The sequence below is a fragment of the Exiguobacterium alkaliphilum genome (genome assembly GCF_018138125.1).
In the GTDB taxonomy this organism is placed as follows: Bacteria; Bacillota; Bacilli; order Exiguobacteriales; family Exiguobacteriaceae; genus Exiguobacterium; species Exiguobacterium alkaliphilum.
Map to the genome: position 1 here is coordinate 475001 of NZ_CP073101.1, position 225353 is coordinate 700353.

Below are 225353 nucleotides of genomic sequence, written 5' to 3' on the forward strand. Positions count from 1 at the left end.
CTATAACGGTCCTAAGGTAGCGAAATTCCTTGTCGGGTAAGTTCCGACCCGCACGAAAGGCGTAACGATTTGGGCACTGTCTCAACGAGAGACCCGGTGAAATCATAGTACCTGTGAAGATGCAGGTTACCCGCGACAGGACGGAAAGACCCCATGGAGCTTTACTACAGCCTGATATTGAGGCTTTGTACGCGATGTACAGGATAGGTGGGAGTTTGTGAAGCCGGAGCGCCAGCTTCGGTGGAGACACCCTTGGGATACCACCCTTTGCGTATAGAGTCTCTAACTCGCAGCCGTGATCCGGCTGGAGGACCGTGTCAGGTGGGTAGTTTGACTGGGGCGGTCGCCTCCTAAACAGTAACGGAGGCGCCCAAAGGTTCCCTCAGAATGGTTGGAAATCATTCGAAGAGTGCAAAGGCAGAAGGGAGCTTGACTGCGAGACCTACAAGTCGAGCAGGGACGAAAGTCGGGCTTAGTGATCCGGTGGTTCCGCATGGAAGGGCCATCGCTCAACGGATAAAAGCTACCCTGGGGATAACAGGCTGATCTCCCCCAAGAGTCCACATCGACGGGGAGGTTTGGCACCTCGATGTCGGCTCATCGCATCCTGGGGCTGGAGTAGGTCCCAAGGGTTGGGCTGTTCGCCCATTAAAGCGGTACGCGAGCTGGGTTCAGAACGTCGTGAGACAGTTCGGTCCCTATCCGTCGTGGGCGCAGGAAATTTGAGGAGAGCTGTCCTTAGTACGAGAGGACCGGGATGGACGCACCGCTGGTGTACCAGTTGTTCCGCCAGGAGCATCGCTGGGTAGCTACGTGCGGACGGGATAAGTGCTGAAAGCATCTAAGCATGAAGCCCCCTCCGAGATGAGATTTCCCTTTGAGCAATCAAGAAAGACCCCTCAGAGACGATGAGGTAGATAGGTCATGGGTGGAAGCGTGGTGACACGTGGAGCTGAATGATACTAATCGGTCGAGGCTTTGATCTAGTCTATGGTTTGTATTGATGAACTTCAGTTTTCAGGGAACAAACCCTGAAGGTGATTGACACGTCCGATGGACGATGTTAATATTTTCTTTGTCTGGTGGCGATAGCGAAGCGGCCACACCCGTTCCCATGCCGAACACGGAAGTTAAGCGCTTCAGCGCCGAAAGTAGTTGGGGGTCTCCCCCTGTGAGGATAGGACGTTGCCAGGCAAGATCGTTCCGCAATAGCTCAGTGGTAGAGCAACCGGCTGTTAACCGGTAGGTCGTAGGTTCAAATCCTACTTGCGGAGCCAATTTAGGCCCGTTGGTCAAGCGGTTAAGACACCGCCCTTTCACGGCGGTAACACGGGTTCGAATCCCGTACGGGTCACCATTATGGAGGATTAGCTCAGCTGGGAGAGCACCTGCCTTACAAGCAGGGGGTCGGCGGTTCGATCCCGTCATCCTCCACCATCTTTTATAATCAATCAAACCATATATGCCGGTGTAGCTCAGTTGGTAGAGCATCTGACTTGTAATCAGAGGGTCGAGGGTTCGAATCCTTTCGCCGGCACTCCTTGGGGGGGTAGCGAAGTGGCTAAACGCGGCGGACTGTAAATCCGCTCCCTCGGGTTCGGCGGTTCGAATCCGCCCCCCCCCACCAGGTTTGAGCCATTAGCTCAGTTGGTAGAGCATCTGACTTTTAATCAGAGGGTCGCAGGTTCGAGCCCTGCATGGCTCATTTTTTGCGGAAGTAGTTCAGTGGTAGAATACGACCTTGCCAAGGTCGGGGTCGCGGGTTCGAATCCCGTCTTCCGCTCCATATCATTCCCGGGGCCTTAGCTCAGCTGGGAGAGCGCCTGCCTTGCACGCAGGAGGTCAGCGGTTCGATCCCGCTAGGCTCCACCATTTGTTTGTTTCTTAAGTTATTGATGACTTAAGTTTTTTTTTGCCTAAAACCATGAACCATTCACTTGAGAGTACAGAGAAAGGCAGCCTGCCACCATTCAGGCTGCCTTTTTGTATGTTTATACACGACCGTGCGAAGTTGAACCACTTGATTGATAGCGTTTACAATAAAGGTATTAATCGGTCAAGGGGGAATGGCTATGCAATGGTCATATATTGAAGTACCACTCCGTTATGGACAGGGGAAAGACGGAGTCGATCAAGGTCCGAGTAAACTTCGGGAACTCGGGTTAGAGGCGTTATTGCCTGAGGGAACGGCAAAGCGAACAATCCGCGTGTTGCCTGAATCCGAAATCCGTGAGAATGAAGAGCACTTGAAACGGGTAGATGGCGTGTTATACACGGTCAATGGGCTCGCGGAAGCCGTCCATGAGGAAGTTCAGGCGAATCGTTTCCCATTGATTGTCGGAGGCGACCATAGCATGGCCATCGGAACGCTCGCAGGTCTTGCTAAAACTGGTCCATATGGCGTCATTTGGGTGGATGCCCATGCGGATTTGAATACAGGTGAGACGTCACCTTCGGGGAACATTCACGGCATGCCGCTTGCAGCCGCCATGGGGATGGGGGATGTCCGTTTGACGGAGGTCGGAGGAAGAGAGCGTAAGCTTCTGCCGGAGCACCTGGTCTATATTGGACTTCGCGATATCGATGAAGGGGAGATTCGTGAAATCAATCGACTCGGGATTAAAGTCATCACGGTCGAAGAAGTTCGAACGCGCGGTGCGGACGTGATTATGCAAGAGGCGATTGCCTATTTACGTGAACGCGTCGGTCGCTTTTACGTCAGCTTTGACATGGATAGCTTTGATGCGAGCCTCGTCGCAGGGACAGGGACGCCGGTCGATGGGGGATTGACCGCTGCAGAAGGGAAAGCGATTGTCGCTGAAGCGATGACCGCAGACGAGTTGATTGCCATCGAACTCGTTGAACTGAACCCATCCCTTGATGTCGAAGACAAGACGGCCCAGTTGGCGTTCGCGCTCTGCGAGACGATTGTGAAATCCAAAGAAAACCTGTTATTGGAAAGTTGAATTAGTTTCCATCCCTTACAGTTTCCAAATCCTTTTGTTACAATGGGTTTGGAAACTTTTTTTTGATGGAGTTGAAACTTATTCGAGGGACGGAACGTATAGAGGGATGACCGCATCGCTGCGGAGAGGGAGAGTGGATTGATGGAACGGCTGACCACCCGTTTGGTCGACGAATTGAGGTCGGGGAATCACGATTCGTTTGCTGAATTGGTAGAACTGTACAAGGATGGTGTCTTTGCTGTCGCCTATAAGATATTATATGACCGTGGCGAAGCCGAGGACGCTGCCCAAGAGACGTTCATTCGAGCCTACACACGGATTGAGACGTACGACCCACAATATAAGTTCAAAACATGGTTGTACCGAATCGCGACGAACGTTTCCATCGATCGACTCCGCAAGCGTAAGCCGGAGTATTCAATGGATGCGGAAATCGCGGGTACCGAGGGTCTTACGTATCAAGACCACTTAGCTGATGAAGCGCCCCAACCCGATGCGCAAGTCGTTCATCGCGAGATTCGAGGCGAGATGCATGACGCGATCAAGCAACTCCCTGACAAATATCGCATCCCGCTCCTTCTAAAGTACGTGGATGATTTGTCTTTAAAAGAGATTAGCGTGATGATCGATCTGCCGGTCGCAACGGTTAAAACAAGGATTTTCCGGGGAAGAGAAATGTTGAAAACAATCTTTCAAAACAGGGAGGGGTTCAATTGACTCCTGAAGAGAAACTGCAACAATATTTGGAAGATGGCATCCTGCCCGAAGAATCAGACGAATTCCGTCAATTACTCGAGGACGACGCCTTATATGAGGCTTACCTTCAATACGAACGAATCGATGCCGAACTGAAAGCTTTGCCAAGACCGAGATTGTCTGAGGACTTCACGGCTCGGGTCATGGCGGCTTTACCTGACGCCACAGCACGTCCGACTCATGTTCCGACAGCTGTGCCAGAACCGATTCAAACGCGGAAAGTGCGACGGACGCATTCGAGACAGATGGTTTGGTTCCGGAAACATCCTGGCCTGATTGCGGCTGTCCTCTTCTTCAGTTTGATGTCGAGCGCGACGCTCGGGCTATGGAACGGTTCAACGGAGACGATGACGTATACGAAAGTACCAGGAATCGTCGTCACGTCCAATGAAGTCGTCGTACCGGAAGGTGTCACTGTCGAGCGAGATATCACGGTTCAAGGAGGCGACCTCCGCATCGAAGGCAAGGTCGAAGGCAATGCGACGGCCGTCCACGGTCGTGCATATTTGGCAAGCGCCGGTGAAGTGACCGGTGAGCTCGAGCAAATTGATCGGATTTTCGAGTGGATTTGGTATTCCATCAAACAGTTGTTCTAAAGACGCCCGCGGGCGTCTTTTTTGTTCGTTTCAATCTGGTTTCGTTTTATCGCCAAGCGATGCTTCGTTTTGGAAATGTGATATAATAAAATTTGCACAATTGGCTAGGTAGTTGAGGAGGGGAGCATTTGCCGCTACTGGAACAGGTTTCATTCTTATCATTTTTTAGTCTTTCAGAGAACGTACATTGGTACGATTATTTGAACGACGTTTTAGATATCGTCGTCGTCACGTACGTCATCTATAAGTTGATGATGATCGTCCGTGGCACAAAAGCGGTTCAACTGATTAAAGGGATTTCAATCATCCTCGTCAGTTGGTTCCTCAGTGGATTCTTTGGATTGAAAACTTTGCAGTTTCTATTGAATCAAGTCATCACATATGGACTGCTCGGAATCATCATCATCTTCCAACCAGAGTTACGACGTGGGCTAGAACACTTAGGCCGGACGAGCAACCTGTTCGGTCGGACGAGTACGAGCGATGAGGACAAACAGCGTCAAATGATTGAGGCGATTGTCAGTTCAGCTCAATATATGTCAAAACGTCGAATCGGCGCATTGATTGCAATTGAGCGGGACACGGGCTTAAATGAGTACGTCGAGACGGGGATTCGGATGGATTCGCATATTACATCGCAATTGATCATCAACTTATTCATCCCGAACACGCCACTCCACGACGGGGCGATGATTATTCAAGATGGGAAAATCGCCGCTGCCGCTTGTTATTTGCCGCTATCGGAGAGTCCTCACATCGACAAGGCACTCGGGACACGGCACCGTGCAGCGATTGGCGTCAGTGAAGTGACAGATAGCGTGACGCTCACCGTGTCCGAGGAGACGGGAGCTGTATCGCTCGCGATTGCTGGGCGTCTGTATCGTGAGTTAGACGAGGAGGCGCTTCGCAACAAGTTGATTCAAGAACTCGTCATCGAAGAGAAAGAGACGACGCTCTCGTTCTTCGGCAAAAAAGGAGGGGACAAGTAAGTGATTGATCAGTGGTTACAACACAAATGGTTTCTCCGCATCATCGCACTTGCTTTAGCTATCCTTTTATACCTTATGGTCGCCGAGACGAGTTCGTCGACGAGCTCATCGAGTGCCTTGCCGATTGTCGGTCAAAGCTCGATGGTGCTCGATGTGCCGGTGGAAGTCTTTTTCGATGAGGTCCAGTACGTCGCCTATAACGTGCCGGAAGAGCTAAACGTCGAGCTCCAAGGACCATCGAGCAGTTTGACGATGACTCGATTGGTGAAAGATTATCAAGTATTCGTCGACTTGACGAATCTCGGTACCGGATTTCATCGCGTCCCGGTCGAGGCCCGTGGTTTCGGGGGGGATGTGAACGTCAAACTCGAACGGGATACGGTCGAGATTTACATCGATCGTAAACAGACGGTGGAAGTACCGGTCTCCGTTAACGTGTTAAATAAAGACCAGTTGCCAGAAGGGTACGTCGTCGGCGACGCTGAAATCGAACCGACGACCGTGAAGGTGTCGGGTGGGGCGAGTCGGATTCAAAACGTGAAAGAAATCACCTTGAACATCGATGTCGCCAACCAGAACCAGACGTTCACCCGAGAGTTACCGCCGACCATTTTAGATGCGAACGGGAACCCGCTCAACGTCACGGTAGAACCAAACATCATTCGTGTGACGGTCCCGGTATATGAACAGAGTGCGGTCGTCCCGATTGAGGTCGTAACGACCGGTGACGTCGCGGATGAATATCGTCTCGTCGATACACTTCTCGCCGACACGGAAGTACGGGTGTTCGCACCGACTGACGTGCTCGCCAACCTCGATGTAATCGAGACAACCCCAATCGATTTAGACGGCTTAGACGGAAATAATAAAGTCACAGCGACGCTCCAGTTGCCGGATGGTGCAACGGCACTCGGCAAGAAAGAAGTCGAGGTGCAATTGCTCGTTCGCGGGATTGATGATACACGTGACGATTCAGGCGAATTGACCGAGCGGGTGCGTCTGACAGTGCCGGTAAGCGTTCGTGGTTTTGATCGGACGAACTATACGCTCCGGTCGCCTGACGTCGTCAGTGTGACGCTGTCGGGGAAACGAGCGCTCCTCGAGAACGTCACGTCGAATAGTGTAGGCGTTACGCTCGACTTGACCGGTCTGCCGAGCGGGTTACATGGCGTGGATGTCGATTATGAAGTACCAAAAGGCGTGACGGTCGTCTCGCCAAAAACAATTGACGTCGAATTGACGAGCGTCGATGACGAAACAGAGACGTCTTCGCTTCAATAAGGCGTTCAATCATACAAAAGTGAGGAAATGATCATATGGGTAAATATTTTGGAACAGATGGGGTTCGCGGTGTCGCGAACTCAGAGTTAACAGCAGAATTGGCATATCGTCTAGGCCGTGCTGGCGGTTATGTGTTATCGAAACACTTGCCGGCCGGTGAACAGCCGAAAGTCTTGATCGGTCGCGATACACGCATTTCAGGTCACATGCTTGAAGGTGCACTCATCGCGGGTCTTCTCTCAATCGGGGCAGAAGTGATGCGTCTCGGCGTCATCTCGACACCAGGTGTCGCGTATTTGACAAAGTCACTCGATGCGACGGCAGGTGTCATGATCTCTGCGTCGCACAACCCGGTCGCCGATAATGGCATCAAATTCTTCGGTAGCGACGGATTCAAACTCGACGATGCCACGGAAGCAGAAATCGAAGACATTTTAGACGCGTCAGAAGACACGTTGCCACGTCCGGTCGGAAAAGACCTCGGCTTCGTCTCGGATTACTATGAAGGCGCCCAGAAGTACCTTCAGCTGTTAAAACAGACGGTCGATGAGGACTTAGACGGTCTTCATATCGCCCTCGACTGCGCCCATGGCGCGACGAGCGGACTTGCGGCGCGTCTGTTCGCAGACCTCGAAGCGAACGTCTCGACAATCGGGAACTCGCCGAACGGTTTGAACATCAATGAAGGCGTCGGTTCGACCCACCCAGAGCATTTGGCTGAATTCGTGCGTGAAAAGGGTGCGGATATGGGTCTTGCGTTTGACGGCGACGGCGACCGTTTGATTGCGATCGACGAGAACGGTGACGTGGTCGATGGCGACAAGATCATGTACATCTGTGGGAAGTATTTGAGCGAGCAAGGCCGCTTGAAAGACAATACGATTGTCGCAACGGTCATGAGTAACCTCGGCTTCCACAAGGCGGTTGAAGAAGCGGGCATGACGGCGCTTCAAACGGCAGTCGGTGACCGTTATGTCGTCGAAGAGATGAAGAAACACAATTACACACTCGGTGGCGAGCAGTCGGGTCACTTGATCTTCCTCGATCACTCGACGACAGGAGACGGGATGCTCTCTGGCGTTCAGCTCGCCCAAATCGTCAAATCGACAGGGCGCAAGCTGTCTGAACTCGCAGCGGAGATGCCAGTGTACCCGCAAAAACTCGTCAACATCCGTGTAACGGATAAGAACGAGGCGATGAACGGTGAACGCGTCCTCGCGACGATTCAAGAGGCAGAGGCGGAAATGAACGGGAACGGGCGCATCCTCGTCCGCGCGTCGGGCACGGAACCGCTCGTCCGTGTCATGGCGGAAGCGCCGACAGCGGAAGAATGTGACCGTTACGTCGAAAAAATCGCCCAAGTCGTACGTGAAGATTACGGTGTGGAAGGATAATTTTATCCCAACAGGGAATAACACAAGGGAATCCAACTGTGGATTCCCTTTTTGTTTCCGTTTTGTCACTGTGAAATCTAGTGATTTTCTTGACGAATGGGGGTGTGATTTGTACTATTAAGAGCGTGACCTTAGAAACGGAGGGGCACAGAGTACGAGAAAGCGCCAGAACTCTACGGAGTTGACGAGGACGAAGGTGATCGAGATTTTCGGCGGATGCCTTCTAGTCGCCTGTCACGACTAAGAGTCTTTCAGTAAAACGCCCGGGTGACCGGACGGACAAAGTGAAAGACGATGACAGCTCTTAGAAAAAGCCCGTTTCCTTTTTCGAGAAATCGAATATAGAGGAGAATTGTTTATGTGTGGAATTGTAGGAATGATTGGGAATACCGGAGCGAAGGAAATCCTTCTCAAAGGTCTTGAGAAACTCGAGTACCGTGGCTATGACTCGGCTGGCCTTGCGTTGATGCAAGACGGTGTCAACGTTCACAAGGAAGTCGGACGCATCGCCGCGCTACGCGAAATCGTCCCAGCAGAAGTAGACGGCACGATTGGGATCGGCCACACACGTTGGGCGACGCACGGGGTGCCGAGCGTCCCGAACGCCCACCCGCACCAGAGCACGACGGCGCGCTTCACGCTCGTCCACAACGGCGTCATCGAGAACGACGAGCAGCTCAAGGCGACGCTCGACGTGCCGTTCAAGTCAGAGACGGACACGGAAGTCATCGTCCAGTTGATGGAGAAGAACTTCGTCGCGCTCGGCGACGTCGAGGCGGCGTTCCGCAAGACGCTCGCTGAGCTCCACGGCTCGTACGCGATCGCGATGATCGACTCAGAGGACGAAGAGCGCCTCTACATCGGTAAGAACAAGTCGCCGCTCCTCGTCGGTCTCGGCGACGGCACGTTCAACGTCGTGGCGTCTGACGCGATGGCGATGCTCCAGGTGACGGACCAGTACCTCGAGCTCCACGACGGCGAGATCGTCATCTTGACGCGCGAGTCGGCGACGATCAAGACGCTCGACGGCGAGGTGTTGGAGCGCGCGCCGTATACGGCCGAGATCGATGCGTCGGACATCGAGAAGGGCACGTACGCGCATTACATGTTGAAGGAGATGGACGAGCAACCGGCCGTCATCCGCAACATCATCCAGCACTACCAGAACGACGCCGGTGACATCGAGCTCACGGAAGGCGTGCGTTCGCTCGTCTCGGAGGCGGACCGTATCTACATCATCGCTTGCGGTACGAGTTACCACGCTGGTCTCGTCGGCAAACAGTTAATCGAGCGCGTCGCGGGTGTACCGACTGAAGTACACGTCGCGTCAGAGTTCGGCTACAACATGCCACTCCTCACGGAGAAGCCGTTGTTCCTCTTCATCTCACAATCAGGTGAGACAGCGGACAGCCGCGCCGTCCTCGTCGAAGTGAAGAAGCGTGGTTACAAAGCGCTCACACTCACGAACGTTGCCGGTTCGACGCTCTCGCGTGAGGCGAACGAGACGATGCTCCTCCACGCCGGCCCGGAGATCGCGGTCGCATCGACGAAAGCGTACACGGCCCAAATCGCCGTGCTCGCCATCCTCGCCTACGACATTGCCCGTGCGAACGGGAAGAAAGTACCGTTTGATCTCATGACAGAGCTCGCGCGCATCGCGACGATCATGGACTCAGTTATGGCTCAAAAAGAAATCTTCGAGCAGTTGGCAGACAAGTTCTTGAAAGAGTCACGCAACGCGTTCTTCCTCGGTCGCGGCATGGATTCATACGTCGGTCTCGAAGGGGCCCTCAAGCTCAAAGAGATCTCGTATATCCAAGCGGAAGGCTATCCAGGTGGAGAGCTCAAGCACGGACCGATCGCGTTGATCGAGGACGGGACGCCGGTCATCACACTCGTCTCGCAACCGAACACGCACCTCAACATCCGCGGAAACATCAAGGAAGTTGTCGCGCGTGGCGCCGTTGCCTGCACGATCTCGATGGAAGGGATGGAACACGAGAGCGATTCATTCGTCTTGCCACGTGTCGAGCCACTCCTCACACCACTCGTGACGGTATTACCGCTTCAACTCATCTCATATTACGCGGCACTCGCGCGTGACTGTGACGTCGACAAGCCACGTAACTTGGCGAAATCGGTAACAGTTGAATAAATCATTGGACCAAGATCTTTCGGGATCTTGGTCTTTTTCATGGGATTGTTTCAAGAAACGTCTGATTCCGTTTCATGTAGGGTACAGTCTTATAAAGATAGAAAAGGAGCGATTTGATGAAACAAAAAAAATGGGCAACGACACTTGGTGCCATGCTACTTGCGACGTCACTTGCCGCATGCGGTGACGCGGGTGATACGACAGAAGAAGATCAAGCAATCGATGTGACCGAGGAGCACAACGCAGAACAAGAAGAGGCGCATGGCACGATGGACCACTCGGGTTCCGGTGAAGTGCCGGACGGCCTACAGGAAGCATCGAATCCGACATACCCGGTCGACTCGACAGTCGTCATGACTGCAGACCATATGCTCGAGATGGAAGGTGCCGAGGCAAAAATCGTTGGCGCCTATGATACGACAGCGTATGCGGTGACGTACACCCCGACCGATGGCGGCGAACCGGTCGAGAATCACAAATGGGTGATACATGAAGAACTCGACACGACCGAGGACGCGCCGCTCGCCGATGGGACCGAAGTGACGCTTCGAGCCGACCACATGGAAGGCATGGACGGAGCGAACGCGACCATCGACTCGAGTGAAGAGACGACCGTCTATATGGTCAACTTCATGCTCCAGGACGGGGAAGAAGTGACGAACCACAAATGGGTGACGGAAGATGAGTTAGAACCGAAAGAATGACCTTCGATGTGAAGGTCTTTTTTTATGAAATACAATATTTTTTTATTGATTAACAATAAAATCACTTATATGCTAGAGACACCAAATGAAGTGAGGTGTCGACAACATGAAGCGAGAGACATGGTTTTTAAAGTTAGCTGTCATCGTCCTGACCCTTCCGGTCATCGGAGGCTGTGCTTTGGCATTACCGCATATATGGCGGGAAGCGACAGAGAGCGGGGGATGGATTCAAAGCTCGATCCAGCCGATTGTGATTGGAATGTATGTGGCGGCCGTACCGTTTTTCTACGCGTTGTATCAGACGTTCAAACTGCTTGGATACATCGATCGAGACGAGGTGTTTTCACTCGAGACGGTCCGTGCGCTCCGTCACATCAAGTATAGTGCCGTCATCATCACCGCCGTTTACGCGATGACGTTACCGTTCTTCTACTGGTTCGCCGAACGCGATGACGCGCCGGGATTCCTCCTGATCGGTCTCGTCTTTGTCTTTGCCTCGTTCGTCGTTGCCGTCTTTGCCGAGTTGTTACAAAAACTGTTGAGACGAGCAATCGACATGAAACAAGAAAACGATTTGACGGTGTGAGGTGAGACGATGGCGATTATCGTAAATGTGGATGTCATGTTGGCGAAACGAAAGATGAGTTTGACCGAGTTGTCGGAAAAAGTCGGCGTGACGATGGCGAACCTATCGATTTTAAAAACCGGGAAAGCGAAAGCAATCCGTTTCTCGACGCTCGAAGCAATCTGTCAAGCGCTCGACTGTCAGCCGGGCGACATTTTGGAATATCGGGAAGACTGATCGACAGGGCGAGTGCCCTGTTTTTTTGTGGAGGTTGAAACATTTTTCATCACGTTGCGTATAAGACAGGAAAGACGAACGAAATGGGGAAACAAGATGGTCCAGACATGGAATGAACGGGCGCACAAAGCGTTAAAAGGAAAGGCAGGGCTATTACTCATCTGGTCGTTCGCCTGCTCTGTGATGTTAGAATTGGGGTTGATGGCAGACCCGACTTATTACGGTTTGACGGTGGAGTCACTGCCGCTGACCGTGCTCAGTTTAGGTGGCATCTTAGTTTATATCGCCCTTTATCCGGTTAACGTCGGATACAACTGGCTTATCTTAAAGACGGTACGAGATCAGCCGATTCGCTGGAGTGATGTGTTCGACCCGTTTCGTCACCGCTATGGAAAACATTTGCTTGCAACAATTCTCGTCATATTGTTCCAAGTACTATGGACATTGTTGCTAGTCGTACCAGGAATCATAAAGTATTTCTCGTATGTGTTCACATACTTCATCTTACGCGACGAACCAGAACTGTCTGCTACAGAGGCAATCACAAAATCGAGAACGATGATGCGCGGACGAAAGTGGGATGCGTTCAAACTCATTTTGCCATTCGTTCCGATGTATCTAGTCGGTTTGACTTTTTATATACAACTTGATTTAGTCATCCTCGGGTCATGGATTTTCCTCGTCGCACTAGCACTCATCCGCCCGTTCATCGTCAGCCGTTTCGCCGTCATGTATGAAGACGCGCGTATCGAGTATGACGAGCAGTGGAATCGCTCGGCGTGAAGCGCATCGGTTCCGGCGTATGAGTCCTCGGCCATGATACAATTTTCCTGACAGAAGGAGGAATGAACATGAACATCGGTATTATCGGAGCCGGCCTGAGCGGGATTGTCGCAGCACGCGACCTCACCCGCCACGGTCATACAGTGGAACTGATTGAAAAGAGCCGGAGTGTCGGGGGACGTTTGGCGACAAGACGAATTGGGGAAGGGAAAGCCGATCACGGGGCGGTCTATTTCACCGTACGCGGGGAAGAACTCAAACAAGATGTCGCTGACTGGCAGATGAAAGGTTGGGTGAACGTCTGGTACGCCGATCCGTATCCACGCTACGTCGCCGTCGACGGGATGAACGCCTTGGCCAAACGTTTGGCCGACGGGTTGACCGTCCATTTGAACGAGCGAGTCGAGACGGTCACGACCCGAGATGGTCAGGTCAGTGTCAAGACGGATGTGACGACGCGACAGTATGACCGTCTCCTCATCACGTCGCCGCTCCCGCAGACGCTCGACTTGCTCGCAGATTTTCCGGTCGATGCGGCGTTACGTGAATTGACGTACGCCCCGACGTTTGTCGGTTTGTTCGAATTGGCAAGCGATACTCGCATCGGTCCGGACGGGATTCTCGATACAGACTTGGCGCCGGGTATCTTGAAAGTCATCAACAACCGCCAAAAAGGCATCTCGGTGACCGAACTCGTCAGCGTCTATATGGACGAGTCGTGGAGCGAGGAGTGGTATGAACGAGCGGACGAAGACACGCTTCGTGAGATTGAGCGCCTGTTGCAAACGGTGACGGAGTCGACGGTGATTCAATCGAGACAGTTGAAACGGTGGCGCTATGCGCAGGCGACCGACGTCTGGAACGGGCCCTACTATCGATTGCGTGACGAGTCGATTTTCTTGGCCGGTGACGTCTTTCTCGAGCCGGACGACGTATCAGGTCGAACGCGATTTGAGAGTGCATACGTCTCAGGACTCCGCGTCGCGGAAGCGATGCGTTAAACCTTCTTCGGAAGGTTTTTTTTCATGGCCGTACCGAATAGTCCGACATACGAATGGGAGAGGGGAAATCAGACATGGGGATGGTTGGTGCATCCATGCGGGTATCGGATGAAGAGTTGACCGGACTGCTTCAAGAGCCGGAGCGCTTCGAGTAACTGTTGGAAGATGAGGAACGGCAGACGGATATCGATCAGGCGTGGCATGGCCTTTACTTTTTATTGACCGGAGCGACCGATTTGGATGAGATTGACCGCCATTCGCTCGGCAAGGCCGTATTCGGTAGCGACGTTACCGACGAGGAGATGGGCATCGCTTATTTGACGCCGGGGGAAGTGGAAGACTTGTCCGCGCGGCTTCAATATATCGAGCAAGATGCGCTGAAAGCGCGCGATGACGTCGCGATGATGAACGAGCATGAACTGTACCCGTTTGAACGTGAGTGGGGACTCGAAGAAAAACAGTACTTACTGGACCGGTTCGATGAGTTGAAGCGTGTCTTCGCACGGGCGTCGCGAGAGCGGGAGGCGCTCGTCACGTGAATTAGGTGAATCCGATGTAGGGTCGACTAGACGAACGTCTGGGCGACTTTTAAATTTGACGTCATCTAGTTTAGGGCATAAACTATCTTTATCTAGTTTAGGGGGTAAACCAAAATGAAAGAATTGATGCGGGAAGCCGTCCAGTTGTTCGAAGAGGTCATGTTCCAAGGTGCGGAGCATGTCATCGAGGCAATGGACGGGGACGTCTGGCATGACTATTCGCGGGAACAACTGCAGCTACTCAAGCTGCTCGAACAGTTCGGTCCGATTCAAGCCGGCCAGTTGGCTGAGAAACAAGGAGTTCATAAGAGCGCCGTCTCCAACCGTTTAAAAAAGCTCGTCGACAAAGAGCTCGTCGTCAGTCGACGCGGGCATGACCAGCGCGAGCGGTTGATCGAGTTGACCGAATCCGGTCGTCGGGTCGTCGAAGAGGCGGATGCGGCCGTCTACCGTTATGTCGAATCGTTACTCGACGGCAACATCGAAGAGACAGAAATCGAACAGTTCGTCCGGACGTTCCGGAAAATCATACAGCTGCTTCGAATTAGGGAGGAATAACACGTGCATAAAATCATCCAATGGCGCTGGGGGATCTTGATCGGTCTCATCGTCTTAACAGCCGGCTTGTTTATTGCGGCACCTAACTTAACAAAGCAGGCCGAAGAGGCCGGAAGCTTCCAACTCGCTGAAGACATGGACTCGCAACGGGCCCAAGACATCTTGACCGCTGCCGGGAAGAGTGACAAAACGATTTCACTCGTCTACGAATTTGACTCGCTTGGGGAGGCCGAACGGGCTGATATTTCCCGGGTCATCCGTGACATCGAAACGCGCGACGATGTCGTCAAGGACGTCCTCGACCCGTTCGAGAATGAAGAGACCAAAGCACAGCTCGTTTCAGAAGATGCGCGCATCGTGCTCGTCCCAATCACGGTCGAAGGTTCGATGGAGGCCATCAACGCCTTCGCAGATGATGTACGAATGAACGTCTTACCCAAAGATGAGACGGTGTACATCACTGGAGAAGAGATTATCAATAACGATGTGAACTTGAGTGCGCAGGAAGGCTTGAAGAAAACGGAAATCATCACCGTCGTCTTGATTTTCAGCTTGCTCCTCGTCGTTTTCCGCTCCATCGTGACACCGTTCATCCCGCTCATCGCGGTCGGCTTCACGTACCTTCTCAGCCAATCGTTCGTCGCGTTCTTCGTCGATTGGTTCGGCTTCCCGGTCTCGAACTACACGCAGATTTTCCTCGTGGCGATTCTGTTCGGGATTGGCACGGACTACTGCATCTTGCTCCTCAGTCGGTATAAAGAAGAGCTCGGGGCCGGTCACACGATTGAAGACGCAATCGTCAACACGTATAAGACGGCCGGTCGGACGGTTCTCATTAGCGGGCTCGCCGTGTTCGTCGGTTTCGCCTCGATCGGTTTTGCCGATTTCCCGATTTTTAAATCGGCCGTCGCGGTCGCCGTCGGGATTGCGGTCTTACTTCTTGTTTTGTTCACCGTCGTCCCGTTCTTTATGGCAACGCTCAAACATCGCTTGTTTTGGCCATCGAAGAAAGCGGGCGAACATCACGACAGTCGTCTTTGGGCCACCTTTAGTCGGCTATCGGTCAACCGTCCGTTCATCTCGATTCTCGTCGTCGCCGCAATTACCGTGCCTGTCTTGTTCACGTACGATGACGCTCGGTCATTCAATACAGTCGATGAGATTGGAGATGACTATGACTCGGTCAAAGGGCTCAATTTAATTTCAGAAGGGTTCGGGAAAGGCGAGTCACTCCCGGTTCAAGTCATTTTGAAACAAGATGGCGCGCTCTCTGAAGCGGAGATTCCGTATATCGAGAAGTTCTCGAGTGAACTTGAAAAAATCGATGGGGTGAGCGGCGTCCGTTCGGTGACACGTCCGACCGGTGACGTCATCGATGACTTCTACGTCGATACTCAGCTTGAACAAGTAAGTGAAGGGCTGGCGGAAGCGGAGACAGGCCTCGGTGACGTCCAAGATGGCCTCGCGCAAGTACAAACCGGTCTTGACGCCGTTGTCGCTCAGCTGCCAGCTGGAGCCTCGAACGCGGGGGCGCCACTTGCGGAAGCAGCGGCAGGGCTGGGTCAATTGAACGCCCAGCTTGGTCTCATCGGACAAGGCTTGACGGTCACACAAAACATTCCAGCGACGGTAGCCGGTCTCGGCCAAGTCTCCGTCGGACTCGGACAAATCGAGGCCGGGATCAATGAAGCTGCCTCGGCTTTAACGGCACAAGGTGCGCAAGTTGGAGAACTTGGGGTCGGCCTGTCTCAGCTCGCCACCGGAGTCGGTGAAGCCAACGCTGGCTTGTCCCAAATTGAAGCGGGATTAGGCGAGGCCGTGTCTTTCTTATCGGCACTTAGTGAGGCGGATAGTTTACGTGACACAGGCGTCTATTTACCGGAAGGGACATTGACGTCCGATACGTTCGCACCGGCCATCGACCGTTACGTGTTCGATGATGGGACCGCGACGCAACTCGAAGTCGTACTCGACATGGATCCGTACTCACCAGAAGCAATCGATACGGTCGAAACGGTGAAAGAGACGATGGACCGCCTCGTCATAGATACCCCGTTTGAAGCGGCTACGATTGGTTATGCCGGCATTTCGAGTATCAATAGTGACTTGAACACGACGTCGACGAACGACTTCAACCGAACGGTCGCCATCATGCTCGTGACGCTCTTTGTCGTCATGGCGATGCTGTTCCGTTCGATGATTATGCCGCTCTATATGATTGGCTCGCTCTTGTTGACGTATTACACGTCAGCGGCCATCACAGAGCTCATCTTCGTCGAAGGACTTGGCTATGACGGGATCAGTTGGGCCGTTCCGTTCTTCGGATTCGTCATGTTGATTGCACTCGGCATCGACTACTCGATTTTCCTTCTCGATCGATTCCGGGAAGAAACGATTAGCGGCATGACGGTACGTGACGCACTCGTCCACTCGATGACGAAGATGGGGACAGTCATCATGACCGCCGCCGTCATCCTCGCGGGTACGTTCGGGGCGATGATTCCGTCGGGCGTGCTCAGTCTCGTTCAAATCGCGACGATCGTCATCACCGGACTGTTACTATACGGATTGATCGTGTTGCCGCTCCTTATCCCTGCGATCACCGTATCGTTCGGGGACGGGGTATGGTGGCCATTCAAATCGAAAGATGAAAATAAATAAGTACCATTCGTCATGTATTTCTAGGACAACAAACGCAGCGGTTGCTGGTATTTGTTGTCCTATTTTTATTTGTTGAGTCAATATGAAGAAAATTGCGAAAAATGGACTAAACATGTTCACATCACGCACCGAAATATATATAGACTCTTACTTTTCTTGAAAGAAGGCAACAATCATGGTGAATCATTTTGAAAAAATGAGTTCGTTACTCGTATCGCGGATGTTAATCATTTTATTTTTCCTCTCTTATCCGATCATGGGAATTTTGTATTGGCTGGGTGAGCTTGCTGGACAGGATGCCATTAGTTTTATTATGACAGGGACAATTATTCAGATTGGAACGTGGCTCGGTTATCGCTTTTACGTAGAAAAGCCTTGGTTGAAGTACGGTCTGGTCACACTCATGTATATCGCTGCTTCAGCGATTATTTATACCTTGCCCGGTGCGGCGATTCAAAACATCGTCTTTTTATATATTATATTGATGTTGATGTATTTGAATCGTCATCTTGTGTTGTACGGTAGTGTTCTCAGTTTACTCATATCAATTGCAGCTGTCGGGATAGGCCGTTTTTCATTTACCACGCCAGTTGACCTCGTGATTTGGTTCACTGTGCTCACGATGGCGTTATCTGGCGCCTACTTTGTCTCCTTCTTCGGTGCAAAATTATTACATGAGACGTTCGCCCAACAACAACAAGCAGAACAGCATGCGAGTGAGGTGGAACTCACCATGGCGAAGACGACAGCGAGTGCGACAACGCTTCATGGTGCGGTATTTACAATGAATGATTCCGTCGATTCTGTCACGAATGCGTCGGAACAAGTCACGGCACAAATTGATTCGATGACGAAACAAACGTCTGAACAAGCAGGTTTGATTCAAAACGTCGCCTCGCAAATTCAGTCAACCGTACAGGCATTTGAGCGAATGCAACAACAGCTTCAAGACACAACATCACAAGTGAACGGTGTCCTACAAGATGCCCAAATGTCACATGAAAATATGGACTCGACAGAACGGTCGCTTGCTGAACTGAACTTAAGTATCGGCGAAGTGAATCAGGCGTTTAAAGGATTGACCGAGCGATTCCAAGAGGTCCGGACTATCACGGGCACGATCCAGCAGATTTCGTCTCAGACGAACCTACTGTCGCTCAACGCTTCAATTGAGGCAGCGCGAGCGGGGGAACACGGAAAAGGATTTGCCGTCGTCGCGACTGAGATTCGAAATTTATCGGCACAAACGGCCCAAGCCTCATCTCAAATCAATGACATTATCCAACTCGTCATGCAGGAGGTACAAGTGACGGAACGTGCCATCGATGGCAGCACAGAACGTTTGTCGACGCAGGAAGAACAAGTCCGTAAGAGCGGGACATCGATTCTTTCTATGATTCAAACGACAGATACGGTCGCTAGGACAGTCGATGAGACATCACTCCAGCTCCAAGTTGTCGTTTCAGAATTGAACAAAGTTCATCAAGTGACGGGTGACATGACGGCATTGATGACGGCGCTCGAAGTGAGCAGTCAAGACGTTCATGTGCTGACGATGTCACAGCAAGAAGCGTTAGCTTCGTTGAAAGATCAAATTGAAGAACTGAACGAGATTGCGAACGAACTCGTCTAAACGATGGACACGCCTTTACAAATAGGCGTGTCCATTTGCGTATACATCTCTTCCAAAACGGGAACAGTTTTGCGTCAGTCCTAAAATGAGGAGGAATCGCGTATGGCTATTACGATCACCGCTATTTTGAAGGCACATCCAGGAAAAGAAGAGGCGCTACGGCAAGCGCTCAACGAGGTCATCCCCCCGTCGAGACAAGAAGAAGGATGTTTGACGTATGTGCTCCATGAGTCAATCGATGAACCGGGCACGTTCGTGTTCTATGAGACGTACCGGGACGAGGCGGCACTCGACGCACATATCAACTCCGACCATTATCAAGCGTACCGAAAACAAGCCGAGACGCTGCTCGCTGTCCGTGACGTGTATCGTCTGCGTGAAATCTGAAAGGAGTCCATCCGATGATTACCCAATCGATAATCCCGTGCATTTGGTTTGAAGGCGACGTCGAGGCAATTGCGGAATGGTACGTGTCGAAGTTTCCCGATTCATTCGTCGACTATACGACGAAACTGACGGACACGCCATCAGGCGAGACGACGGTTGTGACCGTCTCGCTGGCGGGACAGTTCTGTCAACTGCTCGGGGCCGGTCCGTTGAAGGAGCGAAATCCGTCCATCTCGTATATGGTCACGTTCCCGACGTCGGAAGAGGTGGAGACACTGTGGAGCGAGCTTATAGATGGAGCAGAGGTGCTTATGCCGCTCGACACGTATGACTTCAGCGAGCGCTACGGCTGGTTGAAGGACAAGCACGGTGTCTCCTGGCAAATTATGCATAGCGGCGGGATGGATATTCAGACCGTGACCCCGTGCCTGTTGTTCGTCGGGGACGTGTTCGGCCGCGCTGAGGTGGCCATGAACGACTGGATTTCAATCTTCCCGGATTCGTACGTGCTCGAAGACCATCTGATCCGTTACGAGGCGACAGACGGTCCGGAGTTGGAAGGGAAGCTCAATTACGCCCGCTTCGTCTTGTCCGGCCGCGAGTTTGTCGCCATGGACAGTGCGGAGGACCATCAGTTCGCGTTCAATGAGATGCAGTCGCTGATCGCGTTTTGTGAGTCGCAAGCCGAGATTGATGACTATTGGGAGAAGCTGTCGGCCGTCCCGGAAGCGGAACAGTGCGGCTGGCTTAAGGACCGCTATGGCGTCTCCTGGCAAATCGTGCCGTGGGAGATGGAAGAGATGTTGATGACCGGAACAAAGGAGCAGTTGGCGCGCGTGACCGAGGCGTTTTTGCCGATGAAAAAGATCGATGTGGCGACGCTCCGGAAAGTCTACTAAAAACAAGCCGTCCCGATTAGTCCGGGGCGGCTTGTTTGTCGGTTTGTGTAAGGGCGGATAAGGCGTCTTTTTCGACGATGATGTCGGAAAGGCGTAACTGGTCGGCCGCTTCGTCAATATACGGCGCGCAGGCGTCGAACGGGAGCGGGTCTCCTGAATCGATTGCATAACACGTGCCGGCCCCGAACGGCTTCGTCAAATCCGGGTCGAAGTAGACATCGTCGTAACGGAACGAGCCGTTTCGGAACACGGTCAAGTTGGGCTCGTCATCGAGAAGCGAACTTCCGAGCATATAGCCGGGCGTCATCCCGAGCAACTCGAGGATGGTCGGGGCGAAGTCGAGTTGACCGCCGCTCGCTTGCATCACCTCGCCACGCGCGAGCCCGGCCGGTTTGATATAGAGCGGTACTGCCCGGTCGAGCGTAAAGACCTCGGTGACGGACATGGCCCCTTCTTTCTCGGCCATCTCGTCGCCGGGGGCGGTCAACCCGTTGTCGTGGTCGCCGTAAAACACGACGAGCGTGTCGTCCCACATGCCGTTCGTCTTCAACGTGTCGACCATCAACCCGACGGCCGTATCGACATAGTGGACGGTGTGATAATAGTTTTGGAGGAGCGGGTCGTCATAGCCGGACAAGTCGAGCCGTTTCTCACGGTCCGGGATGTCATACGGCGTATGGCTCGTCAAGGCGACGACGAACGAATAGAATGGCTGCTCGAGCGTCTCCATGAAACGGACGGACTCCGTCAAGAAGTCTTGGTCGTTGAGCGCCATGCCGATCACCTCACCGTCTGGGTAGTCCTCTGCGGAGAAGAAGTGATTGAAGCCGATATTGTCGTAAAAGTTATCCCGATTCCAGAACGTCTTATCAAACGCATGCATCGCCGCCGTGTCGTAACCGGCTGCTTTCAATCGTTTAGGCAAGGCGTCGAACGTGTGGTCGGCGTACTGGGTGTAGACAGATCCCGACTTGACCGGGTAGAGCGACGTGTTGACGGTGAACTCCGCATCCGACGTCCGGCCCTCATGTGTCTGGTGATAGACGTTCGGGAAATAAAGCATCTCGTCGCGGAGCGCGTTCAAACTCGGTGTCACGTCTTGACCGTTGATGACTTGGCCAATCACAGACGCTTGAAACGACTCGAGTTGGACGACGATGACGTTCGTGTCGGACGAGGCGCTCACGGTCGCGGAAGACAAGGCGGCGACGTTGGATTGGTCGACGTCGGTCACCGCCGTCCCGAGTCCAGCCCCGTCACGGAGGCCACGCGCGGCGTCTAAGCCGTGATAACCCCAAAATCCGTATTTATAGTACTCACGCATGTTCGAGATGGCCGTCCGGTCGTCCGGTGGATAATTGACAATAAGCGGAACGCTATACAGCATAAGTCCGGCTAACAAACCGAGACCAGCCGCACGAAGTCCTCTCGTCTCTCGAACGGGGTGCCGTTTTCGATACATCACGATTGCCCCAAAAACGAGTAAGTCGGCGAAAAAGAGGAAATCGGTCGCCTGAATCAACGTCAAGAATCCACCGCCGACGTCACCCATCTGGCCGGCATCTGACAAGAGCGCGACCGACAAGACGTTTCCGAAATAGCGGTAATACCAAGCGTCCGAGATGAGCAAGGTGCTATGTAAAAATAGCGAGGCGAGGAGGATCCATCTGCGAACGTTCGGTCGAACGAGTAATGCCCAGCTCGTCATCATGAGGATCATGCCGACGTTGACGAGGAAGAAGTGGAATGTGAATGCACTCGTCGTCAGCACGCTGAATAAATAGAGCTTGAGGAGCGAGAGAATCAAGTAAGTCCAATAATCGAGATATTTCATGCGTTGCCTCCAAGAAAACCAAGTTGGTTAAGTGTTCCTGTTTTCAAGTGGCCAAAAACATCACGGTGTACAAAAAAAGTGAGGCGCGTCGCCTCACTTGATTAAAAACGAGTCCCGAAGTTCGATGATCGTGCCTTCCGGGGCTTTTAATTTGCTTAAATAGCCGTCGACGACGAAGTAGATGTTGCCGCCCTGTTTCGGTAAGAACGGTACATCGAGCGCCTCGAGCCGTCGCACTTCTGTTTCGAGGTCGTCTACGTACAGAGCGAAATGGACAGGGCCGGCCACGTGTTTCGAATAGGGGGTCAACGTCTCGTCGACTTTTGCCGTCTGGAGCTCGATATAAAAGTCGCTGAGCTTGAGCCAGCTATTGAACGCCCGTGTATGAAAGTCAGGCGATTCCTGAACGAGTTCGAATCCAAGCGCTTCATAGAATCGTTTGGACGCCTCATAGTCGGGCGTTTGGATGCAGAGATGGTGGATTTGTTTCATCGTATCACTCCTTTCTTTTAGTTTAGCGAATCCATATTGGAAACGGAACTTTTCATGGGCAAAGGGCGTATAGGATACCGGGGAGGCGAAAGGATGGATACGGAAGTGTTAACGATTCAACCGGTTGATAACACGAACCGGGACGCCGTCATCGGCTTGACCGTCGCTGCGGAGCAGTCCCGCTTCATCGAAACGAATGCGGAATCGCTTCGCGAGATGGAAGTCGACGTCAAATACGCGTGGCAGTGCTATGCGCTTTGTCTCGACGAACGACCGGTTGGCTTCATGATGATTGGGGCGGAGAACAAAATCGACCGCTACGTGTGGCTCGACCGTTTTATGATGGATGCGCGTGAACAGGGAAAGGGGCTCGGAGCTTGCTTTCTACAGTTGGCACTCATCTTCATTCAAGACCGATTCGACGTGGATGACATTGTCCTCAGTTTACACGCGGCAAATGAACCGGCGAAGCGGTTTTATCAGCGAGGTGGATTCGTCGATAGCGGCCGCATCGACGAATGGAACGGAGAAGCGATTTGGGTGTATCACGTCAAACAGGGACAACCGTCATGAGGCGGTCGTCCCTGTTTTCGTTGTGGTCGCTTTAACCGAATTCCCGGCCATGAAGAAACAGATGATGGCGATGAAGCCGAAGAGCGGGATGAACCAATTTTGCGCCAACAGATCCATGACGGTCGGTTCCTCAGGCCAAACGCCTGTAGCGACCAAGGCGTGCCAACGCGTATACGCCGCGATACGCTCTAACGTAAATAAAAGGGCGGTGATCACAAGAGCAGTCGCTCCAATCAGCCCTAACTGTAATCGAGTCAATCCAGGCACTCCTTCCGAATGATATACCCTTATTTTACCATTGTTTTGAATGGAAAGGAGAGGCCAAACGACTCAATTATTGTTTGAGAGCAGGACGCAATTGCTTAACGCGAGCGAGCACAATCCAGCCGAGTAAGGCGCCGGTCACGCTCGAAGCGAGAAAGGCCGGGAAAAAGAAGAACGCGCCGAACTCAGACCCCATCAAGATTTTCGCGTAAGGCACGGCGATGAGCGAGGCGATGACCCCTGTGCCAATCACTTCACCGATTGCGGCGAAGGCGACGCGGTTCGTCTTCATATAGAAGATTCCGGCGAGAAGTGCACCAATCATGCCGCCAGGGAACGCGAGTAGGGAGCCGGTACCGGTCATGACCCGTACGAGTCCGGTCACAAAGGCGACGAGGACGGCACCGAGCGGGCCGACGGTAACAGCCGCGATGACGTTCACCATATGTTGGATGGGGAAAGCCCGGGCGACTCCGGTCGGAATTGAGATGAACAGTGAGCCGATGATGGCGATGGCGACGAGCATTGCCATCCAAGTGAGTTGTTGAATACGCATGGATCAGTCTCCTTTCAAAATGAAAACGCCACTTCTCCAAAAGGAAAAGTGGCGTGGAACAGACGAATCCCATGCCACTTCCCTACGCTGGTATGAGCCAGATCAGGTTCAAAGGGTCCGGCGTTTGCCGTCTCAGCCCGAAGGCTCCCCTAGTGGTCGTTTATTATATGGAGTATACCATATCGTTACAGCAACAGTTCCTTCAATCGTGGCCGGATTACGAAATAGACGATGCCACTGAAAAGAACGTATAAAAGAAACGAGAAGCCGATGTTTAGAAGCCATGGGATTGTGCCCATGAACACAGTGGCAGCCGCCGACAGGAACCAATTGAGTGAAAGCATGAGCCCGACAAAACTGAGCGACATCGTTGTAGCGTAGGCGCCGATGCGACTTCGGAAGACGCGCTTGACGAGTAGGCCGATACAAAGGCTGACGACGGCAGTCGCTCCTAGCAACATATACAGAATAGTATCAACCGAATATGGATATAAGGAATAGGCGAAAGCCATGGGATGTCCTCCTTTAGAAGATGGGATGAACCCCGAAGTCACCGGGTATGAATGTTCTCAAGCAGATGGTTGTAATCCGTTTCGTTCCAAAACAGCGGAGCGATCGATTCCGGTCCTTTGAAGATTTCACCGTCTCGGTCATAGACGATGGCGTAACCATCCTCGACTTCAAAGACGATTAAATCCGCGGTAACTTCGGTCACGCCGTCCCCGGCGATAATGACATCCTCAAGCGGCTCGCGGGCGATTGATACGCCCCATTCGTCGAGCTCGACGATGAGCGCAGACGTATAGGCATGCCGATTATAGATTGATTGAAACACATCTTGTGTCAACGTGACGTCTTCCGGTGGGGCGCTCGTCCCATATTTCCGTTTCTCGATTTCCTCGACGAACTGTAAGAACGACGTTTCTTGCCAAAAGAGCGGCGCAATCGCTTCCGTCCCGTTCGCAATCCACCCGTCCTCGTCTTCATACACCGTGGCGTACGTTCCATCGTCGAGTTGGAACGGATAGACGTCTGCATAAGTGTGGTGGATGCCGTTACCAGTAATGACGACCCGTTCGAACGTCTCACGAAATGGCGTGAGTCCGTTCGCCTCGAGGGTTTCAAGTAATTTTTCGGCGACTTCGTGTTGGTCGAAGACGTCCTTGAAGTCCTCCCGTGTCCATTCGCTCATGATTTCTGGCCCAGGTTCGTTCGAATCCGCTGGAATGACCGGCTTTTCGATTGGATCGGTACAGCCTGCGAGTAACAGTAGGCCCAACCCGAATATAAATAAACGTGTAATGCTGCTCACCCTTTAATCATACAAATTTTACCTATTATGAAGAAGCGTAGCATGGATGGAAACGGATGAGAACCTATACACGTTTTCGTTGGGGGTGTAGTAAGGCGTGAGGCGGTCAGGTTCACTGAACAGAATCTGTACGACTGAACAGGGAACTGTCGGATTTTGGCGAACTGTTAAAGCAAACGAGCTATGAAGGAGCGATTACGATGCCAAAACGAAAATTTGCCAATCGACGGGACTGGGAGCGGATTCTTGAGCACCGCTATGCCCAGATGGACGTCCATGACGAACATTTCTCAGGGACGGTCGCCTTGTTTCAAATCGATGCGGTCCGGGCCCCGCAGTATAAGCAACATAACGGAGAGGAATTCATCGTGGCCGACGTCGGCTATGCGTGGCTCCAATATTTCCCGGACAATGAACCGTTCGGAGTGACGGTCATGTTTAATGACACGGGCCACATCGTCCAGTGGTACATCGATATCGTCGAGGCGATTGGCTATGAGGACGGAATTCCCTATATGGACGACTTGTTGCTCGACATCTTGGTCTTCCCGAACGGGGATGTCGTCCGGAAAGACGAGGACGAGTTTGAAGAAGCGAGGCTGACTGGCGAGTTGACGCCGGAGCTCGTTGCGAAAGGATGGCACGATTTTGAAGAGACGCTCAAGCGGATCGAACGAAACGACTTCGTCTACTTTGACCTTGCACAAGGGCATTACGAGACATTGAAGCAAATGCTTTGAACGCGCGGCTTCCTTTGATACAGTGAAAGAAAACCGCAGGGGGATCAATTATGAGACAGATTGACATCGATACGTGGCCACGAAAGAAGCATTACGAGTTTTTCAAGGCGTTCGCCGCCCCGCACTTTAACGTGACGGCGACGCTCGACGTCACAAAATTACATACGCATGCGAAGACAACCGGACAATCGTTTTTCAAGCTGTTCTTGTACGGCGTGGTCAAGACGGCGAACACGATTCCAGAGTTTCGATACCGGATGCGCGGAGAGACCGTCGTCGAGCATGACGTCGTCCATCCGTCGTTCACCGTCATGATGGACGGGGACGTGTTCAACTTTTGTACCGTCTCGTTCAAAGAGTCGTTCCCCGCGTTTATGGAAACTGTTGCGGCACGAATGGAGGAGGCGAAGCGAAACGTCTACGTCGGAGACGAGGAGTCGGATGATTTGCTCTTCATCACGAGTGTGCCGTGGGTGTCGTTCACGAGTATCAGCCATCCGATCAACGACGAGAAGCACGATAGCGTCCCACGCATCGCCTGGGGAAAGTTCACGGCAACGGGTGACCGAATGATGATCCCACTCTCCGTCCAAGCTCACCATGCCCTCGTCGACGGGGTGCACGTCGGCCGGTTTTACGAAGCACTGCAGACGTGGCTCGATGAGTTGAGCGACTTGCAAGTGCCGGTCCGTACGGAAGAGAAAGGACTCGACGAGGCGATTCGCCTCCGGGAGAACGGGGAGCTCGAACGTGCCAAACAACTGCTCCTCGTGTTGCTGCGTCAAGACGAGAAGAATCCGCGCCTGCACGCCCATTGCGCCTGGTGTTATGACGCACTTGGGGAAGAGCGACAAGCTGTCCCACACTACGAACGGGCGATTCGCCTCGGCCTCGCCGGAGACGAGTTACGGGAGACATACATCGGGCTCGGCAGCACGTACCGGGCGCTCGGCCGCTACGAGGATGCCGAAGCGTTGTTCACGAAAGCGATTGAACAGTTTCCGGACATCGGGGCGCTCAAAGCGTTCCAAGCGATGACCCGTTACAACCTCGGACGTCACAGTGAAGCGACCGGCACGTTGCTCGAACTGCTCGCAAACCCGAATCCGGATGACAGCATCAAACGGTATCGTCGCGCCATCGCGTTTTACGCGCGTAACTTGGACGAGACGTATGACTAAGGAGAACCGAATGATCACACTGCAACCAATCACAGACCAAAACTGCTATACGTGTTGTCAGCTCACGTTGAGTGACGCGTAACAGACGTACATGGAACCGAACGCGATTTCCTTGCTATAACCGACGGGGGACGACTCGGCACCGAACCGATCGTCGTCGGCTATCATCCTGATAACATGGGCGTGCATCGAGTATATGAACGCTTGGGCTTTGTCGATGAAGGCAATCGCTTCGGGCAGGAGAGGGCGGTCGTTCGCCGTATGTGAACAGATGACATTCCGTCATCTGTTTTTTTTTTGCAGGCAAATGGATTGACCGACGCTTTTCCTCGTGTTATATTTATCTCGAATTAAAGATATTTAAATTTAAAGTATTGTTTTCTCTCAGCAAAGGAGGGGAACACATGGAAGAACGGAAAACCTTAAAAGCCATCACAGTGTTGCTTCGAGCCTCGCAATCGATTCAAGACGTGGTCAAGCACGAAGTCGCCGATTACGGACTGAATCCGACCGAGTTCTCGGTGCTTGAACTGCTGTACCATAAAGGTGACCAACCGATTCAAATGATCGGTAAAAAGGTATTATTGACGAGCGGGAGCATGACGTACATCGTCGACCGGCTCGAAGCGAAAGGATACTTGATTCGCAAAGCATGTCCGAGCGACCGGCGCGTTACGTATGCGGCGCTAACTGATGAAGGTGACGCCCTCATGTCGCGCATCTTTCCAGCTCATGAACAACGGATGGAAGATCTGTTCGACGGACTCGATTTAGCAGACACGATTACTCAATTGAAGACGATTGGCAAACGCGCCGAAGCGTCAAAAAATTTTAATTAATTATCTCGAAATCAAGATTTTGAAGGAGCGATTACGATGAATCATGTAAAAGGAATTCACCACGTGACGGCGATTACGAGCAGCGCCGAAAAGAACTACGATTTCTTCACGAACGTCCTTGGAATGCGTCTCGTCAAAAAGACGGTCAACCAAGACGACATTCAGACGTACCACTTATTTTTCGCCGATGACAAAGGCAGCGCCGGGACAGATATGACGTTCTTTGATTTCCCTGGCATCCCAAAAGGCGTGCATGGGACGAACGAGATAGCCAAGACGTCGTTCCGTGTCCCGACCGATGAGGCGCTCACGTATTGGGAACGTCGCTTCGACCGCCTCGGCGTGAAGCATGAAGGCATCGCCGAGCAGTTCGGCAAGAAGACGCTTTCGTTCGTTGACTTCGACGAACAGGCGTACCAGCTCATCTCAGATGAGTTTAACGTCGGCGTCGCGTCAGGCGAACCGTGGAAAAATGGCCCGGTGCCACTTGAGTACGCCATCACGGGCCTCGGTCCAATCTTTATCCGCATCGCGGACTTTACGTATTTCAAACAAGTGATGGAGCAAGTCATGTTGTTCGAACAAATCGGACAAGAAGGCGATGCGCATCTCTTTGAAGGAGGTGAGGGTGGAAACGGGGCGCAAGTCGTCGTCATTCATGACGAGACGTCACCAGTCGCGCGCCAAGGGTTCGGAACGGTGCACCACGTCGCTTTCCGTGTCGATGACCGCAGTGTCCTCGATGAATGGACGGCACGATTGCAACAGTTCGGGTTACCGACGTCAGGTTACGTCGACCGCTTCTTCTTCGAATCGTCTTACGCACGGGTCGCGCCGCAAATCCTGTTCGAATGGGCAACCGACGGACCAGGGTTCATGGGTGATGAGCCGTATGAGACGGTCGGTGAGAAATTGTCACTCCCGCCGTTCTTAGAACCGAAGCGGGAACAGATTGAAGCGATGGTTCGACCGATCGATACGGTCAGAAGTACAAAAACGTTTGAGAAAGAATATGAGGGAATGAAATGAGCTTATTCAATCGTTTGTTCGGTAAACAAGAAGAACCAGCCAACTCACAAGGAGGAACTAACATGTTGAAAATTGGAATCGTACTCGGATCGACTCGTGAAGGACGCGTCAGCCCGCAAGTCGGAGCATGGGTGAAAGAAATCGCGAACAAACGCGGTGACGCGAACTATGAAATCATCGATATCGCAGACTACAGCCTCCCGCTTCTCGGCGAACCAGGCGGCGACGTAACAGGTGCCGCGGCATGGTCTGAGAAAATCGCAGAGATGGACGGTTTCGTTTTCATCGTCCAAGAATACAACCACTCGATCACAGGCGCGCTCAAAAACGCTCTCGATTACTTACGCGACGAATGGCATAACAAAGCAGCCGGAATCGTCTCATACGGTTCGGTCGGCGGCGCGCGTGCGACGGAACATTTACGCGGCGTGTTGAGCGAACTCTTAATCGCCCACGTCCGTGTCCACCCGGCGCTCTCGCTCTTCACAGACTTCGAGAACGGGACGCACTTCGCACCGAAAGACGTTCAAGTTCAATCAGTGAACGATATGCTCGACCAGCTCGTCCCATGGACAGAAGCTATGCAGTCGGTCCGTGCCAAAGCGGCAGAAGCCATCGAAGCTGCAAACAACTAATAGATCGATCGACCAGCCTTTTCATGGGGCTGGTTTCTTTGTGTTCTTTTCAATTGGATTGCTGTCGTGTATCGTCTGTGAAAGAAGGGAAGAAGAGAAGATACATAATTATTGAAGGAGGAACAACGATGAAATGGATGATTTATGGCGCGAACGGTTATACGGGCGAACTGATTGCTCGTCAAGCGGTGAAGGAAGGATTGACACCGGTGCTCGCCGGAAGACGCGCCGAAGAGATCGAACGGCTCGGTCAAGAACTCGGGTGTGAGACACGCATCTTTAGTCTATCCGTCGACAAGGCGACGGAGACGTTAAAAGATATCGACCTCGTGCTCCATTGTGCCGGTCCGTTCACCGATACGAGTCAGCCGATGGTCGAGGCGTGTCTCGCTTCACATACACATTACCTCGATATTACCGGGGAAATCGAGGTGTTCGAATACATCCACTCGAAAAAACGGGCCAAACTTGCACAAGAAGCAGGCGTGTTGCTCTGTTCTGGTGTCGGGTTCGACGTCATCCCGACCGACTGCGTGGCGCGAAAATTAAAAGAACTCATGCCCGACGCGACGAACCTCGCCCTTGGCTTCTCGGCGGCGTCCGGCATCTCGCGCGGGACGCTGAAAACAGCCATCCGCGGTCTCGGGTCGAGCAGTGCCGAGCGGAAAGATGGAGAATTGACGCCATTCCTGCTTGGGGCGAAACGGCGTCACATCGACTTCGGACGAGGGAAAAAGACGGCCATCGCCATACCGTGGGGCGACGTCTCGACAGCTTTCTACACGACAGGCATCCCGAACATCACGACGTGGGTGCCGGTTCCGCCTGTCTATGCCTATGGCGCGCGGCTTTTGGCGTGGTTCGGCCCGATTCTCGGCAGCGACGTGGTACAAGGGAAACTGCTCCGCTACGTCGATGAACATGTGACGGGACCGGACGAGTCGGAGCGAGCGCGGTCCTCGACGCACGTCTGGGGTGAGGCGACGAACGCCTCGGGTCGAAAAGTGATCGTCCGGATCAAGACGGCGAGCACGTATGCCTTCACCGTGAACGGGGCGCTCGCCGTCGTCAAGCGTCTCGTTCATTCGGGGCATATCATCCCGGGCAGTTTCACGCCGGCGATGCTGTTCGGGTCACATTTCATCGAAGAGATTGAAGGGTCTTCTTCATTCGTTGTCGACGAGGTTCGGTTATAGTCCTGGACCTGTAACGGAATCACAATCTGTTCCGAGATGAAATGTGCTACACTCGAGACAGAGTAAAGGGAGGGATTGAGATGAAACGCTTAGAATTGGCCAGACGAATCGAACGCATCAAAGCGGAAGGGACGTCTGCTTATATTCGGCACCGTAAACAAACCCCTCCCTATGAAGGTTCAGAATTGATCGTTGAAAACAAAGGACACGTCTTCCGGATGGGCAATATGAGTTTTGCTGTTGGCTTCGGCTTGAATCGTCCGACGAGTTTTTATGATTTGCATCAGATGGAGAAGTGGGTGCGCGGAAAAAATGTGTCCCGGCTCCACGTCGAGGTGTGTCCGCTCGCGGATATGTCGCTCATCCGGTTGCTCCAGGAACGGAACTACACGCTCGATCATTTTCTCGACGTCTGGCTGTTGGACGTAACGGAGATGGAGGCGGCCCCGGCCCAAGAAGTCGAACGGGTCGATGCCGACAACGTCAATGAATGGGCGCGTGCCGTCGCGGCTGGCTTCGCCGAGACGGGGACGATTTTGCAAGAGACGGTCGATACGGCGAAAGGGTTTTATGCGTTACCAGAAAATCAGGCGTTTCTCGTCCGTGAAGGCGGCAATGCGGTGGCGGGCGGCATCCTTGCCGTTCAGGACGGCATGGGTGAGCTGTTCCTGACGAGCACGATTCCGGCTTATCGCGGGAAAGGCTATCAGACGCAATTGATTCTCGAACGCATCGCCCAGGCGAAAGCGTCCGGTTGTCAGTACGTGACGGTGACGACGAAAGTCGACTCGACTTCGGGTCGCAACATGGAGCGGCTCGGCTTCCAACCGTTTTATCAAAAAGCTGTCATGAAAAGCCCGATCCTCAAATAAAGGTCGCCCCGCGGGGCGACCTTTATCGTTATAGTAAAGATTCCGCGCCGTCGACGTACACTTCAGAACCGGTGACGTGGCTCGACATACTGCTCGCGAAGAACAAGACGACGTCCGCGACTTGTTTGGCGGAACCGGACTTTCCGGCGAGCGGTTGGTTGCCTTCCGGATATTCAATCGGGATGACGACTTCTGCGAGCAACGCGTCATCCCGGTTCGTCGAGTCATCGATGTTCGTATCGATGGCACCTGGACAAATCGAGTTGACCCGAATCCCGAACTGGGCGAGCTCGGCGGCCGCCATTTTGGCAAACCCGGTCTGACCCGCTTTCGTCGTCGCATAGCCGCTAAAACCAAAGTTTTTAAAGTAACGGTTCCCGTTGATGGACGAGGTGAGGATGACGCTACCGCCCTGGTCCTTCAAATGCGGGATGGCATGTTTCACTGTCAAGAACGTGCCCGTCAAGTTCGTCTCGACGACGCCGTTCCAATCTTCAAGCGACAAATGTTCAATCGGTGTGATCGTCCCGTTGCGCCCGGCGTTCGCGAAGACGATGTCGAGTCGTCCGAAGCGATCGATCGTCTGTTCGTAGGCACGTTTCATTTCTTCCTCGTTCGCCACGTCGGCGCTGATGCCGATCGCTCGCTCTTCTCCAATCAAGCTTGCGAGTTGCTCGGCGTCTTCTAACTTCAAATCGACGATGGCGACTTTTGCGCCGGCCTGAACGAACCGGATGACCGCGGCCCGACCGATTCCGGATGCCGCTCCGGTGACGAAGGCGACTTTTCCTGACAATAATGTATTTGAGATCATTCAATTCGCTCCTTTCTGCTACCTTCTGTCATATTCCACCGTTTACACAAAACTATGCTCGTTTTCAAAAAATGGTCGTGTTTCACTCGGATGTGACGTGAATCGAGACGGCGATATTTAAATTGCCGTCCGGGACGAGTTCAATCGTGACGCGTTGACCGGTCCGCAGTTGTTGCACGTCGTTCGCTAATCCCGTGACGACGGTCTCTTCATTAATCCAGACTGTCCTCATTTTTAGCTCGCTGCCCGAGTCGTCATCATGCCCGATTATAAGTTGAGGAGTGTTGATCTGTTCGATTCGGCCTTCGATGCGACGGTCGTCAAGTGTACCAATCCAGAAAAAGACTGCTAAACACAGCCCGATAAAGGTGAGGGCAAAGATGAGTCGCGTGCTCATGGGGTGCCTCCTCTATGAAAGCCCGTTCCGATGGTGTCTAATCCTTATTTACCCGGAAACGGTGAATCTAATTGGAGAAGGTTTACAGGAATTTGGTTCACTCGTACGGAATGTATAATTCAACTTATGATGAAGCGGAGGCAGAGCGATGGTGCTATTCGGGATAGTCGGAGGAGTTGTATTGGGATTGATGGCGTTCGGCTGGTGGACGATTGGGTTTCCGAGGCGAAAGCTTCTAGGAGGACTTGCGATGCTACTGACAGCGTTCTTGTTCTCTCCGCTCGCTCTCGTCTACAGTGGAGAACGGTATGGTTTTAACGGCGTGGTCATCGGTCTCTTCACGATTTCGCTCGTCGTCGGTGGCGGTTTTTTCTTTACGGCACTCGGTTGGGCGAGCCGCGTGCGCAAAGCCCGAAAAGTTCGGACGCTGTCCGAAGACCCGGATTTGTTTTGAGATAGGTTGTCAGCCTCCACGTCAAACCTCTACAGTGAGGAGAGAGAGGTGTGAGTGAGATGACAACATACAGAAACTGAACGTACTGCAACCGGGGGACACGGTAGGGGTTATGACACCGTCCTTTCCGGCTCCGGTCCGTTTTCCAGAGCGCTATGAACGTGGCCTTCAGCAATTGCGACAAATGGAATTCCGTGTAATCGAAGGCGCGTGTGCACAAACGACGGAAGGATATCGTTCGGCGTCGATTCAAGCGCGTGCAGACGAAATCAACGCGATGATTCGAGATCCTGAAATAAAGGCAATCATCAGCACGATCGTTGGAAAACATGAACACCTCGATACGGGCGGGGCGACGTTTTCGTTTGAATCATTGTTACTCGAGGTGCTGGGAGACATAACATTTCCAATCATGACGAACGTGGACATCGGGCACACGTTTCCGTCACATGTTTTCCCAATCGGGGTGGACGTCGAGCTCGACGCGACGAACGGTACCATCACACTGTTAGAGAATGGGGTGACACGATGATTGAATTTCTCACCGTCGTCGATGAACGACGCAAGAAAATCGGCTTAAAGCAACGGGCTGACGTCCATCGCGACGGCGATTGGCATGAGACGTTCCACTGTTGGATTATCGAAGGGGACCAACTCTTCCTCCAACTGCGGAGCGCGACGAAACAGGATTTCCCGAGTCGATTCGACATTACAGCGGCCGGCCATTTGGAGGCCGGTGAGACGGTACGCGATGGGGTACGGGAGATTCATGAGGAGCTCGGACTCGAACTGACACTTGATCAATTGACCGCACTCGGCGTATACGAGGATGTGATCGAGACGGAGTCGTTCCTTGACCGTGAATTTGCCCACACGTACGTCTACGCATACGCCGGAGAACCGTTCACGCTCGAATCGGATGAAGTGGCAGACATCGTCACGGTCCATCGTGAACGCTTCTTTGCCCTCGTCGCAGGAGAAGTGGCGTCACTCGACGCGTCGTCGCTCGTGAGCGAGGCCCGGTACACGTTGACGAAACAACAACTCGTCCCGCATCCGGACCGATACTTTCAACAGGTGAGAATCGGGATTGATGGGGGACGCCATGATTGATGTCGTCTGGCAACTATTGAACGTCATCCTTATCCTCGGGATTGGCGGCTTGTTCATCTGGTGCTTTCGCCGTTGAGGCATGAAGCGGCAACGACATGATCCGTTGTAGACCGACGGGGCCGTCGATGCGACGCCCGGTATCGGTGAAGCCAACTTGTTCGTATAAAGCGAACGCTGCTTCATTCTTCAAATTGACCGAGAGCACGACTTCCCGAATCGTCGGAAAGCGTGAACGGACATAGTCTGGCAGTAGGGTTAGCGCGGTCTTGGCGTAACCGTTGCGCTGTGATCTATAATCGATGGAAAAAGCGGAAAGTAACAAGGCGTCCGTGCTGTCCGTGTACGATGTCACCCGTTCCGTATCGTGCAGTAAAAAGAACCCGACCGGATTATCCGCTGTGATCACGACCGGGTAGACGCCTTCCGGGAGCGGATCGTCGAGGTCACGTGGAAGTGTCGTGTACTTCTCTTGTTCGAGCGGAAGTGAGAACGTTTCAAGAGCAGGCCAATGCATAGCATGGAGCGGTTCTAATCGAATCATTGCCATCGTTCCTCCTTATGCAGTATCTTTTTTTATTATATCGAACAACCGGGAAAGGAATAAACAGATGACAGCTCATCACATCACCTATCGACAAAACCCACCGTTACATGATCTTTATACAGCGTTCATGGACGGATTTTCAGACTATATGATTCGCTTTGAAATGGATGAAGCCACGTTTGAGTCGGTCTTTCTCGTCCGCGATCAAAATCAACCGTCACGCTCGATCGTGGCCTACGCTGACGATCGACCCGTCGGCGTCTTATTGAGTGGAATCGCGCGACTTGAGACCGGCTGGGTGACGCGATGTGGCGGCTTAGCCGTGGCACCAGGTTATCGTCAGCTCGGGATCGCGCAGGAGTTGATGCGCCGTTTTGACGAACAGGCACAAGGGACACGGTTGCTCGAAGTCATTCAAGGCAATGACGCAGCGCTCGGTCTCTACGAACGTCTCGGGTACGAGGTCGTTCGGGAAATCGTCTACTACCAAGCTGCGGTGACCGCTTCGTCGGCGACGATTGAAGAGGTTTCGATCAGCGAACTGTTTGACCACCATTATCCGAGCGGGGCCCATCGTCCGATTTGGCAACGCGACGTACGCACGACCCAGCAACAGGCGACGTTCTTCCGTGTCACCGAAGGAGAGCGTGAAGGGGCGCTCTTGTTCCGGGACGCGGTCCTACTCGATGTGTTCGGCCGGGACGAGGACGCTGTCTGGTTGTTGCAGGCGGCCGCATCCAAACAGCCGGTCCATTTGACGCTCACGTCGGACCGGGCGGCATTCGTAAGCGCCGCGGAAACGCTCGGCTTCGTCAAAGATGCGATCGCCCAATATGAAATGATGAAACAAGGAGGCGAACGTGGATGATCCGTTACTTGCCGGTGCTCATGATTGCCTTGATTGTTAGCAATCTGTTGACAATCCTCGGTTTGACGACCAACTTGTCCCCATTGACGACACGTCTTTTTCTTATCGGCGGCCCGTCGATGACTGTCATTACGGCAATCGCCATCGTCGTCATCGTACTGAGGGCGAAAAAATAAAGTTTTGAAGTTTTGATGAAGATTATGAAACCATCGTTTCGTGCTGTGATAAAAGCGACATATAAATGAAATAGTTCATATATTGAACTTTTTAGGTGGGATTGGTATATTCGAGCATGTAGCTTTTTATAGCTAATGAATGATCCCATTTGGAGGTTTTCTTTATATATGTTGAAACAATTCATGATTACGGCAGGCGTCGGTGTGTTCATCTTGAGCGGTGCGCAGACGGCGTCGGCAAACGACATCACTCCGGCAACACTTCTCAATACGACGAAATCGATTGAAAAAACCGAGCAAGAAGTAAAGCAATCGAAGCAAGCCGTAGCCAAAGCCGAGCAACAAATCGAACAGATTGAAGCGAAAGCGCAAACGCTCCAAGCGGAAATCGATGACGTGACGAAGCAGATTGACGCGTATCGTGACGAGCTCGCCCCGGCAGACGCCTCGCTATTCCAGCAAGTATTATCTTCGGTGTTACCGAGCGCGAAAGCCGAAGCGGCAGAATCTGAGAAAAAGCAACAAGATCTCTTAGACCAAAAGGCGACGGCAAAAGAGACGCTCGATGACTTGACGGCACAGCAAGAAGAAGTCATAGCGTCAAAGGAAAAGACGCAATCGTCTTATGCAGCCGCTACGGAACAGATGAAGACGCAAACAAACAAATTGAACGATTTGAAGAAACAGCATGCGGCGATGGCGCCTGACAAGTTCATGATGCCGGCGAACGGTCGACTCTCCCAAGGCTTCGGTCCTGCGAGCGGACAGTTCGGCTATACGTTCCATAACGGAATCGATATCGCGGCGAAAGTCGGGACACCGATTTACGCGGCAGCAGATGGTAAAGTCATTGAAGTGAGCGGGCGTGGGCCATACGGCAAACACGTCAAAATCGAACACAATCTTGACGGTCAAAAATGGACGACAGTGTACGCGCATATGCACAAAATCGATGTGAAGAAAGGGCAGACAGTACGCCAAGCCGAAGGCATCGGCCAAATCGGTAACACCGGCAACTCGTCAGGTCCACATTTACACTTTGAAGTGCATAAAGGTAGTTACTCGTTCTCTCCGAGTTCGGCCGGTAACACGGTCGATCCGATGAAAGTCGCCCAATTGCTAGGCGGCGCTTCGGCCGTTAAAGCCACGTATTGACGCAACGAAACCGTTGCGTCTTTTTTCATGCGAAAAGGCCGCGATTCGCGGCCTTTCGTCATTCGCGTGTCGGGTCGTGATTGCCTTCACTGTCCGCGATCGTGTCCGAACTGCCGAAGTCTTCGACTTGGCTGAATGCGTCCGTGCTTTGATTGATATCGTCACTGCCGTCGAGCTGTTTATGGCGTGCCGTCTCGGACGGGTTTAGGACATCTTCTTCGACCGGGCGGGCTTGATTCGTTTGATGTTCTTCCGCCTCTTGTGCCCGTGCATGTTCGATACAAAGCGTCGTCTCCGGAATGATTTCGAGTCGATCTAACTCGATTTCTTTTCCGCATACTTCACATGTCCCGTACGTACCGTTCTCGATGGCGATCAACGCCTTGTCGACGTCCGTTAAAAATTCTTCGTCGAGTTCATTCAGTGCCTGGTCCCGTTCGCGAAGAAACAGTTCTTCGCCTCCGTCGGCTGGATGGTTGTCATAATGCGACAACTCGCCTTCATCGTATACCTCTTCTCGATTCTCCATATAGCCTTCTGTCTTTGCCTTCTCTTTAAGCAACCGTTCTTTGAACGTGTTGATCTGTTCTTGTGTCAACATCCGTCTCACTCTCCAGTTCTGATTTCATTACTATATGCCTTTCCCATTTCGGAAACGAACAAACCATGTTAGCCCGTAAACGGCGGTCAAAACGGGTATGATAATAAAGGAGAGTAGGAAACGTGAACGAGAGGAGGGAGAACATGAGACAAGTGAAAGTTGTACCCTATGACCCGGCATGGATCACGCGATTCGAAGAGGAAGCGGAAAAGTTGACCCATCTGTTTGGCGATCGCATCGTCGAGATTCATCATATCGGAAGCACATCGGTGCCAGGACTCGACGCAAAACCGACGATCGACATCATGCCGGTCGTTCGAATGATTGAGCAAGTCGATGAACTGACGGGGCACATGGAAGCGCTCGGGTATCGAAGCTTTGGGGAACACGGAATCCCGAGACGACGCTTTTTTGCGAAAGGGGACGATGTACGGACTGTGCACGTCCATGTGTTTGAGTCCGGTGACGAAGGGGTGACCCGTCATTTGGCGTTTCGGGAATATTTAAAAGCGTTCCCGGAAGTGCGAGACACGTATGGTTCGTTAAAACGGACGCTCGCCAATCATCATCCCACGGATATCGAGAGTTACATTCAAGGGAAACAAGAATGGGTGTCGGAAACGGAACGCGTCGCCACGATTTGGTATATGGCGGAACAAACAAATTGAAACCTGTTGAATCGATTTTACGTATAGAGAAGCAACAACGAAAGGAAGTGAATCGATGAAACGATTTCTTGGGAAATGCATCGAGTATGCGTTCGTAGGCGTGTTGTTTGTCGGCTTTTATTTTGGGATTAGCTTTTTAATCGAGACGTTCGAGTTCGCGAATAAAGGGGCGCTCGTGTTCCTTGGAATGGCGTTCATCGCATTCCCGCTTTCTTTGATCGGTGGCTACATGCTTGCCCGCCCGATTCAACACCGGCTTCATGGCAAACCGCGAAATGGAAAAGGACATGAGCTTCGTGGCAATGAGAAGCCGCATGGCGTGACGGAAGACCGTAGCCAGTTCTATAACGGCCAATGAGGTTGCTTGAGACGAATGATGCAGACTTGATTGCGACGTTGAACCGACCGATTCATGAGCAACACGTGACGCTCATGCCACATTTCTTCGCCCCGTACAATCACAAGCATATGCGTGATGCTTTCGCGGTGACGATGGCACAGGCGGGGCACCATTTCCTCGTCGCCGAAGTGGAAGGGGAACCGGTTGGCTACGTCTGGATGCAAGAAGTGACGAGTGATGCCAACGCCTTCCGAAACGCGAAGCGGACGCTCTATGTCAGACAAATCAGCATACACCCTGGGCACCAGCGGCTCGGCTATGGCCGTCAGATGATGGGTTACGTGGAGAAGTGGGCCCGTGCCCACGATTTTCCTACCATCGAACTCGACTATTGGGTCGCCAATGAAGACGCCGCCCGCTTTTACGATGAGCTCGGGTTTATCGCCAAGCGTCAAGTCGTTGTGAAATCTGTAGAAACGAAGGAGAACGAGAAATGGAGACCGTAATTTTTATATTAGGTGTACTTGGAGTAATCTCCTTGATGCTATTCATGTCGAACCAGTGGATGGGGTACGAGAAAGGCAATATCGTCATGACGCTCGACGAGCATTATACGAACTTGAATGAGTATGTCCCGGCGATTTTGACAAAGTTATATGAGAATGGGAAGTCCGCGCACTATTTGGGTGACCGAAAGTTTGAAGTGGACGGGAAACGTTACGTCTTGTTCGAGCGGACCGTCCCAATCGGACACGTCCCGACACAGCAGACGGTGTTAAAGCCGGATAAAGAGTGAGCCACGCATCGTGCGTGGCTCACTCTTTATTTCACAGCAGGTGGGCCGAAGACACCGGCATGATAGTCACGAAACGCTTGGCGAATCTCGTCTTCCGTGTTCATGACGAACGGGCCGTGGGCGATATAGTCTTCACGGAGCGGGACGCCCGAATAGACGAGTAGCTTTGCCCGGGACGTCGCGGTGATGGAGAGGGTGCTCTCACCCTCGTTCGCTTCGTCGAACGTCAGCATCGCGACATCCGTCTTCTCGAGCGGCGTCGCGCTCGAACCGAGATTGACGGATCCGGCGAGCACGTAGGCGAAGGCGTTATGGTTCGTCGGTAAGACGTGGTCATACGTCGCTCCTTCGCGCAGTTGAATCTCGGTCATCGTGATCGGCACGAGGCTCTGCATCGGTCCGGTGACGCCCGCGACATCGCCCGAATAGACACGCACGTGTCCGCCATCGATTGGGACGACCGGCGCGTCCTCCAAGTAGACGTTTTGATAAGACGTCGTCGTCGTTTTAAGTGTTTTCGGCAAATTGAGCCAAAGTTGTAACGTATGGATCAAGTCGTCGGCGACGGCCTCCTCGGCGTGACGAGCGGCCCATCCGGCGTTCATATACTGTACGTCGCCCGCATCAAGAATCGAATGCCCGCCATGGTTGTCGATGTGTTCGAGCCGGCCATCGATGACGTACGTAATCGTCTGAAAGCCGCGGTGCGGATGGTCGGAGAACGTCCCGCGCTTGAACCAATCTTCGGCCATCAAAATGAACGGGTCGAACTCGGCTTTACGCTCCGGTGGTAACACCCACCCTTGTTGAACGTGCGGATAGCCGTTTTGTTTATAGGAGACGCGCCAACTGTCGGCGACGTCGCGAACGAATCGGGTCGTCATCGAATCCACTCCTTCATGTCATTTGTTTCATTGTCGCACAGTCTCGGTTTGTGCTTGGACGATGGTGCTTACAGAACGTGTAAAAGACAGACGGAAAGACCGTCTGTCAGTAAGGGGCGAGCGACAGCCACGTGGCGCTGTCCTCGGAGTTCAGTTTGTAATGTTTGCCTTCGGTCGTGAGGAAGACGTCCGTTTTTTTCGAGCGCTTATGAAGCGTCACCTCGAACGTTTGGGACGTCACACCCTCGATTAACGTGAACAACGGATAGTCGGACGGATCGCCGCTCCGTTTGACCGGTTCAGCCCGTGCCACGATCTGTTTTAACGTCGCACCGTCCGTCGTCAACGTCTGGACCGCGTCTAAGGCGTGGAGCTCGGTCTTTCCGGACAACGGCGTCTTGTGGAAGTAACCGATTGTCACTTCCTCATCGGCTGTCATCGTTGCGGCGTCGACCTCGGCTTGCGTCATCGTGACGGGTGGCTCATAGCGGAGCGAGATGGTCTGCTCGACGACTTCTCCTTCGACATCATAGGAAAGTTGCCAGAGCGGGTACGTCTTCCCGAACTCGAGCGTCTCAGGTAACGGATACGTGTCTGACAATGTCGGGACGCCGCCGTCAGGCACAGGGTCGAGCGGCCACTGCGATGTGTTCACTTCAGAAGATTCAAAGAGCGCCGGTTGGACGAACCCATTCATCTCAATGATATGAAGCGAGAGTGTCACATGTTGCAGACCAAGGCTTGGTTCGTAAGGTCGAGAGAATGTCGTCGATGCGTCCTGCGTGTTTACCTCGATCGAAAGCGTCGTGAGCAGGGGGGCCTGTAACGCCACAAACGGCACGTTGAACGGTTTGAACTCGAAATATGGAGCGTCATCCTCGAGTTGTTCAAGAAGCGTCTGTTGCGTATCGGCGGACACACGTGCTGAACGCGGTCGAAGCGGCTCAGGGGCTGCTTCACGATAGGCAATCGGCATGAGTTCCGGGTCGATCTGTTTCACATACCGGCTGTGGCCGGTCTCGCAGTAGGCGTATGCCGCTTCGTCGTCATGGAAGACGGTGAGGCCTGTCAGGGGCGAGACCATCTCGGGTGAGAACCGCGAGAAGCTACGATATGACGCATCGAAGACGAACGGGCGGTCCGGTAACGACGTGACGTCCGTCTCGTCGCAAATCGTATGGACGGCTGTATGCTCCGTCTCGTCCATCTGTGTCAACGTCTTTCCGACCTCGAAGCGATAGCCGTCAAACAAGAGGGGGCGAACGTTGAGCTCGAGCGCCGTCTCCTCTTCCGTGCAACCGCTCAAGGCCAAGACGGAAAGTAGAGACGCGACTATGCTGATTTTGCGCACAAGATTCCTCCTTTAGTCGTCAAAGCGGTCGTGCCATTTGTTCGCATCGTCCCGTAATAGCTTAAAGTGGGACCCGGTCTTTGTATTCGTCAACACGACGTCGTCACCTCGATAACCGACGTCGAACGTTTGGGCGCAGATGCCTTCGAATACGGTCAAGTAAGGCATCGAGGCCGGCTCACCCGGTTCGGTCGTCGCTTTCGAACGTTCGATCGCCTTGAATATGAAGCGCGTATCGTCGGCCGATACATGCGTCAAGAACGAGGCATCTCGCGATTCGGTGCCGATTAAAGCGAGTTCATGAAATACGGCATGCTGCCTGTTCGAGAATTCGGCTCGCATCTCACGCTTCAACGCCTCGCCTCGCAACAGGATCGGTTCGTGATACGTGATGGAGACAATTTCTTTATGCGGGACGTTGTCACGCATGAACGAGAAGCTAAACAGTGGATACCGTTCGCCTGAGACGAGCGTCGTCGGGAGCGTCTCGGTTTGACGGACACCGAGCAAGCGGTCGAACGAGGCGTCTTCCGGTCGTCGCACCTCGTCATACCCCTCCTGATTCGGGGAGGTGTAAACCCCGTACGCGTTCATCTTCTCGGTTGATTCCAATCCGAATCCGATCGAACGAAACGGCTGACGTGAGGCGGCGTCGATTGGAATTGTGACACGCTCATTGCCTTCTGACGATTCGAACGTCAAATCGAACGACCCGTTGAACGGCATCGTGACATGGACGAGCGTTTGCTCGAAAGCGGTCCGTGTCGGATAAGGCTCGTTGCCGAACGGTTTATCCATTTCCTTTAAAAACTGTAACCGCTCGTGGGGCTGGGCGTTGCGCAGTTTGGCGACGGCTGGATAGGTGACGGCTTGATCGCGGAACGCGGCAAGACTATCGGGGACGGCATCGATTTGCTTCATATAGGTGATTGTATCGACCTGACATTCGACGAACGTCTGATTCTCCGCCTCAAAGAACGTGGCGGTCGGGAAGACTTGGGTCGAACTGTTGGTCGTCAGCGGTTGTGACAGCGTGACCGTGCCAATCCAATGGCGCTCTCCTCTTGGTGCGAGGGCGAGGGCGTCTTCCGGGTAGCAGGCGTCCAAGACCATCGTCCGATCGGCCTCGGTCATCTCAATCAATTGACCCGAAGGCAGCATCGCCCGTCCTTGATAGTACTCTGGGGCTGTATGTAAGCGAAACGCTTGCTCTTCTTCACATCCGAACAAAAACGTCAATATGGCAAGTGCACAGAAAATCAGGTACTTTTTCACATCGGTGCTCTCCTTCAATGAATAACTTTCATCATTTTAGCACCAATTTTTTGTGACGTTAGACTTAGGAAAATTAAAGTGATTTTGATAAAAAAAGTCGAAAAACCCGCTCGACTTGAAATGAGCGGGCTCTTTTTACACTTATGGATATAAAATGGGATTTATCGTTTCTGAACGTGTCGATTTTTGACGAATAACGAAGGATTATCAATCGTTAAGCGAATCGCATTTATATTGACTTGTTTTTCAAAAACGTCCTTAAAGGAATAAATTGTCTATCTAATCCTTTAATCTACATCTCGACCGCGTGCGGCCTTCAAAATTTCGAACCATTCTTCTCGAGTCAGTTCGATTTCGAGTGCCTCGACGCCACGCTCGACTCGGTCAATTTTCCCAGAACCGATAATCGGCATGATGCGCGCCGGATGTTTTAATAACCAGGCGTAAACGACTACATCGATTCCATGCGCACCGTGCCGCTCAGCGATTTCTTTCAATTTGTCGCGAAGTGGTGCATACGAATCGTCTGAGAAGAGTCGTCCGCCAGCGAGCGGGCTCCATGCCATGAGCGGCATCCGTTCTTCATGACACAGGTCGACCGTCCCGTCCTCGAAGTGCTTCAGTTGCATCGGCGAAAGTTCGAGTTGGTTCGTCACCAGCTTGTAAGGCAGGCGCGATTGAAGCAGGCGCTGCTGTGACGGCAGATGGTTCGATACGCCAAACGTCCGGACTTTGCCACTGTCGTGCAACGCGTTGAACGCCTCGGCGATGTCGTCCGGGTCCATGAGCGGGTCCGGGCGGTGAATCAACAACGTGTCAATGTGATCGATGCCGAGTTCTGAGAGCGACCGTTCGGCTTGGGCGATGATATGTGCCTTTGTCGTGTCATAATGGTTGATGGTCTGGCCCGGATTGAAGTCGCCTGTCAGCTTAATGCCCGTCTTCGTGACGATCTCGATTTGGTCACGGAGCTCCGGCTTCAAGCGAAGCGCTTCTCCAAACAGCCCTTCACACGTGTAGCCACCGTAAATGTCGGCATGGTCGAACGTCGTGATGCCGAGCTCGATGCACGACTCGATGAACGTGAGCCGCTCTTGGGCGCTCATGTTCCATTCGGCGAGACGCCACATGCCATGGACGATGCGTGAGAATGATAAGTCTTCAGTAAGCGTGATGCGTTGCATAATCATTCCTCCTCTTTGTCAATCGCTTTCATTATACGGATAAATCGACGAAGCGTCACTTTGTCGATTCGAGGATGCAGTCAAATCGACTAAAATCCGCTATGATAAAAACACAATCTAGAAGAGGAGCCCCTCATGAGACGCTATCACGACTACGCCGACGTGGTGTTCGACCAATCCGGTCACGAGACCCACGTTATCAGGCATCACGATCAACTCGAGTTACATGGAATCGGGCGAAGCGCCGCGGTGTTTCGAATCAACGGGACCGCCCGCGTCATCAAAGTGTTTTTCCCCGGTTTCACTCACATCGCGGCCGAAGAGCACGTCATTTATGACACGCTGCAAGGGGTGCCGCACTTCCCACGGCTCTATGAGGCCGGGCCGAATTATATCGTCATCGACTACATCGCGGGGAAGACGCTATTTGAATGTTTGACCGAAGGGATTTGGATTGACGCGTCTTATATCAATCAAGTCGATGAAGCGCTCCTTGCGGCACGGGCGCTCGGGCTGACACCGTCCGACGTCCATTTGCGAAACATCATCCTCAGTCCGGACGGGCGCATCTATTTAATCGATTTGGCCCGATTCCGTCAAGGCCAGCACGTCGACCATCAATGGGAAGATTTGAAGCGGATGTATCGGCTCTACCGTCTCCCGTTCATGCCGAAGCGTTATTCGAAACGGCTGTTGAATGCGGTCGCTTACCTATATCGGACGTTCGTCAACGACCCGAGACAGTGAGCGGGCCGTTTTTTTTTTTGGCGATTAGGGAACAACAGTAACGTATTGGACTTGTCACCTCAGTTAAAAAAAAGGAGGATCCATTTATGCATCGGATTTATGCGAACGAATTGGAGACGCTACATGACTGTGTCGAGACGTGTAACTACTGTTTGGAATCGTGTCTAGAAGAGAAAGACGTGAAGATGATGGTCGATTGCATCCGACTCGACCGTGAATGCGCCGCCCTCTGTACATTTCTCGCCGAGGCGATGACGCGGGATTCGGCGTTCGTGCCGGAACTTGCCCGGGCTTGTGCCGTCGTCTGTAAGGCGTGCGCCCAGGAGTGTGAGAAACACAAGCATGAGCATTGTCAGGAATGCGCACGCGTCTGTTTCGAGTGCGCGTCGATGTGCGATCGGTTGGCCGCATAATGTAAAAAAGTCAGTCGGTCGACTGACTTTTTTATGTGGGAGCAAATCGCCACGTGTATTTTGAAATCGAGATAAGTATAATGAAGAAAACGCTAAGAAAGTGGTGCCTCATGATTCGAACTTGTCGACGCGACGACCTTCAGGCCGTCCTACATATTTACAACGATGCTATCGTCAACAGTACCGCCGTCTATCACTATGAACCGGTGACGCTTCAAAACCGAATCGCCTGGTATGAAGAGAAGAAGGCATCCGGTCTTCCGGTAATCGTCTGGGAAGAAGCGGACGTCGTCATGGGATTCGCCACGTTCGGTCCGTTCCGACCTTGGCCAGCCTATAAATACACGGTGGAGCACTCGATTTACGTCCATCCCGGTTACCGCAGCAAAGGGATTGGCAACAAGTTGCTCCGTGAGATTATCCGTCTCGCAGAAGAGCGTGAGTATAAGACCGTCATCGGTGGTATCGACGCTTCGAACGTGACGAGTATCCGGGCTCACGAAAAAGTCGGATTCGTTCATTCCGGTACGGTGAAACGGGCCGGCTACAAGTTTGGAAAATGGCTTGATTTATCATTCTATCAACTCGATTTGAACGGTCCGGAGACGCCGGAAGAGGGCTGAGCGGTAGCTGTCGGACGTTCCGAAATTACGATATACTGGCTACAGGGAATCGAATGGAGGAATCAGCATGACAGAACTACCGAATTGTCCGAAGTGTCAATCCACGTACGTGTATGAGGATGGGAGCTTGCTCGTCTGTCCGGAATGCGCCTACGAGTGGTCGCCGAGCGAGGTAGCCGAAGCGGAAGCGGACGCGCAAATCAAAGACGCGAACGGCAACGTGCTCCAAGACGGGGACACAGTCACGGTCATCAAAGATTTGAAGGTGAAAGGGACGTCGCTCGTCGTCAAACAAGGCACGAAAGTGAAAGGCATCCGTCTCGTCGATGGCGATCATGATATCGACTGCAAAATCGATGGGCTCGGTGCGATGAAACTCAAATCGGAATTTGTGAAGAAAATCTAAAAAAGCGTGTCGGTCCGCAAACGGATCAACACGCTTTTTGCTGCTTACGAGAAGAAGGGTTTGTATTCTCGGCGTTCGTGCATGACGGAGACCCATTGGAGCGTCGTGAACTCCTCGAGCACCCATTCGCCGTTGAAACGGCCAAGACCAGAATCTTTCTCTCCGCCGAACGGCAAGTGCGGCTCGTCGTTCACCGATTGGTCGTTGACGTGAATCATCCCCGTCTCGACTTGGCGTGCGAACTCGGTTGCACGGTAAATCGAACCGTGGACGGCACCGCTCAGTCCGTATGGCAACTCGTTCGAGAGTTTCAGCGCCTCGGCGTCGTCCTTGAACGACAGAATGACGGCGACCGGTCCGAAAATCTCATTTTTCGCGAGCGGCATGTCGTTCGTGACACCGCTCACGACAGTCGGCTCGAGCACGTTCCCGTTAGCGTTGCCGCCGACCTGGAGCGTCGCACCAGCGTCGACCGTCTGCTTGATTTGATCAAGAATGCGGTCGACTTGGTCGTGGTCGATGAGTGGACCGACTTGTGTGTCTGATTCGTTCGGGTTGCCGAACTTCAAGGCACGGACCCGATCAACGAATTTTTTGAGGAATTCATCGTGAATCGACTCGGCGACGAGGATTCGGTTCGTCGACATACAGATTTGCCCTTGGTGATAGAATTTCGAATAGACGGCCGATTCCACGGCACGGTCGATGTCGGCGTCGTCTAAGACGACGAAGACGTTATTCCCACCGAGTTCGAGCGCTGTCTTTTTCAACAGGCGTCCGGCCTTCTCGGCGATCCCTTTGCCGACCTCGGTCGAACCGGTGAACGAGATGAGTTTTGGCACCGGGTGCTCGACGATGGCGTCCCCAATCTCAGAACCGCGACCGACGACGATGTTCAAAACGCCTTTCGGAAGACCCGCCTCTTCAAATAACGAAGCGAACAAGAGACCGCCGGTGACCGGTGTCGCCGTCGCCGGTTTGACGACGACCGTATTGCCCGTAGCGAGCGCGGAGACGATGGAGCGGACCGCGAGGTGGAAGGGGAAGTTCCATGGGCTGATGACGCCGATGACGCCGAGCGGTTTCCGATAGACCCGGTTCTCTTTGTTCGGGACGATTGACGGCTTGATGAGCCCGTCCATGCGGAACGGGAACGTCGCTGCTTCCTTGATGATCGCCATCGAGGCTAAAAATTCACCTTCTGCTTTAATGCGCGTGCTGCCCGACTCTTTGACGAGCCAGTCGATGATGTCATCTTTATGCTCGAGCGTCACTTCGGCGAACTTCTCAATCAAGGCGCGTCGGTTTTGAGGGAGCATCGTTGCCCATTCGGTTTGTGCTTCCTTTGCAACCGCGTAGGCTTTGTCGAGATCGGATTCGTCGGCCGAGCGGATGGAGAACAACGTCTCGTCCGTGAACGGATTGGTGTTATCAATCGATTTGTCGCTCGATCCTTCGACCCACTGGCCATCGATGTACATCTTCGTAAAATCGGTATGCATACTCAAACACTCCTTTATGTTTTTGCTTCACCTTAAGAAGTATTCACCTGATTTGAAAAATTAAACCTATCGATGCGCAACTAGCTTGTTTTACAAAATAGTTGCGCTTGGTAGTACCTTCCATTACTATTATGTATAACAAGTTAGTTTGATGAAAGCGAGGTCACGCCATGGCGATGAGTCAGATGTTGAAAGGATTGCTCGAAGGGTGCCTGTTGGCCATCATCGATAAAGGAGAGACGTACGGCTACGAGATGTCGGAGAAGTTGCAGGCGTACGGATTCACGATGGTGAGTGAGGGCAGCATCTATCCGGTGTTATTGCGGATGAAGAAAGACGGCTGGGTCGAGACGATTCAAAAGACACTGCCGTCCGGAGGGCCGAAGCGAAAGTATTACATCTTGACGGAGGCGGGGCAACAAGAATTGCTCGCCTTCAAACAACGTTGGGCGGAAGTGTCAAGCGGCGTCGACCGCGTACTCGGAGAGGGGAATGAAGATGGAGCTTTCAAAAAAGAGTCGTGATTTTTTGGATGATTTAGCAGTCTATCTTATGTCGAGTGGGAAAGCGGAAGAGGAAGTGCACGACGTCGTCGCCGAGCTCAAAGACCACCTCGAGGAAGCGGAACGGGCAGGAAAAAGTGTGGACGATGTCGTCGGCCAAAGTCCGAAAGCCTATATGCAGCATCTCGGGCATGAGATGGCGTTTGATGGGAAAGGCTTTTTCAAAATCATCGCGATGTTGGTTCCGAACGTGTTCGCCTACATCATCATCGGTAACTTCATTCAAGGCGAGATGACGTTCTCGACGGTTCAGCTGATCGGGTTCCCGCTCGTAGCCGTCCTGTTCTTGCTGGCCGCCTCGCAAGCGTTCCGCAATCTGTCCGTCCGTTCGAAAGCAAGTCCATTCAAAAACGGGGCGACGTACATCGCGCTTGCCGTGTTGCCGATGACGCTGTTCCTCGGTCTGATGGTGCTCGACATCTTCGTCGAGACCCCGACGATCGTGTTCGGTTCGACCGGCCAACTCGTCTTGCTCGGAATGGCCGTCGTTACGTTACAGATTATACGAGCAGGAAAGCCCATACCGGGCATAGCCCGCCTTTAGGCATGGGATGAACGTGAGTTCGGATGTGAAAAACATCCGACATTCGGGTATATATATCCCATAGACAAGTACAAGTCTCTAAAACGCCCGTGTCCATCGCTCCTTGAGAATCGTATCCGGTTCGGTCACGAAACCATGTGACCGGTAAAACGATGCCTGTCGTCATGCAAAAGACGCTAAAACATCAGGTGGACACACCTGTAACGACCTGTGGTTGATGGTAACAGTCAATCAGCCTGAGAACCTATATGGTCTGTCTCAGGAGGGGTGATGGCACACCCTCATCTGAAGGCTTGAGCAAAACAGAAATGGACTGCGCTCGCACAAGCACTTCAGAATCCCACTGCTTTAGCTGTGGGAGTGTCAAGCATACGTCCCGGAAGCGAGACGAGCCGTTAAAGAAGCGGCAAGGGCGCTTCGACATGCATTCTATACGCAAAAAACTCGCCCGTAAGGCGAGTTTTTTCATGCTTGCGACAAATAAGGGAAGCGACAACCTTCAGGGAAAAACTTCCCTTCGTTCATGCGAATCATCCATGGACCGTCGCTGGACGGACGTTGCTCGACACCATCCAAATCGGGCGTAAATTTAAAGACGATTTCGGTGATGCCTTCAAAAGAGAGGCGTGCGACGACGTCACGCATATCGACAGGACGCGGCGACAGCACGGCGTACAGAATTAAACGCGAGCGTTCGATTATATAAATGACATGGACGTCATCGAAACGATACACATCCTCGTCCATCCCTTGATAGTAATGAAACATCCAAATGTGCATATCGTCTGTCGTATAGAGGCGCGGTGAAAACGGGAGTGATTCCAGTTTGAAACGCCGCCACTGTTCGGCATCGACGTCGACGTGTTCGAGTGGAGAAGCCGATCCCGAGACGCGGACGAAAAACTCCGGTTCCGATTGTGCGGAGAAGCCTTGCTTCTCGTAAAACGGTTCAACGCTTTCGTTGCAAGCTAGAAAATAAGGCAACCCATCCGTGTCATGTTGCTTGAACAAGTGTTTAAAGATGCGGGTGGCGAGTCCTTGTCCTTGTCGGATCTCGTCTGTCATGACCGTTCCGATTTGATACGCTTCTCGCGCGGTTCCGTCCATCATCACTGTCATCCGGCTCATCCCGACGCTCGAGATGACATTCCGATAGAACGTCAATGAATAGCAGCGATAACGGTCAGTCCATTCGCCAGCTTTGTACCACTCGCGAAAATCGATGCCGAATGTCTCGTCGGCTAAGTAAAAAAACGAGTCGAGTTCTTTTTCCGAATATTCGAGGTTGGTGATTGGCTTTTTTGGCATACAGTTTGCTCCTTTTTTGAACTTCAATGTCTGTTCCTGTACATTAGAGGCAGAGAGGGGTAATACAGATTATGAAACGATATGAAGCGATTTTATTCGATGTCGACGATACGTTGCTCGACTTTAAACAGAGCGAGCACGTCGCTTTGCAGCAGTTGCTCGCTGCGTACAACGTTCACATGACCGATGAACTGAAACAACAGTATGTGACGATTAATAACGGATTATGGCGCGCCTTCGAGCGCGGCGAGGTCGGACGGGAAGACGTCTTGATGGGACGCCACACGCAACTGTTCGACACGCTTGGTATCACAATCGATGCACATGAAGTTGAACAGCGCTATCGCGACCATCTTCACTCGGGTGTGCACATCATCGATGGGGCGCTCGAGCTCGTCCAAACGCTCAGCGAACAATATCCGCTCTACATCGTCACGAACGGCGTCACGGAGACGCAGTTCAAACGGCTCGAAGCCTCGGGACTGCTCCCTTATTTCCAAGACGTGTTCGTCTCGGACGCGACCGGGTCACAGAAGCCGATGAAACCGTTCTTCGACTACGTGTTCGACCGTGTGCCGCACGTCGCACCGGAACGCGGGCTCATCGTCGGCGACTCGGTCACGGCCGATATCGCCGGTGGACGCATGTACGGGCTCGATACGTGCTGGTACAATCCGCATGAGATTGCGGCGACGGTCGAAACGACGTATGAGATTCAAGACTTGAACGAGCTGACATCGATTCTGTCCGGCTCAGCGGTCGATAAAGTGGGGCGGCAGTGATTGGGGCAACGCGTAAAGCGTCTCCGGGAACAGTTTTAACTCACGGAGCGTCTCGAGCGGCTGCCAACGATAGATGAGGTGATCCCCTTCCGGACCGTGGAAATCTCCATGTTGGAGCGGGAGGTCACCCGATACATAAAAGTACATCCCGATTTCATGCACGGTCCGCTCGAGGTACGTGAAGAAATTTTCGGACACGAATGCGAACGTCGTTCCGGTCACTGCGGCTTCGAGTTCTTCCTGTAACTCTCGTGTCAAGGCGAGCTCGGCTTCTTCGCCGATGCCGACGCGTCCGCCCGGTAACGCCCAAAAGTCATCGTTCACGTTCCGATGGACGAGCAAATGACCGTCTTGGACCCAAATGCCGGCGACCCGGTAATTGAACGTGCCTTGTTCGGTCGGAAATACGATATCCATGTTTCATCACTCCATTCCTATAGCTATAACGAGTATACGCCAAGGAGGCCGATTATGTTTCAATCACATGCCACATACGTTGGAGACGATTTTCGGGACGAGACGCTCCGTGACGTTCAACTCACGCAGACGACGTTCGAGAACTGTCGTTTTACCTATATCGATGCGACCGAGTTCGAGACCGAGCAGTGCCGCTTCATCAACTGTGACTTCACCGATTCAAAATGGAACGCCTCACGTCATAACGAGAGTTCGTTCTTGAACTGTCAGTTCATTGGGGCAAACCTGTTCTTGTCGGAGTTCGACGAGTGCAAGATGACAGGTTCGTCATTCGAGTCATGCATATTTGAAGGGGTCGTCGTGCGTGAAGGGGATTGGTCGTTCGTCAATCTTCGGCATGCCTCGCTCCGGAAGATGGACTGGTCCGGTGTCCGGTTGACCGAGGCCGATTTATACGGGGCGGATTTGACCGAGTCACGCTGGACGAACGCCGTCTTGTCCCGTGCCGTCTTGCAACACGCCGACTGCACCGGTGCGGATTTTGTAGGCGCCGAGATGGACGGAGTCGATTTTTCAGACGTCAATATAAAACAAGCGACGATTGACGTGATGCAGGCCGTACAAGTCGCCCGCTCGCTCGGGGCGAACGTCGTATGATGAATGAACGTATGCTCGAACGGTTACGTGAGTTCGTGAGCCGAGACGACAACGTTCGGGTCCTTGTTTTGAACGGGTCGCTCGCCAACCCGGACGTGCAACAGGATTGCTATCAAGACGTCGATGTCACTTGTTTCGTCGAAGACGTTAACGCGTTCATCGAAGACCGCTCGTGGATGGGGCCGCTCGGGGACGTGTTGATTATGCAGACGCCGGATGAGGTGCCGGGCCACGCCGACTATGAACGCTTCGCCTTTCTCGTTCAGTTCGCCGCCGGCCATCGTGTCGATTTGACCGTCCGTCCGCTTGAGGCGGTCGCGGCCACGCTCGCCGCTGATTCGCTCAGTCTCGTCCTGATTGATAAAGACGACATCGCCGGTCAACCAGTCCCGTCTGATGACACGTACCGCATCAAACGACCGACGCGGTTCGATTATGAACAGTGTTGGAACGAATTTTGGTGGGTGTCGCTTTACGTCGTTAAAGGCATCAACCGGAAACAGTTGTTGTACGCGTATGACCATTTGACCATCATGCGGACGATGCTCCGGCAGATGCTCTCGTTCGAGGTCGGGTTTCAAACGGGCTTTACTGTGAACGTCGGGAAGTCTGGAGACGGCCTCAGCCAACACGTCTCCCGGGAGTGTTGGGAGGCGTATCTCGACACATATCCTGTCATCGAGACGACTTCGCTCGAGTCAGCCCATCGTCAGCTGATCGATTTGTTCGAACAGGTCAGTCGACGAGTGGCCGACCAGTCAGGGATTCCGTTTCAGGAAGCAGAAGCACGACGCATACGTGACGCCTATTCGACACTTTGGTGTCAGCGCGATTAACTTTTTACCGAGTCGGGAAACCCCCTTGTATAGAAGGGGGAATGACGCTTGAATCCGTATACGACGTTCATCGCGCTCCTAGTGGGGAGTTTACTTTTCTTTGTCGGCATCCGGACGAAAAAATGGCCCATCATCGTCGTGGCCTTGTTTCCGCTCGGACTCGTCGCGTTCAACATGTATTTGCTCATTACCGGACGCTAGAAGACTGCCTGTCAGTCTTCTTTTTTGTAGATGGATTTCACAAAAAACACTGTCGGCAATAAGATGCCGATGGCGGCTTCGATGAGCGCAAACCAGCGGGCCGGACCGACCGGTAGGATGTCCCCAAAGCCGATGGAAAGGAGAGTGACCCCGCTGAAGTAGAGGAGGTTCTGCCAATTCGGATCGACCGGGGTCATCGACTCGAGCGACGTGACGAGGATGACACCGTTTTGTGACAAGGCGTAATAGATGACGGCAAACCCGGCTAGGACACCGCACAGACTGACGAATAAGTGACTGAAGAAGCGTCCGTCAAAACCGGTCTGCCGATACGTCTTGTGCCGAAAGAAGGTATATACGTTCATGCCGACGAATAATACGGCAATCGTAAAGAGAATGGTATTCATGTTCGTCTCTCCTTTTTTAGAAGGTCTATAACTGTTGTACCCTGCCCAGACACTAGGAAACGGACTAATTTGACATCATGACGTAAAGAGAATGGTATTCATGTTCGTCTCTCCTTTTTTAGAAGGTCTATAACTGTTGTACCCTGCCCAGACACTAGGAAACGGACTAATTTGACATCATGAACGAGACAACGACAAGGAGGTGTCCGTGTGCGGCGTTACTTATGGATCGTATTGTGTTCAACGATAATTTTAGGGGGTTGCGTGACAAAAACGCCATTCGATTTCGATGAGATTGAAACGTATAAAATCTTTTACAACGTGCCGACAGACGAGATTGTCGCCGATATGTCCAGGTATGACCTCGTGATTATCGAACCGATTTGGTACACGACCGAACAAATCGAGGCGATTCAATCGAAGGGGACGAAAGTACTCGGCTATATCAACGTGATGGAGGCAGATACGTGGAACCGGGCGTTAATTGGACAAATGGAAGAGGACGATTTCTTTTATCGGGACGGGGAACGTATCTATTTTCAGAGATGGGACTCGTATTTGACGAATATCGCATCTGCCAACTTTCGAAAAATCTTGATTCGTGAAATCCAAAAACAAATCATCAATAAGCATATCGATGGCATCTTCTTGGATACGGTCGGTGACATCGATGACGTTCATCTCGACTATCCTACCGACTTAGCCGAACAGCTCGACGGTTTAGAAACGTTTCTAAAATCAATCCAAGGCACGTATCCGGGTGTCCCGATCGTTCAGAATTGGGGAATCGAGACGTTGGAGCGGACGAGTGCCCCTTACGTCGACGGATTCATGTGGGAAGGGTTTAACTATACGGCCATCACATCAGATTCATGGTCGATGGAAAAAATTGAGCGATTAAACGCGTTGCGCGAAACGTACGACATTGCCGTATTGACCGTATCGGATACGGAAGAAAGTACGAGTCGTAACTTGGCCGAAGCGAACGGTTACATCCATTATCATGAGCCAACCTATTATGATACATGGGATTTTTAGGGATTATTTAAGGTTATAGGAAGGAAGTGTGCGGGTATTTAATGTAAGGAACTAATATTTTTACCATAAAACAACATAAAACTCGAAGAGGAGGGGATTCTTATTTTTTACGCTCAAGACCGTCCATGGATCAAGTGGACCGAAATCCTTGTCGTGTTCGCCGTATTGATCGGCATCGACCTCGTGTTTAGCTTAGGGTCGATTCAAAACGATTTAAACTTGTTTTACGTTGCGGCGATTTTATTCGCCTTACGGTACGGGACAATCTTTGGTCTCATCAGTTTCGCTCTGTTGCTTGTCTATAAGGTCGTCTATACGGGTTTCGTCGGTGGCGACATCTTCCTATTGTTCTACGATACAAATTCACTTCTCACGTTATTCTATTACTTCGCCCTCACTGTCATCGTCGGATTGTTCAGCACGTCATTTCGTGAACGGTACGAGATCAGTCAGTTCCGCAACGAGGAACTGAAAGATGAAAACACGTACTTGAAAGAGACAGTCGACTTACTCAACACTTCTCAGACGATACTTCGTCAAAAGTTACTCCAATCGGAATATAGCCTCAACCAACTGTATGAATTGGCCGTCTCGCTCGATTTACCACATCCTGAATTGATTCGAAGCGAAACGATTCGCCTCTTGAAAAAATATTTTCTCGCAAGTGACGTTGCCATCTATCACGTTGACCGGTCGCAGAAGTCGATGCGTCTCCTTATTCGCCAAGCGGAGAAAAAAGAGTTCCCGCAAACGATTTTCCTCGACGAGGCATCGGGCATGTTTAAACGTTTTTTCCAAGTCCAAGAGACGACGCTACGCCAACTCGATGATGAAGACTCGGACCCGATGTTGCTCGCGCCGATCACGATTGATGGACAGACGCGTGAAGTCGTCGTCATCAAACGTTTACCGCTCCGTAAGTTGACGACCGATGATTTGCACGTCTTGAACATCCTCTTCTCCTGGATCGGGACGCGTATTGAGAACGCGCAGACGCTCATTCGAAAAGAACAGCATGCTTTGCTCTATCCGGGGACGTCGTTCTATAAAAAAGATGCGTTCACTGAGCTCGTTGCGTTGCAAGAGCAAAAGAAACTGCATCACGGCCAACCTTACATCGTACTCGAATATGCGCTTGGCTATGAGCCGGTGTCCCTCGAAAGCATCGAGGCTATCGTCCATTCGTACTTGCGGGAAATCGATGTCGTCGGCTACGACAAAGATGACAACAAGCTGATGCTCTTACTGCCGGGGACGAGCGAAGAACACCGGCAACGGATTTATGACCGGATTGAAGGCATCTTGATTCAGAAAGGGGTGTGAGTATGGCAACGATTAGTAGCACCGTTTGGATTTTCCTCTATGTCATTCATGCCATCCTCGCCCTCGCCTTGCTCATTGTGTTGAAGCGGAGAATGAAAGCCCCAGATTACGGGGTCGCAGTGACAGCCCTTTGCTTCGGGCTGTTTTTACCTTTCATCGCCGAGCTTGCCGTCTATGCTGTCTATCGACTCGCCGAACGGTTCGGTCGCAGTGGCTTGATTGAAGACTACGATGAATATATCGACTTCAAGGTCGTCAACTATGAAAAGATTCGTCACGAGGCGAAATCGAGTGCGAGCTTGCTCCCGTTGACCGATGCCATCAACTCAAAAGACCCGGCGATTCGGAAACATTCGATTTTGACGCACGTGAATAACTCGATTGACCAACAAGGGAAGTACTTGCAGATGGGTCTGCAGAGTAAGGACAGTGAAACGGTCCATTATGCAGCGGCAACGATGAACATTTTGGTTGATCAATACGAACAAGAATTGAAGCAGGCGAAACGTGACTACGACCTTGGGAATCCGGCATCGATTCGCCGGCTCGCCACCATCTATAAACGGATGATCCACAGTGAACTGATTACGACGGTCATGTTGACCGACAAGCGGGAAGCCTGGTTGAAGGAGTTGTTGATTGCCAAAACGCTCTTTCCGCCAACGGCTTGGATATATGAAGATTTGAATGAAATTTATCGTGATGCGAAACGACCGAAAGAGCAACTCGCTATCTTGAAAGAGTATGTGCATCACTTCCCGGAACGCATCGAGGCCCATCTCATGCTCATCGATTTCTATTATGCGCGGGAACGTTGGGCCGAGGTGAAAGCGGTCATGTTTATGATGCAAACCCAATTCTCGCTCGAGGACGTGCCGTACGAGTATCGGCTGTTATTTGAAGAATGGAGTGACACGACATCATGGAAAAACGAACTGTAATCTCATTCTCGCTCTTCATCGTCTTATTTCTCGTCATCGTCGGCGCGATTCAATACTTACGGATCCACTCGTTGCACACGCTGTTGCCGGGTATCGCAGAGCAGCGAATCGAGATTGACCAGATTCAAGGCGGAGAAACGGCTCAGACCGGCCAACATCGCCTTCAAGTCTATCTTGTCCGTGACGAAGAAGAATTGGCCGTTCAGACGGCTGAAAATATCCTATATGGGCTTCGCTATGCGAAAATCGACGTCCAAGAAATCACACCGGAACAAGTCGGGACGGTGACGCCCTCGCCATATACGATTCTCATCTTCACGGGAGAACGGACGACACGTTGGCCGCTCATCGAGATGAAACAATTTGTAAAGCAAGGCGGCAACCTCATCTTTAGCAACCGGTTTAAAGATGCTGCCTTCAATGAGCTGACAGGGATTGAAGAGATTGGGGAGTTTGTGCCGGACGTGTACGGCTTGAATTTCGAGGAAGTGATTTTCCCAGGCTACGTCGACTTGAATCCACCGGAAGATTTGTTCGTCCACAGTGTCATCGATTTTGCCATCGCAGACGACGCAAACGTCTTACTGTCGGCAGAAGGGTTTCCTATCCTTTGGGAATATGCGGTCGGCGATGGGAACGTGCTCTATTGGAACACGACCATCACTAATCAAAAGATGACGCGTGGCCTGTTCGTCCAAACGCTCGGCACGTTGCCACCGGCGTTCGTCTCCGCACAGGCTGCCATCAAGCTCATGTATATCGATGACTTTCCGGCTCCGATTATGAGCGGGAAGATGAAAGACGTCTCGACGACGCCGCTCGACAAATCGGTCAAAGACTTCTTTGCTGAAGATTGGTGGGAAGACATGCTCCGAATGGGCGAAGAAGACGACTTGATTTACACCGGTGCGATGATTGGCACGTACGAGGAAGAAATGGAACTCGTCGATGAAGAGTTGATTAGACGAGGCGAATTCCCGATGCTGTTTTTCGGTCGTAAGTTATTGGCAAGCGGTGGAGAAATCGGTTTACATGGCTATAACCATCAATCCCTCGTCACGGCTGATGAGCCGATTGACCCGACGTATGGCTATATCCCGTGGAAAGATAAAGACGAGATGAAGCGGTCGCTTCTTCAAGCCGAGTCCGTGTTCGCGAACTATTTCCCGGCTGAGACGCTCAAATCGTACGTCCCACCGTCGAACGCCTTGAATCGGACCGGCGTCGATGCGATCGCTGAAGCGTTACCTGAACTGCGCACAATCGCGTCGCTTTATACCGGGGAACCAGAGAACGGGGATTTCGTGCAAGAGTTCGAGTTCGATGAGACACACCCTCACGTCTACCACTTTCCACGTGTATCGAGCGATTACGGGGAAGAGCGCGGTTCGATTTTCCAGATGGTCGACGCGATTGCCAATTTTGGCGTCTTCTCGCACTTCATTCACCCAGATGACGTTATCGACCCCGACCGGGCACTTGGACGTGACTGGGACACGATGTTCGCCAGTCTGAAAAAAATCAATGACGACGTGAATACAAACTATCCGCACCTGCAGTCGTATACCCAGCATTACGCGACGGAAAAACTCATCACCTACCAAGCGGCGGACGTGAACGTCTCGTTTGATGACGGGACTGTCTACTTGTCAGGCGAGGGGCTCGTCAATCCGTCGCATTTCACGGTCCGGCTCAAGTCCGGACAATCGCTTGAGACAGGTACGTTCGACTTTGGGACGGTCGAACAAATGGAAGCGGATCGCCCGCTCTACTTGGTCACATTGACGGCGGCGAACGCTCAGATTGCCATCGAAGGAGGCACACCATGAAGATTGGACTCGTGTTAGAAGGGAGTTATCCGTACGTGAGCGGAGGGGTGTCGAGTTGGACCCAGACGCTGATTGAAGAGATGCCGGATGTGGAGTTTCAAATCATCTCCATCCAACCGACCGTGAAGCGTCCCGAGGACATGAAGTATGTGTTGCCGGAAAATGTGTCTGGAATCACGCATCTCTATTTGAACGAGTCCGGTGTGAAGGGGAAAGGACGGATGAAACTCGCGCCTGAGGAAGAGCGGAAGCTGTCGGATTGGCTGATGTTGAAGAGTCCGAATCGACAAGCGCTCGGGATTATCGGGACGCGAGTCCCCTCGAGTGAGGCGTTTTTCGCCAGTGAGTTTTTCTGGCACAACGTCAAGACCGCCTATTCTGAAGAGATGAACGGTGGATCTTTCATCGACTACTTTTGGATGTGGCAAAGCATGTACATGCCGGTACTTCGCGTGTTGCATCAGCCGCTCCCCGACGTCGATCTCGTCCATTCCGTGTCGACCGGTTACGCCGGGATGGTCGCTTCCTATATGAAAGAGACACAAGGCATCCCGTTCATATTAACCGAGCATGGCATTTATTCCCGTGAGCGGGAAGAAGAGATTCTTCAGTCCTACTGGATTCCGGCTCCGTACAAGCCGCGCTGGGTCCGTTTCTTCCACCACTTGTCACGCGAGGCTTACAATGCGGCCGATGAGATTATTACGCTGTTTGAACGGAATCGTGAATATCAGGAATGGATTGGGGCACCGAGCGAAAAGACGAAGATTATCGCCAACGGCATCGCCGATCGCCACATCCGTCCGGTCATCGAGCCGGTCGAGCACGACGTGTTTCAAATCGGGGCCATCGTCCGTGTCGTACCGATTAAAGATTTAAAGACGATGATTTATGGGGCGAAGATTTTACAAGAACGGCGCCGTCTCTTTAAACTGACGATTATGGGCCCGCTCGATGAGGACGAAGAATATGCCGAGGAATGTCGGTTGTTGATTGAACAGAGCGGTCTGACGGATTATGTCGAACTTGTCGGGAAAGTGAATGTGCAGGAATGGTTACCGACGTTCGATTTGTTGCTACTGACGAGCATCTCGGAAGGGCAGCCGCTAGCCGTCCTAGAAGGGATGGCTGCCGGTATCCCATGGGTGGCGACAGACGTCGGTGCCTGTTCGGAACTTTTATACGGACGCTCGGACGACCCGTTCGGTCCAGCCGGGTTCATCGTGCCGCCTGTCCACCCGGAAGCACTCGCCGATAAAATCGAGTGGATGATAGATTATCCGCTTGAACGGATGCGCTTCGGCAAGAACGGCCGCGAACGCGTCCGTCAATATTACCGGTTGCAACAGTTCGTCGACCGGTACAAAGCAATCTATGAAGCGAGGAGGGAACAGTATGGCGGGCATCGGGTTTAAGTTACAGAAGTTGTTTCAAGAAGACTACTATTCATCCCGACTGAAGGCGTACACGTTCTCCGGTCTCGTCACCTCAGGACCTTGGCTCATCGTCATTTTGGTCGTCGGGACGATTCAATGGCTGGCGTTTCAAATGCCGATGCTCTCGCTCGAGGAACGGACGCTGTTTATGTTGTCGGTATCTTATGCGTTCATCTTCTCGCAAATCTTGTTCAGTTTCCAACAGCTCGTCGTCACGCGCTACGTCGCCGATTTGTTTTACGAGAAGAAAGCACACGATATTTTTCCCGTCTTTACCGGAATGCTGAAAGTGACGATGCTCGCAGCAATCATCATGTACAGCATCTTTTGGATGATTTCACCGCTCGATTTTTTGTATAAGCTCGTCTTGTTCGTCTTGTTCATGACGATTAACGTCATTTGGGTCATGTTCTTATTTTTGAGCGCGGCCAAGTTTTATCAGGCGATCGCGTACAGCTTTTTACTCGGCGGTTTTATCGCGATTGGCGGTGTGTTCTTGATTAGCCGCATCCTAGTGGACCCGACGAGCTTGGAGCTGTTGCTCGGCTTCACGGTCGGGATGCTCGTCACGCTGTTCGGCTTATTCTTTGCGATGCTACGGACGTTCCCGCTCCGCTATGCGACGAACGAGTTTTCTTATTTCCGCTATTTTGATCTCTACCCCGATTTGTTCGCCATCGGCGTCTTGTACGTTCTTGGCATTTGGGTGACGAACTTCATCATTTGGTTCGGGGAGGGGCGGACCGTCGTCGCGGAATCGTTCGTGTTCAACCCGTACTATGACACGGCCGTATTCTGGTCTTACTTGACGATTGTCCCGACCCAGCTCTTGTTCGTCGTCGCCGTCGAGACACGCTTTTATGAACGGTATCGCACGTTCTACGGCCTCATCAACTACGGGGGCGCTTTGCATCAAATCGATAAGGCGAAACAGACGATGACGACCGTCCTGAAGAACGAATTGATTCGTCTCGGACGAAGCCAAGGGGTCGTCACGTTGTTCGCCATTCTCATGGCGGGTGTGTTCGTCGGCTGGATTGGCGTACCGGAAGAAGTCGGTCAAATCTTTCGGATGACGACGCTCGCCGCTTTCGCGAACGCGATGATTCTCGTCTTGACGCTACTCCTTCTCTATTTTGAGGACCGGCGCGGGGCACTATTCGTTAACTTGTCGTTTTTCACAGGCAACGCACTCTTCACCCTGGCGCTGCTACCGCTCGGCATCGATTGGTACGGCGTCGGGTTTGCCGTCAGTACGACCATCACGTTCTTTATCGCCGGTTTGCGCTTGATGTATTTCATGGGAAAAGTCGACTATTACGTGTTCGCGTCCTCGAATCGACGCAAGCTCGGAATCGAGCGCTTCTCACAGATGGGAACGGCATTGAATCGTCGCTTCTCGCGTTGAAGGGTTCCTATTTCAGCGAAAGATTGATATGATGTGTCTGAAGACGACCGAATTTCATAATGTTTGCCACTAGGGGAGTCGCATGACGCGGCTGAGATGGACGAGGTCCAGACCCTTTGAACCTGATCTAGTTCACGCTAGCGGAGGGAAGTGGGCGAAACGACTTTTCTCACGCTGTATGTCCGACGCCGCTTCCGTTATGGGAGGCGGCGTTTTTCCATACAAAAGGAGGAGTTCATCATGACGTTCATCCAACACATCCGACAAGAAGCGGATACTTTGTTCCAAGCGAGTTTTGACCACCCGTTCGTCCGATCACTCGGCGAAGGGACGCTCGACGAGGCGAAGTTTCGCCACTATGTTCTGCAAGACTCATACTATCTGAACCAATTTTCGAAAGTGCAGGCGAGAGGGGCAATCGTGGCGCAAGATATGGAACTGTCGAGCCGTTTTTTGACACACGCGCTCCACACGATCGAGGCGGAACACGCGTTACATCGTGAGTTCTTCACGATGCTTGATGTGACCGAGGAAGAGCGACGTACGTTCGAGCCGGCGCCGACCGCATATGCGTACGCGATGCACATGCAACAAGCCGGACCGACGCTCGGGGACGTACTTGCAGCGATTTTACCGTGCTACTGGGTATACTACGAGATTGGCGAACGATTGAAAGATGCAAAGCCGGAGCATCCGATCTATACGGCTTGGATTGCGACGTATGGGTCGGAATGGTTCCGCGAACTCGTCGAAGAACAGATTGAACGGCTCGACTTGTTGGCCGAGCAAGCGACAGAAGCCGAACGCAAACGTTACCGTCAGTTGTTCTTGAAGAGCTGTTATTACGAAGTGGCGTTTTGGCAGATGGCCTGGACGCTCGAGACGTGGGACGTACCGGTGGAGGTGAGCCGATGAAGCGTGATTTGTGGGATAAAGTACGGGCCGAGCGGCCGCTCATCCATAACGTTACGAACATCGTCGTCGCCAACTTCTCGGCGAACGGATTGCTCGCGATCGGTGCGTCACCGGTCATGGCGTCCGCTGTCGAGGAAGTAGCGGAAATGGCGACGGTGAGCGATGCGCTCGTGTTGAATATCGGCACGCTCGATGCGACGACGGAAAGGACGATGATTCGAGCGGGACAAGCGGCGAACGCTGCAGGACGTCCTATCGTCTTCGATCCGGTCGGTGTCGGTGCGACGGCGTTTCGACGTCAAGTGGCGACTGCGATCCTCGAGCAGGTGCAGGTGACGGTCATCCGGGGGAACGCCGGTGAGATGGCGACATTGATTGACCGGACGGCGCACGCGCGCGGGGTCGATACGGGAGAAGCGTTGCAAGACGTGACAGACGTCGCGCGCGAGGCGGCCAAACGGTATCGCTGTGTCGTCGCGATGACCGGAGAGACGGATGTCGTCAGCGACGGGGACGTGACGATTGAAATCAAAGGAGGAACCGAAACGATGACGCGGACGACCGGGACCGGCTGTCTGCTCAGCGCGGTCGTCGGCGCGTTTCTTGCGGTTGAGGCTGACGCGATGACCGCGACATCGACGGCGCTCGCCGGATACGCCCGTTGCGGGGAACTCGCGACCGCACGTGCCGAGGGATCGGGCGATTTCCCAATTCATTTCTTGAACGAGCTTGGGAAGATGACCGCGGTCGAACTGCCGAGCGACCGGATTGAGGTGGTGTCATGAAGCGCGCACAAGTGTTGACGATTGCCGGATCTGATTCGGGCGGCGGCGCCGGCATTCAAGCCGATTTGAAGACGTTTCAAGAGCTCGGTGTATTCGGGACGAGCGTCTTGACGGCAGTCACGGCGCAAAACACACGTGGTGTGCATGGCGTCGAAGCGGTATCGGCTGAATTGCTCGCGCAACAACTCGATGCGATCGGCTCCGATTTTTCAATCGAGGCGTGCAAGACCGGGATGTTGTTCGATGCGAGTCGAATCGAGACCGTCGCTTCCGGCGTGAAGCGGCATGCGTTCAAACAGCTCGTCGTCGACCCGGTCATGATCGCAAAAGGGGGGGCGTCTTTGCTTCAAGACACGGCTGTCGAGGCGCTCAAGACGGCGTTGTTGCCGCTCGCGACCGTCGTCACGCCGAACGTGCCGGAAGCAGAAGTGTTGACGGGTTTGACGATTCGCTCATTCCAAGACCGTCTTGAAGCGGCGGAACGAATCTTGGCGCTCGGTGCGAAGGCCGTCGTCTTAAAAGGCGGTCATCTCGAGGGTGAACGTGCCGAAGATCTCGTCTTGACGGCGTCAGAGGCCTTCCTCGTCTCGGCACCGCGTATCGACACGCTTGACACGCACGGCACTGGCTGTACATTCTCGGCGGCGCTCACGGCCGAGCTCGCCAAAGGCCGTCCGATGATTGAGGCAACCGTGACGGCAAAGCGGTTCATCCAAAGCGCCATCACGTATGGACTCGAGATCGGAGCCGGACACGGACCGACGAACCATTGGGCGTACGGGATGCACGGAGAGGAGGGTGTCACGCTTGAAACGATCACGACGAGCCGAGCTCGCTGAACAGCTAGAGCTGTACTTCATCTGTGGAACGACGAACACAAAAGACATCTTCCGGACGGTCGAGACGGCACTTCAATGTGGCGTCACATGTTTTCAATTTCGTGAAAAAGGAAATGAGGCACTGTATGGAGATCAAAAAGAAGCGGTGGCCCGGACGTTGCTTCGACTTTGTCGCGCGTACGGCGTCCCGTTTATCGTGAACGATGATGTCGAGCTGGCGATGAAGCTCGACGCGGACGGGGTCCATGTCGGGCAAGAAGATGCGTCGGCCCGTCGCGTCAGACAGATGATTGGGGCGGACAAATGGCTCGGTGTCTCCGTCCATTCGCTCGAAGAAGCGGCGACGGCGATGGTGCATGCGGACTATGTCGGCATCGGCCCCATCTTTCCGACGGACTCAAAAGCGGACGCCGGGGAAGTGAACGGGACGACGCTCATCCGTCAAGTGCGGGCGGCGTACCGAGAGCTCCCGATTGTGGGGATTGGGGGCATTCGGCCTGAACATGTCGAGTTGATTCGACGTGACGGGGCCGACGGGGTCGCCATCATCTCGGCCATCGCTTCGGCGCCGGACGTGGCAGCAGCCACACGACGTTTCAAGTGTCTCTGAATTCGATTCGAGGAGGAAGACAGATGAACGTATTTGTAATTGGTGCGAACGGACAGATTGGAAAACAGCTCGTCGAACGCTTACAGGAGGAAGGCAAGCATGAGGTGACGGCGATGGTACGGAAAGACGAACAACTCGAAGATTTTAAAAACAAAGGCTATCAAGCCGTACTCGGTGACCTTGAAGGCAACGTCGCGAACTTGGCAGACGCCATCGACGGTGCCGACGTCGTCGTATTCGCAGCAGGTTCTGGCGGACATACGGGTGCCGATAAGACGCTCTTGATCGATTTAGACGGGGCAGCGAAAAGTATCGAAGCTTCAAAACAACAAGGTGTGAAACAGTTCGTCATGGTGAGCGCGTTGAAGGCGGAAGACCGCTCGGCATGGCCGGATGAAATGAAACCGTATTACGTGGCGAAACATCATGCGGATCGTCTGCTCGAGGAGAGCGGATTGACATACACGATCGTTCGTCCAGGGGCGCTCACGGATGACGCCGGGACTGGGAAAGTGAAGACCGGGGACGTGTCGACCGGTGAAGTTCCACGCGCCGACGTGGCGGCTTTCCTCGCCCATGTGATTGGCCACGAAGCGGCCTATAACAAGTCAATCGACCTCGTCAAAGGCGATACGGCGATTGAAGAGACGTTATAACGAGATGACGAAAACGAGCGGACCTCAGTCCCGCTCGTTTTTTGTATGTGCGCATCGACTCGACAAAGGGAACGATGCATCCGATAGAGAAAGTAGAGACGTACCTGTCTTGAGAAAGGGGTCCATCCATGACCGCACTGTTTACGTATATGGTCGTTTATCTCTTACCGGCCTTCCTGCTCAGCCATCTCGCACTGGATGTGTTGCTTCGAAATCCGCGACAAGTCGAACATCGGCTGCTCAGTCTGTTCGTCTTCGGCTATGCGATGTTGTTCCTGGCAGAGTTCGGCCGTCATTTGTCACCGATTGAACTCAGTCCGGCCTTCGTGACGTACTGGTTCGGGAACGCCGGGATTTTAATTTTTGTGTGCTCGGTCCATTTTATCTTCAAAGTGACGGGTGTCGGAGCCAAGTTGCCGAAATGGCTCTACCCATATGTCCTTTATTTACCGCTCATCCCGGTCGCCTTGACGTTCATCCGTCAAGAGAACATCATCAACAGCCAACGATTCGACCAAGTCGGAATTTGGATTTATCCTGAGTTCAACGCCTCGTATTTGATCACGATGACGATTGGGAACGTGTTCCATTTTCTCATCGTCCTTTTGCTCGTCTATGCGCTCAAACGGGCAGAGCGAACCGAGCACCAGCGCGTACTACGCATGCTCATTTGGACGGCGCTCGCCGTCCTCGTCTGGGACGTCGTGTTCGGTTATTTCCAATTCCGCGGTGTCATGCCGCCGTACGGTTATATGTATGGAGGTCTCGTCTGGGCCGTCGCGCTCGTCGTGGCGATGAACCGCCTCGACTTCTTGGCCTCGTACGCGAAACGATATGGGACGCTCTACAATTTGAACCCGTCCGCGATTCTGCTCGTCGACGACAACGGGCGCATCGAGAGCGCCAACCCGGCCGCCCGGATGTTGTTCCATACGGTCCGGGTCGTCAACGAACGTTTCGTCGACTTGTTGCCGGAGAAAAAGCGGGAAGAGTGGTGTCATCATTACCGCCAGCACTTCCAAGCACAAAAGAAATTCCTCGAGTTCGAGACGAAGATTCAAACGAAGACGGGGCAAGAGCGTTATGTCGTCATCGATGGCGACTTCATCTATATCGACCAAAAAGTTCACGGGATGATCCTCATCCGGGACGTGCACTCGTTCAAAGAGGCCGAACAGACGATTCGCTTTTTCGCGTATCACGACCCGCTCACGAAACTCGCCAACCGCCGCGCGTTTTATGAACAGGCCGACCAAGCGCTGCTTCAAGCGGACACACTTGCCCTCATCATCCTCGACCTTGATGGGTTTAAAGGGATCAACGACACGTACGGTCACCAAGTCGGTGACGAGTTTCTCATCCATCTCGGGACGTTGCTCGAATCGGTCACGCCGGAAAACGGTCTAGCTTCCCGGGTCGGCGGCGACGAGTTCTACATCTTCTTGACAGATGTGACAGAGCCTCGTCTCATCGATTTTGTCAGACGGCTGCAACGGACGCTCAGCGAGGAGTCGTTCTTGCTCGGACGGCAATCGATTCCGATTCGGGCGAGCATCGGCGTGAGCCTCTCTCCTAGGCAAGGGGTCGACCTCGATACGCTCATCCATAAAGCCGATCAGGCGATGTACCAAATCAAGCAAGACGGCAAGAACGACTACGCGATTTACGACGACGTGTTACACGGTCCGAAATAACGGGAACAGATTCACGATAACCCGTTTCAAGGAGGAGATGGCATGTCAGAGAAACCGTTCGTGACGATGCGTGCTGAAGGAGAATCGACCGGCGTGAAGACGACGGTACATGTCCGTGATTTGGCTCCGTTCGTCGTCGATGAGCAGGAACGGCTCGGCGGCACCGACGCCGGACCGAACCCGCTCGAATATTTACTTGGTGCGTTGTCGTCGTGCACGACGATTATGATCGCCTACGTCGCGCAGGACCAAAACTTCGATTATGATGGCGTGACGTTCGTGACCGAAGGGACGCTCGACCCGCGCGGCTTCCAAGGTGTCGAAGGAATACGGACATATTTTGAGAACGTACATGTCCACATCGTGCTCGAGACGGTCGAATCGGATGAACGGATTGCGGAGCTTCAAAAAGGTGTCGAGGCCCGTTGCCCGATTCACAATTTGATGCACGCGGCCGATGTCGACATCACGGCGACGTGGACACGAAAGTAAAGACGGGGCCAGCCCGTCTTTTTTGTGGATGATAAAGGAATCCCCGACCCCGACCACGAACAGCATAGAGACGCAGGGAGGGGGAGCGGATGAACGTCCAACCGATGACAGAACAAGACGCCCGCGCGATTCAAGCGTGGACGTACGAAGCACCGTATGATTTTTATAACCAGACTCCTTCTGAGGCAGGCATCAAGGAACTGATGGCTTATCAAGCTGTTCATGAAACAGGTGAACTGATCGGCTTTTATTGCCTCGGGCACTACGCCCAAGTCCCGAACGATACATATACGTATGACGATACATACATCGATTTCGGTCTCGGTATGCGTCCGGATTTGACCGGACAAGGCCATGGACGGCGTTTCCTTGAGACTGTGCTTGTCGAAGCGAAACGAACCGGGAAGCCCGTCCGGCTCACCGTCGCGGCGTTCAACGGACGAGCCGTTCGACTGTATGAGGGCGTCGGCTTCCGGAAAATCGCATCGTTTGAGAAAGACACGACCCGCTTCCTCATCATGGTGAACTGATCAACCGTATTGACGTTGATGGGCCTTTTTTCGTTTCAAATAGTCCTCGTCGGCCCGGATTTGATCCCAGCGCTCTTTGAAGATGCGGGCCGACTCGGCTTTTTCTTCATCAATCTCACGCTCGTGGATATCGCCGTCGTCTTTGTATTTGCGTCCGCCTTTGTAGTTGGCGTAGCGACGGGCCCGCGTATAGCCCATCTGAATGAACTTGCGGGCCATGTCCATGCCGACGAAATCATCGTTCTTCCGGTAAGCTTCAAACAGCTCCATAATCTCGTCCGCCGATTGTGTCGCGATGTCCGGTGTCTTGAAGCGCCAGTGGGGCAGAATCTCGCTTTTGTAAGGTTCGACGAGGAGCACCCCTTGTTCACCGCGGCCGACACGATATAGTTCGGGCTGTTTCCGAAAGTCGATCGTATCAAAATCTAAATCATAATCAAATGGCATCGTCATCCCTCCTCTGTTCAATCCATTCCCTGAACGAGTAAGAGAAAAACGATGAGAAGGAGTCCAAGATGATTCAACTAGAGACAAAACGTTTGCGGCTTCGCGCGTTTCACCTCGATGACGCGGAGGCGATGTATCCGTACGCGAAAGACGACCGGGTCGGTCCGAACGCGGGATGGGCGCCCCACCAATCGATCGAGGAGACACGCGATGTCATTCGAATGTTTCAAGCCGAGCAAGACGTATGGGCCATCACGCTGAAAGAGACGGATGAGGTCATCGGGACGATCGGTTTACACGACCGGCGACCGGACCCAAATATTCAGCACGAGGCGCAGCGTGAGATCGGTTACGTATTGAATCCGACATGTTGGGGACAAGGCTACATCCCGGAAGCGGTGCGCGCGATGTTGCGCCACGGGTTTGAAGATCTTGGACTCGAGCGCATCTGGTGCGGTCATTTTGACTTCAATGACCAGTCCCGGCGCGTTGTCGAGAAATGTGGATTCGTCTATTCGTTCACGACGTCGCAACAACTGACACGGCTCGACGGCCGGACGGTGGCAAGTCTCGTTTACGTCATCACAAAGAAAGACTATATGAACCGCTTGGCTCTGTGATGAGTCACGCGGTTTTTTTTTTCGGAAAATATTGCTTGATATGTAACCGGTTACACATTACGATGTGATTGTAAGCGTTACCAAAAAAGGGGTATGGAGATGGCGACAATCAAACAAGTGGCGAAACAGGCGAACGTCTCGGTCGCGACGGTATCCCGTGTCATGAACAATAACGGCTACGTGAGCGCGGAAGCACGGGCCGCCGTCGAGCAGGCCATCGCCGATCTCGATTACGCACCGAACCGTGTCGCACGGTCCTTATTTACAAAGACGTCCGGATTAATCGGGTTGATCATGCCTGACATCACGAACCCGTTCTTTCCCCAGTTGGCACGTGCGATTGAGGATGCGGCCAACCGGCACGGGTATCAAGTCGTCCTGTGCAATACGGACGAGCAGTTAGAAAAAGAACAGTCGTATCTCATCGCCTTGCACACGATGCATGTGGACGGCTTGATTATTACGACGAATCATTCGGATAACCCGAACTATGAGAAGCTCGACTTGCCGATGGTCGCCCTTGACCGAATCGTGAAATCGGGCATTGATGCCGTCATCTCAGACGGGTATGAAGGGGGGCGCCTCGCGGCCGACACACTCATCGCCTCTGGCGCGACGCGTCTCGTCCATATCGCCGGACCCGAGCAATTGCAGACCGTGAAGCGGCGCACCGAGGGCTTTCTTGACGTCGCTGGGGATCGCCTCATCGGGATGACCCATTCGAACTTCACGTTCAAAGAAGCGCTCACGGCCGCACAAACGTTATTTGATACACACTGGCCGTTCGATGGCCTGTTCGCAGCAAACGATGTCATCGCCGCAGCGGTGCTTCAAGAAGTGGTCCGGCGAAACGTCCGCGTGCCAGAAGAGTTACAAGTAATCGGATACGACGGCATCGAGCTCGGCGAGATGACGTCCCCGCCGCTCACGACGATTTCGCAACCAATCTATGAGATGGGTCGACTCGCGACAGAGCGGCTGCTCGATTTGATTGAGAAGAAAGACACTGCGACAAAAGAAATTTTATTGCCGGTTACGTTAACGGAACGGCAGACGACGAAACGGAAGGGGCAAGACAGATGAACCGAATTGTAGTGATCGGAAGCATCTCGATGGATTTGGTCGTCACGACGGACAAGCGTCCACAGGCCGGAGAGACGGTCATCGGGAACACGTTTCAAACGGTCCCGGGCGGAAAAGGCGCCAATCAGGCGGTCGCCGCCGCACGACTAGGCGGTACGGTCGAAATGGTCGGATGTGTCGGCGACGATGCGTTCGGCACGAGCATCCGCCAAAACTTTGAGACGCATCGTGTCGGCACACGTCACTTGCAGACGGTTGGGGAAGACGTGACCGGGACGGCGCATATCGTCCTCGCTGAACGTGACAACGCCATCGTCGTCGTCCAATCGGCGAACAAACAGGTGCGTTTCACTGACGGTGAACTCGACGCACTGCTCGACGAGGACACACTCGTTCTGCTCCAGCTCGAAATTCCACTCGAGACGGTCGAACACGTGAGTGCCTACTGCCGAAAGCGAAACATTCCGGTCTTATTGAACCCGGCCCCGTCTCAACCGCTCACGGCAACATTGCTCGACAACGTGACGTACGTGACGCCGAACGAACACGAGTGCCGTGACTTGTTCGGCGATGTGCCGATTGAGGACGTGTTGCGCCGTTTCCCGAACAAGCTCATCGTCACAGAAGGGGTGCGGGGTGTCCGTTTTTACGACGGAGAAAAGATTCAACACATCCCGGCCATTCGTGCGAACGTCGTCGATACGACGGGCGCCGGCGACACGTTCAACGGTGCGCTCGCGGTCGGGCTCGTCGAAGGTCGTCCTTTGCTTGAAGCGGTTCGATTCGCTGTCGTCGCGTCTGGCATGAGCGTCGAAGGGTTCGGCGCGCAAGGCGGGATGCCGACACGTGACGAAGTTTTCATGCGATTGGGGCGGGTTCAATGAAGAAGCTAGGTATTTTGAACAGTCACTTGACGAAAGTGTTCGCCGATCTCGGCCATACAGATAAAGTCGTTATCGCCGACTGCGGTCTGCCCATCCCAAACGGAGTCGAACGCGTCGATTTGTCACTAAGACTTGGAGAGCCGTCGTTTCTCGACGTGTTACATGCGGTCGAGGCGGATGTGGTCATCGAACAGATCACGGTCACCGAGGAGGTGTTCACGGAAAACGAGACAATCGCCAAGGCGTTGACCGAACGGTTCGACACGGTAAAGACGTGTTCACATGAGGACTTCAAACGGGAAGTCGCCACGGCGAAAGTCGTCATTCGGACGGGTGAGGCGACTCCTTACGCGAACGTCATCTTGCACGCGGGCGTCATATTTTAAGGAGGGATTCGATGCAGATCGAATTGAAACAAATCCATAAGGCATTCGGACCGGTCAGTGTCTTGAAAGGTGTCGACTTCGAACTCCTTCCTGGCGAGATTCATGCGTTGATGGGGGAGAACGGGGCCGGGAAATCCACGCTCATGAAAGTGATGACCGGGCTCCATGCGCAAGACGACGGCGAAGTCGTCATCGACGGTGCGGTCCGCCAGTTCAAACATCCGAAAGAGGCGAAGCGTGAAGGCATCGCCTTTATCCATCAAGAGCTGAATATCTTGCCGGAATTGACGGTGACGGAGAACTTGTTTCTCGGCCGCGAGTTGACGGGTGCGTTCGGTGTCATCAAGCAACAAGAGATGAAGCGCCGGGCCCGCGAATATTTGGCCGAGCTCAACGTGTTCATGGAAGTCGATGAACTTGCGAAAAACTTATCGGTCGGGCAGCAGCAGATGATTGAGATCGCCAAGGCACTCATGACAGATGCGAAAGTCATTGTCATGGACGAGCCGACGGCAGCGCTCACTGACCGCGAGATTCGTGCCCTGTTCGCGGTATCACGGGCACTTCGTGACCAAGGTGTCTCCATCATTTATATCTCGCACCGGATGGAAGAGATCTTTGAACTATGCGACCGGATCACCGTGCTCCGTGACGGGCTTTCGATCGGGACACACCGCATCGCGGACACGTCGTTCGAAGCAATCGTTAAAGAGATGGTCGGTCGAGAAATCGGCGAACGTTATCCGGACCGGAACGCGACAATCGGGGACGTTGTGCTCGAAGTGGACGGATTGATAGGTAACCGGTTCCACAACGTCTCGTTTGACGTCCGTGCCGGTGAAATCGTCGGATTCTCCGGGCTCATGGGGGCCGGGCGCACGGAAGTGATGCGCGCCTTGTTCGGGGCGGACCGGGCGAAAGCCGGCGTCGTCAAACTGAACGGAAAAGAAGTGCGCATCAAGAAACCTGCTGACGCCATTGCTCACGGCATCGCTTTCTTGACGGAAGATTGCAAAGGCGAAGGGTTGTTGCTCGACTTCTCGCTCCGCGAAAACCTCTCGCTCCCGACGCTCGACCGGCGAGCGAAAGGAATGATTATCTCACGGCAAGAGGAAGAAGCGTTCGCGGACGGCTATTTGAAAAAGCTACGTGTCAAACACCATTCGATGGAGCAAAAAGTGAAGTCGCTCTCGGGAGGGAATCAACAGAAAGTCGTGCTCGGGAAATGGCTCGGTGTGGAAGCTGCCGTCAACCACTTGAAAGGGGAGACGGTCGAAGAAAACATCCCGGTCGACCTCGAGTTAATCAAATAATGTAAACAGCCGACGCATTGATAAAAATGCGTCGGCTTTTATTATACATGGGCGATTGGGTGGAGCGAACGGACGACATCGTCTTTAATCGTCACACCGCTTGCTTCGAGCTCGGCAATCTTCTCGGCGAATTGAGGCAAGTGGTCTTTGTGCGCAATTAGGAGTTCATCGAGAACCCGCTTCGCAGTTTCACCGCTTGGAATGAGCGGATTCAGGATGAACGCTTGGAGGGCGAGGCCATAGTCACCGGTCACAGCCGCTTCTTCGACGCATAGCTCCATATTTTTCATGCCTTGGAGCCATCCTTTCTCGGCCGGTGCGAGCGCGCCGAATGCGATCGGTTTCGTACCGGTCGCCCCGATATAGGCGGATACTTCGACCACATCGTCCGGGGCAAGGTCCGGGACGGCCCCGTTATTTTTTGTCGAGACGACGATATGCGTGTTCTTATTCGCATAAATCGAGGCGATCGTCTCACACGCCGCGTCCGAATAGTGGGCGCCGCCACGTTTGGACAGTTGTTCTGGCTTATGGTCGAGGTGTGGGTCTTTATACAGTTCGAACAGCTCCGCTTCCGTCTGCTTCACTTGTTCGGCCCGTGTCCCGACAGCTAGGTCCTGGTACTCCTCGAGCATATGGGAGAGCATCTCCTCGGCGCGGTAATAGTAACGATGGTAACCGCATGGGATCATGTTCATCTGCTGCAACTGCTCTTTGAAGAACGGCATGTCGTGAATGTTCGCCGGGATGCCTGAATCCCCGTCAACCATCTTGTCGATGATGTCACGCGTGACGTCTGTCCCGTTCGAGTCATGGACGCGATGCCAGTGGAAGTGGTTCAATCCGGCGAACGAATACGTCAATTCTTCCGGTTTCTTGCCGATCAGTTCCGGCTCGGCCATCATCGCGTTGACCGGGACGTTGCAAAGTCCGATGACTTTGTCCCATTTCCCGTAGCGGATAATCGCATCGGTCACCATGCCGCTCGGATTCGTGAAGTTGACGAGCCACGCGTCCGGACAGAGTTGTTTCATGTCTTCGACGATGTCGAGGATGATGGGAATCGTCCGGAACGCTTTTAAGATGCCGCCGGCCCCGTTCGTCTCTTGCCCGACCATACCGTACGAGAGCGGGATGCGTTCATCTTTGATGCGGGCGTCGAGCAAGCCGACACGGAACTGGGTCGTGACGAAGTCGGCGTCTTTCAAGGCTTCTTTCCGGTCGAGCGTGAGATGTACGGTGACGTCATAAGGTGAGGCGTCCCACATCCGTTGGGCCATCTGCCCGACGATCTCGAGCTTCTCTTTCCCAGCTTCGATATCGACGAGCCAAATCTCTCGGATCGGCAACTCTTCGTAGCGTTTGATGAATCCTTCCATCAATTCTGGTGTGTAACTGCTGCCGCCTCCGATTGTGACGAGCTTGATTCCGGTTGTCATGTCAATTTCCTCCTTTTTGATTCACAAAAAATAAATCAGAAGTGTAAATGAAATAGGTGTAACTAAGCTTCTCATTCAGTATAAAATAAAGAAAAATAGAGACAATACGATTGGGGATAAATCCGAAAGCGTTTACAAACAAATGCAATTGTATATTTATTTTTGTGAATTTCATTTACAGGAGGCGTCGTCATGTTGTTGACCGAGAAATTAAAACAAGATCTATTCTCGCCGTCTGAGCGAAGCGTCATCGATTATTTATTTGAACAGCGGGAACACCTCTCCACGAAAACGATGAAGCAAATCGCAGAGGCGACGTATACGCATCCATCGATCCTTAGCCGAATCGCCGAGAAGCTCGAGTTCTCGGGTTGGCTCGAGTTGAAGACTGTGTTTTTAGAGGAGATCGACTATTTGAATCGTCATTTCTCAGACGTGGATGCCAACTACCCGTTCGCGCCCGAGGACGGATTGATGGCGGTGGCGAACAAAATGGCGGCGTTGAAGCGGATGACGATTGAGGACACGTTGTCGCTCCTCGACCATGAGGCGTTCGAGCAAGCCGTGACGATGCTTCATGAGGCACGTCACATCAAAATTTTCTCAATCGTTCATAACTTGTTGCTCTGTCACGACTTTAAAGCGAAGATGAACCGAATCGGAAAACACGTCTCGATCTGTGAGGTTGACCCTGAATTCGAAGCGGCCAACTCGGACGAGACGACGTGCGCGCTACTCATCTCCTATACAGGGGAAAGTGACACGACGCTCCGGCTCATCCCGTATTTGAAACAGCGTCACGTCCCGGTTCTCGCTTTGACGAGCGTTGGCGAGAACGCCATCTCGAACGAGGCGGATTGTACGCTCCGGTTGACGACGCGGGAACGTCTCTACTCAAAGATCGGTAGCTTTACATCGAACGACTCGACGCAGTATCTGCTCGATTTGCTATACGCCGGTGTGTTCTCGAAAGATTACGAAGCGAACCTCGCCTATAAAATCAACATGTCGAAACGACTCGATCACCGCAAGAGTTCGAGTGAAATCATGCAAGAAGAAGAGGCTGGGACATAACTAGCCAGTTCTAAAGTATTTCAATCAAAAAGAGGGGTCCGGTCACCGATTTTCGGTGACCGGACCCCTTCTTTGTACTTCGGGCGACAACGGTGGCGATGAACTTCCGCAGGTTCACCGCCATGAGCGCGAAGCCGAGCTCGCGTCTCACGCGCTGTTTTCCCCTGACGGAGAAGCGGGTGAAACCCAAATTGGCCTTCAGATATCCAAAAACTGGTTCCACGTCCGTCTTGCGTCTGGCGTAGAGGGCACCCGTTTTCTCATCCGAAAGCAGCGTTCTCGTCATATGCTTTTGTTCTTCCCAGGCCACGTTCACACCGACCTGGCGGTGGCTCCCTTCCTCGGCCTTTGTGCACAGGTCGCGGAACGGACACCCGCCGCAGTCCTCGCTCAGATACATGCGGGACTCGCGGACGAACCCGTCCCTGTCGGTCTTACGGGATTCGTGGCTGAACGGAAGCCGTCTCCCGTCCGGGCAGGTGAACGCATCGGACTCCCTGTCGTACGCCCAGTTCGAGATGTTGAACGGGTTCTCGCGCCACTTCTTCTTCTGTTCCTTCCGGTACATCGTGTACGGGATCAAGGGAACGCGCCCCCGGCGCTCGAGGATGTCCGTGTAGTTCGGCTGGCTCCCATATCCCGCATCGGCGACGATGTAGGCGGGTAACTCGAGGAACGTTTCGACCTCGTCGAGGAACGGGGCCAACGTCCTCATGTCGGTCGGGTTCGGAAAGACGTCATACGCCAGCGTGTACTGGCCCGAGGTCGCGATCTGGACGTTGTAGCCGGGCTTCAATTGTCCGTTCTTCATGTGATCATCCTTCATCCGCATGAATGTCGCATCCCTGTCGGTCTTCGAGTAACTGTTCCGCGTGCCAAAGGCGGCCATGTGTTCCTCGTATCGGCGTTTCCGGGCAGCGAAGTCGGAGGCCTGCTTGCCGAGGCGGCGGGGTTCCTTGCGTCTCGCGCGCAGTCGTTTGCGTTCCTCGACGTCGGTCGTCGAACCGATTTCCTCATCGATCGCGTCGACCTTTTCCCCGAGTCGCGCCGCGACCTCCTCGAGTTCTTCGACCGAGAGCGCCTCCGGGCTCTCGCGCTCAATCTCTGGGATGACCTGCTCGGCCATCAGCTCCTCGTATAGCCGATTCGACTTCTCGACGAGTGCGGCGCTGTATTTCTCGATGGCCTTCCTCCAGACGAAGGTGTATCGGTTCGCGTTCGCCTCGAGCTTCGTGCCATCGATGAAGATCGCCTCCTGATCGATCTCACCCGCCTCGACGAGGTGGCAACGGAACGTGACGAAGGCGGACTTCAGGATCGGGGCGACGGCCGGATGGACTCGGAACCGATTGATCGTCCGATAGCTCGGCTCGTGTCCCTGGGCGAGCCACATCATGCGCAGGCTGTCCTTGAGAAGGCCCTCGATCTTCCGACCCGAGAACACGGACTGCGTGTACGCGCAGAGGACGATCTTCATCATCATCCGCGGGTGATAGGCCGGGCAGCCCGTCGTTCGCCAGAACGTCTCGAACGCCTCGTCCGGGATCTGTTCGACGAGGTCGTGGACGGCGAAGGCGATGTCGTTCTCCGGGAGCCGAACTTCTAAATCTAGGGGCAAAACCAACTGGTTCATGGTATACTCTTTGTACATAGGGGCACCTCCAAAGTTATGGTTTGGTCACTTTAACTTTATCAGAGGTCGCCCCTATCTGTTTATATCGAAATGTGCGTAAGAACCCATAAAAAGGAGAAGAGGCCACCTGGCGCGAACGAGTCGCGCCAGGTGGCCTCTTTCTTATAAATCTACTGAGTTATGTCCCGACCTCTTTGCGGCGCAGATAGAAGAGATAGCCGACGAACAGGCCGAGACCAAGCACACTGAGCGCGGTCGTGACGGTGAAGAACGGCGGACGATACGTCAATTCGACGTCGTTTCGTCCTTCATCGAGAGGAATCGCGCTGAACGCATAGTTCGCCTGTAAGACGTCGCGCTTTTCTCCGTTAACACGGGCACTCCATCCTCGCTCAAACGGAACCGGGAGGACGGCATACGCTCCCGATGCGGCGTCCTCGACCTTGAAGTCGAGGTCGGGGCCGTCCCACGTGACCGGGATGTCCGGACGAGCATCCGCCTCGTCGAGCGCGGATTCGAGTGTCGTATAATCTTCCCATTCGACGGTCACGTTCTCGAGCGCGTACGTGCCTTCCGGAAGCCGTAACGGCACACGGTCAGTAAGCGGTGTGCGAAGCGTCATCGAGGTGAGGTCGGTCCGATAAATCGAGGCTTCGGGCTTTCGTGTCGTCCGGTAACCACCGAGCTTGACGAAGAAGCCGTCTCCTTCAAGTTTCCGGATGTTGAACGAGACATACAAGTCGCCTGTCGCATCCTCTGGTACGTCTGGAATCAAGTCGATCCCGCCCTCTTCCGAAGTGACGCGGAGCGTATCCCCGAGGAGTGCGGCTTCGGCGTCTTCTGTCGTAAAGTCGATTGAACGGGCCGGGGTCGGCGTCTCACTTCCATCATCTAAGATGACGCCCGAGAGCATCGCCTGCTCACGTGTCAATACCGAGGCGTCCTCAAGGTCGGCTTGACGATATGTGGACGTCGTCGTCCGGACGAACGGAAGCCGTGTCTCGCTCTCATAGACAGCGTAACGTTCTGTTTCAGCAAGAAGATTAAAGCCATAAGGCGCTTCGCTCGACACGTTTTGGTTGCGCATCCAGTAAGGGCTCGACAAAAGGTGGTGCAAGTTCGCGCGATTGCCGAGCGTGCCGTAACGGCTCACGCTTTCCCGTAACATATCGATTTCAAGGTCACGCCAATAGAACGTCAGCAAATTCCCGTTCAAAATACTCGAGTATAGACTCGTCCCGAGGAAAGACTGGACGATTGGCGTATTGTTGCGCAAGTGAACCATCCAGTCGAGCCGCTCGAGCGGTCCAGCTTCTTCTTGTACGATGTCGATCAATTCTCGCTGTTCTGGACTGTCATAACGTGAGCTGTTCACGAATGCCTCGTTCGTGTTGACGATGGACTTGTCGTGAAGGATGAGCTTCGTATAGCCGTTGAAGACGATGAGACAAGACGCGATCAGAACGTAAGGTGCGAGTGCCGGTTTCCACCAGAGCGACGCCACGGTGGCGAGCATCAAGAAGAAGATGACAAGACCGACCGGCCACGACGCGACGTTCCCGAATAGGCCGAACAGGAGATATAGCGCGACAGTACCGGCAGTGGCGATGAGAAACGCGCGCGTCTCGAACCGCCACTGCGACAACCCGACCGCGACCGCACCGCCCATCGTGAAGCTCGCGAGATACTCCCACCGGAACTGCGGCGCCGAGAACCCGTTAAAGAAACTGCCGACGTGCGGGCTGAAATGGAGCACGACGAACAAGAGGCTCATCGACGCGAATAGCCGGAACGCGGTATGGCGGTAGAGCGGACGATAGAGTGCGAGCAGCACGAAAACTGCTGGAATGATTAAAATGGTGCTATCGTATAACACGTTATCGGGGCGAAGCCACGGGATGTCATGGGCGAGTGACGGTCGCTCGTTCTGTAGAAAGCCGTACGTCGCCGGAACGAACGCGAACGCGCTCAACAAGAGCGCGAGCACGCCAGACCCGCTATAGAGCATCCATTGGTGCCGACGTCTGAGCCGATCTTCCGGGAAGCGGATGAACTGGCGGAACAAGACGTAGACGAGGACGAACACCAAATTGATGTAGGCGAAGTAGAAGTTGTTGACGAGCATCAGCGCGCTGACGGCGATGAACAGGTCCGCCCGACCGAGCCGGATGATTCGTTCGAGCCCGATCACGAGGAGCGGCACCCATAAAAAGGCGTCCGCGAAAAACTCCCAAAACGTGACGTGCCGGATGTACATGACCGACACACCGTACACGACGGCACCGGCAAAGGCGTAAAGCGTCTGCACGTGAAAGAGTCGATACGCGTACGTCGTCAAGACGAAGACGACGGCTAGACGGACGATGCTGACGACGAGCGCGAGCTGTAACCAAAGCTCGAGGTCCGGCGTGACGAGACCGAGCACGTCGAACAACGAGACGACGGCGACCGTGAGCCAAAAGACGACCGACGTCGCGTAATAGTAGGCGAGCTGGGTGATGACCCCGCCGCCAAAGCCGAAGTCTTCCGCATAGACGAGGTTGCCTTTATGGAACGTCTCGTACAAGAAATGTTTGAACGGGACCATCTGCGACAATCCGTCGTTCGGTCCGGCGATGTAGCCGCCTTGCGATTGATAATAAATAAAGAACGCATGAGCGACGATTGACACGAGAAACGCAGCGACGATCAGCTTGACGTTCTTCATACGGTCGACTGCTCGCGTTTCAAAATCTTACTCGTAACGATGAACGTCGCCGGTACGGCGATGAAAATGGCGAACAGCGGTGCAATCGATGTCGAAACACCAAGCTGTTCGACGAGTAGATAAATACAGACGGTCGTGACCGTGAAGTTGACGACTTGCGTCAACGGGAACTGCAAAAATTTCCGTAACGTCGGTTTAACTTTGAACGTGAAATAGCTGTTCAAAAAGAAAGAGGCGACCATGCTGAGCGTGAACGCCACCACATGAGAGACCCCGTAGCCGACTTTCCATACGTGATGAAACAACATGTACACCAAATAGTAATTGAGGGTGTTAATGCCCCCGATGACGATGAATTTTATAAACTCTGCCTTTCGCTTGTTCATTCATACTCTTCCTTTGCATATTAGTCTCTTGAATCAAATAAGCAGGACGCTGTTTCGTCTCGAAATAAATGCGTCCGACGTATTCCCCGATAATCCCGAGGCTGACGAGCTGGATGCCACCGAGCAACAGAATCGCCGAGATGAGCGTGAAGTAACCAGGTGTCTCGACACCGTCTTGAATGATGCCAAACAAGGTGAACAAGATGTAGAGCATCGACAAAATCAAAATTGAGACGCCCGTATAAAAACAGAACCGGAGCGGCTTCGAGTTAAACGAAATTAAACCATCGACCCCATAATTAAACAGCTGGTTGAACGACCATTTCGTCTCGCCGTTTTGCCGTAAGACATTTTCATACGTGACAATTTTTTGTTCCATTCCAATCCAAGAGAATAACCCTTTAGAGAAGCGGTGGTTCTCGTTCATGCGTAACAAGGCGTCAATCGCCTCGCGGCTGAGGAGGCGGAAGTCACCGACCCCGTCCTCGAGTTCGACGTCGACGATTTTATTGATGAGTTTGTAATACGTCTGCGAGGCGAACTTTCGAAGCCCGCTCTCACCGGTCCGGTCGCGCTTGGCGATGACTTGGTCGTATCCTTCTTCGTAACCCGCAATCATTTGAGGAATGAGGGCGGGAGGATGTTGCAAGTCGGTATCCATTAAAATGGCGGCGTCTCCGGTCACGTGTTGCAGGCCAGCGAGGATAGCCGCTTCTTTTCCGAAGTTTCGTGAAAAGGAGACGTATCGGACTTCAGGGTGCCGGTTCGCCAACCGTTTGATGGCGTCTAGCGTATCGTCCGAACTGGCGTCGTTAATGAATATAATTTCATAGTCGTACGTGCTCCCCTCGAATTGCTCGCAGATGGCTTCAAAGATGAGTGGAATGTTTTTTTCTTCGTTATAGGCGGGGAGAATAAATGAGATGACGTTCATAAAAAACACTCCTTTCTACACAGTTTGCGTAGTACCTCTCTTCCCGCTAAGTCGATCACTCAAGCATCGTCCCACAGTTTCCCACAAAAAACATCCATCCGCGAGGGATGGATGTCAGGTTAATCGAGGGCGCGCAACAAGGCGCGGACGGGGCTACCATCCCCTTGAACGATTGGGAGCGGGACAGCGTTCAGTTCATAATCGCCTGGTGCGATATGGTCGAGGACGAGTCCTTCGAGAATATGGACCCCGTTACGGGCAAGCGCGTGATGGGCCGCCATTTCTTTACTGTCGATTGCATCGACCGACGGTAAATCGAGACCGATCAAGTAAATCCCGAGGTCGCCGAGCCGGTCGGCAAGCGACGGCGTCAGCTCTGGGATGCGTTCCGGGAACACGAGTTTATCTGACCAACCGTCTGTTTTAATAATGAGGCGTTCGACACCGGTCAAGTCAAAGCCATCCAAGTCACTCGCCTCAATTCGCTCGTGTCCAGGCAGATGGATGACCCGGGCCGGCCCGATATAGAGACCGGGATCGAGGTCGATGACGCGTTTTCCGGCGTCATCAAAGTGGAACGGTGCGTCGATGTGAGTGCCGGTGTGAAGGCTCATCGTCACTTTGCCGACGTTGACCGAACCACTGTCGGCCATCGGCCAAGCGATGTCATAACGGAACGGGGTATCCCCGGGCCACGTCGTCGTCGTATCCTCGAGCGGTTGCGATACATCAATCCAACTCATGCTGTTGCCTCCTCATAATTTCGTCCGGACGGTCCAAAGCTCCGGGAAGAACCGGTGATCGAGGACACGTCGCAAATAGTTGACGCCAGAAGAGCCGCCCGTGCCCATCTTTTGACCGATAATCCGCTCGACCGTACTCATATGGTTAAAGCGCCACATCTGTTGTTGGCTGCCAATATCGAGCAGCTTCTCTCCAAGTTCATATAAGTCCCAGTATGTGTCGACGTCCCGGTACACCTCGACCCATGCCGCTTCGACGCTCTCGTTCCATTCCCAGTCCTTTGTCACGTCACGTTCGAGTACGGCTTGATCGATTGCCAAGCCGCGACGATGCATCTCGCGGACGGTCACATCATAGATGCTCGGTGTGTGAAGGGATGTCTCTAAAAGCGGATACAACGCCTCGTCATGGGCGTAGACGCTGAGCGTGCGGGCATTCTTGAATCCGAGTGCGAACTCGATTTGCCGGTTTTGATACGACTGGAAACCGGACGAAGAACCGAGCTTGTCCCGGAACTCAAGATACTCGGCCGGTGTGAGCGTGGCGAGCACGCTCCATGACTGGATGAGTTGTTGTTGAATCTTTGATACGCGGGCGAGCATCTTGAACGAGCGTTCGAGCTCTTCGTTCGCGATGGCAGTCGTCGCAGCCGTCAACTCGTGCAAAATCAGTTTCATCCATAGTTCGCTCGTCTGGTGGATGATGATGAAGAGCATCTCATCATGGTGGTCCGATAGACGGTGCTGACTCGATAGAATCGGATCGAGCTGCAAATAGTCTCCATAAGACATGTCCTTAGAAAAGTCAGTTTGAATCGTCTGTTCGACGTTATGTTCAATGCGTTCACTCATCGTTTTTCCTCCTCACGCCACGACTTCGCGGACGTTCGCGAACGCTTCATACTCTTTATCTTCCATGATCGTCTTCAAGATTTGAACGACGTCATATACGTCCGTGAACGTGTTATATAAGGCGACCGGTGCGAGCCGGATGATATTTGGGGCGCGGAAGTCCGGGATGACCCGGTGTTGTTTGAGCGCCTTACAGATGCGGGCCGCTTCTGGGTGCTCGAGACTGAGGTGGGCGCCGCGGGCGACTTCGTCACGCGGGCTACCGAGCACGAACCCGTAAGGTGCGAGTACGGCCTCGACGAGATCCATCAGATACGTCGTCAAGGCGAGTGATTTTTCACGAATCGCTTCCATCCCGACTTCGTTGAACATCTCGAGCGCACCGAGTTGAGGAGCGAGGCTCAAAACGTGTGGCGTCCCGATTTGAAACGCCCCGGCATGATCGGCGGGCGTCATCGTATGGTCCATATCGAACTGCTTGTCTTTACGCGAACCGAACCAGCCTGCGAGGCCTGGTGTCGTCCCGAAGTGGCGTTCGTGGACGAATAAGCCGCCGACGCTCCCCGGGCCGCCGTTCAAGTGTTTATAGTTGCACCAGTACGCAAAGTCGACCCCCCAATCGTGGAAGGCGTGCGGGATGGCCCCGACGGAATGACAGGCATCGAAGCCGATTAAGATATCGCGTTCATGGGCCGCTTTGGCGAGACGGGCCATATCTAAAATTTGTCCGCTCCGATAGAGCACCGTCGGCAAGACGATAAGGGCGATCTCATCCGTCATCGCGGCGATGATGTCGTCTTCACGCAAATAACGGCCGTCCGGACTCTCGACTTGAACGAGGTGGTCCTCTGGGTTTAACCCGCGCAATTCAAGTTGACTCTTCAGCGCATAGATGTCTGATGGGAACGTGAGCGTATCCGCCAAAATTTTTGTCTTCTTGCCTTCCGGTCTATAAAATGAGGCGACGAGCTGATGCAAGTTGACCGTCGTCGATCCCGTCACCATGACTTCTTCCGCTCGTGCCCCGATGAGCGGTGCGTTCAAACCGGCGAGTTCTTCCGATAAGTTGAACCACGGATGACGTCCCGACATCCACCCGTCAATCCCGAGCTCTTTCCAGTCTTGAAGCGACTCGAGAAGCGTCTGCTCGGCCCGTTTCGATAACAGCCCGAGCGAGTTCCCGTCCATATAAATCCCGTCTTGCGGCAAATAAAACTCTTCCCGATAGCGTGCCAGAGCATCGCTTTTGTCAAGCGTCTCAGCGTATGACCGTGTGAAATCTTGTAGCATACTCATCCCCCTAAAATTCGTCATGCAATTCTGACAAAAGCGTAGCAATCGACGTCAACCGTGTCAACTGAGTGGAGATGATCGACTAAAAGAACCGCCCTAGTAAAAGGCGGCTCTTGTGACATCATTTGATTTTCTTCATGTTTTCTTTTCGCAACAGGCTGAACAACGTGTACACCATCAGAATGAGGATGACGGTGAACGGCAACGCCGAAATGAGAGAGGCGGTCTGCAATCCTTCAAGGCCGCTGGCGATGAGAAGGACGGCCGCGATGCCGCCGAGCAATACACCCCAGACGATGCGAACGGCGAGAGGAGGGTTCAAGCTGCCATTCGTCGTCATACTGCTAATGATATACGTCGCCGAGTCGGCGGACGTGATTAAAAATGTCAATATGAGCAGGATGGACAAGACGGACAAAAGGAACGACAACGGCAACTCGGCGAACGTGACGAACAAGGCGCTCGTGACGTCCGCATCGACCGCTTGGGCAATCGACGTCCCCTCGAACAAATCAAGGTGGAGCGCCGTCCCGCCGAATACCGCGATCCATAGAAGCGCAATGGCCGGAGGCACGACGAGAACGCCGACGATGAACTCACGGATGGTGCGACCACGCGAGACGCGGGCGACGAACGCCCCGACGAACGGTGACCAGGCGATGGCCCACGCCCAGTAGAAGATCGTCCAGTCCCGGACCCACGTTCCTTGTTGATACGGTTGGAGCCGGAGACTGTAGCGGATAAAGTTTTGCAAATAATCACCGAATCCGAGCGTGAACGTCTCGAGGATGAAGACGGTCGGACCGGCAAAGAAGACGAAAATCATAAGGACGAGCGCCGTCGCCAAGTTCACGTTGCTGAGCCATTTGATCCCGCGGTCAAGGCCGGTCGTCGTCGACGTCAAGAACAGGGCGGTCAGGACGACGATGATCAATACTTGAACGAGCGCCGTATTCGGTAAACCGAAGACGCTGTTCAGTCCTCCGTTGATTTGCAGTACCCCTAAACCGAGCGACGTGGCGACGCCCATGACCGTCGCGATGACAGCGAAGATGTCAATCGTCTGATTGAGCGGCCGCGTATACGAGCGGTCTTTCAAAAGAGGAGACAAACTCGTCGAGATGAGGCCATCCGCGTTTCTCCGGAACTGGAAATAGGCGATGATCAGACCGACGATGGCGAACACGGACCATTGGCTCACTCCCCAGTGGAAGAACGAGTAGGCCATGGCGAGACGGGCACTTTCGACCGTCAACGCTTGGGTGTCCGCATAAGGCGGGGTGAAGAAGTGGCTCATCGGCTCGGCGACGCCCCAAAAGACGAGCCCGACACCGAAGCCGGCCGAGAAGAGCATCCCGATCCAAGTAAAGAACGGATACTGCGGCCGGTCGCTGTCCGCACCGAGGCGAATTTTTCCATATTTACTGAACGCGAGGAAGACGAGAAAGAGGACGAAGAAAAAGACGGCCAACAAGTAAAACCAGCCGAACGACTGGGTCGTGAAATTGAAGATGTTGCCGGCGATTTCCGCGAACAACGTCGGGCGTACGGCCCCGAACAATACGAGCAAGGCGATCACGCTTGCTGAGATATAAAACACACGGTTCAGCCGTGGCTTATTCGATGAATGATTCATAAAGTCTCCTTCCTAAACGAATACGATTATGTAGGCCTCATTATTATTCCCTAAAAGTAATGTCGGAAAACGAGATTTTCATCGATTGTGCAATCTGGACGTTGAGCGACGATAAATGAGGGAATGATAAAGAAGAAGACTGTATTAAGAGGAGGGACCGATATGAAGTTAATTGCGATTGATTTGGATGGGACGTTATTGTCGCGAAAAGGCATCATCACGGAAGCGAACCAGGAGGCGATTCGACGGCGGCAAGCGCAAGGCGATTTAGTCGCCATCTCGTCGGGACGCTCGATTCATGATATCGAAGAAATTTTAAAACGGAGCAATCTGACGTGCCCGATCTTATCCGGGAATGGGGCGATCGCCTTTTATGAAAATGAACGCATATACTATCACTCGCTTCCGAAACATGTCGTCCAAGAGCTATGGGACATCGCCCACGAGCACGACACGTACGTGGAGTTTTATACGAATACCGGCGTGAAGGTGCTGCGTTCGGGGACGGATTTATTGAAAGGGGAGCTTGACGAGGTGCTCCCGCACGATCAATCGTTCACGCGGGAATGGGGAGAGCGGGAAATCGAGATTCAAAACGAACAGTTCGGTTTGACGTACGTCGATGTAATCGACGACATCGATTTCGAGGCGGATGAAGTGTATAAAGTGTTCATCTACTCGTTCGATCGTCGTAAACTCCACAAACTTCGGAAATTATATGAGCCGCGGACCGATATTTTGATCACGACAGCCGGGTGGACGAAAATTGAGATCGGTCATCCGAAAGCGAGTAAAGGGATGGCCCTTCAACAGTTGGCAGAACATCATCATATCGCGAAACAACACATCGTGGCCATCGGCGATAATTTGAACGACGTCTCGATGTTCGAGGTGGCGGAGACGTGCATCGCGATGGGAAATGCCGTGGATGCTTTAAAAGACATCAGTACCCATATTACGAAAGACGCTGAAGCCGATGGCGTCGCGTACGCGTTGAACGAGTACGTGTAGATCAGAGATTTGGAGAAATGGTGAACACGGATTTGAAGGCCATAAAAACGGCTATTGTATTAGTGTAGTCCTCATTCAAAAGAGTAGACTGAAAGGGGGCGACGGATGAAACAATTTTCGAGACGTTTGACTAGGCGTGAACCGGTCAAACGACAGACAGCCTGTTCGGACAACCGGTCATCGAACCGTTCCCTGTCGCTACCTGTCGCCGACCTTACGCGATGTGAGGGGCAGACGAAAAGGATTCTTGGGAACACGAGTCGGATGGTTGGGGTGTCTCCTCGGGCGGAGGTGGGCCGGATGGGATTCGTGACAGATTTCGTTCACATAGGTCGAACTGACGATTGATCGGCAACCGGAAGCCGTGCTTCTGTATGTGCCGCCTTGTCAGAAAGACGAACGATTGCTCGGAAATCGTTGCATGAATCGCATCGCTTTCTAGCACGACGTAACACTTATGGGACGGTCGATCAACTTGATCGGGTGGAAGTCCAACCGACTAGAAACGCTCACCGTAAGCGCCACGACTGTGGCGCTTTTTCATTGCGTGAACGTGGAGACACGTGACGGGGAAGCACCAGCCGCCGCTTTATACTCGATGCGGTGACCGTCGACTGCCTTCGTCACACGGAACGAATAGTCGGCATCCGGTTCGTCGCGAAACGTGACGTCATAGACGTACCCGCTAAAGCCGAGTGCTCCGTCAAGCGAGTAGGTCTGTTCCGGAATGTTATAATGAGTGGCAAGGTATGATTCCAAAGCGTGTTCTCGTTCTTTGATTTCTGCGTCATAACGTACGTATAAAAAAGCAGCGAGGGCGATGGTGACGAATAAGGTAGAACGGACAAGGGTGTTCCAATTACGACGAGGCATTGGCGAGTCTCCTTTCTTTAGATAGAATTAGATGATATTTTACGGAAAATTCAGACAAATTACAAGCGATTTTTACGGGAGGTGACAAAATGCCGAAAATCTATTGGCTCGGGACGTTCGCGAGCGGTCTGCTCCTCCTCTCCATTGGGGAGGGGGCAGCAGAGCCGCGGGTCCTACCCTACGTTTTGATCGCGGTCGGGATAATCGGATTTCTCACGCAATCATGGTACGAACAGAAACGACGCCGCTAAGCCCGGCGTCGTTTTTGTTTACATGGATTCGAGTAATTCTAAGACCAATGAATCAATTTCAGTTTGCAAGGCGTCGCTTTGTCGTTGCAACGTCATCAATCGTTCCAAATCGTTCGTGTCATTCATTTCAAGAACGAGCGACTGATGAAGCGCCTCGAGCTCGGCCAAACGCGCTTCTCCGCGCGAGACGTCTTTTGAAGGTGTCGCTACTTTTTGCTTCGGAGGTGCTTTTGGTTTTGGCATCGGAGTCACCGTCAAGATTGCCTCGCGTCGCTTCTCGAGCGCGTACGTCACGTTTCCCGGGAAACGCGTCGTCGTCCCGTCGAGCCAGTACGTGATTGGGAATAGTTTATTCAAGAAGTAGCGGTCATGCGATACGGCGACGAGTGTCCCGTTAAAACGGTCGAGCGCCTCTTCGAGTGCCTCACGTGCTTCGATATCCAAATGGTTCGTCGGTTCGTCGAGGACGAGCACGTTCATCTCTTCATGCATCAAGATGGCGAGCATGAGCCGCATCCTCTCGCCGCCGCTCAAATCCTTGACCGGTTTGAACACGCTCGCACCGTAGAAAAGAAATTGGGCGAGGAGTTGTCGCGCTTTGCCTTCGTCGACGGGAATCCGGTCGCGAAACGCCTCGATGAGCCGATGCGAGTGATCAAAATCGACGTGCTGGGATAAATAACCGATTTTCGCGCGTTCCGCTCGCCGCACTTCGCCTGAGGTCGGTTCGATGTGGCCGAGCAACACGTTCAAGAGCGTGGACTTGCCGCTCCCGTTCGGGCCGACGATGGCGATGCGTTCACCATGGCCCGCGTAGAACGAGACGTGCTCGAAGACGGTCTGGTCGAAACGGACCGTCACATCGGTCGCCTCGAAGACGTCGCGTCCGGTCCGGCCATGCGCCATGAACTGGATGTCAGGCTGAATGGATTCGAGTTGTGGCCGTTTGATCGTCTCGATTCGGGCGAGCGCTTTCTCCATCGACTTGGCCCGACGGTAAAACTTCTCGTTCGGGGGGTGTCCTTCGTTCGCCCACTGCCGAAGCTGACGAATCGTCTCTTTCATTTTCTTGATTTTCTTCTGTTGCTCCGTGTAGGCGTGGAATTGGTCGAGCAGTCGTTTCTCTTTTTGGGCGACGAACGCGCTGTAATTGCCGTCAAAACTCATCAATTCCCCGTCCTCACACTCGACGATGCGCGTGGCGACCGCATCCAAAAACACGCGGTCGTGCGAGACGAGAAGGAGCGTGGACGGACTGTCTGAAAGAAACGTCTCAAGCCAAGCCATCGCCTTGAGGTCGAGATGATTCGTCGGCTCGTCCAAGATGAGTAGGTCCGGTTCTTGAAGCAATGTCAAGGCGAGGCCGACCTTGGTCCGTTCGCCGCCGCTAAGCGTGTCGAACGGCCGGTCGACGAAGCGGGTCAGGCGCAACCCGTCGATCATCGCGTTCACTTTCGACTCGATGAGGTAGCCGCCGTTGTTCTCGAAACGGGTCTGCAAGGCGCCGTACGTCTCGAGTAGCACGTCGATGTCGTCACTTGAAGCCATATTTGCTTCAAGCTGTCGCATCTCGTCGCCGAGTCGCGTCAATTCGGCGAATGCGGTATAGAGCACGTCTCGACCGGTCTTGTCGGGATGGGACGGGATTTGGGCCAAATAGCCAATCATCAACCGCTGTTTCCGGTAAATCGTTCCGCCATCCGGTGTTTCAGCACCGACGATCAGACGCAGAAGTGTCGTCTTGCCGCTCCCGTTCCGTCCGACGAGTCCGATTCGTTCGCCGGCGTTCACATGAAGATTGGCATCGATTAAGACGGCATGGCCGCCGTATTGCTTTTGGATGTTTTGTAATTCGATTAACATAAATCGTTCCTCCTAAAGTAGAGGCCTATCAAAAAAGCCGAGCGCAAAGAAGCGCTCGGCAAGAGGGAGAAGCGCTTTGTCGTATTTCAACAATGTCTAAAAAAGGACAGACGGGTCCTGTGATTACGCGACATCGTGAAAAATCGCACGCAAAATGTACAAATGTTCTGTTGACCAATGCGTACGTCCGACAAAGTTCACCTTTCTCCCTCCCTTCAATCATCGTTATCCTCAGTGTAAGCGATTTCTTCATATCGGACAACTAGAAAACAGGAATATGATCAAGCGGTGTCGTATTGTTTAGGCATCAGGAGAGGAGGGACACGATGCGTAAAGAGTGGCTCGGTGCCATCAGTTTGACACTCGCCGCAAGTATTTGGGGGGGCATGTACGTCGTCAGTAAATATGCGCTCGGCTTTATCGAGCCGTTCACGCTCATTTGGATGCGCTACTTCGTGGCCTTCATCGTGTTGATGTGCGCGTGGTGGCTGTTCGGAAGAGAACGGATCGGGCGTGGTGATTGGAAGTGGATCGCGCTCGTCGGAGTCATCGGCTATGTCGCCTCGATTTCGTTTCAGTTCATCGGGACGAAACTGTCGGACGCGCATACGGGATCGCTCGTCACGGCTGCGACGCCCGCGTTCATGGTGCTGTTTGCCCGTGTGATTTTGAAAGAGAAGTTGACACCGGTGAAAGTCGGATCGCTCCTCTTGGCGACAGTCGGGGTCATTATCGTCGTCGGCTGGCACGTCGAGGGGACGTATTTTATCGGTAGCTTGATTTTGGTCGGGGCGGCCATCACGTGGGCGCTCATGTCAATCTACGTCAAAATCGCGTCGGCGACACTGTCGTCTCTGACGATTACGACGTTTGCGATTGGCATCGCGTTCGTGTTGATGACGCCGCTCATGGGCATGGAAGTCATCGATCATGGGTTGCCGACGATGACGGGGGCTCTTTGGCTCAGTGTGCTCTATGTCGGGATCGTCTCGACGGCCGGGGCGTTCTTCTTTTGGAACAAAGGGATCGAACTCATGGACGCAAGCGTCGGTTCGCTCTTTTTCTTCTTTCAACCGCTCGTCGGCGGCTATCTCGGCTGGCTCGTCTTGAATGAACAACTCGATCGCAATTTCTTCATCGGCGCCGCCTGTATCGTGACGGCCGTGACGTGGTCGACTCTCGTCGAGCGTCGACAAAAACGCGCCATTAGCCAAATTGAACCGGATAAACGACACATCCAATGACAAACGGGACCTGGCCGACAGGTCCCGTTTGTCATGGATTCAGCGTTTGAATAAGTCGGTGACGAGCTGTTGCGTCAGAAGCGCTTCGCGGCCGTCGGTCAAAATCGGGGTATCCTCGGACAACGCCTCGATGAAGTGGTCGATGGCGCCTTGGAAGCCGCGCTGGGTGAGGAGCGTGTCCCACGACCCGAACGTCTCGGTCGTCTGGGTCCCGTTCGTGAAGCGGTTCAACGTGACCATCTCGTCGACGGTGAACCGGACGTTTGCGGCGACGGCGCTCAATCCTTCATGGTTTGCTCCAGCGTGTCGATGCATCGCCGTCGTATGTAGGCCGTGGTCGTCTCGCCAGACGTGTCGCGCCACGTGCAGTTCGTTCGCTTCGGTCGTCTCGATGTGTCCCGTCACGAGGCGCAGGTCACCTGTTGAGAAGTATCGAAGCGTGTCGACGACGTGCAAATAATCATCGAGTAGCGTGAACGTATAGTCGCGTCCAATCCCGTTTCCCCGATGTTTGACAAAGTCGAGCAAATCGAACGGCCCTGCATCCCGGACTTGCTGATACATCGGGGCGAAACGACGATTGAACCCGACCATCAGTTTGCGATCGTTTCGTTCGGCCAGCTCGACGAGTCGCTCGGCTTGGTCCATCGTCGCGGCGAGCGGTTTATCGACGTATACATCGACGCCACGGGCGAGTAAATAAGAGACGACGTCATAATGTGTCTCGGTCGAACTGTGGACGAACGCCGCATCGACGGACGTTGCGAGTTCGGGCAGTCCCGCGAACGACTCCATCCGATAAGCCCGGCAAATCGCCTCCCGCTTCGCGACGGTCGGTGAGAACGCGCCGATCAGTTCAAAGCTTGTGCTGTTCGTTAAAATCGGCAAGTATGCTTTTTTGGCGATGCCGCCGAGACCGACGACCCCGATTTTCGGTTTTCGCATCCAATCACTCCTTTGTCTCATCATAACGAAAAAACAGACCGAAAGACATCCACGCCTGATGCGTTTTTGTCCCCGGTCTGTACATTAGAGGCTCGCGAGTAAGACAATCTCTCCTTCAGGCGTCGTGTTGCCGCGCTCCGGTTCTTTCGTCACGGCGACCGTGTCCCAATCCATCTCGGCCTCCGTCGCATCAAGCGTATAGATGACGGTGCCGTTGCCTTTGTCATCGGTGACGAACGCTCCAGTCGGAATCGGGGAGTCGTCTTTTATGAGCCATACTTGGTACACTTCGTTCGCCTCGAGCGGAGTGAGCCCGTTCGTTTGAACGATCAGCTGTCGCGTCCCGTCTTGTTCGGCGAGATAGGCCACACCGTCGGCTTCCCCGTCGAGTGGGACGGTCTCGGTCAAGGCGATTCCGCTCGGTTCGGTCTGATTGAGCAACAAGTACCCGTTCCCGATTAGCGATAACAGTAAGGCAGCGGCGAGGGCGAACGCGCCCCACGGTGCTTTCCGCTTTTCTTTCGGTGCGGTGAACGGCGTTACCGGTGCCGGTTTGTCTGTCTTCGGTTCGACCGCTTTCGATGTCTCGTCTTCGGCGAAGACGTGATCTAAGATTCGAGCCTTCATCCCGCTTGGCGGCTCTGCTGGTTCGGAGAGGAACGCGACGCCGCCGACGAGAGCCTCGAGTTGTTCGAGTTCTTGTTGGCACGTCTCACAAGTCGCGAGGTGTGCCTCGAACCGGATTCGTTCATCTTCTGTCAAATGTCGGTTAAAGTAATCAATCAATTGGTCACAAGCGTTCATCGTTCCACCTCCTTATCGATTAAATCTGGGGATAATCGTCTTCGTAACTGCTTCAACGCCAACCGAATCCTTCCTTTCACGGTGCCGAGCGGGATACCGCACGCATCCGCAATCTTTTGCTGGCTAAGTCCTTGGAAATACATGAGGCGGACGACTTGCTGTTGCTCGGCCGGAAGTTCGGCCATCGCCGTCTCGATTTGCGTCCGTTCTTCTTGCCACTCGACCTCACGCTCGACCGAACATTCGGTCGAAGGAATCGTCTCGGCGTAAGATTCGTCGAGCTGGAGGTCCGGCTTTCGTCTTCGAATCAAGTCGATGGCGACGTTTCGTCCCATCGTGAAAAGCCAAGAACGGAACTGGCCTTTGGTCTCGTCATAGACACCGACACCGCGCCACAGCTTGATGAACACTTCTTGCATCGCTTCCTCGGCGAGGTCGCGGTCCTGTGTCAATTGCATCAGGAACGCATACAGGATCCGTTCGTAACGATCATATAACGTTTCGAGCGCTTGTTTGTCTTTTTGCCTGACACGCTCATATAGTTCGTAATCAGTCATCGCGTTCTCCTTTATAGAAGGGATGTCCCTTGTAGTTATCTAACGGATCAATCGGTGAAATGGATGTCTTTTTCGGGTGACAAATTCGTGAACAGTTCGTTATGTAACCGATGCGTTCAACGGGAACACGTCGTAGCCTCACCTAGATGCTTGTACAGAGACGCTTGGATGTGGCTGAGAAGCATATAGGCGAACAAGCTGAATAAACATGCCGTGCCGAGACCCGCTGCGAGCGCGGGCCCGTTCGAAAGCCATTGTTGCCAAAATGAGGCGGTCCGGATTCCGAGCAAAAAGGCGAAGACGAGCCCGAACCCGATCATGATTCCGCTATACTGACAGTAGTAACGACTTACCCAATTTTTCACGTCGCTCATTCCTTTCGTACTTTTACTATACGAGATGGGGTATGGCGACACAAGGAGGAGGATTACGAATGAGACGATTTACCGGAGAAGGGCGGACGCTCGTCTGTTTCGATTTTGACGAGACGTACTTCCCCCATGCGTGCACGGAAGAACAATTAGCCGACGTCCGTCGACTCGAAGATTTTTTAGAACAACACGCGGAACGATTCTCGACGATGTGGGTCACCGGCAGTTCGTTCGCCGACTTGGCTGAAAAGACAATGCGCGCCTCCATGCGCTATTGGCCGCATCGCATCGCTTCAAGCCTCGGGACGGAGCTGTATCGCGTCAATGCCAGTGGGACGCTGAAACGAGATGACGCGTTCAGCCAACTGTTCCCGGACGACTTCTCGGACCGGGTCGGACGTGTCGTCGACATGATGCGATCCGAAGCCATCGTGCTCGAAGCACAACCCGGGGACGGGACGAACGTGTGGATGCAGAACTATTATTACCACGATCATCAAGAGGCTGCATTCGAGCGAATTCGGGAAGCGACGAGGACGGTAGGTATCGCGGTGAACATCAGCCGGTGCAATCCGCTCGCGGGCGATCCGGACGGGTCGTACGACATCGATTTTATCCCTGAAGGTGCTGGAAAGACGGCAGCGGTCGAGTATGTATGTGACCGGTTCTCGTTTCGCGCCGAAGACGCCTACGCGTTCGGGGACAGCGGCAACGATCTCGGGATGTTGAAGCGGGTCGGCAACGGATACGTCCTCGGGAATGGGACTGAGCAGGCGAAGCGAGCCCATCAACGCGTTACGGAAAAATCTTATGCGGCCGGGATTTTAGAAGTGTTAACACGTGAGTTCGATTGACGATCATGCGCTCTGTAGCAACTGGCGAGCAGTCGTCTCGACCCGAGCAAACAGCCTGAGTCGGAGCGACGTGGTTTGAATATCAAATGTTTGAGGGGCGCGCCACAGGTCGGTAAACACCTCGAGCAATGCGGCTTCGGCTAATTCGGCCCGGTTCGTCAAACGGAGTGCGGTGAGGTAGAGAACCCGCTCATATCGGTCGTAGAGGAGCTCGAACGCAGAGGTATCTCGTTGAATGATTCGTTCGAATAATTCGTGGTCGGATAAGAATGACATCGTGAACTCCTTTGAAGGCACATCGTGGCCTGGAAATGGACATAGCAATAATGGGCCTATTCCCTGTCTCGAATCGACTGTAAACGATAACAACTCGATTTGAGCACATTCAAAAACCCGAACGCGCGATGCGATCGGGTATCGGTTCAAAATGAACGGTAGCAGTGTGGACACGTCTGGGTGTTGCCACCGGAACGCTTGAACGTTTTCTTGCAGTTCGGGCACGTGACGGTCTCACTGTCCGCCCCGAAAAGGCTGCCGCGATTATATAACACATTTTTTAAATTCGGTAACGCCTTGGCCGCGAACGTCATAGAGATGAATAAGACGAGCGCCAAGAGCGCGAGCATGACGTATGTCGTCATCAACAACGCTCCTTTCGTTTAAATCCGTTATTCCCAGCATACTCGAAAACATCAAAATGCACATCTAAAACTAGAAATACGAACTTTTGTTCGGTATAATGGGAGTAAAGGAGGGAGAACAGATGAAGGATGAGTTGTTACGTGATATGCGTTTAGGTCGATTGGTAGAATTGATGTATGTCGATCGACATGGGGTGATTTCAAAGCGCCGAGTCAAATTATTGAGGTTACAAGGCGAGCGAATCATTGCTTGGGATGTACGGAAACGGGCCCGTCGAACGTTTTACGTTGAACGCGTCCTCGCCTGCCTCCCGATTATTGAACGCGCTTATGGAAAAGAGGAGGAAATCGGATGACACCACTCCCAAAATGTCCAGCGCCGGCAGAACGGGCGCTCGCTGCCGCTTACATTGACACGCTCGAACAACTCGCGACGTATTCGAAGACAGAAATCGCCGCGATGCATGGTATCGGCCCGAAAGTACTACAAGTGTTAGAGTGTGCGCTCGTCAAACAAGGACTTCAGTTTACCGATAGCGAATTAACCTCCTAGTCCCGTCATGGGCTAGGATTTTTTTAGTTTGACGTATGTTTTCATATGAAAAAGGGAAGTAATATATTTGTCATCTCCATTACGCCTAAAATTTAGTACCATGACGATAAGGTTTATGAACCTAGTGACACCCATGAGAAAGGAAGTACACAGCATGAGGACGAAACGTTTATCCGCCATTCTAGGAAATGAGATGGATGACATCGAATGTGATCCATGGGTGACCGGAATTGAAACGGATTCCAGGAAGGTCAGTCCAGGGAATTTATTTATTTGCATCCGCGGCTATACGGTGGATGGTCATGAATTCGCTGAAGATGCCGTCTCAAAAGGGGCGAGCGCCATCATCTCGGAATATCCGCTTGAACTTGATGTACCAAACATTGTCGTTGCTGACACGAAACGGACCGCCGGCATCGTGGCGAGCGCGTTTTACGATCATCCGTCGCACCGGATGCGCATTTATGGCGTGACGGGAACGAACGGAAAGACGACAACAGCGACACTCACATACGATTTGTTTCGATTGTCGGGACGACCGGTCGGCATCGTCAGCACGATCGGGGCTCGCTATAAAGACCAAACGCTAGAAACACCGAATACGACACCGGAAGCCGTCGTCTTGCACCGGCTCTTGGCCGAGATGGCAGATGCCGGGGTGACCGACTGTGTCGTCGAAGTGTCCTCACATGCGATGATGGAAGGGCGCGTCGAAGGGGTCCACTTCCATGCGGCGGCGTTCACGAACCTGACGCACGATCACCTCGATTATCATCGTTCGATGGATGAATACGCGCGAGCGAAAGCCCGCCTGTTCGAGCAAGTCGAACAGACGAACGGTGACGCGATCATCTTGAATGCGGAAGACGAGGCGAGTGCGATTATGGCGTCGTTCGCTCCAACGAGACGTCGTGTCATGTACAGTACGCACACGAACATACCGGCCGACATCCAAGTCATTTGGCTCGATGACACGGTGCGCGTCAAAGTGAACGCGATGACGATTGAAGTACCCGTTCAGTTCATGGGAGCGTTCAATGCGGCGAACTTAGCTGCTGCGATCGGGCTCGTCTCGACGTCTGAATTGATGCTCCGTTCCATCATTGCCAACGTGCCGGGGCTCACGCTTCCGAAAGGTCGTCTCGAGCGTCTCGACACGGAGGACGCAGAGATTTATATCGATTATGCGCATACACCGGACGGGCTAGAAAAGTGTCTGTCGACGCTTCAAGCTGACGATTGCGAATTGGTCGTCGTCTTGAGTGCGGCCGGCGATCGCGACTCGACGAAACGGGCCGAGATGGGTCGGGTTGCGAGCCGTTACGCCGACCACTTGATTGTGACCGTTCACGACGTGCGTTCAGAAAATCCTACGCAGATTATCGATGGCTTACTCGAGGGGATTGATGCGGACACACCGCATGTGACGTTTGAGAATCGGTTAGACGCCCTTAAACATGCGGCGCTACAAGGACTCGACGGCAAACGAGTCGTCGTCGTCGGAAAAGGCCATGACCACATCGAACGTGTCGGGAAGCAATCGATTCCGTTCAACGAATCTGACATTTTGTTGGATGAACTGAAAAAATTGAAGGGCCAAGAACCGGCCGTTTAACGAAACGATGACGCTTGTCATCGTTTTTTAATGTGTAGAAACGATGAAAACAGGAAATATCTATAACTGTAACGCAATTGAAGGAGGAGAATGGACATGTCAGTTTTGTACAAAGAGTTCACAAATGATGAAGAAGTCGTCACCGCCATTCAATCGATGAAAGCAAAAGGGGTCGACGAGTCGCACATTTACGTCATCACCCATGACGATGGCCGGACCGATCGAGTCGCCGACAATGCGGACGCGAATACGGTATCGGCATCGGACGTCGGTCTCGGAACGGCAGCGAAAAACTTGTTCCGTAAAAAAGGGGACGAGTTACGTGCCCAGTTCGAGGAACTTGGTTTCTCAGCGACCGAGGCGGATAGCCTTGAGAAGAAGTTGGACCAAGGGAAAGTGATCGTCGTCGTCAAAGACGCGCCGAACGGCTTCACATTATAACCTTTCCTTGAAGCATACAGAAACAGGGCTGAATCCATCGATTCAGCCCTGTTTGGATTAGGTATGGATGCGGACAACGGTCCGGCCGCTCAGTTCACCGCGCATCATAGCCTCGGCTTGGCGAGGGACGTCATGAAGCGGGATCTCGTGAATCATATGGTTGAGGACGTTCGAATCGAGTAGTTCATTCAATCGTTCCCACGCCTTCAAACGTCGTGCGATGGGTTGCATGACGGAATCAATACCGATTAATTTGACGCCTCGTAAAATGAACGGATAAACAGTGGTCGGAAGATCGGAACCGCCGACAAGCCCACACGCTGCGACTGCCCCTTCATAACGGACTTGACTCAAAATATTTGCAAGTGTGTTGCCACCAATCGAATCGATCGCCGCATCGAAACGTTGTCGAGCGAGAGGACGCGTCGGTCCTTCGAGCTCATGCCGGTCGATGACCGTGTCGACGCCAAGTTCATACAAGTAGGGAGAGTCTGTTTTTCCTGTCGATGCGATGACGTGATAGCCGAGTTTATGAAGTAAAACGATTGAAAAACTGCCAACTCCTCCAGTCGCACCTGTTACGAGTACTTCTTCTCCTGGTCGAACGCCGGCGGACTCGAGCGCATCGATTGAAAGCATCGCTGTCAGTCCAGGTGTCCCGATTGCGATGGCGTCGCGCATTTCCATACCTTTAGGCAGTTTGACCAGCCAATTTCCGGGAACTTGTGCAACTTGGCTGAAACCGCCGAAATGTCGTTCACCGATACCGAAACCGGTCGCGATGACCTCGTCGCCGGCTTTGAAATCGAGATGGTCGGATTCGATGACTTTTCCGACGAACTCACAGCCCGGGATGAACGGGAACTCGTTAATGATCGCCCCCGCTCCGGTCAACCCGAGCGCATCTTTATAGTTGAGCGCAGAGTAATGGACTTCGACTAGGACGTTCCCCTCTTCTTCTCGCGGCAGTGCGTCGCGTTTGACGTCGGTCACTTCGGCATGAAGCCTGTTTTCTTCTTTGTTTAGAACGAGTGCTTGAAACGTGTCATGCATCGTCATTTCCCCTTTCGACTTGCAAGATTTTATCCATTAATACGATTCCCGTTCACAGAAAATATATACACAAATGTTTCGTTCTCATGAGGGGTGGAATGGTATAATGGAATAGATTCAACTAGAGTGAGGAGGAATGTAGCATGCGGCACGATGACTACGAGTTTGACGAAGAAGTAGAAGAAGGCGAACTGTTTAACGTATACGACATTCTACCGCCCGATGGTACGATTCTCGAGATGGCGACTGCCGAAGAGATGGTCCGAGCGGCGGAGCTTGAAGCGAAGCATCACGCGCTTCAACGCATCCAAGACTCAAACTTTCAGTTATCCGGCGTGACGTTCAAAGAGTTACTCACAGAATTCGAACGATATGAGCAAGAATCGATGGAATTCTGGACGGGCGTATATAGCCGATTGCGCATTCCATGGGCATGGACGATTCGAATCGACGTGGCCAACGGTCCGATTCACGTCGTCAATGACCGTGATATTTTTATTGATGAAGAAGATTTTGAAGAATACGACTTCGACGATTTCATCGATGACGAAGACGAAGATTGAATCGAAAACGTCTTTCCCTCATTCAGTAGGGAAAGACGTTTTTTTCATGGAGCGGACGTCCGAGCGCATGCGCACGACTTCCGTCGCACCGAACCATAGTCCGACGCTCGAGAGGATGGACACGCCGCTCACCAACGCGCCGACGATAGCTGTGTCGCCAATCATCGTGGACGAGAGAACAAGGCTGAATAAGCCGAAAAACAATAACCCTCCTGCAATCGTCTTCATGACACCATCATCCTTTCTGCTTTTGTCTGACTTCAGTGTAGACGCTTAAGAACAGAAGGGGTGGGTGAATTTTGACCCGGGTTAAAAATTAGACGAGGTCGTAAATCGAATACGTCTTCCCGTTCTCAAACGGCGTATCAATCATATACTCGATCAAGACACGGGCCACGGTTTCCGGAGAACGGAGCCGGCCTTCCGCGACGTATGCCTGAAACTGTTCGACATCTTGGAAAGCGTCTTTTGACGAGGCTCGAATCGTCGCTTGCATCGATGTGTCCATCACGCCCGGATTGAACAAGGCGGCCCGGTGGTGCGTGTCGGTCAGCTCGAGGGCGAGTGTCTCCGTGAAGTGATCGAGACCGGCTTTCGTCGCGCAATACGCGCTCCAACCAGAAATCGGCCGTTTGGCGGCGCCCGACGTCACGTGAATGAACGAGACCGGTAACGTATAACGGAGCACATGGTTGGCGAGGAGCATCGGTGCGAGCAAATTCGCTTGGACGTGTGACATCAATTGGTTGGAGTCTAACTGTCCGACCTGATGAATCGGGTCAATCAGCGCCGCGTTTTGAACGACGAGGAGCGAATCGGCGCGTTCGATGAGCGGACGCATTTGTTTGAGCGCGTGGAGTAGACCTACAGAATCGGAGAGGTCGACGCTCACATGGCGGAACGGGACATCGCCTTGCGTGCGCGAGAAGTTGACGACCTCGTAATCCCGTTTCGATAGTTCTTCGGCAATAGCGCGGCCGAGGCCGCGTGAGGCACCGGTGACGATGGCAAGTTTCATCATTTTTCCTCCTATTCATGTATCGTTTTACGATAACCGTAAAACGGACGGAAGTTCAATTTCTCATAGTACGTCTGCGATGAGGCGCTCGCAAGCATCTCGAGGCGTGTCGTCGGATAGCGTGAATGCACGTACGTCAAAAGTTGCTCCCCGAGTCCGAGTCGACGATGTGAGGCGGCGACAAGCAGTTCACAGATGTACAGGCTCACGGCCGTGTCGGTCATCCCCCGGACGTACGCGACGATTAATCCGTCGACCTCGATGACATAGGCCACGTTTGAATGGTCCCAAGCCTGCCTCGTCTCATCCGAACGTACGACGAGCTGTGTCCAGCCTTCTGTCTCGTTTAATGTTTGGATTTGTTCAAAGTCCTTCTCAGTGTAGGGACGAATAAAGTAGCTCACTATAGAAACCTCCAAATGAACTGACGTGGCACATTGATGACAAGATCTTAAAAAATCATTCCCCTAAAAAACGGAGGACGCAAGAGGCATAGGCGTGCTCCATGATACGATAGATGAAGATTTTTAAGACAGGAGTGTACGTCGTGGTCGAGTTTATTTTAGGGATCCTTATCGGGTTAAGTGTAGCATTCATTGTCTATAAAATCCGTCGTCAAGTGAATCAGGCGGATGAACCGATGATCCGATTCACCGACCAAATGAAAGATGTCATTTACGTCTTTGACGTAAAACCGGTCTTTCGGTTTCGTTATATCAGTCCGTCACTTGATGACTATCTAGGAGAAGGGACGGTTGCGAAAAACTATGACGACCCGAATGACTGTTTTCATCGCATTCATCCAGATGATTATGAGCTACTTGTCCAGAAAGTGACAGGGCAGGTTAACTATGAAGAACCGATTTTGCAGCGGTGGCAAACGAATGATGGCCGTTATTTATGGTTTGAGGAGTATGCGACACCAATCTATGAAGGCGAGGAACTCGTCACTGTGCAAGGCGTCATCCGGAATGTCGAGGCGGCCGTCACGGAACGAGAAGCACTCGTATATGAGAGTCGCCACGATAGTCTAACCGGCGTGTGGAATCGACGGGCGTTCGAAGAGACCGTCGATCGCTTACCCACTGCCTCATCATGCGGCGTCATTGTAATCGATTTAAACGATTTAAAGCAGGTCAATGATACGTACGGGCACTCCGCCGGCGATGTGTTGCTCCAACGAGCGGCACATGTGTTGACACGAAAAAGTCCAAAAGTCTACCGACTCGGTGGAGACGAGTTCGTCGTATTGATGACCGGTTCGGACCAGGAGTTGTCGGAACTTGTTACGGCCATTCATTTTGCTTTTGAAGAAGCAGGCATATCGGCTGCGGTCGGTTCATCCTTTACAGAGGACCATACCGATTTCGTCGCCTTATACGATGAGGCAGACCAAGCCATGTATGAACAAAAACGCCGCATGAAACAAAGCAACCTCACCGATCCGGTAATGGATCGGTGAGGTTTTTGTTAACTACCGCTTGCCTCTTCTTCAGTCTCTTCACTCGTCCCGAGATTGTTCAAGTATGTTTCGTAGCGTGGGAGCCAGAAGCGATACGAGACAAAGACGAGCCCTGCTGTTACGGCAAACAATCCAATCGTTGCCGGGAAGAACCATCCTGAGACGATCCCGTCCGCGTAGGCGAGGCCAATCGGTGAGAAGACGAAGTAGACGAAAATCATCGACGCGACCAGTAGAATCGACGTAGAGATGGTGTGACGCCACGGCTTGACGCGACCGAGCTCGATACGAATCGGATTCACTGTCATCATCGGGCGAATTTTCGCGAACAAGAGCATAATCGATGTCTCGATGACGAACAAGATGCCATAAATGTGAATAAAGTTAATCCCAAGGTCAAAGCCAAACCGCTGCTGCGTGCCCCAGACGAGGAAATAGTAGGTGATGACATGGAATACGATGACGATTTTCGCGGCGATCGGCGGGACACGCTTCACGAGCATCCCAATTAAGACGATGACGAGAATCGGGATGTTGAAGAAGCCGGTGAAGCGGCGAATCAAGTCCCAAAGTCCGTCTGGCGCATACATCAAGTTCGGAGCGACGAAAAACGAAATGAGGGCGACGAGCGTCCCGAACCATTTACTGACGCGAATCAAATCTTTGTCCGATGCGTTCGGTTTAAACTTCGGTTTATAAATATCGAGTACGAACAACGTGGCGATACTGTTCAGGAGCGAGTTGAACGAACTGAACACGGCCCCGAGCAAGACGGCGAGGAAAAAGCCCATCAGCCACATCGGCAACAAGTCGGCGATCAAACTCGGGTAAGCGAGGTCGGCCTTGTCGACGTTTGAACCGTACAAGTGAAACGCGATAATCCCTGGAAGCAACATGAAAATCGGGACGAGCAACTTCAAGTAACCTGTGAACAAGACACCTTTTTGTCCTTCGGCCAAGTTCTTGGCGCCGAGCGCACGCTGGATGACGTATTGATTGAGCGCCCAATAAAACAAGTTGGCGAAAATCATCCCGGTAAAGATGGACAAGAACGGGACCGAGTCGTTGCTCGAACCGATGGCGTTCAGTTTCTCTGGGTTCGACGTCGCGATCGTCTTCATCCCATCGACGAGGTTACCGTCACCGAGGGCGATGAAACCGAGCGTCGGGACAAGGAATCCGATGATGATGAGTCCAATCCCGTTCAACGTATCCGACACGGCGACGGCGCGAAGGCCGCCGAAGATGGCGTAGATTGCCCCGATAATCCCGATGAACCAGATGACCATCCAGAGCGCCTGTTCGAAACTGACGCCGAGTAGTTCCGGCACATCGAATAGCTGTAAGACGGCAAGGCCGCCGGAATAGAGCATCGACGGGATCGTGACGCACATATATCCGAACAAGAACAAAAGAACCGTCAGACGGCGGACGTCCTCGTCATACCGTTGGCTCAAAAATTCAGGGATGGTCGAAATGCCGATTCCGAGGAAGCGCGGTAGTAAAAAGAGCGCCATAATAATGGCGGCAATCCCGGCTGTGACTTCCCACGCCATGGCGGACATATTGCCCGCGAACGACTGACCGTTCAACCCGATCAGTTGCTCGGCGGAAAGGTTTGTCAAAAGCAATGACCCTGCGATGAACAAACCGGTCAATCCACGGCCTGCGAGGAAGTAGTCATCGGCGCTGTCGACTTTGCCGCGCGTCATCCGATACGATATGTATGCGACGAGCCCCATAAAGATGGCACCAGTAATCAATATGTAAGCGACTTGCTGAATGGTCATATGAGAGACCTCCTTCGGTTTCTTCTTATTTATAAGTATTTATTTGTAATACCGATTCAGGCAGGCAATCATTTCCCGTTTTCTCGTCTGTAAACAAAACGTAACAAAAAAAGACACGTGCGCGAGGGCACGTGCCTTAAAGGAACTGGAGCATCGATGTAGCGACGGTGAAGTAAATGATTAACCCGAGGTTGTCCATCAACGTCGTGATGAACGGACCCGAAGCCACAGCCGGGTCAAGTTTCAAGCGATTGATGAGGAGCGGGATGAGTGTTCCGACAATCGTCGCCACGCTCAGTGCGGCGAAAATCGAGATACCGACAATGATACCAATCAAAGCGTTGTCATACAGGAACGTGATGACGCCGAAGATGACGATCATGCAGACGACTCCGAGGATGACGCCGGTCCCGAACTCGCGTCGTACCATCTTCATGACGTTCTTTCGATTGATCGTGCCGAGCGCGATTGAGCGGACGGCGACGACGAGTGATTGGGTGGCCGCGTTCCCGGCCGACCCCATGACGAGCGGCATGAAGACGGCGAGGAGCACGATCGTCTCAAGCGTTTCTTCGAATCCGCCAATCGTCGAGGCGGTAATCATGCCGAGGAACATGAGACTGATAATCCAGGGCGCGCGTTTCTTGGCCGCCTCGACCGGTCCCATATTGATGTCAGATGAACCTTTCGTCGCGGACAGTTCTTCAAAGTCTTCGGTCGTCTCGCGCTCGATGACGTCCATGACATCATCGACGGTGATGATTCCGAGTAGTTTCTCTTCATCGTCGACGACGGGAAGGGCAAGCAAGTCGTACTTTTGGACGGTCCGGGCCAAGTCTTCTTGGTCGGTGAGCACGTTCGCGGAGACGACGCGTCGCCCCATAATGTCGGCGATACGGGCATCGAGCCGTGACACGATCAAATCGCGGAGCGAGACGACACCGACGAGACGACCGGATGCATCGATGACGTAAAGGTAATAAATCGTCTCGGCGTCCGGTCCGAGGTCGCGCAACTCTTCAAGCGTCTCGCCGACGGTCTTATCTGCCTTTAAGACGACGAACTCTGTCGTCATGACGGCGCCGGCCGTGTCGTCTGGATAGCGCATCAAGTCTTTGACTTCTGTGGCCTCGGTCTCATCCATCTGTTCGAACAGTTCGTTCATGAAGTCGTCAGGCAGTTCATTCATCAAGTCAGCCGCATTGTCCGAGAACATGTCGTTCAAGACACGGACCGCATAAGGCCGCGGCATCTCTTGGATGAATTGCTCCTGGTCTTCGAGTTCCAACTTCTCAAATAAATCCGTGAACGCTTCCGGTGTGAGTGCTCGATAGACGAACTGGCGCTCAGGCTGCTCGAGCTCGATAAATAAATCCGCCTGTTCACCAGGGTGAAGGGTAAGGAACAAGTCGCGGAAATCGACCGGGTCCCCCTTTTGAATGAGCGCGGTCACTTGAGCTTGGTGACGCGCATGTTCTGTACGTTCGATTGCCATCGACTCACTTCCTTTTCCGTAGTAGATTCAGGTACGTCCCTATCATACAGGAAAGGAACACAAAAAAAATAATGAATTTATTTCACAATGTATACAGCGATTATACAGAGGTAAGTGATTGTGTACGCTTGTGTAATGATTCACAATTATTTTTTCATTCAGTTTTATCGATCGTTCATTCATCTCGATGTGGAATTCGTCACGGTCCCACCGTCGGACTTACCCGTCCCGATATTGGGTAAGTTGATAATGTAAGGGTAGCAACACACCCGAAACACTAGGAGGAAGCGAGATGATAACGATGATGGATCAACAGACCTCACGGGATACTACGCTCAAACATCCAATCCACGTGTATTCAGAAATCGGTGAACTCAGGACGGTGCTGCTGAAACGTCCGGGCCGTGAACTTGAAAATTTGACCCCCGAATATTTAGAACGACTCCTCTTCGATGACATCCCACATTTGCCGGTCATCCAAAAAGAACATGACTACTTTGCGAGCGCCCTGCAAAACCGTGGCGTCGAAGTGCTGTATTTAGAAAAATTGATGGCCGAGACGTTATCGCTTCCGGGCGTAAGGGAACGGTTCGTCGCCGACATCTTGTCCGAGTCAAAGTCGAACATCAACGGATCGTATGAGACGTTGAAAGAATATTTGCTCGCCTATGACAATGAACAGTTAATCGAGACGGTCATGGCTGGGATTCGCAAGTCGGAAATCAAGCCGGAGAAACGACGTCACTTGCATGAGATGATTGAAGACACGTATCCGTTCTACTTGGATCCGATGCCGAACCTATACTTCACCCGCGACCCGGCAGCGGCCATCGGCAATGGCTTATCAATCAACCGTATGAAAGAGCCGGCGCGGCGGCGCGAATCGTTATTCACGCAATATATCATGAAGTACCATCCACGATTCGCCAAACATGACGTCCCGATTTGGTCAGACCGTGACTACCGGTTCGCGATGGAAGGCGGGGACGAACTCGTCTTGTCTAAAGAAGTCGTCGCCATCGGGATTTCCGAGCGGACGACAGCGCAAGGCATCGAGCGGGTCGCCCTTAATCTGCTCAAGCATGGCGGGACGTTTAAAAAAGTGATTGCCATCGAAATCCCCAAATCGCGAGCATTCATGCACCTCGATACCGTCTTCACGATGGTCGACCACGACAAGTTCACGATTCATCCGTTCATCCAAGGACCGGAAGGAAAGATGAACATCTTCGAGCTGTCACTGAATCAAGACGGAGAACTTCATATCACGCAACATAGCGATTTGTTACAAGTGCTAAAAGCCGCACTCAATCTCGATGACATCGTTCTCATCCCGTGTGGCGGCGGCGATCCGATCGCGGCGGCACGGGAGCAGTGGAACGACGGATCGAACACGCTCGCCATCGCACCAGGAGTCGTCGTCACGTACGACCGAAACTATGTCTCGAACGAGCTCTTGCGTTCGGAAGGTGTCGAAGTCATCGAAATCATGTCAAGCGAGTTGTCACGCGGCCGTGGGGGCCCACGTTGCATGAGTTGCCCGATTATTCGTGAAGATATTTGACGAGGAGGATCCTGAACATGTCCACAACGTACAATGTTGATTTGGTAGGCCGTCATTTTTTATCACTCAATGCGTTTTCTCCGGACGAACTGAACTACTTGATTGATTTGTCGGCCGCGTTCAAGCGTCAAAAGAAACAAGGCATCCCACATCGCGTCTGTGAAGGGAAGAATGTGGCGCTCTTGTTTGAAAAGCCGTCGACGCGGACACGGTGTGCATTCACGGTCGCAGCCGTCGACCTCGGCATGCATCCGGAATATCTCGGAAAGTCGGACATTCAGTTTGGTAAGAAAGAATCCGTTCGTGATACGGCCATCGTGCTCGGTCGCATGTTCGATGGCATCCAGTTCCGAGGCTTCGCGCATGCGACGGTCGAAGGACTCGCACGTGACGCGGGCGTCCCGGTCTGGAACGGGTTGACCGATTTGTATCACCCGACGCAAATTTTAGCCGATTTCTTGACGGTGAAAGAGCAAAAAGGCGACCTTGCCGGCATTCGGTTCGTTTACGTCGGGGACGGGCGCAATAACATGGGTAACACGTTGTTGATCGGCGGTGCAAAAGTCGGAATGGATATCCGGATTTGTGCCCCGAAATCACTCTGGCCGTCAGACGAGGTCGTCGATTACGCCCGCTCGGTCGCACAAGAGACGGGCGCGCTCATCACCCTCACAGAAAGCGTCGACGAGGCGGTCGCGAACGCGGACGTCATCTATACGGACGTCTGGGTATCGATGGGTGAAGAGGCCGAGTTCGCAGAGCGGATTCAACTGCTCCGACCGTATCAAGTGAACATGGAGATGCTCGAGAAGACGGGGAACGCAGATGTCATGTTCCTCCACTGCCTCCCGGCGTTCCACGATTTAGAGACAGAGGTGGGCCGGGCCATTTACGAAGAGTACGGCTTGGCCGAGATGGAAGTGACCGATGAAGTATTCCGGAGCCGTCATTCGTTCGTGTTTGACGAGGCCGAGAATCGGATGCACACGATTAAAGCAGTCATGGCGGCGACGCTTGTCGATACAGCGGAATGGCTCGAACGTTGAGGAGAGGGGGGATTTCCCCCCTTTAATGAAGCGAAAGGGATGAGTTAAATGTCTACGAAATTAGATCATGACTCAAGCGGTTCAGCTGGCGCAAATCCTAGTCCGAAAGACAAACGATTGGGGCTCGGGGCCCTGACGGCACTCGTCGTCGGTTCGATGATCGGGGGCGGGGCGTTCAACTTGGCGGCCGACTTGGCCCAAGGTGCGAACGCGGGTGCGATTCTCATCGGCTGGGTCATCACCGGCATCGGGATCATCACACTCGGATTAAGTTTCCAAAACTTGACGATGCGGCGACCGGACCTCGACGGCGGGGTGTATAGTTATGCGCGGGCTGGCTTCGGACAGTTCGTCGGATTCAACTCGGCTTGGGGCTACTGGCTCTCCGCCTGGCTCGGAAACGTCGCGTACGCGACACTATTGTTCAGTTCGATCGGCTATTTCTTTCCAATCTTCGAAGGCGGTCAAAACATCGCCTCCATCATCGGTGCGTCCATCATGCTATGGCTCGTCCACTCCCTCATTTTGCGTGGGATTCACGAGGCGTCGATGATCAACATCATCACGACCATCGCGAAACTCGTTCCGATTTTTGCCTTCATCACCATCACGTTATTCTTCTTCAAATCTCGACAACTTCACGTTCGACTTCTGGGGACAGGGCGGCTTCTCATGGAGTAGCATCCGCGATTAAGTCGTCTCGACGATGCTCGTCACGCTCTGGGTCTTTATCGGTGTCGAAGGGGCAGTCGTCTTGTCAGGACGGGCCCGGAAGCGCTCGGACGTCGGGAAGGCGACTGTCATCGGTCTACTCGGGACGCTCATCATTTACTTGCTCATCTCGATTATGTCGCTCGGTTTGTTGAATCCAGAGAACGTGGCGAACGCCACGCAACCGGCGATGGCGTACTTGCTCGAGTCGGCAGTCGGTCCTTGGGGGGCGATGCTCATCAACGGTGGGCTCGTCATCTCGGTGCTCGGGGCGTGGCTCGGTTGGACGCTCCTTGCGGCAGAGATTCCGTACGTGGCAGGGAAAGACGGTGTCTTCCCGCGTTGGTTCACGAAAGAGAATAAAAACAACGCTCCGGCGAACGCACTTTGGCTCACGAATGGTTTAATTCAACTGTTCCTGTTCACGTTCCTCTTCTCGGACGCGGCGTATAACTTCGCCTTCTCGCTCGCATCGAGCGCCATCTTGATTCCATAGGCGTTCTCGGCCTTCTATCAAGTGAAAGTCGCAAAAAATGGCATCGGCTACAACGCCGGTGAACGTCGGACGCGCGATCTCGTCATTGGGGCGGTCGCTTCCATCTATGGGATTTGGCTCATCTATGCGGCAGGCGTCGATTACTTGTTATTGACGACGCTCCTCTACGCACCAGGGACGTTGCTCTACGTGAAAGCGCAACGTGAGAACGGGATCAAGTCGTTGACGAAGACAGAATGGACTGTCGCCGGTATGTTGACCATCCTCGCCATTTTAGCGGTCGTCCGCATCGTCTCAGGCAACATCACAGTCTTTTGATCGGGGGAATGGACATGAAGAAACGACGCGTCGTCATCGCGCTCGGTGGCAATGCAATCCAACAAGGGAAGGATGCGACCGCGAACGCCCAAATGCGCGCGGTCGAGACGACCGCCGACGCGTTGGCGGGTCTAATTGCAGAAGGAATCGAGGTCATCATCACGCACGGCAATGGGCCCCAAGTCGGAAATTTGATGTTGCAACAAGCAGCTTCCGATAGCGAGGCGACACCGGCGATGCCCTTAGACGTCTGTGGCGCGATGACACAAGGGATGATTGGGTATTGGTTTGAGAACGCGCTGACGAAAGCGCTCCGGAAACATGGACTCGAACGGTCGGTCGCGCCACTCGTCACACGGGCCGAAGTCGATCCGAACGATAGCGCCTTCAGTCACCCGACGAAGCCGATCGGTCCGTTTTATTCGGAGCAAGAAGCGATTCGACTCGAGCGAGAGACTGGCTTCCTGTTTAAAGAGGACGCTGGCCGCGGTTATCGTCGTGTCGTCCCGAGCCCGTTCCCGATTGCGATTTGCGAACATGCCGTCATTCGTGACCTCATCGACAACGGACACGTCGTCATCGCCTCTGGCGGGGGCGGCATTCCGGTCATCGATACACCGGACGGTTATGTCGGTGTCGAGGCCGTCATCGATAAAGACTTTGCCGCCGCAAAATTGGCCGAGCTCGTCGAGGCCGACATGCTCCTCATCTTGACAGCGGTGGATCACGTCTATGTCCATTTTGGGACGCCGGACCAAACGGCGCTCGAAGAGACGACGAAACAACAACTCGAGACGTATATCGCGGAAGGGCAGTTCGCGCCCGGTAGCATGTTGCCAAAAGTTCGCGCCGCCCTCCAATTCGCGGAGACGGGGGAAGGGCGCCTTGCCGTCATCACATCGCTCGATCAGGTCAATGAGGCGGTGCGAGGCCGAATCGGGACGCGTGTTCGCATGGCGGCGACGCTAAAACAATAATCGATTAACCATGGCCGACCCGGGTCACGGTTTTTTGTGCACCCACATCCTGTCGTTTTCGAAACAGAGACATCGGGAAGGAAGATTGTATGTCGAAACTGACATTGGTATCATTCTTGGTGTAAACGTTTGCACAAACAGAGAGGGAGTGACGAAGAGCGGCAACGCTCGAACCTATGCGCTTATTTGAACAGGATCACGTCTATTCGAAGCAGATGAAACCGAAAGCGGATGAACGAGCCGTCGTGCAGGGAAGCTGTTATCGCTTCACCGTGCTCACGAGCCAATTGATTCGTATGGAGTACGCGGCCGATGGTGTTTTTGAGGACCGACCGACCCAAGTCGTCTGGAATCGCGCCTTTGACGTCCCAGATTTTCGGGTCATCGAAGACGAGCACGAACTGCAAATCATCACCGACCACGTCCACTTGTACTATACGAAAGGCCCGTTCGCACCGAACACACTCTATGTCGATGTGAAAGGGAACTTCAGTACGTATTACAGTCGCTATACGTTCAACGGGCCAAAACGGACGCTCAAAGGGACGGCCCGGACGCTCGACCATGTCGACGGCGCGGTCGAACTCGATGAAGGGATCGTCTCAAAACAAGGCTACGCCGTTATTGACGATTCGACATCATTCATCATGACGGACGACCGCTTCGTCGAGCCACGCCGTAAAGACGTCCATGACTTGTATTATTTCGGTTACGGTCACGAGTATCGGCGTGCGCTCCGAGATTTTTATCAGCTGACCGGTCCGACCCCGCTGCTGCCGAGAAAAGCGCTAGGGAACTGGTGGAGCCGATATTGGCGCTATGACGAGACGGAATACAAGGCGCTCATGCGTCGCTTCAAGACGGAGGACATCCCATTTTCGGTCAGCGTCATCGACATGGACTGGCACGTCACCGACATACCGGAGGAGTACGGGAGCGGTTGGACCGGATACTCGTGGAACCGAAACTTGTTCCCGGACCCGAAAGGTTTCTTGAAATGGTTGAAAGAGGAACATCTCCTCGTCACGTTGAACCTCCATCCGGCTGATGGGGTGCGCGCCTTTGAGGACCAATACGAATCGATGGCCGAGGCGATGGGGGTCGACCCGGCGACCGGTAATCGGATCCCGTTCGACTTTTCAAATAAACGGTTCATCCAAGCGTACTTCGAACAGATGCATCACCCGCATGAAGCCGACGGGGTCGACTTTTGGTGGATCGATTGGCAACAAGGCTCGACCTCGAAGATGGAAGGACTCGACCCGCTCTGGATGCTAAACCATTACCACGCCGTCGATATCGCCCGAGACGGGAACCGTCCGCTCATCTTCTCACGGTACGCAGGGCCGGGAAGCCATCGTTATCCAATCGGTTTTTCCGGAGACACGCTCATCTCATGGGCGTCGCTCGCATTCCAACCGTATTTCACCGCGACGGCCTCGAACATCGGCTATGGTTGGTGGAGCCATGACATCGGTGGCCACTATCGCGGGGCGAAAGACGACGAACTCGCCGCGCGTTGGGTCGCGTTCGGGGTGTTCAGTCCCATCATGCGCCTTCATTCGACGTTCAGCATCTTCAACGGCAAAGAACCGTGGCGTTTTGGATTAGAGGCCGAACGCTCGATGCAGTCGTTCCTGCGCCTACGTCACCAGCTCATCCCGTACTTATATACGATGAACTGGCGTAACCATATGGAGGCGACCCCGCTCATCTTGCCGATGTATTATGAACATCCGGATGAGGACGCGGCGTATGACGTGCCGAACGAATATTATTTCGGCAGTGAACTGATTGTCGCGCCGATTGTCGAGCCGATGAACAAGGCGCTACACGTCGCCGCCTCGAACGTCTGGTTACCGAAAGGCGATTGGTTCGACTTCTTCACCGGACATCGTTATGCGGGTGACAAGTCGGTCCGTGTGTTCCGGGGAATAGACGAACAGGCCGTGTTCGCGAAGGCGGGAGCCATCATCCCGATGGCCCCGCACCATTCTGGGCGGAACGACACGGCCAACCCGGACGAATTAGAAGTGCTCATCTTCCCGGGGGCCTCGAACACGTTCACGCTTTATGAGGACAATGGGACGGACCGTTCTTATGAGACCGGCGCGTATGCTGAGACGACGTTCACACTCGACTGGGAAGCCCGCCGCCTCGACATTCGTCTGTCTGGAGATGCGACGGTCTTGCCGGAAGGGCGTACGATGACGCTCCTCGTTCGTGGCGTCAAAGCCGAAGGTGCGTACAAGCAGGAGACACAGACGCTCCGTCTAGAGCTCGGAGAAGTTGACCGCGACATGACCGTCGAACTCCCGGTCGACTTGACGAGTAACGACCACCGCCTCGATCGGTTGTACCGTTTCCTCGACCGGGCCGAGATTTCCTATGATTTGAAAGACCGGTTGTATCAGATGTCGGCAGCAAAAACGCGCCTCGAGGCGTGGCTGTTCGATTTGCATGCGCTCGAACTCGAGCGGGATCTACAAGACGCGATCATGGAACTGATGTTGGACTGAAGAGGGGGCTGTCCCCTCTTTGTCTTGTCAGAAAACTGTCGGAATTTGAAAGCGTTTACATAAAACGATTTAGTATACTGAAGGGGGAACGATTCGATTGTGGAAAGTGAGGGATGCGACATGTCGCAGCAATGGACGGTTGAGGACTTGAGACAAATCGACGTGTTCAAGCAGTGTGGGAGTCGAGAACTCGAGGCGCTTTTGCCGCACGTCTATCAACGGACATATCGAAAAGGACAGATTTTGTTTATGGAAGGCGACCCGCGGGAGCGCGTCTACTTTCTCATGGACGGTTACGTCAAGCTTGAGCGCCTCCATGAGACGGCGATGTATCAATACGCGGACTACTTGAAGCCGAAGCAGTTGTTTCCGTACAGCGGGATGTTTTCCACGACGTTCTACCGCCACTCCGCGGAGGCACTTACTGATATCACGGTCATTTATATGCCGGCGGACCGATTCGAACAGCTCGTCAAACGAAGTGCGACGATGCTGTTGAATATCGTCGGGCAGATGAACCGGATTCTCGATTTACATGAACGGCGTCTCCAAGAGATTATTACGCCAAGCGCGACGGATCGCGTGCTCAACACGATTCACTACTTGATTGAAGACTTAGGGGAGCGCGAGGCAGACAGCGTCCGTATCCGCTGCCCGTTCACGACGGTCGAACTGTCGCGCCTGTCCGGGACATCACGGGAGACGGTGTCGGGTATTTTGTCGCGGCTACGGAAAGAAGACATCCTGCAATTCGATGACCGACAACTCGTGACGGAGCATCCGGAATATTTTGAACAAGCGACGCATTGACACCGTACGGACGTACGGTGTTTTTTGCATGCTCTCGTAAGCGAAGCGTTCGCTATGGAGCGATGCATGCGATATAATTAGTGAGAATCATCACAAAGAAATGATGTTATGACTTGTTAGAAAGGATGAATGCAGTGAAACGACTGCAAGCCCTCGCGTTAGCTGAAAAGCGGCACATCATCGGCCTCGTCATCGCGGCCGTCATGATCGGTTTGTCGATTTTAGCCCAAGCCTATTTAATCGTCGACGTCGTCGACCGTGTCTTCTTACAAAATCAATCGTTTGAAAGCGTCCTTCCGGCGCTCGGTTGGCTCGTCGTCGCGCTTCTCGTCCGGGCGTTGTTCGGTTACGTCTCGGGACGCATCGGTGCGAGCCTGTCAGAGAAGGCTAAGCGGTCGCTTCGACGTCAACTCTTGGATCGTTATACGTCGAACCCGGTGGAGACGTCGCTCTCGGGACAATCCGGTAAGAAAGTGAGCGTATACATGGACGCCGTCGACGAGGTAGACGCCTACTTCAGCCAATATTGGCCCCAAGTGATTCAGACGTCGATTATTCCGCTCCTCATTCTCATCGTCGTCTTCACCCAACATTGGATCTCGGGCGTCATCATGATGGTGACGGCGCCGTTCATCCCGATTTTCTTCATCATCATCGGGATTGCGACGCAGAAGAAATCGGAACAACAGATGGAGAAGATGAACCAGTTCTCTGGTAAGTTTTTAGACGTCTTGCAAGGACTGACAACGCTGAAGCTATATGGACGGACGGAGCGAGAAGCGCAAGCCATCGAGAAGAGCAGCCTCGACTTCCGAGACGCGACGATGGTCGTCTTGAAGACGGCGTTCTTGTCCGGACTCATGCTCGAGTTCATCTCGATGCTCAGTACCGGTGTCGTCGCCCTTGAAGTGGCGCTCCAAATGGTCGTCTGGCAGAACTTGACGTTTTTCGCCGGCTTTCTCATTCTCGTCTTGGCCCCTGAATATTACTTGGCCATCAAAGACCTCGGTGGCGCGTTCCATACGGGACGTGGCAGCATGGGTGCGGCCGATCGAATCTTTGAAGCGCTCGACGCCCCGGATGATCGCATCATGTGGGGTGAGCGCGTGCTGACGAACCGGACCCCTGAGCTTCGACTCGAGGAGGCGTCGTTCCAATATCAGGGCGGTCGCTTCACCTTGCAGCCGCTCAACGCTACGATTCCGGCGCGGTCACATATCGCATTGGTCGGGGCGAGCGGGTCAGGGAAGACGACGGTGTTAAATCTTCTTTCCGGGCTCGTCAATCCCGATACGGGTCGCGTCCTCGTCGACGGGAAGCCGCTCCACTCGTATACGGACACGTCGTGGTACGGCACGGTCGGCTATATCTCGCAGACCCCGTACTTGTTCGCTGGGACGCTCGCTGACAATATCGCCCTCGGCGAGACGGCTGACGAAGCGGCGATCATGCGCGCGACCGAAGCGGCCGGCCTCGTCGACGTGATTCGCCATTTGCCGGACGGGCTATACACCGAACTCGGTGAGGGCGGCTACGGCTTGTCTGGCGGCGAGCGGCAACGGCTCGCGTTGGCCCGCGCCTTCTTGAAACGGCCGGGCATCATCTTGTTCGATGAGCCGACGACCGGTCTCGACTTGATGACCGAGCAAATCGTGCGCCGCTCGATCGAAGAGTTGTCGCGCGACGCGACGCTCGTCACGGTCGCCCATCGTCTGCATACGATCAAGCAGGCGGATGCGATTTGGTTCATGGACAACGGGACGCTCGTCGCGAGCGGGACGCATAAACAGATGCTCCATGTCCCGGCTTATGCCGACTTATTCACGTTACAGAAAGGAGTGAGAGGATGAGTTCCCTTTGGACGATCACGAAATGGATGATGCGAGAGAAGAAGGATATCGTCCTCTCCATCTTCTTTGGATACGTGGCGGGACTTGCCGCCGTCGCCTTATTCGCGGCGAGCGGATACCTCGTCGCGCGGGCCGGCCTCGTACCACCGCTCTATGCGCTTATGATTCCTGTCGTCTTAATCAAACTGTTCGGTGTCATCCGAGCGAGCGCGCGGTATCAAGAGCGACTCGCCTCGCACCGGGCGACGTTCACCATTTTGAGTGAGCTCCGTGTCCGGTTTTATCGACAGCTCGAACCACTCGTCCCGAATATCTTCGCGAAATATCGAAGCGGTGACTTACTCGCGCGCGTCGTCGGGGACGTGGAGAGCTTACAGAACTACTTTTTACGCGTCTTCTATCCACCAATTATTTTAGTGCTCGTCTTCTTGAGCACCATCTTTTTCGTCACGTACTTTTCAATTTTCGTCAGCCTCTGGATTTTGTTCGGTGTCTTCGTGACCGGCTTCTTGATCCCGGCTTTCTTCGCCCGTGTCCGAGCCCGACACGACCGCAAACTGCGGTCGCTTCGTGGTGATTTGTCGAGCGGGATGACGGAGATGATGTATGGCTATCGTGACTTGTTGCTGCATCAACATCTCGGAAAGACGAAGCAAGACTTGATGGAGCGGAGCGACCGCTACGTGGCGGCCGAGCGTGAAGATGTGACGAGCCAGTTCTTCAACTCCTCGCTCGTCGTCGGTGCGTCATTGCTCGTCTCTTGGGGTGTGCTCGCGATTGGTGCTTACTTGGTCGTCGGTGGAGAGCTTGACGGCTTGTTCCTCGCCATGCTCATCATGATGTCGCTCACGGCGTTTGAGAACGCGACGCCGATGGCCGTCTTCCCGGGTCACTTTGCCGACAGCAAGCAGGCGGCCGACCGTCTGTTTGAGGTCGTGGCACCGAGTGAAGCAATGGAGCAAGCCGAAGCGGCAAGACGCGACATCTCGCTTCAAGGGGCACCTGAGATTACTATCAGCCGTGTGAACTATCGGTATCCGGACACGTTCCGCGACGTCCTCGTCGACGTCGATGCGGTGTTCCCGAGCGGATCGAAGACGGCAATCGTCGGGCCGAGCGGCTCGGGGAAATCGACGCTCCTCCAAATGCTCCTCGCTTTCATCCGTCCAGACGAAGGCGACGTCTTCATCGACGAGGCACGACTCGACGACATCACACAGGCGTCGATTTGGGAGCATGCGAGCGTCGTCCTTCAAGAGAACCACTTCTTCTTCGGGACGGTGCGCGACAATTTGGCGCTTGCCGGTGAACACACGGACGAGGCGATGACGAGAGCGCTCAGCAGCGTCCGGCTCGGCTTCTCGCTCGATGAACCGGTGCTTGAGAAAGGCGCCAACTTGTCGGGTGGGGAACGCCAGCGGCTCGCGATTGCCCGGGCGCTACTTAAAAACGGCTCGCTCTGGCTACTCGACGAGGCGACGTCAGCGCTCGATGCGCGGACCGAGGCGGACGTGTACGCCGAGATGTTCGACACAGCACAGGCTTCGACGCTCGTCATGGTCAGCCACCGTCTGAACGGGCTCGAGGCGTTCGATCAAATCATCGTCATGGAAGCCGGGCGCGTCATCGAGACCGGTTCATTCGATGAGTTGATGCAGGCGCGCGGCACGTTCTATGCGTTGAAGCAAATCGAACAAGATGTATTCGCCTAAACGAAAAGCGAGCGGCTCCGTCGGAGAGCCGCTCGCTTTTTCATATGGCAAATCTGGGTGCAACAAATGGGGGTTGTCGCATTGCTTTCAAAAAGAGTGTCGTGGAGGGGAATCCACGTGACGCATGCGTTTGGGGAACGAGCGCGTCAAGCTTTTGGGAGCTACAAGTCGAGTATAAGTGATAACGATTCTCATTGTCAATTAGTAATAAAATAAAAACTGCAACCGAGATCCGATTGCAGTGTCGAGGGTCAGTTTGACGGGACGCCTTTACTGAGCGTGAACCGGAGCAAGCTGAACAGATAGCGGATATAAAATAACGCGAACGCGTAAAAGACGGCGATAATTGGAGAGGCGATATTGACGCCTGGAATATTCAATAGAAACTCGAAGACGAGAATCGAGAGTAAGAAGACATAGAGGCCTGCATCGAGATAGAGCGGCATCACGTTTCCGCGCTGGTGCCAGAACGTGCGCACGAGCGGAGCGACAATCATGCCGATGATGCGTTCGGCGAACCCGATGCTCAAGACGGCGATGAGGAAAGATGCAACCGCATCGAATCCGATGAGACGCGGGAAGGCGAACATCGAAATGAGCAAGAGCGGTCCGATAAAAATCATCATGGAGATTGAGGTGCGTAAAAAGATGAACAAGTTCCGCTTTAACGTATCGACTCCCCCAAAGAGTGATTGGCGGAACGTCTTACCGCGTTGATAATCGAGGACGAAAGATCCCACGAACATCAACCCAAATAGTGATAACAAGACTGTCATGAAATGTGTTTCCCCTTTTTCTAGTCAAATCGATGATTACAAAAAGCTTACGAACCAAAGTCTAGCCTAGTGTACCGATTCGACTAGGGAAAGTAAAGCAGGAAAACTGATGAACGTGTTAAACTTTTACGAACGCTTTTTGGCTTCATGAAGCCAAAATGAAGCGATTGCGTCCCGATTCTTTTGCGTGATATAACGCTTCGTCGGCATGTTTCAAGACACTGTCGACCTCGATATCGTTCGAATGGCAGGCACCGAGCGAAACGGTGATGTGGAGCGTCCCGGCACTCGTCTCGAACGGGAACGTCGAGACTTTTTCTCGTATAGATTCGGCGAGGCGTGACACCTCGTCTTTTTGAGCGTTCGGCATGATGATTAAAAATTCTTCTCCACCGAAACGTCCGACGAGGTGATCTTCGCGACTCTCGGCGACAAGAAGCATCCCGAGCTCACGCAACACGTCGTCGCCGACGTCATGGCCATACGTATCATTAACGCGTTTGAAATGATCGATATCGACGAGGATGAGCGCATACTCTTCTGCCTCGACCGTCAAGTTTGCCATCGCCTCGTTCAACAGGCGACGATTGGCGATCCCCGTCAAAGCGTCCGTGCGCGCGAGCTGTTGCTGATGCTGGACGTTCTCAAAGTGCCGGCGCAACTCTTGGAGCAGACGATAGGCGGCGCAAGCGCCGACGTACGACATGACGAGATAGACGAGTAAAATCGGATAGAACAAGTCGAGTGGCAACGCGTAATAGAATGCCGCACCGAAGACGATGGCGCCGATTGTCGTGAAGACGAGCAACGTGCTCCGCGTGTTATCAAGTTTGAGCCGCAACAGGCTCGCCGGAAGAACGAGCGCGACCATCGTGGCGATCGCCAAGTAAAACCCGACGTACTCGCCGTTCGTGATCATGAAAAAACGACCGATCAAAAACAAGACAGCCGCGACGGCGCCGCTCACCCAACCACCAAACAAGACGGCGAGCGTGATCGGGATGGCTCGTAAATCGATGAGCACCCCTTCGAGATGAAGGGCGTTCCCGAGTAAAATCGTGGCGGTGAACGCGCTCTGCACCCCGAGCAGGACACGGGCCTTCAGCGGCGAATGCGGCGTCAGTCGTGGTCGATTCCGAAAAGGTAGGAACGAGATTGTGAACAGCGTGAACAAGATGCATAGGTCGATGAAAAATGAGTTGATGATGGTGAGCATGGACACAGTCCCCCTGTGTGGAAATGGAAATAACTAGTTTAAGTGTAGCATAATTCAAGTGACTGGCATCGTTTCAATCGGCTCACCATTCGCGCCACTCTTCCGTCACGTCGTCGTCGGTTTCGTAGCCGACGAGTGCAGCCGCAGCGACGATGAAATCATACAGTTCCTCGCGTTCCATCGTCTCGATGAAGTAGTCATGTTCCTCATCGAGTTCGTTTAGCCGCAAGACGAGATCGCGGACAGCCGCTAAGACGCTCGCCTCTGACTTGTCGGAACGGGTGAGCGTGTTCGCGTATTGTCGAAGCGCGGCATCGACGGCGAGGATGGCCGGGAGGGTATAGATGTCATCTCCCTCGTTCAACCGTTCTTCCCAGATGAGGGTCGGGCGGTTCGCCCATAATGTTTCCATGGTCATCTCTGTTGCTCCTTTCAAATCGTCTCCAGCTTTTCTTCTATCCCAGTCGAGATGTTTGGTATGATAGAAAAAAGGGGGACTGTCCGTGCGTTATTGGGATCATTTTAAACGAGCGTTCATTCCGATTGCGCTCATCTTGATTGGACTTGCGATCTTTTATACATTATCGGCACGAAACAACCCGGCGTTGACCATTCTTGGGGCTGTAATCGTCGGTGTGATTTTATTTTTAGTGATGCGGCATATGAACCGCGTCGAGGATTGAAGACGAGAACACGTTCGGGGTTCTCGTTTTTTGTTGCTTCCGCATTTTTTTGGGTACACTACTTAATAAGGAGGGATTGATAATGGCAAAAGCTACGTTTGCGGGAGGCTGTTTTTGGTGTATGGTCAAACCGTTTCATAAATACGAGGGAGTCGAGCATGTCATTTCCGGTTATACGGGCGGGCATGTCGACAATCCGACATATCAACAAGTCTGTTCGGAGACGACGGGACATTTAGAGGCGATCGAGGTCACCTATGACCCGGACGTCATCTCGTACGAAGAGTTATTAAACATTTACTGGCGTCAAATCGACCCGACGGACGGCGGCGGCCAGTTCAACGACCGCGGTGAGTCGTATCGTCCGGCAATCTTCTATCACTCAGAAGAACAGCGAGCGGCGGCAGAGCGGTCGAAGCAAGAAGTCGAGGACTCAGGACGGTTCGACCGACCGATTGAGGTCGAGATTCGTCCGGCGAAGACGTTTTGGGAAGCTGAGGACTATCATCAAGACTATTATAAGAAAAATCCGTTCCGCTATGAGATGTATCGCGTCGGCTCCGGTCGCGCGAAATTCATTAAAGAGGCGTGGAGCGATAAGAAGCAGCAGAAAGAATTGAAGGAACGGCTGACACCGATGCAGTTTAAAGTCACGCAAGAGAATGGCACCGAGCCGCCGTTTCAAAACGAGTATTGGGACGAGGAGCGCGAAGGGCTATACGTCGACATCATCGACGGGACGCCGCTCTTCACGTCACGCGACAAGTTTCAGTCAAACTGTGGCTGGCCGAGTTTCTCACGGCCGATTGAAGAGCAACGGCTCGATATGAACATGGACACGTCCCATCACATGGTGCGGACCGAGGTCCGTTCGAAGCGGGCCGACAGCCACCTCGGTCACTTGTTCGATGATGGTCCGAAAGAGCTCGGGGGCTTGCGCTACTGCATCAATTCGGCCTCGCTCCGGTTCATCCCGAAAGAAGAGCTCGACTCGGCCGGGTACGGGGAGTACAAACACTTATTCGACGCGTGAAGGGGAGAAGGCGATGTTCACTTCAGTCAAGCAACAAATCCGCCGGGAGACGATTGCGACCGTCCTCGACTACTATGATACGTCGATTCGACATCTGTCTGAAGAAGCGCGGCGCGAAAAGTACACGAAGATGAGCGTGAGCCCGTTCTCGTTCTTCCGGGGCAGCTCCCACTTGTTTTACTATGACTTCGCGAAAGTTCCGCTCGCGTTTGATACGGGTGACGCGCATCCGACGTTCATCCAAGGGGATTTACACTTCGAGAACTTCGGCGTGTTCGAGGATGGGGGCGGTACGATCATCTATGACGTGAACGACTTCGATGAGGCGTATATCGGATCGTATTTGTTCGACGTGTTACGGATGGCCATTTCGGTCGACTTGTTCGCCGAAGAGGCGGGGTTCGATGCGACGGCGGCCATCGAGTCGTATGCGAAGACGTATGCCAAAACGATCGACCGTTACGCGAACGGAAAAGACGAGGACGTGCAGTTCACGAAAGCGAACACATGCAAGGCGATTAAAAAAATCATCAAAAAGGCAGAGGCGAAAAAGGATGCGTTCATGGCCGAACGGACCGAGGTGCGCGATGAGGAGCGCTATTTCGCGACGAGCGAAGATTTGATTCCTGTAAGCGAGACGATGGCATCGAAGATTAAAGCGGCCTGGCCCGACTATTTGACGTCGTTGAAAGCGGACCATCGCCATCACGCCGACCATTATGAAGTAAAAGACATCGCTATCAAGCTCGATAGCGGGACGGCTTCGATTGGTTTGGAGCGTTACTACATCTTGATTGAAGGGGCGGACGCGGAACATGACGAGGACGTTATCCTTGAGATGAAACAGGCCCAGTCGGCCGTTCCGTCCCTCTTTCTGCCGACGCACCCTTTGTTCGAGGATGGGCTATCCCATCAAGGGGCGCGGGTGACGGCGGCGCAACGGGCGATGGTGCATAGCCGTGACCCGTATCTCGGCTATTTGACGATCGATGGTCACGAATACTACGTGCGACAGCGTTCGCCTTATAAGCGAAAAGTGAAAGCGAAGCACATCAAGGACGAGACGGCGCTCATTGAGACGTTGAACGTTCAAGCCGAGATTACGGCCAAAATCCATGCCCGTGCCGACGCAGACGCGAATATTCTCGATTACGAGGCGAGCGAACGGATTTCCGCCGCCATCGGGGACGCCAAACCACTGTTCATCCGACAAATCGCGCGCTGGGCTCGATTCTACGGGAATCAAGTCCGATTCGATTTTGAGGCGTTCCAGACGTGGCTCGATACCCGTGACGGTCAAGCGTGACACTTGCGGGCTTGCCGCGTTTTCCGGCACAATGATGGGGTAAAGGATGTGGACGTATGATTACCGAACAACAACTCATCGCCCAAATGAAACATGTGATGACCGAAATCGAACAGTCGAACGGAGAGACGCAGAAACGGCATGTTGCCAAGCTGATGGGGTACTGCGAACTGTTACTTGCGGATCCAGCAGTCTCGAGCCCTTCCGTCCAACCGTCTGCTCCTGTGACGGTGGCGCCGGCACCGGATCAGCCGCCGCTCGATCGTCAAATGGCGGCTTTCCTCGGAATCCCGCTCGAAGAGGATGAAGAGCCAAAAACCGATTCATTGCTCGACTTTTAAGCTGCGCCTGAGGGCGTGGCTTTTTTTGAGGCGTCTTCATTGACTTATATACCTAAGGGGGTATAATCGAAGTAACAAAACTCATCGATCATGGAGGCGGACATATGCTTGATTTCTTGTTTGTGGCGGTAGTAATTGGATTGATTTACGTGTGGTGGTCTAAGCGGAACAGTGTGAAGACGGTGTCGACGGATGAACTGAAGCTCAAGATTGCCGAAGAGCGCAACATCCAGCTGCTCGACGTAAGGGAGCCACAAGAGTATCGAGGCGGTCATATTAAGCAGGCGAAAAACGTGCCCCTATCTGGCTTTGGGAACGCGAACGCTCAATACCCGAAACAGAAAGACCGTCCCGTCTATGTCATCTGTCAAAGCGGGATGCGCAGCCAGCGAGCGGCCGTGATGCTTCAGAATGCAGGCTATACAGACGTCTATTCGGTCAAAGGCGGGATGAGTTTCTGGCGTGAATCATGAAAAAACCGGCTGAAACGCTTTCAGCCGGTTTTTGACATGGAGTGATCATTGAGCAGTCGGATACGAATTTGCTTCTTCGTCTCCATCGCCTCATCGTACGTTTCTGCTTTAGCTTTTTCGGGCATTCTGCTACGGTAAGGGAAGTAGAAGAGAGAGGGGTAACGAATATGGCAGTGATTTTATTTGATATCGATGGAACGCTTGTCGACACGACCGTTCCGATGACAAAAGCGATTCACGAAGCGCTCGAACAGCTTCCGCATTTACCAAAACCGAGCGAGGAAGCGGTCCGTTCCGGTTATGGGCTTGCCGGGAATGCCTTTTGGGAGCATGTGATTCCGGAAGCGACGATTGAAGAGATTCGCCAAATCCGAAAGCTTCGTCATGAGACGCTCGAACGCGCGATGGAAGGACAGCATGTGTTGTTCGACGGCATCTATGAGATGCTCGAGACGCTCCATGCGGACGGGCACACGTTAACGACGGCGAGCAATTGCGGCGTCCATTATTTGAACTTGATTTTGGACTCGCAACGGATTCGTCCGTTCATGACGGCGCCGGAATGTCTCGAATCGGTGAGCGGGGAGAAGAAGGCGGACATCTTGACGGCACACCGTCTCCGTCATGGGGATGGGAACTACGTTATGGTCGGGGACCGCAAATCGGACGTCGAGGCGGCGCGGGCCCATGACTTCCCTGTCGTCTTGACCGGGTTCGGGTTCGGGAACGAAGAGGAGTGGGCGCTTGCCGATCACGTGATCGAAGCGCCGGCTGATTTAGTGGACATCGTAAACGCATGAGAAAGACCGGTTGAACAAACGTTCAACCGGTCTTTGTTATAGGCCGAGCGAGATGTACTTCACTTCTAAGAACTCTTCGATGCCGTGGTGACCGCCTTCACGTCCTAGGCCGCTCTCTTTCCATCCGCCGAACGGGGCCTGCGGCGTCGAAGGGAGGCCATCGTTGACGCCGACGATGCCGTATTCGAGCGCTTCGGCTAAGTAGAGCGCCTCGTTGATGTCTTGCGTGAACACATAAGCGGCGAGCCCGAACGGGGTCGCATTCGCCCGTTCGACCGCCTCCTCGAGCGTATCAAACGAGGCGATTGGGGCGACGGGACCAAACGTCTCTTCGTTCATGCAGAGCATATCCTCGTTCGCATACCGGACGACGGCCGGACGAACGAACAACCCATCGAGCTGCTCGCCGCCGAACACTTCGCCGCCGCGAATTTGCGCATCCTCGAGATGTTTCATCACTTTGTCGACGGCGGCCTCATCGATGAGCGGACCGATGTCGACGCCGTCCTCGAGCCCGTTGCCGACCTTGAGTTCCTCGACCGCCTCGATGAACTTCTCTGAGAACGCGTCGACGATGGAACGTTCGACGTAGATTCGGTTGGCGCACACACACGTCTGGCCCGCGTTTCGGAACTTCGTCGCGATCGCTTGCGGGACGGCTTTCTCCAAATCGGCTTTCGCGGTGACGATGAGTGGGGCATGGCCACCGAGCTCGAGCGAGATTTTCTTCATCGTGTCGGCGGCGTCACGCATGAGCATCTTCCCGACTTCGGTCGAGCCGGTGAACGTCAATTTCCGGACGCGCGTGTCCTGTTGCCATGCTTTGACGATATCCGAGGCCGTCCCGGTCACCAAATTGATGACACCGGGCGGGAAGCCGGCCTTCTCTGAAAGCTTGACGAGGTCAATCGCGGTCAACGGCGTGGCCGACGCGGGCTTGATGACGACGGTGCAGCCCGAGGCGAGCGCCGGACCGACTTTTCGGGTAATCATCGCCGCCGGGAAGTTCCACGGGGTGATGGCCGCCACGACGCCGACCGGTTGCTTGATGGCGAAGATACGTTTGTTGTTCGCCGAAGCCGGGATCGTCTCGCCGTAGACGCGGCGTCCTTCGGCAGCGTACCATTCGATGAAGCCGTTCGCATAAAGGATTTCCCCGATTGCTTCTTTTAGCGGCTTGCCTTGCTCCTCGACCATCGTCCGACCGAGCGCTTCCGCTTCTTCTTCAATCAAGCGATGCCACTCGAGCAAGAGCGCCCCGCGTTCTTCGGCCGTCTTTTGTTGCCACGCTTCTAGCGCCGCATGGGCGGCATCGACGGCGCGCCGGGCTTCGGTCTCACCGCTTTTCGTGACGGTCGCCATAATGTTTCCGGTCGCGGGATTTCGGACTTCAATCGTCTCGTCCGTCTCGACCCATTCCCCGTTTATCCAGTTATGTTCAGCTCGCATCTCGATCTCCCCTTTCATCCTAAGTGCACAATAAGACAGTACCCGTTTTCAAAAAACATACACAATTTTACAAACGGCATACGAAAAACCGCCACGGTGACGTGACGGTTCGTTTAGACGCGGAAGTCTTGGCGGGCCAGATGGCGAATCTTCCGACCGAGGCGTCTGGAGTTGAAGTAGGCGATGACGGCGACGACCCCACCGGACCAGAACAACCACTCGTCGGGACGGATGTATCCTAGCAGACCGACGAGAAGCCCGAGGAGAATCAACCCGGAATTGAACAGCTGACGGTGCAATAGCTCCTTCGATTCGAGCCGACGTTGGAACATTGCTTGTTCAGACAAGCGTTTACGTGTCGGTTCTTTCAAGAAGTTATCAAGCAGTGGCGGCACGTTCAACAATTTTTTGCCGTAGTTGAGGGCGGTCATGACGTACCGGTTTTGAATCGTCGTCCCGTCCGCTTCGAGCCACTGGATGACGATCGGCTTCCCAAGCGTGAAGAGGTCGATTTTTGAGTCGAGGATTTGTAAGATCCCGAGTAACGTCGAGGCGGCCCGACCGAAGAAAGCGAACTCGGCCGGCAGCTGAATCGGCTCGTTTTTGACGAGCAACTGGATGTCTTGCAACACTTTCTCGATGAGCTTCGTGTCGACCGTGTCGATGTCGGTCTCTAAGTAGAACGTGACGGCTTTTTCGAGCGCTTGACGAATGTTATGTTTGTTCGCCGTCGGCAAAAGGAAGCGTAAATCCTCCAAACCGTCGACGACCCCGTCATAATCGAGGGAAATGAACGCCTGCAAGATTTTTCGAATCGTCGCCATGTCTTGCGGTGTCGTCGAACCGACCATTCCGAAGTCGAGCAAGATGATGGTCCCGTCGGCCCGGATTTGAACGTTGCCGGGATGCGGGTCGGCGTGGAATTTTCCGCCGAACAACAGTTGTTCGGCCGCCATCGTAAACAATCGTTCGGCGAGCGCGGAGCGGTCGATGTTGTTCTCTTTCAAGAAAGCGAGGTCGGTGATGCGGCGTGCATCGACCCAGTCCATCGTCAAGACACGATTCGTACAGAGGTGGTCGTAGTAGTCCGGGATGTATACGTCCGGATTTTCAGCATATTTCGCTTTGAAATAGTGCGCATTTTTTAATTCGGTTTGGAAATTTAACTCATCCCCGATGACAAAAATCATTTGGCGATATAAGCTATCTAAGTCGGTCGATTTTGCGAGCGCGGTTCGTTTGAGCATCGTCGTGACGATACGCATCGCTTTGAAGTCCGTCCGGATAATCTTTTCGATGTCCGGGCGCTGGATTTTTAGCGCGACCCGCTTGCCGTTCTCGAGCAATGTCGCGCCGTACACTTCGCCGATTGAGGCCGAGGCGACGGCGTCGACGTCGACGTCTTTGACGACTTGCGTGTACGGGACGCCCCAGTCGGCTTCTAAGATCGCGCGTGACTTTTCCCAGCCGGACGTCGGGACACGGTCGACAAGTTCGGACAGCTCGTTTAAGACGGACGTCGGCAACAAGTCGGCCCGAATCGACAAGAATTGGCCGAGCTTGATTAAGAGGCCTTCTAACCGCAAGGCGTTCCGTTTATACTCGCGGGCGAGGTTGAGCATGAGCGCCTCGTATTCTTCTTGATTCGTCAGGCCTTGCTGTTGCTTGCGCGAGAAGGCGTAAATTTTAATGATGAATCGGGCGAACATTGTGACGATAATCCATATGCGGAACAAAGCGATTCGTTTCATAAAAGTACCGACATCCTTTACAAGCAGTCGCGTGACTGATCTGATTTTTTGTATCTTTACTGTACCATACAATGCTTAGGAGAAAGGGCCAGGGATGTTCATGGAATGGGAATTACTCAACGTCGTCGGAACGGTTGCGTTTGCGGCGAGCGGTGCCATCATCGCGATGGACGAAAAATACGATATCTTTGGGGTTTGGCTGCTCGCGTTTACGACCGCGTTCGGCGGCGGGGCGATTCGAAACGTCCTGCTCGGTAATCCCGTCAGCTTGATTTGGCAACAAAATGATTTGTTTATTCTCTGTTTTCTCGTCGCCTTGCTCATCTTCCTGCTGCCGAGCGTCGTCTTGCCGCACTGGGAACGCTGGGGCGTCATCGTCGATGCGATCGGGCTCGTCGCCTTCGCTTTCCAAGGGGCGCAAGTCGCAATCAAACTCGACTTGCCGTTATCCGCGGCCATCGCGGCGGCGGTGTTGACCGGGGTCGGGGGCGGTGTCGTCCGTGATTTGCTCGCGGGGCGAAAGCCGCTCGTCTTACAGTCGGAAGTGTACGCGATTTGGGCGATCATCATCGCCGTCGTCACGTACTATTTCCGTCTCGAGAGCGGGTTGCCGGTCTATGCGTTACTCATTGTCGTCGCGACCCTTCGAGTGATATCCTACTATCGAAAGTGGAATTTACCAGCACGGCAAGTCAGATAAGGGGGAACGGTTTATGAAAGTCTTACTCATCATCGGCGCGGCGCTCATGGCGCTCGGCGTCGCACTCGGTGCGTTCGGTGCGCACGCGTTAAAAGAACGTCTCACGCCGAACATGCTCGCGAACTGGCAGACGGGTGTGCTCTATCACATGATTCATGCGATCGGCATCATCGCGCTTGCCTCGATTTTAATGCGGGTCAGCATCAGTCAGTTTAGTACGGCAGGTTGGCTCATGTTCGCCGGAATCATCTTCTTCTCGGGGAGCCTTTACGTCATGGCGCTCACAGGCATTACGAAGCTCGGTGCCGTCACGCCGATTGGTGGCGTCCTATTCATCGCGGCCTGGGTATTCGTCATCCTTGGCGCCTTGAAGTTGTAATCAAAAATCCACAGTCCGTTAACACGAGAACGGTATACTTCAACTTGTAAGACCCTCGTGTTCATCACAACGAACCACTCGGTCGTCTTTCACCTTTCCTTCGGACCGGTGAAGGGCGGCCCCTTTTTACGTTTTCTGGGATTGGTGAAATGTAGAAATCATGAGAAGAAGTTTTTTGAATATAAGGGGAATGTGTCGTTATTTCCAACTATTATTACAAGAACATTTCGAAATAAAACAAATGGGAAAACCGTTGAAATAAAGCGAAAGTGGGTGTACCAGGGGCACACCCACTTTTTCGTCGTAATAAAAGTGAAATATAACTTTAACAGGAAAACATTAAACACTTCGATATAATTAGTCGTGTTGAAACTGAAAAAATAATCGTTTTTGTTACATAGCAAAACGACAGATAAAAGTCCGTACGTATAACCTGTTTATTTTAGAAAGGATGTCCGCATTGATCAACTGGAAACGCACCGTCTCGACACTGACGCTCAGCGCCTTGCTCCTCGGATCACACTCGGTGGCCGATGCCTCGACGACAATCAAAGAGAAACAAGAGCAGCAGAAGAAAGTTCAAGACCAACGTAAAAACGTAAAAGACAACCAAGCGAACACGTCTTCAAAAATCCAAGAGAACAATAAAGAAATCTCGAAGGTACAAGAAGAAGTCAACAAAATGGACGCCCAGCTCCAAGATATCATCTATGACGTCGCAGCGAAGCGCCAAGAAATCAAGCGTACCGAGATGAAGATCGAGGACCTTGAGGCGGACATCAAAGCGTACCAAAAGAAGATGGAAGCACAAGAAGCGATGATGCGCGAACGGATGGCCACGATGCAAATCAATGGCGGCGGCTCAATCAACTGGGCCGAGTTCATTTTCGGTTCGAAAAACTTCTCGGATTTGATTACACGCATGATCACGGCCGGAACGATTCAACGAAGCGACCAAGAGTTGTTTGACGACTACGAGGCGACACGCCAATCCCTTCAACAGGCACAAGCCGCATTGAAGGAGCAACGTGCATCGCTCTTAGCACAACAGAAAGCGCTCGAAGCACGTCAAGCTGACCTCGAGAAGAAGATGAAACAGCGTGAAGCACGGATTAAAGAACTTGAAGAGAAAAACATCGAGTTCGAGACGCAAATCTTCGACCTTCAAGAAATCGAAGCGACGTTAATCGCGCAAGAAGAAGCGATTGCCGCCGAAATCGAGGCACAACGTCGTGAAGAAGAAGAGGCACGTCGTCGCGCTGAAGAGGCAGCTCGTCAAGAAGCAGCGCGTAAGGCAGAAGAAGCGCGTCTTGCCGAAGAAGCCAAAGCCGAAGCGGCTCGTCAAGAGGCAGCCCGTCAAGAGGCGGCTCGTCAGGAAGCCGCACGAGCAGAAGCAGCGCGTCAAGCTGCAGCTCAGCAAAAGCAGAACAATAGTAATAGTACCCAGTCGTCAGCATCTTCAAACCAGACGACACAAAATGCGACGCCGGCACCAAAACCGGCTGCGCCAGCACCGAAGCCAGCTGCACCAGCTCCAAAACCAGCAGCACCGGCTCCGAAGCCAGCAGCTCCAGCACCAAAACCAGCACCGAGCACACCGACTGCATCGACGCCAGCGCCAACTGGTGCGATGTTCATCCAGCCTGCGGCAGGACGTTACACGCAAGGATGGGGACCGGCAAGCGGTCAGTTCGGCTACACGTTCCATAACGGTGTCGATATCGCTGGACCTGTCGGAACGCCAATTCGCGCGTCAGCAACCGGTACGGTCATCCGTGCAGGATGGGGTGGGGCTTACGGGAACCACGTCATGATTGCACACGTCATCAACGGACAAGTGTGGACGACGGTTTACGCCCACATGAACTCGGTGTCTGTTAGCGCCGGACAGCGTGTGACGCAAGGTTCGAACATCGGGACACTTGGAAACACAGGCAACTCGTCAGGCCCGCACCTCCACTTTGAGATTCATAGAGGGAGCTACTCGTACTCGTCATCGAGCGCGGGGAACACGGTCAACCCACGTCAGTTCTTCTAATTCAAGCATAAGAGCACCTGTCGATTGCGATAGGTGCTCGTTTTCATGAAAAAAATCGCTCCTACCATAACCGGTAGGAGCGATTTTTTAGTTCGCCTGTTCGATGTCATCGGATTGGTCATCGGATTTCCGGAAGCGTTCCCGGACGAAGTAGACGATTGTTAAGCCAATCAACCATGGAATCCCAAACTTGAGCAAGATATCAAAGTCGGTGAACCATGTCGTGATCATCAGGCTGAGCAGCAAGACGGCCCCGAGGAGCGGCAAGACCGGATATCCGATCATGCGGACCGGGAGCTTGCGTCCCGTCCATTTCTTGCGGAAGAACAAGTGAGAGACGAACACCATGAACCATGTGAAGATGGCGCCGAACATCGAGATGCCCATGAGGAACGGGTACGACGTCTCCATAAAGATTTGGAGGAGTGCCGCGAGCACGATTCCACCTGTCGAGACGAAGAGTGCGTACGTCGGGATACCGTTTTGGCTCACTTTTTTAAACACACGTGGTGCGTCACCCGCCTCGGCGAGCGAATACATCATCCGAGTCGAGGCGTACAACTGCGCGTTCATCGCCGAAAGGGCGGCGATCAAGATGACGAAGTTCAAAATACCGGCGGCGCCAGGTACGTCGAACTGTTGCATGACGAGGACGAACGGGCTTTGGTCGATGCCCGCCTGCTGCCACGGGATGAGCATGAGCATGATCGCGATCGTGACGAGATAAAAGAACGTCAAGCGGAACACGGTCGCACGTAACGCTTTCGGGACGGCGCGGTCCGGATCTTTCGCCTCGCCCGCCGTGACGGCGACAAGCTCGGTCCCGAGAAAGCTGAAGAGCGAGATGAAAATCGTCACCCACATGCCGTAAAAGCCGAAGGCGAAGAACCCTTCGTCCCCCGTCGTAATCGATTCAATCGGAGAACCGGGCTGACCGAACAACGTGGCCGCCCCGAGAATGATGAACAAGAAAATGGCGCTAACTTTGATGAATGATAACCAGTATTCTGTCGTGCCGAACGTGTGGACGTGCCGGGCGTTGATGTAGATGAGCAGTCCACCAAACAAGGCGACCCAGACGAAGCCGTTCACATCCGGGAACCAGTAGCGCATATAGATGGCGATCGCGCTCACCTCGACCCCGATGGCGAGGACGTTGGCGACCCAGTACGAATAACGGACCAAAAAGCCGGCGAGCGGATGCACGTAACGTTCGGCAATCGTGCCAAACGAACCAGATGTCGGATGGGCGACCGTCATTTCTGCGAGACAGCCCATGAGTAAGAGGACGATAAACGCCCCGATGGCGTAGCTGACGAGCACGCTCGGTCCCGCTGTCTGGATGGCGAGCCCGCTTCCGAGGAAGAGGCCCGTCCCGATGGCGCTCCCGAGCGAAATCATCGTGAGTTGCCGGGTCGACAGCTCACGTTTTAGTTTGCTTGTTTCCAATTGTCTTATCTCCTTTAGTCGAGTGAAGTGTTGTTGGGGACGACTATAGCAGACGAAAAAAACGTATGTCAACTTGCCGGGTTGCGAAAAACGTCGCCTTTTTCGTGTCACCTTATAGAAGCAAACTTTTTTTGCACGCTTTTGTTTGACAGGGGAGTCCGTCCCCTGTATAGTACGAGTTAACTTAATTGAAACGAACAAAGGCGTTGACGAAGAGAAGTAACGACAGGCCCCGCATGACAGAGAGCTGATGGTTGGTGTGAATCAGTATGTGGGACGTCGCGAATGGACTTCCGAGCTCTAAACCGAAACTTTGAGTAGGCTTTAGCGGGTGACCCACCGTTATCATGGGGAAGCGGATGATCGTCCGTGAAGTGGGTTCTACGGAACCAACGAAGGTGGCACCACGGGGTTACTCGTCCTTCTCATAGCGTAAGCTATGGGTAGGCGAGTGACCCTTTTTTCGTTTCACATAGAAAATCGATGATTGAGAAGAGTAGCATGGAGCAGTCTCGTCCAGAGAGTCAGGGGTGGTGAGATCCTGACCGAGACCTTTATGCGAATGGGCTCATGAGAGCGCGGCCGAATGCAGTAGGCCGTGACGGTTTCCCCCGTTATCGGGATACGATGTGATTGCATCGGATAAAAGCGGGATTGAAGAATCAATCCAACGAGAGGTGGCACCGCGGTCCATACCGTCCTCCATACGACAGACGTCGTATGGAGTTTTTTTGTACCGAAAATTAGAGGAGGAACCATACATGTTGACACGACTACTGACGAACCGAGTGACGGCGACAGAGATGAAACAAGCGGCGGAGGAACTGTTCACGGCGGACACGGCCCGTATCAAAGAAGTGCTACTTACGTTAAAAGCACGGGGCGAGACGGCCGACGAAATGGCAGGGCTCGCCGCCTACATCCGTGAAGCGGCGACCTTCCCCGAGACGACGCTGCCTGTCCTTGACGTTTGCGGGACGGGCGGGGACGGCGCCCATACGTTCAACATCAGCTCGACCGTCGCGTTCGTCTTGGCGGGGCTCGGCATCCCGGTCGCAAAACATGGGAATCGGAGCGTGTCGAGCCGGTCGGGCAGTGCGGACGTGCTCGAGGCGTTAGGTGTCCCCATCGTCCGAACAGCGGAAGATGTACTAGCGGACCTCGAACGGGCGAACCTCAGCTTCTTGTTCGCGCAGCACGTGCATCCGATTATGAAGCACGTCATGCCGGCACGAAAAGAGCTCGCGACCGCCACGATCTTCAATCAAATCGGGCCGCTCACGAACCCGCTCAAACCGAGACGACAATTGATTGGCGTGTATCATCCGTCGCTCCTTGAGAAGATGGCGGCGGCGATGAAGCAACTCGGCGTCGAACGCGGCATGGTCGTCCACGGCGCGGGCGGTCTCGATGAAGCGAGCCTCGCCGGTGAGAACGACGTCTTGTTCTTTGACGGGGAACAGACGGCGCGCTATAAAGCCGACCCACGCGACGTCGGGTTGATGCGGGCCCCGCTCTCGGCGCTACGCGGCGGGACGCCAGAAGAGAACGCCGAGACGCTTGTCGCCGTGTTGAACGGACAACAGGGACCTGCCCGGGACGTCGTCCTGTTGAATGCGGCACTCGCCTTATGTACGTACGGTGCGGTGAAGACGCTCCGCGAAGGAGTCGCGGAGGCGAGACGGAGCATCGATGAAGGTCACGCGCTCGGCGTGCTGACCCAACTACAACAAACGGAGGTTCGACTATGAGCTATTTGACGAAGATTATCGGGACGAAGATTGAAGAAGTGAACGAGATGCACGCGATTGACGTCGCCCGGACCGAACCGATTCGGCTACTCGACGTGATGAACGACGGCTTCCACGTCATCGCCGAAATCAAGCGGGCCTCCCCGTCGAAAGGATTGATTCGGGAACGAGTCGATGTGGCGGAACGGGCCCGAGCGTACGAGGCGGCCGGGGCGACGATGATTTCCGTCTTGACCGATGCGACGTATTTCAAAGGATCGTTCGACGATTTAAAGGCCGTCGCGGAGGCGGTCGAGATTCCGGTCCTCTGTAAAGACTTCATCATCGATGAACGACAGCTCGACCGGGCGAAAGCGGCCGGTGCGAGTGCGGCGCTCTTAATCGTCGCGGCACTTCATCCGAGCCGACTCGCCACGCTCACGGCATATGCCCGTGCAATCGGTCTCGACGTGCTCGTCGAAGTGCATGACGAGACGGAACTCGACATAGCGCTTGAACTCAAGGATGTATTGATTGGCATCAACAATCGCAACTTGAAGACGTTCGAGGTCACGCTCGAGACGTCAATCGACTTGATGCGGAAACATCCAAATATCACGTTCGTCAGTGAGAGCGGCGTCGACCGAAAAGAAGCGGCGGAGCGGCTCCAAGCGGCCGGTGCGCGCGCGATTCTCGTCGGTGAGGCGCTCATGCGTGAAGATGACCCGACGTCACTCATCGAGGAGTTGAAAGCATGTTCGTTAAAATATGCGGAGTGAAGACTGAAGGTGCCGTCCGTGCCGCGGTCGAGGCGGGGGCTGATGCGATTGGGTTCGTCTTCGCCGACAGTTCCCGACGCATCGATGTGAAGACGGCGAAGCGGTTACGGCGGCACATCCCGGAATCGGTGCGCGTCGTCGGCGTGTTCCTCGACCCGACGCTTGAAGAGGTCGAGACGGCACTCACGAGCGGAATGACCGATATTCAACTGCATCGGCGCACGTTGCCGCTCGAAGCGTTCCGACGTTTCGGGTTACCGATTATCGAAGCGGGTCGTGAGACGGAAGCGGAAATCGTGTTGTTGGATGCACCCGTCCCGGGGAGCGGGGAAACGCTCGACTGGGAGACGTTAGGACGCCCGAGTCGGCCGTTTTGGCTCGCCGGAGGGCTTGACCCAGATAACGTCGCCACGGCGATTCAAATCGTAAGACCAGATGGGGTCGACGTCTCGAGTGGTGTGGAGACGAATGGAGAGAAAGATCTTGAGAAGATTCGCGCGTTCATCAGGCGTGCCAAGGAGGAGTTTACATGTACAACCAACCAGTGAACGGGAAGTTTGGCCCGTATGGCGGAAAATATATACCGGAGACGCTCATGCAGGCGGTCGAAGAATTAGAGGTCGCTTATGAGGAGGCGCGGCAAGACCCGGCGTTCCATGAGAAGTTCGACGAGCTTCTAAGCGAATATGTCGGTCGTGAGACACCGCTCTACTACGCGGAGAACATGAGCCGCCGCCTCGGGACGAACGTCTACTTGAAACGGGAAGATTTGAACCATACCGGGGCCCATAAAATCAACAACACGATCGGCCAAGCGTTGCTCGCCAAACGGATGGGCAAACAGAAGATCGTCGCCGAGACCGGGGCGGGACAACACGGTGTCGCGACCGCGACGGTGTGCGCGCTACTTAACCTCGAATGTACAATCTTCATGGGCGAGGTCGACGTCGAGCGTCAACAGTTGAACGTGTTCCGGATGGAGCTGCTCGGCGCGACGGTCGTGCCGGTCAAATCGGGGAGCCGGACGTTGAAGGATGCGGTGAACGAAGCGCTCCGTTACTGGGTCAAACACGTCGACGATACGCACTACGTCATGGGCTCCGTGCTCGGACCACACCCGTTCCCGGCGATGGTACGGGATTTCCAAAGCGTGATTGGCATCGAGACCCGTCGTCAAGTGCTCGACAAGACCGGTCGCTTGCCGGACGCGGTCATCGCTTGTGTCGGCGGCGGCAGCAACGCGATGGGGATGTTTTATCCGTTTTTGAACGACGAGGCGGTCGCTTTATACGGCGTCGAAGCGGCAGGGAGCGGGATCGACACGCCGGAGCATGCGGCGACGCTCACGAAAGGTGAGGTCGGCGTGCTCCACGGGTCGCTCATGTACGTGCTTCAGGACGCGGCCGGGCAGATTCAAGAAGCGCACTCGATTTCAGCCGGGCTCGATTATCCTGGCGTCGGTCCGGAGCATAGTTTCTTGAAAGATATCGAGCGGGTCCGCTACGCCGCCGTCACAGATGACGAGGCGCTCGCGGCTTGCATGTCGCTCAGCCGGAACGAAGGCATCATCCCAGCGCTCGAGTCGTCCCATGCGCTCGCGTATGCCGAGACGCTCGCTGAGACGATGGCGGAGGATGACATTCTCGTCATCTGCTTATCGGGACGAGGAGACAAAGACGTACACACGATTCGAGAAAGGGTGACAGGATGATGCGATTAGATGAAGCGATTCGGAAGCGGAGTGAAGGGACGGCGTTCGTTCCATACATCATGGCGGGCGACGGGGGACTCGACAACTTGATTCCGACGATTGAACGGCTTGAGGCGATGGGGGCGACGGCGATTGAACTCGGCATCCCGTTCTCGGATCCGGTAGCGGACGGACCAGTCATCGAGGCGGCCGGTATGCGCGCCCTCGCCGAAGGCGTGACGCTCGCACAAGTGCTCGACCGTTTAATAGAAGGAACTGGACGTTTTTCAGTCCCGATTGTCCTCATGACCTACTTGAATCCGGTGTTTCGCTTCGGAGTGCAACCGTTCTTTGAAAGAGCGGCGGCAAGTGGAGTGAGCGGGGTGATCATCCCGGATTTACCATTTGAAGAAAGTCTCGAACTGTTCGCCGAGACGGATCGCCACGGCGTTGCCGTCATCCCGCTCGTCACATTAACGAGTAGCGCGCAGCGGGTCGAGACGATATTGAATCAGGCCGAGGGATTCGTCTACGCGGTCACGTTGAAAGGAACGACTGGGAAGGCGGATGTGTTCCCAGATGAATTGCTCGGACATTTACAGGCGCTCACGGCTCGTTCGCCGGTGCCCGTGCTTGCCGGATTCGGCGTTCATCTGGCCGAACAAGTCCGAGTACTCGGCGAGGCGTGTGATGGCGTCGTCGTCGGCAGTTTTATCGTCGAGGCGCTCCACGAAGGACGAGACGAGGAAGTGGCCGCTTTGATTCGAGCGGCGAAGACAGTGGACACAAAAAGGTAAGGAGCGTGCCGAGGCACAACCCTTACCCTTCGATTTCAATCGTACGTGTCGTCGACCCATCATCGGCTTTTGGAATCGTCAAATGCAACACGCCGTCAGCGAGCTTCGCTTTGATGCCGTCCTCTTTCACATTCGGCAGGTAGAGTGAACGTTGCATCGAGGTGACACGACGTTCCCGATAAACGTAATCTTTATCTTCTTCTTTCTCCTCACGTTGGTCGACGGATAAGATGAGATAGTCCTTGTCGTAGCGGACGTGAATGTTTTCTTTCTTGATGCCGGGCATCTCGGCCTCGATAATAAACTGTCCGTCTTGGTCTTTGACGTCAAGTTTGAACGAGTCGAGGAACGAGGTCGCCCCGTCTTTCGGGTCGAACAATTGGTTCATCCGGTCGAAGACGTCTCCGAACAAGTCTTTTCGCAAACGATCGAGTTCATTTTTTCGAAACGGTGTCAAATCAAACATGTGAATCCCTCCTCCAATAAAAAACGAACATGGCAGAAGTGTTGTCACTTCTACTATGTTCGTTTTTTATATGGTCTAAACCTGATTCACGTGACGAAATGATGAAAAGAAGTCGTCATAACTCGACACGTTCGAGTCCGTCCTCCCCGAACTTGCGGTCGAGTTGGTCGTGACGATACGTCGAGGCGAGGACGTATAACAAGTCGCCCGGCTCGATTTTCGTCTGGCCGGTCGGCGGGATGAGATAGTCCTGGCGTACGATCGCATTCACGACCGTGTTCGGCGGGAGCGTGATGTCGGCGAGCGTCTTCCCAATCATCGACGACGCTTCTGTCGCGACATACGGGACGAGCTGGTGTTGCGATTGTTTGCTCGAGACGAGCGCGATTGAGTATGGGGACCGAATCTTATCCGGTCCAAGTAAGTCGAGTTTTGTGGCGAGCGGCATGAGCGTCGTGCCTTGAATCAAAGCGCTCGTCACGACGACGAAGAAGACGGCGTTAAAAATCAATTGGGCGTTATCGATGCCTGCGATGAGCGGGAACGTCGCGAGGACGATCGGGACCGCGCCTTTTAGCCCGGCCCATGAGATGAACAGCTTCTCTTTATTCGTAAACGCCATACCGAGCGTCGACAAGTAGACGGCAATCGGTCGTGCGATGAACATTAAGATGAACGAGATGAGCAAACCTTTCCAAATCAGTTCGAGGTCGAGCAACTGTTTTGGGAAGACAAGCAAGCCGAGGATGACGAACATGATGATTTGCATAATCCAGGCGAGCGCCTCAGAGAATTGGACAATCGTCACTTCGTGAGCCGTATGCGCGTTTCCGACAATCATCGCAGCGATATAGACGGCGAGTAGTCCACTGCCTGCAAAGTATGCAGCAGCCCCGTACGTCATGAACGCCATCGAAATCATGAGGACGGCGTGTAGTCCGCTCGAGTCAAGTTTCAAATGGTTGAGCATGAGGCGAGAGACGTTTCCGAGGAGATATCCAAGGAGTGCCCCGACGACAATTTGCAAGACGAACATCCAAATGCCGTCCCAAATGGTCGTGCCCGGTTTCATCATAAAATCGAGGGCAAGAATCGTTAAGAACATCGCCATCGGGTCGTTCGTGCCGGACTCGGCTTCGAGTGTCGCACCGACGTTCGGTGCAATGTTCTTTCCTTTGAAGGCCGCAAAGACGGCCGCGGCATCAGTTGAACCGATGATGGCGCCAAACAGGAAAGCTTCAATCCAATCGAAACCAAATACGAAACGAACGGCAACCGCGACGACACCGGTCGTGAGCAAGACGCCGATTGTGGCGAGCGAGGCAGACGGGGCAAGGACGCTACGAATCGAGGACCACTTTGTCTGCAGTCCGCCTTCGAACAAGATGACGATGAGCGCTGCGACCCCGATCATCTGGGCGAGACCTGTGTTGTCGAAGAAGATAAGACCGGTGATGTCACTACCGATGACCATCCCGATGCTCATGAACAAGAGGAGGGCTGGGAGGCCGAATCGGGTCGAGACGCGTGTGGCGAGTACTCCTGCGACGAGGAGGAGGCCGAACAATAAAATCAAGCTATCCGTACTTAAAACCGAACCATTCAAACACATCACTTCCTTTATAAAAATTGTCGCTTTTCCCAATTATTATTAAGTTCATTATACCATGAAATCGTTATAAAATAAGAAATAACGCATCTATAGTTATGCGCATTGGAATAATCAGATATAGCATGGTAAAGTGAGGATACGAAAAAAAGGGGAGGTACGTATGGCTAAAATTTATGTCTTACACGAAAACAATGAATGGACAGACCATCTCGTCAAACGACTGGACGAATTAGCTTTACCTTACGAATTGTGGCATTTGGATGAGGGAATGATTGATCTCGAGGCGACCCCGCCCGAAGGTGTGTTTTATAACCGGATGAGCGCCTCGTCCCACACGCGCGGACACCGTTACGCCCCGGAGCTTACGGAAGGGGTGCTCGCTTGGCTTGAGGCGAATAACCGGACTGTCTTTAACGGGACGCGTGCGATTCGTCTTGAAGTGAGCAAAGTGAATCAGTATACGGCACTTCGCCGCGAAGGAATCCGTGTACCGAAGACGATTGCGGCCGTCGGGAAAGAACAAATCATGAACGCGGCAGAGACGCTCGGGATGACGCCGTTTATCACCAAGCATAACCGAGCCGGCAAAGGGCTCGGTGTCCAACTGTTCCATTCGATTGAGGCGCTACGTGAGTATGTATATGGACCAACTTTTGAAGACTCGGTCGATGGCATCACGTTGATTCAACAGTACATCGAGGCGCCGCAGCCGTTCATCACGCGTTGCGAATTTATCGGTGGCAAATTTGTCTACGCGGTGCGCGTCGACACATCGGAAGGGTTTGAATTGTGCCCGGCGGACGCGTGCTCGATTGAGGATCAGTTCTGCCCGGTCGGCGAGACGCCACCGGCGAAGTTTGAGATTGTCGAAGGGTTTACGCATCCGATTCTTGCGCAGCTCGAGGCGTTCCTCGCGGCGAATGAGATCGCCGTCGCCGGCATCGAGATTATCGAGGACCGAGACGGAAACGTTTACGCCTACGATGTGAACACGAACACGAACTATAACTCCGACGCCGAGGCGAAGGCGGGCACGTATGGCATGCTCGAACTCGCGACGTTCCTCGGGGATGCGCTTCATGCGAAGACAAAATAAAGGGTCAGGCTTTCGCCTGACCCTTTCGCTGTGTATGTTTTAATTGTTGTTCAAATCGAAGTTGGACTAGCTCGGCAGTCGGTGCCATTCGCTCAATAAACGAATCTAAACGTTCCGCAGTGTCTCGATCTGATTCCTTGAACACGCGCATCGTTGTTCACCTCATTGATCATTATTTATGGAGTTGCCTCTATAAACTATGGTTCCCGAGGGAGCGTTTGCATAAACCTAGATTTAGCCTAGGAATGTGCCGAGTTCTTCTTTTGGTAAGATGTTTCCTACATAGAATTCGCCGAACTCGCCGTACTTCGCGCTTACTTCATCAAAGCGCATCTCATAAACGATTTTCTTGAACTGGAGGGAGTCTTCGGCAAACAACGTGACGCCCCATTCCCAGCCGTCGAACCCAGTCGAGCCGCCGATGAACTGTTGAATCTTGCCGGCGTAGCTGCGGCCGATCATACTGTGGCGATACATGAGGTCTTTCCGCTCATCCATCGACAACGTATACCAGTTGTCGCCGTCGCGGCGGGCCTTGCTCATCGGATAGAAACAAATATGCGCCGCTTTCGGGAGCGTCGGATAGAGACGAGCCCGGATATGCGGGTTCTCATAAGGGTCCCCGTCACCGGAACCACGGTACATCCCGAGTTCAATAACTGAAACGTAAGAGTATGACGGAATCATGTAATCGTACAATTTCGTCTTCCGGAGCGCGAGTTCGACTTGTTCAAGTTCTTTAAACGTCGGACGAAGGACCATCAAGACGATATCCGCTTTTTGTCCGAGAATCGAATAAAACGCGTGGCTTCCTTCCCCCCGCGCTTCGACCTCTTCGAGTGAAGCGAGGAAGGCAACGAACTCCTCGATCATCTCTTGGCGCGCTGTTGCGTCAACGGTTTTTAAACGGGTCCAATCAATCGTACGAAAATCATGGAGCGTATACCAGCCATCCAAAGTGGCGGCGGCATGCTGTGTATCTGTAGTAGGTGTTGGTGCAGGGCGTTCAGACATAAAAAAACTCCTTTCAGGAACTTAGGCTTCGCTGTTTATTTTACCATAGTCGCTTCACGGCCTGGCAAGTTTGACGTCACGTGTGAGCGTAATCACACGTGAGACCGGGTAAAGGGAAGACGACACAAAAAAAGAAACGGCTTCATATCTACCTGTATCAGTCATTTCTGTTTGACTGTTCTATTCGTATAATGATTGATTTCAAGCGATTTATGACGAAACGGGCAGAATAGTTTATTTTAAAAAAGGTCCTGTGTATAATTGAAATCGCATAAAGATAACAGTCGGTCACAAAAACGTGACACTTACTTCAAAAAAAGGGGTTCATTCGTTATGAAACTATTTGATACGTTGAAACAAAAAGTCCGCCCAATCCGTCCTACAATCGTCTTGCCAGAAGGTGTCGACGAGCGTGTGCTCGGCGCCGCGGTCCGTTTGAAGAACGACGGCATGGTCGAACCGATTGTCATCGGACCAAAAGCTGAACTAGAAGCGGTCGCGACGAAGCACGGCTTTGACATTTCGCAGTTGACGCAATACGATCCGGCAACGTATGAAGACATCGAGACGCTCGTCGAAGCGTTCGTCGCGCGTCGTAAAGGCAAAGCGACACCAGAACAGGCTCGCGAATTGTTGACGTCTGACGTGAACTACTTCGGGACGATGCTCGTCCACACAGGCAAGGCAGAAGGTCTCGTCTCGGGTGCGATGCACGCGACAGCGGACACGGTCCGTCCGGCCCTTCAAATCATCAAGATGCAAGAAGGTATCAAGAAGACGTCTGGCGTATTCATTATGGTACGCGACAACGAGCAGTATGTCTTCTCAGACTGTGCGATCAACATCGCCCCGGACGCGGCCGACCTCGCGGAGAACGCGTACTTGTCAGCTTTGACGGCGAAGACGTTCGGCATCGAGCCACAAGTCGCGCTCCTCAGCTTCTCGACGAAAGGTTCAGCGAAGTCGCCTGAAACCGAGAAAGTCATCGAAGCGACACGTCTCGCGAAAGAGAAGGCACCGAACCTTCCAATCGACGGTGAGCTTCAGTTTGATGCCGCGTTCGTCCCAAGCGTCGCAGCGAAGAAGGCACCGGGCTCTGACGTGGCCGGTAACGCCAACGTATTCGTCTTCCCGAGCCTCGAAGCCGGAAACATCGGCTACAAGATGGTTCAACGTTTCGGCGGGTTCGAAGCGATCGGACCGATCCTTCAAGGACTCAACAAGCCGGTCAATGACTTGTCGCGCGGCTGTAACGAAGAAGACGTCTACAAATTGACGCTCATCACAGCGGCACAAGCCATCGACGAGCGCAACGAAGCGTAAGTCAAAAAAGCATCCTTCCTGAGCGGAGGATGCTTTTTTCAGGAGCACGAAGCGTTTGTATGAAGAAAGTCTGAGGTAAACTAGTAGAGGGTAACATTGAAAAGGGGGAACCAATATGCAACATATCCATGCAACCGAATTACGTGAGAAGCTCGAGAACGGCGAATCGCTCCACATCATCGACGTACGCGAACAAGACGAGTATGACGCAGGTCACATCCCGCACGTCCCGCTCTATCCGCTGTCCGAGTTCCCGGGAGTGACGGAGAAGCTCGCCAAGGACAACGTCTATCACATCATCTGTCGTTCGGGCGGCCGCAGCGTGACAGCGGGCGACTATTTGGAGTCTCAAGGTTATAAGGTCGTCAACGTCGAGGGCGGTATGCTCGCCTGGGACGGTGACATCGAAGCGTGATGCTTGAGAATCCATGGGTCGTCATCCCACTCCTTATCGCGCTGTATTTGACCGTGTACGCGTTCGTCAAACGGCTCGATTGGGCCAAATGGCGTCTCGTCTGGGCGGTATGGGTCATCTTGATTGTGATTTTGTTGACGATTCGGCTCATCCGGAGCCTATGAAAAACGAGTGAAGCCAAAGTCGGCTTCACTCGTTTTTTTAGTTCTCGCGCTTATCGAACGTGATCGAGGCGATCGCGTCATGTTGGTGAATCGATTCTTCGTTCCGGCACTCGACGAAGAAGTTGACGACTTGTTTCATCTCGTACAAATCGGCTGCGATCAAACGGACCATGTCTTCGACGAAGCGTGGGTTCTCGTAAGCGATCTCTGTCGCGCGCTTCTCGTCTGGACGTTTGAGGACAGGGTGAAGCGGTGCTGAGGCGTTTGACTCGGCTGCATCGAGTAACGCGACGCGCCAGTCGAAACCGTCGAGCGACGTCTCGTCGAGGCCGGCCTCGATCGTGATGTAGCCGCGTTGGTTGTGGGCACTGTATTCACTGATCTCTTTTGAGCATGGGCAGAGCGTCGTCACGTTGATGACGAGCCCGACCGTGACGCTCGCTGTGCCGGTTTCGAGGTTATACGACACGCGGTGCATGACGTCGGCGTTCATAAGCCCACTGAGGCCGGTTGCCGGTGCTTTCCGGCTGAAGAACCACGGGTAGCGGATTGTGAGCTGGCCTTCCGTCTGCTCCATCCGCTCGGCAAGTTCTTGCGCGAACTCGATGAGCGACGCGTTCGATACGGTCCAACCTTGGTTATGGTATGCGTCGAGTTGCTCGGTGAGACGCGACATATTGATGCCTTTCCGGTCTTGGACGAGTGACGTCGTCAATTCAAACGTCGCGACCGTCGCTTGAATCCCGTCCGGCGTCTCGATGTTGACCGGGTGCTTTACGTTTGAGATGCCGACGCTGTCGAGCGCGAACAAGAAGTTTTTTGGTGTGTTTTGTAGATCGACCATTTTATCTTTTTCTGTCGGTTTCGTTCCTTTGATCGGTGGGACCGAACCGAATAATTTATGTCGTTCTGCTTTAGTAGGTAAAGCGACATGGCTTGTAGACATAATCGGATTCTCCTTTTTGAGAGGGTGGGGACCACCACTCGTTCTTGTTAGGATTTTATCACGAAACGTACGTGAACCGGGTATCAATTTGCTCTAGGAACATGCTTTGAACCTGTTTTTAGTGAGAAACTTCATAGTGTGAAAAAATAACGATTGCTTTTAAAAAGAAATCGGAATAGAATGTTCTCGTGAACTTAAAAAAACAGTCACTATTAAATATGAAGGAACACAGTAAAAAGGAGATGGATTTACATGGATTGGCAGTTAATTCTGCAGTATGCTTGGATCGTCGTCGTCCTCATCGGTCTTGAAGGGCTATTATCTGCAGACAATGCGCTCGTCTTGGCTGTCATGGTCAAACATTTGCCGCGCACGGAACAAAAGAAAGCATTGTTCTACGGCTTGTTTGGAGCGTTCGTATTCCGCTTCCTCGCACTGTTCCTTATCTCATTCTTAATCAACGTCTGGCAAGTGCAGGCGCTCGGGGCCCTCTATTTGATTGGGATGAGTGTGAGACATCTGTATATGACGTACAAGGCGCGCCACATGGCGCCGCATCAAGACCTGGCGGCAGAGGCGAAAGCCGAGACGGCCGTCACCGAGAAACCGGTCTCGCGCAAAGAGTTTTGGTGGACGGTCGCGAAAGTCGAGTTCGCGGACATCGCCTTTGCGGTCGACTCGATTTTGGCGGCGGTCGCGCTCGCGGTCAGTCTTCCGGCGCTCGGTCTCGGTGAAATCGGTGGAATCGATTCCGGTCAGTTCTTCGTCGTCTTGCTCGGTGGTCTCATCGGTGTCATCTTGATGCGTTTCGCCGCACGAATCTTCGTGAAACTGTTGCACCAGCGCCCGACGCTCGAGACAGCGGCCTTCATCATCGTCGGTTGGGTCGGGGTGAAGCTGACGGTTCTCGTCTTGGAGCACGAAGGCTTCAAACGGTTAATCGAAGGAACGCCAATCGAATTCATCGGACTCCCCCACGGGTTCGTCCACTCGACCGGTTGGACGCTCTTCTTCTGGTCGGTCATGGTCGCCATCGCCCTGTGGGGTTGGTTCTCATCGAAGCCATCGGCGGTCAAACATTAAAAAAATCCTGCTCTCCTTTAACGGGAGGCAGGATTTTTTGTTAGGCGGTCACATCTTCTTTCTCGTAAATCGGCACCCAGCCTTCCGTCGTCACGAAGATACGGACGGCGACGACTTTGCGGTCGTCTTGGAGGGTGAAGTAGTGGCGTGTGTTCACCGGAACCGAGATGAGATCGCCCGGGTTCAGTTCGATGTTGAAGTAGCCACGCTCGGCGTCATCGATCGCGAAGATGCCATGGCCGCTCACGATGAAGCGGACTTCGTCATCCGTGTGATGATGCTCTTTTTGGAAGTTGACGAGCAGTTCGTCCAAGTTCGGCGTCGCATCCGAAAGCGAGATGACGTCGGCCGTCTCATAGCCACGGCGTTCCGATACATCTTTAATCTCGTCACGGAACGTCGCGAGAATCGCCTGTTTGTCCTCGTCCGTCAACTGGTAGTTCTCTTGCAGGTTTACTGGGAGTTTGTTGATGTCCCACTGCTCATATAAAATGCCGCGTGACTCCAAAAACGCGCTCACTTCAGTTTGGTCGACGTAACGTTCTTCGGTTTGTTGGAAATAGATTGTAGCCATGATAAAGTTCCTCCTTATGAATGGACGCCTAAGGCGCATAGTTTTAACGTGTAGCTGAACAAAAACTCATATGCTTCTAAATAGCGTTTCGTCGCCGCCGGTGTCTCGCCCCAGACGGTGATGCCGTGGTTGCGGATCAAGACGGCACCAGCATTTGAACGGACATGAGGGGCGAACGCCGCGGCAAGCGTCGGGATGTCGGCATGGTTGTCGATGATCGGGACACGGACGACAGCATCTTCTTCCCAATAACCGAGCGCCTTGATGATCTCTTGACCGGTGAAGACGACCTCGCCTCGAGCGGCATAAAGCTCGGAGATGACGTTGTTGTCAATCGTATGGACATGAAGCGAGCATGTCGCCTGCGTCCGGTTAAATACTTCGACATGCAGGAGCGTCTCGGCGGACGGTTTGCCGTTCTGTGCTCCAATCAAGTGTCCGGACGCATCGACGAGGACGAAGTCGTCCGGTGTTCGTTTTCGCTTGTCACGTCCGCTCGCAGTGACTAAAAAGGTGAGCGGGTCATCTTCGACGCGAATCGCCAAATTCCCACTCGTTCCGGGGAACCAGTCGCGGGCGGCGAGTTCATCTTTAATGTCGGCTAGTTCGAGCCAACGGGCGGTCACACTCATACGGTCACCTCCTGCAGATGATGGGTGATGTCATGGAACGTCTCGAACGGGGCGAATGGGATGCCTTCCGCCTCGCAGAGCGTGATGAGTTGTCCACGGGCATAGACGAAGTCCGCCCGTTTCGCAATCTCGAAATCGGTCACCGAATCCCCGATGACGATCAACCGGTCATTGGAATCGACGATGCGGCGGGCGATCGTCGGTTTACAGCAACCGCAATCGTTCGTGCACTGATCGTCACACGCGTGTGGCCACGCGACGGTCACGGTCTCACCCGAGAAGTCGGCGACGTTACAGAAAATATGTTCGGAACCGACGAGGCCGTCTAAAATTGGTTGAACGAAGAAGTCCATCCCGCCGCTGACGACGTCAAAGTGCCATCCGTTTTGACGCACGTCGGCCAAAAAGGCAGTAAACCCAGGGCGTAACGCGATACGTTCCACCAAATAGTCTCGATATGCGGTACGTTCGCTACTTGGCAACAAGTCGAACAGTTGGCCGACGCCGGAGCGAATCGAGATGTCTTGGGCGAGGATCGCGTCTTTCAGCTCGACCCATTCGGGAGGAGCGAACGCCTTCATCAAGGCGATGATGTTGTCCTCGGCCGTGATGGTCCCGTCGAAATCGCAGAGGATATGGACCGTCATCGCGTCGTCCACGCTTTCAATGCCGTCTCGAGCTCGGTCGTCTGGCCGTCTCGTTGTCCGAGGACGTGCGCGATGGCCTGTTTGAACGCCCGGGCCCCGGCTGCGGCGCCGTCTGGGTGTCCGTGGATGCCACCACCGGCATTGATGACGACATCGGTTCCGAAATCACGGATGATGTCGGGAACGAGCCCTGGATGAATCCCGGCTGACGGGACCGGGAGAATCGCTTTTCTTTCGCTCGGTTCCGCGCTTACATCGCGGATGAGGAGCGCCTCGTCACGCGGCGTCGCGAGCGATCCATACGGCGATGGAAAGAGCGTCAAGTCGGCACCGGCGAGTCGAGGAAGCTTCCCGAGTAGGAGTGCATGGCTGATTGAACCGGTCAAGGCGCCGGCGAACGCCGGGTGCGCTAAAATCGGCACGTTCACGTCCGGGTCTTTCGCCAGCTCACGCAAGGTATCGAGCCCGTATGTATAGACGTTGAAGAGGAGGGCCGTTGCCCCAGCGTCAATCAACCGTAGCGCTTGGTCACGTAACGTGAACACCGGTCCGCTTAGCGTGACGGCGTACAGGGCACGTTTTCCGGTCGCCTCGTAATGCTCGTCTAAGACGGTGCGGCCGATCTGCGCCCGCTCAAGTGAAGGGGTGAGCGGATTGTCATATAAAATCTCGTCGTCTTTGACGATATCGATGCCCCCGTCGAGCTGGTCACGGAGCTGTGCTTCTAAAAAGGTCAAGTCTCGGCCGATGACCCCTTTGAAGATGCTCATGACGAGTGGCCGGTCGTAGACGCCGAGTAGCTGACGGACGCCTTCTGTCCCGAACTTGGCGCCGGGAAACGTGTCGCGCAACGCTTCAGGTAAATCGAGGTCGACGAGCCGGACCGAGTCGTCGAGTGATAGCTTTCCGAACGTCGTCGTCAAGATGGATGAGAAGTCCGCACTGACGTTATGGAGCGGGTAGCGGATTTTGAAGCGGCTCGTCGTTTCCGTATGTGACGTCGAGACGACTTCGGCGCGATACGCTTGTAACTGTGCTTGTTCTAGGTGTGGTAAGTCTGTCCACGTGCCGACGGTCAACTCGAGCGCGATTTTCGCGGCGAGGTCGGCCACGCGGTCCGTACGGTTAATTTCATAAGTGGCGATGATGCCCATGTTCGTTCCTCCTTCCGGTCAAACAAAAAATGACCCCATGCCGAGGCAAGAGGTCATCATAAAAAATGAACTCTTATCTCTCAGCGTCTGCTGCAAGAATTAGCACCGTGCCCAATCGGGTCGGTTGCTGCGACATCATCGGGCTTGTCCCTCCGTCTGCTCTTGATAAGAATATGATTTGAAGTTGTGAAATTTAATTGAATTTTTGCACAGAATCGTCACAGCGTCAATTCCTTTTTTGAAATTTTTTTATTTTAGAAATTTGTTTCCATATATGCAAACAAAAAGTGACTCGATGCTCAAAAAAACAGCGTTGACAACCAGGGCGTCGACTCCGTAATATTCAGCTCATAGTCACACAAATCGAATAACACACTCTTATCGCGAGTTGGCAGAGGGAATTGGCCCGATGACGCCGCAGCAACCGACCAGTACGGCACGGTGCTACATCCACCAGACGAATGTCTGAAAGATGAGAGGAACAACCAATCTGGCTGTGCCTCTTTCTCGCGGAGAAAGGGGCTTTTTTTGTGGAAATCATCGAAAGGGGAAATAGACATGGCATATCAACCATTTACTGAACAGACGGTCGTCGACCACGTCCGGGCACTCGGACTGATTGAAGAAGGAGGGATCGCCCAATGCGATGAGATTGGGGACGGAAACTTGAACCTCGTCTTCCGCATCCGTCAAGGCGAACAGCGTCTTATCGTCAAACAAGCGCTCCCGTATGTGAAAATCGTCGGGGAAAGTTGGCCGCTCACGCTTGAACGGGCCTGGATCGAGCAGCTCGCGTTGCGTCAGTTCGCAGAAGTCGTGCCACGTTTCGTGCCGAACGTGCTCGGGAGCGACCGGACGCTCGCGTACACGATTTTAGAGGACTTGTCCGATTATGAAATCGTCCGCACCGGTTACCTCGAAGGGAAGACGTATCCTGAACTGGCCCGTCACGTCGGTGAATTTTTAGGCGAGACGTTGTTCGCCACGTCCGACTACGCGGCCGGTCCAATCGAGAAGAAGCGGAAGGAACGGGAGTATTACAACCCGGAGCTGTGCGACATCACGGAAAAGCTCATTTTCACCGATCCGTATAAAGACGCCGAGTCGAACAATATCGAGGCGGCGCTGCGTCCTGACGTCGAACGCCTCTGGCATGACAAGGCGCTCAAAGTCGAGGTGGCGAAACTGAAAGTCGGATTCGTCACGAAACATGACGCCTTGCTTCATGGCGACTTACATACAGGAAGCATCTTTGCGACGACGCAGGAGACGAAAATCATCGATCCGGAGTTCGCATTCTACGGACCGTTCGGCTTCGACGTCGGACAGATTATCGCGCATTTGACGCTCTCCACGTTCCACGATCCGCTCAAGCGATTCGAACGGTTCACGGACGTCCTCACGGTGTGGGAGACGTTTGAGAAGACGTTCCGCCACAACTTCACGAACGCCGTCGAGCCGTTCGACACGGAAGGATATGTCGACGACTTGTTACAAACGATTTTCGCCGACACGGTCGGCTATGCCGGTTGCGAACTCATCCGCCGCGCCATCGGCCTCGCCGGCGTCGCAGACCTTGAGACGTTACCCGAAACGACACGTCTCGAGCGGAAACGCGATGCGCTCGCGCTCGGTACAGCGCTCATTAAAGAACGTCACGAAGTTGACTCGATTGACGGCCTCGTCACCTTGTTATCGGGGGTACGCGTATGACGGTGCAAAACATTCGCTTTGACGTCTCGACCAATGAGTTGATTCTCTTAGACCAGACGCTCCTTCCGCATGAGGCACGTTACGTGACGATCGAGACGCTTGAAGAAGCGGAGCACGCGATTGAGACGCTCCAAGTCCGAGGCGCACCGGCGATCGCGTATTTCGGGGCGTTCGTCCTGGCGAAAGAGGCAGAGCGTCTCGTCGACGACCCAGATTTCACGCGTCGTCTCGAGATTGTCGGACGCCGTTTGATCGCGACACGGCCGACGGCGGTCAATTTACAAAACGTGATCGAGTCGCTTCTCGAATTGAACAGCGGGGACGATTTCGAACAGATTGCCGGGGAAATAAAACGGCGCGCGGTCGCCCTCTATGAACGTGACGTCGACACGTATCGATCCATCGGAGAGCACGCACTGACTGTGTTGCCTTCAGGCGGGAACGTCTTGACGATCTGTAACGCCGGCGCCATCGCGACGTCGCGTTACGGGACGGCACTCGCACCGTTTTATGTTGGGAAAGAGCGCGGTGTCACGTTCAACGTCTTCGCCTGTGAGACCCGTCCACTTCTGCAAGGGGCACGCCTCACCGTCTGGGAACTCGACCAAGCGGACATCGACGTCACGCTTATCACCGATAATATGGCCGCATGGACGATTCAAGCGAAAGGCGTCGACGCGATCATCGTCGGAGCCGACCGCATCACACGGACGGGACACGTCGCCAACAAGATTGGGACGCTTCAACTCGCCGTGCTCGCCAACCATTACGGCATCCCGTTCTATGTCGCAGCACCGCATTCGACGTTCGATTTGACGGCGGACGATGCGATTGAGATTGAGGAGCGGGACGCGAAAGAAGTGACACACATCGGTGGCCAGCCGACGGCACCTGTCGGCATCACGGTCTTCAATCCGGCGTTCGACGTCACACCACCCGAGCTCATCACGGGGCTCATCACCGAGGCGGGCGTGTTCGAGGCGAACGAGACGGCTATCACACATCATGTAGGGGGAACGATTCATGTCTAAAAAACTATTGATTTTACTATTCACGTTCGTCTTGGCGCTCGTCGGTTGCACGAACGAACAAGCAGCCACGCCGAAACCGACCGAGAAGACACCGGAAACGAAACCGGTGTCGGCTTCGAACGGGACATTGCCGAAAGACATCGACGTCGCCTTGATCATGCAAATGTCGATCGGGACGTTCTCGTCGCAGTACATAAACGGTGTGACCGAACAAGTCGAATCGTTCGGCGGCAACGTGAAAGTGTATAACGCCGACAATGATTTGTCGAAGATGGCGAGTTATGTCGACACGGCGACGACGCAAGGTGTCGATGTCATCTTGATTGATCACGGGCGCGCCGATGCGTTGAAAGAACCCGTCCAACGCGCGCTCGACAAAGGCATCAAAGTCGTGGCGTTCGACAACGATTTGACGAACGAAGGCGTCACGGTCATCGACCAAGACGACTATTCGCTCGCGTGGCGTTCGCTCAAGGCGCTCGCGGAGGATTTGGACGGGGAAGGGAAGATTGTCACGATTTGGGTCGGCGGTTTCACGCCGATGGAACGTCGCCATACGATTTACGATGCGTTCTTGAAGCGTTATCCAGGGATCGAGGAAGTGGCCAAGTTCGGTTCGGCGACGAACAACACCGCGCTCGACACACAGAGCCAGATGGAAGCGATCTTGAAGAAGTACCCGGAAGGCGAGATTGACGCCGTGTTCGCGATGTGGGACGAATTCGCCAAAGGTGCGAGCCGTGCCATCAAACAAGCCGGGCGCGATGAGATTGCCGTCTACGGCATCGATTTGAGCGATGAGGACCTTCAGCTCATGCAAGAAGAGGGAAGCCCGTGGAAAGTGACGGCAGCGACCGACCCGGCCGAGATTGGTCGTGTCCAAGTCCGATATGCTTACCAAAAATTAGCTGGTGAAGAGACGCCGTCCATCCATTCGATTGACCCGTACTTAGTCGACCGTGACGTCTTACCGGACGAGAAAGTGACGATGGATGATCTCGGTCAATACGTACCGAATTGGGGCGCGTCGGACGCGGCTTGGTCGGACTGGATGAAATGATGATTCGGCTTGAACGCGTCACCAAACAATACGGGGACGTGACGGTGCTCGATGACGTCACGTTCGGGCTGCGTCGCGGCGAGATTCATGGCCTTCTCGGCTTGAATGGGGCCGGGAAGAGCACGTTAATCAAGCTATTGAACGGCACGACGACACCGACGTCCGGGTCCATCTCGCTTGACGACGAGACCGTCGTGCTCACGCCGGCCGAAGCGATTCGACGTGGTGTCATCACCGTGTCGCAAGAAGTTGATGATGCGCTTTATCTCGACTTACCGGTCTATGAGAACGTCGTGCCGTGGCAGACGGTCGAACGGATTCAACCGCGTGAATTGAAGCGACGGGCTACGGCGTATTTGAAGCGTGTCGGTCTCGCGATCGATGTGACGAAACCGAGTGGGCATTATCCGCTCAGCGTCAAACAACGCATCTTAATCGCCCGGGCGCTTGCGAGCGAGGCGACGTACCTCTTGCTCGACGAACCGACGGCCGCCTTGTCGACGGACGATGCGGCGGCACTGCTTTCGCTACTGCAGACACTCGCCGAAGACGGCGTCGGCATCCTCCTCATCACACACCGCTCCGAAGAACTGACACGTGTCACGACGACGACGACGTTTCTCCGGGACGGGCGGCTCGTCTATGAAGGGCCGTTCCAACCGTTGTCGACCGAAGACGTCCATACGCTATTGAGCGGGACGGCACTTGTAGATGAGTTGGAAAAAGCGACACCGACGAACGAGGTCCAACTGAAGGCGACGCTCACGTTACCCGCGTTTGGGACCGAGTTATCGTTCACCGCCTACAAAGGCGAGGTCGTCGGCATCGGCGGCGTGACGGGGAGCGGCAAGACGGAGCTCGTCGAGGCGTTGTTCGGTTTGTCAGACGCGACGCAACACATCGAGCTCGACGGGAACGTGGCGACGGTGCAAACACCGCGACAAGCGGTTCAATCAGGATTCGCCTTCGTCCCGGAAGAACGGCGCAAGCAAGGACTCTTTCTCGACGACTCGATTGAACGAAACGCGTTAGTCGTGGAAGGCGAGACGAGCGTGTTACAACGCGTCTTGTCCTCGCTTCGTGTCAAATATGCCGATGTTCGACAGCCGGTGCGTGAGTTGAGCGGTGGCAATCAACAAAAAGTCGTCCTCAGCAAGTGGTTATTTGAAGATTGGGACGTGTATTTACTCGACGAGCCGACGAAAGGCGTCGACGTGACGGCGAAACGGGACATTTATGAACTCGTGACCCGACTGGCCAAACAAGGCAAGACGGTCATCTTCACGTCGAGTGAAGCGCACGAACTCGAACTCGTCGCCAACCGGACGCTCTGGCTCGACCGCGGCCGTTGGCAACAGAAAGGAGGGGCATGACATGGCCCAACTCGTACTCAAACCGAAAGCGAAGCGATTCACGGGAATCAGTCAATACGGAACGCTGTTCGCGATTCTCGCATTGATTGCGGTCTTCGGCGTGACGAACGACCAGTTCCTCACGTACGCCAACTTCAGCGACATCATCAAATCCGTCTCAATCGTCTCGCTGCTCGCCCTCGGGGTGACGTTCTCGCTCATCGTCGGCGGGTTCGACTTATCGGTCGGTTCGACGGCGAGTCTCGCGACGATCGGGGCGGCGTCAAGCCTCGTGTTACATAGTCAAGAGCTACTCGTCGCCTTGCTCGTCCCAATTATTCTCGGCGTTCTCGTCGGGCTGTTGAACGCGCTCGTGACAATCAAATTCCGGTTGCCGGACTTGCTCGCGACGCTTGCCATCATGTACGTCATCAACGGGGTCCAATTGACGTACACGAAAGGGTTCTCGATTTATGACAACATGCCGATTGATGGAGGAACGGCGCCGGGGCGGTTCATCCCATCGTTCCTCTTCATCGGCCAAGGTTCAATCGGTCCGGTCCCGTTCGTCGCCATCTTGATGATCCTCTTCTTCGCCGGGGCCCATCTGTTCTTGACGTATTCGAAGACGGGGCGCGAGTTCTATTACGTCGGCTCGAACGTCGAGGCGGCCCGTCGTTCGGGTATCGCCGTCAATCGAATCAAGCTGTACGCTTACGTGTTGAGTGGGCTATTCGCAGCCATCGGCGGCATCATCTTGGCGTCACGGATCGGCACGGGCCAAGTGTCGGCCGGCGCACCGCTCCTCATGGACGCGGTCGCGGCCGCCTACATCGGCTACGCCGTCTTCGGTACGGGACGCCCGAACGTCGTCGGCACGTTAATCGGTGCCGTCTTGATTGGCATCTTGTTGAACGGGCTGACGATGTGGGATGTGCCGTACTATGCCCAAGACATCGTCAAAGGGGCCATCTTGATTGCGGCGCTCGGCTTATCGTATATCCAAAAGAAACAGTTCGCATAGGAAAAGTCCTCAGAATCAACCATTCTGAGGACTTTCTTTGCGTTCCATGCGGACGAAGTCATACACGCTCCCGTTCGTCGGTTGTTGAAACGAACCGGTCTGTTTGAAACCGCACGTCTCATACAGCCGGATGGCCCGTTTGTTGAAGGCGGCGACGGCGAGCGTAATGCGACGCGGCGCGTACGTCGTCTCGATGAAGTCGAGAATCGACGAAAGGAATGCGCGTCCACTCCCGCGTCCGGTCAAGTCCGGACGCATACCGAGGCCGATATCAAGCGTTTCATCATCCGTTCTCGCGACGCTCACGAAACCGATTAGTTCGGTGTCGGACGTGATGGCGAACACAGACGGTCCGCGCTGTTCGGCGTCTAAAAATTCGGCCAAATCGGCTTCGTCCGCTTCCATGTTGTAGAAGGCATAATCGCCTTCATAATGCCACGTAAAGGCAATCGTTTCAGCTTGTGGCTAGGTCAGGGTAGAAAATTGATACGTCATGTGAATTTCCTCGATTCAAGGTCAGAATGGAGTGCTACACTCATTATAGTACCACCAACTTAAAGAATGGGGTGACCACATGGGAATCAAATTAGACATGGTCGGCATCGTCGTCGAAGATATGAAACGGGCGCTCGACTTCTATCGTTTGCTCGGCTTAACGATCCCCGAAGCGATGGATGGGGAAGCGCACGTCGAGGTCGACGACGGCGGTATCCGGCTCGCCTTCGACACGGTCGAAGTGGCCGAATCGGTGTATGGGGAATGGAAGCAGGCGACGGGACACCGGGTCGAACTCGCTTTCTTATGCGACAGTCGGGATGAGCTAGATGCGCGCTATGAGGCGATCGTCGAGCATGGTTATGCCTCGCATCGGGAACCGTGGGATGCGTTTTGGGGGCAACGTTATGCCATTGTCATCGACCCGGACGGAAACCTCATCAGTCTATTCGCAGGATGACAAGACCCTCGCCGGGTTCGGCGAGGGTTTATTCGTCTCGTGTCTCGCCCCACGAGCAGAGCGCCTTCATCGCCGGCTGCAGGCTGAGCGCCTCCTCGGTTAGCGAGTATTCGACGTGCAGCTGCTTCTCGGTCGAATAGTCGATCCGGCGGACCATGCCGAGCTGTTCGAGCTCGCGTAGTTGGTCGGTCAACACTTTGCGACTGACGTCGGGGATGGCACGCTGAATCTCGGAGAAGCGGCGTGGGCCATCCTCGAGCGTACAGTACACTTGGGGCCGCCATTTGCCGCCGATGATGTCGAGCGCCTTGTTGACGGGGAACGGGGTCGTCATGTTCACTTTGCCTCGCTTTCGGGTAGTTACTTCAATGTGCGTACTATTTTTCTTGCTTCGATGAAGGTATCGTATCGTTATCGATTAAATTGAGCAAACAAAAAGGAGCGGATGACAGTGACATATCCACGTACATTCTCACATATCGGACTATCGGTGCCGAGTGTGGCGGAGGCAGTGAAATTTTATGAGGACGTGATGGGCTGGTACACGATCATGCAACCATCAGACGTCGTCGAGGACGACTCGCCGATTGGTGTCATGTGCACGGACGTATTCGGACCGGGCTGGGGTAGCTTCCGAATCGCCCATATGTCGACCGGTGACAAAATCGGGATTGAGTTGTTCGAGTTCCCGAACAATGAGAAGCCAGAGAACAACTTCGAGTTTTGGAAGACAGGCATCTTTCACTACTGCGTCCAAGACCCGGACATCGAGGGACTCGTCGAGAAAATCGTCGCCCAAGGCGGAAAACAACGCATGCCGATTCGGGAGTATTACCCGGGCGATAAGCCGTATCGGATGGTGTACTGTGAAGACCCGTTCGGCAATCTTGTCGAAATTTATTCACATTCGTATGAACTGACGTATTCGGAAGGAGCGTATTGAAATGAAGGCGTGGTTACTCGATCAACCTGGATTAGAACATCTCCACATCGGTGAGATAGAGCGTCCGACACCGGGAGCAGGCGAACTGCTCATCAAAGTCGAGGCGGTCGCGTTAAACCCGGTCGACTATAAAGTTGGCACGAACGGCAACCCGAACTGGTCGTACCCGCACATTCTCGGGGTCGACCTCGTCGGGGAAGTCGTCGAAGTCGGCTCGAGTATCGCCAACATCATCACCGGGTCACGTGTCGCCGTCCATACGAGCCTCGGGAAGAACGGTGGCTTCGCAGAGTATGCGGTCGTCGATGCGCGTGCCTGTGCCGTCGTCCCGCCTGACGTGAGCGATGAGGCCGCTGCGGCCATCCTTTGTGCCGGTATGACGGCGTATGAGGCGGTCATGCAGAAATTGAACACGCGTGACAAAGAGACGATTCTCATCCACGCCGGAGCAGGCGGGGTCGGCGGTTACGCGATCCAACTTGCGAAGAAACTTGGGCTTAAGGTGTTCACGACGGCGTCGCCTGACAACTTTGACTGGGTGAAAGCGCTCGGTGCCGATGTCGCCATCGACTATAACACGGAAGACGTGACGGAACGGATCATGGAAGAGACGGACGGCCGCGGTGTCGACCTCATCTTAAACACGGTCGGTCGTGACGTGGCGACAGCCGACCTCGACCGGCTCGCCTTCAGCGGACAGCTTGCCTACATCGCCGGTCCACCGGATACGTCGAACGTGAAAGGCTTTACGCTCTCGCCGTCCATCCATGAGGTCGCCCTCGGTGCGGCCCACGCGAGTGAGGATGAGCGCGCCATCCGTAACTTGTCCTATATGGCCGAAGAGTTGATGAAGCTGCTCGAGGCGGGCGAGTTGAACGATCTCGTCACGGACGTTTTGCCGTTCGATCGGTTGAAAGATGGTTTGGAACAACTGCAAACACGAAAAGTACGCGGGAAATTGATTGTCCGGGTACGCGATTAATGATGGTGCCTCTTGTCTATGGACAAGGGGCCATTTTTGGAGGGGATGACATGAATTTACGAACATCGTATCAACAGACGTCGCATCAGTTGAGCGGTCACGGCAGACGGAACGTCGGCGTCTTGCAGCAGGCGTTCGCCGACGTTGACCCGAATCAGGCGAGCGATCATTACGGGACGGGCGAAGCGATTGAGCGGTTCGAGCAGAAACTGGCGCAAGAACTCGGCACGGAAGACGCCATCTTCTTCCCGAGCGGCACGATGGCGCAACAGATCGCGTTACGCATTTGGGCAGACGAGACGGAGAACCGACGCGTCGCCTATCATCCGCTCTGTCACTTGGAGATTCATGAGCAGGACGGATTGAAGGAGCTGCATCACCTCGAGCCAATCTTGATTGGGGACGACAAGCGGTTGATGACGCTCGAGGAAGTGCAGGCGTTGCCCGACATCGCCTGCCTGTTGATCGAGTTGCCGCAACGGGAGCTCGGGGGCTATTTGCCACCGTTCGATGAACTGGAGGCGATTAGTCACTTGTGCCGGGAGCGGGGGATTCGTCTGCATCTCGACGGGGCACGTCTATTCGAGACGCTCCCGTATTACGAGAAGACGGCAGCAGAAGTATGTGCACTGTTCGACAGCGTCTACGTCTCATTCTATAAAGGCATCGGCGGGATTGCCGGAGCCATCTTGGCCGGACCGAAACCGTTCTGCGCCGAGGCGAGAGTCTGGAAACGTCGCTATGGCGGGGATTTGATTGGACTGTATCCGTACATTATCCCGGCCGACTATTACTATGAACTGCGGAAAGACCGGATGGCGAGCTATTATGAACAGGCGAAAGAACTCGCGCGCCGTTTCAATGCGCTCGATGGGGTATGGACGACACCGGACGTCCCGGTGACGAACATGTTCCACCTTCATGTTGAAGGTGACGTGGAGGAAGTCTCGGCCCGGATTCAAGCTGTTCAAGATACGACTGGGATTGGCATCGCAGGTTATCTTGTTCCGCATGACGGCTATTGTTCGACCGAAATCAGTGTCGGGGATGCGTATGAGGCGATTGATGCACCTCAACTCGATCGACTATTCGAACAATTCGAGCGATGAGGAATTCGAAAAAGCACCGCGCCTCAATCGAGGAGCGGTGCTTGCTGCTATCTGGAGACGATGGCGTCGAGGCGTTCGAGCTGCGAGGCGAAGCCTTCGACGGCGCCCATTTCGACGACCTTTTCAAGCGATTCGACGTCCGAGAACTCGGAGCGGCTGACGAGCAGTGTGCCGTTCGGGATGTCTAAAAACTCGTTCGTGATTGTCATGACAGGAAAGTCTGAATTGATGTTCCCGTCCGCATCCGAGAAGGCGTCCGTATAGATAATTTTTCGATGTGGTTTAATCTCGACGAACGTCGACTTCCCCCATGACTCCATCCCATAATAGTCGCCTTGATTTTTGTCGACACACGTCATCTTGTAATGCCACGTCCCGCTCGGTTCGAACGCGAACGTGCGAACCTCGGTCTTCCATCCGGCCGGTCCCCACCAAGATTCGAGATGGGTTGGGCTCGAGAAGGCTTCGAACACGAGCTCGCGCGATGCCCGAAAGCTACGTTCGACGACGAGTGTGTTGCCTTCCACGTGCGATTTGACAGCCCCCATTGAAACGTCCCCTTTTATGAGAAAGCGCCTTGACCTCAACGTAGTCCTTATTCCCGCTTTTTGGAGAAGTACAACTTGTTCAGTCAAACAACAAATCGAGCACCGTCTCACCGATAGGGCGTTCTTTCCCTTCGTATGGGAACGAGTGGATGTGGATGGCCGGATTGAAGTTCAGTTCGATGATACCGTAGTCACCTTCACGCTCGAGCGACGGAATCATCATGTCGACGCCACAAATCGTCGCACCGACCGCCTTCGCGGCCGCGACGGCGATCTGTTTATACGAATCGGCGATCCGGTCCGTGTAGTCGATGCTGTCGCCGCCGGTGCTGATGTTTGAGTTCTCACGAAGGAAGACGCGCTCACCATCCGCGATCACACTATCCGGCGTCTTGCCTTGAAGGCGCAGGAACGCGACGACGATGTCATCGATCTCGATTTTCTCGAGCGGGGTCTTATATCCTTTTCCGCGGAGCGGGTCTTCGTTTTTCTTGGCGACGAGCTCACGGATTGTCGAGACGCCGTCTCCGGTCACATTCGCCGGGACGCGGTGCAAGATGCCGGCGACCTCGTCGCCGATGACGAGGAAACGATACTCTTTTCCGGGCAGGAACGTCTCGAGCAGAACGACGTCATCAAACGTACGAGCGTGATGGAACGCCGCGAGCGCCTCGTCGAGCGTCGTCCCGTCCTTGAAAATGTGGATGCCAATCCCGAAGTTCGTCGACTTCGGTTTCAAAACGACCGGCTCGTTTGAGAACGCATGCCAAGCGTCTCGTAAATCGGTTTCACTTCGGAGTTCGACTCCTTCAGGGACGCGGATGCCATGCTCGGCGAGGACGTGTTTCGTCACCGTCTTGTTTTCCATCATGAGCACCGACACGTAGTTGTCTTTTGACGTCTTCGTCGCCTGTTTCACATATTCGGTCCGGTTGCCGTGGCGAATCCGGATGAACTGGTCGTCTCGGTCGATGACATCAATGGTGTAGCCACGTTTCAAGGCCGCCTTCATCAAAATCTGCGTCGACAGCTCCATGTCCGAGTAGCCGTGCATTCGGAACCGGTTGGCGTATGCGTCTCGATAGAACAGTTCGGCTTGCCGGAGCGACCAGGCCGTGTAGCCTTCGGTTGTCATCACTTTCGTCAACCGGGCCGCATACGTCGCGTCCACATGGTCGATTCGTTCGCGGACGGAGCCGAAGACGTCATCGAACCCGAGAGTGTACCGTTCATTGAACGCTTCGACTTCATCGAGCAAATCGAGCGCATACGTCTGGAGCGCCATCGTCTCGCCGTCCCGCATGAGTGTAAGCGTCGGGGATAACCCTTCTTTCGCCACGCGTTGCTGGTTGTGGAACGCCTCGGCTTGCCAGTCCGTAAATCGTGTCTCGTCTTTCAACGTCAAGTAGAGCAAGAAGACGTGCAGGAACTTCAAGTCGGACAGGGCGATGCCGGTCTTCTCGAACGGGTTGAGGTCGATGTTACGAATCTCAATGTAATCGATGCCGTTCGTCTCCAGTCGTTCCAAGTCATTGCCGCCCCGTGACGTCTTCAGCCGAATCGGAGAGTAGAGTTCGTTCGGGTTGGCGATGTCGCCTTGGGCGATGAAGCGGCGCACGCTAGCGGTGTAGTCTGAGAGTGTTGAATAGTCCGGATAGAGCGGCTCGACGTTCGTATAGCCACAGTCGCTATTTCGATACGACAATGCCGTCGTATTCGAATACACGTCCTCGCTGAGTGCCTGCATTTGACTGACGCAACGTTCTTCATAGCTCGTATGGACGGCCGGAGTCCCGCCTAACAAATAGACGACGAGCCAGCGTGTCCGTAAATAGTTGCGGACGAGCTTTAAATAAAGGTCGTTCTTGAAACGGTCGTATCGTTCCGGCGACCCTTCATAGAGGGCGGCAATCAACTCGTCTGCGAACGAGAAGTTGAAATGGATACCCGAGATGAGCTGTTTTTTCGCCCCGTATTTTTGGAGCAGATGCTCCCGGTAGCGGCCGGCCTCAACGCCAGAACTGCCAAAATCGGCGAGCGGGATGATCCCGCCGTCCGGAAGCGCGCACGGCATCGACTGCGGCCAGAGGCGCTCGTCATCGATATGCAGCGCCGTGATATCGTACAGCGTCTGTAGGAAGTCGTGTGCCCCTTCGACGGTCGGGAACGTCGGCGTGATCAGCTCGATTTGACTTTCCGAGAAGTCGGTCGTGATATAGGGGTGCGTCGCCTTATCACCGAGACTGTCTGGGTGTTTCGTGACGGCGAGCGTCCCTTCAGGTGTCACGCGGAGCATCTCACGCTCGATGGCGAACCGGCCGCTCGTGAGCAATTGTTTTGATAACTGACTAAATCGCTTCTGCAAGGGAAGTCACTTCCTTTTTTGTTAGTCGGACGTACAATGCGGAGACGAGTCCTTTGACGATGCTCGAGATGGCGATGCTCCACCAGATGGCATCGAGACCGAGAACCGGCTCGAGCAGGATGGCGAGCGGGATGCGGGCGACAGTAAAGACGATGGAAATGGTCGCCGGGATTTTCGGTAATCCGAGTCCGGAGAAGTAGCCGTTGCCGATCATCTCGAGCGAGGCGAAGATGAGTGATACACCGATGATGCGTAAATAGCTCGCACCGATGTCAATCGTTGTCGGATCATCGACGAATAATCTGATAAGGACGTCCGGGAAGACGAGGAAGACGAGTGTGATCAGCCCGGTGTAGAGCATACCGATTCGCGTCGTCACCCGGTATCCTTCGTGCACCCGGTCAATTTTCCGGGCACCAAGGTTTTGGCCTGTGTAACTCGCGATGGCGCCGTTCAGTCCGCCGATCATCATATAGGCGATCGCCTCGATTTGGAGGCCGATGCGCTGGGCCGCGATGGCCTCGGTCCCATATGAACCGATCATACGGGCGAGAAAGATGCTGATGACAGTAAAGAGGACGCGTTGCGTCGCCATCGGAAACCCGAGACGAAAAATCTCGGTGTAGTCGGCGCGGACCGGTCGCACGGTCTCTTCCCAATCGAACAAGGCCCGGGCCCGATGCCAAAAGAAGCCGAACATGACGGCGTTCGCGGCGAGAGTCGCGAGACCGGCCCCGAGTACGCCAAGGCCGAGCGGATAGATGAAGAGCGGTGACAGCATCATGTTGAGGATGACGCCCGTCGCGTTGATCCGCATCGCCGTCGTCGTGTTTCCATAGGCGCTGAACAGACGGGCGAACAGCAAATTGAAGAACGAGAACAGGAGCATCGGTGCACTGACGAGCAAATACTGATAGGCAAGATGCTCGACGGTTGGCGCGTTCATGTTCAAAAAGCCAATCAGCGTCGGTCCGAGTGAGATGAGCAGGAGGGCAGACAAAAGCCCGAGCCCGAAGTTCAACCGTCTGCCGCTCCGAACATAGCGTTGAATCAATTCATCGTTGCGTTTGCCGACGGCTTGTGACACTTTGATGCCGGCGCCGACGACAATCAAAGACTGGATTGCCTGGGCGAGCATAATATAAAAACTGGCCGCGCCGATACTGGCGACGGCGTCGCTTCCGAGCGCGCCGACCCAAAACATATCGACGAGACTGTACGTAAACTGTAAGAGCGAGCTGCCGACGAGCGGTAGGGCGAGCGCTACGATGACGCGCTGCACGTTGCCGGTCGTCAAATCGACGGTTTTCACATGACAAGACTCCTTTGATACTTTATATAACCATTTAGTTATATATAAGCACGACGAGACGATCTTGGCAATCGTGACGTCCGAGTCGACGAAAAATCGACACAAAAAAAGGAATTCGCTGTGAATTCCTTAACGGGTATACGCACGAATCCACGTCGTCATGTAGACGAGGTTCGCGATGATGAGCGTCGAGACGAGCGCGAAGACCGGATACGTCGGCCACGCTGTCTGAAACAGCGGATAAAAGAAGAACGTCAGCATGGAGAGCGGGACCGAGATGCTGAACGAGACGTACGCCGCTTTCGTCGCTTTCGCCGTGATCAGCGCCTCGCGTTCATCGACTTCACTGAATTCAGTCATACGGACCGACCATTGACCGAAGCTCATCTGTTGATTCGGACGTGTGCGGAACGAATAGATCGTCCAGACGATAAAAAAGATGATCAATAACAGGAACGGTAAAAAGTTGAACTCTAGCACGAACACGCCGGATTGTAGCGCAGCCAATGAATGGGTGACTGTTGACGCGAACGAGGCAATCGTGAACGCCATTAGGATATACAAGATAATGCTTGATACAGATTGGATGATGACACGTTTCATTCTGTTTCCTCCTCGATTGTAAAAATAGATTCAACCGGTTCCTCGAACACGCGGGCGATTTGCATCGCAAGCAGGAGGGACGGGGTATAACTCCCTTTCTCGAGCGAGATGATCGTTTGTCTCGTCACACCGACCTTGGCCGCAAGATCACCTTGGGTCAAGTGATGCCGGGCCCGCAACTCTTTGACGCGATTAATCAACGGCATGGCGCCACCTCATTTCCTGTTTCTAACAACAGTGTAAAACAAACTTTACTTTATGTAAAGTGAGCTTTACTTATTTGGTGGTGGTACAATAGAATCAAACGTGAAAGGGGAGAAGCGAATGAAGGCGATTTTAGGGCAACACCACGTGTCGGCGATGACGGGGGACGCAAAGAAAAACTTACGATTCTATACAGAAGTGCTCGGGATGCGACTCGTCAAAAAGACGGTCAACCAAGATGATCCGTCGATGTATCACTTATTCTATGCAGATGAGACGGGGACGCCGGGAAGCGATTTGACGTTCTTCGAACTGCCGTTTCTCGGACAGACGTATCGTGGGAGTAGTAGCATCTCACGGACGGCGCTTCGAGTGCCGCCAGGAGCATTGACCTATTGGCTGAAGCGGTTTGCCGAATTCGATGTGCTTCATGATCCCGTAGAGGAGGTACGCGGCCGGCCGACGCTTTATTTCGAGGACGGGGAAGGGCAACGGCTCTGCCTCGTCGAAGGTGGCTCGGGGACACCGTGGTCAAACGGTCCGGTCCCCGTCGACGTCGCCATCTTCGGTCTCGGTTTCAGTGAATGGACGGTGCGACGTATCGAGAAGACGGGACGCGTATTGACGGACGTGCTCGGCTATCGGTTCGCCTCTGAATTTGAGCGGAATGAGCAAACAGTTCGTGTGTTCGAGACAGGAGAGGGGGGCGTGGCGACGGAGATTCACCTCGTCAACCGTCCCGATGTCCCGTCGGAGCGGCCGGGCCGGGGAAGCGTCCATCACGTCGCCATTCGTGTCGAGGACGATTTGGAAATGGAGCAATGGGTCGAGCGGTTAAACGAGTTTGGTATCAGCCATTCCGGACTGATTGACCGCTATTATTTCAAGTCGATTTATTTCCGTGAGCCGAGCGGCATTTTAGTCGAACTCGCGACCGATGGACCGGGATTTGCGACCGATGAGTCCGTCGAGACGCTCGGGGAGCGCTTGGCGCTACCGCCATTCCTTGAGCCGCGCCGGGATGAAATCGAAGCGAAGTTAAAACCACTCTAATTCAAAAGCCGACAGACTCGTTTAGTCCGTCGGCTTTTGTGCGCCTAAAAGTAGGGCCAGTTCGTTCGTCCGATTCGCAACGAGATCGGCAATCGTATAGCGGTCGAGCACATGGAGAAACGCAAGCATCGCCTCGTTCAACACGCTCCGGAGGTCGCAGGCAGGGGCGATGACACAGCGGCCTTCCCCAAAACATTCGACGAGTTCGAACGGTTCCATCGTCCGAACGACGTCGCCGACGTTGATGTCTTTCATCGGACGGGCTAATCGGAAACCACCACCGCGCCCGCGCACCGACTCGAGATACCCATGCTTACCAAGTTCGTAGACGACTTTCATGACGTGGTTTTTTGAAATCTGGTACTGGTCCGCCACTTCTTGAATCGTCACGAGACGATGGGAGAACGTGGCACTATACATCAATGTTCGGAGTGCGTAATCGCACGATTGCGTGAGCCGCATGAAATCACCTCTTCGTTCGTTCATTGTACAAGACGTCTCGCGAAAGCGCGATGATGAAAGGTGTGAAGAAAGCGTGGCGGATTCAAGTCAGAAATTTGAACTTGATTGAAACTAGTATTTAATATATTGCTTTTAAAGTGATTTCTCTCACATAATGAACGTGTACATGTGAAAAGGGGGAAACATAGATGTTAGACCAACAGACCATCGAAATCGTCAAAGCGACCGCACCTGTCTTGAAAGACCACGGGGTCGCCATCACGAGTCACTTTTATAAGCGGATGTTCGAAAATAACCCAGAAGTCCGTCACTTCTTCAACCATACGAACCAACAACGCGGCCGTCAGCCAGAGGCGCTCGCGAACGCGGTCTATGCGGCCGCCGTCCATATCGATCGGCTCGAAGCAATCCTTCCGGCCATCCAACCGGCGCTTCATAAACATAAGAGTTTGAACATTCGTCCAGAACATTATCCGATCGTCGGTGAGAACTTACTCGGCGCGATTCAAGACGTACTCGGGGAAGCCGCCACGCCGGACATCATCGAGGCATGGGGGAAAGCGTACGGCGTCATCGCCGACGTCTTCATCTCGCTCGAGAAACAGATGTACGACGATGCGCCTTGGCTCGGTTTCAAGCCGTTCACGATCGCCGAAGTGATTGAGGATACGCCGGAAGTGAAACGATTCCGCCTTGTCGCGAACGATGGGGTCATCGGGACGGCCATCCCGGGTCAATACCTCTCAGTCCAAGCCCGCATCCAAGGTGAGGCCATCTTGCATCACCGTCAATACAGCGTCGTCGAGACGACAGAAGACGGCTACTGGATCGCACCGAAAGCGGAAGGACTCGTCTCGAATTGGCTCCACGCACAGACGGTCGGCACCGAGATCCCGGTGAGCGCCCCAGCCGGTGATTTCGTGCTCGAAACATCGGACCGTCCGCTCACCCTCATCGCCGGCGGCATCGGCATCACGCCGCTCTTCAACATGGCGAAGACCGCGCTCGGTGAAGGCCGTTCGGTCACACTATTGCATGCGGTGCGCAGCACGAACCTTCGTCCGCTCGGTGAAGAACTCGACGAACTCGTGAACGACGGACTCCAGCTCATCACACACGTCGACGACGTATCAGGCTGTCTGGGCGCGACACAGCTCGAAGCACTCGATGTCGACGGGCACGACGTCTACACGTGTGGCCCGACGGCGATGATGGAGACGGTCGTCCAGACGATTCCACAAGCCCGTTACGAGTTCTTCGGGCCATCAGTCGTCCTCGCCAACGCATAAGAAAAGACGACCGCGAGAGCAGTCGCCACAAAACCGCAAACCGGTCATCGGTTTGCGGTTTTATAATTCTTCAACGTGCATCACATTTCTGTCGCCGTCAAGCGTCTCGAGTGTCTTGAATCTCCCTCGTTGTGATTCATCGAGCGTGATCAAGTAAGACATGACGTACCCTTCGTCTCGAGGGTCGTTCACGGTGTATGTCTCGCTCCAATCTGAACCGCTCAGTCGCACGTAAACCACATCTTTCGGTTTTTCGTTGAAGCGAATCCCGATGTATTCATCAGTCGTATTGCCAAAGTGAATCGAGTCGAACGGTTTTTCTTCAATCGTGTCCCGTGTCGATGTGCTGAAGCCTCCATCTGAATTCATGATACCGAGACCGAGAATCGTCTCGGCTTCATTCGTAAATAAGACGACGGTGCTGCCTTGTATGTATGTGTACCAGCCTTGAGCGGTCATGTGCTCATGCAGTTTTTGTTGCGCCTGTGCCAAAGGTTGTTTTCGTTGCTCGTCCTGATAATACCCGACGCCGGCCGTGACCGAAATCGCGATGACGATGAGCAGACCCGTCAGCAATAGTAAGAGTCCTCGTTTTGACATCTTGCTCCTCCTCTACAAAAACAGCCCATGCCTCGATTGAGTGCATGGGCTGTTTGTTAGTACGTCAAGCTTGCGGCGACGATGATGCCGACGACGAGCGAGGCCGAGAAGAGACTGATGCCAACGGCGAGGTTGCCGTTCTCGACTTCTTTTTCTAAGTTCACACCAGGCGTGAGTACGTACTCGAACGTCCAAAACGCAAGCACTTGTGCAAGAATCCCGACGATCCCCCAAATGAAGGCATCGAGCAAGTTGACGCTATTCGCCCATACCGTATAGATGACGATAGCGAGACCGAGCGCCTTGCCCCAAAGTTTCAAGGCGACGGCGACGTTGCCGGCTTTGATGAGCTTTCGTTCCGAATACTTTGTCGTCAACGCGAAGACGACGAGACCAATCAAGATGAGGCCAAACCCTGTACCGAGGTGGGCCAAAAAGCTCAAAATCGAATCGAGCGTGATGAACGTCATGAGTTATTCTCCTTTTGTGTGCCGATGGCTAAGTAGTAGGACTGGTTGTTCGTGATCATGCTGCCGGCCCGCGCACCGAGCGCGGACGGGCGACCGTTCAAACAGAAACAACCAATCATATAGTGTGTGTCGATCGTGCCGTTCACCGTGTTCGTTTTCCGAACCGGTAATTCATCGAATTGTTGATAGACAGCCGTCTCGTCTGCGTACGTTTGAAGCGCTTCTTTATGGAACGGCGTGCCATCCTTTTCGTACAAGATGACCGAATCCCCTTCTCGTCCGAACGCGGGCTTTTGCACGTAAGCGCGCTGACCTAAAAACGGGTCAGGCTCGAGATAGGTCGGTAAAAAGTATGTGCGGATGACGGTCCGCTCTGTCTCATTGAAGAATAGCTCGTTTTCATAAAGCTCCCAAATGAACGCTTGTACCGCCTTGGACTGCATCAGGAACGCTGAGAGCGGATTGAGGAGCGAGACGTGTTTCGCCTCGTTCCGTTCAAGCAGGCGAACGCCAATCTGTGTCCCGTCCGGTGCTAAGTCGTCGACCAAGTGCTCAATCGGATACGTCTGCCGATACAACACATCGACCCGTTCACCCGACGGCGTATACACTCCATCCTCTTCGACGAGAAGTTCGTGCAGAGCAACGAACTCGGAAGGTAGGTCGAGCGTCTCTTGCAGGAAACGCGTCGTCCATTTATCTTCAATGTTGTCGTCGTGAGCCGTGAAAACGATTTTCGGTGTCCCGTCTTTTTGTAGTCGCTGCCACGCAGCGATGACTGCTTTTCGCAATTCACTTCGAAGCAATTCAGTCTCCCCGGCGTTCGGGTCATCCAGCTCAAACTCTGTCGTCACGTATCGGTTCACGTCGAACAGTTCTTTGATGAACGTCGGTGTGTCGGCGTTGAACTCCATCAGCTTGAGCATGCCGTTCTTCACGATCCAGTCATAGCGACCGATAATCGTCTCTTGCGGAATCGCCTTGTCTCGAAGGAACGGCAGGCTCGCCTCCGGGTAGCCGAGCAGACGGAGCGTCTCGTCTGGGAGCGTCCGGAGCAGGCGGTTCGCCTTGCGGAAAATGGTATCGACGTCACGTGTCGCCGCGCGAATCCGCTCGACCTCGTCTCTTGAGTAGACGAGGCAGTCATAGAGCGCATACTCTTCCTCGTTCAAGTCCGGCCAAAAATAAGGGACTTGCGCGAACAAGGCGTCTCGGTTCATCCGCCGAAACCGCCTTTTGAGCCGCTACCGAGCCCGGAGTTTGAGCCCGGATTCGACCGGTTCGGCGTAATGCTACTCGCTCCGCCGTTCGAGCGATAGTTTTGATACGTCGCCGAGTTTTTCAATGCGCTCTTGGAATTGAAAAGGCTTCCGAGTAAGAAGAAGCTACCGAAGTGCGGGGAACGACGGTCGTCACAATAGTAGGACTCGGTTTCTGCATCCCATTCCCAATCGTCGCACTCATACCCGGTCGGTTCGTCCGGAAGCGTCGCTTGTTCCGTCTCGTCCATCCCGCAAGCGGCGAGGGAGGCGGTCAATACAGCGGCGGAGAGGCCGCTCAAGATTTTTTTGCTTGTCTTCATGTTGTTTCCTCCAATGTATAACCGGTCGGGGTGACATAGATCACATACGTGCCACGGTCCTCATCCGTTTCGGCTGAGTCACGTTCGTATTCGTTGCCGCCGACATACACGTACTGGCTACCGAGCATGGCGAGGGCGTCTAAATGACGGTCGACGTAGTACGCCTCAAGGAGCGGGTTGTCGAACCGGTCGTCGAGCGTGCGAATCTCGACTTTGATGTCGTCGGTCTCTTTCTTGTCGACCGGGCCTTCTGTATAGCGATCGACGTAAATCAAAAAGTACTGCTCGCCTTCGAGTGCGGACGAGCGTTGCTTGTACGTCATGCCGTCCTTGACGAAAAACTCACATTCGCGGCGGGCGAGTACTTCATCGAGCCCGAGCGATGTATAATGGTAGAGCGGCTCGAACGACAGCTCATTTTTATAGAGACGGTATTCTAAAACGATGGAATCCATAAGTCAGTCCTTTCTTTTTTCTTTCTATACGGAACCGAGTCGAGACGGGTTTCGTAAACCAATTGAGTTGTTACTAGTATATCCGAGAAAGCGAGTGATTTCAGTGCATATCTTTTTTCGCGTCTGGCGCGGGTTGTCCAAGCTATCTTTTTTAAACATCGTACTCGCCTCGCTCGTCATCATTTTGACGGGCACGCTCGTCGGACACTGGGTGGAGCCGGAGACGTTCCCGTCCCTGTTCGACTCGTTTTGGTGGACGATGACGACGCTGACGACGGTCGGATATGGGGACTTTTTCCCGTCCTCGGTCGCGGGGCGTTGGCTCGGGATTTTCTTGTTCCTGTTTGGGATCGGGATTATCGGGGCGTTGATTGGTAAACTCGTTGAAGTCGGTGCGACGTTTCAACGGTTAAAACGGGAGGGGAAACTCATGTATCGAGGAGAAGGCCATTACCTCTATATCGGGTGGTCACCGAAGACGAAGAAGGCGATTGACGAAGTGCTCGGCTACGAGCCGAACGCGGACATCGTCTTGATTGACCAATTAAAAGAAGAACCGTATGATCATGACCGCGTCCATTACGTGCATGGAGATGCCTCGGACGAGACGGTGCTCCTGCAGGCGAACATTCTCCGTGCGCGCCGCGTCGCCATCTTCGCGGACGCCCGGATCGCCGAGTCGTTGCTCGCCGACGGGAAGTCGCTCCTCATCGCTTCGGCCGTCGAGGCGCTGTCGCAAGCACAAGGCGTCGATTTGCATACGGTCGTCGAGGTGTGTGAAGAGCGGAACATCTCAAAGTTTAAACACGTCCGCATCGACGACTTCATCTTGGCGAACGACTCGGTGTCGCTCCTCATGGCGAAGGCGACGCTCCAACCGGGGACGACGTCGATTTTTCGGCAACTTTTGAGCAAGCAGTCGGGTGGCAACATCCAGGCACTCGCACCGCGCCCGGAATGGACGACGATTCGGGCGGCGGCCGAGGCGTTGCTCGGCCAGGGCGTCACGCTCATGGCCGTCAACGACCGGCTCGATTATGCGACCGTGCTCGACACAAAGCTCGAGGCGAGCGATACACTCTACGTCGTCTGTCACGACGACACGTGGGAACGATTGAATAAACAAGGAGGGGTTTGATGCATAACGGAACGTTCATCCGCAAGATGACACGCATGCAAAACGTCCAACGGTGGGACGAATATGCGCCGCACTATCACGACAATGCGGCGAGCCATAGTTTTCGCGTCGCGGTCTTCAGTTTGATCGCGGCTTATTATGAAGAACAAAAAGGACGTCCCGTCAACTTGCTCGATGTGTTAGGTAAGGCGCTCTTTCACGATATGAATGAGGTCCAGACGGGTCCGATCATGCACCGGACGAAAAAAGAGCCGACGCTAAAAGAACATATCGAGCGGATGGAGCGGACGGCGAGCCTCGGTCTCGTCGACTTATTATCGCAGTCGCTCCGACCTGACTTCTACCGCTTCCTCGTCGAGGCGGAGGACGACTCGTTCGAGGGACGGATCGTCGACGGCATCGACTCGTTCGATGCGATGTTGTTCGTCCGTCGCGAGGTCGCGCACGGGTCGCCGCACTTCGTCGCGAAGCTCGAGGAGATGAAAGCGGCGCTCCGGGAGCACCCGCTCGCTTCCGTCCGCTGGCTATACGATCAAGTCGAACAAGAGACGGAAGTGGCGACGTTCATCGAGAACGTCATGCGCATGGACAGCGTGAGGCGTTGGAAGGGTCGCTTCAACACGATTGACGACAACGACGCGATTCACGGCTTCCGGGCGGCGGCGCTAGGCATGTTCAGCGGGTTGATGGAGCAGAAGAAGTACGGCGTCGACGTCGATGTGGCGGAACTCGTCGCGCGCTTGCTTTGTCATGACCTCGTTGAAGGGGTGACCGGGGACGTGCTCGGTCCGGTGAAGCACGCGACGACGGAGACCGGACAGGCGTTCGAGGCGTATGAACGGGCCGAGAGCGAGGCGCTCTTATCGCTCCTCCCGGACTATATGCAGCCGGCGTTCCGACGCTACATGGCCGACTCGAAAGATGACACGTATGAAGGGAAGCTCGTCGACATGATGGACAAGCTCGACGCCCTCATCAAGATGAACATGGAGCGGAAGATGAACGGGGCCGAGTATGAGGTCATCTATCGGGAACAGCTGCGGAAAGTGCAGATGCGCTATGAGAACCCGAGTATGATTTTCTTCTTGGCATACATTTTGCACGACCTGGATTATGTAACGAGTTGACAACGTCACGGACGAATTCGTCCGTGGTTTTTTTATATCATTCATTGACGTATATCATTTAACGATATATAGTAAACGTAAGAAGTATATCGTTGAATGATATAGGAGGTGGTCATATGCCACGGAATGACACGATCGAGCTCGGCGAGTTGACCGACAGCACGTTTTACATCCTGCTCGCCTTGACCGAGCCGAGACATGGCTACTTGATTATGCAGTTCGTCGAGGAATTGACGGCAGGACGGATGCAAATCGGACCGGCTTCGATGTATACGATTATCAAGAAGCTCGTCGCTGCAGGACTCATCCACCCGCTTGACGGAGACGGGAAGAAAAAGAGTTACTTGATCACAGATGCGGGGCGCGATTTGCTCTGCGATGATGTGAGACGACGCCAAGCGATTGTCGAGGACGCACGATTCATCTTAGAAGGGGAGGGGCACGTATGAAACGGAAGTACATGTCGAGCTGGGGGCTCGCGTTTGCCGAAGAACGTGAGATGCGAAAGCTCGAACAGATGGCAGCTCAGGGATGGCACTTAGAAAAGTTCGCACCACTCGGTTATTCATTGGTCGAAGGCGAACCGGCAGACGTCCAGTACAGCCTCGATTACCGTACGCGTCCGGACGAAGAGTATTTCGAGATGTTCGCATCGAGCGGGTGGGAGCACGTGACATCGACCGGGGACGAGATTCACATCTTCAAAGGCCGTCCTGGAGCGCGGCCGATCTATTCAGACCGGGAGACGATGATCGCGAAGTACGTGACGGAAGAGCGCCAGATGGGGCGGGCAGCGCTCACGTTTCTCGTCGTGTGGCTCGGCTTGCTCCTGTTGATGCAAGTCGATTGGTCGAGCGTGATGGCGACGGCGCTCTTCGTGGTCCATCTGCTCATCACGATCGGGCTCATCTTCACCGGACTCCCGTACCTCGGTTTCCTAGTGAAGCGAAAACGGATGGAACATGACAGCTGACTAGGCGGATGGCACAAGCCATCCGTTTTTGTTTTGGTCGACTGAACTATTCACGAAAAAAATAGTTAGGCGCGAAGCACCGTTTTAGCGAAACCCTCTATTCAACGAAAGTGAAATCGGGCATGATGATTAATGAAAGCGCTTGCATTAATCTTTTGAGGAGGAAAAGGGATGGGTAAACGACGGAAAGGGGTTGCTTTGACGGCAGGAGTCACAGCGATTGCACTGCTGGCTGGGCAACCGGTCGCGCAAGCGGCGACCCCGCAGAACGGCACGATGATGCAGTACTTCGAATGGTACGTCCCGAACGATGGGCTACATTGGAACCGGCTATCGAACGATTCACAGCATTTGAAAGACATCGGGGTGACGACGGTTTGGATCCCGCCGGCGTATAAAGGGACGTCGCAGAACGATGTCGGCTACGGCGCGTACGACTTATATGACCTCGGTGAGTTCAATCAAAAAGGGACGACCCGGACGAAGTACGGGACGAGAGCCCAGCTCCAGTCGGCCATTACGAGCTTGCGCGGCAAAGGCATCGGTGTCTACGGTGACGTCGTCATGAACCATAAAGGTGGTGCCGACTATACGGAGACCGTCCAAGCGATCGAGGTCAACCCGTCGAACCGCAATCAAGAGACGTCGGGCGAGTACGCCATCTCGGCGTGGACCGGCTTCAACTTCGCCGGGCGCAACAATACATACTCGCCGTTCAAATGGCGCTGGTATCACTTTGACGGCACCGATTGGGACCAGTCGCGAAACTTGAGCCGAATCTACAAGTTCAAGAGCACGGGCAAGGCGTGGGACACGGACGTCTCGAACGAGAACGGCAACTACGACTACCTCATGTACGCCGACGTCGACTTCGACCATCCGGAAGTGAGGCAAGAGATGAAGAACTGGGGCAAGTGGTACGCCGACTCGCTCGGACTCGACGGCTTCCGCTTGGATGCAGTCAAGCACATTAGCCATTCGTATTTACGGGAGTGGGTGACGAGCGTAAGGCAGACGACCGGCAAAGAGATGTTCACGGTCGCCGAGTATTGGAAGAACGACCTCGGCGCCATCAACGACTACTTGGCGAAGACCGGGTACACGCATTCCGTCTTCGATGTGCCGCTCCATTATAACTTCCAAGCGGCCGGGAACGGCGGCGGGTTCTATGACATGCGCAACATCTTGAAAGGGACGGTCGTCGAGCAACATCCGACGCTCGCCGTGACAATCGTCGACAACCATGACTCGCAGCCGGGGCAATCGCTCGAATCGACGGTCGCCAACTGGTTCAAACCGCTCGCCTACGCGACGATCATGACGCGCGGCCAAGGCTACCCGACACTCTTCTATGGCGATTATTACGGGACGAAAGGGACGACGAACCGGGAAATCCCGAACATGTCGGCGTCGCTGCAGCCGATCATGAAGGCGCGGAAAGACTTCGCCTACGGCACGCAACACGACTATATCGACCATCACGACGTCATCGGCTGGACGCGCGAAGGTGTGGCGGACCGTGCCAAGTCGGGTCTCGCGACGATTCTATCGGACGGACCGGGCGGCTCGAAATGGATGTACGTCGGTCGTCAAAACGCCGGCGAAGTGTGGAAAGACATGACAGGCAACAACAGCCGCCTCGTCACAATCAACGCCGATGGCTGGGGCCAGTTCTTCGTCAACGGGGGATCGGTGTCCATCTATACACAACAATAAGAAAAACGAGTCGCGAGACTCGTTTTTTAGCGTTTCCATATCCATTCGTCACTCTCGTACTTCAAGACGAGCTGACGGATTTCTTCTTGTTGCGACTCGGTGAAGACGAGCGGTTCGAACGTCAAGTCGAACGCGTCACGGAACCCGTCCGTGAACGCGGCAGCGACCTCATCGAACGACACGTCGCGCCCGAGCGTCTCGTTGAGCGAGACGGCCTTATCTCCGAATCGTGCTTTCGCTTCTACTTTCTCGTCTGTCTCGAGGTTGAAGCAGTCGAACAAGACGTCATCGTCCATCGACAAGGGAATCGACCCGTGCTGCAAGACGGCGCCTTGATGGCGTACTTGAGCGCTGCCGGCGATCTTCTTCCCGTCGACGGCAAGCTCATAATACGAGGCGGCGTCGAAGCAGACGGCCGACTTCGGTTTCCGAAGTGCTTCACGGTCGGCTTCTGTCAGCGGGACAGAGAACTCGGCCGGGACGTTGAGTGCGCGATATCCGCGTCTTACGCCTTCGGTCAACAAGCGATAGCTTTCGATGACGTTCGTCGGGAGGGACGGCATCGTCTCCGGCAAAATGACGCTATACGTCAGTTCATCCGCATGGAGCACGGCGCGGCCTCCGGTCAAGCGCCGGACGACCGGAATCTGGTTTTTCATCAATGTGTCCCGGTCAAGGTCACGCGTCGCCCGTTGAAAGCGGCCGACGCTGATGGCGTGCGGGGCCCATGAGTAGAAGCGGAGCGTCGGTTTTAATTCGCCTCGCGCGACGAACGTCGCGACGGCTTCATCGATGGCCATATTTTCGGCCGGTGAGCGGCCTTCGGTCGTGATCAAATGCCACGTCGTTCCATTCATAAACGTCTCTTCTTTCTCTTAATCGATTGGGAGCATCGTGTGGCGACGCGCCTTGTGGACTTGTTCGTCGGCATGATACGACGAGCGGACGAGCGGGCCGGCCTCACAGTGTGAGAAGCCTTTCATCAACGCGATCTCTTTCAACTCGGCGAACTCGTCCGGATGGTAGTAACGCTCGACGTCTAAGTGTTTCTTCGTCGGTTGCAAGTATTGGCCGAGCGTTAAAATATCGACGTGGTGAGCCCGGAGGTCATCCATCGCTTGAATCAACTCATCTTTCGTTTCACCGAGCCCGACCATGATCGACGACTTCGTAGGGATGTCCGGATTCAGCTCTTTTGAACGCTTCAAAAACTCGAGCGTGCGGTCGTACGTCGCTTTCGCCCGGACTCTCGGCGTCAGACGACGGACCGTCTCCAAGTTGTGGTTCATGATATCGGGACCGGCATCGATCAACGTCTGGAGCGCCGAGAAGTCGCCCATCATATCGGACGGCAGTACTTCAATCGACGTCTCCGGATTCATCGCGCGGACGGCCCGGACCGTCTCGGCGAACACCGTCGCCCCGTAATCGCTCAAATCGTCGCGCGCGACAGCGGTGATGACAACGTGCTTCAAGTTCATAAGGCGGACCGATTCGGCGACGCGTTTCGGTTCTTCCCAGTCGAGCTCGTTCGGTTTGCCGGTCGTGACCGCACAGAAGCGGCAGGCGCGCGTACAGATGCTTCCGAGAATCATGAATGTCGCCGTGCGGCGGACGGCCCAACACTCATGGATGTTCGGACATTTCGCTTCCTCGCAGACGGTATGTAGGTTTTTCTCGCGCATCATGTTTTTCAGGCCGGTGTATGTCTCGTTCGTGTTCAGTTTGATTTTCAACCATTCCGGCTTTCGTTTCAGTTCCCCTCGTGCCAAGATGATTTCCCCCTTTTTTAAGTTAACCCCTAACGAAATGAGTTTACCAAAAAATACGGAAGATTCGAACCACCGAAATTATTGGTTTTGCCAATACAGAGGAAGGTTGTTACAAAACAGGTTGTTTATTTCAAATTGGTTACGCTTTCATGTGAAGTGTTGTTTCCCTTTTTTGAAGTTGCTATACTGACGTTGACCACCTGAATAAGGACCATATGTAACTGATACGATCAGGCATGGGGTGAACGAGCGTTGATGAGGCAACGCTTCTTCCTCCATGCCTTTTCGTTTGGGGGTCGGGGATAAACTTTCAAAAAGGAGTGGGGAACATGAACAAAGCATTGAACTGGACGGCGACACTCGGGCTGACGACGGCACTCTTCGTCTCATCGGTCCCGATGGCGAACGCGGTCGTGGCGGAGGAGGCACCACCGCTCTCGGTCGAGCAGCGGGTGACGAGCAAACTTGACGCCATGACGCTCGAACAGAAACTCGGTCAAATGATCATGCCAGACTTCCGATTATGGAACGGGGCGAACCATACGGCACTCGCACCGGACGTGGCCCGGGTCATCGACCGGTTCGACCTTGGGGGCGTCATCTTGTTCGCGGAGAACGTGACCGAGACCGAACAGACGACGAAACTCGTCCACGACCTGCAAGAAGTCGTCAAACAAGATGAGAGCAACGACATCCCGCTCTTCATCACGATCGATCAAGAAGGCGGCATCGTGACGCGGCTCGGGACCGGCACGAACCTGCCGGGCAACATGGCGCTCGGCGCGACGCGAAACAGCCAGTACTCGTATGATGCGGGGAACATCATCGGTTCAGAGTTGAACGCGCTCGGGGTGAACGTCAACTTCGGACCGGTCCTAGACGTCAACAACAATCCGGCCAACCCGGTCATCGGCGTCCGTTCGTTCTCGAGCGACCCGGAACTCGTCGGTGAGCTCGGTTCGGCGATGACGCAAGGCATCCAAGACCAAGGGGTCGCCGCGACGGCGAAACACTTCCCGGGACATGGGGATACGGCCGTCGATTCACACTATGGCCTCCCGATTGTCGATAAGTCGCTCGAGGACTTGCGCGGTCTCGAGTTGCTCCCGTTCAAGCGGGCGATCACCGAAGGCATCGACATGATCATGACGGCACACATCGGGATGCCGCAGATCGAGGATGAGGTCGTCGAATCGGCGCGCGGCACGTTCCCGCTCCCGGCGACGCTCTCGGACGATGTCATCACAGGCGTCTTACGTGAAGAGATGGGCTATGACGGCATCGTCATCACGGACGCCTTGAACATGCAGGCCATTTCGGACAACTTCACAGAGGCCGAAGCCGTTATCAAGACGTTCGAGGCGGGCGTCGATATCGCGCTCATGCCGACAATCTTACGGACGAACGCGGACGTCGTGAAATTGGAACGTATCTTTGATGAAGTGAAAGCCGCGGTCGAGAGCGGACGGCTCGATGAAGCGAAAATCGATGCGGCCGTCGAGCGGATTTTGACGCTCAAGGCTGAACGCGGTATTTGGGAAGAGTCGGTCGATACGACGACGCTCGAGGCGAAGCTCGCCGAGGCGAACGCGGTCGTCGGAAGTGCCGAACATAAAGCGAAAGAACGTGAGATCGCCGAAGCGGCTGTCACGCTCGTGAAAAATGATGACAAGACGCTCCCGTTCAAGCCGAAAAAAGGGGACACGGTCCTCGTGATCTCACCGGCGAAAGACCAGACGGACAGCATGGTGAAGGCGATCAAGTCGCTTGAGAAAAATGGGGGCAACATGAAAGACGTGGTCGTCACGACGGCGAACTATACGGCATCGACACCGCGCCTAGCGAACAATCCGAGCCTGAAACAAAAAGTCGAGGCGGCGGACTATATCATCGTCGGCTCGAACGTGAACAACAGCGCGAAGCTCGGACCGAATGCGGCGGACAACTACGTGCCGGCGGAAGTGTTCCGTTACGCGAACGAGACCGGGAAGAAGTCGGTGCTCCTCAGCCTCCGGAACCCGTATGACGTCGCCGTTCAACCGGACGCACCGGCCCAGCTCCTCATTTACGGTTTCAAAGGGGACCCGAACGGACCGGACTCAGAGGCAGGGAACTTGAAGTCGGCTGGGCCGAACCTCCCGGCTGGCATCCGTGCCATCTTCGGTGAAGTGAAACCAGGCGGTAAGCTTCCGGTCGACGTACCGAAGTTCGAGAACGGGACGTTCCAAAACGAGCTCCACCTCGAATTCGGTGATGGTTTTACGAACTGGAATAAATAAAAAGACAGCGAGCGCCCAGATGGGTGCTCGCTGTTTTCGGTCGTCCATCGATTACGCCTCGAAATACGCGACGACGAGGAGGCCGGGACCGGTGTGCGCTCCGATGGCCGAGCCGACGATCGTCTTCGTCACGTGACGCGGCGTGACGTGTTCACGAAGCATCGATTCGAACTGGTCCGCCTTTTCAGGGTCGTCCCCGTGGCCGATAAAGACGTCCCCGCCTTCGATAATCGGTTTCGATTCGGTCATCCATTCCGTGATGCGACGCAACACTTTCTTATGGCCGCGAATCTTCTCGATCGGGACGAGTTTCCCGTCCTCGACCGTGAGGAGCGGGAGGATGGTGAGCAAGTCACCGATGAATGCGCTCGCTTTCGAGACGCGCCCGCCGCGCATCAAATATTCGAGCGATTCGACCGTGAACAAATGGCGAATCTTTCCGACGAGCGACACGGCATAGGCGACGGTCTCTTCATATGTATGCTCTTGACCATACTCGGCGACGGTTCTGACGAACAAGCCCTGTCCGACCGAGGCAGCACGAGTATCAAGAATATGGAACGTGCTATCCGGGTATTCTTCTTTTAACGCATTCCCGACCATGACGGCCGTCTGATACGTGCCCGACAGCTCGCCCGAAAAGGCGAGATAGAGGAACGGGACTTCTGATTCGAGCAATTGCCGGAAACAATGCTCGAGACGTGCGACCTCGATTTGAAACGTCTTCGGCGTCTTGCCGGCACGCATCGCGGCGTACACGTCTTTCGGTTGAATCGTCTCGCCGTCTAGAAATTCTTCATTGTCGATGATGACACCGAGCGGTAATAGTTCTAACCCGTATTCAACGATTTGATCTTGAGTCAAATCGGCGCCGGTGTCCGTGATGATTTTAAACATGCGTTCACTCCTCTGTTAATTGGTGTTCGATGTCGCGAATCGGTTCATTTCGTTTCCACATCCGGTCGAGTTGCGCGGCGAGCATCTCTTGTTCGGCTGCGTCGAGCGTCCCTGACTTTAGCTCGCTGACGCTTCCGAGCACGTCGTACGCCCGTTTTAACACGTCTTGGACGGTGAGTGGAATCCCGAGCAACTCCTCGAGCGAGGCCATCGTCTCAGGAATGATGGCCGGATACGTGTGTCGTGTCGGTTCACCTTGAATCGCGGCGTCATAAAAGTCGCGGATGAGGGCGGCGCGTTCGCTCCCGCTTTTACGGACGCTCAAATAAATTTGAACGGCGACGCCACCGCGGACGCGGCGCTGCGAGATGCCGGCGAACTTCTTGCTTTCAATCGACAAATCGAAGCTACCGGGACAGTACGACCCGACGATCTCGCCGGCGACGATGGCGTCGGTCACGTCACGGAACATCTGTTGGATGAGTGACGTCATCGCCTCGTAGCCGCTGTCGATTTGAATTCCGTCATTCTCGGGTAAAATAAGAGATAAGTTCAATACATCTTCGTCAAGCACGACGGCAAGTCCTCCTGAATTTCGGACGACGGGGCGATACCCGCGCTCATGGAGCAGACGGATTCCGTCTTTCAAGTGGGGAAGGCGCGCGTCTTGAATCCCAAGCACGACCGTGTTCAAATGGACCCAGGCGCGGAGCACCGCACCTTGGACTTTCGTCGAGGCGCATAGCGTGTCGTCGGTCGCGAACGACTGCTCGGCTTGGAACATCGGACCGAGCGACGATTGGTCGATGAGGCGATAGGCCGGTTGGCGTAAAAGTGGATGGATCATATACATTAATTCCTTTTCAAAAGATAGTTTCCTGTTCATTATAGCATGGAGGGAACGACGCGCTGAAAGGCGAAATACATATTATTGAAACGTAGGGGGCAACGTCATGTACACGTCACGAGGTCAATTGTCCGGGTCGAAAGTGTTCAAAGACCCGGTTCATCGCTATATTTACGTCTACGATCATCTCATCTGGGAGTTGATTAACACGAAAGAGTTTCAACGGTTGCGTCGCATCAAACAGCTTGGGACGTCATTTTTGACGTTCCACGGGGCCGAACATACGCGCTTCCACCATTCGCTCGGCGTCTATGAGATCGCACGCCAACTCATCGACCAGTTCCATGAGTATCCGGAGTGGGACGACCGCAATCGGGAGCTGTTGCTCGCGGCGGCGCTCCTGCACGACGTCGGTCACGGGCCGTTCTCGCATGCGTTCGAACACGTCTTCTCGGTGCGCCACGAAGTGTGGACCGAGCGCATCATCTTAGGCGATACGGAAGTGAACAAAGTGCTTTCGGAGATGGGAATCGGCTTCCCGGAAGAAGTCGCGGCCATCATCAACAAGACGCATCCGAACCGGCTGCTCGTCAATATGCTCAGTTCACAGCTCGACGTCGACCGGATGGACTATCTTCTCCGCGACGCCCATTTCGCCGGCGTCAGTTACGGCAAGTTCGACTTGGAACGGATGCTTCGCGTCCTTCGTCCGGATGAAGATCAAGTCGTCGTCAAACAGTCGGGCATGCATACGATTGAAGACTATATCATGCGCCGCTATCAGATGTATTGGCAGGTCTATTTGCACCCGGCGACGCGCTCGAGCGACCTGCTCTTGAAAGCTGTCCTCGAGCGGGCGCAAGAACTGTACGAGTCAGGCTACACGTTCAACATGGAGCCGCGCCACTTCCTTCCCATCTTCAACCGCGAAGACATGACGCTCGCCCATTACTTGAAGCTCGACGAGACGGTCGTCTACTTCTATTTCCAAGAGTGGATGGAAGAGGCGGACCCGATTTTGGCGGATCTCGCGCGCCGATTCGTTAACCGTCGCCTATTGAAGTATAAGAACTTCCCGGAAGCGAGCCGGGTCCGCTATATGGACCGTCTTAGACAGACGATGGAGACGATTGGCCTGCCGACGCGTTATTACTTGCTCGAAGACCAATTGAGCCAATTGCCCTACGATTTATATAAAGGCCACGGCAACTACGAAGGGATTCTTCTACAGATGAACGATGGGGAGCGCCGCGAAATCTCGGAAGTGTCGATGCTCGTCCAATCGATTTTGAATTCACGCCAGTCGGACGAGAAGATTTACTACCCGGAGGACGTGCTCCTCAATTTGAAAGACCATGCTTCAGAAAAATCGTGGATGCTGTCAACGTTACGGGGGGACTGACACCTGAAAAGGAAGTGACACGATGGGGATCGCGACATTAATCGGAGGGATTGGGATTTTCCTGCTCGGCATGATGCTCTTGACGGATACGCTGAAAAGCCTCGCTGGGGAGCGGCTCCGGCGCCGGCTCAATCAGTTCGCGGAAGGGCCGGTCGCGGGTGCCGTGCTCGGGGCGACGCTGACGACGTTGTTTCAATCCTCGACCGTGACGACGCTCATGACGATCGGTTTTGTCAGCGCCGGCTTGTTGACGTTCGTGCAGGCACTGACACTCGTCATTGGGGCGAACGCGGGCAGTGCGACGACCGGGTGGATCGTGGCGCTCCTCGGTTACAACCTGGATATCCGCCAACTGTTCTTACCGCTCATCGGGGTCGGCATGGCGTTACGCTTTATCAATCGCCGGTTACGGCGAATCGGGATGTTGTTTGTCGGCATCGGGCTCATTTTTGTCGGGATCGGCACGCTCCAAGAGTCGATGCGCGACGTCGTCACGTTCTCGCTCAACGAGTGGAACGCGGACACGCCTCTGCACCAGTTGGCTTTACTCGGAACCGGGCTCTTGATGACAGCAGTTTTGCAATCGTCGACGATTGGCCTCGTCTTGACGATGACGGCGCTCGCGACCGATACGGTATCACTGACGCAAGCTTGTCTGCTCGTCCTCGGGCAAAGCGCCGGGACGAGCCTTGTCGTCGCCATCGGCTCGATCGGGGGCTGGAAGTCGGCGAGACGGATCGTGCTCGCCCACGTCCTCATTCATGGGTCGATTTTAGTCATCGGTTGGCTGACGTTTCCGCTCTTGTTCGGAGTCGTCAACGAGGTGGCCGACCGGCTGAATTGGAATGAACTATTGCGGCTCGCCTTGTTCCATACGTCGTTTCACTTGCTCGGGGTGTTGACGTTTTTGCCGTTCCACGAGCCGTTCAGCCGGCGCTTGTTGACGTGGATTCCAAGTCGGGCTGAAAAGCTGACCCGGTTCCTCGACCCGAACATGTCGCGTATCCCGGCCGTCGCCCTCGAGGCGGCGAGACGGTCCTTGATTGAGATTGAACGGTATCTTGGCAACGAGACGCGCTTGTTGCTCGAGGAAGGACGAAAACGCGAAGATGAACTGCAACTCGTCGAAAAGACGCTCGGAGACGTCCGCGTATTCTTGAGCACGATTCAACTTGATGAATCGAAAGGACGAAACGATTACGGGCAGCATCTGTCGCTCCTTCATACGATTGACCACCTCGAACGTTGGCTTTTCGTCATGCGGGAAGTCGAGCCGGATGATGTGTTACGGGACACCGATTTCTTGGTCGCCCGTCAGCTCGTCTTGCATGAACTCGAACTCGTCGACGGGCTGAATCATCACACGCCGCCTGAGGAGTCGAGCCGATGGAAGCGCGCTTCGAAACAACTCGCCGAGTACCGGAAAGCGCATCGAGCGGAGTTGCTCGAAGAAGCTGCGACAAATCAACTCGAGATGGAGTCGTCGATTCGAAAAGTGCAGGCGCTTCTTTGGCTCGACCGGATCGGCTATCACGTCTGGCGGGCGACACGGCATTTGATTAAACCGACCGTGTCGAGTGAGCGGTTCGAAGTGAACTTGGAAGACTGAAATACATCAAGTCGTCGCGCGTGTACAATGCCGGACAGGGCAGGGCGGCTGAAGCAAGGAAAACAGAGGAGCGTCGTCCCGGTAGGGATGACGCTCCTCGATTCAAAAGCATTTGAAGTTTTTCAGTGCCAATCGGGTGCGCGTATTACTTCTTGTCCGCGTGCATGACACCGGCTTGGCCGTAATGCGTCGCATCCATCTCTTCGATGAAGACAGTGATGTTCTCTTTCGGTGCGTTCGTCGTCTCGGAGACGGCGTCCGTCACTTTCTCGATCAAGGCGCGTTTTTGCTCGAGCGAGCGTCCCGGTAACATTTTCACGGTCACGTATGGCATATCGATTCCTCCTTTTTCTCGTACGCTTTTATTTTAGAGAATCGAGGCGCGCGAGGAAAGTAAAAATCAATGGAATGCCGCTTCGACGATGTGCGATTCACTCGACTTCGACAAATTCTTATGCACGACACGTTCGGGTTTCGTCCGGAGCTCGTCTCGGAACGAGTTGGCCAGTTCGGCCTCGCCGATGACGACGAGCCCTTCCCAGTCGTGCGCGCCTTTCATCTGTTCGACCGTTTGGGCAAGGTCCCGGTAAAAGCGGTTCAAGTTCTCGGCGAGACGACGATCGAACTTATCGACTTGCGAGCTACTCGAAGCCATCCGGTCACCTGACGCCGTTCCCTCGAAGCGGACCCATTCTTCCGTCTCGGGATCGAATGCGAACGAGAAGGCGGCATCGACATGGCCAAGCGACGTGTCGAGGACAGTCACGTGATCGAGGTTCGTCAAGATGACGCCCGTCGACGGATACTTAGTATGCAACGCCTCGAGCGGTTCGAGCACCGGTTTCGTCTCCCAATGGAACGCCGTCTCGACGTCATGCTGTAAGTAGTATGACTCGAATAGGTTATTTTGTTCTGAGGCGAAGATGACGAGGCTGCGGGTGAGATCGTTCCGGTGTTTGCCAAGCTCGTCTTCGACTTGTTTGCGCAACTTTTTGAAGCTCTTCAGTTGCGTCGCATCCCCGGACGCCTCTAAGTATTCGCCGATGCGTTTCAAGCCGTTCTTCAGATGAATATTCCAGTCGCCTTGTTGGTTCGGTCCTGTATTCAAATAAACGGACAAGACGCACTTGTCCTTGCATTCGACATCACGTAAACGTTTCAAATCACTCGCTAATCCCATAATCATTCCTCCTTAAAATTTGTGTCTCTTAGTCTGTATCCTACTTGCCCTCCACATAAACGCTAGAGACGGTGGGAAATCGTGAAAAATCAGGTGCGAAACGTATAGAAACGGGGTAAGGAACAAGACAGACTCGACGTAGGAGGAAACGATATATGAAATGGAAGGGTAGACAGGCGAGCCGGAACGTGGAGGACCGACGCGGACAACGGGTCGGCGGGAAAGGCATCGCCGGCATCGGTGGTGGTTTCGGTCTCATCTTGGTCATCGTGTTTACGCTGTTGAACGGCGGCAACCCGGCCGACATCGTCAACAACATCGGATTGAATGAACCACAATCAGCTGAAACGTATCAAGGATCGGCCCGGGAAGAAGAAATGGCCGATTTTGTCTCGGTCGTGTTACGAGACACGGAGGAAGTATGGACCGACATCTTCGCCGAGAACGGACTCACGTATCGAGAACCGACGCTCGTCCTCTTCACCGGACAAGTCGAATCCGCATGCGGCATCGCCGGTTCCGCCGTCGGACCGTTTTACTGTCCGGGCGACCAGAAACTGTACATCGATTTGAGTTTCTATGACGAGCTGAGCCAGCGCTTCAACGCGCCAGGCGACTTCGCGATGGCCTACGTCGTCGCCCACGAGGTCGGCCATCACGTCCAGACGCTTCTCGGGACGACGAACGAGATTATGCCGCTCCGAAATGAGATGAGTGAGGCCGAATTCAACAAATACTTGGTCCGGTTCGAGCTTCAAGCCGACTATTACGCCGGGGTGTGGGCGCACCACGCCCAAGGGATGGGCTATCTCGAGGCCGGTGACTTTGAAGAGGCGATGAACGCGGCCCATCAAATCGGGGACGACACGCTTCAAAAGCAAGCACGAGGATATGTCACGCCGGACTCGTTCACGCACGGGACGTCGGAGCAGCGGAAACGTTGGTTCGAAAAAGGGTTCCAAAACGGGACGATTCAAGGCGGGGACACGTTCAACACGAACAATCTATGAGTCGAGGGTCGGGCGGATGCTCGGCCTTTTTTGATTGCGGTTGGCTTGTATTGAAAGAATCCGCTATCATTAGAACAAGACACCAGTAGCAGGAAGGGGATGACCGGATGGAATCCTTACTTAAGAAAATCGAACTCGCCTTGAGCGAGATGACGTCCGTCGAGAAGAAAATCGCGGACTATATTTTGACGCACTCGACACTCGTCCCGAACATGACGACGAAAGAGCTCGCGCAAAAGACCGACGTGTCGGAGGCGAGCATCGTCCGCTTCGCGCGTGTCGTCGGCATCGACAGCTTCAAAGCGTTCAAGCTCGCGCTCGTGAAAGACTTGGCGATTACCGAGACGACGTTGACTGACTTCAATGTGCTCCAACAAAAGGACACCCCGTACGACTCGTTTCAAAAAGTCATCCATGTCAACAAGATGGCCATCGAAGCGTGTGCCGAGGCGATGGACAAGCGCGAGCTCGAGCACGCAATCGATACGTTCGCCCGTGCCAACCGGGTCGTCTTCTACGGCGTCGGTGGTTCGTCAACGGCAGCCTATGACGCGCAGTATAAGTTCACGAAGCTCGGCTACGCCGCCCAGACGTCGCAAGACTTTCATTACATGTTATCGCTCATCCCGCACCTCGGACCGACCGACGTCTTCGTCGCCATCAGCACGTCAGGACGGACGAAAGACGTGCTCGAACTCGTGCGCTTCGCGAAAAAACAAAACGTCCCTGTCGTCGCCATCACCGATCTCGACAAGTCACCGCTCTACCGCGAAGCCGATGTCCGGCTCTGCACGCCGAACGTCGAGCGCGACTTTAGAATCGCGAGCATCGCCTCACGGATGACGCAACTGACGATCGTCGACACGCTCTACATGGGTCTGCTCCACCGAAAAGGAGAAGGGCTCATCGACAAGTACGCCGAGGCACGCGACGAGATGGTGAAATTGCGGCGATGAAGCTCGCGTCGTATAAAGCGGCGGACCGTGCGCGTCTCGAGGCGTTCCTTCGCCGGCAACAAACGTTCGCTGCCTTGAGCGGCCAGACAATCGATGCGTTTAGCGAAGAGAACGTTGCGGACTTCGAGGCGGACGGGACGATCAGCTTGCTCGTGGAAGCAGACGCTGAAGTGATCGCCGTCGTCGACTTGTTGAGACGGCATCCGGTCGACGGCTCGCTCTGGCTCGGTCTGTTCGTCGTCGACGAACGATACCACGGCAACGGAATCGCACAATCGCTTTATGAACAACTTGAGCAAGAGCAGATGCTTCCTTTTCACTCGGTATTCCGGCTCGGCGTCTTGCAACATAATGAACGGGCGTATCGTTTTTGGCAACGTCAAGGCTATGTGTACGAGAAAGAGTCCGTGACGGCACGAGGCGACCACGTACTCATCAAGACAATCTGTCCGTAAACTCGACTGGTGAACAGTCGGGTTTTTATTTAGAAAAAAATGTAATGAAACTTTATTTCCTTATTTTTTTAAATAAATTTGACTTTAAATTTCAAATTAGTAAAATGGACGTATAGAGAAGAAAGGATGGTGGCGATGCTACATAAACTTGCTACAGAACGACGGAATGAACGGACGATGCACTTAGACGAGCTGTCGGTCGAGACGTTATTGACCGTGATGAACGAGGAAGACGAGCTTGTGCCACACGTCATCAAGGAAGAGGTACCTGTCATCGCCCGAGTGGCAGAACGGGCCATCGCTTCGTTCAAACAAGGCGGACGTTTGATTTATCTCGGCGCCGGCACGAGTGGACGACTCGGGATTTTGGATGCGGCCGAATGTGTGCCGACGTTCGGGGTATCACCGGATATGGTCGTCGGACTCATCGCTGGGGGCGAACGCGCACTCATCAAGGCGGTCGAAGGGGCAGAGGACAGCAAAGATTTGGCGGTTAACGATTTGAAAGCGCTTCACTTGACGGAGCGCGACACGGTCGTCGGCATCGCGGCGAGCGGACGGACACCGTACGTCATCGGCGGACTCGATTACGCTCGTGAAGTCGGGGCGACGACGGCGGCATTATCTTGCAACAAAGGTTCAAAAATCAGTGAACACGCCGAGTTCAAAATCGAGGTCGAGACGGGTCCGGAAGTGTTGACCGGATCGACGCGACTGAAGGCCGGGACGGCGCAAAAGCTCGTCCTGAACATGATCTCGACGGCGTCGATGATTGGCATCGGCAAAGTGTATCAAAACTTGATGGTCGACGTGCAACCGACGAATGAGAAGTTAGAGATTCGGGCGAAACGGATGATTGCGGAAGCGACAGGGGTCGACGAACAGACGGCCGCGCGTTATTTCGATTCATCGAACGGCCACGTCAAGACGGCTATCGTCATGATTTTAGCCGACGTCCCGTATGCGGAGGCAGTCGAGCGACTAGAGCGTGCGAACGGATTCGTCCGCGACGCGTTATAAGGGGGAACACGAGATGAAGAAAGAAGAGGTGTTGGCACACGCCATACTCGAGCATGTCGGGGGGAAAGACAACATCCGTCAGCTCGCACATTGCATGACGCGCGTGCGTTTGGCGTTAAAAGATCCGACGAAAGCGAATATCGAAGGTTTGAAAAAAATCGACGGTGTCATGGGGGTCATCGATGACGAGACGCTCCAAATCGTCGTCGGGCCGGGGACGGTCAACCGCGTCGCCGACCATTTGAGCCGCGAGACGGGACTTGCGATCGGGGAAGAAGCGGTCGATGCGAACTTGACGCCGGACGAACGGGCCGCCATCGAGCGTCAAAAAGTGAAAGAGAAGCAGAAGTCACCGTTCAAGCGTTTCTTGCGTCGCTTAGGAAATATCTTCATCCCGCTCATCCCGGGACTTGTCGCCTCGGGAATCATTAACGGGACGGCGAACTTCGCTAAAAACGCCGGCGTTGACCCGACCGAGACGTGGATGCAAATCCTCTTATTGCTTGGTAGCACGGTCTTTGCGTATCTCGCCATCCTCGTCGGCTGGAACACGGCGAAAGAGTTCGGTGGGACACCGGTACTCGGAGCCATCGCCGGGGGGATTCTCTTCAACCCGATGCTCGCCGACATTACGATTTACGGGGAGCCGCTCGTCGTCGGACGTGGTGGATTGTTCGGGGTCATCTTTGCCGCATGGCTCATGACGTACATCGAGAAAAACGTCCGTCGCTTCATGCCGACGGCGGTCGATATCATCTTCACACCGCTCCTCACCGTCCTCGTCGTCGGTTTCACGGCGCTTTATGCAATCATGCCGGTCGCGGGCGTATTGTCAGACGGCATCATGCGTGGGTTGAACGCCGTGCTTGAGATTGGTGGGCCGCTCGCCGGCGCCGTCCTCGCCGGTTTCTTCCTCCCGCTCGTCATGGTCGGGTTGCACCACGGGTTGACGCCGATTCACTTGGAGCTCCTGAACACGGTCGGGAACACGGCGCTCTTGCCGATCCTCGCGATGGCCGGTGCCGGACAAGTCGGGGCCGCGCTTGCGATTTTCGTGAAGACGCGCAACCAACGTCTCCGTAACATCATCAAAGGTGCGATTCCGGTCGGATTCCTCGGAATCGGCGAGCCACTCCTCTACGGGGTCACGCTCCCGCTCGGGCGTCCGTTCTTGACGGCGTGTATGGGCGCCGCGGTCGGTGGTGCGTTCCAGGCGACGATGAAGACGGCCGCGCTCGGGATTGGCGTCTCAGGGCTCTCGCTCACGCCGCTCATCGACAACGGCATGTACTTGACGTATATTGGAGGTCTCGTCATCTCATATACGGCAGGCTTCATCTTCACGTACCTCTTCGGCTTCAAAGAAGAGATGGCAGACGGGATTTGACAATCGAGGTGGCTCTTTGGAGTCACCTTTTTGCATAGGAGGAAGGCAGATGAGAGGACTATCGGTTTATTTGAGTCAGCCTGTGACGGCTGCATACGAGACGTGGCTCGCCGAGATGCGTCAGAGCGGGTTCACGTCGCTATTCACGTCGCTCCATATCCCCGAGGATGACGCGTCCGTCTACACGGAACGGCTCGAACACCTCGGGCGAATCGCCAAGGCGCTCGAGATGGAACTGTTCGCGGACATCGCCCCGACGTCGCTCGAAGCACTCGGGAAGACGTGGGACGACGCGCATACGCTCCTCGACTGGGGCGTGACCGGACTTCGCGTCGATTATGGCGTGACGCCGAAGCAAGTGGCCGACTTGTCGCAGCGGATGACGGTCGCGCTGAACGCGAGCACGTTGTCCGAAACGGAACTGGCCGAGATGGTGCGCCACGGTCTCGATTTGAGGCGGGTCGAAGCGTGGCACAATTTCTATCCGCGACCAGAGACAGGGCTTGAGCGGACGTGGTTCGATGAAAAGAATGCGTGGCTGAAAGGCCAAGGCATCCGCGTCCAAGCGTTCATCCCGGGAGACGGGACGCTTCGTGGGCCGCTGTTTGAACGGCTCCCGACGCTTGAAGACCATCGCACGTTGTCACCGTTCGCCTGTTTCCTTGACCTCGAACGACACGTCGACCGGATTCTACTCGGTGACCCGGCCGTGACCGACGAGACGCGTGAGCAGTTCAAGGCGTATGACGACGGAATCGTCTTGCTTCGAGCCGAAGCGGTATGCCCGCTCGAACCGATGCTCCGTGATGTGCAGACGAACCGGATGGACCCGGCCCGTGATATCGTCCGTTCGGTCGAGTCGCGCGCCTACGGTCGGCCTGGTCACCGCCTCGTCGAACCGCTCGCCGCGGCGCCGCGTCCGCTCGGGACGATTACAATTGACAACACGAACTACGGTCGGTATGCTGGCGAGATGCAAGTGACGAAGCGCGATTTGGACATGGACGACCGTGTGAACGTCATCGGCCGCGTCATTGCCGAAGACCGTCCGCTCATCCGTTTCATCGGACCGGGCGTCATGTTCCGCGTCTGTTGGGATTGAGTTCAGCATTGCCACATTCCCGCTTCTTTGTGTAAAGTAGAGAGGGAGGGACGCAACTTATGAAAGACATCAACTTCAATATCATCGCTGATGATTCGACGGACGGCCACGGTGGTTACGGCGTCGGCTCGCTCAGTTTGAACAATATGTCGCCGGTCATCATCGACGTCGAGGCGGGCACTGCCGTCATCGACATGGGTGCGATGCATGCCAAGTCGGCGATTGAAAAACGTATCAAGTTTTTGACCGATCGGGACGCCGTGCCGAACGGAAAACCGTATTGGATTGTCTGGGTGACGGTCGGTCGGAAGCCGGACGGGTTCTACTACGGCGGCGTCGCGGCGTGCGATATGACGGTCGACCTTGAAGCGCGACGAGGCTATAAACTATTGCCGTACCATGTCAACCAGATGGACAAGTCACTGAAAGGCCGCATCTTGATTGACATGATGGACGCCCCGTCTCGGGACGTGTTGGCGCGCTTTTTGCAACAGTACCGTCCTGAAATTTGGGAACAGTCGACTGAGCTGCAAGATGAATTGACTCGCTTAACTGCCGAGTAAAAAGATTGGACCGTCCGCGGTCTCCAATCTTTTTTGTTTGGCATGAAGCGAAGGCGGGAACATACGCCTGTTATGACATTGTGATACAGCCGTAATTGTATGAAAATTCAGTATTATGGTATACTATACGCACTGTGTAAAAAAGAAAGGGTGACACGATGAGTGAAACGAAGAAAATTCTAATTGGTCTTGTACTGGGGGTCGTCGTCGGGCTCGGGCTCGCTGGCCTGTCTGGCAACGTATATGACATCGTCAATACGTACATACTCTCCCCGGTCGGGACAGTGTTTTTAAACTTGATTAAAATGTTGGTCGTGCCGATTGTCTTCTTCTCAATCATTCTCGGCGTCATGGGTCTTGGGGACCCGAAAGAGCTCGGGCGTGTCGGGTCGAAAGCGCTCCTCTTCTTCTTGACGACGACGGCGCTCGCCATCATGCTCGCGATGGGCGTCGCATCGGTCATCCAGCCGGGTGAGCGTGGCGACTTCGCGACGGCGAACCTAGAGTTCGAGACGGCGGCGACGGATGAGTCGTCGAATATCGTCCAGACGTTCGTCAACATGATTCCGACGAACCCGATTCAATCGCTCGCAGAAGGCAACATGCTTCAGATTATCGTCTTTGCGGCCTTGATCGGTTTCGCGATGATCGCCCTCGGGGACCGTGCCAAATCGTGGCGCCGGTTCGTCAAACAAGGGGATCGCATCATGATGCATCTCATCCATTTGGTTATGAAGCTCGCGCCGTATGGTGCGTTCGCCTTGATCGCCTCGGCGATTGGTGGCATCGGTCTTGATGCCGTTCGTGCGATGGCGTGGTACATGTTCGCTGTCGTCTTGACGCTCTTCTTACATGCGACCATCGTCTATGGCGGGGCGCTCCTCTTCCTCGGGAAGATGAGCCCGGTGTTCTTCTTCAAGAACTTTAATGAAGCGATCACGCTCGCCTTCTCGACGTCGTCGTCGAACGCGACGCTCCCGGTATCGATGGAGCTCGCTCAGACGAAACTTGGCGTGCCACGTTCCATCTCGTCATTCGTCCAGCCGCTCGGTGCGACGGTGAACATGGACGGGACGGCCATCATGCAAGGGGTCGCGACGATTTTCATCGCGCAAGTGTTTGCGGCTGACTTGACGATTGCACAGCTAGCGACTGTCGTCATCACGGCAGTGCTCGCCTCAGTTGGAACGGCCGGGGTTCCGGGTGTCGGGCTCATCATGCTCGCGCTCGTCTTACAATCGGTCAACTTGCCAGTCGAAGGGATCGCCCTCATCATCGGGGTCGACCGGATTCTTGATATGCTCCGGACATCGGTCAACATCACTGGTGATGCGACGTGTGCAGTCGTCGTATCGAAACTTGAAGAGAAACACCTACCGCCTGTCGACGAAGACGCGTGGGACGAAGTCGAAGCGAAGTAACAGAAAAAGGCTGCCCCGCGAGGACGGGACAGCCTTTTCGTTTGAAAGGAAGTGTGTGCGATGGAATGGGCACTTCTCCCACTCCCGCTGTTTGTCATCATCAGCATCGTATTGAATATACTGATTGCCGTCGCCGGCGTCTTGCCGAGCGCGTTTTTGACGGCGCTGAACGTTCAACTGCTCGGTTTCGGGCCGGGCGTCGCGGTCTCAATCATCGGCGAGGCCGTCGGGGCCATCATTAGTTTCATCGTCTATCGAAAAGCGCTCCAGACGTATACGTCGCCGACCGGGACACGGTTCAAACGGCTGAGGGAAGCGGAAGGGATAGAGGCGTGGTTCCTCGTCCTCAGCATGCGGCTCATGCCGTTCGTGCCGTCGGGTCTCGTCACGTTATCAGCGGCGTTTAGCCGGATGACGCTACCCTCGTTCGCCGTGGCAAGCACGCTCGGCAAAGTCCCGGCCCTCTTGATTGAAGCGCTCGCCGTGACGGCGATTCTATACGTCGCGACCGGGTGGCAAATCGCGCTAATTGCCATGGTCGGCATCATCTATGTCGTCTGGCGTCGTCATAAGAGTGGCGAGAAGATGTGACAGAACGCTTCGACGAACCGTTTGCCGTTCGTCTTTTTCCGCAGGATCGACCAGTCGATGAGGATGGATTCGTCAAAGTCTTTTAAGAAGGCGTCATGCAGTTCTTGGACCGAGGACGTCTCGAATTGGGCGATTGTCATCTCGTGATTCAAATACATGCTCCGAAAGTCTAAATTAGCCGTCCCGACGAGTGCGATTTTGCCATCGATGAGGACGGTTTTCGCATGGATGAAATGGCGATTGTATTTATAAATGCGGACGTTCCGTTTGAGCAATTGTTCGAAATAATATTCCGTCGCGTGGAAGCTGAACCATTCGTCGCCTTTCCCGGGGACGACGATGCGGACGTCGATGCCGCTCTTGCCGGCCACTTCGAGCAGGGCGAGCAGTTCCGGTGGCGGAATCAAGTACGGGGTCGTGATCCAAATCGATTCTTTCGCCTCCATCATGAGCTGCATCAGACCATCACGGATCGTAACGTCTTTACCGGGCGAGGTGACGAGCAGTTGTGTCGCTCCGTTCGAATCCTTTGGTTCATCGATGAAATATTCAGGGAGATGCTCTTCGTTCGCGAACAAGTCCCACGTCTCTTTGTCGTCCTCGATGCCGGCATAGAGCCAGTTCTCGATAAAGAGGCGCTGCAGTTCACGGACGAGTGGACCTTCGACGCGAAGGTGCGTGTCACGCCAAAAGCCGAGTTTTTCTTCTTTCCCCAAATACTCGTCGCCGACGTTCAATCCGCCCGTATAGGCGATCTTCCCATCGATGACGATTAGCTTTTGATGGTTCCGGAAGTTGGCGTTGAAGACGAGGAGCGGATGGACGACCGGGTCGAACGCTTCGACGTGGACGCGCGATTCGCGGAGCGGCTCGATGAAGTCTTCCCCGATCTCTTGACTACCGAGCCCGTCGTATAGGAAGCGGACGGTGACGTTCTCGTTCGATTTTTTGATGAGGGCGTCGCGGATTTTCGAAGAGATGTCATCGGTTCGGAATAGATAGTATTGGACGTGGATATGGTGCGTCGCTTGCTCGATGTCGCGCAAGACGGCCTCGAACTTCGCCTCACCGTTGACGAGCAGCTTCGTCGACGTATGCTCGTCGGCCCCGGTCGCCCCGAGCTTTTGGAGTGTGCGGGTGAGCGGGAAGCGATCCGAGACGGCGTTCGCGGTCTCGATGCGCTCCATCTCAATCGCTTGGCGGAACATGCGAATCTCGGACGACGTCCGTTTGACGCGGCGGTGGCGGCGCGGCGTCCGACCGAACATGACCCAGGCGAGGGCGCCGAGGAACGGGATGAACAGTACCGCGAGCAGCCAAGCGAGTTTTGCCTGCGGTTGGACTTGGTCAAACAGGATTTGCCAGCCGACGATGAGCGGGGCGGCGATGGCGATAACGATCAAGAAAGGAATCAATCCATCAATCGAGTACAGGAGGACAAGAAGGAGCATACCGAGCAGGATCATCGTGAAAAATTGTAAGACGCGTCGTTTCAACAGGTACACCTTCTTTCAGTTCAGTTGTCATCACTGAATTCATTCCACCGTTTTCACATTGTTAATCTAAATACACGTTTTGGGATGTGGTCGACGGGAATGAACCATACTGTACGACGAAAACAATAAAGGGGTGTTTTTATGATGAAACGTAAAGGAACGTTAGCGGCATCATTGCTCGCGACAGGTATCATTCTCGGGGCTTGTGGGGGAGCCGACGAGGAGCCGATGGATAACAACGATACAGAGATGCAAAACGATATGGAAGATACGGAAGAAAACGACGACTAAAAAAATGGCCCCGAGCACATGCTCGGGGCCATTCGTCTTAAAGGGCGTATGGGGCCGGTTTACCGAAGTAGTAGCCTTGCGCCAAATCGAAGCCGAGTTCGCGACAGACGTCGACTTCTTCGGCACGTTCGATACCTTCGGCGAGGAGCGTGATGCCCATCGTCCGGGTCAATTGACGAACGTTTTTCAAAAATGCCCGTTTCTCGGCATCTTGATCGCAAAATGAGATGTACGACCGATCGATCTTGACATAATCGGGCTCGAGCCGCTTCAACATATCGAGCGTCGAAAAGCCGGCGCCGACGTCATCGAGGGCGACTTTCATTCCGCGTTTCTTGTATGTAGAGAACACGTGCTGCAAATGGGCCACGTCTTGCACTTTTTCCGTCTCGACGACTTCGAAGATGAAACGGTCGGGGCTGAGGTCGTAGCGGTCAATCACTTCGAACGTGTGCTGCAGGCAATAGTCCGGGTTGTAAATCGTCGACGGCAAGAAATTGATGAACGTCTTCTCGTGAGGCAAGACGGCGTGATACGTCGCTTTAATCGCCTCGGCACGGGCGCGCTGATCGAGCTTTGAGTGCAAGCCGAACCTGTTAGCGGCTTGGAATAGCTGGCCAGGTGAAATATCGTTACGACTACGCAGGAGCGCCTCATAGCCGAAACGTTCCCCGGTATCGAGGTGGACGATCGGTTGCAAGTGACTCTCGAATTCACCGTGTTGAATGAGCTCGATCGTATCGCGGTTGGCGATTTGATCCAACAGATTCCCGGCGGTGATGGGCGCGGTTTGGCGATTCGTCACGGGATCGATGCAGTAGACGTTCGATTGGATATCCGCGAGCCGGTTCGTCAACTCGTCTAGCGAGTCGTAAGGATGGGACTGTTCGTTGACGACGACGAGTCCGCGTTCAAAAAATGGGATGGTCGTGGCGCATGCCACGCAAGGTGACCACATGGTGATTCCTCCTTTCGGTTGTAAGAAACTTCTATATGTAGTGTATCGGTTGCAACTCACGGAAATCTCACACAACGCGACCGATTAATAAAAAAATCGTGCAAAATGGGTACAGGTTTTGTATACTTCCTATCGTATGAATAAGAAGCGCCTCAAAACGCCACTCGCATACGAACAACTTTTTAATCAGAAAGGGGTTCTATCGATGGACCAAAAATTAAAATTATGGTTTACGGAGCACCAGACAGAAGATTACGGAATCACGTTCCGTGTAAACCACGTTTATGAGAGCGAACAAACGGAGTTTCAACGACTAGAGATGGTCGAAACGGACGAGTTCGGAACAATGTTGTTGCTTGACGGTATGGTCATGACGACGGATAAGGACGAATTCGTCTATCACGAGATGGTCGCCCACGTCCCACTCTTCACACACCCGAATCCGAAGCACGTGCTCGTGGTCGGCGGCGGAGACGGCGGCGTCATCCGTGAGATTATGAAACACCCATCAGTCGAAAAAGCAGTTCTCGTCGACATCGACGGGAAAGTCATCGAATATTCGAAGAAATACTTGCCAAACATCGCCGGTGAACTCGACAACCCGCGTGTCGAAGTCATCGTCGGCGACGGTTTCATGCATATCGCCAAGTCGGAGAACGAGTATGACGTCATCATGGTCGACTCGACAGAACCAGTCGGCCCAGCGGCGAACTTGTTCACGAAAGGGTTCTACGCCGGCATCTCGAAAGCGCTCAAAGAAGACGGTATCTTCGTCGCGCAGACAGACAACCCGTGGTTCACACCAGAACTCATCCAGACGGTCCAACGCGACGTGAAAGAGATTTTCCCAATCACGAAGCTGTACACGGCGAACGTACCGACGTACCCGAGCGGCATGTGGACGTTCACGATCGGCTCGAAGCAGTACGACCCGGAAGCCGTAGCACCAGAGCGGTTCCATGACATCGAGACGAAGTACTACACGCCGAAGCTTCACAACGCGGCGTTCGTGTTGCCTAAATTCGTGGAGGATTTGACAAAATGATTAAACGTTTCGATGAAGCCTACTCAGGCAAAGTGTTCATCGCGAGCCTCCCGGAAGTCGCTGACGCGAAGACGGTATTGTACGGCATGCCGATGGACTGGACGGTCAGTTTCCGCCCGGGTTCACGTTTCGGCCCGAACCGCATCCGCGAAGTCTCCATCGGGCTTGAAGAGTATAGCCCGTACCTCGACGGCGATTTGACAGAAGCGGCCGTCTACGACGCCGGTGACATCCCGCTTCCGTTCGGGAACGCACAAAAGTCACTCGATATGATCGAGTCGTTCGTCAAAGACGTCATCGACGCCGGCAAGTTCCCGCTCGGAATGGGCGGCGAGCACCTCGTCACATGGCCGGTCATCAAGGCGATGCACGATAAATACGGGGACGATTTCGTCATCTTGCACTTCGATGCGCATACGGACCTCCGTGACGAATACGAGGGCGAGCCACTCTCGCACTCGACACCGCTCAAAAAAGCAGCCAACTTGATTGGCCCATCGAACTGCTACTCGTTCGGGATTCGTTCTGGGATGAAAGAAGAGTTCGACTGGGTGAAGGAAGTCGGCTACAACATGTTCATGTATGAAGTCATCGAGCCGCTCAAACGCGTCTTGCCGACGCTCGCCGGGAAGAAAGTGTACGTCACGATCGACATCGACGTCCTCGACCCGTCGGCAGCACCAGGTACAGGCACGCAAGAAATCGGCGGCATCACGACGAAAGAGTTGCTCGAAGCCGTTCACGCCATCGCGAACGCGGACCTCGACATCATCGGCGCTGACCTCGTCGAAGTGTCACCGGCGTACGACCAGTCGGATATGACGGCCATCGCCGCCGCGAAGATTCTTCGCGAGATGATGATTGGGTTTGTGAAGTAATCATGCCGAAAAAAGGTCAGCTGGAGATGGAACTGAGCGCCCGCATCACCCAATGGGAGAAAGAGTATCTCGGACGCGGTTCATTGACGTGTAAGGCAGACCTGCTCCGTGACTTGGCCATCGTGACGTTACAAGGCGTCTTGACCCCGGCCGAGTACGATCTCGCCACGAAATCGGCGGGGCGCGAGCAATTGAAGAAGTATCGCAACAATCTCGTCGAGTCGGGTCGTCCGCAACTCGAGACGATTGTGGCAGACGTCCTCGGACGGCGCATCATCTCGCTCCATACGGATATCAGTACGAAGACGGGGGAACGCCTCATCGTCTTTCGGCTCGATGCCGCGTGGGACAGTGGGATTGACAAGCCGTGACGACGTTTATAAACTAAAAGACAGATACGTGTCAGGATTGGCGGAGCGAGCCTCGGAGCGCTTCGTCACCGTCTTGACCCGGAGCTGAACGAATCATAACCCGACAGTTGTCGGCTAGACGGAGCGAACGCGTTCGAGCCGTCGGCATGCAGCGCACACCGTTTTTTCGGTGTGCGCTTTTTGTCGCCTAGGAGGAGAAACATGGAACTATTGACGTTTTTATTGACGAGTGCCCCGGTATTAATGTTTGTGACCGGTGTCGTGGCCGCGCTCGGCAAATCGAACTTAAAAATCCCGGAGTCGCTCGGCATCACGCTCAACTTATACTTATTGCTCGCCATCGGACTCAAAGGCGGGATGGGGCTCGCCTCGGTCTCGTTTGACGACTTGGCGCTCCCGCTCGCGGTGACGCTCGTCCTCGGGATGGTGCTGCCGCTCGTCGCATTCGGGCTCGGCGGCTTATTCAAGTTCAGTTTTCATGAACGGATTGCCATGGCGGCGACGTTTGGTTCGGTCTCGCTCGTGACGTACGTCGCGGCCGCGGCCCAGCTCGAACGGCTCGGCATTGCGTACGAACCGTTCATGACGACGCTCGTCGTCGTCCTCGAGATCCCTGGTCTCGTCGTCGCGCTGTTGTTATACAATCAGACTCGCGTTCTCGGCATCACGGCCGCCCCGAGCCAGTCGTTCACCGTCATTCGGGATAGCCTGCTTTCGAAGAGCATCTTGCTCCTCATCGCCGGGCTCATCGTCGGACTCGTGACGCCAGACACGTCGGCGCTCACACCGTTCTTTATCGATTTATTCCCGGGGGTGCTTCTCTTATTCTTGCTCAGCCTTGGCGTCAAAGTCGGGCAACAGTTGAAGACTGTCCCGTCTTATGGAATCAAGTTTTTAGTCATCGGGATGACGTTCCCACTGATTGGCGCGGCGATCGGCTACGCCGGTGCGCAATTCGCCGGGTTATCGGACGGCGGGACGATTCTACTCATGACGCTCGCGGCGAGCGGGTCGTATATCGCGGCCCCGGCGATGCTGCAGGCGTCGGTACCGGAAGCCGAACCGTCGTTTTATTTGACGCTCGCCCTCGCCGTCACGTTCCCGTTCAACTTGCTCGTCGGGATCCCGCTCTTCATCTCAATCGTCACATGACAAAACGCCGTCTCGGCTCCCGAGACGGCGTTTTCTTATTGCATCACTTTCTGTTCTTCCATGCATCGTAACGCGGCGGTCCAACTGCCGAACAAGGCGTTGATCGTCGACGTGCTCGGCACGTTTCGACCTTCCGCCCATTTGCGGTAATGGAGGATGCTGAAATGGTTCAATTCGTCCTTGGCGAGTCGGAGTGCGTCGATGACGTCATCTTCATCCCATTTCCGTTTCGGCGGGGCGATGTCGAGGACGAACAAGGCATAACTCCAAGAACCATACTTGCGGGCGATTGTCGCCACGGTCGGATAGCCTTTCTCTTGCGCCCAGACGGCGTAATGTTGCGACGTGAGCCGTTCGAGTTCGGCCGACGCTTCGATGAGGGCTTGGATGATTCGCTCTTCATTGTTTCGAGCCGTCGTCGTTTGGAGTTTTGCTTCACGGAGCGCATTCGACCAAGAACCGAAACGGCTGCTAATCAAGGTGAGCGACGGCGCTTGGGCGATTTTGGCCCATTCACGATACGTCTGGCTCGTGAAGATATCGAGTTCTTCGGCGGCCTCGTTGAGCGCGGTCAAGATGTCTTCATCGGAATAATACCGGTACATCATTTTAATATCGGCGGCCTGGACGGCTTCGCGCCATGAGCCAAACTTGTAAATCACGGTCGATAGGGAAGGGACGTCTTTGCTGCGGGCCCATAGAGTGTAATGTTTTGTATCGAATTCGTCGAGTTCGTTCGCTGCTTGTTGTAGGCATGAGAGGATCTGTTGCTCTGTCCATCGTTTCATCGTGATGTCTCTCCTTTTTGGAAGCGAAGGTCGCTTCAAAGGTCGTGGTGTGGTTGAACAATGATGGTCCTTTAAGGAAAGCCCAAGCGGTCAAGGGCACGTATACAATTGGCAACGTTCAAGAAAGGGAGCCGAAGTCGGCATGGGAGAAAGGCAAACGGTTCGTGTTCAGGTTATTGGACGGTGCAGTGACACGTTTCGATGAATCATGTAACCTCCTTTGTTATTTACAATTTACACCTAATTTACAACCATGTACTTTCCATATTACCCATTTAATCCGGAAATATTCACAAACCAAAGGAAATAGTCAACACACATTCATAAAACCGTTTAATGGCTAAATTTCGTTGCTATGAAAAAGCTATGGTTTTCTTTCGGATTGTGAATCGTGAACGGGTACTAATGTAGCATCCACCCATACATCGACTCATTTTCGTACTCTGCAAAGGCGGTGACAGAATGACTACACGATTCACGTATTATCCGATGGACCGGAAAAACGCAATGCTCATGATGCTTGACGTCATGATTGCGGCGGCGGCCATCTTCCTTACCTTCAAGTTGCTTTTCGCCCACGACACGACGGTCTCGGGTGACACGACGAAACTGATGACGATTTTAGCGCTGAAAACGGTGGCGCTACTCGCGCTCGGGTGGGCGACACGAGTGTATCGCATCGATTGGCGCTACGGCTCGATGCGGGAGTTGCAGTTGCTCGCTCTCGTCTTGCTCACGAGCGACCTGCTCGTACTTGGTGCGGCGCTTGTCGTTTTAAAGAGCATCTCGTATCAGGCATTGTTCGTCCAAAGCTTGCTCGCCTTCAACGGGATATTGTTCATCCGGCTCGTGGCTCGAACTCGTTCATTCTTCCGGTTCCGTCACGTCCAACCGAGCGGGAAAGCGACGCTCATCATCGGCGGCGGCGACTCCGGACAAAAAATCACGAAAGAGTTGAAAGAGTATCGGACGAACGTGTTGAACGTCGTCGGGATTTTAGACGACAACCCGCTCTTACAACGGCTCTACATCCACGGTACACCGGTCATCGGCTCAATCGATGCGCTCGAACGGAAAATTGAGGAATACGGGATCGAGGTCGTCGTCCTCGCCATCCCGTCGCTTCCTTATAGTAAGCGGATCCAATTATTGAAACGAATCGAGAAGACGGGCGTCGAGTCGCATGCCTTGCCGATGCTGTCGGAGCTCGCGTCGGGGAAAGTGTCGATGAACGAGATGCGCGAAGTCGCAATCGAGGATTTGCTCGGACGCGAACCGGTCCAGCTCGATGTGTCTGAGATTTCGCAAAAACTAAAAGGTGCCACCATCTTCATCTCTGGCGCCGGTGGGTCAATCGGTTCGGAGCTGTGCCGGCAGTTGATCAAGTTCGAACCGGGACGCCTCGTCTTGTTCGGGCACGGGGAGAATAGCATCTACTCGATTGACCGCGAGCTGCGCGGACTCGACACCGAGACGGACATTGATCCGGTCATCGGTGACGTCCAAGACCGGAACCGGTTAATCGAAGTGTTCGATCAGTACAAACCTGATATCGTCTACCATGCCGCGGCCCACAAGCACGTCCCGCTCATGGAAGGAAATCCGAAAGAAGCCGTCAAGAACAACGTCTATGGGACAAAAAACATGGTGGAAGTGGCCCACTTGTTCAATGTCGAGCGGTTCGTCATGATTTCGACCGACAAGGCGGTCAATCCGACAAACGTCATGGGCGCGACGAAACGAGTCGCCGAGATGGTCGTCCAGCAGCAGGCCCGTCACAGCGAGACGACGTTCTCGGTCGTCCGCTTCGGCAACGTCCTCGGCAGCCGTGGCTCGGTCGTCCCGTTGTTCAAAGAACAAATTGAACGGGGCGGACCGGTCACGGTGACCCATCCGGAGATGACACGCTACTTCATGACCATCCCCGAGGCGAGTCGGCTCGTCATCCAAGCGAGCGTCCGGGCGAGCGGGGGCGAAGTGTTCGTCCTCGATATGGGGCAACCGGTCAAAATCGTCGACTTGGCGCGGCGCATGATCACGCTCAGCGGCTTCACGCTCGACCAAATCCCAATTGAATACAGTGGCATCCGCCCTGGGGAAAAATTGTACGAAGAACTGCTTGCGACGAGTGAAAAAACGGACAGCCAAGTATACGACAAAATCTTTGTCGGTTGTACACGGCCATTCAAGTCGGTCGATCCGATCCTGCTGACAATCGACCATCTCCTCAACCAACCGAATGCGCTCACTTCCTTCCTCTTGTTCGTTGCCAATAGCGAGATTCCGGAAGAAGTGATGGAAAACATGTTCACCCCTCAAATCGAACCTGTCCGGATGCGGACGAACGATTCAACTCAAAGGAGGAAGACGTTATGACAAAGACCGTACTCGTCACGGGCGTGGCAGGGTTTATCGGGTTTCACTTGGCCCGCCGACTATTACGAGAGGGGCATCGGGTCGTCGGGATTGATGAAGTGAACGATTATTACGACCCGAGTTTGAAAGAGTCCCGACTCCACGTGCTCACGCATCCGAACTTCAAGCTATATCGTGATTCACTCGAGAATAAAATGGCGGTCACGCGGGTGTTTGAGAAGCGGCGGCCCGACATCGTCGTCAACTTGGCGGCCCAAGCAGGTGTGCGCTATAGTCTTGAAAATCCGGACGCCTACATCCAATCGAATATCGTCGGATTTTTGAACGTACTCGAGGCGTGCCGGCATTATCCGGTCGAACAACTCCTGTACGCATCGTCTAGCTCGGTGTACGGATCGAATCGGAAGATGCCGTTCTCCGAACAGGACCCGGTCGATCATCCGCTCTCGCTATACGCCGCTTCGAAGAAGGCGAACGAGCTGATGGCGCATACGTACAGTCATTTGTTCGGGATCAAGACGACTGGGCTTCGTTTCTTCAGTGTCTATGGACCGTGGGGGCGCCCAGATATGGCTCTCTATAAGTTCACGGAAGCGATTATGAAAGGTGAACCGATTGACGTCTACAACTACGGACAGATGGCGCGCGACTTCACGTACGTTGACGATGTCATCGAATCGATCGTCCGCTTGATGGACATCCAGCCACTCGCTGATGAAGAGTTCGACTACGTCGCGCCGCTCCCAGACCGAAGCGACGTTCCGTTCCGTGTCTATAACGTCGGCAATCATAGTCCAGTCCAACTGATGGACTTCATTCGCATTATCGAGCAAAAGCTTGGCAAGCGGGCGATTTTAAACGAACTGCCGTTGCAACCGGGCGACGTACCGGAAAGTTTTGCCGATGCCTCGGCGCTGTATGAGTCGGTCGACTTTCGACCGCAGACACCGATCGAGCGCGGTGTCCATGAATTTATTGATTGGTATCTCGCCTATCACCATGCGTTAAAGGAGGGGATTGAGTGATGCCGTCCCTACATGACAAAATTTACGCTCGTTCACCGCTCCCGGTCCAAAACTGGCTCATCTCCCTTTACGGATTGAAGTTATACCGGGAACGCTATGGTCCGCATTATGATAAAGAGTTAAAGAAACTGCGAAGGCAACGGCTCGTCGACCCGGATGCGGCCCAGCTGAACCGACTCAACCGCTTCCTCCACTTCTGTCAGAGACACAATCGTTATTATCGAAACTTGTTCAAGCGCCATGACATCGAGTTGCCGCTCAAGCACCTCGAGGAGCTCCAGCAAATCCCGGTGCTCGAGAAAGAGACGCTCCGAACGAATCCCGACATCTTTTCAGATGTTAACGCACCGATTATCGGAAGTACGGGTGGGACAACGGGAACGGCGCTCCAAGTCCGTTTCACCGTCGAAGACTATCAAGCGCGGATGGCCCACCTCGACTATTTCAAAGAACAGCATGGCTTTACGAAAGGGATGAAGCGGGCGAGCTTCACGGACCGGATGATTTGTCCCCGTGACCAAGAGGAGCCGATCTATTGGCGCTACAACGCCCCGATGAAACAAATGCTCTACTCGGTCGTCCATTTCCATGAACGGACCATCCCGGATTATGTAGACTCGTTGAACACGTATCGACCGGACGCCCTCGACGGTTCACCGTCCGCGATGATTGAAGTCGCCAAGTACTTAAAAGAGACGGACACCCGGTTGACGTTCAAACCGATCGCCATCTTCCCAACGTCTGAGACGTTGTCGCCGTGGGGACGGGCGTTATTGAGCGAAATCTTTCAAGCCCCGGTTTACGATCAATACGCTTCCTCGGAAGGGGCGCCGCTCGTGACGGAGTGCAAACATGGACGGATGCACCTGCATCCGGAGACCGGCATCATCGAGCCCGGCGAGAACGGTGAGATTTTAGTGACGAGCTTCACGACGCACGGGACGCCGCTCGTTCGTTATCGTATCGGCGATCGCATGACGCTCAGCGATGAGACGTGCCCGTGTGGTCACTCGGGGACAGTCATCTCTTCCATCGACGGTCGGCAGATGAATTACGTCGAAACACCGGAAGGTTACAAAGTATTCGAAGGTGATTTGACGGCGACGGTCGCCGTCTTGCCGAACTCTGTCCTCCAAGTCCAAGTGTTGCAACACGAGGTCGATCAAATCGAGATGCTCTACGTCAAAGACGAAGAACGATTTGAAGACGAGCATGAGACGATCCTCAAACGAGAGGTCGAGCGACTGTTCACCCCGAACATGCGGATTCGCCTAAAGAACGTGCCAGCCATCAAAAAAGAGCCAAACGGAAAAATCCGGGTCGTGAAGCGACTTCACGTCTGACCTATACAAAAAGGGGAGTTCAAGAATGACCACTTTCGCGTTGCGGGACATGTATTTCAAAACGCCGATTCGGTTTCAAAACTGGATGACGTCACTATATGGATTGAAGTTATGGCAAGAACGGTATGGTGAGGCGTATCGACGGGAGCTCATCCGTTTGAAGGACCGCCCGACCGACGCGGAAGCCGTCTATCAGGATCAGCTTGATCGGTTGAACGTCTTCCTACAGTTTTGTGCAGCGAACAACGACTATTATGCACGCTTGTTCAAGGAGGCGAACGTGACGCTCCCGCTCCGTTCGTTCGAGGAGATGCGCCATATTCCAATCCTCGAGAAAGAGACGGTCCGGGCGACCCCTTCGATTTACTCCAACATCAAGACGGACATCGTCGGAAAGACGGGTGGGACGACCGGGGCGTCGCTCCAGGTGAAGTTCACGAAAGACGATTATCAAATCCGGATGGCCCATCTCGACTACTTCAAAGAGCAACATGGCTTCAAGAAAGGGATGAAGCGGGCGAGTTTCACCGGTCGCGTCATCTGTGATCCGGACCAGGCGGCCCCAGTGTTCTGGCGTTACAACCGTCCGATGAATCAATTGCTCTTATCGCTCTTCCATTTGACACCGGACAACATCCCACACTATATCGAGGCGCTCAACCGGTTCAAACCGGCCGTCCTCGATAGCGCGCCGTCCGCCATGGTCGACATCGCCTCGTATATGAAAGAGCACGGCATCACGCTTGACTTTCAAATGATCGCCATCTTTCCGACGTCCGAGACGTTGACGGCGGGTGGGCGCAAACTGCTCGAAGAGGCGTTCAACGCCCCGGTGTACGATCAATACGCCTCCTCAGAAGGGGCACCGATTTTGACCGAATGCAGCCACGGTCACATGCATCTGCATCACGAGACGGGCTATATCGAGCCGTACGGCGACGATGGTGAAATTCTCATCACGAGCTTCACGACACACGGGACGCCGCTCGTCCGCTATCGAATCGGTGACCGTATGAAATTCGGAGAAGGGACGTGCCCGTGCGGCCAAGGTGGCACGTACGTCACCTCGATTGAAGGACGGCAGTCGAACTACGTCGTCACCCCGAAAGGATTGAAAGTGTATGAAGGCGATTTGACAACAATCGTCCGCGTCTTACCGAACTCGGTCATCCAGACGCAATTCCGGCAGTTCGATTTGCATCATATCGAGATGCGCTATATCAAAGATCCGGAACGATTTCTTCCGTCCCATGAACGGGTACTCGAGCGAGAGCTGAAAGAGTTGTTCGGGGAAGGCGTCGAAATCACCCTCACCCCAGTCAAACAAATCCCTCGCGGGAAAAACGGGAAAATCGTCGTCGTCGAGAAGTTGATGGATCAAATTTCATAATAACTGGAGGCAGATGGACATGGACAAACTCATCTCAGAATCACGGACAACACGACGAACCATTGCCAATCGCCATATCGCCGTCGTCGGACTCGGCTACGTCGGACTCCCGGTCGCGGTCGCGCTCGGGGAAGTCGGGGACGTCATCGGCCTAGACATTAACGAGGCGCGCATTCACGAGTTGAACGAACACGTCGACAGCACAAGGGAAGTCGAACGGGAAGCACTCGAGGCGGCGTCGGTCACGTATACAACGGATGCTAAAAAACTGGAGGAATCGGACTTCATCATCATCGCCGTGCCGACCCCAATCAATGAACAGAATCAACCGGACCTCGGCCCGATTTGCGGCGCCACGCGCGCTGTCGGGAAACATTTGCAGCCGGGGACAATCGTCGTGTACGAATCGACGGTGTACCCGGGGTTGACCGAAGAAGAATGCATCCCGCTCCTCGAGCAAGAGTCTGGTCTTCGGGCCGGGATCGACTTCAAAGTCGGCTATTCGCCTGAACGAATCAATCCGGGTGATCGGGTGAACACGTTCCGGACAATCAAAAAGGTCGTCGCCGCCGAAGACGAAGCGACGCTCGACGTCGTGGCCGCCGTCTATGAGACGGTCGTCGACGCAGGGGTGCACCGGGCTTCCTCGATCAAGGTCGCCGAAGCGGCGAAAGTCATCGAGAACACGCAACGCGACTTGAATATCGCCCTCATGAACGAACTCGCCATCATCTTTGAGCGGATGGACATCGACACGCTCGAGGTGCTCGAGGCGGCAGGCACGAAGTGGAACTTCCTTAACTTCCGCCCGGGACTCGTCGGCGGACACTGTATCGGCGTCGACCCGTTCTATTTGACGATGAAGTCCGAGATGCTTGGCTATCATCCGGAAGTCATTTTAGCCGGCCGGCGGATCAACGAGACGATGGGCAGTTTCATCGCCACATCGCTCATCAAGACGATGATTCGCCAAAACATGCCGGTACTCGGCTCCCGCGTCACCGTGCTCGGCATGTCGTTCAAAGAGAACGTGAGCGACATCCGCAACTCGAAGGTCGCCTCGCTCATCCGTGAGATTGAAGAGTTCGGACTCGAGGTGCAAGTGTACGATCCGCTCGTCGACCATGAAGAAGTGAAGCACGAGTACGGCATCGAGGTGAAAGCGTATCATGAGCTGAAACCGGCCGAGGTCGTCATCTATGCCGTCTCGCACGACGAGTTCGTCGATGCCGGCTGGAAGCTTGCCGCCCGCCAGTTGAAGATGGGTCGCGGCGTCGTCATGGATTTGAAAGGCATCCTCGACCGTACGACGAAGCCGGAGGAGGTGCACTTATGGCGCCTTTGAAGATTCTCCAGTTCTGCGCGGTCGACGCGACGGCTGACGTCTTGTTGCGTCCCCTCATCGAGTCTTTGAAAACCGAAGGCCATCAAGTCGATATCGCCTGTGCCTACGGTGACCGGACCGATCAGTTACGAGAGGAAGGCTGGGTCATCCACACGTTGCCGATCGACCGGAAGTTCCATCCGAAACGAAATTTACAGACGATTCAAGAACTCGTCACGCTGTTGCGGCGGGAAAAATACGATGCGATTCACGTGCATACCCCGGTCGCCGCTGCGCTCGGCCGCGTCGCTGCCCGCATTGCGCGAACCCCGCACATTCTCTACACGGCGCACGGCTTCTACTTCCACGAACGGATGAGTCGTGTCGCCTATGAACTCGTGTTCTGGCTCGAAAAATCGCTCGCCGCCCTCGCCACGGACTGGCTACTCCTTCAAAGTGAAGAAGACTATTCCCTCGCGAAGACGCGTCAGTTCAAGCGGGACGACCGTCTGCTTCATCTCGGTAACGGCATCGACTTGAACCGCTTCAAACCGATTGCGAAGACGCATAATCCGGAACAGCTGAAATTTTTGTTCGTCGGCCGCCTCGTCCGAGAGAAAGGAATCTTGGATTTGCTCCAGGCGTTCACGCAACTTTCGAAAACGCACCCTGGCGCGACGCTGACGATCGCCGGCGAGCTGATGGTGAATGAACGGGACCAAGAAACCGGAAAACTCGTCGAGGCGTACCTCGTCGACAATCCGAACGTCCATTATGCGGGCTTTGTCAAAGATACGCCGACACTCTTCAGCGATCATGACGTCTTCTTGTTGCCTTCCTACCGAGAAGGGTTGCCGCGTTCCATCTTAGAGGCGATGGCATCCGGTCTTCCGGTTATCGCGACGAACATCCGTGGTTGCCGTGAAGAAGTGATTGACCACGAGACGGGCTATCTCGTCCCTGTCGCCAGTCCCGACGCGCTCGCTGAAGCGATGGAGTCGTTCATCCTTCATCCGGAACGGCTCGAGACATACGGACGCCGTGGCCGGGAAGTCGTCGAGGAACGGTTCGATGAATCGATTGTACTGACACGGCAACTCGATTTATTCGCGCAAATCAGTGCGCGGGAGGCCGGCTGATGCGGGCGATTGAAAGGGGGAGGCGGCATGGAAGAAAAGCAAGTCGTTAAGCAACTGAGGACGGCGGCCGTCGACGGCCGCCTCACCATCCATATGTATCAGCAATGGCAAAAGCGCAACGATGGTCCGACGGTGCTCGAACTGCTCGAGACGTATGGATCGTGGGCGAACGTGCTCCGCCTCGCCGGACTCGACAATCAAATGCCTCGTTTCACGAAAGCCGAGGTGGTTCGGGCGCTCCGTCGGGCCGCGAAAGAAATGGGTTCGATTACGAGTGCGGATTACCGGAAGTGGGCGCTTGACCGGGACGTGCCGTCATTGACCGAGGTCGTCATCTTGTTCGGGTCATGGAAAGTCGCCTTGATTGAAGCAGATTTACTCGGCATGATGGCCAAAGACCAAAAGTGTGAAATCATTCAAGCCCTCCTCGAAGCGAGTGAGGACATCGAGCCGCTCACATCGACCGCTTATGCGAAGTGGGCACGGGCGCGTCAACAGCCGAGCATCACGAAAGTCGTTCGACGGTTCGGTTCGTGGAGCCGAGCACTTGAAGAGATCGGGCTCTCGAACCGCAAAACGTTCACGGAAGACGAGATTTTAAACGCATTGAAAGAGGCGGATGAGGAACTGGCAATCCTCTCGCCATGGGGTTATGAGATGTGGCAAAAAAAGATGGGAAAGGGCCGGCCCTCAAAGAAGTTCAACAGATGTTCGGCTCTTTTGACATAGCGGTGGAAGAGATGCGGTTGAGCCGGAGTGAAGGACGGAATCGGAAAGGAGGTGCGTCATGACGAGACCAATCGTGTTATGTATCGGGGACAACAAGATGTCGGCTTACGTATATCAGGCGATTCGGCACCTCGGGGTAACGCACGTCATTCGAGAAGACGGCCCATCCGAAGAAAAACCCGACTCGTTTCGAGGCTGGGTCCGGCAGTTGTACGTCCGGTACGCCACACCGTTCATGCGCTGGACGAGCCGGGCGCGCATCCAAGAGTTGAAACGGCGTCATCCGTTACGAGACGAACCAATCCCGATGCATCACGTCTTGAAAGTGACTTCGCTGAACCATGCGAGGACGAAAATGTGGCTTGACCGTCTCATGCCGGAACTCCTCGTCCTCCATGAGACGGGACCGATTGAGCCGGATGTGCTCAATCGAATCGATTGCCCGATTTTGACGATTCGACCATCGATGGCGGCGGGACAGCTCGAGGCGTATTGGGCGTTCCGGGCCAAACCGGACGTCTGTGAGGTACGCATCGAACAGTGGAGCGACCGCGGCTGGAGCGTCCTCGACCGGGCCGTCCTCTACCTCGGCGGTACGGACAATTTCGCGACTTATCCGTACCTCCAGCTCTCGACTGGATTGCCGCTCTTGAAGCGTCAAATCGAGATGATGCTCGAAGAGGACGTCTACGACCGTAGAATCGAGTAAAAACGGCCAGAGCTTTCGCTCGGCCGTTTAACTTTTGGTGATGCAATAATGTTGAATCGCGTCGTTGTAGTAGACGGCGAGACCGGGGGCGTACTTGTCATAGAACGCCGTGAAGCGCGAGTCTGCCACGTACATCTGTCCGAGGCCGCTGAACATATCGAGCGAGCAATCGTAGAAGTGGTCGTGGATGAACGCATGGTTCGCCTCGACCACCACTTGGACGCGCGGGTCTTCGACCGGGACACCGGCCGTGAACAAGTCGACGAGCGGTTTGACGAGGTCGACTTGCTGTTGGCTGAGCGCCTCCCAGTCCTCTTTCGTCCGTCCGTGGGCCCGTTTTTGTGACGTCGCATAGGCGTCACTGTCGCCCCAGCGTGACGTCACTTCCGCCTCGTGTTTCGTCTCGTGCGCTTTCAGCTCGTCGAACGACAAGCCTTTGAACAATGATTCGTCTTCCATTTGAACGCCTCCTTCAAGTGAGGCGAGCGTCGCTTCGGCGGTCTCGGCGAGTGCCGCGAAATAAGCTGCCTTTTCACGCAGCGCGTTCACTTGTGTCTTAAGGATGTGAGCCCGGTCGGTGTCCGTTTCGAACAACGTGTGAATCGTCTCGAGGGGAAAATCGAGCGAGCGATAGAACAAGATGAGTTGGAGCCGCTCCATGTCTTGTTTCGAATAACGGCGGTAGCCGTTCGCGTCACGCGACGGGACGAGTAGCCCGATCGCGTCGTAATGCCGAAGCGTCCGGGTCGTCGTGCCGGCGAGTGTTGCGAGTTGTTGAATCGTAACCATCTGCTCACCTCCTTATGGACAGCGTACGCCTTGACGTCGCGTCAACGTCAACCCTCTTTTGTGAACAAGGAAAACCCGTCGCGTTCGCCGACATACGCAAAACCGAATTGTCGATAGTAACGGTTCAAAAATGCGTTCGTGGCGACACAGTCGAGGCGAATCGTCCCGACCGTCTGGGTGAGCGCGTGGCGCATCAATTGTTCGCCGACACGCTTCCCTTTCATCCGGGCATCAACGACGAGCCGATGCACGTAGACTGCTACCTCGGCGTCATCCCATAAATTGTGGTCCCATGACGTCGGGGGAATCAAGCTGACCGACCCGAAAATCTTTCCGTTTTCTTCATATACATAGACCGTCCCGTTCGTGACGTCGTGACGGACGAACTCGGTCCGACTCGGTTCCAAATATTTTTCCCACTGCGTCTTTCCGGCAGCGCGAAACGCTTTTGCCTTATTCAAAATCAATGAATCGATCGCTTGAAGATCGGCCCGTGTGGCCAAACGAATCATGTAAGTCGCCTCACTTTCATATCATTTCAAAATCGTGTAGGGTACACGTTGAGTAAGCTGTTGAAAAGCTCATTGTAGCGGTTTGTCTTTTTTGTTAAGATAAACGTAGTGCATCGTGCAAACGATTGCGCTAATGAGAGATAACGTCAACAGCACTGATATTAGTATATAGGATGAGTAGTGAGTTTAGGGATAAGGGAGTATCATTGACACATGCAACTTTTACAACGTGACCAACACACAAAAGGATTACAACAGACACAAACAAAAACGCTAAAACGTAATTGGTGGAAAGAAGCCGTCGCATACCAGATTTACCCGCGCAGCTTTTACGACGCGAACGGGGACGGAATCGGCGACATTCAAGGCATCATCGATAAACTCGATTATTTGAAAGAGCTCGGCGTCGACGTCATCTGGATCTGCCCGATGTACAAGTCGCCGAACGACGACAACGGCTATGATATCTCGGATTATCAAGATATCATGGATGAGTTCGGGACGATGGAAGATTTCGACCGTCTCTTGAATGAAGTCCACGCACGCGGCATGAAGCTATTGTTAGACCTCGTCGTCAACCATACGTCGGATGAGCACCCGTGGTTCATCGAGTCGAAGAGTTCGAAAGACAACCCGAAACGCGACTGGTACATTTGGCGTGACGGGAAACCGGACGGCTCGAAGCCGAACAACTGGGAATCGATTTTCGGCGGGTCGGCATGGGAGTTCGACGAGACGACAGAAGAGTACTTCTTGCACGTCTTCTCGAAGCGTCAACCGGACCTCAACTGGGAAAACGCGGACATGCGCCAAGCCGTGTACGACATGATCAACTGGTGGCTCGAAAAAGGCATCGACGGGTTCCGTGTCGACGCGATCAGCCACATTCGCAAAAACCCGACGTTCGGCGACTTGCCGAATCCGGAAGGCCTTGATTTCGTGCCGTCGTTCGAGATGCACATGAACGTCGACGGCATCCACGACTATCTCGAAGAGCTTCGGGACGAGACGTTCAACAAGCACGACATCATGACGGTCGGGGAGGCGAACGGTGTCTCGCCTGACGACGCCCATCTTTGGGTCGGCGAGCAAGACGGCAAGATGAACATGGTGTTCCAATTCGAACACATGGGCCTTTGGCGCGAAGACGCCGAGTCGAAACTCGACGTCGTCCATTTGAAGAACGTGTTGTCGAAGTGGCAAAAAGGACTCGAGGAAGACGGCTGGAACGCCCTCTACGTCGAGAATCATGACCAGACACGTACCGTATCGACGTGGGGGGACGATGAGCGCTATTGGAAAGAGAGCGCGAAATCGATCGGGATGATGTACTTCCTCATGCAGGGGACACCGTTCATCTATCAAGGCCAAGAGATCGGGATGACGAACGTCAAGTTCGACTCGATTGACCAATACGACGACATCGCGACACGCAACCGCTATTACATCGGTCTCGAACACGGCAAGAGCCACGAAGAGATGATGGACATCACATGGAACTCGTCACGTGACAACTCACGGACGCCGATGCAGTGGAGCAGCGCAGCGAACGCCGGATTCACGTTCTCGGACACGCCTTGGTTTGGTATCAATCCGAACTACACGGCCATCAACGTTGAAGAACAACTTGAAGATGAAGACTCGATCCTCAACTTCTATAAAGAGATGATTCGCCTCCGGAAACAAGATGAGACGTTCGTGTACGGCACGTATGACGTCGTTTTGCCGGAACACCCTGAGATTTACGCGTATACGCGCACGCTCGGAGACAGCCAATACCTCGTCATGACGAACTTGACGGGTGGCGAGGCGATCTTCGCTTCAGACCTCACACTTCGCTCGGAGGATGTCGTTTTGAAAAACATGCCGCTCGATCCGCATGACGAGACGACACTTCTTCACTTGAAGCCGTTCGAAGGACGCGTCTATAAATTGAGTTAACCGTTAAGACAGGGGCGACCCTGTCTTTTTGTGGTGTGAAGCACATGCGAACCGGGAAAGAAAAAGTTAGCGATTCCGGACCGTTTGTGAGGTATGGTACGATGGGACAGCGGAAAGGGGAATCATCATGGCAATTGAACCGAAACGTATACGCGTCCGTCAGACGACGAAAATGAGCGAACTCGATGAACCGATCGTGCTCGTCGCGGACGGTCTCTATTATGAACTGAAGACGGGCTTCATCTTGACGTTTGACCAAGAGCGTGAGGACGGCATCGTGCCGACGACGTTGAAATATACGACGGGGCGGCTCGCCCTTATATGTAAAGGACCGATCGAGATGAACCATTCGTTCATCGAAGGACGGCTGACACAGAGTGTATACAAAAACCCATATATGGCGATGACGATGGCGACGACGACGGAACGCCTTGACGTTTCAGACGGGCGTTGCCAATTCGACTACGCGTTAACGATGAACGACGATGTCGCCGGCACGTACGCTGTCGACGTCACATGGACGTTTAAAGGAGGAGACGAAGCATGAACTTTCAAGAGCGAGTGAAAAAGATTGAAGAGATGTTGAACGAGGACTGGTTCGAGATGCTCGAGACGAACGAGGACGAGTATGAGGAGTGGCGCGGTCGCCTCGAAGATCATGCCGAGCACGTCATCGGACATTACGACAACGAGACCGGCGTCGACATGGACTCGGTCGACAAGTTGCTCCAGTTGAACGACGAGTTCCCGCTCCTTTACGGAGAAGACACGGTCCGGTTGTACCTCGCCTTAATCGAGGCACGTCCGGAAGACAAGTCGGTGTACGAACGTTACGTCGACTATTTGGCCGCGATTGGGGACGCTTCGCACGAAGAGTTTTTACGGTTCCATACGCTCGTCGACGCGAGCAGGCTCGACGAGGCACGAAAGCTCGCGCCGGAGATGCCAGCACGATTGGGACTCGAAGAATAAGGCCGCATTGCGGTCTTTTTTCTACATAAAGATAAGGGGGAAGGGCGATGTTACGTCTTGTGAAGACATCGATGGACCAAGAACAGCAAGTGCATGCATTTTTGAAGGAGTGGCGGGAACGGGATGAACGCATCGTCCCGAACGCGGTCGACGGGGAGGCGTCTGACTTTGAGACGTATGTCAAAGCGATTCGGGCGCGTGAGGTACGCGCGGAGAACGCCGGTTGGGTGCCGAGCACGACGTATTGGTTGACCGACGGGGAAGAACTGCTCGGGGCGGCCAACATTCGGCACGAGTTGAACGAGCAGTTACTCAATTTCGGTGGTCATATCGGCTACGGGATTAAACCGAGTGCACGGGGGCGGGGACTTGCGACGAAACAGCTCGCCCTCGCGCTCGAGAAGGCGAAGTCGCTCGGCATCGAGCGCGCGTTGATCACGTGCAATCGAACGAACGTCGCCTCGAAGCAAGTCATTTTGCGTAACGGTGGGGTGCCGGACACGCCGTTCATAGAAACGGACGGGACGGTCGTCGAGCGGTTTTGGATTGAGCTGAAAGGGTGACGACACATGGGCGACTGGATCGTGGTGTACTTGGCGGCCATCAACTTCTTCGGCATCTATTTGTTCCCGCGGGACCGCATCCCGTCGAAGAAGTGGTTCTCGTTCTCGAGCGGGATCGCCATCACGTATTTCTTCATGTACTTGCTCCCGTCGCTCAATAAGCGCCAAGACACGCTCCGAGTCGACTGGCTCGACCTTGCCTTGCCTTCAGAGATTTATGTCGTCAGTCTCATCGGGTTCACCGTCTTTTACGGGACGATGCGGTTCGTGCGGACCCCGCACTTCCAAGATGAGACGCTCGACCGAAACGTCTCGTATTGGCTTCAAGTGACGCTCCTCACGGCGTATATGTCGTTCTCGGCATACGTCGTGACGGAGACGTCGGTGACGAACGTCGCCCAAATGTTTTATGCGACCGCACTCGGCGTCCATTTTCTCGCCGTCGGTCACGACTTGTATCGCCATTACGGCGAGGTCTACTTGACACAAGGCCGCTACTTTTTCACGGTCGGCATCCTCGTCACCGGCTACGTCGCCCGCTACGTCGACTTGGCGTCGCACGTCGAGACGATTCTGTTCGCGTTCGTCGCCGGGGCGATGATCCTGAACATCGTCAAGTTCGAGTTGCCGGCCGACCGGAATCTTCACTTCCGTACGTTCGTGCTCGCCGTGACGATTTACGGGGGACTTCTTCTCATCTTGAAGCACGTTCTCTATTTTTAAGTTCCCCCAAGAAAATGAATGACTGTTCATTCATTGTTTGGTATACTGATTCCAAGAATGAATCCGTTTTCATTAAGGGGGATGTTGGGGATGTCTACATTTTTAATCGTCAACTGGATTCTGTTCTTGCTCGTTCTCGGCTATGGCTTGTACTTGTTCGCGTCGCTCGTCTATCAGCGGTACACGTTCATCAAGCTCGGGAAGAAGGCAGAATGGAGCCAGACGAACAAAGAACGGCTTGAACAGGTGATGATCAACGTGTTCGGGCAAAAGAAATTGTTGAAAGATAAGAAGAGCGGCATCATTCACGTCATGATGTTCTATGGGTTTATCCTCGTCCAGTTCGGGGCGATCGACTTCATTTGGAAAGGGCTCGCCGTCGGGACGCGTTTCCCGCACGTGCCGCTCGGTCCGCTCTATCCAATCTTCACGTTCATGCAAGAGATCGTCATGCTCATGATTCTCGTCGCGGTCGTTTGGGGATTCTACCGCCGCTATATCGAGAAGCTTGTGCGCTTGAAGCGGAACTTTTTGGCCGGTCTCGCGCTCATCTTCATCGGCGGGCTCATGGTGTCCGTCTTGTTCGGGAACGGCTTTTACCTCGTCTATAAAGAAGAGCTCCCGATGTGGGGCGAGCCGGTCGCGACCATCATCGGCTCGGCGTTCGCCTGGGTGCCGGGTGGCGTCGCGTTCGCGCTCTTCATCGTCTTCTGGTGGCTGCACCTGCTATTCTTACTCAGCTTCATGGTGTATATCCCGCAAGGCAAGCACGCTCACTTGATTGCCGGCACACTCAACGTCTGGCTCGGCCGGACGCATAAAGTCGGTCGTCTCGCACCGGTCGATTTCTCGGCGATGGAAGAGGCGGAAGAGTCGGATGAAGAGGTCGTCTTCGGGGTCAACAAGATCGAAGACTTCAACCAGAAGCAGCTCGTCGACTTGTACGCCTGCGTCGAGTGCGGACGCTGTACGAACGTCTGCCCGGCGACCGGTACCGGCAAGATGCTGTCGCCGATGGACCTCATCGTCAAACTGCGCGACCATATGAACATGAAAGGGGCCGCCATCACCCGGAAGTCGCCGTGGGCGCCGGCGCTCTTGTTCCAAAATACGCAAGGCGCGGAGATCGCCGCGGCAGCGATGGACGGGAACATGCTCGTCGCCGACGAGTTGATCGGCAACGTCATCACGGAAGAAGAGATTTGGGCGTGCACGACGTGCCGCAACTGTGAAGACCAATGCCCGGTCATGAACGAGCACGTCGACAAGATCATCGACCTTCGTCGTTATCTCGTCATGATGGAAGGGAAGATGGACCCGGAGGCGCAGCGCACGGTCGCCAACATCGAACGTCAAGGCAACCCGTGGGGGATGAACCGGAAAGAGCGCGAGAACTGGCGCAAAGACACGGAACTCGTCATCCCGACGGCGAAAGAGAAGAAGAAGGCGGGCGAAGAGTTCGAATTCCTCTTCTGGGTCGGGGCGATGGGCTCGTATGACAGCCGCAGCCAAAAAGTCGCCCAGAGCTTTGCGAGCGTCTTGAACAAGGCCGGCGTCTCGTTCGCTATCCTCGGCAACGAAGAGAAGAACTCGGGCGACACGCCACGCCGCATCGGGAACGAGCTGTTGTTCCAAGAGCTCGCCGAGGCGAACATCAAGCTGTTCGAGAAGTACGGCGTCACGAAAATCGTCACGGTCGACCCACACGCGTACAACACGTTTAAAAACGAGTATCCGGACTTCGGCCTCACGGGTGTGAAAGTGTATCATCACACCGAGCTCCTCGCCGAACTGCTCGACACGGGGCGCGTCAAACCGGACTTCGCCGTGAATGAACGGGTCGTCTATCACGATTCGTGCTATCTCGGTCGCTATAACGGCATCTATGACGCACCACGCTTCGTCTTGGAGCGCATCCCGGGCGTCGAACTCGTCGAGGCGGCCCGGAACCGTGAGAACGGGATGTGTTGCGGGGCCGGCGGCGGTCTCATGTGGCAAGAAGAGAAAGTCGGGACGCGCGTCAACGTCGCACGGACGGAGCAATTACTTGAAACGAAACCGACCGTCATCGGATCGGCCTGCCCGTATTGCTTGACGATGCTCTCAGACGGGACGAAAGCGAAAGAAGTCGATGAGACGGTCGGCACGTTCGACGTCGTCGAACTGCTCGATCGTTCACTCGCTCCGCTCGAAGTACCCGAACCGCTCGTCCAATAAATTAGTGACCCGCTTCCGTATGCTGGAGCGGGTCTTTTTAGTTTCGATGAGGCGAAATATCGGAATAAGAAAGGAGATACATTTAGCAGAGGAAGTGAGCGTATGGTTGAAATGATGACGGACAACGAGATCGCCTTGGCCATCATCCAAGCGTTGAAAGACGGAAGACGCACCGAGTTCCAGGAAATCGTGGACGAGCTCCAACCGTATGACGTCGCCCAACAGTACAAGCTGTTGCCGGGTAAGCATCAAAATAAGTTCTTGCTTTACTTGACGCTCGAACAGATGACCGACATGATTCAAGAGCTCGACCAGACGACGCGGCTCCAGGTGTTGCACCGGCTCGGGTTCGAGCGGACGTCCGAAGTGCTCGATTTGATGGAGAACGATGAAGTCACGTCGTTCATGTCCGAACTCGACCCGGAACGTGTCGAGGAACTGTTGTCGGAAATGAGACAGGAAGAGTCGAGCGTCGTCCAAAACATGATGACGTACCCGGAAGAGACGGCGGGACGTCTCATGAACAACCGGTTCGTCTGGATTCCGGAGCACTACTCGATTCGGCAAGCCGTCGACAAGTTGAAAGACTTCGCGGCCCTCGCCGAGTATTTGAACTATTTGTATGTCGTCGATGCCGATAAACGGCTCGTCGGCGTTATCTCGTACAAGGATTTGATTTTAGCCGACATCGATGACGCCGTCGCCGACGTCATGTACAAACGCGTCGTCAAAGTCGATGTCATGACCGATCAAGAAGAAGTCGCCAAACTGATCAACCGGTACGACTTCATCTCGATTCCGGTCGTCGAGGACGGCGACCGGCTCGTCGGCATCATCACGGTCGATGACGTGCTCGATATCGTCATCCAAGAAGCGAACGAGGACATCGAGAAGCTGTCGGCTTCCGGTAAGGCGATTGACTTCGACACGAAACCGCTCGTTGCCGCATATCGCCGCTTGCCGTGGCTCATCTTGCTCTTATTCATCGGTTTGATTTCAGGCAGCATCATCGACGGATTCTCTGGCACGCTCGAACAAGTCGTCGCACTCGCGTTCTTCATGCCGATGATTGCCGGGATGACAGGGAACACGGGGACGCAATCGCTCGCCGTCGTCGTAAGGGGTCTTGCGATGCGTGATTTGACGTTTCGCCAAGTCGTCGCGCTCATCTTCCGTGAGTTGTGGGTCGGTGTCATCATCGGTGTCACGTGTGCCATATTAATCGCCGTCATCGCGTTCGTCTGGCAAGGGAGCTGGACACTCGGTTTCGTCGTAGGCAGCTCGCTCCTCGCGACGCTTATCATCGGGACGCTCGCCGGCACGATCATCCCGCTCATCCTATACAAGTTGAACGTCGACCCGGCCGTCGCATCCGGTCCACTCATCACGACAATCAATGACATCTTGTCGCTCCTCATCTATTTCGGGGTGGCGACCGCCTTCTTGACACGACTCATGTGAAAACACCCGGACAACGGTCCGGGTGTTTCGTTTATTGCTCGGCTTTCGTCAAAAGCGATGACGTAAGATGAGACAACCCTTGTGTCGTCTCGTTGATGGCTGAAATCGTTTCAACCATTTGACTCAAATCTTCTTTGTTTCGTTCGAACGAGAGGGTGTAGTTGCCCATCTCATCTTTCACCGTCATGAAGCCTTCCTTGACCGCCCCGAGTTGACGCATCGCTTCATCGTTCGTGCGATGCATCTGCCCCATCTGTTCAAGCAGCGCGGCGATGTTCGTCTCGTTCTCATGGATGAGGACGTTAATTTGACTACTCAGCTGCTTGGCATTCTCGGCGAGTGTGCGGACCTCGGTTGCGACGACGGCGAAGCCTTTCCCGTGTTCCCCGGCCCGGGCCGCTTCGATGGATGCGTTCAAGGCGAGCAAGTTCGTCTGGTTGGCGATTTGCTCGATGCTTCGAGTCATGTTGACGATTTCCTCGGACCCGTGCTTCAGTGACGTGATGCGTTCGAGCGATGTATCGACGTACGTGGCCGAGCGCGTGAACTCGGATTCCATCTGTTCGATTTGCTGCCCGTTCGTTTCCGTGAGCGTCATCAAGTGTCGGCTCATCTGTTCCGTCTGTTCGGTTTCCCGTAACACTTGATGGGCCCGATCGCTCGTTTCCGCCATGGCGTTCCCGGTCCGTTCCATCGTTGTCGCGACTTCTGAACTGACGTGGCCGATGTCGCGCAACAAGGCGTCGCGTGCGTCGCTCGCCGCCTCGATTTCATCAAGTCGCGCGTCGACGTACTGCTCGGTCACGATTTGAGCGTCCAGGTTCATCGCATGGGACAAGGCGAGGAGCGCCTCCGTCATCGTGGCTGGGTCGTGTTGATAATGTTCGACGATTTTTGGGACGAGAAGCGTATTGAATGCGGCATACGTCGCGAGGAACCACGTGACCGGTACCGCATAATGATGGTGCGTCTGCCCCATGCGTTTACGCATGGCGAGGAACTTGTCATCGATTCGTCCGGTCAATAGGCTTCGGAAGTAGTCAGCGAATACGTTTTTCAGTCGCTCCCGTGTCGAAGCGGCGCTAGCGAGCTGGGCCATGTCAGGTTGTTGCATCAAATGGTCGAGCACGCTCTCTAACACATCGTCTAATACAGATTCGACGAGTGGCGCCATCGCTTGTAGCTGTTCGACTTGTCGCGACGTGTAGCCCATGTAGTGAGCCCGGCCGTTAAGGGTCGGATCGCTCGGTTTGGCGATCGTCGTCGCATCGGGAAAACCGATTGAAGCGGTAAACGCAACGGGTGATGATTTACGGAAGAGTGCCATATTGTTTCTCCTTTTTCTCATGAAGCTTAAAGTATGTTCTCTTCTATATCGGCTAAATAGTGAAATAAGTGAGAATTCGATGTGCTAGCGGAAAATCCGGGAATGAATCATGTAGAAGTCGATGCACTGGATAGCGAAGGAGGCCGAGATGTGAAAAATATATTCGTGTTGTTGACAATCGTCAGTGCCCTAAGTAGCCAAATCTTGCCTCAAATTTTATTTCTCGCGGTCATGGCGCAAGGCGAAGGGGCGAGTCGGGTGATTCCGTTCATGATCTTTTACGTCGCCAGCATGTCGGGGCTTCTCGTCTGGATTTATGTTGTTGGTCGAATCGGCTCAAAGCGAACATTTTTGCTGGCCCTCTTCGTCTTGGTCATCGGGCTCGGCTGTTGGTATTTGCCGTTCGCTTGGGGTGTCGAAGTGAGTGCGTTTTTCATCGGTGTCGGATCGATCGGTGTCGGCACGATGATGACGACGATCCTGTCTCAGCTGAAGGAGTTGTCTCCACAGAAGGAAGGGGGGAGTTCGCTTCCACTCGTCATCTTGCTCGTCGCGTGGATTGTGTTATTCTCGTACGCGCTCACGCGCTCAAATGATCTCGCAGTCTTGTTCTTTATAATCAGCCTGAGTTTGCCGTGGTTGTTCGTTCGAAAGCTCCCACTTACGCGTGAAGCGACATGGACGTTCTCGACGACGCTGTTCCTTCGGGCGTTTCTCGTCGTCACCGTTTTCACACTCCTCAGCCGACTCGTCAGTCTACTAGAAGGGACGCGTGGGTATCTCGAGATTTTCTTCTTGACGCTACTCCTCGTCAGCTATATGGTCTGGCTCCTGCTTCAGCGGAAGACACGGAATTATGTGACGACGAAATCGACGCGCTAAGTCCAGTTCTTGGCGTATGCCGTCGGACTGTTCGGAGGGTGGACGTTGATTGGGGCCGTCTTCACGAGCCTCGCCCTCTATTCCTTCAACGTATTGCTCTTTTATGTCTTCGTTCCGTTTTTATTTGGGGTCATCGGCTGGATTTTATTCGGTCAGGTCGTACCAGGTGTCAAACGTCCGTGTTCGTTTCTACTCGTCTCATCGGCCGCGTTCTTCCTCGGCTTTTGGCATCCGATCGCCTTGATCCCGGTCTTTTTCGTGAACGGCTATATTCAGACGATGTATTCGAGCCTCGGACACGTGCACTTGTATACGCCCTACGGAGAGAATAAAGAGTTCGCGGCGCTCGTCATGCAACTGTGGAAGAAGCTTGGGATGGTCGTCGCCCAAGTCTCGCTCATGCTCGGCATCCTCGCATACGGGCTGACAGTCGGCCAAACCGTCAACACCGACCTGTCCTTCGCCATCCCGAAGAGCTGGATGGTCGGCGTGCTCGCCGTGACGTGGGCGGTGAACGTCGCCGTCATCACCGTCTATTGGCGTCAAATCGTCCGGAAGTAAGTCGAAACAATTTTCTCTAGCTTTTTCATATCGCTTTTGTTTATAATGAGGAGTGATGTTTAACAAGTGACGGAAAAGGAGTGTCCTTTAATGAATAAATCGTTGATCGATTTCGTTTACGAGATTCTTCAAGAGACTGGCGAGCAACCAGTATCCTTTGATGAAATCCGTGAGCAGATCAGACAAAACTATACGTTCGCAAGTGAAGAGGAAGAGCTCGAGAAAATCGCGCAACTCTACACGGACATGAACATCGACGGACTATTCGTCAACTTGGGAGCAAACCGTTGGGCGCTTCGTGTTTGGTATCCGTTCGATAAGTCGGACGAGGATCTCGTCATCGAAGCACGTCAACGCGGTGAGCTTGACGAGTTCGAAGAAGATCTCGATGAGACGGACGAAGGCATCGTCGACATCGAAGACGACCTCGACGTCTTTGCAAAAGGTGAAGATTTTGACGCATCTGAGTTTGAGACAGACGATGACGCCGAAAAAGTTCCAGACCTCGATGATTTCGAGGACGAGGACTTGGACGACGACCTCGATGTCGAAAACGAAGATGATTTATAAGAGACCGCAAAAAGCCGGGCACTTGTCCCGGCTAGGCGTGTCTCTTTTTCTTTTTTGCGGCTTTCGAAAAAGAAAAAATAATGACTTGACGACTGCATCGTCTCTGACGTAAATTAGTCATGGGCTCGTTTAGCACATGCCGATGCAGCAAAAGTGTCCTCCATTTCAGTGGGGGCACTTTTGCTTTTTTTGTTTTTTGTTTCCCGTAGTGGGCATTCATGAGAGGAGAAATGATGATGACAAAGTATATTTTCGTAACAGGTGGGGTCGTATCCTCACTCGGTAAAGGAATCACAGCCGCTTCACTCGCACGTCTACTCAAAAACCGAGGATTGAACGTGACGATTCAAAAGTTTGACCCGTACATCAACATCGACCCGGGCACGATGAGCCCGTATCAACACGGGGAAGTGTTCGTCACAGACGACGGCGCCGAGACGGACCTTGACCTCGGCCACTATGAGCGCTTCATCGACATCAACTTGTCGCAAAACGCGAACGTGACGTCGGGCCGCATTTACTCGACGGTCCTCAAAAAAGAGCGCCGTGGGGATTACAATGGTGGAACAGTTCAAGTCATCCCGCACATCACGAACGAGATCAAAGACCGCGTCTTCCGTGCCGGTCGCGAGACGAACGCAGATGTCGTCATCACAGAGATTGGTGGAACAGTCGGGGACATCGAGTCGCTTCCGTTCATTGAGGCCATTCGTCAAGTGAAGAACGACATCGGCAAAGAGAACGTCATGTACGTTCACTGTACGCTCGTCCCTTACCTTCGCGCTGCCGGTGAGATGAAGACGAAGCCGACACAACATAGCGTCAAAGAGCTTCGCAGTTACGGGATTCAACCGGATATCATCGTCCTCCGTACCGAGCACGACATCTCGGAAGATATGCGTGAAAAGATCGCCTTGTTCTGTGACACGCGCAAAGAAGCGGTCATCGAAGCACAAGACGCATCAACCCTTTATGAAGTACCGCTCAACCTTCAAAAACAAGGGATGGACCAACTCGTCAACGACTACTTCGGCTTCAACACGCCAGCTGCGGATATGACGGCTTGGAAAGAGCTTGTCCATACGGTCACGCACCTCGAGAAGAAAGTGAAAATCGCCCTCGTCGGGAAATACGTTGAACTTCGTGACGCGTACATCTCGGTCGCGGAATCGCTCAAACACGCCGGTTACGCCTTCAACGCCGATATCGACATCGACTGGGTCAATGCAGAAGACGTGACATCAGAGAACGTCGCGACGCTTCTCGGCGACGCGGACGGAATCCTCGTCCCAGGCGGGTTCGGGGAACGCGGCATCGAAGGGAAAATCGAAGCGACGCGTTTCGCTCGTGAGAACAACGTGCCGTTCTTCGGGATCTGCCTCGGGATGCAACTCGCGACGGTCGAATTCGCCCGTAACGTCTTAAAACTTGAGGGCGCCCATTCGGCAGAAATCGATCCATCGACGAACTATCCGATTATCGATTTGCTTCCGGAACAAAAAGACATCGAGGATCTCGGCGGTACGCTTCGCCTCGGCCTCTACCCATGTAAACTCGAACAAGGGACGAAAGCGCACGCCGCTTACAACCAAGAGCTCGTCTACGAGCGCCACCGTCACCGTTACGAGTTCAACAACGAGTACCGTGAAGCGTTCGAGGCGGAAGGGTTCAAGTTCTCAGGAACGAGCCCGGACGGTCGTCTCGTCGAGATTATCGAGATTCCAGAACACAAGTGGTTCGTCGCGTCGCAGTTCCACCCAGAACTCATCTCGCGTCCAGAGCGCCCACAGCGCTTGTTCCACGACTTCATCCAAGCCTCGCTTGGCGAATGATTCACGAGCCGCAGTCGTCGACTGCGGCTTTTTCTATCGGACGAAAGGATGAGGTGTGTGACTGCTTCAGATGGATACATGTTCTCCGAAATCCGGGTAAACTAACAGTAGAACGGGGAGAGGGCGATGCGATATGCGGGAACGGTGGATGATTTATGGAGGGTACGGGGTATCATTGCTTTTGCTCGGCCTATTACCGTTTGTCGTCTTGCCGACCCTCTTGTTGCCGTATCAGCTCGGCTGGAGCGGGCTCGTCCTACTCACGCTCACGATCGGGCTGTTACGGACGATTCGTGAAGGGTCGAGTACGTACTTGAAGCAGATGTTGAAAGTGACGTTCAGCCTGTTCTTGTTGTTCGTTTTCATCTACTATGTCTCGTTCGGACTCGTCTTGTATGACACGTATGGGCTTGACCGATTGCTCGAACGTTATGACGATCAAGCCGCGCTCGTGTTCGCCGCCTTCAGCTTCTTGCAACCGATCGCCCTTCCGGTCCCGGAGGCGGTCAGTGTGCCGATTGGAAGCGTCGCCCTCGGGCCGCTCCGTGCCGCACTCATCGGAAGCGTCGCGACGACGCTCGGCATCCTCGTCATGTACGGGCTTGCCCGTTTCGGCCGGGAGCGGGTCATGCGACTTTTGGATGCGGATAAGCTGGCGACGTACGACCGGTATGTCGATAAGTACGGGCTTGGGGTCTTGCTCGTCTTGTTCGTCATCCCAATCTTGCCGGACGAGGTGATCTGTCTTGCGGCCGGTTTCAGTCGCGTGCCGTTCGGTCGCTTTGTCCTCATCGCGGCATCCGCGAAACTCGTGACGTCGTTCGGCCTTGCCTACTCGGTCACGCTCGGCGAGTTATTCATCACGGGTGCGAGTCCGTTCGCCATCGTCTCGGTCACGGCAAGTCTCATTCTCGTCTTACTCGCTTTCATTTGGCGACGACGGAAAAAAGGAGATTCGAACTGACGTCTTGAAAGAGTGGACAGCACAGATGAAGAGGGAGAGAGCATCGTGAACGACAAGACGTTACAGATTCGGCCGATTGAGGCACGCGACTGAGATCGCATTTGGGAATTGATTTACAAAGACGAAGCGCCGGAGTGGAAGCGGTGGGATGCCCCGTATTTTGAACACGGGGCCATTCCGTACGAGACGTACCGCCAAGAAGCGGACGGCCACGTCGGTCGCGAAGACATGTGGGTCATCGAAGCCGAAGGGACGGTGTATGGGACCGTTTCTTCCTATTATGAGGACGCAGGAGAAGAATGGCTCGAAGTCGGAATCATTCTGCATCAAGCCGACCGCTGGAATCGTGGTCTCGGCACCCGTGCGCTCACGCTGTGGATAAATCATTTGTTCACGACGCGTTCGACGGTCCGAGTCGGGTTGACGACATGGTCCGGCAACGTGCGGATGATGCGCGTCGCGGAAAAGGTCGGGATGCAGCTCGAAGGACGGATTCGTCGAGTGCGCGTCGTCGACGGGGTGCGGTATGATTCAATTCGCATGGGCATGCTTCGTGAAGAATGGGAACAACGGCAAAAGCGCAACGTCTCAATTTGAGGCGTTGCGCTTTTTATAGGTGGAACAGTTGGCGATATTGGAGCGGCGTCATCCGCTTATACGATTTGAACGTGTTGATATAGGCGGTGCAGGACGCGAAGCAAAACTTTTCACCGATTGTACAAATCGGTAAGTTCGTCCCGAGCAAGTCGGCGATGGATGCGTCGATACGGCGTCGGCGAATCCGTTCCGGTATGCTCTCGCCGACTTCTTGCTTGAAGAGGGCGGACAAATAGTTGTTCGACAGACCGACCTGGTCGGCGATCCAAGGGAGCGACAGCGACGCGTCGCGTAAATGTTCTTCGATCAAGCGCAGTGTCGTCGAGACGTTCGGGTTCGTCGACACGGGTGGGGACAAGAACGCGGTCA

Annotated in this window: 237 protein-coding genes, 8 tRNA genes, 2 rRNA genes, 3 pseudogenes, 4 riboswitches and 2 other annotated features (2 of these 256 running past the window's edge); of the genes and pseudogenes, 167 read left to right on the forward strand and 83 right to left on the reverse strand. The window is 54.1% G+C overall.

Annotation, left to right across the window (positions count from 1 at the left end):
- The 28 genes from KB235_RS02525 to KB235_RS02660 all read left to right on the forward strand — a co-directional run.
- Positions 1-986, forward strand: a 23S ribosomal RNA gene (locus KB235_RS02525); it begins 1928 nt to the left of the window's first position.
- A 92-nt stretch (positions 987-1078) separates the two neighbouring features.
- Positions 1079-1194 (forward strand): 5S ribosomal RNA (rrf, locus tag KB235_RS02530).
- 8 nt (positions 1195-1202) lie between these two features.
- A tRNA-Asn gene (locus KB235_RS02535) sits at positions 1203-1277 on the forward strand.
- Between the two features lie 5 nt (positions 1278-1282).
- Positions 1283-1357: transfer RNA gene (locus KB235_RS02540), tRNA-Glu, on the forward strand.
- A gap of 4 nt (positions 1358-1361) precedes the next feature.
- Positions 1362-1437, forward strand: a tRNA-Val gene (locus tag KB235_RS02545).
- Between the two features lie 27 nt (positions 1438-1464).
- Positions 1465-1537: transfer RNA gene (locus KB235_RS02550), tRNA-Thr, on the forward strand.
- 6 nt (positions 1538-1543) lie between these two features.
- Positions 1544-1627 (forward strand) — tRNA-Tyr (locus KB235_RS02555).
- Between the two features lie 5 nt (positions 1628-1632).
- Positions 1633-1705 (forward strand) — tRNA-Lys (locus KB235_RS02560).
- Positions 1706-1711: 6 nt separating this feature from the next.
- Positions 1712-1786: transfer RNA gene (locus KB235_RS02565), tRNA-Gly, on the forward strand.
- Between the two features lie 10 nt (positions 1787-1796).
- A tRNA-Ala gene (locus tag KB235_RS02570) sits at positions 1797-1872 on the forward strand.
- 200 nt (positions 1873-2072) lie between these two features.
- Positions 2073-2966, forward strand: a complete 894-nt coding sequence (rocF, locus tag KB235_RS02575) for an arginase (RefSeq protein WP_034804073.1) — start codon at positions 2073-2075, stop codon at positions 2964-2966.
- Between the two features lie 141 nt (positions 2967-3107).
- Positions 3108-3683 carry an RNA polymerase sigma factor SigW gene (gene sigW / locus KB235_RS02580; protein ID WP_034804074.1) on the forward strand — a complete coding sequence of 192 codons (576 nt, stop codon included), beginning with the start codon at positions 3108-3110 and terminating at the stop codon, positions 3681-3683.
- Positions 3680-4318, forward strand: coding sequence for an anti-sigma factor (locus KB235_RS02585; protein WP_211780279.1), 639 nt, complete (start codon positions 3680-3682; stop codon positions 4316-4318). Before sigW ends, KB235_RS02585 begins: the two co-directional genes overlap by 4 nt.
- Before the next feature lie 128 nt (positions 4319-4446).
- On the forward strand, positions 4447-5307 hold the full coding sequence (gene cdaA / locus KB235_RS02590) for a diadenylate cyclase CdaA (RefSeq protein ID WP_034804079.1): 861 nt from the start codon (positions 4447-4449) through the stop codon (positions 5305-5307).
- Positions 5308-6588, forward strand: a complete 1281-nt coding sequence (locus tag KB235_RS02595; protein WP_211780280.1) for a CdaR family protein — start codon at positions 5308-5310, stop codon at positions 6586-6588.
- Positions 6589-6623: 35 nt separating this feature from the next.
- Positions 6624-7982: a phosphoglucosamine mutase gene (gene glmM, locus KB235_RS02600; protein ID WP_211780281.1), complete on the forward strand. Its 1359-nt coding sequence runs from the start codon at positions 6624-6626 to the stop codon at positions 7980-7982.
- Positions 7983-8340: 358 nt separating this feature from the next.
- A complete protein-coding gene (glmS, locus tag KB235_RS02605) occupies positions 8341-10137 on the forward strand; it encodes a glutamine--fructose-6-phosphate transaminase (isomerizing) (protein WP_211780282.1) in 1797 nt (598 codons plus the stop codon).
- A 116-nt stretch (positions 10138-10253) separates the two neighbouring features.
- Complete coding sequence (locus KB235_RS02610; protein ID WP_211780283.1) at positions 10254-10841, forward strand: YdhK family protein; 588 nt, start codon at positions 10254-10256, stop codon at positions 10839-10841.
- 106 nt (positions 10842-10947) lie between these two features.
- Positions 10948-11427 (forward strand): DUF2975 domain-containing protein, encoded by a 480-nt coding sequence (locus KB235_RS02615; protein WP_211780284.1) that lies wholly within the window; start codon positions 10948-10950, stop codon positions 11425-11427.
- Positions 11428-11436: 9 nt separating this feature from the next.
- Complete coding sequence (locus KB235_RS02620; protein WP_211780285.1) at positions 11437-11643, forward strand: helix-turn-helix domain-containing protein; 207 nt, start codon at positions 11437-11439, stop codon at positions 11641-11643.
- Between the two features lie 96 nt (positions 11644-11739).
- Positions 11740-12426 carry a DUF975 family protein gene (locus tag KB235_RS02625; protein WP_211780286.1) on the forward strand — a complete coding sequence of 229 codons (687 nt, stop codon included), beginning with the start codon at positions 11740-11742 and terminating at the stop codon, positions 12424-12426.
- A 68-nt stretch (positions 12427-12494) separates the two neighbouring features.
- Positions 12495-13427 (forward strand): NAD(P)/FAD-dependent oxidoreductase, encoded by a 933-nt coding sequence (locus tag KB235_RS02630; RefSeq protein ID WP_246514300.1) that lies wholly within the window; start codon positions 12495-12497, stop codon positions 13425-13427.
- Positions 13428-13585: 158 nt separating this feature from the next.
- Positions 13586-13966 carry a DUF1877 family protein gene (locus tag KB235_RS02635; protein WP_211780288.1) on the forward strand — a complete coding sequence of 127 codons (381 nt, stop codon included), beginning with the start codon at positions 13586-13588 and terminating at the stop codon, positions 13964-13966.
- 114 nt (positions 13967-14080) lie between these two features.
- Entirely contained in the window at positions 14081-14524 is a 444-nt protein-coding gene (locus KB235_RS02640; RefSeq protein WP_114166741.1) for a MarR family winged helix-turn-helix transcriptional regulator, read from the forward strand.
- Positions 14525-14527: 3 nt separating this feature from the next.
- Positions 14528-17185 carry an MMPL family transporter gene (locus KB235_RS02645; protein WP_211780289.1) on the forward strand — a complete coding sequence of 886 codons (2658 nt, stop codon included), beginning with the start codon at positions 14528-14530 and terminating at the stop codon, positions 17183-17185.
- Positions 17186-17498: 313 nt separating this feature from the next.
- On the forward strand, positions 17499-18818 hold the full coding sequence (locus KB235_RS02650; RefSeq protein ID WP_211780290.1) for a methyl-accepting chemotaxis protein: 1320 nt from the start codon (positions 17499-17501) through the stop codon (positions 18816-18818).
- Between the two features lie 102 nt (positions 18819-18920).
- Complete coding sequence (locus KB235_RS02655) at positions 18921-19205, forward strand: putative quinol monooxygenase (RefSeq protein WP_211780291.1); 285 nt, start codon at positions 18921-18923, stop codon at positions 19203-19205.
- Between the two features lie 14 nt (positions 19206-19219).
- Positions 19220-20104: a VOC family protein gene (locus KB235_RS02660; protein ID WP_211780292.1), complete on the forward strand. Its 885-nt coding sequence runs from the start codon at positions 19220-19222 to the stop codon at positions 20102-20104.
- Positions 20105-20120: 16 nt separating this feature from the next.
- Here KB235_RS02660 and KB235_RS02665 read toward each other — a convergent pair whose 3' ends face one another.
- Positions 20121-21938, reverse strand: a complete 1818-nt coding sequence (locus KB235_RS02665; protein WP_211780293.1) for an LTA synthase family protein — start codon at positions 21936-21938, stop codon at positions 20121-20123.
- A 93-nt stretch (positions 21939-22031) separates the two neighbouring features.
- On the reverse strand, positions 22032-22430 hold the full coding sequence (locus KB235_RS02670) for a VOC family protein (protein ID WP_211780294.1): 399 nt from the start codon (positions 22428-22430) through the stop codon (positions 22032-22034).
- Positions 22431-22523: 93 nt separating this feature from the next.
- Here KB235_RS02670 and KB235_RS02675 point away from each other — a divergent pair, with 93 nt between their 5' ends.
- Entirely contained in the window at positions 22524-23003 is a 480-nt protein-coding gene (locus tag KB235_RS02675; RefSeq protein WP_211780295.1) for a GNAT family N-acetyltransferase, read from the forward strand.
- On the opposite strand, the gene KB235_RS02680 is transcribed toward KB235_RS02675, so the two are convergent.
- The 4 genes from KB235_RS02680 to KB235_RS02695 all read right to left on the reverse strand — a co-directional run bounded on the left by KB235_RS02680 (position 22998) and on the right by KB235_RS02695 (position 25135).
- Positions 22998-23261 carry a hypothetical protein gene (locus KB235_RS02680; protein ID WP_211780296.1) on the reverse strand — a complete coding sequence of 88 codons (264 nt, stop codon included), beginning with the start codon at positions 23259-23261 and terminating at the stop codon, positions 22998-23000. The two genes, KB235_RS02675 and KB235_RS02680, sit on opposite strands and share 6 nt — an antisense overlap.
- 76 nt (positions 23262-23337) lie before the next feature.
- The gene (gene thiW, locus KB235_RS02685; protein WP_034808099.1) at positions 23338-23823 is read right to left on the reverse strand and encodes an energy coupling factor transporter S component ThiW; all 486 of its coding nucleotides are present in this window, start codon (positions 23821-23823) and stop codon (positions 23338-23340) included.
- A gap of 62 nt (positions 23824-23885) precedes the next feature.
- A riboswitch (TPP riboswitch) is annotated at positions 23886-23984 on the reverse strand.
- A 24-nt stretch (positions 23985-24008) separates the two neighbouring features.
- Entirely contained in the window at positions 24009-24335 is a 327-nt protein-coding gene (locus tag KB235_RS02690; protein ID WP_211780297.1) for a hypothetical protein, read from the reverse strand.
- Positions 24336-24373: 38 nt separating this feature from the next.
- Positions 24374-25135, reverse strand: a complete 762-nt coding sequence (locus tag KB235_RS02695; protein ID WP_246514302.1) for a hypothetical protein — start codon at positions 25133-25135, stop codon at positions 24374-24376.
- Between the two features lie 200 nt (positions 25136-25335).
- Here KB235_RS02695 and KB235_RS02700 point away from each other — a divergent pair, with 200 nt between their 5' ends.
- The 7 genes from KB235_RS02700 to KB235_RS02730 all read left to right on the forward strand — a co-directional run bounded on the left by KB235_RS02700 (position 25336) and on the right by KB235_RS02730 (position 31627).
- Positions 25336-25875, forward strand: a complete 540-nt coding sequence (locus KB235_RS02700; protein WP_211780298.1) for a ribonuclease FAU-1 family protein — start codon at positions 25336-25338, stop codon at positions 25873-25875.
- A 50-nt stretch (positions 25876-25925) separates the two neighbouring features.
- The gene (locus KB235_RS02705) at positions 25926-27056 is read left to right on the forward strand and encodes a tetratricopeptide repeat protein (protein WP_211780299.1); all 1131 of its coding nucleotides are present in this window, start codon (positions 25926-25928) and stop codon (positions 27054-27056) included.
- Positions 27057-27460: 404 nt separating this feature from the next.
- Positions 27461-27895, forward strand: a complete 435-nt coding sequence (locus KB235_RS02710) for a MarR family winged helix-turn-helix transcriptional regulator (protein WP_211780300.1) — start codon at positions 27461-27463, stop codon at positions 27893-27895.
- A 36-nt stretch (positions 27896-27931) separates the two neighbouring features.
- Positions 27932-28924 carry a ring-cleaving dioxygenase gene (locus KB235_RS02715; protein ID WP_211780301.1) on the forward strand — a complete coding sequence of 331 codons (993 nt, stop codon included), beginning with the start codon at positions 27932-27934 and terminating at the stop codon, positions 28922-28924.
- The gene (locus KB235_RS02720) at positions 28921-29559 is read left to right on the forward strand and encodes an NADPH-dependent FMN reductase (protein ID WP_211780302.1); all 639 of its coding nucleotides are present in this window, start codon (positions 28921-28923) and stop codon (positions 29557-29559) included. Before KB235_RS02715 ends, KB235_RS02720 begins: the two co-directional genes overlap by 4 nt.
- A gap of 128 nt (positions 29560-29687) precedes the next feature.
- On the forward strand, positions 29688-30755 hold the full coding sequence (locus tag KB235_RS02725) for a saccharopine dehydrogenase family protein (RefSeq protein WP_211780303.1): 1068 nt from the start codon (positions 29688-29690) through the stop codon (positions 30753-30755).
- Between the two features lie 80 nt (positions 30756-30835).
- A complete protein-coding gene (locus KB235_RS02730; protein ID WP_034807842.1) occupies positions 30836-31627 on the forward strand; it encodes a GNAT family N-acetyltransferase in 792 nt (263 codons plus the stop codon).
- Between the two features lie 28 nt (positions 31628-31655).
- Here KB235_RS02730 and KB235_RS02735 read toward each other — a convergent pair whose 3' ends face one another.
- Both KB235_RS02735 and KB235_RS02740 read right to left on the reverse strand, forming a co-directional pair.
- On the reverse strand, positions 31656-32441 hold the full coding sequence (locus KB235_RS02735; RefSeq protein ID WP_211780304.1) for an SDR family oxidoreductase: 786 nt from the start codon (positions 32439-32441) through the stop codon (positions 31656-31658).
- A gap of 82 nt (positions 32442-32523) precedes the next feature.
- A complete protein-coding gene (locus KB235_RS02740) occupies positions 32524-32838 on the reverse strand; it encodes a hypothetical protein (RefSeq protein WP_211780305.1) in 315 nt (104 codons plus the stop codon).
- Between the two features lie 250 nt (positions 32839-33088).
- On the opposite strand from KB235_RS02740, the gene KB235_RS02745 reads away from it, so the two are divergent.
- From KB235_RS02745 to KB235_RS02755, 3 genes are all read left to right on the forward strand, one after another.
- Positions 33089-33292 carry a hypothetical protein gene (locus KB235_RS02745; protein WP_211780306.1) on the forward strand — a complete coding sequence of 68 codons (204 nt, stop codon included), beginning with the start codon at positions 33089-33091 and terminating at the stop codon, positions 33290-33292.
- Between the two features lie 112 nt (positions 33293-33404).
- Positions 33405-33824 carry an LD-carboxypeptidase gene (locus KB235_RS02750; protein ID WP_211780307.1) on the forward strand — a complete coding sequence of 140 codons (420 nt, stop codon included), beginning with the start codon at positions 33405-33407 and terminating at the stop codon, positions 33822-33824.
- Positions 33821-34405, forward strand: a complete 585-nt coding sequence (locus tag KB235_RS02755; RefSeq protein ID WP_211780308.1) for an NUDIX hydrolase — start codon at positions 33821-33823, stop codon at positions 34403-34405. The genes KB235_RS02750 and KB235_RS02755 overlap by 4 nt, the downstream gene beginning before the upstream one ends.
- A 13-nt stretch (positions 34406-34418) precedes the next feature.
- On the opposite strand, the gene KB235_RS02760 is transcribed toward KB235_RS02755, so the two are convergent.
- Positions 34419-34946 carry a GNAT family N-acetyltransferase gene (locus tag KB235_RS02760; RefSeq protein ID WP_338032653.1) on the reverse strand — a complete coding sequence of 176 codons (528 nt, stop codon included), beginning with the start codon at positions 34944-34946 and terminating at the stop codon, positions 34419-34421.
- 67 nt (positions 34947-35013) lie between these two features.
- On the opposite strand from KB235_RS02760, the gene KB235_RS02765 reads away from it, so the two are divergent.
- From KB235_RS02765 to KB235_RS02775, 3 genes are all read left to right on the forward strand, one after another.
- Positions 35014-35817: a GNAT family N-acetyltransferase gene (locus KB235_RS02765; RefSeq protein WP_211780310.1), complete on the forward strand. Its 804-nt coding sequence runs from the start codon at positions 35014-35016 to the stop codon at positions 35815-35817.
- Positions 35814-35993 (forward strand): hypothetical protein, encoded by a 180-nt coding sequence (locus KB235_RS02770; protein WP_211780311.1) that lies wholly within the window; start codon positions 35814-35816, stop codon positions 35991-35993. The genes KB235_RS02765 and KB235_RS02770 overlap by 4 nt, the downstream gene beginning before the upstream one ends.
- Positions 35994-36161: 168 nt before the next feature.
- Positions 36162-37148, forward strand: a complete 987-nt coding sequence (locus KB235_RS02775) for a peptidoglycan DD-metalloendopeptidase family protein (protein ID WP_211780312.1) — start codon at positions 36162-36164, stop codon at positions 37146-37148.
- Between the two features lie 58 nt (positions 37149-37206).
- On the opposite strand, the gene KB235_RS02780 is transcribed toward KB235_RS02775, so the two are convergent.
- On the reverse strand, positions 37207-37749 hold the full coding sequence (locus KB235_RS02780) for a TraR/DksA C4-type zinc finger protein (RefSeq protein ID WP_211780313.1): 543 nt from the start codon (positions 37747-37749) through the stop codon (positions 37207-37209).
- Positions 37750-37892: 143 nt separating this feature from the next.
- Between KB235_RS02780 and KB235_RS02785 the strand changes: the two genes are divergently transcribed.
- Genes KB235_RS02785 through KB235_RS02800 form a run of 4 tightly spaced genes read left to right on the forward strand, consistent with a single transcriptional unit; the run spans position 37893 to position 39553 of the window.
- Positions 37893-38417, forward strand: coding sequence for a GrpB family protein (locus tag KB235_RS02785; RefSeq protein ID WP_211780314.1), 525 nt, complete (start codon positions 37893-37895; stop codon positions 38415-38417).
- A 55-nt stretch (positions 38418-38472) separates the two neighbouring features.
- Positions 38473-38775: a hypothetical protein gene (locus KB235_RS02790; protein ID WP_211780315.1), complete on the forward strand. Its 303-nt coding sequence runs from the start codon at positions 38473-38475 to the stop codon at positions 38773-38775.
- A gap of 2 nt (positions 38776-38777) precedes the next feature.
- The gene (locus KB235_RS02795; RefSeq protein WP_211780316.1) at positions 38778-39263 is read left to right on the forward strand and encodes a GNAT family N-acetyltransferase; all 486 of its coding nucleotides are present in this window, start codon (positions 38778-38780) and stop codon (positions 39261-39263) included.
- A 35-nt stretch (positions 39264-39298) separates the two neighbouring features.
- Positions 39299-39553, forward strand: coding sequence for a hypothetical protein (locus KB235_RS02800; protein ID WP_245175486.1), 255 nt, complete (start codon positions 39299-39301; stop codon positions 39551-39553).
- Between the two features lie 26 nt (positions 39554-39579).
- Here KB235_RS02800 and KB235_RS02805 read toward each other — a convergent pair whose 3' ends face one another.
- The 4 genes from KB235_RS02805 to KB235_RS02820 all read right to left on the reverse strand — a co-directional run bounded on the left by KB235_RS02805 (position 39580) and on the right by KB235_RS02820 (position 44247).
- Positions 39580-40437 (reverse strand): pirin family protein, encoded by an 858-nt coding sequence (locus tag KB235_RS02805; protein WP_211780317.1) that lies wholly within the window; start codon positions 40435-40437, stop codon positions 39580-39582.
- 106 nt (positions 40438-40543) lie between these two features.
- Positions 40544-41788, reverse strand: coding sequence for a hypothetical protein (locus KB235_RS02810; RefSeq protein WP_211780318.1), 1245 nt, complete (start codon positions 41786-41788; stop codon positions 40544-40546).
- Positions 41789-41800: 12 nt separating this feature from the next.
- Positions 41801-43063, reverse strand: coding sequence for a hypothetical protein (locus tag KB235_RS02815; protein ID WP_246514304.1), 1263 nt, complete (start codon positions 43061-43063; stop codon positions 41801-41803).
- Positions 43064-43350: 287 nt separating this feature from the next.
- Entirely contained in the window at positions 43351-44247 is an 897-nt protein-coding gene (locus KB235_RS02820) for an aldo/keto reductase (RefSeq protein WP_211780319.1), read from the reverse strand.
- Between the two features lie 135 nt (positions 44248-44382).
- Here KB235_RS02820 and KB235_RS02825 point away from each other — a divergent pair, with 135 nt between their 5' ends.
- The 4 genes from KB235_RS02825 (at position 44383) to KB235_RS02840 (ending at position 46436) form a co-directional block, all read left to right on the forward strand.
- Positions 44383-44994 (forward strand): protein kinase family protein, encoded by a 612-nt coding sequence (locus tag KB235_RS02825; protein WP_211780320.1) that lies wholly within the window; start codon positions 44383-44385, stop codon positions 44992-44994.
- Positions 44995-45080: 86 nt separating this feature from the next.
- Positions 45081-45407, forward strand: a complete 327-nt coding sequence (locus KB235_RS02830; RefSeq protein ID WP_034807807.1) for a four-helix bundle copper-binding protein — start codon at positions 45081-45083, stop codon at positions 45405-45407.
- A 110-nt stretch (positions 45408-45517) separates the two neighbouring features.
- Complete coding sequence (locus KB235_RS02835) at positions 45518-46030, forward strand: GNAT family N-acetyltransferase (protein WP_034807804.1); 513 nt, start codon at positions 45518-45520, stop codon at positions 46028-46030.
- 67 nt (positions 46031-46097) lie between these two features.
- The gene (locus tag KB235_RS02840) at positions 46098-46436 is read left to right on the forward strand and encodes a zinc ribbon domain-containing protein YjdM (protein ID WP_211780321.1); all 339 of its coding nucleotides are present in this window, start codon (positions 46098-46100) and stop codon (positions 46434-46436) included.
- A 44-nt stretch (positions 46437-46480) separates the two neighbouring features.
- Here the strand turns inward: KB235_RS02840 and KB235_RS02845 are convergent, their stop codons facing one another.
- Positions 46481-47938 (reverse strand): aldehyde dehydrogenase family protein, encoded by a 1458-nt coding sequence (locus KB235_RS02845; RefSeq protein ID WP_211780322.1) that lies wholly within the window; start codon positions 47936-47938, stop codon positions 46481-46483.
- 170 nt (positions 47939-48108) lie between these two features.
- Between KB235_RS02845 and KB235_RS02850 the strand changes: the two genes are divergently transcribed.
- Complete coding sequence (locus KB235_RS02850; protein WP_034816206.1) at positions 48109-48462, forward strand: PadR family transcriptional regulator; 354 nt, start codon at positions 48109-48111, stop codon at positions 48460-48462.
- Positions 48463-48466: 4 nt separating this feature from the next.
- Positions 48467-49045 carry an HAAS domain-containing protein gene (locus KB235_RS02855; RefSeq protein ID WP_211780323.1) on the forward strand — a complete coding sequence of 193 codons (579 nt, stop codon included), beginning with the start codon at positions 48467-48469 and terminating at the stop codon, positions 49043-49045.
- Between the two features lie 465 nt (positions 49046-49510).
- On the opposite strand, the gene KB235_RS02860 is transcribed toward KB235_RS02855, so the two are convergent.
- Positions 49511-50353, reverse strand: a complete 843-nt coding sequence (locus KB235_RS02860) for a GNAT family N-acetyltransferase (protein ID WP_051622663.1) — start codon at positions 50351-50353, stop codon at positions 49511-49513.
- Positions 50354-50424: 71 nt separating this feature from the next.
- Between KB235_RS02860 and KB235_RS02865 the strand changes: the two genes are divergently transcribed.
- Positions 50425-51135, forward strand: coding sequence for a YjjG family noncanonical pyrimidine nucleotidase (locus tag KB235_RS02865; protein WP_034816198.1), 711 nt, complete (start codon positions 50425-50427; stop codon positions 51133-51135).
- On the opposite strand, the gene KB235_RS02870 is transcribed toward KB235_RS02865, so the two are convergent.
- Entirely contained in the window at positions 51106-51552 is a 447-nt protein-coding gene (locus tag KB235_RS02870; RefSeq protein ID WP_211780324.1) for an NUDIX hydrolase, read from the reverse strand. The genes KB235_RS02865 and KB235_RS02870 overlap by 30 nt on opposite strands.
- Before the next feature lie 54 nt (positions 51553-51606).
- Between KB235_RS02870 and KB235_RS02875 the strand changes: the two genes are divergently transcribed.
- From KB235_RS02875 to KB235_RS02885, 3 genes are read left to right on the forward strand one after another with little or no spacing between them, the layout of a single operon-like run.
- Positions 51607-52209, forward strand: a complete 603-nt coding sequence (locus KB235_RS02875) for a pentapeptide repeat-containing protein (RefSeq protein WP_211780325.1) — start codon at positions 51607-51609, stop codon at positions 52207-52209.
- Positions 52206-53045 carry an aminoglycoside 6-adenylyltransferase gene (locus tag KB235_RS02880; RefSeq protein ID WP_211780326.1) on the forward strand — a complete coding sequence of 280 codons (840 nt, stop codon included), beginning with the start codon at positions 52206-52208 and terminating at the stop codon, positions 53043-53045. The genes KB235_RS02875 and KB235_RS02880 overlap by 4 nt, the downstream gene beginning before the upstream one ends.
- Before the next feature lie 48 nt (positions 53046-53093).
- Positions 53094-53246: a hypothetical protein gene (locus tag KB235_RS02885; protein WP_211780327.1), complete on the forward strand. Its 153-nt coding sequence runs from the start codon at positions 53094-53096 to the stop codon at positions 53244-53246.
- Positions 53247-53257: 11 nt separating this feature from the next.
- On the opposite strand, the gene KB235_RS02890 is transcribed toward KB235_RS02885, so the two are convergent.
- Positions 53258-53653 carry a potassium channel family protein gene (locus tag KB235_RS02890; RefSeq protein WP_034807781.1) on the reverse strand — a complete coding sequence of 132 codons (396 nt, stop codon included), beginning with the start codon at positions 53651-53653 and terminating at the stop codon, positions 53258-53260.
- A 264-nt stretch (positions 53654-53917) separates the two neighbouring features.
- Between KB235_RS02890 and KB235_RS02895 the strand changes: the two genes are divergently transcribed.
- The 14 genes from KB235_RS02895 to KB235_RS02960 all read left to right on the forward strand — a co-directional run bounded on the left by KB235_RS02895 (position 53918) and on the right by KB235_RS02960 (position 68149).
- Positions 53918-54691 (forward strand): glycoside hydrolase family 191 protein, encoded by a 774-nt coding sequence (locus KB235_RS02895; RefSeq protein WP_246514306.1) that lies wholly within the window; start codon positions 53918-53920, stop codon positions 54689-54691.
- Between the two features lie 153 nt (positions 54692-54844).
- The gene (locus KB235_RS02900) at positions 54845-56014 is read left to right on the forward strand and encodes a GAF domain-containing protein (protein WP_211780328.1); all 1170 of its coding nucleotides are present in this window, start codon (positions 54845-54847) and stop codon (positions 56012-56014) included.
- Positions 56015-56016: 2 nt separating this feature from the next.
- A complete protein-coding gene (locus tag KB235_RS02905) occupies positions 56017-56955 on the forward strand; it encodes a tetratricopeptide repeat protein (protein WP_211780329.1) in 939 nt (312 codons plus the stop codon).
- Positions 56937-58784 (forward strand): DUF2194 domain-containing protein, encoded by a 1848-nt coding sequence (locus tag KB235_RS02910; RefSeq protein WP_211780330.1) that lies wholly within the window; start codon positions 56937-56939, stop codon positions 58782-58784. The genes KB235_RS02905 and KB235_RS02910 overlap by 19 nt, the downstream gene beginning before the upstream one ends.
- The gene (pelF, locus tag KB235_RS02915; protein ID WP_211780331.1) at positions 58781-60199 is read left to right on the forward strand and encodes a GT4 family glycosyltransferase PelF; all 1419 of its coding nucleotides are present in this window, start codon (positions 58781-58783) and stop codon (positions 60197-60199) included. The genes KB235_RS02910 and pelF overlap by 4 nt, the downstream gene beginning before the upstream one ends.
- The gene (pelG, locus tag KB235_RS02920; protein WP_034816180.1) at positions 60180-61628 is read left to right on the forward strand and encodes an exopolysaccharide Pel transporter PelG; all 1449 of its coding nucleotides are present in this window, start codon (positions 60180-60182) and stop codon (positions 61626-61628) included. The genes pelF and pelG overlap by 20 nt, the downstream gene beginning before the upstream one ends.
- Before the next feature lie 61 nt (positions 61629-61689).
- Positions 61690-61794: riboswitch (TPP riboswitch) on the forward strand.
- Between the two features lie 74 nt (positions 61795-61868).
- Positions 61869-62543 (forward strand): thiaminase II, encoded by a 675-nt coding sequence (tenA, locus tag KB235_RS02925; RefSeq protein WP_211780332.1) that lies wholly within the window; start codon positions 61869-61871, stop codon positions 62541-62543.
- Positions 62540-63328 (forward strand): hydroxyethylthiazole kinase, encoded by a 789-nt coding sequence (thiM, locus tag KB235_RS02930; RefSeq protein ID WP_034816177.1) that lies wholly within the window; start codon positions 62540-62542, stop codon positions 63326-63328. The genes tenA and thiM overlap by 4 nt, the downstream gene beginning before the upstream one ends.
- Positions 63325-64167 carry a bifunctional hydroxymethylpyrimidine kinase/phosphomethylpyrimidine kinase gene (gene thiD, locus KB235_RS02935; protein ID WP_211780333.1) on the forward strand — a complete coding sequence of 281 codons (843 nt, stop codon included), beginning with the start codon at positions 63325-63327 and terminating at the stop codon, positions 64165-64167. The genes thiM and thiD overlap by 4 nt, the downstream gene beginning before the upstream one ends.
- Positions 64136-64777, forward strand: coding sequence for a thiamine phosphate synthase (gene thiE / locus KB235_RS02940; RefSeq protein ID WP_034816168.1), 642 nt, complete (start codon positions 64136-64138; stop codon positions 64775-64777). The genes thiD and thiE overlap by 32 nt, the downstream gene beginning before the upstream one ends.
- Before the next feature lie 23 nt (positions 64778-64800).
- Positions 64801-65433 (forward strand): SDR family oxidoreductase, encoded by a 633-nt coding sequence (locus tag KB235_RS02945; protein WP_211780335.1) that lies wholly within the window; start codon positions 64801-64803, stop codon positions 65431-65433.
- A 128-nt stretch (positions 65434-65561) separates the two neighbouring features.
- Complete coding sequence (locus tag KB235_RS02950) at positions 65562-67127, forward strand: sensor domain-containing diguanylate cyclase (RefSeq protein WP_211780336.1); 1566 nt, start codon at positions 65562-65564, stop codon at positions 67125-67127.
- A gap of 42 nt (positions 67128-67169) precedes the next feature.
- Positions 67170-67619, forward strand: coding sequence for an OsmC family protein (locus KB235_RS02955; RefSeq protein WP_211780337.1), 450 nt, complete (start codon positions 67170-67172; stop codon positions 67617-67619).
- A gap of 89 nt (positions 67620-67708) precedes the next feature.
- Positions 67709-68149, forward strand: coding sequence for a GNAT family N-acetyltransferase (locus KB235_RS02960; RefSeq protein WP_211780338.1), 441 nt, complete (start codon positions 67709-67711; stop codon positions 68147-68149).
- Here the strand turns inward: KB235_RS02960 and KB235_RS02965 are convergent, their stop codons facing one another.
- Entirely contained in the window at positions 68150-68596 is a 447-nt protein-coding gene (locus KB235_RS02965) for a DUF4385 domain-containing protein (RefSeq protein WP_211780339.1), read from the reverse strand.
- Between the two features lie 68 nt (positions 68597-68664).
- On the opposite strand from KB235_RS02965, the gene KB235_RS02970 reads away from it, so the two are divergent.
- The 5 genes and pseudogenes from KB235_RS02970 to KB235_RS02990 form a co-directional block, all read left to right on the forward strand.
- A complete protein-coding gene (locus KB235_RS02970; protein WP_211780340.1) occupies positions 68665-69216 on the forward strand; it encodes a GNAT family N-acetyltransferase in 552 nt (183 codons plus the stop codon).
- Between the two features lie 99 nt (positions 69217-69315).
- Positions 69316-70299, forward strand: a complete 984-nt coding sequence (locus KB235_RS02975; protein WP_211780341.1) for a LacI family DNA-binding transcriptional regulator — start codon at positions 69316-69318, stop codon at positions 70297-70299.
- Positions 70296-71183, forward strand: coding sequence for a ribokinase (gene rbsK / locus KB235_RS02980; RefSeq protein WP_211780342.1), 888 nt, complete (start codon positions 70296-70298; stop codon positions 71181-71183). Before KB235_RS02975 ends, rbsK begins: the two co-directional genes overlap by 4 nt.
- The gene (gene rbsD, locus KB235_RS02985) at positions 71180-71569 is read left to right on the forward strand and encodes a D-ribose pyranase (RefSeq protein ID WP_211780343.1); all 390 of its coding nucleotides are present in this window, start codon (positions 71180-71182) and stop codon (positions 71567-71569) included. The genes rbsK and rbsD overlap by 4 nt, the downstream gene beginning before the upstream one ends.
- Before the next feature lie 11 nt (positions 71570-71580).
- Positions 71581-72807 (forward strand): annotated as a pseudogene (locus KB235_RS02990) (sugar ABC transporter ATP-binding protein); the annotation flags it as partial.
- Between the two features lie 116 nt (positions 72808-72923).
- Here the strand turns inward: KB235_RS02990 and KB235_RS02995 are convergent.
- Positions 72924-74321 carry a 6-phospho-beta-glucosidase gene (locus KB235_RS02995; protein ID WP_211780345.1) on the reverse strand — a complete coding sequence of 466 codons (1398 nt, stop codon included), beginning with the start codon at positions 74319-74321 and terminating at the stop codon, positions 72924-72926.
- A 192-nt stretch (positions 74322-74513) separates the two neighbouring features.
- On the opposite strand from KB235_RS02995, the gene KB235_RS03000 reads away from it, so the two are divergent.
- Positions 74514-75395, forward strand: coding sequence for a MurR/RpiR family transcriptional regulator (locus tag KB235_RS03000; protein ID WP_211780346.1), 882 nt, complete (start codon positions 74514-74516; stop codon positions 75393-75395).
- 10 nt (positions 75396-75405) lie between these two features.
- Here KB235_RS03000 and KB235_RS03005 read toward each other — a convergent pair whose 3' ends face one another.
- The 8 genes from KB235_RS03005 to KB235_RS03040 all read right to left on the reverse strand — a co-directional run bounded on the left by KB235_RS03005 (position 75406) and on the right by KB235_RS03040 (position 85579).
- Positions 75406-77046: an IS1182 family transposase gene (locus tag KB235_RS03005; protein ID WP_246514308.1), complete on the reverse strand. Its 1641-nt coding sequence runs from the start codon at positions 77044-77046 to the stop codon at positions 75406-75408.
- A 160-nt stretch (positions 77047-77206) separates the two neighbouring features.
- Entirely contained in the window at positions 77207-79735 is a 2529-nt protein-coding gene (locus KB235_RS03010; protein ID WP_211780347.1) for a YfhO family protein, read from the reverse strand.
- Positions 79732-80121, reverse strand: a complete 390-nt coding sequence (locus KB235_RS03015) for a GtrA family protein (RefSeq protein ID WP_034807730.1) — start codon at positions 80119-80121, stop codon at positions 79732-79734. Before KB235_RS03015 ends, KB235_RS03010 begins: the two co-directional genes overlap by 4 nt.
- Entirely contained in the window at positions 80069-81055 is a 987-nt protein-coding gene (locus KB235_RS03020; protein ID WP_211780348.1) for a glycosyltransferase family 2 protein, read from the reverse strand. Before KB235_RS03020 ends, KB235_RS03015 begins: the two co-directional genes overlap by 53 nt.
- 119 nt (positions 81056-81174) lie before the next feature.
- Entirely contained in the window at positions 81175-81798 is a 624-nt protein-coding gene (gene kynB, locus KB235_RS03025; protein ID WP_211780349.1) for an arylformamidase, read from the reverse strand.
- 12 nt (positions 81799-81810) lie between these two features.
- Positions 81811-82650: a tryptophan 2,3-dioxygenase gene (gene kynA, locus KB235_RS03030; RefSeq protein ID WP_211780350.1), complete on the reverse strand. Its 840-nt coding sequence runs from the start codon at positions 82648-82650 to the stop codon at positions 81811-81813.
- A gap of 12 nt (positions 82651-82662) precedes the next feature.
- On the reverse strand, positions 82663-83940 hold the full coding sequence (kynU, locus tag KB235_RS03035) for a kynureninase (protein WP_211780351.1): 1278 nt from the start codon (positions 83938-83940) through the stop codon (positions 82663-82665).
- Between the two features lie 124 nt (positions 83941-84064).
- Positions 84065-85579, reverse strand: coding sequence for a BCCT family transporter (locus KB235_RS03040; protein ID WP_211780352.1), 1515 nt, complete (start codon positions 85577-85579; stop codon positions 84065-84067).
- A gap of 162 nt (positions 85580-85741) precedes the next feature.
- Here KB235_RS03040 and KB235_RS03045 point away from each other — a divergent pair, with 162 nt between their 5' ends.
- Positions 85742-86590: a Cof-type HAD-IIB family hydrolase gene (locus tag KB235_RS03045; RefSeq protein ID WP_211780353.1), complete on the forward strand. Its 849-nt coding sequence runs from the start codon at positions 85742-85744 to the stop codon at positions 86588-86590.
- 540 nt (positions 86591-87130) lie between these two features.
- On the opposite strand, the gene KB235_RS03050 is transcribed toward KB235_RS03045, so the two are convergent.
- Positions 87131-87463, reverse strand: coding sequence for a hypothetical protein (locus tag KB235_RS03050; RefSeq protein ID WP_034816125.1), 333 nt, complete (start codon positions 87461-87463; stop codon positions 87131-87133).
- A gap of 89 nt (positions 87464-87552) precedes the next feature.
- Here KB235_RS03050 and KB235_RS03055 point away from each other — a divergent pair, with 89 nt between their 5' ends.
- Entirely contained in the window at positions 87553-87714 is a 162-nt protein-coding gene (locus KB235_RS03055; RefSeq protein ID WP_211780354.1) for a hypothetical protein, read from the forward strand.
- A gap of 18 nt (positions 87715-87732) precedes the next feature.
- Here KB235_RS03055 and abc-f read toward each other — a convergent pair whose 3' ends face one another.
- A complete protein-coding gene (gene abc-f / locus KB235_RS03060) occupies positions 87733-89577 on the reverse strand; it encodes a ribosomal protection-like ABC-F family protein (RefSeq protein WP_211780355.1) in 1845 nt (614 codons plus the stop codon).
- Between the two features lie 326 nt (positions 89578-89903).
- On the opposite strand from abc-f, the gene KB235_RS03065 reads away from it, so the two are divergent.
- Positions 89904-90821 carry a DMT family transporter gene (locus KB235_RS03065; RefSeq protein WP_034807714.1) on the forward strand — a complete coding sequence of 306 codons (918 nt, stop codon included), beginning with the start codon at positions 89904-89906 and terminating at the stop codon, positions 90819-90821.
- A 39-nt stretch (positions 90822-90860) separates the two neighbouring features.
- On the opposite strand, the gene KB235_RS03070 is transcribed toward KB235_RS03065, so the two are convergent.
- The 4 genes from KB235_RS03070 to KB235_RS03085 form a co-directional block, all read right to left on the reverse strand.
- A complete protein-coding gene (locus tag KB235_RS03070; RefSeq protein WP_211780356.1) occupies positions 90861-91766 on the reverse strand; it encodes a Gfo/Idh/MocA family protein in 906 nt (301 codons plus the stop codon).
- An 84-nt stretch (positions 91767-91850) separates the two neighbouring features.
- On the reverse strand, positions 91851-92570 hold the full coding sequence (locus KB235_RS03075) for an anti-sigma factor (RefSeq protein ID WP_211780357.1): 720 nt from the start codon (positions 92568-92570) through the stop codon (positions 91851-91853).
- Positions 92567-93127 (reverse strand): RNA polymerase sigma factor, encoded by a 561-nt coding sequence (locus KB235_RS03080; protein WP_211780358.1) that lies wholly within the window; start codon positions 93125-93127, stop codon positions 92567-92569. The genes KB235_RS03075 and KB235_RS03080 overlap by 4 nt, the downstream gene beginning before the upstream one ends.
- A 116-nt stretch (positions 93128-93243) precedes the next feature.
- The gene (locus tag KB235_RS03085; RefSeq protein ID WP_034816108.1) at positions 93244-93492 is read right to left on the reverse strand and encodes a hypothetical protein; all 249 of its coding nucleotides are present in this window, start codon (positions 93490-93492) and stop codon (positions 93244-93246) included.
- 68 nt (positions 93493-93560) lie between these two features.
- Between KB235_RS03085 and KB235_RS03090 the strand changes: the two genes are divergently transcribed.
- Positions 93561-94352, forward strand: a complete 792-nt coding sequence (locus tag KB235_RS03090; RefSeq protein ID WP_211780359.1) for an HAD-IIB family hydrolase — start codon at positions 93561-93563, stop codon at positions 94350-94352.
- 3 nt (positions 94353-94355) lie between these two features.
- Here the strand turns inward: KB235_RS03090 and KB235_RS03095 are convergent, their stop codons facing one another.
- Positions 94356-94628, reverse strand: a complete 273-nt coding sequence (locus tag KB235_RS03095; protein WP_211780360.1) for a hypothetical protein — start codon at positions 94626-94628, stop codon at positions 94356-94358.
- A gap of 146 nt (positions 94629-94774) precedes the next feature.
- Positions 94775-94993: a hypothetical protein gene (locus KB235_RS03100; RefSeq protein WP_245175482.1), complete on the reverse strand. Its 219-nt coding sequence runs from the start codon at positions 94991-94993 to the stop codon at positions 94775-94777.
- A 122-nt stretch (positions 94994-95115) separates the two neighbouring features.
- Between KB235_RS03100 and KB235_RS03105 the strand changes: the two genes are divergently transcribed.
- The 4 genes from KB235_RS03105 to KB235_RS03120 all read left to right on the forward strand — a co-directional run bounded on the left by KB235_RS03105 (position 95116) and on the right by KB235_RS03120 (position 97602).
- The gene (locus KB235_RS03105; protein ID WP_034807703.1) at positions 95116-95349 is read left to right on the forward strand and encodes a hypothetical protein; all 234 of its coding nucleotides are present in this window, start codon (positions 95116-95118) and stop codon (positions 95347-95349) included.
- Positions 95346-95546, forward strand: a complete 201-nt coding sequence (locus KB235_RS03110; protein WP_034816098.1) for a helix-hairpin-helix domain-containing protein — start codon at positions 95346-95348, stop codon at positions 95544-95546. Before KB235_RS03105 ends, KB235_RS03110 begins: the two co-directional genes overlap by 4 nt.
- A gap of 154 nt (positions 95547-95700) precedes the next feature.
- Positions 95701-97161 carry a UDP-N-acetylmuramoyl-L-alanyl-D-glutamate--2,6-diaminopimelate ligase gene (locus tag KB235_RS03115; protein ID WP_211780361.1) on the forward strand — a complete coding sequence of 487 codons (1461 nt, stop codon included), beginning with the start codon at positions 95701-95703 and terminating at the stop codon, positions 97159-97161.
- Between the two features lie 96 nt (positions 97162-97257).
- Positions 97258-97602 carry a YflT domain-containing protein gene (locus KB235_RS03120; RefSeq protein ID WP_211780362.1) on the forward strand — a complete coding sequence of 115 codons (345 nt, stop codon included), beginning with the start codon at positions 97258-97260 and terminating at the stop codon, positions 97600-97602.
- A 57-nt stretch (positions 97603-97659) separates the two neighbouring features.
- Here KB235_RS03120 and KB235_RS03125 read toward each other — a convergent pair whose 3' ends face one another.
- Positions 97660-98655, reverse strand: coding sequence for an MDR family oxidoreductase (locus tag KB235_RS03125; RefSeq protein WP_211780363.1), 996 nt, complete (start codon positions 98653-98655; stop codon positions 97660-97662).
- A 143-nt stretch (positions 98656-98798) separates the two neighbouring features.
- Between KB235_RS03125 and KB235_RS03130 the strand changes: the two genes are divergently transcribed.
- Positions 98799-99218, forward strand: coding sequence for a hypothetical protein (locus KB235_RS03130; RefSeq protein ID WP_034807695.1), 420 nt, complete (start codon positions 98799-98801; stop codon positions 99216-99218).
- Between the two features lie 18 nt (positions 99219-99236).
- On the opposite strand, the gene KB235_RS03135 is transcribed toward KB235_RS03130, so the two are convergent.
- The 3 genes from KB235_RS03135 to KB235_RS03145 all read right to left on the reverse strand — a co-directional run bounded on the left by KB235_RS03135 (position 99237) and on the right by KB235_RS03145 (position 100640).
- Complete coding sequence (locus KB235_RS03135) at positions 99237-99446, reverse strand: hypothetical protein (RefSeq protein WP_034807692.1); 210 nt, start codon at positions 99444-99446, stop codon at positions 99237-99239.
- A gap of 88 nt (positions 99447-99534) precedes the next feature.
- Positions 99535-100236: an SDR family NAD(P)-dependent oxidoreductase gene (locus tag KB235_RS03140; RefSeq protein ID WP_211780364.1), complete on the reverse strand. Its 702-nt coding sequence runs from the start codon at positions 100234-100236 to the stop codon at positions 99535-99537.
- 11 nt (positions 100237-100247) lie between these two features.
- Complete coding sequence (locus tag KB235_RS03145; protein WP_245175530.1) at positions 100248-100640, reverse strand: GNAT family N-acetyltransferase; 393 nt, start codon at positions 100638-100640, stop codon at positions 100248-100250.
- A 143-nt stretch (positions 100641-100783) separates the two neighbouring features.
- On the opposite strand from KB235_RS03145, the gene KB235_RS03150 reads away from it, so the two are divergent.
- A complete protein-coding gene (locus KB235_RS03150) occupies positions 100784-101698 on the forward strand; it encodes a GGDEF domain-containing protein (RefSeq protein WP_211780365.1) in 915 nt (304 codons plus the stop codon).
- An 8-nt stretch (positions 101699-101706) separates the two neighbouring features.
- Here KB235_RS03150 and KB235_RS03155 read toward each other — a convergent pair whose 3' ends face one another.
- Positions 101707-103488 carry a solute:sodium symporter family transporter gene (locus tag KB235_RS03155; RefSeq protein WP_211780366.1) on the reverse strand — a complete coding sequence of 594 codons (1782 nt, stop codon included), beginning with the start codon at positions 103486-103488 and terminating at the stop codon, positions 101707-101709.
- Positions 103489-103624: 136 nt separating this feature from the next.
- Positions 103625-104983 (reverse strand): magnesium transporter, encoded by a 1359-nt coding sequence (gene mgtE / locus KB235_RS03160; protein ID WP_034817485.1) that lies wholly within the window; start codon positions 104981-104983, stop codon positions 103625-103627.
- Positions 104984-105284: 301 nt separating this feature from the next.
- Between mgtE (KB235_RS03160) and arcA the strand changes: the two genes are divergently transcribed.
- The 8 genes and pseudogenes from arcA (at position 105285) to cydC (ending at position 116986) form a co-directional block, all read left to right on the forward strand.
- A complete protein-coding gene (gene arcA, locus KB235_RS03165; protein WP_081852706.1) occupies positions 105285-106547 on the forward strand; it encodes an arginine deiminase in 1263 nt (420 codons plus the stop codon).
- Between the two features lie 17 nt (positions 106548-106564).
- Complete coding sequence (gene argF / locus KB235_RS03170) at positions 106565-107593, forward strand: ornithine carbamoyltransferase (RefSeq protein ID WP_034817486.1); 1029 nt, start codon at positions 106565-106567, stop codon at positions 107591-107593.
- A gap of 48 nt (positions 107594-107641) precedes the next feature.
- Positions 107642-109118 (forward strand): annotated as a pseudogene (arcD, locus tag KB235_RS03175) (arginine-ornithine antiporter).
- A gap of 14 nt (positions 109119-109132) precedes the next feature.
- Entirely contained in the window at positions 109133-110095 is a 963-nt protein-coding gene (gene arcC, locus KB235_RS03180) for a carbamate kinase (protein WP_211780367.1), read from the forward strand.
- Between the two features lie 176 nt (positions 110096-110271).
- Positions 110272-112614 carry a glycoside hydrolase family 31 protein gene (locus KB235_RS03185; protein ID WP_211780368.1) on the forward strand — a complete coding sequence of 781 codons (2343 nt, stop codon included), beginning with the start codon at positions 110272-110274 and terminating at the stop codon, positions 112612-112614.
- A 120-nt stretch (positions 112615-112734) separates the two neighbouring features.
- Complete coding sequence (locus KB235_RS03190; RefSeq protein WP_211780369.1) at positions 112735-113424, forward strand: Crp/Fnr family transcriptional regulator; 690 nt, start codon at positions 112735-112737, stop codon at positions 113422-113424.
- A 125-nt stretch (positions 113425-113549) separates the two neighbouring features.
- Complete coding sequence (cydD, locus tag KB235_RS03195; protein ID WP_211780894.1) at positions 113550-115274, forward strand: thiol reductant ABC exporter subunit CydD; 1725 nt, start codon at positions 113550-113552, stop codon at positions 115272-115274.
- Positions 115271-116986 (forward strand): thiol reductant ABC exporter subunit CydC, encoded by a 1716-nt coding sequence (gene cydC / locus KB235_RS03200; protein WP_211780370.1) that lies wholly within the window; start codon positions 115271-115273, stop codon positions 116984-116986. The genes cydD and cydC overlap by 4 nt, the downstream gene beginning before the upstream one ends.
- A gap of 251 nt (positions 116987-117237) precedes the next feature.
- On the opposite strand, the gene KB235_RS03205 is transcribed toward cydC, so the two are convergent.
- The 3 genes from KB235_RS03205 to KB235_RS03215 form a co-directional block, all read right to left on the reverse strand.
- Positions 117238-117762: a hypothetical protein gene (locus tag KB235_RS03205; RefSeq protein WP_051622660.1), complete on the reverse strand. Its 525-nt coding sequence runs from the start codon at positions 117760-117762 to the stop codon at positions 117238-117240.
- A 145-nt stretch (positions 117763-117907) separates the two neighbouring features.
- The gene (locus KB235_RS03210; protein ID WP_211780371.1) at positions 117908-118978 is read right to left on the reverse strand and encodes a GGDEF domain-containing protein; all 1071 of its coding nucleotides are present in this window, start codon (positions 118976-118978) and stop codon (positions 117908-117910) included.
- Between the two features lie 82 nt (positions 118979-119060).
- Entirely contained in the window at positions 119061-119396 is a 336-nt protein-coding gene (locus tag KB235_RS03215; protein WP_211780994.1) for a hypothetical protein, read from the reverse strand.
- Positions 119397-119481: 85 nt separating this feature from the next.
- Between KB235_RS03215 and KB235_RS03220 the strand changes: the two genes are divergently transcribed.
- The 6 genes from KB235_RS03220 (at position 119482) to KB235_RS03245 (ending at position 123614) form a co-directional block, all read left to right on the forward strand.
- Positions 119482-119661, forward strand: coding sequence for a hypothetical protein (locus KB235_RS03220; RefSeq protein ID WP_034817509.1), 180 nt, complete (start codon positions 119482-119484; stop codon positions 119659-119661).
- An 82-nt stretch (positions 119662-119743) separates the two neighbouring features.
- On the forward strand, positions 119744-120694 hold the full coding sequence (gene msrA / locus KB235_RS03225) for a peptide-methionine (S)-S-oxide reductase MsrA (RefSeq protein ID WP_211780372.1): 951 nt from the start codon (positions 119744-119746) through the stop codon (positions 120692-120694).
- A 13-nt stretch (positions 120695-120707) separates the two neighbouring features.
- Positions 120708-122000 carry a DUF2252 domain-containing protein gene (locus tag KB235_RS03230; protein WP_211780373.1) on the forward strand — a complete coding sequence of 431 codons (1293 nt, stop codon included), beginning with the start codon at positions 120708-120710 and terminating at the stop codon, positions 121998-122000.
- A gap of 56 nt (positions 122001-122056) precedes the next feature.
- Positions 122057-122341: a DUF5327 family protein gene (locus KB235_RS03235; protein WP_211780374.1), complete on the forward strand. Its 285-nt coding sequence runs from the start codon at positions 122057-122059 to the stop codon at positions 122339-122341.
- 104 nt (positions 122342-122445) lie between these two features.
- On the forward strand, positions 122446-122814 hold the full coding sequence (locus tag KB235_RS03240; RefSeq protein ID WP_211780375.1) for a rhodanese-like domain-containing protein: 369 nt from the start codon (positions 122446-122448) through the stop codon (positions 122812-122814).
- Between the two features lie 167 nt (positions 122815-122981).
- Positions 122982-123614 (forward strand): HAD family hydrolase, encoded by a 633-nt coding sequence (locus KB235_RS03245; protein ID WP_211780376.1) that lies wholly within the window; start codon positions 122982-122984, stop codon positions 123612-123614.
- 36 nt (positions 123615-123650) lie between these two features.
- On the opposite strand, the gene KB235_RS03250 is transcribed toward KB235_RS03245, so the two are convergent.
- Together KB235_RS03250 and KB235_RS03255 are read right to left on the reverse strand one after the other, a co-directional pair.
- Positions 123651-125063, reverse strand: coding sequence for an NAD-dependent succinate-semialdehyde dehydrogenase (locus KB235_RS03250; RefSeq protein ID WP_211780377.1), 1413 nt, complete (start codon positions 125061-125063; stop codon positions 123651-123653).
- Between the two features lie 113 nt (positions 125064-125176).
- Complete coding sequence (locus tag KB235_RS03255; RefSeq protein WP_034817522.1) at positions 125177-126814, reverse strand: ABC1 kinase family protein; 1638 nt, start codon at positions 126812-126814, stop codon at positions 125177-125179.
- 94 nt (positions 126815-126908) lie between these two features.
- Between KB235_RS03255 and KB235_RS03260 the strand changes: the two genes are divergently transcribed.
- The 3 genes from KB235_RS03260 (at position 126909) to KB235_RS03270 (ending at position 129931) form a co-directional block, all read left to right on the forward strand.
- Positions 126909-127514 carry a trimeric intracellular cation channel family protein gene (locus KB235_RS03260; RefSeq protein WP_034806933.1) on the forward strand — a complete coding sequence of 202 codons (606 nt, stop codon included), beginning with the start codon at positions 126909-126911 and terminating at the stop codon, positions 127512-127514.
- A gap of 13 nt (positions 127515-127527) precedes the next feature.
- Positions 127528-127893: a DUF423 domain-containing protein gene (locus tag KB235_RS03265; protein WP_034806934.1), complete on the forward strand. Its 366-nt coding sequence runs from the start codon at positions 127528-127530 to the stop codon at positions 127891-127893.
- Positions 127894-128344: 451 nt separating this feature from the next.
- A complete protein-coding gene (locus KB235_RS03270; protein ID WP_211780378.1) occupies positions 128345-129931 on the forward strand; it encodes a murein hydrolase activator EnvC family protein in 1587 nt (528 codons plus the stop codon).
- 87 nt (positions 129932-130018) lie between these two features.
- Here the strand turns inward: KB235_RS03270 and KB235_RS03275 are convergent, their stop codons facing one another.
- The gene (locus tag KB235_RS03275) at positions 130019-131380 is read right to left on the reverse strand and encodes an amino acid permease (RefSeq protein ID WP_211780379.1); all 1362 of its coding nucleotides are present in this window, start codon (positions 131378-131380) and stop codon (positions 130019-130021) included.
- Positions 131381-131577: 197 nt separating this feature from the next.
- Positions 131578-131807, forward strand: a binding site (T-box leader).
- Between the two features lie 47 nt (positions 131808-131854).
- Positions 131855-132086, forward strand: a binding site (T-box leader).
- A 55-nt stretch (positions 132087-132141) separates the two neighbouring features.
- Here KB235_RS03275 and trpD point away from each other — a divergent pair.
- Genes trpD through trpA form a run of 5 tightly spaced genes read left to right on the forward strand, consistent with a single transcriptional unit; the run spans position 132142 to position 136376 of the window.
- Complete coding sequence (trpD, locus tag KB235_RS03280) at positions 132142-133131, forward strand: anthranilate phosphoribosyltransferase (protein WP_211780380.1); 990 nt, start codon at positions 132142-132144, stop codon at positions 133129-133131.
- Positions 133128-133889 (forward strand): indole-3-glycerol phosphate synthase TrpC, encoded by a 762-nt coding sequence (gene trpC, locus KB235_RS03285; protein ID WP_211780381.1) that lies wholly within the window; start codon positions 133128-133130, stop codon positions 133887-133889. Before trpD ends, trpC begins: the two co-directional genes overlap by 4 nt.
- Entirely contained in the window at positions 133865-134437 is a 573-nt protein-coding gene (locus KB235_RS03290) for a phosphoribosylanthranilate isomerase (protein WP_029334165.1), read from the forward strand. The genes trpC and KB235_RS03290 overlap by 25 nt, the downstream gene beginning before the upstream one ends.
- Positions 134419-135600 carry a tryptophan synthase subunit beta gene (trpB, locus tag KB235_RS03295; RefSeq protein ID WP_034817536.1) on the forward strand — a complete coding sequence of 394 codons (1182 nt, stop codon included), beginning with the start codon at positions 134419-134421 and terminating at the stop codon, positions 135598-135600. Before KB235_RS03290 ends, trpB begins: the two co-directional genes overlap by 19 nt.
- On the forward strand, positions 135600-136376 hold the full coding sequence (gene trpA / locus KB235_RS03300) for a tryptophan synthase subunit alpha (RefSeq protein ID WP_211780895.1): 777 nt from the start codon (positions 135600-135602) through the stop codon (positions 136374-136376). Before trpB ends, trpA begins: the two co-directional genes overlap by 1 nt.
- A gap of 22 nt (positions 136377-136398) precedes the next feature.
- On the opposite strand, the gene KB235_RS03305 is transcribed toward trpA, so the two are convergent.
- On the reverse strand, positions 136399-136842 hold the full coding sequence (locus KB235_RS03305) for an Hsp20/alpha crystallin family protein (RefSeq protein ID WP_211780382.1): 444 nt from the start codon (positions 136840-136842) through the stop codon (positions 136399-136401).
- Positions 136843-136957: 115 nt separating this feature from the next.
- The gene (locus KB235_RS03310) at positions 136958-138454 is read right to left on the reverse strand and encodes a potassium/proton antiporter (protein ID WP_211780383.1); all 1497 of its coding nucleotides are present in this window, start codon (positions 138452-138454) and stop codon (positions 136958-136960) included.
- Positions 138455-138614: 160 nt separating this feature from the next.
- Between KB235_RS03310 and KB235_RS03315 the strand changes: the two genes are divergently transcribed.
- Positions 138615-139550 (forward strand): ATP-grasp domain-containing protein, encoded by a 936-nt coding sequence (locus KB235_RS03315; RefSeq protein WP_211780384.1) that lies wholly within the window; start codon positions 138615-138617, stop codon positions 139548-139550.
- Positions 139551-139784: 234 nt separating this feature from the next.
- Here KB235_RS03315 and hemQ read toward each other — a convergent pair whose 3' ends face one another.
- Positions 139785-140564 carry a hydrogen peroxide-dependent heme synthase gene (hemQ, locus tag KB235_RS03320; protein ID WP_211780385.1) on the reverse strand — a complete coding sequence of 260 codons (780 nt, stop codon included), beginning with the start codon at positions 140562-140564 and terminating at the stop codon, positions 139785-139787.
- A gap of 333 nt (positions 140565-140897) precedes the next feature.
- Here hemQ and pta point away from each other — a divergent pair, with 333 nt between their 5' ends.
- From pta to KB235_RS03335, 3 genes are all read left to right on the forward strand, one after another.
- The gene (pta, locus tag KB235_RS03325; protein ID WP_211780386.1) at positions 140898-141887 is read left to right on the forward strand and encodes a phosphate acetyltransferase; all 990 of its coding nucleotides are present in this window, start codon (positions 140898-140900) and stop codon (positions 141885-141887) included.
- A gap of 115 nt (positions 141888-142002) precedes the next feature.
- Positions 142003-142302 carry a rhodanese-like domain-containing protein gene (locus tag KB235_RS03330; RefSeq protein ID WP_211780387.1) on the forward strand — a complete coding sequence of 100 codons (300 nt, stop codon included), beginning with the start codon at positions 142003-142005 and terminating at the stop codon, positions 142300-142302.
- Positions 142302-142466 carry a hypothetical protein gene (locus KB235_RS03335; protein ID WP_034817679.1) on the forward strand — a complete coding sequence of 55 codons (165 nt, stop codon included), beginning with the start codon at positions 142302-142304 and terminating at the stop codon, positions 142464-142466. The genes KB235_RS03330 and KB235_RS03335 overlap by 1 nt, the downstream gene beginning before the upstream one ends.
- Before the next feature lie 37 nt (positions 142467-142503).
- Here KB235_RS03335 and folE2 read toward each other — a convergent pair whose 3' ends face one another.
- Complete coding sequence (folE2, locus tag KB235_RS03340) at positions 142504-143412, reverse strand: GTP cyclohydrolase FolE2 (RefSeq protein WP_034817558.1); 909 nt, start codon at positions 143410-143412, stop codon at positions 142504-142506.
- Between the two features lie 252 nt (positions 143413-143664).
- Between folE2 and KB235_RS03345 the strand changes: the two genes are divergently transcribed.
- Positions 143665-144495, forward strand: a complete 831-nt coding sequence (locus KB235_RS03345) for a TerC family protein (RefSeq protein WP_211780388.1) — start codon at positions 143665-143667, stop codon at positions 144493-144495.
- Between the two features lie 40 nt (positions 144496-144535).
- On the opposite strand, the gene KB235_RS03350 is transcribed toward KB235_RS03345, so the two are convergent.
- The 4 genes from KB235_RS03350 to KB235_RS03365 are packed head-to-tail and all read right to left on the reverse strand — an operon-like array spanning position 144536 to position 147502.
- A complete protein-coding gene (locus KB235_RS03350) occupies positions 144536-145069 on the reverse strand; it encodes a 1,2-dihydroxy-3-keto-5-methylthiopentene dioxygenase (protein WP_211780389.1) in 534 nt (177 codons plus the stop codon).
- 14 nt (positions 145070-145083) lie between these two features.
- On the reverse strand, positions 145084-145701 hold the full coding sequence (locus KB235_RS03355) for a methylthioribulose 1-phosphate dehydratase (protein WP_211780390.1): 618 nt from the start codon (positions 145699-145701) through the stop codon (positions 145084-145086).
- A complete protein-coding gene (locus KB235_RS03360; RefSeq protein ID WP_211780391.1) occupies positions 145698-146348 on the reverse strand; it encodes a 2-hydroxy-3-keto-5-methylthiopentenyl-1-phosphate phosphatase in 651 nt (216 codons plus the stop codon). The genes KB235_RS03355 and KB235_RS03360 overlap by 4 nt, the downstream gene beginning before the upstream one ends.
- Positions 146345-147502: a 2,3-diketo-5-methylthiopentyl-1-phosphate enolase gene (locus KB235_RS03365; protein ID WP_034817565.1), complete on the reverse strand. Its 1158-nt coding sequence runs from the start codon at positions 147500-147502 to the stop codon at positions 146345-146347. Before KB235_RS03365 ends, KB235_RS03360 begins: the two co-directional genes overlap by 4 nt.
- A 70-nt stretch (positions 147503-147572) precedes the next feature.
- Positions 147573-147674: riboswitch (SAM riboswitch) on the reverse strand.
- Positions 147675-147877: 203 nt separating this feature from the next.
- Positions 147878-147981, forward strand: a riboswitch (SAM riboswitch).
- A gap of 79 nt (positions 147982-148060) precedes the next feature.
- On the opposite strand from KB235_RS03365, the gene mtnK reads away from it, so the two are divergent.
- Genes mtnK through KB235_RS03390 form a run of 5 tightly spaced genes read left to right on the forward strand, consistent with a single transcriptional unit; the run spans position 148061 to position 153682 of the window.
- A complete protein-coding gene (gene mtnK / locus KB235_RS03370; protein ID WP_211780392.1) occupies positions 148061-149215 on the forward strand; it encodes an S-methyl-5-thioribose kinase in 1155 nt (384 codons plus the stop codon).
- On the forward strand, positions 149212-150246 hold the full coding sequence (mtnA, locus tag KB235_RS03375; protein ID WP_211780393.1) for an S-methyl-5-thioribose-1-phosphate isomerase: 1035 nt from the start codon (positions 149212-149214) through the stop codon (positions 150244-150246). The genes mtnK and mtnA overlap by 4 nt, the downstream gene beginning before the upstream one ends.
- A complete protein-coding gene (locus tag KB235_RS03380; RefSeq protein WP_034806981.1) occupies positions 150239-151306 on the forward strand; it encodes a sugar ABC transporter substrate-binding protein in 1068 nt (355 codons plus the stop codon). Before mtnA ends, KB235_RS03380 begins: the two co-directional genes overlap by 8 nt.
- A complete protein-coding gene (locus KB235_RS03385) occupies positions 151306-152679 on the forward strand; it encodes a sugar ABC transporter ATP-binding protein (protein ID WP_211780394.1) in 1374 nt (457 codons plus the stop codon). The genes KB235_RS03380 and KB235_RS03385 overlap by 1 nt, the downstream gene beginning before the upstream one ends.
- Position 152680: 1 nt before the next feature.
- Positions 152681-153682 carry an ABC transporter permease gene (locus KB235_RS03390; RefSeq protein WP_211780395.1) on the forward strand — a complete coding sequence of 334 codons (1002 nt, stop codon included), beginning with the start codon at positions 152681-152683 and terminating at the stop codon, positions 153680-153682.
- A gap of 15 nt (positions 153683-153697) precedes the next feature.
- Here KB235_RS03390 and KB235_RS03395 read toward each other — a convergent pair whose 3' ends face one another.
- Complete coding sequence (locus tag KB235_RS03395; protein WP_338032654.1) at positions 153698-154087, reverse strand: GNAT family N-acetyltransferase; 390 nt, start codon at positions 154085-154087, stop codon at positions 153698-153700.
- A gap of 169 nt (positions 154088-154256) precedes the next feature.
- Between KB235_RS03395 and KB235_RS03400 the strand changes: the two genes are divergently transcribed.
- Positions 154257-154637, forward strand: coding sequence for a VOC family protein (locus tag KB235_RS03400; RefSeq protein WP_211780396.1), 381 nt, complete (start codon positions 154257-154259; stop codon positions 154635-154637).
- A gap of 28 nt (positions 154638-154665) precedes the next feature.
- Here KB235_RS03400 and KB235_RS03405 read toward each other — a convergent pair whose 3' ends face one another.
- The gene (locus KB235_RS03405; RefSeq protein ID WP_034817572.1) at positions 154666-154971 is read right to left on the reverse strand and encodes a winged helix-turn-helix transcriptional regulator; all 306 of its coding nucleotides are present in this window, start codon (positions 154969-154971) and stop codon (positions 154666-154668) included.
- Positions 154972-155088: 117 nt separating this feature from the next.
- On the opposite strand from KB235_RS03405, the gene KB235_RS03410 reads away from it, so the two are divergent.
- From KB235_RS03410 to KB235_RS03420, 3 genes are read left to right on the forward strand one after another with little or no spacing between them, the layout of a single operon-like run.
- Positions 155089-155580 (forward strand): lactoylglutathione lyase family protein, encoded by a 492-nt coding sequence (locus tag KB235_RS03410; protein ID WP_211780397.1) that lies wholly within the window; start codon positions 155089-155091, stop codon positions 155578-155580.
- A 1-nt stretch (position 155581) separates the two neighbouring features.
- Positions 155582-156562 (forward strand): zinc-binding dehydrogenase, encoded by a 981-nt coding sequence (locus KB235_RS03415; protein WP_211780398.1) that lies wholly within the window; start codon positions 155582-155584, stop codon positions 156560-156562.
- 50 nt (positions 156563-156612) lie between these two features.
- Positions 156613-157671 (forward strand): threonine aldolase family protein, encoded by a 1059-nt coding sequence (locus KB235_RS03420; protein ID WP_211780399.1) that lies wholly within the window; start codon positions 156613-156615, stop codon positions 157669-157671.
- A 47-nt stretch (positions 157672-157718) separates the two neighbouring features.
- On the opposite strand, the gene KB235_RS03425 is transcribed toward KB235_RS03420, so the two are convergent.
- The 5 genes from KB235_RS03425 to KB235_RS03445 form a co-directional block, all read right to left on the reverse strand.
- A complete protein-coding gene (locus KB235_RS03425; RefSeq protein ID WP_211780400.1) occupies positions 157719-158219 on the reverse strand; it encodes an SRPBCC family protein in 501 nt (166 codons plus the stop codon).
- Between the two features lie 79 nt (positions 158220-158298).
- Positions 158299-160584 carry a bifunctional glutamate--cysteine ligase GshA/glutathione synthetase GshB gene (gene gshAB, locus KB235_RS03430; RefSeq protein WP_211780401.1) on the reverse strand — a complete coding sequence of 762 codons (2286 nt, stop codon included), beginning with the start codon at positions 160582-160584 and terminating at the stop codon, positions 158299-158301.
- Entirely contained in the window at positions 160568-162001 is a 1434-nt protein-coding gene (locus KB235_RS03435) for an MATE family efflux transporter (protein WP_276514412.1), read from the reverse strand. Before KB235_RS03435 ends, gshAB begins: the two co-directional genes overlap by 17 nt.
- A 24-nt stretch (positions 162002-162025) precedes the next feature.
- Positions 162026-162499, reverse strand: coding sequence for a hypothetical protein (locus KB235_RS03440; protein WP_034817583.1), 474 nt, complete (start codon positions 162497-162499; stop codon positions 162026-162028).
- Positions 162496-162705: a helix-turn-helix transcriptional regulator gene (locus KB235_RS03445; RefSeq protein WP_034817584.1), complete on the reverse strand. Its 210-nt coding sequence runs from the start codon at positions 162703-162705 to the stop codon at positions 162496-162498. Before KB235_RS03445 ends, KB235_RS03440 begins: the two co-directional genes overlap by 4 nt.
- Before the next feature lie 118 nt (positions 162706-162823).
- Here KB235_RS03445 and KB235_RS03450 point away from each other — a divergent pair, with 118 nt between their 5' ends.
- Entirely contained in the window at positions 162824-163756 is a 933-nt protein-coding gene (locus tag KB235_RS03450; RefSeq protein WP_211780402.1) for a ring-cleaving dioxygenase, read from the forward strand.
- 21 nt (positions 163757-163777) lie between these two features.
- Here the strand turns inward: KB235_RS03450 and KB235_RS03455 are convergent, their stop codons facing one another.
- Positions 163778-164218, reverse strand: a complete 441-nt coding sequence (locus tag KB235_RS03455; RefSeq protein WP_034817586.1) for an RrF2 family transcriptional regulator — start codon at positions 164216-164218, stop codon at positions 163778-163780.
- 188 nt (positions 164219-164406) lie between these two features.
- Between KB235_RS03455 and KB235_RS03460 the strand changes: the two genes are divergently transcribed.
- On the forward strand, positions 164407-165507 hold the full coding sequence (locus tag KB235_RS03460; RefSeq protein WP_034817587.1) for a globin domain-containing protein: 1101 nt from the start codon (positions 164407-164409) through the stop codon (positions 165505-165507).
- Positions 165508-165567: 60 nt separating this feature from the next.
- Here the strand turns inward: KB235_RS03460 and KB235_RS03465 are convergent, their stop codons facing one another.
- From KB235_RS03465 to KB235_RS03485, 5 genes are read right to left on the reverse strand one after another with little or no spacing between them, the layout of a single operon-like run.
- Entirely contained in the window at positions 165568-166107 is a 540-nt protein-coding gene (locus KB235_RS03465; protein WP_211780403.1) for a hypothetical protein, read from the reverse strand.
- 56 nt (positions 166108-166163) lie between these two features.
- Positions 166164-166577 carry a DUF350 domain-containing protein gene (locus tag KB235_RS03470; RefSeq protein ID WP_034807010.1) on the reverse strand — a complete coding sequence of 138 codons (414 nt, stop codon included), beginning with the start codon at positions 166575-166577 and terminating at the stop codon, positions 166164-166166.
- Positions 166574-167797: a glutathionylspermidine synthase family protein gene (locus KB235_RS03475; RefSeq protein ID WP_211780404.1), complete on the reverse strand. Its 1224-nt coding sequence runs from the start codon at positions 167795-167797 to the stop codon at positions 166574-166576. Before KB235_RS03475 ends, KB235_RS03470 begins: the two co-directional genes overlap by 4 nt.
- Positions 167794-168159 carry a hypothetical protein gene (locus KB235_RS03480; RefSeq protein WP_034808668.1) on the reverse strand — a complete coding sequence of 122 codons (366 nt, stop codon included), beginning with the start codon at positions 168157-168159 and terminating at the stop codon, positions 167794-167796. Before KB235_RS03480 ends, KB235_RS03475 begins: the two co-directional genes overlap by 4 nt.
- On the reverse strand, positions 168156-168614 hold the full coding sequence (locus KB235_RS03485; protein WP_034808671.1) for a hypothetical protein: 459 nt from the start codon (positions 168612-168614) through the stop codon (positions 168156-168158). The genes KB235_RS03480 and KB235_RS03485 overlap by 4 nt, the downstream gene beginning before the upstream one ends.
- A gap of 103 nt (positions 168615-168717) precedes the next feature.
- On the opposite strand from KB235_RS03485, the gene KB235_RS03490 reads away from it, so the two are divergent.
- From KB235_RS03490 to amyS, 5 genes are all read left to right on the forward strand, one after another.
- Entirely contained in the window at positions 168718-169752 is a 1035-nt protein-coding gene (locus KB235_RS03490; protein ID WP_246514314.1) for an ion channel, read from the forward strand.
- Positions 169752-170879 carry a YfbR-like 5'-deoxynucleotidase gene (locus KB235_RS03495; protein WP_211780406.1) on the forward strand — a complete coding sequence of 376 codons (1128 nt, stop codon included), beginning with the start codon at positions 169752-169754 and terminating at the stop codon, positions 170877-170879. The genes KB235_RS03490 and KB235_RS03495 overlap by 1 nt, the downstream gene beginning before the upstream one ends.
- Positions 170880-170995: 116 nt before the next feature.
- Positions 170996-171328 carry a PadR family transcriptional regulator gene (locus tag KB235_RS03500; protein ID WP_034817594.1) on the forward strand — a complete coding sequence of 111 codons (333 nt, stop codon included), beginning with the start codon at positions 170996-170998 and terminating at the stop codon, positions 171326-171328.
- The gene (locus KB235_RS03505; protein ID WP_211780407.1) at positions 171325-171852 is read left to right on the forward strand and encodes a DUF2812 domain-containing protein; all 528 of its coding nucleotides are present in this window, start codon (positions 171325-171327) and stop codon (positions 171850-171852) included. The genes KB235_RS03500 and KB235_RS03505 overlap by 4 nt, the downstream gene beginning before the upstream one ends.
- Positions 171853-172023: 171 nt before the next feature.
- Positions 172024-173568: an alpha-amylase gene (amyS, locus tag KB235_RS03510; RefSeq protein WP_034817598.1), complete on the forward strand. Its 1545-nt coding sequence runs from the start codon at positions 172024-172026 to the stop codon at positions 173566-173568.
- A gap of 26 nt (positions 173569-173594) precedes the next feature.
- Here the strand turns inward: amyS and KB235_RS03515 are convergent, their stop codons facing one another.
- Both KB235_RS03515 and lipA read right to left on the reverse strand, forming a co-directional pair.
- Positions 173595-174425: a lipoate--protein ligase family protein gene (locus tag KB235_RS03515; protein WP_211780408.1), complete on the reverse strand. Its 831-nt coding sequence runs from the start codon at positions 174423-174425 to the stop codon at positions 173595-173597.
- Between the two features lie 18 nt (positions 174426-174443).
- The gene (lipA, locus tag KB235_RS03520; protein WP_260577607.1) at positions 174444-175343 is read right to left on the reverse strand and encodes a lipoyl synthase; all 900 of its coding nucleotides are present in this window, start codon (positions 175341-175343) and stop codon (positions 174444-174446) included.
- Between the two features lie 326 nt (positions 175344-175669).
- Between lipA and KB235_RS03525 the strand changes: the two genes are divergently transcribed.
- Positions 175670-177619 carry a glycoside hydrolase family 3 protein gene (locus tag KB235_RS03525; RefSeq protein ID WP_211780409.1) on the forward strand — a complete coding sequence of 650 codons (1950 nt, stop codon included), beginning with the start codon at positions 175670-175672 and terminating at the stop codon, positions 177617-177619.
- A 51-nt stretch (positions 177620-177670) separates the two neighbouring features.
- Here KB235_RS03525 and KB235_RS03530 read toward each other — a convergent pair whose 3' ends face one another.
- Both KB235_RS03530 and KB235_RS03535 read right to left on the reverse strand, forming a co-directional pair.
- On the reverse strand, positions 177671-178516 hold the full coding sequence (locus tag KB235_RS03530; protein WP_211780410.1) for a DegV family protein: 846 nt from the start codon (positions 178514-178516) through the stop codon (positions 177671-177673).
- 4 nt (positions 178517-178520) lie between these two features.
- On the reverse strand, positions 178521-179363 hold the full coding sequence (locus KB235_RS03535) for a lipoate--protein ligase family protein (protein ID WP_211780411.1): 843 nt from the start codon (positions 179361-179363) through the stop codon (positions 178521-178523).
- Between the two features lie 106 nt (positions 179364-179469).
- Here KB235_RS03535 and KB235_RS03540 point away from each other — a divergent pair, with 106 nt between their 5' ends.
- On the forward strand, positions 179470-180765 hold the full coding sequence (locus KB235_RS03540) for an HD domain-containing protein (RefSeq protein ID WP_211780412.1): 1296 nt from the start codon (positions 179470-179472) through the stop codon (positions 180763-180765).
- Between the two features lie 22 nt (positions 180766-180787).
- Positions 180788-182374 carry a Na/Pi cotransporter family protein gene (locus KB235_RS03545; protein WP_211780413.1) on the forward strand — a complete coding sequence of 529 codons (1587 nt, stop codon included), beginning with the start codon at positions 180788-180790 and terminating at the stop codon, positions 182372-182374.
- A 145-nt stretch (positions 182375-182519) separates the two neighbouring features.
- Here KB235_RS03545 and KB235_RS03550 read toward each other — a convergent pair whose 3' ends face one another.
- Both KB235_RS03550 and KB235_RS03555 read right to left on the reverse strand, forming a co-directional pair.
- Positions 182520-182708, reverse strand: a complete 189-nt coding sequence (locus tag KB235_RS03550) for a 2-hydroxymuconate tautomerase (RefSeq protein ID WP_034804254.1) — start codon at positions 182706-182708, stop codon at positions 182520-182522.
- 66 nt (positions 182709-182774) lie between these two features.
- Entirely contained in the window at positions 182775-183554 is a 780-nt protein-coding gene (locus KB235_RS03555; RefSeq protein ID WP_034817615.1) for a VLRF1 family aeRF1-type release factor, read from the reverse strand.
- Between the two features lie 155 nt (positions 183555-183709).
- Here KB235_RS03555 and ypfJ point away from each other — a divergent pair, with 155 nt between their 5' ends.
- The 9 genes from ypfJ to KB235_RS03600 all read left to right on the forward strand — a co-directional run bounded on the left by ypfJ (position 183710) and on the right by KB235_RS03600 (position 192059).
- Positions 183710-184564 carry a KPN_02809 family neutral zinc metallopeptidase gene (gene ypfJ, locus KB235_RS03560; RefSeq protein ID WP_211780414.1) on the forward strand — a complete coding sequence of 285 codons (855 nt, stop codon included), beginning with the start codon at positions 183710-183712 and terminating at the stop codon, positions 184562-184564.
- Between the two features lie 107 nt (positions 184565-184671).
- Positions 184672-185520 (forward strand): MurR/RpiR family transcriptional regulator, encoded by an 849-nt coding sequence (locus KB235_RS03565; protein ID WP_034804245.1) that lies wholly within the window; start codon positions 184672-184674, stop codon positions 185518-185520.
- Complete coding sequence (locus tag KB235_RS03570) at positions 185517-185975, forward strand: GNAT family N-acetyltransferase (RefSeq protein WP_211780415.1); 459 nt, start codon at positions 185517-185519, stop codon at positions 185973-185975. Before KB235_RS03565 ends, KB235_RS03570 begins: the two co-directional genes overlap by 4 nt.
- A 126-nt stretch (positions 185976-186101) precedes the next feature.
- Complete coding sequence (gene murQ, locus KB235_RS03575; RefSeq protein ID WP_211780416.1) at positions 186102-186995, forward strand: N-acetylmuramic acid 6-phosphate etherase; 894 nt, start codon at positions 186102-186104, stop codon at positions 186993-186995.
- Between the two features lie 13 nt (positions 186996-187008).
- Positions 187009-188382, forward strand: a complete 1374-nt coding sequence (locus tag KB235_RS03580) for a PTS transporter subunit EIIC (RefSeq protein ID WP_034804239.1) — start codon at positions 187009-187011, stop codon at positions 188380-188382.
- Positions 188383-188431: 49 nt separating this feature from the next.
- Positions 188432-189484, forward strand: coding sequence for a DUF871 domain-containing protein (locus tag KB235_RS03585; RefSeq protein WP_034817618.1), 1053 nt, complete (start codon positions 188432-188434; stop codon positions 189482-189484).
- A gap of 59 nt (positions 189485-189543) precedes the next feature.
- Entirely contained in the window at positions 189544-190047 is a 504-nt protein-coding gene (locus KB235_RS03590; RefSeq protein ID WP_034817620.1) for a YwhD family protein, read from the forward strand.
- 158 nt (positions 190048-190205) lie between these two features.
- Entirely contained in the window at positions 190206-191468 is a 1263-nt protein-coding gene (locus KB235_RS03595) for a dicarboxylate/amino acid:cation symporter (protein ID WP_034817623.1), read from the forward strand.
- Between the two features lie 60 nt (positions 191469-191528).
- On the forward strand, positions 191529-192059 hold the full coding sequence (locus KB235_RS03600) for a TVP38/TMEM64 family protein (RefSeq protein WP_211780417.1): 531 nt from the start codon (positions 191529-191531) through the stop codon (positions 192057-192059).
- Here the strand turns inward: KB235_RS03600 and cls are convergent.
- Entirely contained in the window at positions 192035-193564 is a 1530-nt protein-coding gene (gene cls, locus KB235_RS03605; protein WP_211780418.1) for a cardiolipin synthase, read from the reverse strand. The two genes, KB235_RS03600 and cls, sit on opposite strands and share 25 nt — an antisense overlap.
- Before the next feature lie 132 nt (positions 193565-193696).
- On the opposite strand from cls, the gene KB235_RS03610 reads away from it, so the two are divergent.
- On the forward strand, positions 193697-193846 hold the full coding sequence (locus KB235_RS03610) for a hypothetical protein (protein ID WP_156028815.1): 150 nt from the start codon (positions 193697-193699) through the stop codon (positions 193844-193846).
- A 37-nt stretch (positions 193847-193883) separates the two neighbouring features.
- Here KB235_RS03610 and KB235_RS03615 read toward each other — a convergent pair whose 3' ends face one another.
- Positions 193884-194804: an EAL domain-containing protein gene (locus KB235_RS03615; RefSeq protein ID WP_246514318.1), complete on the reverse strand. Its 921-nt coding sequence runs from the start codon at positions 194802-194804 to the stop codon at positions 193884-193886.
- A 205-nt stretch (positions 194805-195009) separates the two neighbouring features.
- Here KB235_RS03615 and speE point away from each other — a divergent pair, with 205 nt between their 5' ends.
- The 4 genes from speE to KB235_RS03635 all read left to right on the forward strand — a co-directional run bounded on the left by speE (position 195010) and on the right by KB235_RS03635 (position 198250).
- Positions 195010-195849, forward strand: coding sequence for a polyamine aminopropyltransferase (gene speE, locus KB235_RS03620; RefSeq protein WP_034804220.1), 840 nt, complete (start codon positions 195010-195012; stop codon positions 195847-195849).
- Entirely contained in the window at positions 195846-196727 is an 882-nt protein-coding gene (gene speB, locus KB235_RS03625) for an agmatinase (RefSeq protein ID WP_211780419.1), read from the forward strand. Before speE ends, speB begins: the two co-directional genes overlap by 4 nt.
- Positions 196728-196729: 2 nt before the next feature.
- Positions 196730-197098: a Na-translocating system protein MpsC family protein gene (locus tag KB235_RS03630; protein ID WP_034817632.1), complete on the forward strand. Its 369-nt coding sequence runs from the start codon at positions 196730-196732 to the stop codon at positions 197096-197098.
- A 201-nt stretch (positions 197099-197299) separates the two neighbouring features.
- Positions 197300-198250 carry a sodium-dependent bicarbonate transport family permease gene (locus tag KB235_RS03635; RefSeq protein ID WP_211780420.1) on the forward strand — a complete coding sequence of 317 codons (951 nt, stop codon included), beginning with the start codon at positions 197300-197302 and terminating at the stop codon, positions 198248-198250.
- 35 nt (positions 198251-198285) lie between these two features.
- On the opposite strand, the gene KB235_RS03640 is transcribed toward KB235_RS03635, so the two are convergent.
- Positions 198286-199038 carry a homing endonuclease associated repeat-containing protein gene (locus tag KB235_RS03640; RefSeq protein ID WP_034817637.1) on the reverse strand — a complete coding sequence of 251 codons (753 nt, stop codon included), beginning with the start codon at positions 199036-199038 and terminating at the stop codon, positions 198286-198288.
- A gap of 462 nt (positions 199039-199500) precedes the next feature.
- Here KB235_RS03640 and KB235_RS03645 point away from each other — a divergent pair, with 462 nt between their 5' ends.
- From KB235_RS03645 to KB235_RS03680, 8 genes are read left to right on the forward strand one after another with little or no spacing between them, the layout of a single operon-like run.
- Positions 199501-201414, forward strand: coding sequence for a polysaccharide biosynthesis protein (locus KB235_RS03645; protein ID WP_211780421.1), 1914 nt, complete (start codon positions 199501-199503; stop codon positions 201412-201414).
- Complete coding sequence (locus tag KB235_RS03650) at positions 201411-202439, forward strand: NAD-dependent epimerase (RefSeq protein WP_034804206.1); 1029 nt, start codon at positions 201411-201413, stop codon at positions 202437-202439. The genes KB235_RS03645 and KB235_RS03650 overlap by 4 nt, the downstream gene beginning before the upstream one ends.
- Entirely contained in the window at positions 202439-203782 is a 1344-nt protein-coding gene (locus KB235_RS03655; protein WP_034817642.1) for a phenylacetate--CoA ligase family protein, read from the forward strand. Before KB235_RS03650 ends, KB235_RS03655 begins: the two co-directional genes overlap by 1 nt.
- Before the next feature lie 25 nt (positions 203783-203807).
- Complete coding sequence (locus tag KB235_RS03660; protein WP_211780422.1) at positions 203808-205172, forward strand: phenylacetate--CoA ligase family protein; 1365 nt, start codon at positions 203808-203810, stop codon at positions 205170-205172.
- A gap of 13 nt (positions 205173-205185) precedes the next feature.
- Positions 205186-206517, forward strand: coding sequence for a nucleotide sugar dehydrogenase (locus KB235_RS03665; RefSeq protein WP_211780423.1), 1332 nt, complete (start codon positions 205186-205188; stop codon positions 206515-206517).
- Positions 206505-207635, forward strand: coding sequence for a glycosyltransferase family 4 protein (locus KB235_RS03670; protein ID WP_211780424.1), 1131 nt, complete (start codon positions 206505-206507; stop codon positions 207633-207635). Before KB235_RS03665 ends, KB235_RS03670 begins: the two co-directional genes overlap by 13 nt.
- A gap of 27 nt (positions 207636-207662) precedes the next feature.
- The gene (locus KB235_RS03675) at positions 207663-208364 is read left to right on the forward strand and encodes a hypothetical protein (protein WP_211780425.1); all 702 of its coding nucleotides are present in this window, start codon (positions 207663-207665) and stop codon (positions 208362-208364) included.
- 58 nt (positions 208365-208422) lie between these two features.
- The gene (locus tag KB235_RS03680; protein ID WP_211780426.1) at positions 208423-209073 is read left to right on the forward strand and encodes a hypothetical protein; all 651 of its coding nucleotides are present in this window, start codon (positions 208423-208425) and stop codon (positions 209071-209073) included.
- Between the two features lie 27 nt (positions 209074-209100).
- On the opposite strand, the gene KB235_RS03685 is transcribed toward KB235_RS03680, so the two are convergent.
- Positions 209101-209862, reverse strand: a complete 762-nt coding sequence (locus tag KB235_RS03685) for a MerR family transcriptional regulator (protein ID WP_034817656.1) — start codon at positions 209860-209862, stop codon at positions 209101-209103.
- 47 nt (positions 209863-209909) lie between these two features.
- Positions 209910-210374: a GNAT family N-acetyltransferase gene (locus tag KB235_RS03690; protein WP_034817658.1), complete on the reverse strand. Its 465-nt coding sequence runs from the start codon at positions 210372-210374 to the stop codon at positions 209910-209912.
- A 213-nt stretch (positions 210375-210587) separates the two neighbouring features.
- On the opposite strand from KB235_RS03690, the gene KB235_RS03695 reads away from it, so the two are divergent.
- The 7 genes from KB235_RS03695 to mgtE (KB235_RS03725) all read left to right on the forward strand — a co-directional run bounded on the left by KB235_RS03695 (position 210588) and on the right by mgtE (KB235_RS03725) (position 218251).
- A complete protein-coding gene (locus KB235_RS03695; protein WP_034804188.1) occupies positions 210588-212315 on the forward strand; it encodes a glycoside hydrolase family 13 protein in 1728 nt (575 codons plus the stop codon).
- A gap of 127 nt (positions 212316-212442) precedes the next feature.
- Positions 212443-212862 carry a YwiB family protein gene (locus KB235_RS03700; RefSeq protein WP_211780427.1) on the forward strand — a complete coding sequence of 140 codons (420 nt, stop codon included), beginning with the start codon at positions 212443-212445 and terminating at the stop codon, positions 212860-212862.
- Positions 212859-213287, forward strand: coding sequence for a hypothetical protein (locus KB235_RS03705; protein ID WP_211780428.1), 429 nt, complete (start codon positions 212859-212861; stop codon positions 213285-213287). Before KB235_RS03700 ends, KB235_RS03705 begins: the two co-directional genes overlap by 4 nt.
- A 47-nt stretch (positions 213288-213334) precedes the next feature.
- Entirely contained in the window at positions 213335-213850 is a 516-nt protein-coding gene (locus KB235_RS03710; protein ID WP_034817664.1) for a GNAT family N-acetyltransferase, read from the forward strand.
- A gap of 6 nt (positions 213851-213856) precedes the next feature.
- The gene (locus KB235_RS03715; RefSeq protein ID WP_034817666.1) at positions 213857-214573 is read left to right on the forward strand and encodes a hypothetical protein; all 717 of its coding nucleotides are present in this window, start codon (positions 213857-213859) and stop codon (positions 214571-214573) included.
- A gap of 90 nt (positions 214574-214663) precedes the next feature.
- Complete coding sequence (locus KB235_RS03720; RefSeq protein WP_211780429.1) at positions 214664-216790, forward strand: (Fe-S)-binding protein; 2127 nt, start codon at positions 214664-214666, stop codon at positions 216788-216790.
- A gap of 102 nt (positions 216791-216892) precedes the next feature.
- The gene (mgtE, locus tag KB235_RS03725; protein WP_211780430.1) at positions 216893-218251 is read left to right on the forward strand and encodes a magnesium transporter; all 1359 of its coding nucleotides are present in this window, start codon (positions 216893-216895) and stop codon (positions 218249-218251) included.
- Positions 218252-218282: 31 nt separating this feature from the next.
- Here mgtE (KB235_RS03725) and KB235_RS15805 read toward each other — a convergent pair whose 3' ends face one another.
- On the reverse strand, positions 218283-218924 hold the full coding sequence (locus tag KB235_RS15805) for a methyl-accepting chemotaxis protein (protein WP_420842159.1): 642 nt from the start codon (positions 218922-218924) through the stop codon (positions 218283-218285).
- 120 nt (positions 218925-219044) lie between these two features.
- Positions 219045-219599, reverse strand: a pseudogene (locus tag KB235_RS15810) (protoglobin family protein); the annotation flags it as partial.
- Between the two features lie 129 nt (positions 219600-219728).
- Here KB235_RS15810 and KB235_RS15610 point away from each other — a divergent pair.
- The 6 genes from KB235_RS15610 (at position 219729) to KB235_RS03755 (ending at position 224984) form a co-directional block, all read left to right on the forward strand.
- Positions 219729-220460: a hypothetical protein gene (locus KB235_RS15610; protein WP_246514320.1), complete on the forward strand. Its 732-nt coding sequence runs from the start codon at positions 219729-219731 to the stop codon at positions 220458-220460.
- Positions 220461-220505: 45 nt separating this feature from the next.
- On the forward strand, positions 220506-221021 hold the full coding sequence (locus KB235_RS15615) for a hypothetical protein (RefSeq protein ID WP_246514322.1): 516 nt from the start codon (positions 220506-220508) through the stop codon (positions 221019-221021).
- A 90-nt stretch (positions 221022-221111) separates the two neighbouring features.
- Positions 221112-221591 (forward strand): DNA-directed RNA polymerase subunit delta, encoded by a 480-nt coding sequence (rpoE, locus tag KB235_RS03740; protein ID WP_034814470.1) that lies wholly within the window; start codon positions 221112-221114, stop codon positions 221589-221591.
- A 236-nt stretch (positions 221592-221827) separates the two neighbouring features.
- On the forward strand, positions 221828-223423 hold the full coding sequence (locus tag KB235_RS03745; protein WP_211780432.1) for a CTP synthase: 1596 nt from the start codon (positions 221828-221830) through the stop codon (positions 223421-223423).
- 133 nt (positions 223424-223556) lie between these two features.
- On the forward strand, positions 223557-224387 hold the full coding sequence (locus KB235_RS03750; RefSeq protein ID WP_211780433.1) for a TVP38/TMEM64 family protein: 831 nt from the start codon (positions 223557-223559) through the stop codon (positions 224385-224387).
- A gap of 108 nt (positions 224388-224495) precedes the next feature.
- A complete protein-coding gene (locus KB235_RS03755; protein WP_338032655.1) occupies positions 224496-224984 on the forward strand; it encodes a GNAT family N-acetyltransferase in 489 nt (162 codons plus the stop codon).
- A 13-nt stretch (positions 224985-224997) separates the two neighbouring features.
- On the opposite strand, the gene KB235_RS03760 is transcribed toward KB235_RS03755, so the two are convergent.
- A protein-coding gene (locus tag KB235_RS03760) for a helix-turn-helix domain-containing protein (protein WP_211780434.1) crosses the window boundary here: on the reverse strand, positions 224998-225353 show its 3' portion. The gene runs 313 nt beyond the window's last position; only the last 356 of its 669 coding nucleotides appear in the window; the start codon falls outside the window, past its right edge; the stop codon is at positions 224998-225000.

What these genes read in the sequence shown, in the direction of transcription:
- KB235_RS02890 (WP_034807781.1), bottom strand. Translation starts at nt 53,653, where the DNA reads ATGAATACCATTCTCTTTACGATTGCCGTATTATTCGTCGGCATGAAC.
- KB235_RS02910 (WP_211780330.1), top strand. Translation starts at nt 56,937, where the DNA reads ATGGAAAAACGAACTGTAATCTCATTCTCGCTCTTCATCGTCTTATTT.
- KB235_RS03205 (WP_051622660.1), bottom strand. Translation starts at nt 117,762, where the DNA reads ATGACAGTCTTGTTATCACTATTTGGGTTGATGTTCGTGGGATCTTTC.
- pelG (WP_034816180.1), top strand. Translation starts at nt 60,180, where the DNA reads ATGGCGGGCATCGGGTTTAAGTTACAGAAGTTGTTTCAAGAAGACTAC.
- KB235_RS02715 (WP_211780301.1), top strand. Translation starts at nt 27,932, where the DNA reads ATGAATCATGTAAAAGGAATTCACCACGTGACGGCGATTACGAGCAGC.
- KB235_RS02975 (WP_211780341.1), top strand. Translation starts at nt 69,316, where the DNA reads ATGGCGACAATCAAACAAGTGGCGAAACAGGCGAACGTCTCGGTCGCG.
- mtnK (WP_211780392.1), top strand. Translation starts at nt 148,061, where the DNA reads ATGGCATATCAACCATTTACTGAACAGACGGTCGTCGACCACGTCCGG.
- KB235_RS03315 (WP_211780384.1), top strand. Translation starts at nt 138,615, where the DNA reads ATGGCTAAAATTTATGTCTTACACGAAAACAATGAATGGACAGACCAT.
- KB235_RS02650 (WP_211780290.1), top strand. Translation starts at nt 17,499, where the DNA reads ATGACAGGGACAATTATTCAGATTGGAACGTGGCTCGGTTATCGCTTT.
- KB235_RS03650 (WP_034804206.1), top strand. Translation starts at nt 201,411, where the DNA reads ATGACAAAGACCGTACTCGTCACGGGCGTGGCAGGGTTTATCGGGTTT.
- arcC (WP_211780367.1), top strand. Translation starts at nt 109,133, where the DNA reads ATGAAGAAACGACGCGTCGTCATCGCGCTCGGTGGCAATGCAATCCAA.
- KB235_RS03405 (WP_034817572.1), bottom strand. Translation starts at nt 154,971, where the DNA reads ATGACGACCCCGTTCCCCGTCAACAAGGCGCTCGACATCATCGGCGGC.
- KB235_RS03580 (WP_034804239.1), top strand. Translation starts at nt 187,009, where the DNA reads ATGAAGAAAGAAGAGGTGTTGGCACACGCCATACTCGAGCATGTCGGG.
- KB235_RS03555 (WP_034817615.1), bottom strand. Translation starts at nt 183,554, where the DNA reads ATGGGATTAGCGAGTGATTTGAAACGTTTACGTGATGTCGAATGCAAG.
- KB235_RS03105 (WP_034807703.1), top strand. Translation starts at nt 95,116, where the DNA reads ATGAAGGATGAGTTGTTACGTGATATGCGTTTAGGTCGATTGGTAGAA.
- KB235_RS03355 (WP_211780390.1), bottom strand. Translation starts at nt 145,701, where the DNA reads ATGAGTGTGACCGCCCGTTGGCTCGAACTAGCCGACATTAAAGATGAA.
- KB235_RS02820 (WP_211780319.1), bottom strand. Translation starts at nt 44,247, where the DNA reads ATGCAACGCATCACGCTTACTGAAGACTTATCATTCTCACGCATCGTC.
- trpB (WP_034817536.1), top strand. Translation starts at nt 134,419, where the DNA reads ATGTACAACCAACCAGTGAACGGGAAGTTTGGCCCGTATGGCGGAAAA.
- KB235_RS02730 (WP_034807842.1), top strand. Translation starts at nt 30,836, where the DNA reads ATGAAACGCTTAGAATTGGCCAGACGAATCGAACGCATCAAAGCGGAA.
- KB235_RS02725 (WP_211780303.1), top strand. Translation starts at nt 29,688, where the DNA reads ATGAAATGGATGATTTATGGCGCGAACGGTTATACGGGCGAACTGATT.
- KB235_RS03310 (WP_211780383.1), bottom strand. Translation starts at nt 138,454, where the DNA reads ATGTGTTTGAATGGTTCGGTTTTAAGTACGGATAGCTTGATTTTATTG.
- KB235_RS03640 (WP_034817637.1), bottom strand. Translation starts at nt 199,038, where the DNA reads ATGAAACGATGGACAGAGCAACAGATCCTCTCATGCCTACAACAAGCA.
- KB235_RS03500 (WP_034817594.1), top strand. Translation starts at nt 170,996, where the DNA reads ATGCCACGGAATGACACGATCGAGCTCGGCGAGTTGACCGACAGCACG.
- KB235_RS03115 (WP_211780361.1), top strand. Translation starts at nt 95,701, where the DNA reads ATGAGGACGAAACGTTTATCCGCCATTCTAGGAAATGAGATGGATGAC.
- KB235_RS03005 (WP_246514308.1), bottom strand. Translation starts at nt 77,046, where the DNA reads ATGTACAAAGAGTATACCATGAACCAGTTGGTTTTGCCCCTAGATTTA.
- KB235_RS02785 (WP_211780314.1), top strand. Translation starts at nt 37,893, where the DNA reads ATGAGACAAGTGAAAGTTGTACCCTATGACCCGGCATGGATCACGCGA.
- KB235_RS02805 (WP_211780317.1), bottom strand. Translation starts at nt 40,437, where the DNA reads ATGACGACCCGATTCGTTCGCGACGTCGCCGACAGTTGGCGCGTCTCC.
- speE (WP_034804220.1), top strand. Translation starts at nt 195,010, where the DNA reads ATGGACCAAAAATTAAAATTATGGTTTACGGAGCACCAGACAGAAGAT.
- KB235_RS03700 (WP_211780427.1), top strand. Translation starts at nt 212,443, where the DNA reads ATGGCAATTGAACCGAAACGTATACGCGTCCGTCAGACGACGAAAATG.
- pta (WP_211780386.1), top strand. Translation starts at nt 140,898, where the DNA reads ATGAAACTATTTGATACGTTGAAACAAAAAGTCCGCCCAATCCGTCCT.
- KB235_RS03360 (WP_211780391.1), bottom strand. Translation starts at nt 146,348, where the DNA reads ATGACGGTCCATATCCTCTGCGATTTCGACGGGACCATCACGGCCGAG.
- KB235_RS03120 (WP_211780362.1), top strand. Translation starts at nt 97,258, where the DNA reads ATGTCAGTTTTGTACAAAGAGTTCACAAATGATGAAGAAGTCGTCACC.
- KB235_RS03335 (WP_034817679.1), top strand. Translation starts at nt 142,302, where the DNA reads ATGCTTGAGAATCCATGGGTCGTCATCCCACTCCTTATCGCGCTGTAT.
- KB235_RS02610 (WP_211780283.1), top strand. Translation starts at nt 10,254, where the DNA reads ATGAAACAAAAAAAATGGGCAACGACACTTGGTGCCATGCTACTTGCG.
- KB235_RS03140 (WP_211780364.1), bottom strand. Translation starts at nt 100,236, where the DNA reads ATGAAACTTGCCATCGTCACCGGTGCCTCACGCGGCCTCGGCCGCGCT.
- KB235_RS03125 (WP_211780363.1), bottom strand. Translation starts at nt 98,655, where the DNA reads ATGCATGACACGTTTCAAGCACTCGTTCTAAACAAAGAAGAAAACAGG.
- KB235_RS03240 (WP_211780375.1), top strand. Translation starts at nt 122,446, where the DNA reads ATGCTTGATTTCTTGTTTGTGGCGGTAGTAATTGGATTGATTTACGTG.
- KB235_RS02995 (WP_211780345.1), bottom strand. Translation starts at nt 74,321, where the DNA reads ATGACAACCGGAATCAAGCTCGTCACAATCGGAGGCGGCAGCAGTTAC.
- KB235_RS02690 (WP_211780297.1), bottom strand. Translation starts at nt 24,335, where the DNA reads ATGGCTTTCGCCTATTCCTTATATCCATATTCGGTTGATACTATTCTG.
- KB235_RS03070 (WP_211780356.1), bottom strand. Translation starts at nt 91,766, where the DNA reads ATGCGAAAACCGAAAATCGGGGTCGTCGGTCTCGGCGGCATCGCCAAA.
- KB235_RS03670 (WP_211780424.1), top strand. Translation starts at nt 206,505, where the DNA reads ATGGCGCCTTTGAAGATTCTCCAGTTCTGCGCGGTCGACGCGACGGCT.
- KB235_RS03260 (WP_034806933.1), top strand. Translation starts at nt 126,909, where the DNA reads ATGTTCATGGAATGGGAATTACTCAACGTCGTCGGAACGGTTGCGTTT.
- KB235_RS03685 (WP_034817656.1), bottom strand. Translation starts at nt 209,862, where the DNA reads ATGGTTACGATTCAACAACTCGCAACACTCGCCGGCACGACGACCCGG.
- KB235_RS03590 (WP_034817620.1), top strand. Translation starts at nt 189,544, where the DNA reads ATGAAAGACATCAACTTCAATATCATCGCTGATGATTCGACGGACGGC.
- KB235_RS03135 (WP_034807692.1), bottom strand. Translation starts at nt 99,446, where the DNA reads ATGAAGACGATTGCAGGAGGGTTATTGTTTTTCGGCTTATTCAGCCTT.
- KB235_RS03715 (WP_034817666.1), top strand. Translation starts at nt 213,857, where the DNA reads ATGGGCGACTGGATCGTGGTGTACTTGGCGGCCATCAACTTCTTCGGC.
- KB235_RS03385 (WP_211780394.1), top strand. Translation starts at nt 151,306, where the DNA reads ATGATTCGGCTTGAACGCGTCACCAAACAATACGGGGACGTGACGGTG.
- KB235_RS02825 (WP_211780320.1), top strand. Translation starts at nt 44,383, where the DNA reads ATGAGACGCTATCACGACTACGCCGACGTGGTGTTCGACCAATCCGGT.
- KB235_RS02835 (WP_034807804.1), top strand. Translation starts at nt 45,518, where the DNA reads ATGATTCGAACTTGTCGACGCGACGACCTTCAGGCCGTCCTACATATT.
- KB235_RS03210 (WP_211780371.1), bottom strand. Translation starts at nt 118,978, where the DNA reads ATGCTCACCATCATCAACTCATTTTTCATCGACCTATGCATCTTGTTC.
- KB235_RS02880 (WP_211780326.1), top strand. Translation starts at nt 52,206, where the DNA reads ATGATGAATGAACGTATGCTCGAACGGTTACGTGAGTTCGTGAGCCGA.
- KB235_RS02970 (WP_211780340.1), top strand. Translation starts at nt 68,665, where the DNA reads ATGATTCAACTAGAGACAAAACGTTTGCGGCTTCGCGCGTTTCACCTC.
- KB235_RS02780 (WP_211780313.1), bottom strand. Translation starts at nt 37,749, where the DNA reads ATGTTGACACAAGAACAGATCAACACGTTCAAAGAACGGTTGCTTAAA.
- KB235_RS02870 (WP_211780324.1), bottom strand. Translation starts at nt 51,552, where the DNA reads ATGGATATCGTATTTCCGACCGAACAAGGCACGTTCAATTACCGGGTC.
- KB235_RS02965 (WP_211780339.1), bottom strand. Translation starts at nt 68,596, where the DNA reads ATGCCATTTGATTATGATTTAGATTTTGATACGATCGACTTTCGGAAA.
- tenA (WP_211780332.1), top strand. Translation starts at nt 61,869, where the DNA reads ATGACGTTCATCCAACACATCCGACAAGAAGCGGATACTTTGTTCCAA.
- KB235_RS03515 (WP_211780408.1), bottom strand. Translation starts at nt 174,425, where the DNA reads ATGAATGGAACGACGTGGCATTTGATCACGACCGAAGGCCGCTCACCG.
- KB235_RS03040 (WP_211780352.1), bottom strand. Translation starts at nt 85,579, where the DNA reads ATGAATCATTCATCGAATAAGCCACGGCTGAACCGTGTGTTTTATATC.
- KB235_RS02875 (WP_211780325.1), top strand. Translation starts at nt 51,607, where the DNA reads ATGTTTCAATCACATGCCACATACGTTGGAGACGATTTTCGGGACGAG.
- KB235_RS02770 (WP_211780311.1), top strand. Translation starts at nt 35,814, where the DNA reads ATGATCCGTTACTTGCCGGTGCTCATGATTGCCTTGATTGTTAGCAAT.
- KB235_RS02625 (WP_211780286.1), top strand. Translation starts at nt 11,740, where the DNA reads ATGGTCCAGACATGGAATGAACGGGCGCACAAAGCGTTAAAAGGAAAG.
- KB235_RS03090 (WP_211780359.1), top strand. Translation starts at nt 93,561, where the DNA reads ATGAGACGATTTACCGGAGAAGGGCGGACGCTCGTCTGTTTCGATTTT.
- kynB (WP_211780349.1), bottom strand. Translation starts at nt 81,798, where the DNA reads ATGAGTTGGATTGATGTATCGCAACCGCTCGAGGATACGACGACGACG.
- KB235_RS03445 (WP_034817584.1), bottom strand. Translation starts at nt 162,705, where the DNA reads ATGCCGTTGATTAATCGCGTCAAAGAGTTGCGGGCCCGGCATCACTTG.
- KB235_RS03485 (WP_034808671.1), bottom strand. Translation starts at nt 168,614, where the DNA reads ATGGATTCCATCGTTTTAGAATACCGTCTCTATAAAAATGAGCTGTCG.
- KB235_RS02655 (WP_211780291.1), top strand. Translation starts at nt 18,921, where the DNA reads ATGGCTATTACGATCACCGCTATTTTGAAGGCACATCCAGGAAAAGAA.
- kynA (WP_211780350.1), bottom strand. Translation starts at nt 82,650, where the DNA reads ATGAGTGAACGCATTGAACATAACGTCGAACAGACGATTCAAACTGAC.
- KB235_RS03480 (WP_034808668.1), bottom strand. Translation starts at nt 168,159, where the DNA reads ATGAAGACAAGCAAAAAAATCTTGAGCGGCCTCTCCGCCGCTGTATTG.
- KB235_RS03630 (WP_034817632.1), top strand. Translation starts at nt 196,730, where the DNA reads ATGCCGAAAAAAGGTCAGCTGGAGATGGAACTGAGCGCCCGCATCACC.
- mgtE (WP_211780430.1), top strand. Translation starts at nt 216,893, where the DNA reads ATGGTTGAAATGATGACGGACAACGAGATCGCCTTGGCCATCATCCAA.
- rbsK (WP_211780342.1), top strand. Translation starts at nt 70,296, where the DNA reads ATGAACCGAATTGTAGTGATCGGAAGCATCTCGATGGATTTGGTCGTC.
- mtnA (WP_211780393.1), top strand. Translation starts at nt 149,212, where the DNA reads ATGACGGTGCAAAACATTCGCTTTGACGTCTCGACCAATGAGTTGATT.
- KB235_RS03270 (WP_211780378.1), top strand. Translation starts at nt 128,345, where the DNA reads ATGTCCGCATTGATCAACTGGAAACGCACCGTCTCGACACTGACGCTC.
- KB235_RS03110 (WP_034816098.1), top strand. Translation starts at nt 95,346, where the DNA reads ATGACACCACTCCCAAAATGTCCAGCGCCGGCAGAACGGGCGCTCGCT.
- KB235_RS03100 (WP_245175482.1), bottom strand. Translation starts at nt 94,993, where the DNA reads ATGACGACATACGTCATGCTCGCGCTCTTGGCGCTCGTCTTATTCATC.
- KB235_RS02675 (WP_211780295.1), top strand. Translation starts at nt 22,524, where the DNA reads ATGGATACGGAAGTGTTAACGATTCAACCGGTTGATAACACGAACCGG.
- KB235_RS03185 (WP_211780368.1), top strand. Translation starts at nt 110,272, where the DNA reads ATGCGCTTATTTGAACAGGATCACGTCTATTCGAAGCAGATGAAACCG.
- KB235_RS03390 (WP_211780395.1), top strand. Translation starts at nt 152,681, where the DNA reads ATGGCCCAACTCGTACTCAAACCGAAAGCGAAGCGATTCACGGGAATC.
- KB235_RS03530 (WP_211780410.1), bottom strand. Translation starts at nt 178,516, where the DNA reads ATGTTTAAAATCATCACGGACACCGGCGCCGATTTGACTCAAGATCAA.
- KB235_RS02735 (WP_211780304.1), bottom strand. Translation starts at nt 32,441, where the DNA reads ATGATCTCAAATACATTATTGTCAGGAAAAGTCGCCTTCGTCACCGGA.
- KB235_RS03305 (WP_211780382.1), bottom strand. Translation starts at nt 136,842, where the DNA reads ATGTTTGATTTGACACCGTTTCGAAAAAATGAACTCGATCGTTTGCGA.
- KB235_RS03750 (WP_211780433.1), top strand. Translation starts at nt 223,557, where the DNA reads ATGCGGGAACGGTGGATGATTTATGGAGGGTACGGGGTATCATTGCTT.
- KB235_RS02765 (WP_211780310.1), top strand. Translation starts at nt 35,014, where the DNA reads ATGACAGCTCATCACATCACCTATCGACAAAACCCACCGTTACATGAT.
- KB235_RS03075 (WP_211780357.1), bottom strand. Translation starts at nt 92,570, where the DNA reads ATGAACGCTTGTGACCAATTGATTGATTACTTTAACCGACATTTGACA.
- KB235_RS02745 (WP_211780306.1), top strand. Translation starts at nt 33,089, where the DNA reads ATGCTACTGACAGCGTTCTTGTTCTCTCCGCTCGCTCTCGTCTACAGT.
- abc-f (WP_211780355.1), bottom strand. Translation starts at nt 89,577, where the DNA reads ATGTTAATCGAATTACAAAACATCCAAAAGCAATACGGCGGCCATGCC.
- KB235_RS02865 (WP_034816198.1), top strand. Translation starts at nt 50,425, where the DNA reads ATGAAACGATATGAAGCGATTTTATTCGATGTCGACGATACGTTGCTC.
- KB235_RS03450 (WP_211780402.1), top strand. Translation starts at nt 162,824, where the DNA reads ATGAAGGCGATTTTAGGGCAACACCACGTGTCGGCGATGACGGGGGAC.
- KB235_RS02710 (WP_211780300.1), top strand. Translation starts at nt 27,461, where the DNA reads ATGGAAGAACGGAAAACCTTAAAAGCCATCACAGTGTTGCTTCGAGCC.
- KB235_RS03380 (WP_034806981.1), top strand. Translation starts at nt 150,239, where the DNA reads ATGTCTAAAAAACTATTGATTTTACTATTCACGTTCGTCTTGGCGCTC.
- KB235_RS02775 (WP_211780312.1), top strand. Translation starts at nt 36,162, where the DNA reads ATGTTGAAACAATTCATGATTACGGCAGGCGTCGGTGTGTTCATCTTG.
- glmM (WP_211780281.1), top strand. Translation starts at nt 6,624, where the DNA reads ATGGGTAAATATTTTGGAACAGATGGGGTTCGCGGTGTCGCGAACTCA.
- KB235_RS03600 (WP_211780417.1), top strand. Translation starts at nt 191,529, where the DNA reads ATGGAATGGGCACTTCTCCCACTCCCGCTGTTTGTCATCATCAGCATC.
- glmS (WP_211780282.1), top strand. Translation starts at nt 8,341, where the DNA reads ATGTGTGGAATTGTAGGAATGATTGGGAATACCGGAGCGAAGGAAATC.
- KB235_RS02790 (WP_211780315.1), top strand. Translation starts at nt 38,473, where the DNA reads ATGAAACGATTTCTTGGGAAATGCATCGAGTATGCGTTCGTAGGCGTG.
- KB235_RS02700 (WP_211780298.1), top strand. Translation starts at nt 25,336, where the DNA reads ATGCCAAAACGAAAATTTGCCAATCGACGGGACTGGGAGCGGATTCTT.
- speB (WP_211780419.1), top strand. Translation starts at nt 195,846, where the DNA reads ATGATTAAACGTTTCGATGAAGCCTACTCAGGCAAAGTGTTCATCGCG.
- KB235_RS03570 (WP_211780415.1), top strand. Translation starts at nt 185,517, where the DNA reads ATGAAGCTCGCGTCGTATAAAGCGGCGGACCGTGCGCGTCTCGAGGCG.
- KB235_RS03420 (WP_211780399.1), top strand. Translation starts at nt 156,613, where the DNA reads ATGAATTTACGAACATCGTATCAACAGACGTCGCATCAGTTGAGCGGT.
- KB235_RS03265 (WP_034806934.1), top strand. Translation starts at nt 127,528, where the DNA reads ATGAAAGTCTTACTCATCATCGGCGCGGCGCTCATGGCGCTCGGCGTC.
- KB235_RS03655 (WP_034817642.1), top strand. Translation starts at nt 202,439, where the DNA reads ATGCCGTCCCTACATGACAAAATTTACGCTCGTTCACCGCTCCCGGTC.
- KB235_RS02740 (WP_211780305.1), bottom strand. Translation starts at nt 32,838, where the DNA reads ATGAGCACGCGACTCATCTTTGCCCTCACCTTTATCGGGCTGTGTTTA.
- KB235_RS03290 (WP_029334165.1), top strand. Translation starts at nt 133,865, where the DNA reads ATGTTCGTTAAAATATGCGGAGTGAAGACTGAAGGTGCCGTCCGTGCC.
- KB235_RS03540 (WP_211780412.1), top strand. Translation starts at nt 179,470, where the DNA reads ATGTACACGTCACGAGGTCAATTGTCCGGGTCGAAAGTGTTCAAAGAC.
- trpC (WP_211780381.1), top strand. Translation starts at nt 133,128, where the DNA reads ATGAGCTATTTGACGAAGATTATCGGGACGAAGATTGAAGAAGTGAAC.
- cydD (WP_211780894.1), top strand. Translation starts at nt 113,550, where the DNA reads ATGAATGCAGTGAAACGACTGCAAGCCCTCGCGTTAGCTGAAAAGCGG.
- KB235_RS03055 (WP_211780354.1), top strand. Translation starts at nt 87,553, where the DNA reads ATGCCGAAAATCTATTGGCTCGGGACGTTCGCGAGCGGTCTGCTCCTC.
- KB235_RS03155 (WP_211780366.1), bottom strand. Translation starts at nt 103,488, where the DNA reads ATGACCATTCAGCAAGTCGCTTACATATTGATTACTGGTGCCATCTTT.
- KB235_RS03255 (WP_034817522.1), bottom strand. Translation starts at nt 126,814, where the DNA reads ATGAAACGAATCGCTTTGTTCCGCATATGGATTATCGTCACAATGTTC.
- thiM (WP_034816177.1), top strand. Translation starts at nt 62,540, where the DNA reads ATGAAGCGTGATTTGTGGGATAAAGTACGGGCCGAGCGGCCGCTCATC.
- KB235_RS03330 (WP_211780387.1), top strand. Translation starts at nt 142,003, where the DNA reads ATGCAACATATCCATGCAACCGAATTACGTGAGAAGCTCGAGAACGGC.
- KB235_RS02630 (WP_246514300.1), top strand. Translation starts at nt 12,495, where the DNA reads ATGAACATCGGTATTATCGGAGCCGGCCTGAGCGGGATTGTCGCAGCA.
- KB235_RS03250 (WP_211780377.1), bottom strand. Translation starts at nt 125,063, where the DNA reads ATGCGAGCTGAACATAACTGGATAAACGGGGAATGGGTCGAGACGGAC.
- ypfJ (WP_211780414.1), top strand. Translation starts at nt 183,710, where the DNA reads ATGAAATGGAAGGGTAGACAGGCGAGCCGGAACGTGGAGGACCGACGC.
- KB235_RS02845 (WP_211780322.1), bottom strand. Translation starts at nt 47,938, where the DNA reads ATGCATACCGATTTTACGAAGATGTACATCGATGGCCAGTGGGTCGAA.
- KB235_RS02830 (WP_034807807.1), top strand. Translation starts at nt 45,081, where the DNA reads ATGCATCGGATTTATGCGAACGAATTGGAGACGCTACATGACTGTGTC.
- KB235_RS03745 (WP_211780432.1), top strand. Translation starts at nt 221,828, where the DNA reads ATGACAAAGTATATTTTCGTAACAGGTGGGGTCGTATCCTCACTCGGT.
- KB235_RS03460 (WP_034817587.1), top strand. Translation starts at nt 164,407, where the DNA reads ATGTTAGACCAACAGACCATCGAAATCGTCAAAGCGACCGCACCTGTC.
- KB235_RS02840 (WP_211780321.1), top strand. Translation starts at nt 46,098, where the DNA reads ATGACAGAACTACCGAATTGTCCGAAGTGTCAATCCACGTACGTGTAT.
- rpoE (WP_034814470.1), top strand. Translation starts at nt 221,112, where the DNA reads ATGAATAAATCGTTGATCGATTTCGTTTACGAGATTCTTCAAGAGACT.
- KB235_RS02905 (WP_211780329.1), top strand. Translation starts at nt 56,017, where the DNA reads ATGGCAACGATTAGTAGCACCGTTTGGATTTTCCTCTATGTCATTCAT.
- KB235_RS03365 (WP_034817565.1), bottom strand. Translation starts at nt 147,502, where the DNA reads ATGGGCATCATCGCCACTTATGAAATTAACCGTACGGACCGCGTGGCC.
- KB235_RS02760 (WP_338032653.1), bottom strand. Translation starts at nt 34,946, where the DNA reads ATGATTCGATTAGAACCGCTCCATGCTATGCATTGGCCTGCTCTTGAA.
- KB235_RS03440 (WP_034817583.1), bottom strand. Translation starts at nt 162,499, where the DNA reads ATGAAACGTGTCATCATCCAATCTGTATCAAGCATTATCTTGTATATC.
- KB235_RS03525 (WP_211780409.1), top strand. Translation starts at nt 175,670, where the DNA reads ATGAACAAAGCATTGAACTGGACGGCGACACTCGGGCTGACGACGGCA.
- KB235_RS03705 (WP_211780428.1), top strand. Translation starts at nt 212,859, where the DNA reads ATGAACTTTCAAGAGCGAGTGAAAAAGATTGAAGAGATGTTGAACGAG.
- murQ (WP_211780416.1), top strand. Translation starts at nt 186,102, where the DNA reads ATGGTGGCGATGCTACATAAACTTGCTACAGAACGACGGAATGAACGG.
- KB235_RS03610 (WP_156028815.1), top strand. Translation starts at nt 193,697, where the DNA reads ATGATGAAACGTAAAGGAACGTTAGCGGCATCATTGCTCGCGACAGGT.
- KB235_RS02705 (WP_211780299.1), top strand. Translation starts at nt 25,926, where the DNA reads ATGAGACAGATTGACATCGATACGTGGCCACGAAAGAAGCATTACGAG.
- KB235_RS03050 (WP_034816125.1), bottom strand. Translation starts at nt 87,463, where the DNA reads ATGCCTCGTCGTAATTGGAACACCCTTGTCCGTTCTACCTTATTCGTC.
- KB235_RS03235 (WP_211780374.1), top strand. Translation starts at nt 122,057, where the DNA reads ATGATTACCGAACAACAACTCATCGCCCAAATGAAACATGTGATGACC.
- KB235_RS03425 (WP_211780400.1), bottom strand. Translation starts at nt 158,219, where the DNA reads ATGGGGGCTGTCAAATCGCACGTGGAAGGCAACACACTCGTCGTCGAA.
- KB235_RS03550 (WP_034804254.1), bottom strand. Translation starts at nt 182,708, where the DNA reads ATGCCATACGTGACCGTGAAAATGTTACCGGGACGCTCGCTCGAGCAA.
- KB235_RS03130 (WP_034807695.1), top strand. Translation starts at nt 98,799, where the DNA reads ATGCGGCACGATGACTACGAGTTTGACGAAGAAGTAGAAGAAGGCGAA.
- KB235_RS03665 (WP_211780423.1), top strand. Translation starts at nt 205,186, where the DNA reads ATGGACATGGACAAACTCATCTCAGAATCACGGACAACACGACGAACC.
- KB235_RS03045 (WP_211780353.1), top strand. Translation starts at nt 85,742, where the DNA reads ATGAAGTTAATTGCGATTGATTTGGATGGGACGTTATTGTCGCGAAAA.
- trpD (WP_211780380.1), top strand. Translation starts at nt 132,142, where the DNA reads ATGTTGACACGACTACTGACGAACCGAGTGACGGCGACAGAGATGAAA.
- pelF (WP_211780331.1), top strand. Translation starts at nt 58,781, where the DNA reads ATGAAGATTGGACTCGTGTTAGAAGGGAGTTATCCGTACGTGAGCGGA.
- KB235_RS03660 (WP_211780422.1), top strand. Translation starts at nt 203,808, where the DNA reads ATGACCACTTTCGCGTTGCGGGACATGTATTTCAAAACGCCGATTCGG.
- KB235_RS03690 (WP_034817658.1), bottom strand. Translation starts at nt 210,374, where the DNA reads ATGATTCGTTTGGCCACACGGGCCGATCTTCAAGCGATCGATTCATTG.
- trpA (WP_211780895.1), top strand. Translation starts at nt 135,600, where the DNA reads ATGCGATTAGATGAAGCGATTCGGAAGCGGAGTGAAGGGACGGCGTTC.
- KB235_RS02860 (WP_051622663.1), bottom strand. Translation starts at nt 50,353, where the DNA reads ATGCCAAAAAAGCCAATCACCAACCTCGAATATTCGGAAAAAGAACTC.
- KB235_RS03190 (WP_211780369.1), top strand. Translation starts at nt 112,735, where the DNA reads ATGTCGCAGCAATGGACGGTTGAGGACTTGAGACAAATCGACGTGTTC.
- KB235_RS03615 (WP_246514318.1), bottom strand. Translation starts at nt 194,804, where the DNA reads ATGTGGTCACCTTGCGTGGCATGCGCCACGACCATCCCATTTTTTGAA.
- KB235_RS02945 (WP_211780335.1), top strand. Translation starts at nt 64,801, where the DNA reads ATGAACGTATTTGTAATTGGTGCGAACGGACAGATTGGAAAACAGCTC.
- folE2 (WP_034817558.1), bottom strand. Translation starts at nt 143,412, where the DNA reads ATGTCTACAAGCCATGTCGCTTTACCTACTAAAGCAGAACGACATAAA.
- KB235_RS03230 (WP_211780373.1), top strand. Translation starts at nt 120,708, where the DNA reads ATGTTCACTTCAGTCAAGCAACAAATCCGCCGGGAGACGATTGCGACC.
- KB235_RS03695 (WP_034804188.1), top strand. Translation starts at nt 210,588, where the DNA reads ATGCAACTTTTACAACGTGACCAACACACAAAAGGATTACAACAGACA.
- amyS (WP_034817598.1), top strand. Translation starts at nt 172,024, where the DNA reads ATGGGTAAACGACGGAAAGGGGTTGCTTTGACGGCAGGAGTCACAGCG.
- kynU (WP_211780351.1), bottom strand. Translation starts at nt 83,940, where the DNA reads ATGCTACAAGATTTCACACGGTCATACGCTGAGACGCTTGACAAAAGC.
- KB235_RS03455 (WP_034817586.1), bottom strand. Translation starts at nt 164,218, where the DNA reads ATGCGGCTCACGCAATCGTGCGATTACGCACTCCGAACATTGATGTAT.
- KB235_RS03350 (WP_211780389.1), bottom strand. Translation starts at nt 145,069, where the DNA reads ATGGCTACAATCTATTTCCAACAAACCGAAGAACGTTACGTCGACCAA.
- KB235_RS02955 (WP_211780337.1), top strand. Translation starts at nt 67,170, where the DNA reads ATGTCAGAGAAACCGTTCGTGACGATGCGTGCTGAAGGAGAATCGACC.
- KB235_RS03010 (WP_211780347.1), bottom strand. Translation starts at nt 79,735, where the DNA reads ATGAAGAACGTCAAGCTGATCGTCGCTGCGTTTCTCGTGTCAATCGTC.
- KB235_RS03415 (WP_211780398.1), top strand. Translation starts at nt 155,582, where the DNA reads ATGAAGGCGTGGTTACTCGATCAACCTGGATTAGAACATCTCCACATC.
- KB235_RS02720 (WP_211780302.1), top strand. Translation starts at nt 28,921, where the DNA reads ATGAGCTTATTCAATCGTTTGTTCGGTAAACAAGAAGAACCAGCCAAC.
- KB235_RS03065 (WP_034807714.1), top strand. Translation starts at nt 89,904, where the DNA reads ATGCGTAAAGAGTGGCTCGGTGCCATCAGTTTGACACTCGCCGCAAGT.
- KB235_RS03015 (WP_034807730.1), bottom strand. Translation starts at nt 80,121, where the DNA reads ATGAACAAGCGAAAGGCAGAGTTTATAAAATTCATCGTCATCGGGGGC.
- KB235_RS02850 (WP_034816206.1), top strand. Translation starts at nt 48,109, where the DNA reads ATGGCGATGAGTCAGATGTTGAAAGGATTGCTCGAAGGGTGCCTGTTG.
- KB235_RS03080 (WP_211780358.1), bottom strand. Translation starts at nt 93,127, where the DNA reads ATGACTGATTACGAACTATATGAGCGTGTCAGGCAAAAAGACAAACAA.
- KB235_RS02640 (WP_114166741.1), top strand. Translation starts at nt 14,081, where the DNA reads ATGAAAGAATTGATGCGGGAAGCCGTCCAGTTGTTCGAAGAGGTCATG.
- KB235_RS15805 (WP_420842159.1), bottom strand. Translation starts at nt 218,924, where the DNA reads ATGGCGGAAACGAGCGATCGGGCCCATCAAGTGTTACGGGAAACCGAA.
- rocF (WP_034804073.1), top strand. Translation starts at nt 2,073, where the DNA reads ATGCAATGGTCATATATTGAAGTACCACTCCGTTATGGACAGGGGAAA.
- KB235_RS03000 (WP_211780346.1), top strand. Translation starts at nt 74,514, where the DNA reads ATGTTGTTGACCGAGAAATTAAAACAAGATCTATTCTCGCCGTCTGAG.
- KB235_RS03675 (WP_211780425.1), top strand. Translation starts at nt 207,663, where the DNA reads ATGGAAGAAAAGCAAGTCGTTAAGCAACTGAGGACGGCGGCCGTCGAC.
- KB235_RS02620 (WP_211780285.1), top strand. Translation starts at nt 11,437, where the DNA reads ATGGCGATTATCGTAAATGTGGATGTCATGTTGGCGAAACGAAAGATG.
- KB235_RS02670 (WP_211780294.1), bottom strand. Translation starts at nt 22,430, where the DNA reads ATGAAACAAATCCACCATCTCTGCATCCAAACGCCCGACTATGAGGCG.
- KB235_RS02750 (WP_211780307.1), top strand. Translation starts at nt 33,405, where the DNA reads ATGACACCGTCCTTTCCGGCTCCGGTCCGTTTTCCAGAGCGCTATGAA.
- KB235_RS02950 (WP_211780336.1), top strand. Translation starts at nt 65,562, where the DNA reads ATGACCGCACTGTTTACGTATATGGTCGTTTATCTCTTACCGGCCTTC.
- KB235_RS03535 (WP_211780411.1), bottom strand. Translation starts at nt 179,363, where the DNA reads ATGATCCATCCACTTTTACGCCAACCGGCCTATCGCCTCATCGACCAA.
- KB235_RS03720 (WP_211780429.1), top strand. Translation starts at nt 214,664, where the DNA reads ATGTCTACATTTTTAATCGTCAACTGGATTCTGTTCTTGCTCGTTCTC.
- thiD (WP_211780333.1), top strand. Translation starts at nt 63,325, where the DNA reads ATGAAGCGCGCACAAGTGTTGACGATTGCCGGATCTGATTCGGGCGGC.
- KB235_RS03680 (WP_211780426.1), top strand. Translation starts at nt 208,423, where the DNA reads ATGACGAGACCAATCGTGTTATGTATCGGGGACAACAAGATGTCGGCT.
- KB235_RS03545 (WP_211780413.1), top strand. Translation starts at nt 180,788, where the DNA reads ATGGGGATCGCGACATTAATCGGAGGGATTGGGATTTTCCTGCTCGGC.
- KB235_RS03585 (WP_034817618.1), top strand. Translation starts at nt 188,432, where the DNA reads ATGAGAGGACTATCGGTTTATTTGAGTCAGCCTGTGACGGCTGCATAC.
- KB235_RS02960 (WP_211780338.1), top strand. Translation starts at nt 67,709, where the DNA reads ATGAACGTCCAACCGATGACAGAACAAGACGCCCGCGCGATTCAAGCG.
- KB235_RS03475 (WP_211780404.1), bottom strand. Translation starts at nt 167,797, where the DNA reads ATGAACCGAGACGCCTTGTTCGCGCAAGTCCCTTATTTTTGGCCGGAC.
- KB235_RS03470 (WP_034807010.1), bottom strand. Translation starts at nt 166,577, where the DNA reads ATGACGTTCATCACGCTCGATTCGATTTTGAGCTTTTTGGCCCACCTC.
- arcA (WP_081852706.1), top strand. Translation starts at nt 105,285, where the DNA reads ATGATGGATCAACAGACCTCACGGGATACTACGCTCAAACATCCAATC.
- KB235_RS02665 (WP_211780293.1), bottom strand. Translation starts at nt 21,938, where the DNA reads ATGAAATATCTCGATTATTGGACTTACTTGATTCTCTCGCTCCTCAAG.
- KB235_RS02660 (WP_211780292.1), top strand. Translation starts at nt 19,220, where the DNA reads ATGATTACCCAATCGATAATCCCGTGCATTTGGTTTGAAGGCGACGTC.
- hemQ (WP_211780385.1), bottom strand. Translation starts at nt 140,564, where the DNA reads ATGTCTGAACGCCCTGCACCAACACCTACTACAGATACACAGCATGCC.
- msrA (WP_211780372.1), top strand. Translation starts at nt 119,744, where the DNA reads ATGGCAAAAGCTACGTTTGCGGGAGGCTGTTTTTGGTGTATGGTCAAA.
- KB235_RS03595 (WP_034817623.1), top strand. Translation starts at nt 190,206, where the DNA reads ATGAGTGAAACGAAGAAAATTCTAATTGGTCTTGTACTGGGGGTCGTC.
- KB235_RS03465 (WP_211780403.1), bottom strand. Translation starts at nt 166,107, where the DNA reads ATGTCAAAACGAGGACTCTTACTATTGCTGACGGGTCTGCTCATCGTC.
- KB235_RS02800 (WP_245175486.1), top strand. Translation starts at nt 39,299, where the DNA reads ATGCTATTCATGTCGAACCAGTGGATGGGGTACGAGAAAGGCAATATC.
- sigW (WP_034804074.1), top strand. Translation starts at nt 3,108, where the DNA reads ATGGAACGGCTGACCACCCGTTTGGTCGACGAATTGAGGTCGGGGAAT.
- KB235_RS03505 (WP_211780407.1), top strand. Translation starts at nt 171,325, where the DNA reads ATGAAACGGAAGTACATGTCGAGCTGGGGGCTCGCGTTTGCCGAAGAA.
- KB235_RS03565 (WP_034804245.1), top strand. Translation starts at nt 184,672, where the DNA reads ATGGAATCCTTACTTAAGAAAATCGAACTCGCCTTGAGCGAGATGACG.
- thiW (WP_034808099.1), bottom strand. Translation starts at nt 23,823, where the DNA reads ATGCGTATTCAACAACTCACTTGGATGGCAATGCTCGTCGCCATCGCC.
- mgtE (WP_034817485.1), bottom strand. Translation starts at nt 104,983, where the DNA reads ATGGCAATCGAACGTACAGAACATGCGCGTCACCAAGCTCAAGTGACC.
- rbsD (WP_211780343.1), top strand. Translation starts at nt 71,180, where the DNA reads ATGAAGAAGCTAGGTATTTTGAACAGTCACTTGACGAAAGTGTTCGCC.
- KB235_RS03215 (WP_211780994.1), bottom strand. Translation starts at nt 119,396, where the DNA reads ATGACCATGGAAACATTATGGGCGAACCGCCCGACCCTCATCTGGGAA.
- KB235_RS03020 (WP_211780348.1), bottom strand. Translation starts at nt 81,055, where the DNA reads ATGAACGTCATCTCATTTATTCTCCCCGCCTATAACGAAGAAAAAAAC.
- KB235_RS03635 (WP_211780420.1), top strand. Translation starts at nt 197,300, where the DNA reads ATGGAACTATTGACGTTTTTATTGACGAGTGCCCCGGTATTAATGTTT.
- argF (WP_034817486.1), top strand. Translation starts at nt 106,565, where the DNA reads ATGTCCACAACGTACAATGTTGATTTGGTAGGCCGTCATTTTTTATCA.
- KB235_RS03245 (WP_211780376.1), top strand. Translation starts at nt 122,982, where the DNA reads ATGGCAGTGATTTTATTTGATATCGATGGAACGCTTGTCGACACGACC.
- KB235_RS03495 (WP_211780406.1), top strand. Translation starts at nt 169,752, where the DNA reads ATGCATAACGGAACGTTCATCCGCAAGATGACACGCATGCAAAACGTC.
- KB235_RS03710 (WP_034817664.1), top strand. Translation starts at nt 213,335, where the DNA reads ATGTTACGTCTTGTGAAGACATCGATGGACCAAGAACAGCAAGTGCAT.
- cydC (WP_211780370.1), top strand. Translation starts at nt 115,271, where the DNA reads ATGAGTTCCCTTTGGACGATCACGAAATGGATGATGCGAGAGAAGAAG.
- KB235_RS03400 (WP_211780396.1), top strand. Translation starts at nt 154,257, where the DNA reads ATGGGAATCAAATTAGACATGGTCGGCATCGTCGTCGAAGATATGAAA.
- KB235_RS03345 (WP_211780388.1), top strand. Translation starts at nt 143,665, where the DNA reads ATGGATTGGCAGTTAATTCTGCAGTATGCTTGGATCGTCGTCGTCCTC.
- KB235_RS03645 (WP_211780421.1), top strand. Translation starts at nt 199,501, where the DNA reads ATGACTACACGATTCACGTATTATCCGATGGACCGGAAAAACGCAATG.
- KB235_RS02755 (WP_211780308.1), top strand. Translation starts at nt 33,821, where the DNA reads ATGATTGAATTTCTCACCGTCGTCGATGAACGACGCAAGAAAATCGGC.
- KB235_RS02615 (WP_211780284.1), top strand. Translation starts at nt 10,948, where the DNA reads ATGAAGCGAGAGACATGGTTTTTAAAGTTAGCTGTCATCGTCCTGACC.
- KB235_RS03095 (WP_211780360.1), bottom strand. Translation starts at nt 94,628, where the DNA reads ATGTCATTCTTATCCGACCACGAATTATTCGAACGAATCATTCAACGA.
- KB235_RS03395 (WP_338032654.1), bottom strand. Translation starts at nt 154,087, where the DNA reads ATGGAAGCGGACGAAGCCGATTTGGCCGAATTTTTAGACGCCGAACAG.